Below are 229,497 nucleotides of genomic sequence, written 5' to 3' on the forward strand. Positions count from 1 at the left end.
TGGTGTCCTCGTAGGCTTTCGTTTCGCGGCGGCCGAGCACGGCGGTGCGCGCCTTGCCCGTCGCCATTTCGACCGTGCTCGCGCCGGCGCCATCCAGCCGATGCAGATGCAGCAGATGCCCGCCTTCATCGACGATGGCGATCGTCACGTTCCATTGATGCTGCTTCGCGAAAGCCTCGGCGGCGGCGGCCATGGCTGTCACGTCATCGTCGGTCAGTACGGGTTTCGTTCTCATTGGCTCGCTCGCGGTCCGGTTAGCGTGAAAAGCCCCAGAACATCAGATACCACGCGCTGTCCGCAACGGCCAGCGCTGCCACGAACCATAGCATCGCCGCGAAACGAGGAACAAGCGTCGTCGCGTAGCGGCCGGTCACGCGCCACGCGAGCCACGCGCTCCATACATTGGCGACGCCGAGCAGCCCCAGGCGCAAGCCCGTGACCCACCACAGCGGAACATGTTCGGCGCGCAGCAGCGAGACCGTCGTCGCGGAGAGGCCGAGAAACACGCCGACGCCTGCAATCGGAATCAGCGCGAGCGCCAGATGATGCAGCCGCCTTGCGCTGCCCGCGCCGAGCATGCGCGCGCCCCCGGCGAGAAGCGCGAGCAGCGCCGTGCCATAGACGAGACCCGTCGCGACGATATAACCGACGACCAGCGAGCCGTCGAGCCACGAGAAGACGTCGTTCTGCTCCGGGTAATGCGTGAACAGGAACCACGGCGCGTTGGCTTCGAGCGGCCAGAGAATATCGTGGTCGATCAGCCAGCCCGCGAAGAACTGCTTGAGATCGACGAACCACGTGCTCACGGTCCAGTGAAACGCGCCGATCGCGATGCCGAGCAGGCCATAGAGAATGAGCGCGGTGTCCCACGGATTCGCCGCCTTGTCGCCCTGATTCACGACTTCGTCGGCGGGCGAGCGCCACGACAGCGCGATGGCGTCGCGGTGACCGCTGCATCGTCCGCACATGTGGCAGTCGGCGGCGCCCTTCATGTTGCGCAGCGGCACGAGCGGCGCGCAGTTGATCGGGATCACGCGATGCCCGTGCTCGCCCTTCGTGTACGAACGCCGCCAGGCGTCCTCGTTGACCTTGTAATGGAACGGTGCAAGGCGCGCGAGCAGCGAGAACACGCCGTTCACCGGGCACAGATACTTGCACCACACCCGCTTTTCACGGCCGTACAACGCACCGATGATCATCGCCGCGACGGTCGATCCGCCGAGCACGAGCAGCACGGCCTTCGGATATTGATAGACGCTGACCATCTGGCCGTAGATGGTCGTCAGGCCGAACGCGACGAAAGGCCAGCCGCCCCAGCGCATCCAGTGCGGAATGGCGCGGCCCCGGCCGAAGCGGCTCGCGAACTCGGTCAACGCGCCTTCGGGACACAGCACGCCGCACCAGACGCGGCCGAGCATCACCATCGACAGCAGCACGAACGGCCACCAGATGCCCCAGAACACGAACTGCGCGGCGAGCGTCAGATTGTTCCAGAGATGCGCGGAGCCGTCGGGCAGCGGCATCACTGCAGGAACCAGAATCAGAAAAGCGTACACGGCCACCACGACCCACTGGATTCCGCGGATCGTGCTGCCGTGTTGTTGCATCCATTGGCCGGCTTGCTGAAGCCGGCTCGGGATTCGCACACCTTGTTGCATCTCGGAGCTCATGCTGGGCGGCCAGCCGCCTTTTGTTTTTGCGCCGTCTGGTTGTTCGAACGGCGCATCAGGAGATAGATGACGATCCAGTACAGCGCGTAAGCGACGAGATTCATGCCGGCGGGATGCGCGCGATAGCCGGTGAGCGTCGCGACGAGCGAGCCGAAGGTGGTGGAATCGTCGAGCAGCGCGGACGTGTTCCATACCTGATTGACGATGACCGGCAGCACTTCCATGTCGATCAGCTTGTCGACGCCCGTTTCGAAAAGGCCGGCAGCAAGGAACAGCAGCATGATTTCGGTGACGCGGAAGAACGAGCGCCACGAAAAGATCTTGCCGCCGAGCTGCAGCACATAGAACGTGAGCAGCGCGAGCGCGAAGCCAATGACGATCGCCACGTACTGCGACGCCGGCACGTGACCGGACTGCCCGAAACCGACGCCATAGAGAAACACGGCCGTTTCGCTGCCTTCACGCGCGATCGCGAGCGCTACCAGCAGCGCGATGCCCCACCAGTGCCCGTCCTGCGTGCTCTTTTTCAGCGACGTTTCCATGTCGCGCTTGAGCGTGCGGCCGTGACGCTTCATCCACAGCACCATCTGCACGATCAGCACGCAGGCGATCAGCACCATGCCGGTCTGGAAGTAATCCTGCGCATTGCCGGACAGCACTTCGGTGAAACTGATAAGCGCCGCTGCGAGCGCGATAGCCGCTAGCAGCCCGGCCGCGACGCCGAACCACAGATAAGGCAGGCCGCGGCGCGCCTGTTGGTCGCCGTTTTTCAGCCACGCATGCAGGATGCCGACGACCAGCAACGCCTCGACGCTCTCCCGCCAAACGATGAAAAGGACCTGCCCCATAACACAAACCTCCTGCAGTTCTGCTTCACTACCGCCGCGCGAAAAGATCGCGCGGCAGGAACATCACTTCGCGACGATGACGCCTTGCGCCGTCTGGTGGAAATCGTCGAAGAACTTGTATTCGCCCGGATCGAGCGGGGCGATCACGACGAACGAATCGGCGCCCGGCGCGAGCACTTTTTCCTTTCGCAACTGCACGCTTTCGAATTCGGCGGCGCCCTTGCCGACGTTATGCACTTCGATCTTGATGCGCTGCCCCGCCGGCACCTCGATGCGCACCGGGTTCAGCTTGCCGTCGTTCATTTCCAGCTTGAACGTCGGCAGATCGGCGGCCTGCGCGATACCGGCGCCCGTCCCGAGCACGGCGGACAACGCGATCGCAACCACCTGGCTTCTAAGTTTCATGCGTACTTCCTGAGATGAACGCGCCCGGCATTTGAAGACAGCCGGGCGCGCGAATCAAGCGCGCGGTCGCGCGATGCTCAATACCCGCCCTTCTTGCCGATTCCCGCGAACGGGAAGTCGTACTCGATCGTGTAGGGCTTGAACCACGGGCCGACGCCCGTTTCCTTGTCCGTGTGGCGGCCGAAAGCCATATGGCCGGTTTCGGCCGGCGGGGAAACGTGCAGCTTCAGGTGATACTTGCCCGGCCCGAAGAGCTTGACGTTGTCGCCGTAGTGCGGGCCGTCGCTGGCGACCATCGCCATCAGGTCGCCCTTGATCGTCTGCGTCGTGCCGACCTTCGAGAGTTCGTACGTGATGTTCAGGTACGGCATCCAGTCGCCTTCCGCGAACCCGGTCGGATTGTTCTTGACCGCGTGAATATCGGCTTCGAGGTGGATGTCCGAATCCGACGCCTTGCGCATCATGCCTTCCGGCGACATCGTGATCGGCTGAAGATAGACGGCGCCGACTTCCATGCCGCCTTCGATGTGCTGCTTTCCGATCGGATACTCGGCAGCGGAGGCCGCCATCATCGCCGTGAGACCAGCAGCGGCGACAAGGCCGCGCATCAACGTAGAACCCATCAGGTACCCCTTTTTTTATGGATCGGCTCACGCGTCAATTACTGCCGCGCGGCCACGCTACAAAACGGCCGATCACCCCGCTGCCATGAACGGTAATACGAACCATTCTCAATGTTTGTCAGTTTAGCATCGTTCGATGGACGCAACAATTTGAAGCGGCTTACAAACCCAGTCGCAGTAAGGCTTTTCGGGCGGCCCAGTCATGGACGGAAAAGGCGAAAAAAAAGCGGCGGACCTTACGTCCGCCGCCTGGTTGCGCTTGGAGCCTTGTCTGGCGTCACTTTCCGCCAGTGCCGCTCACATGGTCGCCCACGTTCGCGCCGAAGACACGCTGCCGCAGCAGCGCCAATTGGTCGCGGGTCTGCGCCGCTTTCTCGAATTCGAGATTCTTCGCGTGATCCATCATCTGCTTTTCGAGCCGCTTGATTTCCTTCGCGATCTGCTTCTCGGTCATGTCCTCGAACTTGGCGCGCGCCTGCGCTTCCTTCAGTTCTGCGCGCGCGTCGTCGGCGCTGTAGACGCCATCGATGATGTCCTTGATGCGCTTCTGAACCCCGCGCGGCGTGATGCCCATCGCCTGATTGTGGGCGATCTGCTTTGCGCGCCGACGCTCGGTTTCGCCGATCGCGCGCCGCATCGAGTCAGTCATGTTGTCGGCATAGAGAATGGCTTTGCCGTTCACGTTGCGCGCCGCCCGGCCGATGGTCTGGATCAGCGAACGCTCGGCGCGCAGGAAGCCTTCCTTGTCGGCGTCGAGAATCGCGACGAGCGACACCTCCGGAATATCCAGCCCTTCCCGCAGCAAGTTGATGCCGACGAGCACATCGAAAGTGCCGAGCCGCAAGTCGCGGATAATTTCGACGCGCTCGACGGTATCGATATCGCTGTGCAGATACCGCACTTTCACGCCGTGGTCCGCGAGGAATTCGGTCAACTGCTCGGCCATGCGCTTGGTGAGCACGGTGACGAGCACCCGTTCCTGCGCCGCGACGCGCACGTTGATTTCGGAGAGAACGTCGTCGACCTGCGAGCGCGCGGGCCGCACTTCGATCTCCGGATCGACGAGGCCGGTCGGACGCACGAGTTGCTCGGCGACCTGCCCTGCTTTGGCTTTCTCGTAATCGGCGGGCGTCGCCGAAACGAAGATGGCCTGGCGCATCTTGCGTTCGAACTCGTTGAACTTGAGCGGCCGGTTGTCGAGCGCGGACGGCATGCGAAAACCGTAATCGACGAGGTTCTCCTTGCGCGCACGGTCGCCGTTGTACATGCCGTTCAACTGGCCGATCAGCACGTGCGATTCGTCCAGCAGCATCAGCGCATCGGGCGGCAGATAGTCGACGAGCGTCGGCGGCGGCTCGCCGGGCGCGGAGCCCGAGAAATGCCGCGAGTAGTTCTCGATGCCCTTGCAGAAGCCAAGTTCTTGCAGCATTTCCAGATCGAAGCGGGTGCGCTGCTCCAGCCGCTGCGCTTCGACGAGCTTGCCCTCGCTATAGAAAAACTCGAGCCGGTCGCGCAGTTCCTCCTTGATCGTCTCGATCGCGCGCATGACGGTGTCGCGCGGCGTCACGTAATGCGACGACGGATACACCGTGAAGCGCGGAATCTTGTTGCGCACGCGGCCAGTGAGTGGATCGAAAAGCTGCATCGACTCGATTTCGTCGTCGAACAGTTCGACGCGCACGGCCATTTCCGCGTGCTCCGCCGGAAAGATGTCGATGGTGTCCCCGCGCACGCGGAACGTGCCGCGCTGGAAGTCGGCTTCATTGCGCGTGTACTGCATCGCAATCAGGCGCGTGATGATGTCGCGCTGGCCGAACTTGTCGCCGGTGCGCAGCGTGAGGATCATCTTGTGATACTCGGATGGATTGCCGATACCGTAGATCGCCGAGACGGTCGCGACGATGACCACGTCGCGCCGTTCCATCAGGCTCTTGGTGGCCGAGAGCCGCATCTGCTCGATGTGCTCGTTGATCGACGAATCCTTCTCGATGAAGAGATCGCGCTGCGGCACGTACGCTTCCGGCTGGTAGTAGTCGTAGTACGAGACGAAGTACTCGACCGCATTGCGCGGGAAGAACTCGCGGAATTCGGCGTAAAGCTGGGCCGCGAGCGTCTTGTTCGGCGCGAAGACGATGGCCGGCCGGCCAAGCCGCGCGATGACGTTCGCCATCGTGAAGGTCTTGCCCGAGCCGGTGACGCCCAGAAGCGTCTGGAACGACAGGCCGTCCTCGACGCCTTCGACGAGCGTGGAGATCGCGGCGGGCTGATCGCCGGCCGGCGGGTAAGGCTGATAGAGCTGAAACGGCGAGCCGTCGAAGGTGATGAACTTCGACTCGTCCAGCGCGTCGGGCGCTTCGATGAGGGTATCGGACATGGGTACCAGAGTCTTCGCCGGGACAAACACTTATTCTAGCGGCTGCCGCAAAACTGGCGCAGCGCCCGGGCGGTGGGCGAAATCGGGCGCGGCATCCGTGCTGTGCGGCTGTCCGCGCGTCGTTTCAAGCACATTGGGCTGGCCCGCGTGATCTCAAGCGCCGCCGGGCGGTTCGCGGCCATTCCCGGCGATTCGACCGGTAAAAAGCACGCAATCGCACCGCACGCCGACGAAACCGGAGCGGGATTCGCTACAATGTGCGACTGGGCTCGCCGGCGCGAAATGACGTTCCACACGCTTTCGCCGCCGCGACGCCCGCGCGCCGAGCCAGCTTTCCGGCCATCGAGGCGCGACGCGGTCGAGAAACTTCGCCGTCCGCACTACCCTGCCGCACGTCCTTTCCTCACTGCCGATAGATCATGTCTCTTTTCTCTGCCGTCGAACTCGCCCCCCGCGACCCGATTCTGGGCCTCAACGAAGCCTTCAACGCCGATCCGCGCCCGACCAAGGTCAATCTGGGCGTCGGCGTCTACACCAACGAAGAGGGCAAGATTCCGCTCCTGCGCGCCGTGCGCGAAGCCGAGAAAGCCCGCGTCGACGCCGCGCTGCCGCGCGGTTATCTGCCGATCGACGGCATTGCCGCTTACGACTCCGCCGTGCAAACGCTGTTGCTCGGCAAGGACTCGCCGCTGATCGCCGCAGGCCGCGTCGTCACGGCGCAGGCGCTGGGCGGCACGGGCGCGCTCAAGATCGGCGCGGATTTCCTGAAGCGCGTGAACCCGAACGCGACCGTCGCCATCAGCGATCCGAGCTGGGAAAACCATCGCGCGCTGTTCGAAGGCGCGGGCTTCGAAGTCGTCAACTATCCGTACTACGAGGCCGCCACGCACGGCGTGAACTTCGAGGGCATGCTCGCCGCGCTGAATGGCTATGCGCCCGGCACGATCGTCGTGCTCCACGCGTGCTGTCATAACCCGACGGGCGTCGATCTGACCGCCGCGCAATGGGCGCAAGTGGTCGAAGTCGTGAAGGCGCGCAACCTCGTGCCGTTCCTCGACATCGCGTATCAGGGTTTCGGCGAGAGCATCGAGGCGGACGCCGCCGCCGTGCGGCTCTTTGCCGCGGCTGAACTGAACGTGTTCGTGTCGTCGTCGTTCTCGAAGTCGTTTTCGCTGTATGGCGAGCGCGTCGGCGCGCTGTCGATCATCACGACGTCCAAGGAAGAATCGGCGCGTGTGCTGTCGCAACTGAAGCGCGTGATCCGCACGAACTACTCGAACCCGCCGACGCACGGCGGATCGGTCGTCGCGGCGGTGCTGGCATCGCCCGAACTGCGCGCTACGTGGGAACAGGAACTGGGCGAAATGCGCGACCGCATCCGCGCGATGCGCAACGGTCTCGTCGAGCGCCTGAAGGCGGCGGGCGTCGATCGCGATTTTTCGTTCGTCGATGCCCAGCGCGGCATGTTCTCCTACTCCGGGCTGACCGCTGCGCAAGTGGACCGTCTCCGTGAAGACTTTGGCATCTACGCCGTGAGCACCGGCCGCATCTGCGTCGCCGCGCTGAACACGCGCAATCTGGATGTCGTCGCGAACGCGGTCGCGAGCGTCCTCAAGTAAGCGCCGTCTGCCGCAAATAAAAATGGCGTCCTTCGGTTGGAGGACGCCATTTTTTGTGGGCGATGCCGGCTCGTTAAAGCGTATGCGGCGCGTTGTGCGGAGCGGGCGTCACGGCGTCGTCGGCTTCGACGAGACCGTACGAAATCGCGCGAGCCAGTTCCGCGCTCACGCTTCCGACGTCCACTTGCTGACGGCGCGCAGCCGCCGATTCACGCTCCTCGGCGTGCATGCAGAAGGTCAATGCGGCGATGAGCAGGATGGCGAGAGGCCAGTAAGTCGATATTGTCTTTCTCATGAGACTGTCTTCGGTTCGATGTCGCTGCAGGCGATTTGCCCATTTGTCGACGGTTTGGATGTTACGCAATCGACCGTTGCTGAAAAAGCCATCGAACAGAGAAGGTTCGTTGCGTCTCTGGCAACAAGCAAGTTATCGGCCAGTTTCGCTGATTGATGTAACAGGCCAAGTCAGGCCGTCATAAAGGCTTACAAAGTTGTCGGGGACATCGGGCAGCGAGCGGTGTCTTAATGCTTATACGTGCAACCAATATTTCAACGGTCATGAAAGTCGCTGGCTTAGTAGTCTTCTCCTCCGCGCTGCTGTTGGGCGGATGCGCGGCTTACCCCGATGGTCCGATGTACGGCGGCGGTTATCCCGTGTACGACGATCCCGGATACGCGTCGTATCCCGCCTATCCCGCTTATTACGGCGGGCCGGTGGTGCAGCCGGGCGTCGTCATTGACGGCGGTTACTATTCGGGGTCCCGACGCTACTGGGATGACAGCCCCGGTTATCGCCGTCCGCCACCGGGCGGCTGGAATAACCGGCCGCACGGCGACGGGTATTCCGGTCAGGGCGGTCGCGGCCGTCACGACGGTCAAGACGGCGGCCAGCCGCAACGCGGCGGCGGCGGTCCTCCGCCACAGGCAAACGCAGCGCCGATGCCGCAGGCAGTGGGCGGCGTGAGGCCACATCCGCCGCAGCCGCAGCCGCCGCAGCAGCAGCAACAATCGCAGCAGGCTCCGTCGCGCGGTGGCGGTGGCGGTGGCGGTGGCGGCAACCACGGCGGGAACGACCGCGGCTTTCTCGGGCGGACTGGCGGCTGATCGTCCGCGCGATAGTGTAAAAAAAGGCCGCGCCGGATCACGCGATCCGGCGCGGCCTTTCCTTTTGCACCACGCCAATCAGCCGATATGCGACTGCTGCGCTTTATACAGTTCGCGGAACGTGCGGCCGACGGGCGCGGGCATGTCGCGCGTGTCTGTCCATCCGGCGCCGAACGGAATGCGCGATAGCTTCTTCTCCCGCCCGCCGATGCGCTCCAGCACGCGCACTGCCAGCCTGGTTACGAGCGCATAGGCGGCCGGACGCATCGCCAGAAAGCCCCACGCTGCGAGCGCCGCCCGCTCGCTCCACGGGCGCAGCCGCCGCTCCATCTGCTTCTCGCGCAGCTTGCGCAGCAGATCGGAGATCGGAATACCGACCGGACACACGCTATTGCACTCGCCGCAGAGCGTCGCGGCTTGCGGTAGGTCCAGCGTCTTGTCGATGCCGACGTAAGCCGGCGTGAGCACCGAGCCCATCGGACCCGGATACACCCAGCCGTACGCATGTCCGCCGATCTTCTGATACACCGGGCAATGATTCATGCACGCGCCACAGCGGATGCAGCGCAGCATGTCCTGAAACTCTCCGCCGATGAGCCCCGTGCGCCCTCCGTCGACCAGCACGAAATACATGTGCTCCGGGCCGTCCTTTTCGTCGGACGCACGCGGACCGGTGAGCAGCGAGAAGTAGTTGGACGTGGTCTGTCCGGTGGCGGATCGCGGCAGCAGGCGCATCGCGGTGGCCAGATCTTCGAGCGTCGGCAGCACCTTCTCGATGCCGGTCACCGCGACATGCACGCGCGGCATCACCGTGCACATGCCTTCGTTGCCCTCGTTCGTCACGACCGCGACCGAGCCCGTCTCCGCGATTAGAAAGTTGCCACCCGTCACGCCCATGTCCGCCGACATGAAATGCGGGCGCAACACTTCGCGCGCCTCGCGCGTCATCGCGGGGATGTCGGTGAGCCGCGGCTTGCCATGCGTCTTCGCGAACAGGTCCGCGATCTGTTCCTTGTCCTTGTGAACCACGGGCGCGATGATGTGGCTCGGCGGCTCGTTGTCGTTGATCTGGAGAATGTATTCGCCGAGATCCGTCTCAATGGACTGCACGCCCATCTCGCCGAGCACGCGGTTCAGTTGCATCTCCTCGGACACCATCGACTTCGTCTTGATGACCTTCTTCACGCCGTGCTCGCGCGCAATGTCCGCGACGAGGCGCGCCGCGTCCTGCGTCGATTCCGCGTAGAGCACCGTCGCGCCTCGCCGCGTCGCCTCGCGCTCGAACATTTCGAGCCAGACGTCGAGATTCTCGAGCGCGCGATTGCGGCGCTCCTTGAGCGCGGCGCGCGTCGCTTCGAAGTCGATGTCGCGCACCGCCGCCGCCCGCGCGCTGACGAACTTCGTCGAGAGTTTGGTGAGATTCTGCTGGAGCCGTTGGTCGGCGAGCTTGCTGCCGGCTCGCGCCTTGAAGTGCATCGTCTGGACTTGCATGGATGGACTCGTCGATAGTCGATGGTTCGGGCGGTCAGGCGCGATGCTGGGCATCGCCCGCGAGCACCTGGGCGATATGCAGCACGCGCGTCGCGGTATCGCCCGTCCGGCGCAGGCGGCCTTCGATGTTCAGCATGCAGCCGAGATCGCCGAGCACCACCGCATCCGCCCCGCTCGCCTTGATGTTCGCGCATTTCTCGTCGACGATCGCCGTCGAAATATCGCCATACTTGACCGCGAACGTGCCGCCGAAACCGCAGCAGTGCTCGCAGCCGGCCATCTCGGTCACAGGCACGCCGGCTTGCGCGAGCAGTTCGCGCGGCTGTGTCTTCACGCCGAGTTCGCGCAGGCCTGAACAGGAATCGTGATACGTGACCATGCCGTCGAAAACGCCGGGCTCCATGCGGGCTTTCGCCACCGTGACGAGAAAATCCGTCAGTTCGAAGACGCGCGGCTGCAGTCGTGCATAACGGTTCATCAACTCGGGATCGTCACGAAAGAGATCGCCGTAGTGCGCGCGGATCATCCCGCCGCAGGAGCCGGACGGGACCACCACATAATCGAACTGCTCGAATTCGCGCAGCGTTTTCTCGGCGAGATCGCGCGCCAGCCGCCGATCGCCGGAGTTGTACGCGGGCTGACCGCAGCACGTTTGCGCCGGAGGAACAGTGACCTCGAAGCCGGCGCGTTCGATCAGCTTGATGACCGAGAAGCCGATTTCCGGGCGCATCATGTCGATTAGACAGGTGACGAATAAACCGACTTGCATGGGGATTTCCTTTTGATTCGAATAAGCGAAGCACGTCGATTATCCGCGAAAAGCGCGGCGCATCCGAACGCCGGCGGGTCATGTCTTTTCACATTATGAGATACAATGCGATTTCCGCTGTTTGACGCATCAACCGATTTTTCACGATGAGCGATACGAACCCGGACTCCAAGACATCCATTCAGGTGATCGAGCGCATGATGCGTCTGCTCGACTCACTCGCCGGCCACACCGATCCGGTCAGCCTGAAGGAACTGTCGCACAGCACTGGCCTGCATCCGTCGACCGCGCACCGCATCCTGAACGACATGGTGCTGTGCCGGCTTGTCGACCGGTCCGATCCCGGCACGTACCGGCTCGGCATGCGGCTGCTCGAACTCGGCAATCTCGTGAAGGCGCGTCTCTCGGTGCGCGAAGCCGCGATGCCGCCGATGCGCGAACTGCATCGGCAGACGGGCCAGACGGTGAATTTGTCGGTGCGTCAGGGCGACGAGATCGTGTATATCGAGCGTGCTTATTCGGAACGCTCCGGCATGCAGGTCGTGCGGGCCATCGGCGGGCGAGCGCCGCTGCATCTCACGTCGGTTGGCAAGCTCTTCCTCGCCGCCGACGAAGCCGCCCGCGTGCGCGCCTACGCGATGCGCACCGGACTCTCGGGGCACACGCAGAACAGCATCACGGATTTGGCCAAGCTCGAACGCGAGTTGTCATTCGTGCGGCAGCAATCGTGCGCGCGAGACAACGAGGAACTGGAACTGGGCGTGCGCTGTATCGCGGCGGGCATCTACGACGACACGGGCCGGCTCGTCGCGGGGCTGTCGCTTTCCGCGCCGGCCGATCGTCTGCAGGACGCTTGGCTCAAGCAACTGAGTCATACCGCGCTGGAAATTTCGCGATCGCTCGGCTATCACCCTGAACTGTCGGCAGAGGGACAACGCGAAGCGCATCGCTGATCGCCGCTACCAAAGAAAAAGCCGGATTCGTCTTTCGACGATTCCGGCTTTTTTTGCGGCCTCACGGCTCGCGCCCGAAGACGCGCTCAGGGATTCGCGCCGCTGCCCATGTCCGCGCTCATGATGCGCGGCTCGCCGAGTGTATCGAGATACGAACGCAGGCGGCCTGCATCGGCGAAACGCGAGTACTTGCCGTACGAATCCAGCAGCACCATGATGACCTGGCGGCCATGCACGGTCGCCTGCATCACGAGACATTCACCCGCCTCGTTGATGAAGCCGGTCTTCTGCAAGCCGATGTCCCACGACGCATTGCGCACCAGCGCATTCGTGCTGTTGTACGCGAGCGTGCGCTTGCCGGTGAAGACTTCGTAGCTGCGGTCCGTCGAGAATTTGCGGATCAGCGGATATTGATACGCCGCGTTCACCATCTTCACGAGATCCCGCGCGCTCGACACGTTCTGGCTGGTGAGTCCCGTGGAATTCTCGAAGTGCGTATCGGTCATGCCGAGCGCCTTCGCCTTCGCGTTCATCGCGGCGATGAAGGCGGGACGCCCGCCCGGGTAATAACGCGACAATGCAGCCGCCGCGCGATTTTCCGATGCCATCAGCGCGATATGCAGCATGTCTTCGCGGTTCAGCACCGATCCGACCGCCAGCCGCGAGCCCGTGTACTTCTCGTAGTCGCGGTCTTCGTCGGTCACCGTCATTTCTTCGGTGAGCGGCATGTGCGAATCGAGCGCGACCATCGCCGTCATCAGCTTCGTGATGGAGGCGATCGGCACGACGGCGCGAGAGTTCTTGTCGAAGAGCGTCTCGGACGTGTCCTGGTCGACAACATACGCGACGCTAGAGCGCAGCGCGAGGCTATCCGGCGTGTCGTGCAGGCCGAACGCCTGGCCGACCGACGTCGCGCGCGGCTGATACGCCACCGAATGCACGGCGGCACGGCGCGCATGCGGGTCCATCCGGTAGTTCACGCGACGCTTGCGCGATGCTTTGGGCGCGTCCTCATCGTCATCGGCTGCGGCGGCCTTGGCCGTTCGCACGCCCTTGCCGGCTTTCGCGACGCGAGCCGGCTTCGCGGACTTGCCCTCGGCGGCGGGTTTGGCGGATTGCTTGACGGTCTTGCTATGAGTCGTAGTCTTGGCGAGGGCTTCAGCCGGAGCCGCTGCGAAAGATGTCGCGACGGCGAGCGATACGGCGAGAGACAATGCGGAGCGCAATGCCACGCCGTGCACCACCTTGAGCGACGAAAACATTTCGGTTTTCATTAGTGTTCTGTTGGGCGGCTGGAGAGTACCGCCAAGTGTAGTGAAGCTGCGAAATTTAAGCAATATTAAGCACTTATCAGCGCACGTTAATCCGTTTTGTAAGCGACGATTGCTGATTGTTGAAACTTTGCGCGCCTCGATCGGCAAAAACGATCGTGCGCCAGGCATCCGGCACTGCGAAAACCGCGCTTTCGACCACGCTGTTTACGCTCTGTCGGCAATTCTTTCTGAAACTTGAGGCTTGACTTTAAGAACGGCGCTGGCGGGCTTACGGCGCGCAGCAGTTGACTCCGCGGCTCGTGTCGTCGCTATCCGGTGTGCATTGCATCGTCAGTCGAAATGTTAACGGTTCTTCAACAATTTGGTGTACGGCAACATCTTAAAAACAAGAACATCCGAGATTTTTCTTAGTCTCGATAGGTGCTGACATTGCCGCCCCCAGCATGGGTCTCGCTGCTTTTCACTAGTCCACGTCGGTGCACGCGCCGCCCGGTTCTCGCCTCTTCCCATCGAATGCGTTACTTAAACTCTTGTTTAACAAGTGTTTCCCCTATTTGTGCATTGCACAAAAAGCGCTTGACATCGATAGGAATATCTCTAAAATAGGCTTCATGTTGCAACGCACCAATCCGGAGCTGCACCATCTGGCAGCAAGTTGCTGCATCGACCAAACTACGACCCGCGATGATGGGTCGGCATAAGGAGCCTGAGATGACGCTATTGACCCCCGAGCAAATCGCCGCTGCACAGAAAGCTAACTTCGACACGCTGTTCGGTCTGACGAACAAGGCGTTCGAGGGCGTTGAGAAGCTCGTCGAACTGAATCTCCAAGTCGTGAAGTCCACGCTCGCCGAGAGCCAGGAAAACGCGCAACGCGCGCTGTCCGTGAAGGACGCGCAGGAACTGCTCGCGCTGCAAGCCAGCCTGACCCAGCCGGTCGCGGAAAAGGTGCTGTCGTACGGCCGTCACCTGTATGAAATCGCATCGGCTACGCAAGCTGAATTTGCCCGCGTCGCGGAAGCGCAGTACGAAGAGCAGAACCGCAAGGTGCAAACGCTCGTCGACAACGTCGCGAAGAACGCGCCTGCTGGTTCGGAAACGGCTGTCGCCGTGATGAAGTCGGCCATCACCGCCGCGAACACGACGTACGAAACCGTCCACAAGGCAACGAAGCAAGCCGTAGAAATCGCGGAAAGCAACTTCAACGCCGCCGCCACGGCTGCGACGAAGGCTGCCACGCAAGCGACCGAGCAAGCTGCTCGCACCGCTTCGGTTTCGGCAAAGCGCACCGTCGCGTAAGACATCGGCCACGCATGCTGTCTTCATGCGAAGGTTGAAACAAGGAACCCGGCTTCGGCCGGGTTTTTTGTTTTCCGCGCCGAGTCGGCCATGAAAAAGGCGCGTTCCCTTGCAGGAACGCGCCTTCATCCTTCCAGGACCCGCGAAGTTACTTCTTCCGCTGCGGCGGCAGATCGGTACAGACGCCTTCGTACAACTCCGCCGCCATGCCCACGGATTCGCCGAGCGTCGGGTGCGGGTGAATCGTCTTGCCGATGTCGGTTGCGTCCGCGCCCATCTCGATCGCGAGACACACTTCGCTGATCAGATCGCCCGCGTTCAGACCGACGATCCCGCCGCCGATCACGCGATGCGTCTCTTCGTCGAAGATCAGCTTCGTGAAGCCCTCGTCGCGGCCATTCGCGATCGCGCGGCCCGACGCCGCCCACGGGAACACTGCCTTGCCGTACTTGACGCCTTCGGCCTTGCACTGTTCCTCGGTCTTGCCGGCCCAGGCTACTTCCGGATCGGTGTAGGCGACCGACGGAATCTGCAGCGCGTCGAAGTAGGCCTTCTCGCCATGTGCCGCTTCGGCCGCGACGTGGCCTTCGTGCACCGCCTTGTGCGCGAGCATCGGCTGGCCGACGAGATCGCCGATCGCGAAGATGTGCTCGACGTTCGTGCGCATCTGCTTGTCGACGTTGATGAAGCCGCGATCCGTCACCGCGACGCCCGCCTTGTCCGCGCCGATCTTGCCGCCGTTCGGGCTGCGGCCGACGGCCAGCAGCACGAGGTCGTAACGCTGCGGTTCGGCCGGCGCCTTCTCGCCTTCGAACGTCACGTAGATGCCGTCGTCCTTCGCTTCCGCCTTGGTCGTCTTCGTCTTCAGCATCACGTTGGCGAAGCGCTTGGCGTTGAACTTCTCCCACACCTTCACGAGGTCGCGGTCCGCGCCGACCATAAGGCCGTCGAGCATTTCGACCACGTCGATCTGCGCGCCGAGCGTCGAATAGACCGTCGCCATTTCCAGTCCGATGATGCCGCCGCCCACCACCAGCATGCGCTCGGGCAACTGACGCAGTTCGAGCGCGCCGGTGGAATCGACGACGCGCGGATCATCCGGGAAGAACGGCAGCTTTACCGACTGCGAGCCCGCCGCGATGATCGCCTTCTTGAAGCGCACGACCTTCTTGCCGCCCTCGCCCTGCACTTCCATGTGATGCGGATCGACGAACGTGCCGACGCCCGTCACCACCTGCACCTTGCGCGCCTTCGCCATGCCCGCGAGACCGCCGGTCAGCTTCTTGACGACGCCTTCCTTGAAGCCGCGCAGCTTGTCGAGGTCGATCCTCGGCTCGCCGAAGCTGATGCCGTGCGCCGCGAGTTCCTTCGTTTCATCCATCACGAGCGCGGTATGCAGCAGCGCCTTCGACGGAATGCAGCCGACGTTCAGACATACGCCGCCGAGCGTCGAGTAACGCTCGACGAGCACGGTGTTCATGCCGAGATCGGCGGAGCGGAACGCTGCCGAATACCCGCCGGGACCCGCGCCGAGCACGAGCATGTCGCATTCGACATCGGCCGAACCGGAATAGCTGCCGGCTTGCGGCGCAGGCGCGGCGCTCGCCTTTTCGGCGGGCTGCGGCTGAGCGGCGGCGGGCGCGGTCGGCACATAGGTCGTGCCGCCGCCCTGCGCGTCGAGCGTCAGGATCAGCGTGCCTTCCGACACGTTGTCGCCGACCTTGATCTTCAGCTCCCGCACCGTACCTGCTGCGGGCGATGGCACGTCCATCGTCGCCTTGTCCGATTCGAGCGTGACGAGCGATTGCTCCTTCTCGACCGTATCGCCCGGCTTCACGTGAACTTCGATGACCGGAATGTCCTTGAAGTCGCCGATATCCGGCACCTTCACGTCCTGCGCCGCGCCACTCGATGCGGCCGGAGCAGCCGGCTTTGCGACCGACGCCTCTTTCGGCGTTTCTTTCGGCGCCTCGCCCTGCGACGCGCTCGCGCCTTCGGTTTCGATCATCGCGATGACCGAGCCCTGGCTGACCTTGTCGCCCTGTTTGACCTTCACTTCCTTGATGGTGCCCGCGGCATCGGCGGGCACTTCCATCGTCGCCTTGTCGGTTTCGAGCGTGATGACGCCCTGTTCCTTTTCGATGACGTCGCCGGGCTTGATATTGACTTCGATGACATCGACATCGGAGAAGTCGCCGATATCGGGTACTTTTAGTTCGACGAGACTCATGTTGTCCCCTAAGAGATGTGCGGATGGAGCCTCGGGACATGCCCGAGGCTCCGCCGTCGGCCGGATTAGAAGATCAAAGAATCACGCGACGGAAGTCCGCCAGAATCCCCGACAGATACGCATTGAAACGCGCGGCCTCGGCGCCGTCGATGACGCGATGGTCGTACGACAGCGACAGCGGCAGCGTAAGGCGCGGCACGAACTGCTTGCCGTCCCACACGGGCTTCATCTGGCCGCGCGACAGGCCGAGAATGGCCACTTCCGGCGCGTTGATGATCGGCGTGAAATTCGTCCCGCCGATGCCGCCCAGCGACGAAATCGAGAAGCAGCCGCCCTGCATCTGGTCCGGCTTCAGCTTGCCGTCGCGTGCGAGCTTCGACAGCTCCGCCATCTCCTTCGCGATATCGACGAGGCCCTTCTTGTCCGCGTCGCGGATCACCGGAACGACGAGGCCGTTCGGCGTATCGGCTGCGAAACCGACGTGGTAGTACTGCTTGAAGACGAGGTTGTCGCCGTCCAGGCTCGCGTTGAAGGTCGGGAACTTCTTCAGCGCCGACACGACCGCCTTGATGACGAACGCGAGCATCGTGAACTTGACGCCTGCCTTCTCGTGCTCCTTGTTGAGCTTGACGCGCAGTTCTTCCAGTTCGGTGATGTCCGCTTCGTCGTTGTTCGTGACGTGCGGGATCATCACCCAGTTGCGATGCAGGTTCGCGCCCGAGATCTTCTTGATGCGCGAGAGCGGCTTCGGATCGACGGGGCCGAACTTCGTGAAGTCGATCTTCGGCCACGGCAGCAAGCCGAGCTCGCCGCCGCCACCGCCAGCCGGTGCGGCCGCGGCGGCAGGCGCCGCGCCCTGGCCGCTCATCACGCCCTTCACGAACGCCGTGATGTCCTGCTGCGTGATGCGGCCCTTCGGACCGGTGCCCTTCACGCGCGTGACATCGACGCCCAGGTCGCGGGCGAATTTGCGCACCGACGGCGACGCGTGGCTCGACGTGCGCGCGCCATCGCCGGCGGGTATCACGGGCGCTTGCGCGAGCGCGGACGGCGCTTCCTTCGCGGCTGCCGCCGGCGCGGGCTTCGCGGGCGCGTCAGGCGGCTCGGCGGCCTTCGCGGCTTCCTGCTTCGGAGCCGGGGCAGCAGCGCTCGCGCCGTCGCCGCCTTCGAGCAAGAGAATCAGCGTTCCTTCGGAGACCGTATCGCCGACCTTGACCTTCAGCTCCTTGACCGTGCCCGATGCGGGGCTCGGCACGTCCATCGTCGCCTTGTCGGATTCGAGCGTGACGAGCGACTGCTCCTTCTCGACCTTGTCGCCGACCTTGACGCCGATCTCGATGATCGGAATGTCCGTGAAGTCGCCGATATCCGGCACCTTCACTTCGACCGATCCGCCGCCGCCGGATGCCGGCGCGGCCTGCGCCGGCTGCGATTGCGTCTGCGTCTGCGCGGGCGCTTCCTGCTTCGCGGGCGCAGCGGACGATGCCGCCGCGTTCGCGCCGCCCGCTTCCAGCACGACGATCAGCGTGCCTTCCGACACGTTGTCGCCTACTTTCACTTTGACTTCCTTCACGGTGCCGGCTGCGGAACTGGGCACGTCCATCGTGGCCTTGTCGGATTCCAGCGTGACGAGGGATTGTTCCTGTTCAACGACATCGCCCGGCTTGACCAGTACTTCGATCACCGGGATGTCCTTGAAATCGCCGATGTCCGGCACTTTGACTTCGATCGCTTGACTCATTATTAGTGTCTCCTGGGTTGCACACGGCCTCCCTCCGCTTCGGAGAGAGGCCGCATCACAACGCTCGGGGGCGATGCCTTTAGACGGTCATCGGGTTGGGTTTGGCCGGGTCGAGGTTGTACTTCTTGATCGCCTCGGCGACGACCTTGCGCTCGATCTTGCCTTCGTCGGCAAGCGCGTTAAGCGCCGCCAGCGTGACCCAGTAGCGGTCGACTTCGAAGAAGTGACGCAGCGCCTCGCGCGTGTCCGAGCGGCCGTAGCCGTCGGTGCCGAGCACCACGAACTTGTTCGGGACATAGCCGCGGATCTGATCGACGAGCGCGCGGATGTAGTCCGTCGACGCGATCACCGGGCCTTGTGCGCCCTGGAGCAGCTTCGTCACGTGCGGCACGCGCTTCTCTTCGGTCGGATGCAGCAGGTTGAAACGCTCGCAATCCTGACCTTCGCGCGCCAGTTCGGTGAAGCTCGGCACGCTCCACAGGTCGGCCGAAACGCCCCAGTCGTTCTTCAGCAGGTCGGCGGCGGCGATGACTTCGTTGAAGATCGTGCCCGCGCCCATCAGCTGAACGTGCGCCTTGGCCGGCGCGTCCGCCTTCCTGAACGCGTACATGCCCTTGATGATGTCGGCGGCAACCGACTCACCTTGCGGGATCGCCGGATGCTCGTAGTTCTCGTTCATCACGGTGATGTAGTAGTACACGTCCTCCTGGTCCTGCACCATGCGGCGCAGGCCGTCCTGCATGATCACCGCGAGTTCGTAGCCGAACGTCGGGTCGTAGCTCACGCAGTTCGGAACCGATGCGGCCCACAGGAGCGAGTGGCCGTCTTCGTGCTGCAGGCCTTCGCCGTTCAGCGTCGTGCGGCCCGCGGTGCCGCCCAGCAGGAAGCCGCGCGAGCGCATGTCGCCCGCCGCCCACGCCAGATCGCCGATGCGCTGGAACCCGAACATCGAATAGAAGATGTAGAACGGGATCATGATCTCGCCGTGCGTCGAATACGACGTCGCGGCCGCGATCCAGTCACACATGCCACCGGCTTCGTTGATGCCTTCCTGCAGAATCTGGCCGGTCTCCGATTCCTTGTAGAACATCAGCTGGTCGGAGTCTTCCGGAATGTACTTCTGGCCGTCCTGATTCCAGATGCCGATCTGGCGGAAGAGACCTTCCATGCCGAACGTGCGCGATTCATCCGGGACGATCGGCACGACGCGCTTGCCGAGCGCCTTGTCCTTCAGCAGGATGTTGAGAATCCGCACGAACGCCATCGTCGTGGAGATTTCGCGGCCTTCGCCCGTGCCCTTCAGAAGCGGCTCGAATGCGGACAGCGCCGGCACCGGCAGCGATTCCGCCTTCTCGCGGCGCGCCGGCAGATAACCGCCGAGGTCCATGCGCTTCTGGCGCATGTATTCGAGTTCCTTCGAGCCTTCTTCGAACGTGAGATACGGCACGTCGACGATCTGCTCGTCGCTGATCGGCAGGCGGAACTGGTCGCGGAACTTCTTCAGCGTCTCGATCGGCAGCTTCTTCTGCTGGTGCGTGATGTTCATCGCCTGACCGTGCTCGCCCATGCCATAGCCCTTGATGGTCTTGGCGAGGATGACGGTCGGCGCGCCCTTCGTCTTGGTCGCGGCGTCGAACGCGGCGTAGATCTTGTGCGGATCGTGGCCGCCGCGGTTCAGATTCCAGATGTCGTCATCGGACCAGTCGGCGACGAGCGCCTTCAGTTCCGGCGTGTTGAAAAAGTGCTCGCGCACGAACGCGCCCGATTCCGACTTGTACGTCTGATACTCGCCGTCGACGACTTCCATCATGCGGCGCATCAGCGCGCCGGTCTTGTCGCGTGCGAAGAGCGCGTCCCAGCGGCTGCCCCAGATGACCTTGATGACGTTCCAGCCCGCGCCGCGGAATTCGCTTTCCAGTTCCTGGATGATCTTGCCGTTGCCGCGCACCGGGCCGTCCAGACGCTGCAGGTTGCAGTTGATGACGAACACGAGGTTGTCCAGACGCTCGCGCCCGGCCATGCCGATTGCGCCGAGCGATTCCGGCTCGTCCGTTTCGCCGTCGCCGAGGAACGCCCAGACCTTGCGGCCGTCGGTCTTGGCGATGCCGCGCGCTTCCATGTACTTCATGAAACGCGCCTGATAGATGGCCATGATCGGGCCGAGGCCCATCGACACGGTCGGGAACTGCCAGAAATCCGGCATCAGCCACGGATGCGGATACGACGAGATGCCCTCGCCGCCCACTTCCTGGCGGAAGTTGTTCAGTTGCTTCTCGGTGAGACGGCCAAGCAGGAAGGCGCGCGAATACACGCCCGGCGACGAGTGGCCCTGCACGAAGACGAGGTCGCCGCCGTGCTCTTTCGAGGGCGCATGCCAGAAGTGATTGAAGCCGACGTCATACAGCGTCGCCGCCGATGCGAACGAAGCGATATGCCCGCCGACGTTGGTGTCCTTGCCCGCGCGCAGCACCATCGCGATGGCGTTCCAGCGCGTGTAAGAGCGGATGCGGTGTTCGATGTCCTGATCGCCAGGAATCTTCGCCTGCGCTGTTACGGGGATCGTGTTGATGTACGGCGTGTTCGCCGAGAACGGCAGATGCTCGCCATGTACGCGAGCGAATTCGATTTGTTTCTCGATCAGGTAGTGCGCGCGGTCAGGGCCGACCGCCGAAATCACGCCATCGAGCGCTTCGAGCCATTCGGCGGTTTCCTGCGGATCGTCGTCTTTTGCGTTGGCGACATATTTGAGAACTTCGTCGGGTACAGCGGACATGCTCGTCTCCTGATGTGAGGAACGCTCGTAAACCGCCAACACACGCCCGCGCGAAAGCACAAAAGCGGGCACTGGCCGCGTGCCGGCAATTCTAAAGAGGGTCCAGAGCTTGAAGCAAGGAATTTTTCGAATCATGAGAGGCTATCTCATAATGCGGAAAATTGCTGCAATGCACCGTCCGATATGGCTTTTCAACTCAGATGGTTCGTCTCCTTTTCTTGCAAATGCCTCATTCTTAGCGCCTTTTTACGCTAATTAACAATCGGGTGCTGCGTTACAATCGCTCCCATGTTGACTGACCGGCTGATCAAACGCTCGGCGCGCGTCGCAAAGAACCCTGCCGACTCGTCGCCCTCCCGCTGGCACCACGGACCGTGGTGGTCGAACTCCTATTTACTCACGCCGCTCATTTCGATCCTCGTTTTTCTGGTCGTGATGAGTCTCATCCTATGGAGCCTGAACCGGCGCGAGCAGCAGCAGCAGGAAGACACGCTGTATCGCAACGTCGCGTGGGCGCAGCAGCAGATTCGTCTTTCGATGACCGCTGCGCAAGAACAAATCCAGGCCCTCGCGCGCGACATCACGGGCGGCCACGGCGACCCGCAGAACTTCCAGAACGCATCCACCGACATCATGCAGGGGCATCCCGAGATCCTCTACATGAACTGGTACACGAGCGAGCACAAGCCGCGCTGGCCCAATTCGCCGCTACCGGTGCTGGGCTCGCGCCTCGCCAAACCGAACGACACGCAACTCGACGAAGCCGTCCAGGCCGCATTCGACGAAGCCCGCACCACGCGCCGCCAGGTCTACTCACCTCTTCTTTACGACGATCTCGGCAACGGCTACATCACGCTGCAGACGCCGGTTTTCCGCGACCGCGAATTCCTCGGATCGATCGCCGCCGTCTTCTCGATTGAAGGCATCCTCAAACACGACATTCCAGGCGAACTGTCGGCGAAGTACAAGATTTCCATCACCGATCTGAACAATCGCGAGCTCGCCACCACGTCGAGCCGGCCGCGCCTGCCGCGCGACATGTTCTACGATCTGCCGCTCGACCCGCCGGGGCAAGGGCTGTCGGTGCGCGTGTATTCGTATCCGCAGCTCACCAATTTCACCAATAACACGCTGGTGTGGCTCGTGGCCGGATTGTCGTGCTTCGTGCTGTGGAGTTTGTGGAGCCTCTGGAAACACACGCGCCAGCGCTTCGAGGCGCAGCAGGCGCTCTACGCCGAAGCGTTCTTCCGCCGCGCGATGGAGAATTCCGTGCTGATCGGCATGCGCGTGCTCGACATGCACGGCCGCATCACGCACGTGAATCCGGCGTTCTGCCGCATGACCGGCTGGGACGAGAGCGATCTCGTCGGCAAGAACGCGCCGTTCCCGTACTGGCCGCGCGATGCGTATCCCGAGATGCAGCGCCAGCTCGACATGACGCTGCGCGGCAAAGCGCCCTCTTCAGGTTTCGAATTGCGCGTGCGGCGCAAGGACGGTTCGTTCTTCCACGCGCGGCTGTATGTCTCGCCGCTGATCGACAGTTCGGGGCGTCAGACCGGCTGGATGTCGTCGATGACGGACATCACCGAGCCGAAGCGCGCCCGCGAGGAACTGGCCGCCGCGCACGAACGCTTCACCACCGTGCTGGAAAGCCTCGACGCGGCCGTGTCCGTGCTCGCCGCCGACGAAGCCGAACTGCTCTTCGCCAATCGCTATTACCGGCATCTGTTCGGCATCCGTCCGGACGGGCATCTGCAACTGGCGGGCGCGGCGTTCGACGGCAGCGGTCACAGTTCGTCCGACACCATCGACATGATCGACACCTACGCGGGCCTGCCCACCGCCGCGCTGACCGAAAGCTCGGCGGATGCGCAGGAGGTTTATGTCGAAGGGATCCAGAAGTGGTTCGAAGTGCGCCGCCAGTACATTCAGTGGGTGGACGGCCATCTCGCGCAGATGCAGATCGCGACCGACATCACGCAGCGCAAGCAGGCGCAGGAACTCGCGCATCAGCAGGAAGAGAAGCTCCAGTTCACGAGCCGCCTCATGACGATGGGCGAGATGGCGTCGTCGCTCGCGCACGAGCTGAATCAGCCGCTCGCCGCGATCAACAACTACTGCTCCGGCTGCGTCGCGCTGGTGAAGTCGGGCCGCATGACGCAGGAAACGCTGTTGCCGGTGCTCGAGAAGACCGCGCAGCAGGCCGTGCGCGCGGGGATGATCATCAAGCGCATCCGCGAGTTCGTGAAGCGTTCGGAGCCGAAGCGTCAGGCCACGCGCGTCGCCGATATCGTCGCGGACGCGGTCGGCCTCGCCGAAATCGAAGCGCGCAAGCGGAAGATCCGCATCGTCACCGAGATTCGCTCACGCATGCCGGTGATCTACGTCGATCCCGTTTTGATCGAACAAGTGTTGGTCAACCTGTTGAAAAACGCAGCGGAAGCAATGCATGATGCGAAACCGAACGCCGTCGATCCGGTGATTCGCGTCGTCGTGCTTCGCACGGACGGCGGCTCCGTTTGCATCAGCGTCGTCGATCAGGGGCCGGGCGTGGACGAAGCCACCGCCGAGCGCCTGTTCGAGCCGTTCTACAGCACCAAGTCGGACGGCATGGGCATGGGTCTGAACATCTGCCGCTCGATCATCGAATCGCATCGCGGCCGCCTCTGGGTGGTCAACAATGTCGATGCGGACGGCCACGTCACCGGCGCGACCTTCCATTGCAGCCTGCCGATCGGCGAGGTGGACGGCTCGCACGGATCGGGATCGGGCGGCGATGAGCACGACGAATACACGAATACGAGACAACAAACAGTTACGGGAGAACTATGAGCAGTCCAGTCACCACTCAGGAAACCGTCTTTGTCGTCGACGATGACGAGGCCGTGCGTGATTCTTTGCGCTGGCTGCTCGAGGCGAACGGCTATCGCGTGCAGTGCTTCTCGAGCGCCGAATCGTTCCTCGATGTCTACCTGCCGATCGCTCATTCGGGCGCCATCGCCTGTCTGATTCTCGACGTGCGCATGGCCGGCATGACCGGCCTCGAACTGCAGGAGAAGCTCATCGCCGAGAATTCACTGCTGCCGATCATCTTCGTCACCGGCCACGGCGATGTTCCGATGGCCGTCTCCACGATGAAAAAAGGCGCGATGGACTTCATCGAGAAGCCGTTCGACGAAGCCGAGCTGCGCAAGCTCGTCGAGCGCATGCTGGAGAAGGCGCGCAGCGAAAGCACCAGCGTGCAGCAGCAGCGCGCAGCAGCAGAGCGGCTCGGCAAGCTGACGGCGCGCGAGCATCAGGTGCTGGAGCGCATTATCGCGGGGCGTCTGAACAAGCAAATCGCCGATGACCTCGGCATCAGCATCAAGACCGTGGAAGCGCATCGCGCGAACATCATGGAAAAGCTGTCGGTGAACACCGTGGCCGATCTCTTGCGTCTCGCGCTGTCGAACAAGCCGCAGCAGTAACGCTTCACGCTTTCTCCTCACGTGGCCGGCCATGCATGCCGGCCACGCTCGTCCTTTGCAGTGCTCCCGCGCACCACGCAAGTCTGAAACGCGACGTTTCGCGATTCGCATTGACACCTGACGACGCAGCCCCGTAATTTGATCGAGCGTTCTTAAAGAGAACCGGCTCATGCACGGCGATGCGCTCGCTGCCCACACGCTTCTTCGGCAATCATCCCCCGTCCTTCGCGCAGGCGCGCATCGCATTTGTTTGGCAGTCCGCAAGTATTCCTTGGCTCACGATTTCGATATGATGAGTCGGCAGCCATAACCCGCCACGCGCTCAGGAGGAGATCGCCGTGAACAAGAAATCAACCAGATTGCTCGTGAGCCGCCTCTGGGCGGGGCGCGTGCTGGCGCTGGCGGCGACGCTTGCCGCAGCGCCGTTTGCCGTGCTCCACGCGCCGCCTGTCTACGCTCAGGCGCAAGGCAACGCGCCGGCGCAGAAGCTCACCAACCAGCAGCTCGATGCACTCGTCGCGCCCGTCGCGCTTTATCCGGACGCCCTGCTCGCACAGGTGCTGATGGCGTCGACGTATCCGCAGGATATCGAAGCAGCGGCGCAGTGGTCGAAGGCCAATTCGAACATCAAGGGCGACGACGCCGTGAAGGCGGTGCAGTCGGAGCCGTGGGACCCGAGCGTGCAATCGCTGGTCGCGTTCCCACAGGCGCTTGCGACGATGGCCTCCAAGATCGACTGGGTCACGCAGCTCGGCAACGCGTTCGTCGCGCAGCCGAGCGACGTGATGGATTCGGTGCAGCGCCTGCGCCGCGCCGCCCAGACCGCCGGCAATCTCAAGACGACCGAGCAGCAGCAAGTGGTGGTCGAGCAGAGCACGATTCAGATCGTCCCGGCGAATCCCCAGGTCGTCTACGTGCCCACGTATAACCCGACGGTCGTCTATGGCGCGTGGCCGTATCCGGCGTATCCGCCTGTCTATGTCCCGCCGCCGCCCGGCTATGCAATCGCGACCGGTTTCGCCACCGGGCTCGCATTTGGCGCGGGCATCGCGGTCGCCAACTCGCTGTGGGGCAATTGCGACTGGAATCGCGGGAATGTGAACGTCAACGTGAATCGCTACAACAACATCAACGTGAACAACCGCATCAATGCGAACAGCAATAACGTGCGCTGGAATCGCAACGATCCGCAGTTCAACCGGAACACCAACGTGAACCGGCAGAACCGCGTGAACAACCAGAACCTTGGGTCGGTGAATCGCGACCAGTTCCGTGGCCGTGATCAGGAGCGCGCGCAAGCGGCGCAAACGTTACAGCAGCGCACGGGGCAGAACATGAATCAGCCGGCGAACCAGCGCGTGCAGAACATGCGTCAGGGCGGCGCGGGCAATGGCGATCTGCATCAGCGGGCGCAGAACGTCAATCGCGACAACGCGCTGCGCGGCGCGGGCGACGGCAACGTCGCGCGGCAGGACATGCAGCGCGGACAAGCCAGCCGGCAATCGCTCGCGAGCGCGCATCCGGATGCGGGCGGCGGAATACAACGCGGTGGCGGAGGCTTTCAGGGCGCCGGCGGCGGCGGCGGCTTCCACGGCGGCGGGGGCGGAGGGTTTCACGGGGGCGGCGGAGGTTTTCGCCGGTGATGAACGAACGTGTCCAGACACGCCTTCATGCAAGTCCGACCCAGGAGCTTCAGATGACTCAAAACGCAACGCTCGCCTCATCGAAGAAAACGCTGCTGCGCGCGACGCTCGCCGCCGCGTCGCTGACGGTCGCGGCATCCATCGCCCATGCGCAGGCGCTTTACGCCACGCCCGACGCCGCCGCGCAAGCCTTCACCGATGCCATCGCATCCAGTGACGAAACCGCGCTCCAGAAAGTGCTCGGCAAGGACCACGCGCGCTACGTGCCGGCGGGCAGCGTCGGCCAGGACGATATCTACGAGTACCTCGCATCGTGGGCGAAGGGGCATCGCATCGTCGAGGATAAGGAGCCGCTCAACGGCCGCAAGACCGTGCACATCGAAACGGGCGACAGCGGCTGGACGCTGCCGATACCGCTCGTCGATACCGGCAAGGGCTGGCGCTTCGACATGCCCGGCGCGCGCGACGAGCTGCTGACGCGGCGCATCGGCCGCAACGAGCGGTCGGTGATGCACGTCGCCCTCGCCTACGTCGATGCCCAGAACGACTATCGCAAGCTGATGAATCGCTACGCCGACCGCTTCGTGAGCACGCCCGGGAAGCACGACGGCCTGTACTGGAACACCGAGCCGGGCGAGCCGGAGAGCCCGCTCGGGCCGCTCGCCGCGACGATGCCGAACAAGACGCATCCGGGCGACGCGTACTACGGCTACCACTACCGCATCCTGACCGGCCAGGGCCCGCACGCAAAAGAAGGCGCGAAGAATTACACGCAGGGCGGCGCGCTCGCTCAAGGCTTCGGCATGATCGCGTGGCCGGCAAAGTACGGCGAAACCGGCGTGATGACCTTCATCGTCAATCAGGACGGGCAAGTCTTCGAGAAGAACTTGGGCCCCGCGACGGCGCGCGCCGCGGCATCGACCAAGACCTTCGACCCGGATTCGTCCTGGCAGCCCGTTTCCCCCTGACTGCCGACGCCGCGCCGACGCCCCGCCGCCGCCCCCTCGCCTCTCACCGCCGGACGCTCTAAAGCGCCCGGCGGTATAATCTCGCCCTTCCCCAAGGGCGCAAGACAAAGCGCCCGCGAAGTCCGCCGCAGCCCGCCCTGCGCACGCGGCTCGCCATTCATGCCATACGGCTCATCCTCACTGATTCGCCATGACTGCCCAACTCATCGACGGCAACGCCCTTTCCAAGACTCTCCGCGCCGATGTCGCCGTGCGCGCCGCCGCCCTCACCGCTCGCGGACACAAGCCGGGCCTCGCCGTCGTGCTCGTCGGCGAGAACCCCGCGAGCGAAGTCTATGTGCGCAACAAGGTCAAGGCGTGCCAGGACAACGGCCTGCATTCGGTGATGGACCGCTTCCCCGCGACGCTTTCTGAGCGCGAACTGCTGGCGCACATCGACAAGCTCAACGCCGATCCGTCGATTCACGGCATCCTCGTGCAACTGCCGCTGCCCGCGCATATCGACAGCCACAAGGTCATCGAAGCAATTGCGCCCGAGAAGGACGTCGACGGTTTTCACGTCGCCAACGCGGGCGCGCTGATGACCGGCAAGCCGCTCTTTCGCCCGTGCACGCCCTATGGCGTGATGAAGATGTTCGAGGCGCACGGCATCGATCTGCAGGGCGCGAACGCCGTGGTCATCGGCCGCTCGAACATCGTCGGCAAGCCGATGGCGCTTCTGCTGCTCGAAGCCGGCGCGACGGTCACGATCTGCCACAGCAAGACGCGCGATCTCGCGAAGCACACGCGCGAAGCCGATGTCGTCGTCGCCGCGGTCGGCCGCCGCAATATTCTGACCGCCGACATGGTGAAGCCGGACGCGACGGTCATCGACGTCGGCATGAACCGGGACGACGCCGGCAAGCTGTGCGGGGACGTCGATTTCGCGGGCGTGCGCGAAGTGGCCGGTCATATTACGCCGGTGCCGGGCGGCGTCGGACCGATGACCATCACGATGCTGCTCGTCAATACGATCGAAGCCGCGGAGCGCGCCGCAGCCGCGTAAGTTCAGGGAGACCGCCAATCGTCTCTTTGGAAACAATCAATTGGATTTTGGCCCTGCCGCCCCAATAATGTCCGGACAGGCATTTCATTAGAGCGGGACGGGCCTCGGCATTGCTGGCCCGTCCCGCGCTTCACTGAACACGAAACTGGGAGAGCCATGAGCGATATCACCGCCGTCACGCCGACCGCAGCGGCCAATCCGCTGCTCGATTTCTCCGACTTGCCGCGTTTCGGCGACATCCGGCCCGAGCATGTCACGCCGGCGCTCGACGTGCTGCTCGCCGCGGCCAAGGACGCCGTCGATCGCGCGAGCGCCCCGGAAACGCCCGCCACGTGGACGGACGTCGTCGAGGCCGTCGAACGCGAATCGGAGAAGCTCTCGCGCGCATGGGGCATCGTCGGGCATCTGAATGCCGTCGCCGATACGCCCGAACTGCGCGCCGCGCACGCCGAGAACCTGCCGCGCGTCACCGAGTTTTCCGCGAGCGTCGGCCAGAATCTCGCGCTGTACGAGAAGTACAAGGCGATCGCCGCGAGCGATGCATTCGCCGGACTGTCGCCGGAACGCAAAAAGATCCTCGAGAACTCGCTGCGCGACTTCCGTCTGTCGGGCGCGGAGTTGCCCGAAGACCGCAAGCCGCGTTTCGCGCAGTTGCAGGAAGAGCAGGCGGCGTTGTCGAAAGCATTTTCGGATCACGTGCTCGACTCGACGAACGCCTACGCGTACATCGTCACGCAGCAGAGCGACCTCGCCGGCCTGCCCGGCGACGTGATCGAAGCGGCTCGCGAAGCCGCGCAGAAGGAAGGCAAGGACGGCTGGAAGTTCACGCTCCACTTCCCGTCGTATTTCCCGGTGCTGCAATATGCGGAGCACCGTCCGTTGCGTGAGGCGATGTATCGCGCGTATGTCACGCGTGCGTCGGAACTCGGCGAAACCTACGGTCACGGCAAGGCCGAGTGGGACAACACGCAGAATATCGTCGAGCATTTGAAACTGCGTCTCGAAGAGGCGCGCACGCTCGGTTATCAGAACTTCGCGGAAGTATCGCTTGCGCCGAAGATGGCGGAATCGCCCGCCCAGGTCATCGCGTTTCTGGAAGACCTCGCCGTACGCGCGCGTCCCTACGCCGAAAACGACTGGATGGAACTGCGCGCCTTCGCTGCGACGGAACTCGGCATGCCCGAGCTTCAGCCGTGGGACATCGCGTTCGCGGCGGAGCGTCTGCGTCAGAAACGCTATTCGTTCTCCGAGAACGAAGTGAAGCAGTACTTTCCGCAGGAAGCGGTGCTGAAGGGCCTGTTCAAGGTCACCGAGACGCTTTTCAACGTATCGATTCGTCGCGATGAAGCCGCCGTGTGGAATCCCGATGTGCGCTTCTTCCGCGTCGAAAACAAGGACGGCTCGCTGGTCGCGCAGTTCTATCTGGACTTGTACGCTCGCGAAGGCAAGCGCGGCGGCGCATGGATGGACGATGCCCGCGCGCGTCACAAGCGCAGCGAAGGCGGCGTGCAGACGCCGGTCGCGTATCTCACCTGCAACTTCTCCGCGCCGGTTGGCGGCAAGCCGGCGTGCTTCACGCACGATGAAGTCATCACGCTGTTCCACGAGTTCGGGCACGGGCTGCATCACATGCTGACGCGCGTCGACGAACTGGGCGTGTCCGGCATCAACGGCGTCGAATGGGATGCGGTCGAACTGCCGTCGCAGTTCATGGAGAACTTCTGCTGGGAGTGGGACGTGCTGACGGATATGTCCGCTCACGTCGATACCGGCGCGCCGCTGCCACGCGAGCTCTTCGACAAGATGCTCGCCGCGAAGAACTTCCAGAGCGGACTCGGCACGCTGCGCCAGATCGTCTTCTCGATGTTCGACATGGTGCTGCACACGTCGTACGATCCGGCGAACGCGACGCAGAACGTCAACGACCTCGCCCGCGAGATCAACGAGAAATACCACGTGATTCCGCAGACGCCGTTCTCGCGCTGGCCGAACACGTTCAGCCATATCTTCGCGGGCGGTTATGCGGCGGGCTACTACAGCTACAAGTGGGCCGAAGTATTGTCCGCCGATGCCTACGCCGCATTCGAAGAAGCCGCGAAGGCCGCCAGCGGTTCGGTGCTGAATGCGGAGACCGGCACGCGCTATCGCCGGGAGATTCTCGAAGTCGGCGGCAGCCGTCCCGCGATGGAATCGTTCAAGGCGTTCCGCGGACGCGAGCCGAACATCGACGCGTTGTTGCGTCACAACGGCATGGCCGGGCAGACGCTTCACTGAGCTTCGGCTTCTATCAACCCCGGCGAACCGCCGGGGTTTTTGCTTCTAGCGCCTGATCCTGAAGTCCACTTCCGCGGGCCGGCCTTCGAGCGCGAGCGTCGCGCGCATGGCCGGGCTGCGGCTCACCACCTTCCCTCTTCTGATGACCGCCGTGCGCGCCGCGCGCAGGCGTATCGCCTCGATTGGATCGCGCGCGTCGAGCACGACGCAATCCGCCTGACATCCGACTTCGATGCCATAGCCTTCCAGCCCGAGAATGCGCGCGGGCGTCGTCGTGACGGCGTCGAAGCAGGCGCGCATTGCATCGACGCCCGTCATCTGCGCGACGTGCAAGCCCATGTGCGCGACCTCCAGCATGTCGCCCGAGCCGAGGCTGTACCAAGGGTCCATCACGCAGTCGTGGCCGAACGCCACGTCGATGCCCGCCGCCATCAGTTCCGGCACACGCGTCATGCCGCGCCGCTTCGGGTAAGTATCCGAGCGCCCTTGCAGCGTGATGTTGATGAGCGGATTCGCGATGGCCGCCACGCCGGACTCGCGCATCAGCGGAATCAGCTTGCTGACGTAGTAATTGTCCATCGAGTGCATCGACGTGAGATGCGAGCCGGTCACGCGTCCATGCAGCCCGAGCCGATGTGTTTCCGCCGCGAGCGTTTCGATATGGCGGGACATCGGATCGTCGGATTCGTCGCAATGCATGTCGACGCGCAGGCCGCGTTCGGCCGCAAACTCGCACAGCAGCTTGATCGATGCCGCGCCGTCGGCCATCGTGCGTTCGAAGTGCGGAATGCCGCCGACGACATCGACGCCCAACTCGATCGCACGCTTCAGATTCTCGAACGCGCCCGCGCTGCGCAGCACGCCGTCCTGCGGAAACGCGACGAGTTGCAGATCGAGATACGGCTTCACGCGCCGCTTCACTTCGACGAGCGCTTCGACGGCGAGCAGACGCGGATCGCAAACATCGACGTGTGAGCGGATCGCAAGCAGACCGCGCGCGACGGCCCAGTCGCAGTATTGCAGCGCGCGTTCGACGATCGCTTCCTGCGTCAGTTCGGGCTTCAGTTCACCCCATAACGCGATGCCTTCCAGCAGCGTCCCCGATGCGTTCACGCGCGGCAAGCCGTAGGAGAGCGTTGCGTCCATGTGGAAGTGGGCATCGACGAAAGGCGCGGTGACGAGCGAGCCGTTTGCATCGATTTCATCGCGTGCGGTCGCGTTCAGATGCGGCTCGATCGCGGCGATGCGCCCCGCTTCCATGCCGATATCGACGAGGCCGGTCGAACGAACGAGCGATGCGCGGCGAATGATGATGTCCATCTGCGAACTCTCCGTCGGTGGCTGTTTGGTCGATTGTAGCGAGACATTAACGCGTGGTTGAATGTGCTGTGTCAGGGACGTTCTCTGTCGCGAGCATTGAACACAGAGCAAGGATGGGTGTGTTGCTGGCGCAGTGACCGCGACGTTATACGCGGAGGGTCAATCGACAAGCCATCAGCCGCAACGCCCCGTGGCGTTATCATTCGTCCTTCGATCGACAAGTCACGCACTCACCGCCCTCGCCGTCAATGAAAATCGCTACCTGGAACGTCAACTCTCTCAAGGTCCGCCTGCAACACGTCATCGACTGGCTGCAAGTGTCGCAAGTCGATGTCCTGTGCCTTCAGGAGCTCAAGCTGCCCGACGAGAAATTCCCGCGCGCCGAACTCGAAGCGGCCGGCTACAAAAGCTGGTTCGCGGGACAAAAGACCTATAACGGCGTGGGCATTCTGGTGCGCGACGGCATCGACGTTCACGATGCGACCGTCGTGCGCAACATCCCCGGCTTCGAAGATCTGCAGCAGCGCGTGATCGCGGCGACCGTCAACGATATGCGCATCGTCTCCGCGTATTTTCCGAACGGGCAAGCGCCCGGCAGCGACAAGTTCGCCTACAAGATGCGCTGGCTCGATGCGTTGCGCGAATGGCTGCGAGAAGAGATGACGCAGTTCCCGAAGCTCGCGCTGCTCGGCGACTACAACATCGCGCCCGACGACCGCGACGTGCACGATCCGAAAGCGTGGGAAGGACAAAATCTCGTGTCGCCCGAAGAGCGCGCGCATTTCCTGCAACTCGTCGGACTCGGCCTGACCGATGCCTTCCGCAAGTTCGAGCAGCCCGAGAAGCTCTACACGTGGTGGGATTATCGAATGATGGCGTTCCGGCGCAACGCGGGGCTGCGCATCGACCATATCCTGCTGTCGGCCGATCTCGCGGAACTGTGTTCGTCGTGCGAAGTCGACAAGGCGCCGCGCAAGTGGGATCAGCCGTCCGATCACGCGCCGGTGATCGCGAACATCGGCTGCTGATCCCGCGAAGGTTCACGCGTCGAGATGCAATTCCTGAATCTTGCGCGTGATCGTATTGCGGCCGATACCCAGCCGCTCCGCCGCCTCGACCTTGCGCCCGCGCGTGAAGTCGAGCGCCTCGCGAATCACGGCGGCTTCGAAGCGGCGCGCGAGTTCATCCATTACATCGGCGGAGTTCTCACGCAACAGGCGCGCGACTTCCGTGCGCAAGCCGCTTTCCCACACGCTCACCGGCACGCCCGCCGGGGCCGCGGTCGCCGCGCCCGATGCCGACGCAGCGCCCGCGACTGCACCGTTGAGCGCGACCGCGCCATCGGGCGATACCGCGATCACCTCCGCCGATGTCTCCTGGCGCGCCGTGAGATCGGGCGGCAGATCCTTCTGCTCGATCACCTGTGCGGGCGCCATCACCGTGAGCCAGTTGCACAGATTCTCGAGTTGCCGCACGTTGCCGGGAAACGGCAGCGACGCGAGATACGCGAGCGCATCGTCGGAGACGCGCTTGGGCTCGACGCCCAGATCGCGCGCGCTCTTCTGCAGGAAATGGCGCGCGAGCAGCGGAATGTCTTCGCTTCGTTCGCGCAGCGCAGGCAGACGCAGGCGGATCACGTTCAGACGGTGATACAAGTCCTCGCGAAACAAGCCCTGTCTCACGCGCGATTCGAGATTCTGATGCGTCGCCGCGATCACGCGCACATTCGCGCGGAGCGGATTATGCCCGCCCACGCGATAAAACTGCCCGTCCGACAGCACGCGCAACAGCCGCGTTTGCAGATCGAACGGCATGTCGCCGATTTCATCGAGAAACAGCGTGCCGTTCTCCGCCTGCTCGAAGCGGCCCTGACGCATCGCCTGCGCGCCGGTGAATGCGCCGCGCTCGTGGCCGAATAGTTCGGATTCCAGCAGATCCTTCGGAATCGCCGCCGTGTTCAGCGCGATGAACGGACCGTTCGCGCGGGGGCTATGTCGGTGCAACGCGCGCGCAACAAGCTCCTTTCCGGTGCCTGATTCGCCCGTGATGAGGACGGTCGCCGCCGAATGCGACAGGCGGCCGATCGCACGGAACATGTCCTGCATCGCGGGCGCCTGTCCGAGCATCTCGGGCGTTTCCGTCACGCGCTCGTCGTAGGCGGCATCGCCGCGCATGCTCTCGTCGACGGCGCGGCGGATCAGCTCCACCGCCTTGTCGATATCGAACGGCTTGGCGAGGTATTCGAACGCGCCGCCCTGGAACGCCGCGACGGCGCTATCGAGATCGGAGAACGCCGTCATGATGATGACCGGCAGCCCCGGCAACCGGTCGCGCACGGTTTGCAGCAGTTCGAGCCCCGAGCCGCCGGGCATGCGGATATCCGAAACCAGCACCTGCGGGCTGTCGGTTTCGAGCGCGGCGAGCGCATCGCGCACGCCGGAGAAGCTGCGCGTCGTGAAGTTCTCTCGTGCGAGGGCTTTTTCCAGCACCCAGCGGATGGATTGGTCGTCGTCTACTATCCAGATCGGCTTCATATCGTTCGGCGAGAAGTCTTCGTGTGGTTCGGTGTATGCCCGTCGAAACGGTCAGGCTTCAGGTCAAGCAGCGGCGCCTGTTTGATAGTCGGTTGTCCTTGCCGGTCGATGCCCTCAGTTTCCGAACGGCAACAGAATGGTGAACTCGGTACAGCCCGGTTTGCTTTCCACTTCGATCAGCCCGTCGTGCTGCTGCACGAACGATTGCGCGAGCGTGAGACCCAGACCGCTGCCGTCTTCCCGGCCCGACACGAGCGGAAAAAAGATGCGATCGCGAATCTCGCCGGGAATGCCAGGACCGTTGTCAGTGATATGCAAGTCCAGTGCCAGTTTGTGCAGGCGTTTGCCGATCGTGACCTTGCGCGCGATACGCGTGCGCAGTTCGATCTTCGCGTCGCCTTGCGAGATACGCTCCCTGAGCGCCTCGGCCGCGTTACGCACGATGTTGAGCACGGCCTGAATCAGTTGCTCCTTGTCGCCGCGCAGATCGGGCACGCTCACGTCGTAGTCGCGCTCGATCGTCAGGCCGCGCGGGAACTCCGCGAGAATCACGGCGCGCACGCGCTCGCACACTTCGTGGATGTTCACATCGCCGACGATATGCGGATGCCGATGCGGCTCCAGCAGCCTGTCGACGAGCGTCTGCAATCTGTCGGATTCCTTGATGATGACCTGCGTGTATTCGCGCAGCTCGTCGCGTTGCAGCGCGCCCAGTTCGAATTCGAGCAATTGCGCCGCGCCGCGTATGCCGCCGAGCGGATTCTTGATCTCGTGAGCGAGATTGCGGATGAGCTGTTTGTTGACCGCCGTGAGGTCGTGAATGCGCTCTTCGCGATCGGTCCGCAGATGACGCTCGTTCTCGAAGAGTTCGAGCAGCACGTAATCGGTCGCGGCTTCGAGATAGGCGACGATCGCGTGCACGTGCACCGATTCGCGTCCGGCGCGCTCGAGCACGGCGTCGAGCCGCGTCGCGTTGAAGCGGTTCTCCGCAATCGACGCGATGGTCGTCGCGAGTTCGTCGGCGTTGGCGAAAAGATCGGGCCAGTGCGTCTGCGTCAGTTGCTTGCGCGACATCTCCAGCATCGATTCCGCCGACGGGTTCGCATACGCGATCCTGCTGGTGCGCTTGTCGAGCACGAGCACGACGGTGGGCAGCGCTTCGAGGCCGGGCAACAGGCCGGTCGCGGCGAGCTGGGCATCGTCGGAGAGCGCATCGGCGTGACCCTTGCGGGCCTTGATGAGGTTCTTTAGCACCATCGAACAGGAAAGATGTGGGCCAGCAAGGTCGCTTCTTCGACGCGACGGCGATTAAAAAAGGGACGGCGCGCCGTCCCTTTTTGTTGTCGCATCACGTCGCGTGGCGCGCTTCATCGAACAGCCACGAATGAAGCGCCGCCGTCATGCCTTACAGCGAGTAGTACATTTCGAACTCGATCGGATGCACCGCCTGACGATAACGTTGCAGCTCGTTCGTCTTCAGTTCGATGTACGCGTCGAGCATCGAATCCGTGAACACGCCGCCGCGCGTCAGGAACTCGCGATCCGCGTCGAGTGCGTCGAGCGCCTGGTCGAGGCCGGCGCACACGGTCGGGATCTTCTTGTCCTCTTCCGGCGGCAGGTCGTACAGGTTCTTGTCCGCTGCTTCGCCCGGATGGATCTTGTTCTGCACGCCGTCGAGACCCGCCATCATCAGCGCGGAGAAGCACAAATACGGATTTGCCAGCGGATCCGGGAAGCGCGTTTCGATACGGCGGCCCTTCGGATTGCTCACGTGCGGAATACGGATCGATGCCGAACGGTTGCGAGCCGAGTAAGCCAGCTTCACCGGCGCTTCGAAGTGCGGCACGAGACGCTTGTACGAGTTCGTACCCGGGTTCGTGATCGCGTTCAGCGCGCGAGCATGCTTGATGATCCCGCCGATGTAGAACAGCGCGAATTCCGACAGACCGGCGTAGCCGTTGCCCGCGAACAGGTTCTGACCGTCCTTCCAGATCGACTGGTGAACGTGCATGCCCGAGCCGTTATCGCCGACGATCGGCTTTGGCATGAACGTCGCCGTCTTGCCGTACGTATGCGCGACGTTGTGGATGATGTACTTCATCTGCTGCAACCAGTCCGCGCGCTGAACGAGCGTCGAAAACTTGGTGCCGATTTCGTTCTGGCCCTGGCCCGCCACTTCGTGGTGGTGCACTTCGACCGGAATGCCGATCTGCTCGAGCAGCAGGCACATTTCCGAGCGGATGTCCTGGAACGTGTCGACCGGCGCGACCGGGAAATAGCCGCCCTTCGTGCCCGGACGATGGCCCGTGTTGCCGCCTTCGAATTCCTTCGCCGACGACCACGGCGCTTCTTCCGAGCCGATCTTCACGAACGTGCCCGACTGATCCGTGTTCCACTGCACCGAGTCGAAAATGAAGAATTCCGGCTCCGGACCGAAGAAGGCGGTGTCGCCCAGGCCCGAGCTTTTGAGATAGGCCTCTGCGCGCTTCGCGAGCGAACGCGGGTCGCGCTCATAGCCTTTGCCGTCAGCGGGCTCCACAACGTCGCAGGTCAGGACCAGCGTCGATTCTTCGTAGAACGGGTCGATGAAGGCGGTGTCCGCATCCGGGACGAGCAGCATGTCCGACGCTTCGATGCCTTTCCAGCCGGCGATGGACGAACCGTCGAAAGCGTGGCCGCTTTCAAACTTGTCATCGTCGAATGCCGATACCGGCACCGAAACGTGTTGTTCTTTGCCGCGCGTGTCGGTGAAGCGGAAATCGACAAACTTGACGTCCTCGTCCTTGACGAGTTGCATGACGTCGGCCACGGATTTACTCATTACCTATCTCCTGATTAACAAAAGTCGGCAGATCACTCCGCCGCCTCGACCAATCCTGCACTTCCGTCTCAATCGAGGATGAAAAAGCAGCTTCCGTGCCAAGCGCATTAATCCTGCGCCAAGCGCTTGATAAAACTGGCGAAATTTCACGCGTTGCTAAGATGCCGGCGTGACCGGCTTAACCACACGCGCCTCATATGCACCATTTGTGTGCCGAGTGCCGTTGGTCACTTTTAGTTCGCACCGACGAAGTGCATTCGACTGAATCTGCACCAATTCGATGCCTGCCGTTCCGATGCCGTCGCCAAGCTAAAATTGAATCATCCTTGCTTGCGGAGACACGAAAATGACCACGCGCGAACAACTGTACGACACGGCCACGCGCCGGGCGGCCGAAAACAACCTTTCCTACGCCGGCGCCATCCTGCCTGCCGAAGCCTTCGAACTGCTGCAACTGGAACCGAACGCACGCCTCGTCGACGTCCGCACGCGCGCCGAACTGGACTGGGTCGGACGGCCGGCCATCAACGGCGAGCAATACGCGCATGTCGAATGGATCCGCTACCCCGGCTCCGTGCCGAATGACGAGTTTATCGAACAATTGCGACAAGTCGCCACCCCGGATACGCCGATTCTCTTCCTGTGCCGCAGCGCCGCGCGTTCGAAGCTCGCGGCGGTCGCGGCGCAGAAGGCAGGGTTCAAGCAAGCGTTCGATCTGCTCGAAGGCTTCGAAGGCGACAAGGACGCGCAGGGGCACAGAAAAACCGTGTCGGGATGGTGCTTTCGCGGGCTGCCGTGGATGGGCGCGTAATACGTCCGATCAGGCGTTGGCCGCATCGAGCAGCGCCCGCACCCGCGCGACGGCGGACGCATCGACGGGCGCGAGCCCCTTTCCTCCGACGCGCACGCCCGAGCCGAAGTGCACCGCGCTCACGCCCGTCGATGCAACGAACGGCGCGACTGCGTCGACGGTGAGGCCCGCGCCCGCAAGCACGGTGCAGCGCGTGCCTCTGGATTGGGCGACGAGTCTCGCGATCACGTCTTGCGCATCGAGCACCGATGGCTTGCCGCCCGACGTCAGGACGTTCGTCACCGATTCGTACCTCGACAGCGCGTCGAATGCGGCGTCAAGGTCGCGCGCCTCGTCGAAGGCGCGATGAAACGTGACTTGCAGGCCATCGGCCGCGTCGATGATGCGCGAAAGGCCGTCGATATCGACATCGCCGTCCGGCGTCAGCATGCCCACCACGATCGCGTTCGCGCGCGCCTTCACGATCGCGCGGGCATCGCGCAGCATGACCGCGTAGTCGTCGGCATCGTAGACGAAGGAACGGCTGTGAGGCCGCAGGATCACGTTCACCGGAATCCGCACCGCATCGACGACCGCCTCGATCAGCCCGATGCTCGGCGTCAGCCCGCCCTCGCCCATCGCGGTCACGAGTTCGATGCGGTTCGCCCCGGCGCGCTCGGCGGCGCGCGCATCTGCGACCGTCGTCGCGATGACTTCGAGCAGGATCACTGCGCATCCTCGGGCGCGACTTCGACCACTTCGCCGCCCAGCGCGATCACGCCGTCGCGCAAGACCTCGAACGCCGCGTTCGCGCGCTCGGGATCGCCTTTCACGCCCAGATCGATGTGAGGCCGCGCGTAAAGCGCGCCGCGCGCCGCATCGCCGACGCTCGGCAGGCTGAACGCGCGCACGCCGTCGAAATCGCGCTCGATCGTGACCATCAGCGGCGTGATGCGCGATTCCGGCAGGCCGAACACCAGCAGCGAACGTTCGACGTAAGGCGTCGCGTGATGCAGGTGCGCGTACTTCGTATCGAGCACCCATTCGATCATCGGCCAGGCCATCACCGGAAAGCCGGGCACGAAGTGATGATCGCCGACGGAAAAGCCCGCAATCTTGTTGTAGCTGTTCGGAATGATCCCGGCGCCCTGCGGAAACACGCCCATGTTCAGCCGATGCAGGTTCTCGGGCGAATCGAGGTCCGCAGGTTTGCCGGCCTGCGCGGCGGTGTCGCGAATACGGGCGCGAATCAGCTCCGCCGCCTCGGGATGCAACTCCAGCGCGACGCCGAGCGCCTTCGCCGCGCATTGGCGCGTGTGATCGTCGGGCGTCGCGCCGATGCCGCCCGTCGAGAACACGATATCGCCCGATGCGAACGTGCGCGCGAGCGTCGCGGTGATGCGCTCGGGGTCGTCGCCGACGTATTCCGCCCAGTCGAGCGACAAACCGCGCGCACTTAGCAATTCGATGACTTTCGGCAAATGCTTGTCCGTGCGCCGCCCGGACAAAATCTCATCGCCGATGATGATGACGCCGATACCCATGTGTGCCTCTTTCCTGATCGATTATTCGGTGATTCGGCTGACGGTTTCGGGCTGCGCGCTGATCGCCGGATAGTGCGGCTCGTTCGCGCGCACGCGCTCGAGCGCGTGCAGACAGTAATGCGCGAACCACAGCGCGGAAAACACGAGAATGAACGCATACGCCCAGATCGTCACGGCGGCGACGACCGGGAAAAGCGGCAGCAGCCACACCGACCACGCCCAGAGCATCGTCGGGACGGAACTGAGCAAGCCGCTCACGATGCCGATGCCAAGCAGCGGCCACCGCGAATTGCGGACGATGAGGCGCCGTTCTTCGGCGCTCGCGTGAACGGCGAGCGCGTCGTACGTCATCACGCGATACGTGAGCCAGCCCCACAGCAGCGGCGGAATCAGCGCGAAGAACGGCGGGATGAGCCACAAGGGCAAGGTCACGACGAGCGCGACGAGACACACGATCGTCGTCAGCACGGAATGGCCGAGGCTGCCGTACCACGAACCGCCCCGCCGCTCTTCGAGCATCGCGTAGTGGCCTTTCGGGCGGCGCGTCAGGAGCTTGATGACGCCGGGCATCGAGAGCGTCGCGATCAGCAGCAGCACGGTCAGGACGATCAGCGGGATAGTCACGATGACGACCAGAAACGGCGCGATGACCGCATGCAGCGATGAGAAACCGACGGCGTCGAACAGGCGGTACATCGCGGACGTGAGCGCCCAGCCGTCGAGCCAGCCACTGGCCGTGCCCGTGAGCGTTTGCCAGAAATACCAGAGCAGCGCGCCCCACACGATAGTGGCGACGCCGAAAGGCATCAGCGTGAGCCACAGCATGCGCGGATGAAACACGTTCGCAAGCGCGCGCACGAACGAACGCAGCAAATCATTCATGCGTGATTCGTCGAAGAAAGAGGAAACGACAGGATAAACCAGCGCGCGGGATGCGCGCTGGCGGATGCGGAAGGTGCGGAAAGCGGGCCGTCAGAGCGCGGCTGAACGCTTGCCCGAGGCGGCGGCGCGGCGCGCGGCGAGACGTGCGCCGATGCGCTTGAACGCGAGCCAGTGCTGCTCGATGAAGCCGTCGCCGTAGCGAACCGGCGCGACGCCCGGTGCGCCGAGCTGGTCGCGGATGCCGGTCGGCTCCACGGTGCGGTCGAACGATGCCGAGCGGAACAGGATGTCCCAGAACGAGAACAGCACGCCGAAGTTGCAGCCATAGGACGTGCCTTCGTGACCGTAGCCGATCGCATGATGCCGGCGATGAAATGCCGGACTCACGATGAGCCGGTCGCCGAGCCATCCGAAATGCACGCGAATGTTCGCGTGCTGCACGCTCTGCATCAGGTTGGTGATGGCCACGAGCACGACGAACTGCGACGGCTCCACGCCGATCACGAGCGCGACCGTCGCGAAGAAACCCGCTTGCAGGATATCGTCGAGCAAATGATTGCGGTCGTCCGACCAGAGCGACATCTTCTGCTGGCTGTGGTGCACCGCGTGCAACTCCCACCAGATGCCGAAGCGATGCTCGAGCCGGTGATACCAGTATCCCGCCAGATCGAGCACGACGAGGTAGATGACGAACGTCACGAGCGGCTGCGTCGTCACGCCGGGCCAGAGATTGTCGATTTCGAGCGTCGGCACGTTATGAAGCCGCAGCCAGCTTTGCAGCGAATCGAAAAGCGGCTGGAACGTGAAGAAGAAAAAGAGATTGAGGATGCCGAGTTTCACGATCCACGTGTACAGCACGTCCACGCGCACGCCCTTGCGATCCTGCCACGTTTCGGCGGGCCGGAAGGCTTCGAGCGGGCGCAGGATGGCGTACATCGCGATCACTTCCAGGACGCCGACGATCACCCAGTAAAGCGCGTCGTAGGTGTCCTCGTCGTAGTCCATCATGCCGAGCTTGAACAAAAGCGGCTGCACCGCATCCACGTACAGCGTGGTTTGCAGTGCGGAGACGAAGGTGTCGAGAGACGAGAGAATGTAGTGAAACATGGTGCTCCGTGGAACTCGATTTTTCGGGCCGGGTGAAACGCTCGATCACGCGGCCCATGACTCAATCGTAGTACAGGACGCCCGCGAGCGCCCTCTTCCGCGACGCTTCAGGCGCCGTTCGGCGCGGTCACCGGCGCCCGGTTGTAAAAGTAGATGCCGTGCGGCGAGCGTCCGACCTTGATGGTCTGAATCAGCTTGCGGCTCGCAAGGTCGATCACGCCGACATGCTTCCCGAAGCGGAACGTCACCCAGAGATACTTCTTGTCGGCGGAAAGTTCCATGTCGTCCGGTCCCGGCAGCAGGCCGGTGATGTCGCCGACGTTCGTGAGCGAGTCTTCATCGATGATGCTGATGGTGTTCGCCACGCGATTCGAGACCAGCACGTGCTTGCCATCGACGAGCGAACGGAAGTTATGCGCGCCCTTGCCGGTCGGGATGGTCTTGATGACCTTCTGCGTGGCGAGGTCGACCACGGCCACGTAGTCCGCGCCCGTCATGCCGACGAGCAGGTACTTGTCGCCGGGCGTGAGCCAGACGCCGGCCGGCACCGGGCCGACCTTCATCTTCCATTTGACCGTCTGCGTCGCGAGGTCGATCGCCGCGATTTCGCCGGACACCTGCAGCGAAATGAACGCCGTCTTGCTGTCGTTGGTGAACGCGATGTGGCTCGGCATCGTCGGCAGCGGCATGCGCTTCGCGATCGTCAGGTTCTTGCCGTCGAAATGGTAGATGTCCAGACGATCGAGCCGCAGACCTGTCGAGACGAACCACTTGCGGTCGGGCGAGAAGCCGATCTGATACGGATCTTCGATGTCCTGCACCCAGCGCTGCACCGTGCCCGTTTTCGGATCGACGAACATCAGATTATTGGATACCGAATTCGCGACGATCAGCGATGCGTTGTCGGGCGTCGGCATCAGATGGTGCGGTTCCTTGCCCGTCGGCACGGTGCCAATCACCTGGCGCGTATTCTCGTCGATGAGGCTCAGCGTGGCTTCCGCCGAGTTGAGCACGATGATGTTATTGGCGAATGCCGCGGTGGCGGCGAGCGCCGCGGTGGCCGGGACCACGATACGCGCGGCACGTGCGGCGGCCGCGAGCAGGCGGCCGGAGAAGAATTTGGAGCGCATGAATTGTTCACGTCGGAAAGCAGGCGTCATTGTAGAACGTTTGCTTGCTGCAACACGTTGACGGCGAACGTCTTTTTGCGCAATAGGGTGCGCCGGCGCAAGAAATGCCGCTTCTTACGGCGTCATAGCGCCGCAGACTGGCGGCCTTATCGCTGCATCGATTCCCAGACCTTGTGAAGCCGCTTCAGCGATATGGGCATCGGCGTGCGCAATTCCTGCGCGAACAGCGACACGCGCAACTCCTCGAGCAGCCATCGATATTCCGCGAGCCGCGCGTCCTCGACACCGCCACGCTGCGACACCGCACGCTGATAGTTCTGCAAGAGCGGCTGAAAGTCGGCTGAAAGCCGGGCGTCGCGAGCGGGATCGGCCTTCAGCTTGTCGATGCGCAACGCGATGCCCTTCAGATAGCGCGGAAAATGCGCAAGTTGCGCATACGGCGTATCGATCACGAACCGCTTGCCGATCAGCGCGTTCAGTTGCGACTGCATGTCGGCGTAAGCGGCGGGGAACGGCTTCGCCTGCAAGAGCTTCTTCGAGAGCGTTGCGTACTCGGCGAGCACCGTCCCCACGAGCCGCGCGATCTCCTGCGCGAGCAGCGTGAGGCGGCCCTTCGCCGCGTCGCGACGGGCGTGGAAGCTCGCGTCGTCGTCGGGCAGCGGGTCTTGCAGACACGCGCGATCCAGCGCCGTCTCGACGATCTGGTCCCGCAATTCGTCGGCCGTGCCGAGCGCCATGTATTGCATCGACATTTCGCGCATGCCCGGCAGGTTGCGCTCCAGATAGCGAATCGGCTCGCGCAGTTGCAGCGCAAACAGCCGCCGCAAGCCCGCGCGATGAATCCGCGCGGCTTCGTCGGGCGAATCAAACACTTCGACGTCGCAATGCGTGACGCGATCCACGAGCGCCGGATAGCCGTACAGCGTCTGCCCGCGCCGGCGGATCTCGAGCAACTCCGGCAGCTTGCCGAAGTTCCAGGTCGTCAGGTTTTCGTAAAGCGCGGTGCTCTCGCCGGTCTGCGGCGCCTGCGACTGCGGCGGCGGCGCGTTCGTTTCGCCGGAGAGCGCATCCAAGGCGGCCGTCGCCGTCAGCTTCTGGAACTGCTGCTGCGCCTGGCCGCCGAGTTCCACGCGCAACTGCGCGAGATTGCGGCCCATCGCGAGCTGGCGGCCGTGCTCGTCGATCACCTTGAAGTTCATGAAGAGGTGCGCGGGCAGCGTTTCGAGCCGGAAATCGGCGCTTTTCACGGCAACCTGCGTTTGCTCCCGAATATCGGCGATGATCGCGTCGATCAAACCGCCCGCGCCGAACTTCGGCCCGGCGTGGCGCTCCGCGAACGACGCCGCGTAGTCCGGCAACGGCACCACATGACGGCGCAGCTTCTGCGGCAGTGACTTCAGCAGCAGTTGCGCCTTCTCCTTGATCATGCCCGGCACGAGCCATTCGACGCGGCGCGCGTCGATCTGATTCAGCCCGTACAGCGGCACCGTCAGCGTGACGCCATCGCGCGGCGCGCCCGGCTCGAAGTGATACGAGAGCGTCATTTCGATGCCGGACATCGTCATGCGCTTCGGGAAGAGATCCGTCGTGACGCCGGCGGCTTCGTGGCGCATCAGGTCGTCGCGCGACAGGAAAAGCAGTTGCTGGCCGCCCTCTTTCTTCTGCGCGTCCCGATACCAGCGCTCGAACGCCGCGCCGGTCCAGATGCCTTCGGGAATCAGCGAATCGTAGAAACCGTAGATGAGTTCGTCGTCGACGAGCACGTCCTGACGGCGCGACTTGTGTTCGAGTTGCTCGATATCCGCGACCAGCTTGCGGTTATGCGCGAAGAACGGCAGGCGCGTGTCGAATTCGCCTTCGACGAGCGCCCCGCGAATGAACAGCTCCCGCGCATATTTCGGGTCCTGCTGGCCGAAGCTCACGCGCCGCCGCGCGTAGATGGTCAGCCCGTAAAGCGTCGCGCGCTCGAACGCGACGACCTGCGCCGCCTTCTTCTCCCAGTGCGCATCCGACAGCGACTTGCGCAGCAAATGCGCGCCGACGCTTTCGATCCATTCCGGCTCAATCTTCGCAATGGTCCGCGCATAAAGGCGGCTCGTCTCGATGAGTTCGCCCGCCATCACCCAGCGCCCCGCTTTCTTCAGGAGCGCCGAACCGGGCCACAGATGAAACTTGATTCCGCGTGCGCCGAGGTAATACGGCTCGTCGTCGGCCTTCACGCCGATGTTGCCCAGCAGGCCCGTCAGCAGCGACAGGTGAATCTGCTCGAAGGTCGCATCCGACTCGTTCAGACGCCAACCCTGCTCGCGCACGACCGTCAGCAGTTGCGAATGCACGTCTCGCCACTCGCGCAGCCGCAGATGCGAAAGGAAGTTCGCGCGACAGGCATCCGCGAGCTGCTTGTTCGACTTCTTGTGCGCGACGGCTTCCTCGAACCACTTCCAGATGCGCGTCCATTGCAAAAATTCGGAGCGCTCGTCGACGAACTGGCGATGCGCCTGGTCCGCCTGCTCCTGCGCCTCGATCGGCCGGTCACGCGGGTCCTGCACGGACAGCGCCGATGCGATCACGAGCATCTCGGTCAGCGCGTGATGATCGCGTGCGGCGAGGATCATGCGGCCGACGCGCGGATCGAGCGGCAGGCGCGCAAGCTCGCGGCCGAGACTCGTCAGCGCGTTGTCGTCGTCGACGGCGCCGAGTTCGTTGAGCAACTGATAGCCGTCCGCGATCGCGCGGCCCGGCGGCGGCTCGATGAACGGGAAAGTTTCGATCGCCGTCAGATGCAGCGACTTCATGCGCAGGATCACCGCGGCGAGCGACGAGCGCAAAATCTCGGGGTCGGTGAAGCGGGGCCGCGCCTGAAAATCCGCTTCGTCGTAGAGACGAATGCACACGCCGTCCGCGACGCGCCCGCAACGCCCCGCGCGCTGGTTCGCCGCCGCTTGCGACACCGGCTCGATCTGCAACTGCTCGACCTTGTTGCGATACGAATAGCGCTTCACGCGCGCCATGCCGGTATCGACGACATAGCGGATGCCCGGCACCGTCAGCGATGTTTCCGCGACGTTGGTCGCGAGCACGATGCGCCGCGCGTTCGACGGCCTGAACACGCGCTCCTGCTCCTGCGCCGAGAGACGCGCGAAGAGCGGCAGGATTTCCGTGTGCGGCGGATGGTGCTTGCGCAGCGCCTCGGCGGCGTCGCGGATTTCGCGCTCGCCGGGCAGGAACACGAGAACGTCCCCGGGGCCGGCGCGGCACAGCTCATCGACGGCATCGACGATGCCTTCCATCAGATCGCGATCCGTCTTGCGGTCATTACGTTTTGGCGCGTTGCCTTGCGCGTTTCTGATCGCCTCGCTTTCTTCCTGAATCGGCCGATAGCGCACTTCCACCGGATACAGCCGCCCGCTCACTTCGATCACCGGCGCGGGCTTTTCATCGCTGCCGAAATGGCGCGCGAAGCGTTGCGCGTCGATGGTCGCGGAGGTGACGATCAGCTTCAGATCGGGGCGTTTCGGCAGAATCTCTTTCAGATAGCCGAGCAGAAAGTCGATGTTGAGGCTGCGTTCGTGCGCCTCGTCGATGATGATCGTGTCGTACGCCTTCAGCAGCGGATCGGTCTGCGTTTCCGCGAGCAGGATGCCGTCCGTCATCAGCTTGACCGATGCGCCCGGCGCGAGATTGTCGGTGAAACGCACCTTGTAGCCGACGACTTCGCCGAACGGCGTGCCCAGTTCCTCCGCGATACGCCGGCCCGTCGCCGAAGCCGCGATGCGGCGCGGCTGCGTATGGCCGATGAGACCGCTGCCGCCCGCGCCGAGGCCGCGCCCGAGCGACAGGCAGATTTTCGGCAATTGCGTGGTCTTGCCCGAGCCGGTTTCGCCGCTGACGATCACGACCTGATTCGCTTCGATCGCGCGCGCGATTTCCTCGCGCCGGCCCGAGACGGGCAGCGCCTCGGGGAAGCTGATCGGCGGGATCGGATTGGGCGTGACGATGCGCGGTTCGCGCGGACGGCGAGCCGCCGGGGCGTGGGACGGACTAGCGTCCCGATTCGACGCGTCGGTTTTGCGTTGCGTGGCCTTGTGATCGTCGCGATCTGCACGTGCTTCAGGCGGCTGCTTTCCGTCGCCACGCGCGTTTTGCTGATGCTGCTCGCCGCGATCCGCAGTGCGCGGGGCCTGCGCTTCCGCGCGCGCGTTGCGTTGCGCGGCGTCGGCCTTGCGCGTGGGCTTGCGTTGATCGTTGCGTCGGACTTCCGCGGATTGCGTCTGCGCAGTGCGCGAGTCGCGGTTGGCTGCGCCGTCGCTTTGTTTCGCGGACTCGGGCACGCGCGGCGGCGTGGCTTGCTCGCGCTGGATGCTCTTTGCGCTCGGCGTCTCGCGTTGACCGCGTTCTTCGCTCGCCCGCGTTGCCGACGCCTCAGATTTTGAACTGCGCGCGTCGCGTTGCGGCGGCGTCTCGCGCTTCGCAGTCCGTTGAGCCGGTTCGCTCGAACGCGAGTGCGTGGCTGAAGCGCTCTCGTCTCCGCGCTTGACATGCGTCACGCCCGGTTTTGCATCACGCTCGCGCGGGCGTTCAGCGCGACGCGTATCGGCGGAGGCAGGCGGCTTTGGCTCGGGCTTCGGCTTCGGCAAACCCGCGCTGACTGACTTGGAGGCGGCAATCTTCTGCGCGTCAGCGGACCCGGCAAACCGCCGCGCCGCCAGTTCCTTCTTGCTGAGACCTTCCTCGTCCGCACCCGACTTCGCCTCGTGCAGGAGATTCTCACGCAGCTTTTTCAACTGCTCGCGGGTATCGAGGGTTTTATCGGCGGATTGCGGCTTGCCCGGCTGCGCGGGGCGTTTGAAAACATTCGGCATAGCGTCGCATTATAATCCCGGCATGAATTCCCAAACCGACCTCACCCTCGCGTCGCAGCCGGCCGCAACTGAAGCCGACGCGCCCAATCCGCTCGCCCAGTTCGTCGACTGGATGCGCTCCGTCGCCCCCTATATTCACGCTTTTCGCAACAAGACGTTCGTCGTCGCGTTCGGCGGGGAACTGGTGCAGGAAGGACGGCTCAACGCGCTGGTGCAGGACGTCGGTCTGCTGCATGCAATGGGTATCCATGTCGTGCTCGTGCACGGCTCGCGTCCGCAACTCGACGAGCAATTGAGCCTGCACGGGGTCGAATCGTCGTTCTCGCATGGACTGCGCATAACGGATGCCCGCGCGCTCGAATCCGCGAAGGAAGCCGCCGGCGAAGTGCGCCTCGATATTGAAGCCGCGATCAGCCAGGGCTTGCCGAATACGCCGATGGCGCACGCGCACATCAGTGTCGTATCGGGCAACTTCGTGACGGCGCGGCCGGTCGGCATTCTGGATGGCGTCGATTTCCAACACACCGGCGTCGTGCGCAAGATCGACGGCGAATCGATCCGCCAGTCGCTCGCGAGCAGCAAGATCGTGCTGTTGTCGTCGCTCGGTTTCTCGCCGACGGGCGAGGCGTTCAATCTGTCGATGGAAGACGTCGCGTCCGCTGCCGCCATCGCGTTGCGCGCCGACAAGATCATCTTCGTCACCGAAATTCCCGGCCTCGCCGACCAGCAAGACGAACTCGTGCGCGAAATGTCGCTCGACGACGCCTATCGCCTGCATGAGTCGGGCGAGTTGCAGGGCGACACCGCGTTCTATCTGAAGCACGCAATCCGCGCCTGCCGTGGCGGCGTGGCGCGGGCCCACATCATTCCGTACGCGCTCGATGGCAGCGTGCTGCTCGAACTCTTCCTGCACGACGGCGTCGGCACGATGATCTCCTACGAGAATCTCGAGAGCCTGCGCGAGGCCACGCCCGATGACGTCGGCGGCATTCTTACGCTGATCGAGCCGCTCGAAGCCGATGGCACGCTCGTGCGCCGCGGCCGTCACCAGATCGAGCGGGACATCGATCATTTTTCGGTCATCGAGCACGACGGCGTGCTCTTCGGCTGCGCCGCGCTCTACCCGTACACGCAGGAGCGCATCGGCGAGATGGCGTGCCTGACGGTCGCGCCGGAAGCGCAAGGCTCGGGCGACGGCGAGCGCCTGTTGAAGCGCATCGAGCAGCGCGCCCGTGCGCGCGGCCTCACGCGAATCTTCGTGCTAACGACGCGCACCGAGCACTGGTTCCTCAAGCGCGGCTTCGTGAAGGTCACGGTGGACGATCTGCCCGAAGACCGCCGGCGTCTGTACAACTGGCAGCGCAAGTCGCTCGTGCTGATGAAACAGCTTTGAACACGATAACGGACGCGCGGCCTGTGAAGCGCGTCCCGCACCCCGATACAGGAGAAAGACACGATGGCCCGAATGGTTCAATGCGCGAAGCTCGGCAAGGAAGCCGAGGGACTGGATTTTCCACCGCTGCCGGGCGAGCTCGGCAAGCGCATCTACGAAACGGTCTCGAAGGAAGCATGGCAGGGCTGGCTCAAGCAGCAGACGATGCTCATCAACGAGAATCGCCTGAACATGGCCGACCCGCGCGCGCGCCAATATCTGCTCAAGCAGACCGAGAAATACTTCTTCGGTGAAGGCGCGGATACCGCGTCCGGCTACGTGCCGCCGCAAAGCTGATCCGGCGCCCTGCTCCACCGAAAAAACCGACCCGTCGTGGTCGGTTTTTTGTTGCCTCCCGCCTCTGATTTAGGCGCGCAAAACATAAGACACACTCAGCGGAATCCTAAGCCACGTAAGGGATTCAGCGATCCGCGCGAACCCTGACTGGCGGGCCGGTTTGCACATCGTCTGTCATCGTGTTATCATCTCGCTCGTTATCAACAGCAATTCACCATCATTCACGCGCAGCAGCCGGCTTGATCGCATGATGCGGCAGGAATCGGCCAATGCGTGGTAGTGACAGTTTTTATACAAAGAGGCTTGTCGGTTTCAGCGCTTCGCGCGCACGCCGGCCTTTTTCGTTCCAAGCCTTGTATTCGCCGACGTAGCGGTTCCACCCGCGGCAGCTTCCCAGGTTCGCCGTCCGCACGTCAAATTCGTTTGTTTCATCCCGAGTGCAATTTCGCGACTTTCGCCGCGAGGCACCGGCACCGTGTCATCCATTCGAGCCTCGGCTCCGGTCCATTGCGTCCGGCGCTGCGGGAAGCCTTTGGCTTTCGTTCCGACGATACGAATGCGCTGCGGCGCCGTCACGAAACTGCACTATCCGGCAATACGCGCTGCTTCCCGGCGCGCCCGACGCTTTCGCAAGCCGTTTCTCGCGCGAGCAACGGGCACTTGAACACGGAGCTTTTCAACGTATGACCGCCCTATACGACGGCCTTTGGCGCACACACAAGACATCCGACGCATCGAATGCGGCGAATGCATCGAACGGCCTTACGCTCGACGACATCACCATCGTCGATCAATCTCTCCTGAAGCGCGCTGTCGGCGCCATGGCCATCGGCAATGCGATGGAATGGTTCGACTTCGGCGTGTATAGCTACATTGCCGTGACGCTCGGCAAGGTGTTCTTTCCGTCGAGCAGTCCGACCGCACAGTTGCTCGCGACCTTCGGCACCTTCGCGGCTGCGTTCCTCGTGCGTCCGCTCGGCGGCATGGTGTTCGGCCCGCTCGGCGACCGCATCGGCCGCAAGCGCGTGCTCGCGATGACGATGATCATGATGGCCATCGGCACGTTCTGCATCGGCCTGATTCCGAGCTACGACACCATCGGCGTGATGGCGCCCGTGCTGCTGCTCGTCGCGCGCCTTGTGCAAGGCTTCTCGACCGGCGGCGAGTACGGCGGCGCGGCGACGTTCATCGCCGAATTCTCGCCGGACAAGAAGCGCGGCTTCATGTCGAGCTTTCTGGAATGCGGCACGCTCGTCGGCTATGTGCTCGGCGCGGGCGTGGTGGCGGTGCTGACCGCCGTGCTGTCGCACGACGCGCTGCTCGGCTGGGGCTGGCGCATTCCGTTCCTGGTGGCGGGTCCGCTCGGGCTGATCGGTCTCTATATCCGCATCAAGCTCGAAGAGACGCCCGCGTTCCAGCGCGAAGCCGACAAGATGGAGGCCTCCGCGCACCAGACGACGAAGACGCAGTTCCGCGAAACGCTCATGCAGCAATGGAAGCCGCTTCTGCAATGCGTCGGCCTCGTGCTGATCTTCAACGTGACGGACTATATGGCGCTGTCGTATCTGCCGAGCTATCTGTCGGCGACGCTCAAGTTCAACGAAACGCACGGCCTCTTCATCGTGCTGGTGGTGATGGTGCTGATGGTTCCGCTGACGCTGCTCGCCGGACGTCTCTCGGATGCGATCGGCCGCAAGCCGGTGATGCTCGCGGGCTGCGTCGGCTTGCTGTTGTTGTCGATTCCGGCTCTCTCGCTGATCCGCGTCGGCACGGTGCCGTCGGTGTTTGCGGGCATGATGATTCTTGGGGCGCTGCTGTCGACGTTCACTGGCGTGATGCCATCATCGCTGCCGGCGCTGTTCCCGACGAAGATCCGCTACGGCGCGCTCGCGATCGGCTTCAACGTGTCGGTGTCGCTGTTCGGCGGCACGACGCCGCTCGTGACGGCATGGCTCGTCGACAAGACCGGCATGCTGATGATGCCCGCGTACTATCTGATGGGCGCATCGGTGATCGGCATCGTGTCGGTGCTGGCGCTGCACGAGACGGCGAAGAAGCCGCTGAAGGGCTCGCCGCCCGCCGTGGGATCGCATTCGGAAGCGCATGCGATCCTGCGCGGTCATCGCGAGGCCGCCGAGATGGACGATTCCCTGTTCGATAACGCCGCTCGCGCGTAAGCGATTGCGTTCATCCGAATGAAGAAGGGCCGGCGTGTAATGCGCCGGCCCTTTTTGCATCTACGCGATGAGCGTGACGATGCGCGCGTCGATGGCTTGCGTATCCGTGTCGATATCGAGCAGTCCGACGGTCACGGGCAACGTGAAGCGGCGCGGCCCCGCGCTGCCCGGATTGACGAACAGCACGCCGTCGCGCCGCGTGACGACCGGTTTGTGCGAATGCCCGGTGACGACGACATCGACGCCGTCGAGCTGGGCGGGCACGTCGGCGATATCGTGGACGACGTGGATCGTCGCGCCGCCGAGTTCGATTCGCGCATGTTCGGGTAACGACGCAACGCTTTCTCCGAGGTCGTTATTGCCGCGCACGACGGTGAGCGGCGCGAGGGCCGCGAGCGCGTCGAGGACTTCCCGCTTGCAGATATCGCCCGCGTGGATGATGTGCTCGCACCCGAGCAGCGCGTCGAGCGCTTCGGGGCGCACGAGGTTGTGCGTGTCGGAGATGAGGCCGATGCGCATCGCGCGGGCCTATTGTTCTTCGGTGAGCAGCATGCGTTCGATGCGTCGATCCGGCACGAGCCAGCCGGCCGCGACGACCGCATAGATTGCGGCGGCGAGCCACGGCTGCCAGAACGACACGGCGATCGCCACGAGATAGAGCAACACGGAAATCTTGCCCTTGCGATCGGCGCCGAGTGCCCGTTCGAGCGCGGAGTTTTCGCCGTGCATCGAGATGAGGGCGCGCGTGAGGATGTAGTACGCGACGGCCGTCATGAAGAGCACGAAGCCATAGCAGGCGGTCGGAACGGCGGTGAGATGATTCTCGCCCATCCAGTTCGTCGTGAACGGAAAGAGGGACAGCCAGAAGAGCAGATGCAGGTTCGCCCACAGCACCGAGCCGTTGACGCGTTTAATCGCGTGCAGCAGGTGGTGGTGATTGCTCCAGTAGATGCCGACGTAGACGAAACTGAGCACGTAGGCGGCGAGCACGGGAACGAGCGGCGCGAGCGCGTTGAAGTCGTCGCCATGCGGGACTTTGAGTTCCAGCACCATGATCGTGATGATGATGGCGATGACGCCATCGCTGAACGCTTCGAGCCGGGTCTTGCCCATTGAGTGTCCTTTCGTGTTGGCTTCGATCGAGCGAAGGCGGATCAGTCGGCGATTATGCGGGAGGCGCGTGGGGTTGTCGAATGGCTTTCAATATGCGCGTTCGAGCGATACGGCGGGCGTTTGGCGGTTTTGGCGCGGCCGGTGCGATGGTAGAATCGCGTCCGCCCTGCCGGGGTGATGAAATTGGTAAACATAGCGGACTTAAAATCCGCCGCCTAACGGCTTGCCGGTTCGAGTCCGGTCCCCGGCACCAGCGCGCGATGCGTTCCTGAGTATGGGAACGTCGATCGCCCCCTCACACCCCATGCCCCAGCACCCGAGCCACATAGTGCCGGCCCCACGCCTCCCCGTGCGCCATCGCCTGCGCGACGGTTTCGAAAGGCCCATGATCGCCCGTCATCTCGCCTGAATCGTCCGCGAGCGTCGAGCCGTGTACCGGCTGCCCGTCGACGCGCATTACCCGCACGCGAACCGCGTAGCCTTCGACCCACGCATCGGTTTCTTCATCGCCGGGACGCGGCTTCGGGACGGCGTTCATGGCGAGCATGTAATCGCCCACTTCGATGTCCTTTTGCATGGCCGCCTCTGCATCGCCGAGAATTGCTCCCGTCGATTGTGCTACCGCGCCCGAACCTCGAACAAGTGCTTTGCGCGTGTTATAAAGCTCGCCGCCCATCCTCATTTCGCTCCGATGCCCGCGCCGCATCGGGCATCGACCGGTTCCATCGATGAACACTCGCTCCCGCCTGCTCCTGCTTCTCTCGATGCCACTCGCGCTTCTGGCCGGCTGCACGTCCTATTACCGCAACATCGATGCTTGCAAGGACCGCATGCGCGCCGACTATCCGGATGCCGCGAGCGCGCCGCTGAAGCTCACCGGCTCCAGCGCGGCGATGCACGGCTCGCGCGTCGTCGTGCATGCCACGATCGAGACGCCGCCGAAGCCGCCCGCCACGAAGAGGTCCGCCACCCCCGCCGCCGCCGAATGCACCTTTAGCGACGACACGCTGACGACGTTCCAATGGCTCGCGCCGGCGAAGCTCCAACCCAAACCGCCCGCCGCCGACGAAGAGTAAGCACCGCCGCGCGCTCGGCAAAGCGCTCCCGTCTCCAGTATGATCGGCGGCTTGCTGCAAGCCGCCCTCTCGCCCGTCCGACGGAACGAACCATGTCCGCGTCATCGCATCAGTCGCCGCAGTCCTCTCACGACCACACGCCCGAGCGCCATCCCCACTACTCTCGCGCGACGCTCTGGCTCCTCGCCACGATTGCCGGCGTGTCGGTCGCGAACATCTACTTCAATCAGCCGCTGCTCGGAGATTTCCGGGCGTCCTTTCCTCAAAGCGCCTATCTGATCGGCGCCGTGCCCGCCGCGACGCAACTCGGCTATGCGTTCGGCATGCTGATGCTCGCGCCGCTCGGCGATCGCTTCGACCGGCGCACGCTGATCCTCATGCAACTCGCGGCGCTGGGCGTCGCGCTGATCGTGGCGAGCGCCGCGCCGACGCTCGCGGTGCTCATTGCGGCCAGTCTCGCGATAGGCGTCGTATCGACGATTGCGCAGCAGGCCGTGCCCTTCTCCGCGGAACTCGCGCCCGCCGCCGAGCGCGGCCATGCGGTAGGCACCGTGATGAGCGGGCTGCTTCTCGGCATTCTGCTCGCGCGCACGGTCTCAGGCTTCGTCGCGCAGTATTTCGGATGGCGCGCGGTGTTCGCGGCGTCGGTGGCGGCGACGATCGCGCTCGCGGTCGTCGTGATGATGCGGCTGCCGAAAAGCCGTCCGACATCCACGCTCTCCTACGGCAAGCTGCTTGCGTCGATGTGGCATCTGACCGCCGAGAGCGCCGCGCTGCGCGAAGCCGCGCTGACCGGCGGCGCGCTTTTCGCCGGCTTCAGCGCGTTCTGGTCGCTGCTCACGTTGTTGCTCGCCGGCGAGCCGTTTCATATGGGTCCGCAGGCGGCGGGACTGTTCGGCATCGTCGGGGCGGCGGGCGCGCTGGCCGCGCCGCTTGCGGGCAAGTCGGCGGACAAGCGCGGGCCGCGTGCGGTCATCACGCTGTCGATCGTGCTCGTGGCGGTGTCGTTCGTCGTGTTCGCGCTGTCGTCGAGGAGCATCGCGGGGCTCGTCATCGGCGTGATCGTGCTCGATGTCGGCGTGCAGGCCGCGCAGATTTCCAACCAGTCGCGCATCTACGCGCTGAAGCCCGAGGCACGCAGCCGCGTCAACACGGTGTATATGGTGGCGTACTTCATCGGCGGCGCGGCGGGATCGGCGCTGGCATCGCTCGCCTGGCACGCAATGGGATGGACGGGCGTGTGCATCGTCGGACTGGCCGCGACGGGGCTGGCCGGGTTCAGCCACTGGCGCGGACGCGAGGGCCGTTTGGACGCGCGAAGCGGAGCGTGACGGGTCAGGGAAGAATACTGCGGTGGCGGATGCTCAGCGGCCCCCTAACGCCCGCAAAAAGCGTAAGGCCCGCGAGCAACCATGCACTCGGCTATCCAACACGCCAAGCGCGAAGCGCAACGACCCGCGCTCCAACGCGAGAAAGCTCACACCCTCTCCCGCGCATACTCCTCCAGCGCATCGAGCACGCGATCGAATTCGAGCGACTTGTCGAAGAAATGGCGCACGCCATACTGCAGGCACCGTTCGCGATAAGCCGGCAGCGCATGATTCGTCAGTACGACGATAAACGCATCGTCCGCCAGACGCGACTCGCCCGCCTCCTTGAGCCACGCGAGCACGTCGATGCCCGATCCGCGTTTCAATTGCAGATCGACGATCACTGCATCGAACGGCTGTGACGACAGCAACGCGATGGCCTCTTGCGGGGCATCGGCGAAAGCGGTCACGCGCCACGGTCCGAGCGCCTCGATGGCCTCGGTGAGACTGCCGCGGATCAGCGGCGAATCCTCGATCAGCAGCACCGCGAGCGGCCCGCCGCGCGGTGTCTTCTGCTGTGCCGAATCGTCGATGATGATGTGGCCCACGGCGGGCATCCTCCGCTTTACTGCTTCCTCGTCGCACATGGAAACGCTGCGCTATTCGATCAACCCGTTCTTGATCGCGTAATACGTGAGATCGGCGTTGTTCGACAGCCGCATCTTCTCCAGCACGCGCGCCCGGTACGTGCTCACCGTCTTCACCGACAGATGCAACTCCTGCGCGATCTCCGTCGGAATCCGGCCGCCCGCGAGCTTGCAAAAAATCTGAAACTCGCGCTCCGACAGCGTCTCGTGCGGCCGTTCCGCCGCCGGCTTGTCGAGCTTGTCGGCGAGCGCGTCGGCAATGAACTCCGACAGATAGCGATGCCCGCGCGCCACCGTGCGAATCGCCCGCACGATCTCATCGGGCGCGGCGTCCTTGTTCAGATAGCCGTTCGCACCCGCCTTCAGCAGGTTGATCGCGTACTGGCTCTCGGGAAAGCCCGACAGTATCAGCACGCCCTGCTGCGGCCGGATCTGCTTGATGACGCGCAAGGTGTCGACGCCGTTCTTGTCGGGCATCGCGATGTCCAGCAGCACCACGTCGAACGCCTGCTCGCGCACGAGCGCAATGGTTTCGTCGCCGGTCGATGCTTCCGCCGCCACTTCCATGTCGGGTTCATCGGCGACGAATTGCCTGAACCCGCTGCGCACGATCGCATGATCGTCGGCTATCAAGACTCGAATCATTCACGCCGTCCGCGCTGCTGTAATGAGTGAACGGTCATTTTACGCATGCTCGCCTTACGCGCGATGCGCGGTTCCACTCGCCCGCGCATCGCCCGCTTCGGTTCGTTCAACTTAGCCGTTGCGGCCTTCGAGCAGATCGGCCATGTCGTCGGCGTGCTCCTCTTCGACCGCCAGAATCTCTTCGAAGAGGCGGCGCGTCGTGACGTCCTTGTCGCCGAGATAACGGATGATCTCGCGATAGGTATCGATCGCAATCCGTTCAGCGATGAGGTTCTCGCGAATCATGTCGATGAGATCGGCGCCTTCCTTGTACTCGGAATGGGCGCGCGACTTCAGGCTGTCCGGCGCGAAGTTCGGCTCGCCGCCCAGCTGGACGATGCGTTCCGCGAGCATGTCGGCGTGCTCCTGCTCTTCGGTCGCGTGCTCGGCGAACTCCTGCGCGACGGCTTCCGAGTGGATGCCCTTCGCCATGAAATAGTGGCGCTTATAGCGCAGCACGCAGACCCACTCGGTCGCGAGCGCGTCGTTGAGCAGCTTGAGCACGGTCTCGCGATCCGCGCTATAGGTCGCCGTGACGGGGCCCTCGTCCATGTGCTGGCGCGCGTCGTTCCGGATCTTCTCGACGTCGAGGACAAAGGCGTCCGAGGATTGGCCCGGCGCGGCGGTTACAGCAGACGAATTGGACATTTGATTGGCTCCTGTGGAATGGTGATGGACGGTAGCGGTGGCGCGGTTCGCCCATGCGCTTCATAGCGCGCCGCTATCCGATGAAGAACTTCGATGCACGCGCCGTGCCCGCTCGCAAAATCGTCAAGACGAAGCCGCCGTCGAAGCGGCGGGGCCGTCATGTCTTGAACACCCCGAGCAACAGGGTAACGACGAATACGACCAGGAAAATATAGAACAGGATCTTCGCGATTTCCGCCGCGCCCACCGCGATGCCCGTAAAGCCGAACACCGCGGCAATAATCGCGATCACGAAAAAAACGGCGGCGTAGCGCAGCATGGAACCTCCTCGTTGATCGTGCCTGTCATGGCGTCGAGGGCCGCGCGATGGCCTCGCGCCACGCGCCGCCCATCATGGATACAGGCCCGCTAATCGATCGCTTTCTTGGTGATAACGAAGCCGAGCACCAGGAACACGACGCACAGAATCAGGAAAAGGACGAAGAGGAATTTGGCGATGGTCGCCGCGCCGGCCGCGACGCCGGTGAAGCCCAGAAGACCGGCGATGACCGCGACGATCGCAAAGAACAGTGCCCACTTGAGCATGATCTTTCCCCGTAGGAATGGATGGTGAACCCATCCTAGCGATGCGGCGCGGCGCGCGCATTCGGGCTGGCTCCTTTTTTGCTGTGAGAATCCACCGACATTAGCTTTCAATCGACTCGCGCGGGCGAACCATCCGACGCCCGGGCGACGCCAGACCAACTCTATGAGCCACGCACCCCGCGCCGTGCCGCCGCGCACCGCGCACGACGAAGCGCCGACCCGGGCCCACGCCGGCCTTGCCCGCATCAACGAATGGATGCGCCGCTATAGCTGGCTGGTGGCAATGACCGTCGCGATCGTCATCACGGTGGGCGGCCTCGTGATTCTGGAGTCGGGGCGCATGCGCATCGCGGCCGAATACGAGACCGCGCTCGATGCCAAAAGCGCCACCGCCGACCTGTCCGCGCTCGCCGCCGACATCGCGACGCTTTCCGCCCAGGGACGCGCGTTCGCACTGAAACCCGAGCCGGCCTACAAAGCGCAATTCGAGCAAACGACGGCGCACGTGCGCCGCGCCCTCGCGACGCTCGATGCCTATTACCGCCGCATCGGCGACGACACGGCGCTCGCCAGCTTCGCGCAGATCAGCGCTGCGGCGAACGAGGAAATCGAGCGAGGCGCCGCGCGGCTCGCCGCGCCTTCGCAACCCGAAGCGCGGCCCGCCTCCGACGACGCCACGCTCGGCGCCGCCCTCTCGCTGTTACGCCTCAATGAAGAGCAGCGCGCGCAGCACGCACTCGATGCGAGCCGCGCCGATCAGCGCATTTCGACGCTATGTGTCGGCGCGTTGTGTGCGCTGAACATCGTGCTGTTCGTGCTGCTTTTCCGCAATCTCGGCATCCAGCTCGACAAGCAGGACCGCGTGCAACGGGAACTCATCACGCAGCAGGAGGAGCTGGATCAACTCGTCTTCGAGCGCACGCGGCAACTCGAAGCGCTTGCGTGGCATCTGCAGTCGGTGAGCGAAAACGAGAAAACCGAACTTGCCCGCGAACTGCACGACGAACTCGGCTCCATCCTCACGGCGAGCAAGATGGATGTGGCGTGGGTGCGCGGCAAGCTGCGCGAAACGGAACCGGCGATGGCGGAGAAACTCACGCGCGCCATCGGCAATCTCGATCAGGGCATTGCGCTGAAGCGCCGCATCATCGAGGACATGCGGCCTACCGTGCTGGCGAACTTCGGACTGGTGACGGCGCTGCGCGGGCTCGTCGATGAGGCCGCGCAGCGCAACAACTGGGCGGTGTCATTCGACTTGCCCGACGAGGACCCGAAGCTCGGCGAAGCGATCGAAATCGCGCTCTTCCGGGTCGCGCAGGAAACGCTGACGAACGCGGCGAAGTATGCGCGCGCAAGCAACATCCGCGTCGCGCTGACGCTGGATCAGGCGAGCGTGTCACTGCACATCGCCGATGACGGCGTCGGCATCCGGCCGCAGGATTTGAAGCGCACGCAGACGCATGGACTCGTCGGCATGCGGCAGCGCGTGTCGGCGCGTGGCGGGCGCTTCGAGATCGAGCGGGCCAAGCCGCACGGCACGAGCATCCACGTATCGATGCCGCGCGAGCGCGTTCATGGCGATGCCGTTGCGACGCCGGCCCGTTCCGCCGCGTAGGACGATGCCGACGAGAAGTACGGATTGCGCTGACGAGAAAAACACATGCGTGCCTACAGCCGAGCCCAGCCCGCGTTTTTTATGATTGTTAGCACCGGTGAGGCCCAGGCAACCATCAGCGGCCAACCCAGACACGATTAACCACGCCATTTCACTTCAAGGGGAATGAACATGACTCGACTCATCGCTCTGCTGCTGATCGCCGGCACGGCTGCGCTCGCGGGCTGCAACACCATCTCGGGCGCGGGCCAGGATATTTCGAAGGGCGGCCAGGCTATCCACAATTCGGCCGAAGAGCATAAGTAAGCCGGGTGCGGGCTACGGCTCGTTAGAAGCGTATTCGCTGACTTCCCGCCGCCTTGCGCGGCGGGATTTTTTTGTGCGCTTGTTTCGTGCGTCCCAGCCAAAACAAACCCGCCCGATCGCTCGGGCGGGTTGCTCGCTCTAATGGGTGATACGTTACTGCGTGTCAGGCAAATCGAGCGCGGGTTGCTGTGTATTGCCGCCCTGCGCCACCAGCACGCGAATCTTTCCCGGCACGAGTTGCGAGACGGCATTGCCGGATGGCAGCGTCGTCACGAGCCAGTCCGCGTTGTTGCCAAGGTTGAACGATGCCGATTTGTACACCGGCGTCTTCGATCCCGGTAGCGTTGCGATCAGTTGATAGGTCCCGCCTGAGAAATAGAGCGAATCCTGCGTGGAAGCCGGCACCGCGTTCTTGAAGGCGACGCCCGCCATCGTCGGGCTGACCGCCGTGATGTCCGTTCCGGGCGCGACGAGATACAGATCGAGATTCGGCGCATTCGTCGATGCGTTGAACGCCCGCACGCGTGCGCTGTTCGACAGCAGCCCCTTGTCGAACGGATCGTCGATGACTGCAATCGACGGCGCCAGCCCCGCTTCCGGCAGCGCAATCACGGTGTATTCGTGGCCCTTTGCCGCATTGCCGACTGTCGTGTCGGTGGCGAGCTGGGTGGTGGTGTTGACGGCGGCATAGGAAAAGTTGTGCTGGCCGGTGTCGATGTTTGCGAAGTTCGTCACCGCCTTGTACGCCAGATTCCCTTGCAGCACCTTGCCGTTGTCATAGAAGTCGACGTTCGGGCCGCCCGGTATCGCGTGGATGAAATGAACCTGCGCTTGCGTGAGGCCGAGTTCCTTGCCGACGTCGTCCGAACCGCCACAAGCGGACAGGATCGAAGCGACAGCGGCGAGCGCCGTCACAGTGCGGATGAGCTTCATATGCCACCTTCCTTGTTCTGATTGTCGATATCTGGATGGGCCGCTACGACGTGCCGTATCCCTTCGGAACGACACACGTCGCGGGCGCCGGACATGAGCAGCGTCTATGCCCAAGCGCCGTGCAAAAAAGCCGCAGGTCAGCTCGAATGCCTTGCCGGGCAAGGTTTCGTCAATCGTTAGAGGAATCGTTCGGGTCGCCTGAATGACCGCAACAGAGGAGCGGCGAGGCGCAATCCTTACCAATCGGGAAGGCAGGAAATGCTCAGGCTACTCCCCGCCGCCGGCGATCAAACCAGAACGACAACCCCACGCTAATCAGAATGACGACGGTAGCGACAACCGTCCACTGCGTGATGGCTTCCCCAAGCAGCACCGCCCCCAGCAGCACCGCAACGATCGGATTCACGTAGAGGCAACTCGTCGCGACGATCGTGCTGGTGTGGCGAATCAGAAAGTTATACGCGACGTACGCGGCCATCGACCCGATCAGCATCAGATACAGAAACGACACGCCCGCGCCAAAGCCGACATGCGTCAGACGCTCGCCCGCCATCAGCGCGATGCCCGTCGCAATCAGGCCACCCAGGCCGATCTGCAGCGCCGTCGACATCAGAAGATCGGACGGCTGTCTTAGCCGCCCCGCGAGATGCGCGCCGCCCGCCCAGAAGATCGCGGCGCAGAGAATCGCGAGCGTGCCGTGCGTCGAACCGGGCGAAGGATCGCCATGATTCAACACCACGATGCCCACAAGCCCGAGCGCCACCGCGAACCACTCCCCCTTCGCCACTGCGCGGCCGGCGAGCGCGGTGAAGATGGTCGCGAAGAGCGGCACGGTCGCCACCATGACCGCCGCCGTGCCGGTGCCGACAGTGCGCATGCCGTAGGCCATCATTCCGCTCGAAAGACCTTCGAGCAAGGTGCCGACGATCGCCGCATTGCGAACTTCATGCGCGCTCGGCAGCACCGCCTTGCGATGCAGACCGATCGCAAATAGCCCGATGCCCGCGCAGAGATTGCGCAGGCCGCCGAGCATCAGCGGCGGAAACGATTCGAGCGCCAGATGGATGCCGAGATAGGTCGATCCCCAGACGAGATAGACGACGGCGAGCGCGAGCACGACTTGTCCCCGGAAAGAGCGAGGCGCGCGAAACGGAAAGCGATCGGGAAAAGAGAACGGCAGACGCGGCATCGGAGTGGACATGCTCACTCCGCAAAAACCGCGTGGCGCATGGCGCTTGCGGAAACAACCGAAAAACTCACAGCGCGACGCCCGCACGACGGTGCAGGACGATGAAAACACAACGGCATGATGATGCGAAGGAAGGGCGGTCGAGAGGCGAACGAAGAGCGGCGGCGGTCGCGAAACCGCGCTTCGGGTAATCACCTAAAACGCGGCGCCCGCCATTATGCAGGAACGGCGCGACGCGATGCGGCCGTTTTCGGGATGGTTGTCAACGCACCACGGTGCGGTGTATCGTGGCGGCTGCTAACGCGGGGGTCCTGCGCTGCACATCGCGATTTCGAATCGGCACCACCGGTCGAATCGCCCGTGCCACGTGGGTGAGAAATACCCTTTGAACCTGATCTGGATAATGCCAGCGCAGGGAAGCGTTCGGGCACTGCGGCTCTCGAATGACCTACCGCCGCATCTTCAGCGCCCGACCTTTCCATCTCGTTCCTCCCTGTTTAGCTCCTGAGTCAGCCGAGCTTGCCCATGCTCGCGCTGGAATTTTCGTCCCTGCAGGAGACATACAGCACATGAATGCCAATCCGAAGTTTCTGTCTGAAAACGCTGTCGTCGATGCCGCCGCCATCGCGCCGCTGCCGAACTCGCGCAAGGTCTACGTGAGCGGATCGACACCGGACATCCGCGTGCCGATGCGCGAAATCACGCAATCCGATACGCCCGACGGCTTCGGCGGCGAGAAAAATCCGCCGGTGTACGTGTACGACACATCGGGTCCGTACACCGATCCCGACGCGAGCATCGACATCCGCTCCGGCCTGGCCGCACTGCGCGCCGGCTGGATCGAGAAGCGCGGCGACACCGAAGAACTCGCGGGCCTGTCGAGCGAATTCGGCCGCGAGCGCGCCGCCGATCCGAAGACCGCGGAACTGCGTTTCCCCGGCCTGCATCGCAAGCCGCGCCGCGCGGTCGCGGGCAAGAACGTCACGCAGATGCATTACGCACGCGCGGGCATCGTCACGCCCGAGATGGAATTCATCGCGATCCGCGAAAACCAGCGGCGCGCCGAGTATCTCGAAAGCCTGAAGGCGAGCGGTCCGAACGGCGAAAAGCTCGCGCAGATGATGGGCCGCCAGCATCCCGGCCAGGCGTTCGGCGCGGCAGCGTTCGGCAAGGACGCGCTGAAGGCGATCACGCCCGAGTTCGTGCGCGAGGAAGTGGCGCGCGGCCGCGCGATCATCCCCGCGAACATCAATCACCCGGAGAGCGAGCCGATGATCATCGGCCGCAACTTCCTCGTGAAGATCAACGCGAACATCGGCAATTCGGCGGTGAGCTCGTCGATCGGCGAAGAGGTCGACAAGATGACGTGGGCGATCCGCTGGGGCGGCGACACGGTGATGGACCTGTCGACCGGCAAGCACATCCACGAGACGCGCGAGTGGATCATCCGCAATTCGCCGGTGCCGATCGGCACGGTGCCGATCTATCAGGCGCTCGAGAAGGTCAACGGCAAGGCCGAAGACCTCACGTGGGAAATCTTCCGCGACACGCTGATCGAGCAGGCAGAACAAGGCGTCGATTACTTCACGATCCACGCCGGCGTGCGCCTGCAATACGTGCCGCTGACGGCGAACCGCATGACGGGCATCGTGTCGCGCGGCGGATCGATCATGGCGAAGTGGTGCCTCGCGCATCACAAGGAGAGCTTCATCTACGAGCACTTCGAGGACATCTGCGAAATCATGAAGCAATACGATGTCTCGTTCTCGCTCGGCGACGGCCTGCGCCCCGGCTCCATCTACGACGCCAACGACGAAGCCCAGCTCGGCGAACTGAAGACGCTCGGCGAACTGACGCAAGTCGCGTGGAAGCATGACGTGCAGGTGATGATCGAAGGTCCGGGCCACGTGCCGATGCAGCTCATCAAGGAGAACATGGACCTGCAGCTGCAATGGTGCGACGAGGCGCCCTTCTACACGCTCGGGCCGCTGACCACGGACATCGCACCGGGCTACGATCACATCACGTCGGGCATCGGCGCGGCGATGATCGGCTGGTTCGGCACCGCCATGCTCTGCTATGTCACGCCGAAGGAGCATCTCGGCTTGCCGAACAAGGACGACGTGAAGGAAGGCATCATCACGTACAAGCTCGCGGCGCACGCGGCCGATCTGGCGAAGGGTCATCCGGGCGCGCAGGTGCGGGACAATGCGCTCTCGAAGGCGCGCTTCGAGTTCCGCTGGGAAGACCAGTTCAATCTGGGCCTCGATCCCGACAAGGCGCGCGAATTCCACGATGAAACGCTGCCGAAGGACTCGGCCAAGGTCGCGCATTTCTGCTCGATGTGCGGCCCGCATTTCTGCTCGATGAAGATCACGCAGGACGTGCGGGACTTCGCGGCCAAGCAAGGCGTCAGCGAAACCGATGCGCTCACGCACGGCATGCAGACGAAGGCGATCGAGTTCGTGAAGAAGGGAGCGGAGATTTACCAGCCGACCTGATGTTGCTGCTGTCTGACCAGGAAAAGCCTGTCGCGCCTGACGTGCGGCAGGCTTTTTTCGTCGGCGCGCAAAGGCACGCAGGCACCTTTCCTGCTCTTTACTGTATGAACCGGCAGCCTATGCGGTGCTGTTCGATGCGAGCCGCAGCCGTTTCACTTCATCATCGTATTGGAGAGTCGACATGAAAAACATCAAACAAATCGGCGCCGCTGCAATGGTCGTAGCACTCATGGCCGGCCTGACCGGCTGCGACAGCATGACCACTCGTCAACGCGATACCGCGATCGGCGCGGGCGTCGGCGCAGCGGGCGGGGCGGTGATCGGCGGCAGCGCGCTTTCGACGCTCGGCGGCGCGGCGGTCGGCGGGGTCATCGGCAATCAGGTTGGCAAGTAAGCAGACCTCACACGCGCGGCGCAACCGGTCCGGACCGCGCCGCTGTTTCAGACCTGTTACAAGACGCGGCTCCTTGCGATGCTTTGTCACACGAGTTCAGGCACGTGTCGCGAAACGATCGAGTAAGCTCCTTTGAACGGACCCGCTTGAGTCAAGAGTCCGGCAAGGCGCACGCAAGGAGCAGCACCATGATTCCCGTCCGCTTCACCACCACATCCAAAGCAGCCGTCACCGCGATCGCGGCGGGCATGCTCGTCAGCGGATGCTATTACCCTCCCTATCCGGATTATCCCGGCGCTTATTACTCCACCGTACCCACCGCGTACGCGCAACGCGAATTCGCGGTGCCGGCACAGGGCGCGTCGGGCGCGTCCGCAGCTCCCGCGCCGGGAGCAACATACGCAACCGCGCAAGTGCCGATGACGGAGTACTACGCGGTTCCTGCCTATCCGCCGTATCCGTATTACGCGCCCTATCCTGCTTATCCGGCCTACCCCGCTTATTACGGTTATCCGGCGATATCCATCGGCTTCGGATACTGGGGCGGCGGGTGCTGCTGGGGAGGCGGACACGGATGGCATGGCGGCGGCTGGCATGGGGGCGGCTGGCACGGCGGCGGCAGCGGTTGGCATGGCGGCGGTGGCGGCTACGGCGGCGGTCATGGCGGCGGCCGCCACTGAGTTGTTTCGCCGGCGTTACGAAAAACGCAGCTTCCTCGTCTGTTGCGCCTTTTGACGTAACAGACCTGCAACATTTTCCGACACAAGTCGCTCCCGCACGCGCCGCGCTGGTTAGAGTACAAAGCGCTCCTTCCTTTTCCGACAAGCCTCTGGCCCGATTCGCCAGACGATTGGCACGGTTCTGGCTATCAAGCTTCCTCATTTGCGCAACGCGACGGTACACCGCCGTCGCGAAACCATCGCTCTCGGGGAGTGGACATGATGGCCTTTGTGTTTTTCGTGCTGTGGATGCTTGCTTCTCTCGCGCTGCTGACCGTTTGGGTCTTCCGCCAAACGCCTCTGCCGGGCCGCGACGATACACCGCCCGCCGCAGCCGTCGAAGGCTGAAGGCACGGCATGCCTCCTCGTCAAGCGATACCACGCGCGTCGCGGCGCGCGTTCGTGCGTCGCAGCCGATAAGAACATTTCCCGCTTGACGGAGGCCATCGGTCACCTATTCTTAGGCTGCGCGTTACGCGGCTGCTTAAGGCCGATGAAGCATCGAAGTCCCCACGCGCCTCGCGGCTCGCCGCCGCGTGCCGACAAGAACGCGCAACCCGGTTCGCCGACTGCGGTCGACAGGAGACCTCGATGTTCCATCAGTTGCTCACCCCCGTCGCCAATTCGCTTGCGCTGTCGTTCATCGTGGCGGCGCTGCCGATCGCCGTCGTGCTCGTGCTGCTCGGCTGGGCGCGCCGGCCCGCGTGGCAGGCGTCGCTCGCGGGGCTGGTGGTCGCGCTCGTCATCGCGGTGGCGGCCTGGCACTTCCCGCTCAAGCTCGCGCTCAACTCGATCGCCGCGGGCGCGGTGTTCGCGCTATGGCCGGTGATGTGGATCGTGTTCGCCGCGATCCTGCTCTACAACGTCGCGCAACGCTCCGGGCGGTTCGAAGCGTTCCGTCTCTGGATGGTCGAAAACCTGCCGAACGACAGGCGTATCGTGCTGGTTGTCATCGGATTCTCGTTCGGCGCGCTGCTGGAAGGCATCTCGGGCTTCGGCACGCCGATCGCCATCACCAGTTCGCTCCTGATCCTCCTCGGATTTCCGACGCTCGAAGCGCTCACCTTCACGCTGATCTTCAATACCGCGCCCGTGGCTTTCGGCGCGCTCGGCGTGCCGATTACCGTGCTAGGCGCGGTCACCCATCTCCCCACCGATGCGCTCGCCAAGATGGTCGGCCGCCAGTTGCCGTTCTTCGCCTTCTTCCTGCCGTTCTACGTGATCGGCATCTACGCGGGCTTTCGCAACATGTTGCGCGTGTGGCCCGTGCTGCTCGTGTCGGGCGCGAGCTTCGCGCTCACGCAGTACGTCACGTCGAACTACATCAGCTATGCCCTGACCGACGTGCTCTCCTCGCTCGTTTCGCTGATTTTGACGATCGCGTTCCTGCGCGTCTGGAAGCCCGCCGCCGACGAGCGCTTCGCCGTCAATGTGGATCGACTCGGCCAGACACGCGCGGCTATTTCGGGCGGACAAGGCTGGCTGCCGTGGATCGTCGTGTCGCTGGTGGTGATCGTGTGGACGGTCGCGAAAATCTTCCTGATCGGCGATGTGAAGGTTTCCTGGCCAGGACTCGACAAGGCCGTCTACATCACGCTGTACAACCAGCCGTACGGCGCGATCTGGGACTTCCAGCCGCTCGCGACGGGCACGGCGATTCTGGTCGCATCGATCATCACGGCGGCGCTCGTGCGGTTGCCCGTTCGCGAATACGGCGCGGCGATCGTCGATACGTGGGTGCAGACGCGCATCGCCATTTTCACGGTGGCGACGATCGTCGGACTCGCCTATCTGATGAACTACTCGGGCATGAACTACACGCTGGGTCTCGGCGTCGCATCGGTCGGACCGTTCTTTCCGCTCGTGTCCGCGTTTCTCGGCTGGGTGGCGGTCTTCCTCTCCGGCAGCGATACGTCGGGCAACGCGCTCTTCGGCAATCTGCAAGTGGTGGCGGCGCATCAGCTCAACCTGAACCCCGTGCTGATGGCGGCGACCAACTCGTCCGGCGGCGTGATGGGCAAGATGATCTCGCCGCAAAACATTTCGACGGGCGTCGCGACGACCGAGCTGAAGGGCAAGGAAGGGCTCGTCTTCGCGCGCACCTTCAAGCATTCGATTCTGCTGACGGTGATTCTGGGCGTGCTCGTCTGGCTGCAGCAGAACGTGCTGACGTGGATGATCCCGCCGCACTGACCCCGCATCTTGCGGTCTCATTCGCGGCGCGCTCTTCGGCGCCGCGCGCAGTGCTAACATGCGCGGACTTTTAATTAGTATCTCGAAGTCCGCCATCGTCATGTCCATCTCCAATTTGTTGCAATTGATCGTGCTCGCCGCATTGTGGGGCGCATCCTTCCTGTTCATTCGCGTGGGAGTCGCCGAGTTCGGCGTCGCGCCGCTCATGGCCATGCGCACCGGCATCGGCGCGCTGTTTCTGATCGTGATGCTGCTTGCACGCCGCAACGTCGCCGCCACCCTCGGCACGATGCGGCGGCGCGCGCTGCCGCTTTTCGTGGTCGGCATCCTCAATTCGGCCGCGCCGTTTTGCCTGTTTGCATTCGCGGAGCTGACGCTGTCGGCGGGCGCGACGTCTGTCATCAATGCGACGACGCCGCTCTTTGGCGCGCTCGTCGCCTACGTGTGGCTGAAGGACCGGCTGACGACGATGCGCAGCATCGGCATGGCGATCGGCTTCGCGGGCGTGGTGCTGCTCGTGTGGAACCAGATCGCGACAGACGGGGCGGCATCGGCCGGGCTGCCCGTTCAGGGCATGCTGGCGGCGGCCGCCGCGCTCGGGGCATCGGCGCTGTACGGCGTGGCAGGCAACTTTGCGAAGAAGTATCTGATGGATATCGATGCGACCGCCAACGCCGCCGGCAGCATGATCGGCGCGACCATCGTGCTCGCGCCGATCGCCCTGCTGACGTGGCCCGCGACGCCGATCTCCGCGCATGCGTGGTCGGCGGTCATCGCGCTCGGGGTCTGCTGCACGGGCATCGCCTATTTTCTATACTTCCGGCTCGTGGCGGCGGCGGGCCCTGCACGCGCGATGACGGTGACCTTCGTCATTCCGCTCTTCGGCATTCTCTGGGGCGCGCTGTTCCTGAGCGAGCACGTATCGCTCGTCATGCTCGAAGGCTGCGCTGTCGTGCTGGTGGGCACGGCGCTCGCGACGGGAATCGTGAAGCACGTTCCGTTTCTCACGCGGCGGAGCATCGCGCGGTGACGGATTGCTGAGCATCGCGCGGTGCGCATGGCGCGGCATCGCGCGACGATGGACGGCAAGGCGCTTGCCTCCCTATTCGCCTCGTACCGCGCCCCGTCCTGCCTTCACCGCTCCCCGCCTGACCTTCCCCTCGACCCGGCGCACCTGCGACGCCCGCGTCGGCTTCGTCGCGATGCGCTTGCGCCGGGTGACGCTGACGCTGCGAATCATCTCGTCGAGACGCGCGAGCGCCGCCGCGCGATTCATGTCCTGCGTGCGATGTTCCTGTGCCTTGATGACGATCACGCCTTCGCGCGTGACGCGGCTGTCGGACAGCGCGAGCAGTCTCGCCTTGATGTGCTCCGGCAGTGACGACGCGCGGATGTCGAAGCGCAAATGAATCGCGCTCGACACCTTGTTGACGTTCTGCCCGCCCGCGCCTTGCGCACGCACGGCGGTCAGCTCGATTTCGCCTGGCGGCACCACGAGACTATCGCTCATGGGTGACACTCCTTCGTTCAGGATCGATGGTGCAGGCGCATCAGCCGCGCCATTCTCGCGGCGAGACCGGAATCGCGACGCGTCGGCGCATCGACGGCCTGCGCGAAAATCGCCGCCGAGCCGATGACTTCGATACGGCGCTTCGCCCGCGTGATCGCCGTATAGACCAGCTCGCGCGACAGCACGCGCACGAAGCTGCCGGGCAGCACGAGCGCCGCGTGCTCGAACTCCGAGCCTTGCGATTTGTGGACGGTCAGCGCGAACGCCGTGTCGTGCGGCGGCAGCGCAGCCGGCGATACATGACGCAGCGAGCCATCCGCCATGCGGAACGCGACGCGCAGCGCGCCGTTCGGCCCCGGCAGCGCAATGCCGATATCGCCGTTGAAGAGCCCGAGCGCATAGTCGTTGCGCGTGACGATCACCGGCCGTCCAGCGAACCACTGTGCTCCGATTGCAAGCGCAATGCCCGCCTGCTCGCGCACCTTCGACGCGATACGCGCGTTCACTTCGTCGACGCCGCGCGGCCCCTTGCGTGTCGCGCACAGCACGCGGAAGCGATTGAGCGCATCGAAGAGCCGGGCTTCATCGGATGGCGCGTGCTCCGCTTGCAGCATCGACGCGAGCGCATCAGCGTAGGGCGCGAATCCTTTCGCCAGATGAGCGAGCGTGCGGTCCGATAGCGTGGCGTGACCGTCGTCCAGCAGCACAGCGGCGGGCGCTTCAGGTGCGGCCGACTGCTTTGCGTCGAGCGCGAGGAGCGCGGCTTGCGCATCGCCGTTGCGGATTGCGATCGACAGGCGGCCGATCGCCGAATCCAGCCCGAAGCGGTAATTGCGCGCGAGCCAGACGACGCTGTCGGTGAGCGGGGCGTCGTCGCGGGCGTCGGGCGCATCGTGGGAGCCGGTGTCTAGCGTGGCGAACAGGTCGGCGTAGCCTTCGTCGGCATGCGGTGCGCCGTCGGGATCGGCGCGAGCGCCCCACGCATCGGACGAAGCCGCGAAAGGCGATTCGCTCGCGCGGGCGTCGGAGTTCGAGAACAAATCGCCCTGGTTCTCGCCTTGTGCGCTGGATGCATCGCCCTCTACGTCGCCCGGAAAAAAGTCGCCGTAGCCCTCGTCATTCGCATCGGATTGCGCGAGCGACGCATCGTCCATCCTCGCGTGGGCCGCTGCGTTCCCGCGCCCGTCGCCGCCGCCGGCAGACTTGACGCCGTCAGGCAACGCCGCCCGAAACCGCGCCAGTTCCACGCCCAACGCGCCCGCGATCCGCCCCGCGCCCGCCTCGCTGAACGATGGCTGCGCGCTCAGTTCCGCGAACACCGCGCCCGCTTCGACCGCCGAGAGCTGATCCTTGTCGCCGAGCATCACGAGCCGGCTCGACTCTGCGACCGCTTCGAGCAGATGCGCCGCGAGCGCGACATCGATCATCGACGCCTCGTCGACCACGATCACGTCATAGGGCAACGGATTGTCGCGATGATGCCGGAAGCCGCCGTCCGGCAGCACGCCGAGCAAGCGCTGCAACGTGAAGGATGTGCGCGGCAGCCGCGCGGCCAGCTCGGGCGGCAGCTTGTCCGCCCGCTCGATCAACGCTTCCTGCATGCGCTGCGCGGCCTTGCCCGTCGGTGCGGCGAGCGCGATGCGCAAGCCCGGATCGGCGTCGAGCAGACACGCGAGCACGCCGACCACGGTCGTCGTCTTGCCCGTGCCCGGCCCGCCGCTCACGATCGTCAGCCTGCCCGCGAGCGCAACGAACGCGGCGACGCGCTGCCAGTCGATGTCGTCATTGGCCGTGCCTTCCCCGAAGTAGCGCGCGATCCGCTCCGCCTGCTGCGCAAGCTCCCGCTGCGACACGTGGATTCGCGCGCCGCGCGCCCGTTCGACCAGCGCCACCGCGAGCCGCCGCTCGTAATCGAAGTAGCGCGCGAGATAGAGCCGCCCGTCCTCGTCGATGACGAGCGGCCGAAGACTTGCCGCATCGAAGCGCGCCTCGGTGCGGGCAAACGTCGCGACGCCGCTTGCGAGCAGCGCATCGCGTGCTTCGCGCAGGTTCTCGCCGTGACGCCGTGCAAGCGCGGCAAGCGGCATGCAGACGTGTCCGAGCGCCGTCGCCCGGCTGATGGCAAGCGCCGCACGCTCGGCCCACGCGATCGCCCGCGCGTCCGCACCCGACCATCGTGACAGTTCGCCGATGCGCCGCGCGAAACCTTCGGCAAGCGCGGCGCTTTCGTCGGCAAAGGCCGACGCAGCCGACTCCCCGGCGTTCACGGCTTCGATCGTGCTCATGCCGCGCCTCCCGACATCACCCGGTCGAGCGCCTCGACCAGTGCCAGCGGCGGCCGCCCGCGATGCACGCCGCTCGCCGCGTCGCGGTCGCGCCACTCGGGACGCACGCCGCGCACGAACAGATACAGGTAACCGCCGACATGCGTCTCGTAGTCGTAATCAGCGAGCCGCGCACGCAGGTACCGGTGCAGCGCGACGACATAGACAAGCGCCTGCAGGTGATACGCGTGATGCGCCATCGCCTCGGCAAGCGGCGCGGCGCCGTAGTGTTCGGCGGCATCGCCCAGATGATTCGACTTCCAGTCGATGATCCAGTAACGCCCGCCGTGCAGCACGATCATGTCGATGAATCCCTTGATGAAGCCTCGCAGCGCGCCCGTTTCGAGCGCGACATCGGGATAGCCGTGCGCGGACAGCAGCCGCCGCAGCGCCGGAAAATCCAGCGACGGCGCCGGGAACAGAAACTCCAGCTCGTTCATGCGCCGCCCGTTGGCGATGCCCGACAGCCGCATACCCGGCGTGATCTCGCTTTCGAGCGTGTCGGCGAGCAGGCGCAGCATCATCGGCCGAAGACGCTGGGCGAGCGGCGCGGGCGCGGGAACCGGATACTCGCGCAGCGCGTCCTCGACCGCCTTGGGCCACGTCGACGGCTGTGTGAAATCCGCAAGCTCGTACATGCGATGCAGACATTCGCCCGCCGCCGCGCCGCGCGGAAACGCGAGGATGTCGTCGTCGGCGAGCGCGGATTCGTCGCGGGAAGGCGGCGCTTGCACGAGCGTTGGAGCGGTATCGGCGAGTTCGTCGTGATCGGGGCGCGCCTCGGCGGGCTGCGACTGATTCGCCTCTTCGCGCGCGCCCGCCGCCACCAGTGAACTGAAACTCGCCATGCGCCAGCGATCGCGCAACAGGCGGCGGTTGGTGCGCGCGGCGATCTCGTGCGTGCCGCGCTCGACGGCGGCAAGCGGCTCGCGCCGGTCGATGACGGGCAGCGGCGTCACGCCGATCGCGCCTTCGGCCTGACCTTCCAGCGCGCGCCACGCCGCGACGATGCCCGCTTCGTCGGGCGGTTCGTCGCAGAACGCATCGAAGTCCTGACCCGCGCCCGCGGCGAGCCAGTTCAGCACGCTTCTGCGCGATTCCTTCGTCGACTTGTTCGACATGTTCGAGATATAAACGCCCGCGACCACGTAGCAGCGATACACCGCCCGCGTCAGCGCCACATAGACGAGCCGCGCCCGCTCGGCAGCCTGCTCGCGTGCGATGGTCGCGCCGATTCCCTGCGCTTCGTCGTCATCGATTCCATAGTGCAGCACGGCTTCGCCCGCGTCGTCGTGATACTCGCGGGCGTCGGGCAAGCCGGATTTCGAGGCGTCGCGCGCCGTGCCGTCGTTCAGGAACGGACAGAACACGACCGCGTATTCGAGGCCCTTCGACTTGTGGATCGTCACGATCTGCACGAGATTGCGGTCGGATTCGAGGCGCAATTGCGCGTCTTCGCCGCCGCCCTGCTGCGCGCGCTGCGCGGCCAGCCAGCGCAAGGTCGGCGCGATGCCCGGCTGTTGCGCCGAGCGAGCCTGCAGCAGTTCCGCGAGATGGTTCACGTTCGTGAGCCTGCGCTCGCCGTCCGCGCGCGCGACGAGCCGCGCCGCAATCGACAGTTCCCGCGCGAGCGTGCGCCACATCACCGCGAAGCCGCGCTCGTGCCAGATCGTCCGATAGCGCGAGAATCTCTCGACCCAGCTCGTCGAATCGCTGGAGCCGCTTTCTTCCGTCGATGCCGCGTGCTCCAGACGCCACAGCGCGGCGGCGTCCAGCCCGAACCAGTCGGTCGCGAGCGCGGCGCGCAAGCGGCGCAAGTCGCCGGGCGTGTCGATGGCGGCGAGCACGCGCTCGATCTGCTCGGCGTCGAGCGAGCCGAACACCGACGCCTGCGCCAGTTCCACGCTGCCGATACCCCACGCCGCCAGCACGCGCTTGACGAGACTGCCTTGCCGATGCGTCTGCACGAGCACGGCGATATCGCCCGCACTGAGCGCCTCGTCGCCGATGCGCACTTCACCGCGCGCCGCGCCTTTCAGCAGCCGCGCGATTTCGGCGGCGCACGCCTCGGCCGCTTCGCGCTGCGCGTTGGCCTTCGACAGCGCCGCATCGCCGTGCGGCAGCATCCACACGCAGAAATCCGCGATATCGGAGTAGGCGGCGGCGGGCGTCGCATCGACGAACGGTCCGCGTGAACGCGTGCCCGCGCGCACCGGCTGATAGTCGAGGCCTTCGAGAATGAACGCCGACGGATTCGCGCCGAACACGCGATTGCACGCCTCGATGATGCGCGCCGTCGAACGCTGGTTCACCGCGAGCGTGTAACGCGCGCTCGCGCCGTCGCGCGCGGCGAGATACGTGTGCAGGTCGGCGGCGCGAAAGCTGTAGATGGCCTGCTTCGGATCGCCGACCAGAAAGAGCGGTCCATGCGGCGCGAACACGCGGTTGAAGATCGCGTATTGCAGCGGATCGGTGTCCTGGAATTCGTCGATGAGCCCCGCCGGATAACGCTCGCGCAACGCCTGCGCGAGCCACGCGTGCCGGACGAGCGCGTGATGCAGGTTCGACAACAGATCGTCGAAGGACACCACGCGCCGCGCCCGCTTTCTCGCCGACAGTTCGGCCGGCGCGTAGTCGAGCCATTCGCGCACGATGTCGAGCCACATCGCACGCTGCGCGGCTTCGGCTGCGGCGGCCGACGCGGCGAGCGTCTCGGCATGCTCGAAGAACGGATGCGCGGGCGGCGTGTGCTTGACCTTGGTGCCCTTCGCGAGCGCCGATGCGGTGATCTTCAGCGCCTCCTTCGGCGGCTCTGCGTGACAATCGGCATCGGCGAAATATTCGGCCCATGCGTCGAGGGCGGCTTCGATCATCGAGCGCTTGTGCGAGGTCTGCTTCAGCATCGCCTCGGCGTCGAAGAGCAGCTTGGCGATCGCGCCGCGCTCGGCGTTCCACACCGCGCACGCTTCGTCGAAAAGCGCTTTCGCATCGACGGCTTCCGCTGCAGGTTCCGCCTCGCTCTTGCCCCAGCGCAACGTCGCGAGCGGCTTCTTGAGCCGCCGCGCCAGTTGCGCATCGAGCGATGCCGGTCCCGCGCCCTTCGCGACGAGCCACGACGCGAACGACGGCGTGCGCGCGGCTGCCGGCTCGACGCGCTCGCGCCAGAAATCGGCGGCAAGCTCGAAGCGCAGCGCGCTGTCGTCGGCTTCCATGTCGAACGCGAACGGCATCGCGGCGGCGAACGGCGCTTCCTGCAGCGCGCGCTGGCAGAACGCGTGGATCGTGTGGATCGCGGCCTGATCGAAGGTATGCAGCGCGATGCGAATACGCTGCAGCGCCTCGTTCGGATCAATGTCGGCGAGCGTGGTCTCGAAAAGCCGCTCGATGAACGGATCGCCGGCTGCATCGCCGTTTTCGATGGCATGCGCGACGCCCGCGAGCCGCGTGCGAATGCGCTCGTGCAGTTCGGCGGTCGCGGCCTTCGTGAAAGTGACGACGAGAATGCGCTCGACGCTCAACTGCTTCTCGAGCAGAAGGCGCACGTAGAGCGCGCAGATGTTCCACGTCTTGCCGGTTCCGGCGGATGCTTCGATCTGGTTGACGCCGTCGAGCGGACAGGAGAAGACGTCGAGTTTCTGGACGGCTTCGGTGTTCACGGACTGGATTGCTGTCGTCATCATGCGTCGCGTTGCAGGTGTTGCCGAAGCGGCTCGAAAACGATGCGCGCGAGCGCCGCGAAGCGGTCGTCGAGCCCAAGCGATTCGCCGCGAAACGCGATGCGATAAACCGGATCGTCCGATTCCGCGCGCACGCGGTCCGATTCCCACGCGCCGTACGCCTTCGCATCGCCTTCGGTCATCTTGAGCCACGCGCTCTTCGGGAAGAAACGCAGCGGCATGCGCCGGCCTGCGCGATACAGCGCCGCGAGCGCGGCGAGATGCGCGAGCGGATCGGCGACAGGCGTCAGTTCGAAATCCGACGACTGCGCGCCGCGTCCGTGCCAGATCGTGCGGCGCGGGCCGTCCGGCAGCGCCGCGCAATAGGCCAGATGCGCGAGCCACGCGGACAGGTAATCGTGGGCGCGCGGCTGGTCGTAACGGTAGATCACCTGGCCTTGCGGCGTCAGGCGATTGAGCGTGCCGGAAAGCGTGAGCGGCCGCTCGTCGATGAGCGCGTCGTCGTGCGGGCCGAAGAGCGCGACGCCGCCCGTGTCGGGCCAGCGCGGCGCCACGTCGAGCGAGAACGGCAAGCGCGTCGCGCCCTCCGCCACCGACGTGCGGATGCGGTCCGCGAGATGCGCGAGCGCGTGCATCTCGCGCGTCTGCCAGACGGCGCCCGTCGCGCCACCGGGCATTTCGGGGCTCGTGCGCGCAACGTGACGCGCGCGCTCGCGGGCGTGGTGCACGACGTGGTCTTCCGCTTCGAGCAGCGACGGCAGCACGCGCCCGGCGAGCGCATCGCGTCCTGCGAAGCCGAGTTCGAACGGCTCGGTCATATCCAGTTCGGCTTCGGCATCGACGAGCGCAATGCCCAGCCGATCCCGCAGCAGCGCGCGCGCAGGATGCCGCCAGAAGCGCACGAAATCGTCGAAGGCGACGGTAGCCGCTTCGTCGTCTTCGGGCGGCAGCGGCGATGCGAAGAACGGCGCGCTTCCGTGCACGCGCCCCGCCGCCAGCACCCGCGCCAGTTCCGCGCGCTCCGGCTCGTAGGTGAAGAGACGGCCCGCCGGCTCGAAATACTCGGGCGCGAACGGCTGCAGCGGATGCTCGCGCACGAACGACGCCCGCGCCTTTGCCAGTTCGTCCGGCGCGGCATGCTTGCCCGCGACGGCTTCGGCGAGATGGTCGAGCAATTCGTCGATGAGCGCGGCGGGCGGCAGCACGGCGTTGTCGCGGATGCTGCGCCCGGTGTAGGCGATCAGCAGCCGGTCGCGCGCCGCGAGCATCAGGTCGAGAAAGAGATTGCGTTCGTCGTCCCGGCGCTGCCGGTCGCCCAGCTTGCCGAAGCTCGCCATCAGGTCGAATTCGTCGGCGCGCGTGAGGCTCGGCAACATGCCGTCGTCCATGCCGAGCAGACAGACCACGCGATACGGCAGCCCGCGCAAGCTCGTCAGCGACGAGAACGTGACGCCGCCCCACGGCACGCCGCCGCGCGCGGGATCGTCGAGCGTATCGGTGAGCGCGGTGCGGATCACCGCAGCCGATACCTCCGTGTCGCGCGCGCCTTCTTCCATCGCGACGATCAGCGCATCGATCGCATGGCGCACGTCGCCGATGGTGTCGTTGAACGCGACGCCGGCATCGAAGAAACGCGCGAGCGCATCGAGCAGCAAGTCGCCCCACGCGCGCGCGGTGCGGGGCGTCTCGATCTGCGCGGCGAAGGCGTCGATATCGTCGATGAAGCGTGTGAGGCGTCCGAGCAACTCCGCCTCCGAACCCTGCGCGCCCTCGACGGGCAGCCATTCCGCGACCGGCGCGCCGCCGCCCGGCAGCGCGTAGCCGAGATAGAGACGCGTGAGCGCATCGGCGAAGGTGTGACGCGCGGCGGGCACGTGCTCGCCGGCGGCTTCCGCCGGACGCAAGCCCCGGCGCGCGCCCGCCGCCGAGAGCCACTCCTGCGCCGTTTCGAGCGATGGCGCGTCGATGCCGTAGCGTGTCGCGATTGCATCGACGCGCAGCCATTCGATCAGCTCCGGCGCGCCGACGCCGCGTTCCGCGAGGGCGAGCCAGTCGAGCATCGCGCGCGCGACCGGGTTGGCCTGCGAAGGCGGCAAGCCGGTGATGCGATAGGGAATGCGCCTGCGCTCGTTGCTCGCGCCGGCGGGCGCGGTGCCGAACACGCCGTCGATGAGCGGGCCGGCCACCGCCAGATCGGGAAACGCGACGAGCACATCGGACGGCTCGAGTCCCTCTATCTCGTCGAACCAGTCGAGCAGGCGGTCGTGCAGCACTTCGAGCTGACGCGAGAGGCTATGGCAGACATGCACTTCCACGCCCGTCTCGACGATGTCTTCCGGCTGCGGCCCGGCGTTCTCTTCGTCGAGCGTCAAAATGCCGTTCTGCACGCGCGCAAGCCATGTCGGCGCGGTGTTCTCTTCGAACAGCTCGCGCTCGCTCGATGCCGCGCTTTCGGTAAGCTCGTGCAGCATGTGAAGCTGCGCCTGCGTCTGACGGCCCCACTCCGCGAGCAGCGAATGCCCGACTTCCTGAAAATGCGCCTCGCCCTTCAGTTCGAGCTGCTCGACGCGCGCCTGGCTCACGATATCGAACCAGAATTCGCGGCACGGGTTGAGCGCGTAGATGCGCACGTCGATCCAGCGCGACAGCTCGCGCAGCAACGCGATGTGCAGCGGCGGCATCGTCGGCAGCGCAAACACGCTGATGCGGCTCGGCCATTCGGCGCGCATCGCGGTATCGAGATCGAAGCGCGGCGCGTCGGCCAGAAAGCGATACGCGGGCGGCGTCGGATCTTGCCCGGAGCCGGGCGTCGTCAGGTCGTCGAGCAGCGCGCGCCACAGCGCGGCCTGCCAGTGTTCGTCCTGGCGCTGGATCTCGCTCGCGCCCGCGAGACGCGGACCGCGCGCATCCGTCTCAGCACCGCCGCCCGCGAGGATCGAGCCGCCCGCCTGCCAGTGCGTGAGCCAGTCCGGGCGATAGGTCAGATAGTGGTCGAACACCGTCGCGATGCGGCGCGCGAGTTCGTAGCGCATGGAATCGTCGGCGGCGTCGAGATAGGTCGACAGGCGCGGCGCTTGTCTGAACGGCGGCTCGTCGAACAGGCGATAGCAGCGCCACGCGAGCCGGTCCGGCGCGAACGGCGAACGCTGGGGCACCGGCAGCACGCGCCCGATCTGCGCCCATAGCCATTGCGCGAGATAGCAAAAATCGACATTCGCGCAGATGCCGAGCCGCTCGGCCATATCCAGTTCGAGCCGCCGTCGCACGGCCGCGCTGGGCACGATGACCGACTCGCGCGCGAAAGGATTGCCCTCGCGCATCGCAAATGTGTCGAGATCCTCGAAAAGCGCGGCGGCAAGCGTTTCGTGACGGTTCGAATAGAAGAGTTCGAGCATGAAGGGCGGGATTGGATGCTGGCAAGCGAAGAAGCAGCGCGCAAAACGCAAAGCTTTGTCAAATCAAGCGCCAGCATAACAAAGCGACTTCGCGCCGAGAACCTGGCCGTTCGGCCGAGGTCCGAACGCTCGTTGAGTTGCGTTAGACTCGACAGCGCCCTTGCCCGCCCCTTGCGCGTCCATACAGGAAGTCGATGCGTTACTCGTTCGAAATAAAAAAGTTCATCTATAGCCAGTACTTTTTCGGCGGCTTGCGCAGCGCGCTGGGCATCTCGCTTCCGGCCGTGCTGATGCTCACGGTGTTTCACAACCGCGAACTCGGCTTCACGATCGCAACCGGTGCGCTGGGCGCGTGCGTCGTCGACATGCCGGGGCCGCTCAAGCACAAGCACAACGAGATGCTCGCGTGCACGTTCATCGGCTTTTTTTCGGCGCTCGCGACCGGCATTGCGACGGCCCATCCGGTGACGCTGTGGCTGACCGTCGTGCCGCTCACCTTCGTGCTGTCGCTGATCGTCGTCTACGGCAACCGCTGGCCGCAAATCAGCTTCGCGACGCTCTTCATGATGATCGTGACGCTCGAAGAGCATTTCACGCCGATGCAGGCGCTCATCAACGCGTCGTGGATTCTGCTGGGTGGCCTCTGGTACACGTACTGGGCGACGCTCGTCTCGCATCTGCTCGTGTATCGCATCGAGCGGCAGGCGCTCGCGCAGAGCATCTTCAGTTGCGCGGAGTACCTGCAGGCGCGCGCCGAGTTCTATGACGTCGACGCCGACCTCGACGAGTGTTATCGAAAGCTCATTGAAAAGCAGATCGCGGCCGTCGAGCAGCAGGAAGGCGCACGCGAGATCGTGTTGCGCAACCTGCCGAAGGTGAAGACCGGCAAGCTCGATGCGCGGCGCGCGCGGCTCTTCAATCTCTTCATCAACATCGTGGACCTGCACGAATTCTTCGTCGGCGCGCACACGGATTATCCGCTCGTGCGCAAGACCTTCGCCGGCTCGGACGTGCTCGTGTTCTATCGCGACCTGATGCGCAAGGCCAGCGAGGACCTGGAGGAGATCGGCCTCGCGGTGCTGCAAAACCGGCCGGCGTCGAAGCACGTCAGCATGAAAGCCGAGTTGCGCGCGATCGAATACGAACTCGAGTTGATGCGCAAGCACGCGCTGCCCGAGAAGAATCCCGAGGCGTATGCGGCGGCGGCGGCCGTGTTCCGGCGTCTGTGGAGCGCCACGCGCCTGATCGACAAGATGCGCCGCCGCACGCACGACGACGCGAGTCTCAGCGGAACCGAGGTGCAGATCGATCACGCGCTCTCGCGTTTCATTTCGAGCCGGCGGGTGCCGTTCAGGCAGATTTTCTCGAATCTGACGATGTCATCGCCGAGCTTCCGTCACGCGCTGCGCGTGACGATCGCGGTGGGCGTCGGCTTCTGGCTCGGGCGGCTGCTGCCGCTCACGAACGCGTACTGGATCGTGATGACCACGGTCATCATCCTGAAGCCGGGCTATTCGCTCACCAAGCAGCGCAATACGCAGCGGATCATCGGCACGACGATCGGCTGCGCGGTGACGATCGCGCTGATCCTCGTCGTCAAGGACCCGCATGTGCTGCTCGTCGCGATGTTCGCGTCCATGGTCATGAGCTACAGCCTGCTGCTCTTCAACTACGCGGGCAGCGTGGTGTTCACGTCGTCGTATGTGCTGCTGATGTTCCATCTGCTTGCGCCGGGCAGCTTGCGGCTGATCGGCGAGCGGGCCATCGATACGGTCGTCGGGTCCGCCATCGCCATCGCCGCGAGTCATCTGTTCCCGTACTGGGAGTATCGGCTGATGGGCAAGCTCGTGAAGGATCTGCTCGGCGCGACGCGCAATTATCTGGAAGCAAGCTGGTCCTGGAAAACGCAAACCGGGGGCGCTACGTCCCGCGCGCCGTCGTCCGTGCCGAGCGCCGCTTTCGCCGATGGCAACGCGGGCGCGGCGCTCGCAACCGCGCCTGAGCCCGTGCCCGCGCCGGAAATCAAAACCGGCGCCGCCAGCGACGAGCCCGCCCTCAAGGCCGCGAGCGCGACGGCGGAGCGGCTGTCGTCGGTGAATATCGGCGAGAGCACGGCGGCCACCGCGAGCAAGGGCGGGTCTGCCGCCGCGACCGTCGCGGCGACGGCGCTCGATCGCGACTTCCGCTACCGGCTCGCGCGCAAGAACGTGCACGTCGCGTTCGCCAATCTCGCGCAGGCGTTTCAGCGCATGATGCTGGAGCCGAAGCCGCAGCAAAAATACGTCGCCGAACTGAACGATCTCCTCGTGCAGAGCCACGTGCTCGCGTCGCAGATCACGGCGGCCGCGCCGCTATTGCAAGCGATCAATGACGCCGATCCGAAGCCGTTCGAGCCGGTGCAGCGGGCATTCGGCATCGTGCGGGACAATCTGTCGGATGCCCAGGCCGCGATATCGGATGACGACGGCGCCCCGCCCTCCGACGCGATCAAGGATTTGCGCCGCGATCTCGATACGATGGTCGCCGCCGCCGAACGCGCGCAGACGCTTCCCGCCGATGCGATTCAGGATCTGAAATTGCTCGCGCATCAGTGCAAGCAGATGCTCACGGCGTCGACGCTGATCCGCAAGGACGCGACGCAGATTCATCTGCCGTCGTGAGCGCAGCGTTATTGCGATGCGCCGATCGCCGGGAGCGCGGGCCGCGCATCGCTTGCCGTGGCGGGCGACGCGGTCTGCTCGTCGAACGCGCGCTTCTCGCGAATCGCGTTGAAGAGCAGCGTGAAGATCACCAGCAGCAACACCACGACGATGAACACGCTGATCCCCAAGGTCGGATTCTTCTTTTTCTGCGGGGCGTTCGGGCGCTTGTTGCGTGGGTCGTCGGTCATGGGGCGCGGCGGCTCGTTCAAAGTTTTGAGATAGAACCGACATCGTACCCGGCTTCGTTTTCAGTTGGATTGCGCGCGGTGTTTCAGTCCGCGAACGACACCCCCGAAATTCTGTGCTGCACCGTCCGGCTTGAACGAAGCCCGTCTCGTTGACCATACTCAATCGGATTCCATGCGCGTCTGATCACGCGAGCGCCAGGGCTCGCCGTGATACCTCGTGACCGGACGTGTTCGGCCGCCCTCCCCGGGCGGCTTTCTTTTGCCGCGCTCAGGCGTCGGATGCGGGCCGCACCGGCAACGCCGTCGAATACTTGATCTGTTCCATCGCGAAACTTGAGCTGACGTCGTAGATCGGCACCGCGCGAATGAGTTGCTTGTAGACGCGGTCGTAATCGTCGATGTCGGCTACCACCACGCGCAGCAGATAGTCCGTCTCGCCGCTCATCCGGTACACCTCGACCACTTCCGGCATGTCGCGCACGGCGCGCGTGAACTCGTCCGCCCAGATTTGCGTGTGCTGGTTGGTGCGCACCGCGACGAACACCGTCGTGCCGACGCCGAGCTTCTTCGGATCGCACAACGCGACTTGCGCGCGGATCACGCCGGTCTCCTTGAGCCGTTGCACGCGCTTCCAGCACGGCGTCTGCGAAAGATTGACGCGCTGAGCCAGTTCCGCGACGGGCATCGTCACGTCGCCCTGCAGCAGTTCGAGCAGCTTGCGGTCAATGACGTCCATTCCCATACTGCATCCCCCGTAGATTAATTTTCTATTTTTCGAAGTGTTGGCGGAATTATATGAAAACAAATTCCAGATGCAAGCCGATATAAATGGAGGCTCGACTCCCGATCCCACAATCATCATGAAGCTGCAAAGTTTTAATCGCCCGATGCGGCAAAACGCCGGCCCCCGCGCCGCGCTGCACGCGCTGAGCAACGACAACCCGGCCTTGCGACGCCTTTGCCATGACATCGATGCCGCGCTCGAAGCCGGCGGCGCATCGTTTGGGGCGCAAGTGCGTGCGGCGCTGACGCGGGCGATCGCCGATCCCTCGCTGCTGCGCGCGCACCAGCGCATCGGCGACGCGCGCCGATACCGCCGCCATCTGCTCGCCGCCGATCCGCTCAACCGGTACGCGATCGCCGCGCTCGTGTGGGAGCCGGGGCAAGCGAGTCCGGTGCATGGCCATCGGACGTGGTGCGGGTACGCGGTCATCGACGGCACGCTCGCCGAAACGCTCTATCGCTGGGATGCCGATACGCACCGCGCGGTGGAAACGCGCCGTCATCCGCGTGCGGCGGGCGCGGTATCGTTCGTCGATGCGGGACGCGGCGCGATTCATCAACTCGGCAATCCCGCCGATGCCGTCACGCGCGCCGTATCGATTCACGTCTATGGCGTCGCGGGCGAACATATCGCCACGCACGTCAACGATCTGCTCGCCGCCTGACGCTCAATCAGCCCTTGCCCGGCTCCGGCGCCGTGGGAATCTGCGGCGGAATCTGCACCGAATGATCGGTGGCGGGCGGCGCGGGCCGGGGCTCGTGTGATACGTCGAGCGCCACGGCACGCGGTGCATCGGCGGCGTCGGCCGCTTCTTCTTCGTCGATCCAGATGCGCTTGGACTTCGCGTCGGCTTCCCTGACATCGCCGGAGTCGCGCGACATCTGCACCTGCATTTGCGGCACCGGAATCTGCATGCCGGCTTCGTCCATCTTGCGCTTGATGCGCAGATTGAACGCCCGCGCGACGCTCCATTGCTGAAGCGGCCGCGTCTTGATCTGCCCTTTCACGACCATCCAGTTCGGATCGAAGCGGTCCAGTCCCCACACTTCGACCGGTCCCAGCATCTCGCGCCGGTAGCGCAGATCGTCCATCAGTTCCGCGCCGACCTCGCGGATCATGTCGGTGACGGCGTCGACATCGGCGGAAAACGGCAAGCGCACTTCGAACACGGCATAAGCGAAATCGCGCGACAGGTTCTTCACCGTCTTGATTTGCGAGAACGGGATCGCGTGAATCGCGCCCTGACCGTCGCGCAGGCGCACGGTCCGGATCGTCAGGCTCTCGACGATGCCCGCGTGCCCGCCTTCGACCTCGATCGAATCGCCGACCGAAATGGTGTCCTCGATGATGATGAAAAGCCCGGTGATCAGGTCCGCGACCAGCGATTGCGCGCCGAAACCGACCGCAAGACCGATCACGCCCGCGCCCGCGAGCAGCGGCGTCACGTTGAGGCCGAGATTCGCCGCCGTGACGATCGCGGCGATCGTCAACAGCACGACGAATACGACATTGCGCAAAAGTGGCAGCATCGTGCGAGCGCGCATGCTCGGGCCGCGTCCGCCGCGCCGCGCGGAATCGGGCTTGAGGGTTTCCTGGATGCCGGTGTCGATCAGAATCCACACGAGCCACACGACGAAGAACGTCAGCACGATCATGCCGAAGGCGTGCGTGATGCCGCGCGCCGCGACGCTGCGCTCGGCCATGTCCGCGAGCGAGAAGCCCCAGAAGCGTGACGACACTTCGAGGAACGCGAGCCACACGCCGACCACGATCAGCGTGCCGACGAACTTGACGAGCCGCCGCACATAAGCCGACTGGCGGCGCGGACGGCGCGATTTGGGCCGCGTGATGCGGATCACGATCGCCGACAGGAAGAACGCGACGACCAGCAGGCCAGCGGTCGCGATCGCCATCTGCAACACGTTCTCGGACGTGCCGATGCCCGCGAGCGTCGCCACCACCGACGCCGACGCGAGCAGGAGCAACGGCAATTGCCATAGCGACGCGACGACATCGAACGTTTCGGTCGCGGCCTTGCGCGTGTGGCGCTGCTCGTAGGTGCGGCTGCGGATCAGATGCGCGACCGGCCGCTGGAACGCGAGCGCGAAGTACGCGGTGAGCGCGGCGGCCGCCATGTTCGCGAAGGTCGAGATCAGCGCGGAAAGATTGGTGCCCAGTTGTTGCGCGACGTCGTAGTTGGCAGCAGCATCGCCGAGCGCGCCGAGCGTGCCGATCAGAAACAGCAGCCGCCGCGCGTGAATGATCAGCACGTTCACCGCGACGCGCCGGTGCGCCGAGCCGAACAGCGAGAACATGATGAGGCAGATGGCCGAGAACACCGCGCCCGCGACCATTGCATACGCTGTGACCATCGCGAGCGTGCGGCCGAGCGATTGCGGCATCAAATGCGCGAAAGTCAGCGCCGCCAGAAACGCGATCAGATACGGCGCGACGCGGCGCATCGCGAAGAGCAGCAGTTCGCGCGTCGTCGGATTCGAATGCAGCGACACTTCCACGCCATACCGGCTCGATACGCGCCGCTGCGCATACACGAGCACGAAGGCGCACGCGCCCCAGCCCGCGAGCGTCGCGAAGAAGTTGAATAGCGTGCGGCCGAACGGCTCGCGGCTCTGGCTCGTGACGATCGTGAACAGCTCGTTGCCCGCCGCGTTGAAGCGCCCGCCCCAGTAGGCGAGCGGCGTCTTGCCGCGCTTCACGTCGGCTTCGATGCTCGTGACCGCCGATGCGATCGCGCCCAGCAAGCCCGCGTTCTGCGCGATGCTCGCCACCACCGAGGGCGTCGGCGCGCTCGCCGGGGCGCTTGCGGCGGCACCGGCGGCGGTCGGGGCGGTATCGGCAGACGAGGCGGGCGTGGCGGGCGCAGCGGACGCGGCAGCATGCTTCGCATCGCGCAGACGCTTGAGTTGCGCGACGAGCGCCGCGCGCTGGCGGTCGTTGTCGAGCGTCGCGATGACGGTGTCGAGCGAGTGCAGCATGTCGGCATCCGACACGGAAGGCGCCGATGCACCGACAGCCGCCTCCGCCGACGATGCCGGCGCGGGCGGCGCGATGAGTTCCTGGAACGTGGGCAGTTCGAGCGTGGTGGCGGCTTCGGCGGGGGTCATCGTCAGCAGGACCAGCGCGGCCAGGAAGAGCGACGACAGCGCGCGCGCGACGGCGAAAACCGTCGTCCGGGATCTCGCGACGAACGCCAGCGCGCCGCCATGCGCGAGCTTGCGTGACTTCATAACGGTCTCGATTTCCGAAAGCTCGCCAGTTTACCGGCTGACCTCGACGCACCACGCATCATGGACGTAACCGAATGTTAAGCCGGAGGCTTACTTGTCCATGTCCGTGCGCGTTCCGGACGACTCGGCGGCGGGACTCGTGGCCGACGCGCCGCCATCCTTCGCGGACCATTCCTGCAGCTTGCGCCCCGCCGATTGCAGCCCCGCGCCGGTCGCGCTCGCGGCATCCGCGATGGCGGCGTTCGTCGCGCTCGCCGCACTATTGAGGTTCGCCCGCGCCGAGGCCGCAACGCCGCTCGCCGACATGTCCGGCATCGAGCCGGCCTTGTCGAGTCCCTGCTGCGCCGACTGCTTGGCGGCATCCATCTTTTGGCCGACGTAGCTCGCCGCCTGATCGAACTTCTGGTTGGTCTGGCTCGCGAGGTTGTTGAGCGCACTGGCGGCCTGGCCTGCGGTGGCGTCGTGTTTCTCGCACGCGGCAAGCGCGCCGAGCGCCGCCAGCGCCATCGCAATGCGGGTGAAGGGAGTCATCTGCATGGTCTTGCTCCTACGTGAAAAACGCGCGCTCATCATACGCTGTCCGAACCGGCGCAGATTGCGAAGCTTGCATGGCGGGAGAACTCGCGCTTTGACACCTGGCCGATCCGCCCCGACGCGCAGTAGAACGTTTCCTCTATTTTTAGGAGACTTCTGCTTCTGGGCGATCACGGATCGGCATATAGTGCGCGCAGTCCCCGCCTCCCATCCGTATCAACCATGCTTTACATGAATCTCGCTATCTCCCTCGTCGCCGGGCTGATGCTATTCGAACCCTTCACCCGCGCACCCATCTCCCGCTTCACTACCCATCGCATGCGCCGGGTACTCGCCAAGCGTTCTTACTATCAGGCGGGCGCCGCGTTTTTCGCCGCACTGCTCGTCGCAACCAGCCAGCCCTCGCCGGAGCGCATTCATCCGCTGGTTCCGCTCGGCGTAGGGGTTGTGCTGCTCGTCGCGAGCGCCTACTGGCTCGTCCGTGGCAAGTTGCTGCTGCGGCAGCGTCGCGTGTTCAATCAGCTGCATTGATCCAGATTCGCCGGGCGCGATCGTCGTCGCGTCCAGCGCACGGCCACGTCTCCATGGCGCTGGCCGCAGCGTCATTCGCTTCCGCTTTCCTCTGGCGCTCCACTGCAGCGCCGCGCGCCCTTTGCGCGTATATTCAGGGCCAAGTCACGGCCGTCATCCAAAACGTACAGGCAAAAAAAAGGCGCCACGTTGCCGTAGCGCCTTAAAAGTTCTAGCCATTCCGAGGGCCGTGCTAGAACCTGAGAGCCTGTCTTCCAAACACGGGGCGGTAAGCGTTGCGCACGTCGCCAGCGGTTTCGAAATCGGATTCCATTTTTTCCGGGATCATTGCTCAAGTCAAGCAAAATTTCTGCGTCCGGGCAACTGCCCGAAAGCGTCGTTGCGGGGACGTATCATTAAAAAGTTACGTATTTGATACCACTTATCATCGGGGCTTGCATGGCTTGCAAGTTTGACACCGCGCGACGTCACCCTCACGTACAACCTCGCATTCGAAACGACGTTTCATTATGCAAATTGACACGATGAGCAGCCGGTCGACGAGCCGGAACAAAACAAAAGACAAAGATGGCGATGAAGTCACCGCGCTCGCCCGTGGACTGGACGTGCTGCGCCGGATCGCCGCCGCCGATGCGCCCGTCAGCAATCGTGAACTGGCCGACTGGACCGGCATCCCTAAGCCGACGGTGTCGCGCATCACCGCGACGCTCGTCGGCGCCGGCTTGCTGCTTCGCCTGCCCGACAGCGAGCGCTTCGTGCTGACGGCATCGGTGCTCGAACTGAGCAATGGCTTTCTGCGCAACTTCGATATTCGCGCCCGGGCGCGACCGTTTCTGATTGCGCTCGCGGAGCGCACCGGCTTGAGCGTGCATCTAGCCGTACGCGACCGGCTGGAGATGGTCGTCATCGACGCGATCCGGCCGCGTTCCGCCGTGCTGGTTTCGCGCCTCGATGTCGGCGGCAAGATGGACCTGAGCCGTTCCGCCATCGGGCGCGCGTATCTGTCCGTGCTCGACGATGACGACCGGCAGGCGTTGATCGGCAGCCTGCAAACCGCGTCGGGCGATGACTGGCCGGCCATCGCCGGCGGCTTGCAGCGCGGTCTCGACGATGCGCGCCGCCACGGCTTCGCGATATCGCTCGGCGACTGGCATCACGGACTCAACGCGGTGGCCGCAGGCTTCGTCGGTCCGTCGGAGGAGCGGTATTCGGTCAACTGCGGCGGAGCGGCGCATCAATGTCCGCATGAAACGCTCGTCGGGACCGTCGCGCCCGCGCTGCTCGAATGCATCGAATACATTGCGCGCGAGATCGGCGGCACGCCCGGCGCAAGGGCGTGGACCCGCGAGACGAAGTAAACTTACGCGCGCAATCGCGATGGCGCGTGACCGTCGCACGGCGTCCGACGGCCACGCGTTGGGTAATCGACGGCCCGCTCTAACAGCCGTAATCAACAGAAAGAATGCCCGGTGGACGGGCATCGGTGCGAGACGTAGCATCATGCTTCGCGCGCACCGGGGCCGCGCCGGGACGCATGGCCGAAGCCCTGCCCCAACATCGGCTGTTTCGAACTGACGGGCTGCTCGGCCCGCCACCGGTCTTCCCGGACCCCGCCCCGACCGCATCGCGAGATGCCGCCCATCCGCGCCCCGTACGACAGACTTGGAAAGACCCAGCCACCGAAGATGGACGACCAGAAAACCTCTCCCGCGCAGTCACGCCAGAAGCCCACGCGCCCCGCTGATCCCGCTCCGCCCGTTACCGCCGACACGCCGCCGCGCCGTCGCCGGCTCGTGCCGCTCATCGTCACCGTGCTGATCGTCGCGGCAGCGGTGGCGTGGTGGCATCCGTGGAATCGCGGCGGCACGTCCGGCCAGCCGCAGGAGGCGCGCCAGGGCGGACGGCGCGGCGCGAACCCGATGAACCAGCCGCAGCCGGTGCACGTCGCCACCGTCGCGCAAGGCGAGATGCCGGTGGTCATCAACTCGCTGGGCACCGTCACGCCGCTCGCCAATGTCACGGTCAAGACGCAGCTGAACGGCACGCTGATGAACGTCGCGTTCACCGAAGGCCAGATGGTCAAGAAGGGCGATCTGCTCGCGCAAATCGATCCGCGTCCTTACGAGATTTCGCTGCGCAACGCCGAAGGCACGCTCGCCCGCGATCAGGCGCTGCTGCAAACGGCGCGTCTCGACTTGCAGCGCTATCAGACGCTGCTTTCGCAGGACTCCATCGCGAAGCAGCAGGTCGACACGCAGGCATCGCTCGTCAAGCAGTACGAAGGCGCGGTGAAGTCCGATCAGGCGAACGTCGATACCTACAAGCTCGACCTCACGTATGCACGCATCACCGCGCCGGTGTCGGGCCGCGTGGGCCTGCGGCAGGTCGATCCGGGCAACTACGTGACCACGGGCGATACGAACGGCGTCGTCGTCATCACGCAGTTGCAGCCGATCAGCGTGATCTTCACGACCTCCGAAGACAACCTCGCCGCCATCCTCAAGCCGCTGCATGCGGGCACGAAGATGTCCGTGACCGCTTATGACCGCGCGAACACGACCGCGCTCGAAGCCGGCTATCTGGAAACCGTCGACAATCAGATCGACACCACGACCGGCACCGTGAAGCTGCGCGCCACCTTCCAGAACAAGGAAGGCATGCTGTTTCCGAACCAGTTCGTGAACACGAAGCTGCTCGTCGACGTCATCAGGAATGCGACCATCGTGCCGACATCGGCGGTGCTCAACGGTTCATCGGGCGCGTTCGTGTATGTCGTGAAGCCGGACAACACCGTGACCGTGCGCAACGTGAAGATCGGCCCGGTCGATGGCGAGCGCACCAGCATCAAGTCCGGCCTGCAAGTGGGCGAGCGTGTTGTCACCGACGGCTCGGACCGCCTCAAGGAAGGCGCGAAAATCACGATTCCGGCGGATCGCGCGGCGGGCGCATCCGGTGCATCCGGTGCATCGGCGGCATCGGGTGCATCGGCGGCGGCGCCGGCGTCGGGCGCGTCGGGCGCGCGGCACGGCGGGCACCGGCGTCAGCAGCAGTCGCAGTAACCGTCAGGCGAACGCATGAATCCCTCCCGCATTTTTATTCTGCGTCCCGTCGGCACGGCGCTCCTGATGGCGGCGATCATGCTCGTCGGCCTTGTCGCGCTGCGCTTTCTGCCGCTTTCGGCGCTGCCCGCCGTCGATTATCCGACCATCCAGGTCCAGACCTTCTATCCCGGCGCGTCGCCCGACGTGATGACGTCCAGCGTCACCGCACCGCTTGAAAAGCAGTTCGGGCAGATGGCCAGCCTCAATCAGATGTCGTCGCAGAGTTCGGCGGGGGCGTCGGTCATCACGCTGCAGTTCAGCCTCGACTTGCCGCTCGATATCGCCGAGCAGGAAGTGCAGGCCGCGATCAACGCGGCGGGCAATCTGCTGCCGTCCGACCTGCCCGCGCCGCCGATCTACGCGAAGGTGAATCCCGCCGACGCGCCGATCATGACGCTCGCGATCAGCTCGAAGACCCTGCCGCTCACGCAAGTGCAGGATCTCGCCGACACGCGCCTCGCGCAAAAGATTTCGCAGGTGGCGGGCGTCGGTCTCGTGTCGATCAGCGGCGGCAATCGCCCGGCGGTGCGCATTCAGGCGAACACGCGCGCGCTCGCGTCGTACGGACTGAATATCGACGACCTTCGCACGACCATCTCCAACCTGAACGTCAACACGCCGAAGGGCAACTTCGACGGCCCGACGCGCGCCTACACGATCAACGCGAACGATCAGCTCACCGATGCAAACGCGTACAAGAGCGCGGTCGTCGCGTATCGCAGCGGGCGGCCCGTGATGCTGACCGATGTCGCGACCATCGTGGAGGGCCCGGAGAACACGAAGCTCGGCGCGTGGGTGGATTCCACGCCCGCCATCATCCTCAACGTGCAGCGCCAGCCCGGCGCCAACGTCATTCAGGTGGTGGACGGCATCAAGAAGCTGCTGCCCAATTTGCAGCAATCGCTGCCGGCCGCGCTCGACGTGCGCGTCGTCACCGACCGCACCACCACCATTCGCGCGTCCGTGCGCGACGTGCAGTTCGAACTCGCGCTGTCCGTCGTGCTGGTCGTGATGGTGATCTATCTCTTCCTCGCCAACTTCTACGCGACGATCATTCCGAGCCTTTCGGTGCCGCTGTCGCTCGTCGGCACGCTCGCGGTCATGTATCTGTGCGGCTTTTCGCTCGACAATCTCTCGCTGATGGCGCTGACCATTGCGACGGGCTTCGTCGTCGATGACGCCATCGTGATGATCGAGAACATCGCGCGCTACGTCGAAGAAGGCGAATCGCCGCTCGAAGCCGCGCTGAAGGGCAGCCGGCAGATCGGCTTCACGATCATCTCGCTGACGGTCTCGCTGATCGCCGTGCTGATCCCGCTGCTCTTCATGGGCGATGTCGTCGGCCGGCTGTTCCATGAATTCGCGATCACGCTCGCGGTGACCATCGTCATTTCGGCGATCGTGTCGCTCACGCTCGTCCCGATGATGTGCGCGAAGCTGCTGCGTCACACGCCGCCGCGCGACAGCAAGCGCTTCGAGGCGCGCGCACACCGGTTCATCGACTATGTGATCGGCCGGTACGCAGTCGCGCTCGAATGGGTGCTGGAGCGGCAGCGTGCAACGCTCTTCGTCGCCGTGCTCACACTGGTGCTGACCGCCGTGCTCTACGTGTTCATCCCGAAGGGCTTCTTCCCAACGCAGGACACGGGCGTCATTCAGGCGATCACGCAAGCGCCGCAGGCCGCGTCGTACCAGGCGGTGGCCGAACAGCAGCAGGCGCTCGCAAGGAAGATTTTGCAGAACCCGGATGTCGAGAGTCTGACGTCATTCATCGGTGTCGATGGCACGAACATCACGCTCAACAGCGGGCGCATGCTCATCAACCTGAAGCCGCGCGACGACCGCAGCGATACGTCGAGCGATGTCATCCGCACCATTCAGAGCGAAGTCGCGGATATTCCGGGCATCAAGCTGTACATGCAGCCGGTTCAGGATTTGACGATCGACTCCACCGTCAGCCCGACGCAGTATCAGTTCATGCTGACGGACCCGAACGCGACGGAATTCGCGGAATGGGTGCCGAAGCTCGTCGAGAAGCTGCAACATACGTCGATCCTGACGGATGTCGCCACCGACCTGCAGCAGAACGGCCAGTCCGTGTACGTCGAAATCGACCGGGCGACGGCCGCGCGCTTCGGCATCACGCCGGCGACCGTCGACAACGCGCTCTACGACGCCTTCGGCCAGCGCATCATCTCGACGATCTTCACGCAATCGAACCAGTACCGCGTGATTCTCGAAGCCGAACCGAGCGACGCGCACTACAGCGAAACGCTCAACGGCATCTATCTGCCCTCCTCCACCGCGACGAACGGACAGGTCCCGCTCTCGAGCATCGCGACGTTCCACGAGCGCGCAGCGCCCCTGCTCGTCACGCATCTCGGGCAGTTCCCGGCGACGACCGTATCGTTCAATCTGGCAAAGGGCGCATCGCTCGGCGCGGCAGTGAAGGCGATCGAACAGGCGAAGAACGAGATCGGCTTGCCCGCTTCGTTCCAGATTCGCTATCAGGGCGCGGCGCTCGCATTCCAGGCGTCGCTGTCGAACGAACTTTTCCTGATTCTCGCGGCCGTCGTCACGATGTACATCGTGCTCGGCATACTGTACGAGAGCTTCATCCACCCGATCACCATTCTTTCGACGCTGCCGTCGGCGGGCGTCGGCGCGCTGCTCTCGCTGATGATCACCGGACACGATCTGGACATCATCGGGATCATCGGCATCGTGCTCCTGATCGGCATCGTGAAGAAGAACGCGATCATGATGATCGACTTCGCGCTCGAAGCGGAGCGCGATGAAGGCAAGTCGCCGCGCGAGGCGATCTTCCAGGCGTGCCTGTTGCGCTTCCGCCCCATCCTGATGACGACGATGGCCGCGCTGCTCGGCGCACTGCCGCTGATGCTCGGCTGGGGCGCGGGTTCGGAGCTGCGGCATCCGCTGGGGATCGCGATCGTCGGCGGGCTGATCGTGTCGCAACTGCTGACGCTGTTCACGACGCCGGTGATTTACCTCGCGTTCGATTCGCTCGGCCAGCGCCTGCGCGCGCGCTTCGGACGCGGCCTGCCCGGCGCGCGGCCCGCGAGCGACGTGGAGTAAGCCATGAACCTGTCGCGATTCTTCATCGACCGGCCCGTGGCGACGACACTGCTCGCCATCGGCATCGCGCTCGCCGGCATGTTCGCGTTCGTGAGGCTGCCGGTCGCGCCGTTGCCGCAAGTGGACTTCCCGACCATCTCCGTGCAGGCGTCGCTGCCGGGCGCGAGCCCGGAGACGGTGGCGACGAGCGTGGCGAGCCCGCTCGAGCGGCATCTCGGCAGCATCGCCGATGTGAGCGAGATGACGTCGATGAGCTCGGTCGGCAGCACGCGCATCACGCTGCAATTCGGCCTCAACCGCGACATCGACGGCGCCGCGCGCGACGTGCAGGCCGCGATCAACGCGGCGCGCGCCGATCTGCCTGCTTCGCTGCGCAGCAATCCGACCTATCACAAGGTCAATCCCGCCGACGCGCCGATTCTCGTGCTCGCGCTTTCGTCGCCCACGCGCACGGCCGGCTCGCTCTACGATTCCGCCGCGACCGTGCTGCAGCAGACGCTCTCGACGGTGCCGGGCGTCGGCGAAGTGGACGTGAGCGGCTCGGCCAATCCGGCGGTGCGCGTCGAACTGGAGCCGGGCGCGCTCTTTCACTATGGCATCGGCCTCGAAGACGTGCGCGCGGCGCTCGCGTCGGCGAACGCGAACAGCCCGAAAGGCGCGATCGAGTTCAAGGGCACGCGCGTTCAGCTCTATACCAACGATCAGGCGAGCAAGGCATCGCAGTACAAGGACCTCGTCGTCGCATATCGCAACGGGTCGGCGGTCAGGCTGTCGGACGTCGGCGAAGTGGTCGACTCGGTCGAAGACCTGCGCAACCTCGGCCTCATCAACAACAAGCGCGCGGTGCTCGTCATTCTGTATCGCCAGCCGGGCGCGAACATCATCGAGACGATCGACCGCGTGAAGTCCATGCTGCCGCAATTGCAGGCCGCCCTTCCCGCCGACGTCCAGATCACGCCGACCGCCGACCGTTCCACCACCATTCGCTCTTCCCTCCACGACACCGAGCTCACGCTCGTGATCGCGGTGGCGCTCGTCGTGATGGTCGTGTTCCTCTTCCTGCGCAACTGGCGCGCGACGCTGATACCGAGCGTCGCGGTGCCGATATCGATCATCGGCACCTTCGCGGCGATGTATCTGCTCGGCTTCTCGCTCGACAACCTCTCGCTCATGGCGCTGACCATCGCGACGGGCTTCGTCGTCGACGACGCCATCGTCGTGCTCGAGAACATCTCGCGCCATGTGGAAAACGGCGTGCCGCGCAGGCAGGCCGCGATCATCGGCGCGCGCGAAGTCGGGTTCACCGTGCTGTCGATCAGCGTCTCGCTCGTCGCGGTGTTCCTGCCGATCCTGCTGATGGGCGGCATCGTCGGCCGGCTGTTCCGCGAGTTCGCGCTGACGCTGTCGCTGGCGATTGCCGTGTCGCTCGTCGTGTCGCTCACCGTCACGCCGATGATGTGCTCGCGCCTCTTGCAGGAAGGACACGAAAAGCGTGAGGAAGGACGGCTCGCGCGCTGGCTCGAACGGCAGTTCGACCGCCTTCAGCGCGGCTATGCGCGCACGCTCGGCTGGGCGCTCGGGCATCCGCTGCTCATTCTGGTCGTGCTGCTCCTGACCATCGCGCTGAACGTTTACCTGTACGTGATCGTGCCGAAGGGCTTCTTCCCGCAGCAGGACACGGGGCGCGTCGTCGGCGGCATTCAGGCGGACCAGAGCACCTCGTTCCAGGCGATGAAGACCAAGTTCTCGGAGATGATGCGCATCGTCGAAGCGGACCCGGCCGTCGATAGCGTCGCGGGCTTCACGGGCGGGCGCTCGACCAACTCGGGCTTCATGTTCATCTCGCTGAAGCCCAAGGACGAGCGCAAGGTGTCGGCGGATCAGGTGATCGCTCGCCTGCGCAAGCCGCTCGCCGATGTCGCCGGCGCGCGCACCTTCCTTCAGGCGGTGCAGGACATTCGCGTAGGCGGGCGGCAGTCCAACGCGCAGTACCAGTTCACGTTGTTGTCCGACACCACGTCGGACCTGTACACGTGGGGACCGAAGCTGACCGAGGCGCTGCAGCATCGCCCCGAACTCACCGACGTCAACTCGGACCAGCAGCAAGGCGGCCTCGAAGCAATGGTCACGTTTGACCGCGCGACCGCCGCGCGCCTGAACATCAAGCCCGCGCAAATCGACAACACGCTCTACGACGCGTTCGGCCAGCGGCAGGTCTCCACGATCTATAACGCGCTCTCGCAGTACCACGTCGTGATGGAAGTCGCGCCGAAGTACTGGCAAGACCCGGAGATGCTGAAGCAGATCTACATCAGCACGTCGGGCGGCACGGCGAGCGGCGCGGCATCGACCAATTCGACGACTACGTCCAGCACGACGAGCACGGCGTCCACATCGGCGACCGGTTCGACCGGCGCGGGCGGATCGTCGACGAGCACATCGGACACGACCGCCGCGCTCGCGCTCGAATCCGTGCGCAATTCGGCCACCAACGCGATTGCGGCGAGCGGCAAGTCGGGATCGTCGTCGGGGGCGGCGGTTTCGACATCGAAGGAAACGATGGTGCCGCTATCGGCCATCGCGAAGTTCGGGCCGGGCAATACGCCGCTGTCGGTGAACCACCAGAGCCAGTTTGTCGCATCGACAATTTCCTTTAACTTGCCGCCGGGCAAGTCGCTCTCGGAAGCGACCGCCGCGATCTACGAGACGATGGCGCAGATCGGCGTGCCGCAGACCATCCACGGCAGCTTCCAGGGCACGGCGCAGGCGTTCCAGCAGTCGATGAACGACCAGCCTTTGCTCATTCTGGCGGCGCTCGCAGCGGTTTATATCGTGCTCGGCATCCTGTACGAGAGCTATATCCATCCGATCACCATTCTCTCGACGCTGCCGTCCGCAGGCGTCGGCGCACTGCTCGCGCTGCTGCTGTTCAAGACGGAGTTCAGCATCATCGCGCTGATCGCGGTCATTCTGCTGATCGGCATCGTCAAGAAGAACGCGATCATGATGGTGGACTTCGCGATCGACGCGACGCGCAACGGCGCGAAGACATCGCGCGATGCGATCGAGGAAGCGTGCCTCTTGCGCTTTCGCCCGATCATGATGACGACCGCCGCCGCGCTGCTCGGCGCACTGCCGCTCGCGTTCGGCACGGGCGAAGGTTCGGAGATGCGCGCGCCGCTCGGCATCGCGATCGTCGGCGGGCTGATCGTCAGTCAGATGCTGACGCTCTATACGACGCCGGTGGTCTATCTCTACATGGACCGCATCCGTCTGCGCTCGGAAGCGCGGCGTGCGCGGCGCAACGGCGGGCCACGCGCGGCGGGGGCGGTCGAGTAAGGAACGCGCCGCCGCAAATCGACGTGGCGCGCACCGCTAAAATCGCCTACGGTGTTCAGGACCGGCAACCGGAACGGAGCGACCACGAATGAAAGCGATGAAAGTTCTGCTGATCGGCGCGCACGGCCGCACGGGGCGCCTGATCGCGCGGCGGCTGCATGACGAAGGCATCGCCTTTCGTGCGCTGCTGCGCAAGTCGGCGCAGAAGAGCGAGTTGGCGGCGCTCGGCGCGGAAATCGTGCTGGGCGATCTGACCAACGACTTTTCGCACGCGTTCGACGACATCACTCATGTGATCTACGCAGCCGGATCGGCGGAGACGGAAGGCGTGCGCGAGGAACGCGCGATCGATCGCGACGCCGTGATGCGCACCGCCGATTACGCGAGGCGCCGCCGTGTGCGGCAACTCGTCGTGGTGAGCGCGTTGTCGGCGTTGCATCCCGACAGCAACCCGCTCGCGCTGCGCCACTACTCGCGCATGAAACGCGAATCCGACGATTACGTCGCGCATCGCGGCGTGCCTTATGTCATCTTGCGGCCCGGCCCGCTTTCGGATGCGCCGGCGCGCGGCGCGATCGCATTGGCCGGTGAGCGGACGCACAGCATGCCGGCGGTATCGCGCGAAGACGTCGCCGCACTGGCCGTGCGATGCGTGTTGCGTGGCGTGAAGAATCAGACCATCGGCTTCGTCGGCGGAAACGAGCCGATCGAAGACGCGCTCGATGCGCTCATCGCGGGCGACGCGCTGGCTCCGATGCTCGCGCGTCCGAGCCAGCGCATCTAGTTCACGCGACAGACACGCTCAAGGCAGCAGAACGGTCGATCCCGTCGTTCTGCGCGCTTCCAGGTCTTCGTGGGCGCGCGCCGCTTCCGCGATCGGATAACGCTGCCGTACATTCGTCTTGACCTTCCCCGACGCGACGACATCGAACAATTCGGCGGCCATCGCATCGAGATCGCTGCGCTTCGCGATATAGCTGAAGAGTGTCGGACGCGTGAAGTACAAGGAGCCGCGTCCCGCGAGTTCGGACGAATCGATCGGCGGCAGCGGTCCCGACGAATTGCCGAAGCTCACGAACAAGCCGAGCGGCGCAAGACAGTCGAGCGACGCAATGTAGGTATCCTTGCCGATCGAATCGTAGACGACGGGCACGCCCGCGCCGTTCGTGATCTCACGCACGCGCTGGGTGAAGTTCTCGCGCGTATAGACGATCGGATGATCGCAGCCATGCGCCTTCGCGATCTCGGCCTTCTCATCCGAGCCGACGGTGCCGATCACCGTCGCGCCGAGCGCCTTCGCCCACTGGCACGCGAGCATGCCGACGCCGCCCGCCGCCGCGTGAATCAGCACGGTATCGCCCGCCTTGACCCGATACGTGCGTCGCAGCAAATACTGCGCGGTCAGACCTTGCAGCATGATGGATGCGGCATCTTCGTAGCCGATCGCATCCGGCAGCTTGACGACGTAATCGGCGGCCATCACGCGCTCCTCGGCATACGCGCCCGGCGGACGCGACGCATACGCCACGCGATCACCCGGCCTGAATTGCGTGACGCCCTCGCCCACCGCCGTCACTTCGCCCGCGCCTTCCATGCCGAGGCCGCCGGGCAGCGGCATCGGATAAAGCCCGGTGCGGAAATACACATCGATGAAATTCAGCCCCACCGCATGATGCTTCACGCGAATCTCGCCCTTGCCCGGCTCGCCCACGTCCACATCGACCCACTTCATTACTTCCGGGCCGCCTGTCTTGTCGAATCGGATTGCCTTGGTCATCGCTCGATCGTCTCCTTGGTCTCGTAATTAGTTCAGCGCGCGTGCGGAAGGCGTGCGCGCAGTTCGTCGAGAATCATCCGCGCCGTCGCCACGTTGGTGGCGCACGGCACGTTGTGCACGTCGCAGGCGCGCACGAGCGCGTTGATATCCGGCTCGTGCGGCTGCGGCGTCATCGGGTCGCGCAGGAAGATCACCACGTCGACGCGCCCTTCCGCCAGTTCCCCGCCGATCTGCAAGTCGCCGCCGTGCGGGCCGGACAGCTTGCGTTCGACGTCGAGACCGTGCGCGGCCGCGATGCGCGCGCCGGTCGTGCCGGTCGCGACGAGCTGGCATTGGGCGAGCGTGTCGACGTACTCGCCCGCGAGCGCGACGATGTCGTCCTTTTTCATGTCGTGCGCGATGAGCGCGACGCGTGTGCTCATGCTCAGTACGTCCCCGGGTAAGCGCCGCCATCGATCAGAATGTTCTGCCCGATGATGTAACCCGCATGCACGCTGCAGAGGAACGCGCACGTTCTGCCGAACTCGTCGGCATGGCCAAAGCGGCCCGCCGGCAGCGCCTGCGCCCGCTGCGCCCGCGCTTCTTCGATCGTGATGTTCTGCGCCTTCGCCTGCGCCTCGAACGTGACGGCGACGCGGTCGGTGTCGAACGTGCCCGGCAGCAGGTTATTGATGGTGACGCCCGTCGACGCGACCTTGCGCGCCACGCCCGCGACGAAGCCGGTCAGTCCCGAGCGCGCGCCGTTGGAGAGGCCGAGCACGTCGATCGGCGCTTTCACCGACGAACTCGTGATATTGACGATGCGGCCGAAACCGCGGTCGATCATGCCGTCGATGGTGCGCTTGATCAGTTCGATCGGCGTCAGCATGTTCGCTTCGAGCGCCTTGATCCACATTTCATGCGTGAAGTTGCGGAAGTCGCCCGGCGGCGGCCCGCCCGCGTTGTTCACCAGAATGTCCGGTTGCGGGCACGCGGCGAGCGCGGCGGCATGGCCGGCGGGCGTGGTGATGTCGCAGGCGACGGCCTGCACGTCGACGCCATATTTCGAGCGGATGCTTTCGGCGGTCGCTTCGAGCGTCTCGGCCGTGCGCGCCGTGATCACCAGATTGACGCCCTCGGCGGCGAGCGCTTCCGCACAGCCGCGCCCGAGCCCTTTGCTTGCTGCGCACACGAGCGCGGTGCGCCCCGCGATTCCCAGATCCATCGTCCATCCTCCATGTCGTCGTTGAGTGTTCGAATTGTTGGCCCGAAGCGCGATGCCCGATGTGCTGCATAAGGCAATGCGTTGCGCGCTTCGAAACGCCTCTCGCGCATTCTAGAAGAATCGGGGCTGCAACGTCGGCGGCCGGCGAAGCGTGCCGCCACAGCCAAACAGCGAACGATTATTCCTAAACGACGCCGGCCTTTTCGGTAAACTGTCGCCACTGCCTCATCCGGCGCTTTCGTATGCGCGCCGCGCTCATCGCCCAGGCAGGATCATCACCCGAGCAGGACGCGCATCGCGCGAGACCCATGAAACAAGACAGCCGCTTCCCGAATCTCTTCATCCTCAATCACCCGCTGATCCAGCACAAGCTCACCCACATGCGGGACAAGGACACGTCGACGCGCACGTTCCGCGAGCTGCTGCGGGAAATCACGCTGCTGATGGGCTATGAAATCACGCGCAACCTGCAATTGACGACGAAGCGCGTCGCCACGCCGCTCGTCGAAATCGATGCGCCGGTGATCGCCGGCAAGAAGCTCGCGATCGTGCCGGTGCTGCGCGCGGGCATCGGCATGTCGGACGGCTTGCTGGACCTGGTTCCGTCGGCGCGCGTCGGGCATATCGGCGTGTATCGCGCGGACGATCATCGTCCGGTCGAGTATCTCGTGCGCCTCCCGCCCGATCTCGAAGAGCGCGTGTTCATCCTGTGCGATCCGATGGTGGCGACCGGTTATTCGGCCGTTCACGCCGTCGACGTGATGAAGCGCCGCAACGTGCTGGACGAGAACATCATTTTCGTCGCGCTTGTGGCCGCACCGGAGGGCGTGAAGGTGTTCCAGGACGCGCATCCGAACGTGAAGCTCTACGTGGCGTCGCTGGATTCGCATCTGAACGAGCATGCGTATATCGTCCCCGGCCTCGGCGACGCCGGCGACCGCCTGTTCGGCACGCGCAACTGACGCGCTTTAGCCCTTTCGCGCTTCGCCGCTCTGCCCGCGCCGCCGCACGCCCGTGCGGCGGTGTCGTTTTCATCGTCCATTCGGCCAGGCGAAGGCTGCCGCTGCTTGGGGCCATGATAAAATTTCGGTCTGTTCCTAATCGGTAAATCGGGCGCTCGAGCGCCCGGCGGCGCGTTCAAGAGACGCCTCGAGCGAAGCGCGCGTTACCGGCGGAAGCCAGCTTGCCGCCCGACCGCGCAACCCCGCGCGAAGCCAGGCGGCGCGGACACATTCAGCACGCACAGCACATTTGGCGCTCGGTTTCTTGCCGCGCGCGACGGAGAAAGGTAATGGCGGGTCATTCGAAATGGGCCAACATCAAGCATAAGAAGGCCGCGGCCGACGCCAAGAAAGGCAAGGTCTGGACGCGCCTCATCAAGGAAATCCAGGTCGCGGCGCGCATGGGCGGCGGCGACATCGATTCGAACCCGCGCCTGCGGCTCGCGGTCGACAAGGCCTACGACGCCAACATGCCGAAGGACAACATCAACCGCGCGATCCAGCGCGGCGTCGGCGGCGTCGATGGCGCGAACTACGAAGAGATCCGCTACGAAGGCTATGGCATCGGCGGCGCGGCGATCATCGTCGACACCATGACGGACAACCGCACCCGCACCGTCGCGGAAGTGCGCCATGCGTTCTCGAAGTTCGGCGGCAACATGGGCACGGACGGCTCGGTGTCGTTCATGTTCGTACACGTCGGCCAGTTCCTGTTCGCGCCGGGCACGTCTGAGGACACGCTGATGGACGCGGCGCTCGAAGCCGGAGCCGACGACGTCGTGACGAACGAAGACGGCAGCATCGAAGTGATCTGCCCGGCGAACGATTTCCAGAAGGTGAAGGACGCGCTGGAAGCCGCGGGCTTCAAGGCCGAACTCGCCGAAGTGACGATGAAACCGCAGACCGAAGTCGAATTCAGCGGCGACGACGCGGTGAAGATGCAAAAACTGCTCGACGCGCTCGAAAATCTCGACGACGTGCAGGAAGTCTATACAAACGCCGCGATCAACGACGCGTGATCGCGCGCTGCGGCCGCCTGCCCGCGATGACCGGCATATTGGGAACGCCTTTCGCTTGTCTCGACGCATGGGAAGGCGCGTGACGCAGCCGATGTCCGCGCGAGCCGCCTTCGTTTTGCCGTGTCCTGTCCGCGCCCGCGCGCCATGCGCGCCGGCCGGTGCGCCGCCACTGCTTTAACACCAGTTTTTCGGGGATTCAAATGAAGTTACTCGTCGTCGGTTCCGGCGGTCGCGAACATGCGCTGGCATGGAAGCTCGCACAGTCGCCGCGCGTGCAGATGGTCTATGTGGCGCCCGGCAACGGCGGCACCGCGCAGGACGAGCGCCTGCGCAACCTCGACATCACCGACCCGGCGGCGCTCGCCGATTTCGCCGAGAAAGAGCACATCGCGCTGACGGTCGTCGGTCCGGAAGCGCCGCTCGCAGCGGGCATCGTCAATCTGTTCCGCTCGCGCGGGCTCAAGATCTTCGGCCCGACGAAAGAAGCCGCGCAGCTCGAAAGCTCGAAGGACTTCGCGAAGGCGTTCATGAAACGCCACAACATCCCGACCGCCGAATACGAAACGTTCACCGACGCCGCCGCCGCGCACGCCTACATCGACGCAAAAGGCGCGCCGATCGTCGTGAAGGCGGACGGTCTCGCCGCCGGCAAGGGCGTGGTCGTCGCGATGAACGCGGAAGAAGCGCACGCCGCCGTCGATTCGATGCTCGCCGACAACCAGTTCGGCGATGCAGGCGCGCGTGTCGTGATCGAGGAATTCCTGACAGGCGAGGAAGCGAGTTTCATCGTCATGGTGGACGGCAAGCATGTGCTGGCGCTCGCCTCCAGCCAGGACCACAAGCGCCTGCTCGACGGCGACAAGGGCCCGAACACGGGCGGCATGGGCGCGTATTCGCCCGCGCCGATCGTCACGCCGCAACTGCACGCCCGCGTGATGCGCGAAATCATCCTGCCGACGGTGCGCGGCATGGAAAACGAAGGCATCCGCTATACCGGTTTCCTGTACGCCGGCCTGATGATCGACGCGAACGGCAATCCGAAAACGCTCGAATTCAACTGCCGAATGGGCGACCCGGAAACGCAGCCGATCATGGCGCGCCTGAAGGGCGATTTCTCGAAGGTCGTGGAAATGGCCATCGACGGCAAGCTCGACGGCGCGGAACTCGACTGGGACCGCCGCACGGCGCTGGGCGTCGTGCTGGCCGCGTACAACTATCCGGACACGCCACGCAACGGCGACCGCATCAACGGCATTCCCGCCGAAACGGACAACGCCGTGACGTTCCACGCGGGCACGACGCTCGCTGACGGCAAGTTGACGACGTCCGGCGGCCGGGTGCTGTGCGTCGTGGGCCTGGCGGATTCCGTGCGCGGCGCGCAATCCGTGGTCTACGATACAGTCAACCAGATCTCGTTCGATGGCATGCAGTACCGCCGCGACATCGGTTATCGCGCGCTCAATCGCAAGCAGGCCGACCGCCACGGCTGACAGGCGTTCGCAACTCAACGCGACACCGTGCTGCCGGACCTCGTGTCCGGCAGTGTTTTTAAGCGCATCTCTTACCTACGCGCCAGCCGGCTGGCGCAGTGCATCGATCGATGAGTGAACCGAACCGCAGCGCGGACAACCAGGCACGACAGGACGCATCGCCCGACATTACGGCTGTGCGTGAGTATCTGACGGGCCTTCAGGCTTCCATCGCCGATGCGCTCGGCGCGTTCGACGGCACGCCGTTCGCCACCGACGCCTGGTCCCGCGAGCCCGGCGCGCATCTTCGCGGCGGCGGCGTGACGCGCATTCTCGAGGGCGGCGATTTTTTCGAGCGCGGCGGCATCGGTTTTTCGGATGTGCAGGGCGACGCGCTGCCGCCGTCGGCGAGCGCGGCGCGTCCGCAACTCGCGGGACGCGGCTTCGAGGCGATGGGCGTCTCGCTCGTGCTGCATCCGCGCAATCCGCACTGCCCGACCGTGCACATGAACGTGCGCATGCTGACCGCGCTGAAGGACGGCGAAACGCCGGTTTTCTGGTTCGGCGGCGGCATGGATCTCACGCCGATCTACGGTTACGAAGAAGACGCGGTGCATTTTCATCGCGTATGCCGGGATGCGCTGCAACCGTTCGGCGCGGATCTGTATCCGCGTTTCAAGACGTGGTGCGACGAGTATTTTTATTTGAAGCATCGAAATGAAGCGCGCGGCATCGGCGGAATTTTTTTCGATGACTTCTCGGAACCCGGCTTCGAGCGCTCGTTCGCGATGATGCGAAGCGTCGGCGATGCGTTCCTGAAAGCGTATCTGCCAATCATCGAGCGCCGCCGCGAAACGCCCTGGACCGAGCGCGAGCGCGAGTTTCAGGCGTACCGGCGCGGCCGCTACGTCGAGTTCAATCTCGTGTTCGACCGCGGCACGCATTTCGGGCTGCAAAGCGGCGGACGCACGGAATCCATTCTCATGTCGATGCCGCCCGTCGCCAACTGGCGGTACGACTGGCAACCGGAACCCGGCACGCCGGAAGCGCGGCTCTACCGCGATTTTCTAGTGCGCAGGGAATGGCTGTGACCGGGGCTTCGAATCTCGACGGCGCGAACGCTCCGTGCGCGAAGCGCATCGGCTTGCTGGGCGGGACTTTCGATCCGATCCACACCGGTCATCTCGCACTCGCGCGGCGCTTCGCCGACTTGCTGCAACTGACCGAACTGGTGCTGCTGCCGGCGGGTCAGCCGTGGCAGAAGGCAGGCGTGTCGGCGCCGCATCATCGGCTGGCGATGACGCGTGCGGCGGCGGCATCGCTCGATATGGGCGGCGTGACAGTCACGGTCGCGACCGAGGAAATCGAGCGCGAAGGCGCCACTTATACGGTCGATACGCTCGCTCACTGGCGCGAGCGCGAAGGCGCGAAGGCTTCGCTGGCGCTGCTGATCGGCGCCGACCAGCTCGTCAGGCTGGATTCGTGGCACGACTGGAAGCGGCTCTTCGAACTCGCGCACGTGTGCGTCGAAACGCGGCCGGGCTTCGATATCGGCACGTTGCCCGCCGAAGTCGCCGCCGAGGTGACCGCGCGGCGGGCGTCGCCCGAAGTCTTGCGCAACTGCGCGCATGGGCACGTGCTGATCGACGAGACGCTCATGATCGACGTATCCGCGACGGCGATTCGTCAAGCAGCAAACACAACGGCGGGCGCAAGCGTCAATGACGCGCGCGCCCAGGTCCCATCCGCCGTATGGGACTATATTGTTCAACATCACCTGTACCAACGGTAATTATGGAACTTCAAAAGCTTCAACGCGCGATCATCGACGGTCTCGAAGACGTCAAGGCGCAAGACATCAAGGTGTTCAACACGACCCACCTGACGTCGCTGTTCGACCGCGTGGTCGTGGCGAGCGGGACGTCGAACCGGCAGACCAAGGCGCTCGCGAACAGCGTGCGCGAAAAGGTCAAGGAAGCGGGTGGCGACATCATCAGCACGGAAGGCGAAGACATCGGCGAATGGGTGCTGGTCGATTGCGGCGACGCGGTCGTACACATTCTTCAGCCGGCGCTGCGCCAGTACTACAACCTCGAGGAAGTCTGGGGCGACAAGCCCGTGCGCGTGAAGCTGCAAAAGCCGAGCATGTTCGGCGGCGCACGCGTCACCGCGGATGCGGACGAAGACGAGGACGAAGATCAGGACGACGCACCGGCAGTCAAGCGCCCGGCTCGCAAGACCACGCGCAAGCAGGCATAAAAAGCGTCTTCATGAAGCTGGTCATCCTTGCCGTCGGACACAAGATGCCCGACTGGATCACGAATGGCTTCGACGAATACGCGAAGCGCATGCCGCCCGAGTTGCGCATCGAGCTGAAGGAGATCAAGCCCGAGCAGCGATCGTCGGGGCGCAACGCAGAGAGCGTGATGGCTGCGGAGAAGCAGCGTATCGAAGCCGCCTTGCCGAAGAACGCGCGCGTCGTCGCCCTCGACGAACGCGGCCGCGACTGGACCACGATGCAACTCGCCAACGCCCTGCCCGGCTGGCAGCAGGACGGGCGCGATGTCGCCTTCGTGATCGGCGGCGCGGATGGGCTTGCGCCCGAAGTGAAGGCTCGCGCGGAAATCATGCTGCGCGTGTCGAGTCTGACGCTGCCGCACGGCATGGTGCGCGTGCTGCTCGCCGAACAGCTTTACCGGGCGTGGAGCATCACGCAGAATCATCCTTATCACCGCGCGTGAGCCTTCCCATTAGTTGGACGCCGAAGGCCGCGCGCTTCGAACTTCCAACTATCCGATGTCCGCTCAATCCAACGTCTATCCCTACGTCTATCTCGCCTCGCAAAGCCCGCGTCGACAAGAGTTGCTGAGGCAACTCGGCGTTCGTTATGAACTGCTGCTGCCGCGCCCCGATGAAGACGCCGAAGCGCTCGAAGCCGAACTTCATGGTGAATCCGCCGATGCGTACGTCGTGCGCGTCTGTGCGCTCAAGGCACATGCTGCGCGTGATCGCCTGCTTGCAGGCAAGCATGCAGCCGCACCGATTCTCGTCGCCGATACGACCGTGACCATCGACGGCCACATTCTCGGCAAGCCCTTGCATGAAGACGATGCCGTCGCGATGCTCGAGCGTCTCGCCGGACGCGAGCATGAAGTGCTGACCGCGATCGCCGTCGTCGATGCGGAAGGCGCGTTGCTCGAGCCGGTCTTGTCGCGTTCGATGGTGCGCTTCGCGGCTGTCGAACGTGCTGCGCTGCAACGGTATGCCGCCACGGGCGAGCCGCTCGGCAAGGCCGGCGCGTATGGCATACAGGGCCGAGCGGCGGAGTTCATCGAGCGAATCGACGGGTCCTATTCAGGTATCATGGGTTTGCCCCTTTTCGAAACCGCAGCACTCTTGCGCGTGGCGCGCGTCGAATTCTAAACAGGCCATGAACGAAGAAATCCTGATCAACGTCACACCGCAAGAAACCCGCGTCGCACTGGTTCAGCAAGGCGCTGTTCAGGAACTTCACGTGGAGCGCACGTTGTCTCGCGGGCGCGTCGGCAATGTGTATCTCGGCAAGGTCGTGCGTGTGTTGCCGGGCATGCAATCCGCGTTCATCGATATCGGTCTCGAGCGCGCGGCGTTTCTTCATGTCGCCGATATCTGGCATCCGCGCATCGCGGGCGAGCCGCATGGATCGGGTACGCACGTGCCGATCGAAAAGATCGTGTTCGAAGGACAGGCGCTCATGGTGCAGGTCGTGAAGGACCCGATCGGCACGAAGGGCGCGCGGCTGTCGACGCAGGTGAGCATTGCGGGACGCACGCTCGTGTATCTGCCGCAGGAGCCGCATATCGGCATCTCGCAGAAGATCGAAAGCGAGGCGGATCGCGAGGCCGTGCGCGCGCGCCTGACCGCCGTGCTGCCCGCCGACGAGAAAGGCGGCTATATCGTGCGGACGATTGCCGAGGATGCGTCGAGCGAAGAGCTGGCCGCCGATGTCGCCTACTTGCGCAAGACCTGGGCGACCATCGTGACGCAGGCTCAACGCGTGCCGGCGACGACGCTGCTCTATCAGGATTTGAATCTCGCGCAACGCGTGCTGCGCGACTTCGTCAACGACGAGACGACGCGCATTCAGGTGGATTCACGCGAGACCTATCAGATGCTCGCGGATTTTGCGGCGGAGTTCACACCGGCGGTGGCGTCGCGGCTGCATCACTACACGGGCGAGCGGCCGCTCTTCGATCTGTACAACATCGAGGCGGAGATTTTGCGGGCGCTGTCGCGGCGCGTCGATCTGAAGTCGGGCGGCTATCTGATGATCGATCAGACCGAAGCGATGACGACCATCGACGTGAACACGGGCGGCTATGTCGGCGCGCGCAACTTCGATGACACGATCTTCAAGACCAACCTCGAAGCGGCGCATACGATCGCGCGGCAACTGCGGTTGCGGAATCTCGGCGGGATCATCATCATCGATTTCATCGACATGGAGAATGTCGAGCATCGCGATCAGGTCCTGGGTGAGTTGAAGAAGGCGTTGTCGCGGGACCGGACACGCGTGACCGTCAACGGGTTTTCGCAGCTCGGGCTGGTGGAGATGACGCGCAAGCGCACCCGGGAGTCGCTGGCGCATGTGCTGTGCGAGCCATGCCCGACCTGTGAGGGCAAGGGGCAGGTGAAAACGCCCCGGACCGTGTGTTATGACGTGCTGCGCGAAATCATGCGCGAATCGCGGCAATTCAATCCGCGCGAGTTTCGGGTGGTGGCGTCGCAGCAGGTCATCGATCTGTTCCTCGAAGAAGAGTCCCAGCATCTGGCGATGCTGATGGACTTCATCGGGAAGCCGGTTTCGTTGCAGGTGGAGTCGAATCTGAGTCAGGAGCAATATGACATCGTGTTGATGTGACGACTGCCCCGCATCATCCGTCTAAACTGCCCGCGTCTGCCCGCCCTCCTTCGGCGCGGCGCTGATCAATATCCCGATAAGAAACACGAACAAGTTGCCCTCGGTGAAGTTCAGCAGCAACGAGTTCGCGAGACAGCCGAGCACGAACGCAAAGAGATAACCCTGCGCGATACTCCGCGCAGGCTCGACGAGGCGTTGACTCGCTCGCGCCACCGCGACCAGAAACCATACGAAGAGCGCGACGCCGATCAACCCGAGCTGTACGCCCATCAGGAAGAACTCGTTGTGCGGATTGCCGGCCATGGCCGCGCGTCCGCCCGTCTGCATGCTCGCAAGCCGCTCGAACTGCGTGCGCACGCTGCCCACGCCGAAGCCAGCGATAGGCCGCTCCGCGATCAGCGCGAGGCTGCGGCGGTAAAACTCGATACGCACGCCCATCGACGTGTTCTTGTTCTGCGTTTCGAACTGGGTGATCTCCTGGGCCGTGTCGGCAAGGCGCGAATCCTTGCCGTGCATCACGAACGCTCCGACGCACAGGCAGACGATGATCGCTCCGACGCTCGCAATCCAGCGCGTGCGCTTGTCGTATCGGCGGAACTGCGCCGCGTGCATCACGAGATATATGGCGATGTACGCGATCGCCACCACTTGCCCCGTGCGCCCTTGAAGCACGAACAGGACGTTGACCATCGCCAGCACGGCAACGAGATACAGCGCCTTGCTCGCGACCGCGTGCTTCGCCGACTTCGCCAGCGATGCCGCGAGGCAAACCAAAAACGCCATCATCAGGCCGCCGGAGATATGGTCCTTGAAGACCCAAGGCCGCGTCATCGCGTCCGTGCCGTGCACCGGCCCGACCGCCGTCCAGCCCAGGTAGTTCGTGTAGGTCAGGATCATCGTCAGCACGAGCGACGCGAAAAGGCCCCACACGGCGACGCTGGTCCATGCCGTGGACTTATCGTCGGCAAAGACGAGATAAAGCAGCGGGATGAACAGCAGCTTCCTGTACTTCATCAGGAAATCGACCGCCTCGTTCATGCCCGGCGACGTGTACGCGAGGCTCAATGCGAGCGCGATGAACAGCACGAGCGCAGCCAATGCCGCGGGCGACCGAGCGCGCAACGTACGCGCACGCCGCCATACTTCAGGCGATATCAGAGCCAGCACCGCGAATACCGCGGAGCCGACGTTTACGCCTGCCGTCGAAATGGGCACGAGGCAAAGCGTCAGGATGGCAAACCATTTCGCCGCGACCAACTGGTAAGACTCGCTACCCGAGCGGCCCAGCTTGGAGTTATATGTGACTTGCATTATTTGTTTCCGGTACCCCGAACCTTCATCTCGCGCCACGCAGATAGAAATCAGCCCGGCTTCGAAGGGCCTCGTCCGAATAGATGGCTTCCACCGTGCGGCGAGCTTGCTTTCCGACCGCCTCACGCAACGCGCGATCGTTCAGCAGCGTGCTGACGAGACCGCGCGCTTCATCGGTCGTATCGAACAGAAAGCCGTTCTCGCCCTGGCGAATCCATTCGGCATAGCCTCCGCGCCGGTGACATACGACGGGCAGTCCGCACGCCATCGCTTCGAGCACGACCCGCCCGAACGTCTCGACATGCGCGCCGGTCCGATAATAAAAGACATCGAGGCTCTGCAGGAAGCTCACTGCGGGCAACGCGCCTTCGGGCAGCATATGAATGGCCGGAGCATTCGCCAGCGCTTCGCCAGTTGCCGCGCGCAACGCGGTTGCGCCCTGCAGTCGTATCTCGGCACCGTCGCCGACCCAGGCCCGGTAAAGCGCGATGTCGTCGAGATCGTGCTTGTCCAGCGTGTCGCGGCTCAGGCGCCCGACAACCGGACGCCCATTGGTTGGACGCTGTTGCGGGGCGGGTGAGAACTGCACGATGTCGATGGGCGACGGCTGCACTTCGCCGTCGACGCCCAGCAGCTTTCTCTGGAACTCAGAGATGAACACGTACTCCGTGCGCGGCCAGCGCAGCATCGACGGATGTGTCGCGGTCAGCGAGAGGATCTTCGGATGGAACGTGTTGAACACGTAGATCAGGCGCTGTGGCGCGCGGGTGAGGTACGGCCACAGCTTGTTGCGCCAGTGCGAGCCGACGAATACAAACGTGCCGCCATTCGGACGATGCCCCGCGCCGAGCCCGATTCGCCGGATGCCATGGCGGCGCGCAAGCTCCGGCGAACAACGTGCCGACGGCGACCACAACGTGAGATCGCTGCGATCGCGTAACAGGCGGGCGAGATGCAGGGCTTCCTGCTCGCTGCCGCCGTTCTCATTCATGAATCCGTTGATGAGGTGGATGGTCGGCTTAGGCACTGCGTTAGGCATCCCAGCTGGAAGTTGATAAACGCGTGACGATCGAATTCACGATGAACGGCGCGTGCGCGGAAAAGGCAGGCGCGACACGCCGATGAACCGCCTCGGTCGCATCGATGAAGCGCTCGTCCGAGAACTCGCTTATTGCCTTGCCGTACGCGCGCGCGCCAATCGCCGGCAACTGGCTGCGAGCCGCGATGATCGATCGTAGCGTCGCGCTCAGGGCCTCGACGTCGCGCGGCTCGACGATCCAGCCGTTCTCGCCGTCATCGACGTTTTCGGGCAGCCCGGCGTAGGAAGTCACGATGACGGGCTTGGCCATCGCCATCATCTCGCGGCACGCGAAGGACACCGTTTCCACTGCGAACGACAGCACGAAACCCACGTCGAACGTGGCGATGTAGTCCGCCACATTCTCGACGAATCCGGCAACATGTACATGATCCCGCATGCCGAGCGAATCGATGATTTGCTCCTGCTCGTCGTTCGGCTCGGTGCCCGCCACGACCACCATAACCTGCGCGCGCAAGTCCGCGGGAAGCGCGGCCAACGCCGCGATCATGTCCATGGTCCCCTTATACGAATCGAACCCGCTAATGGTGCCGATAACCAGACGTTTGGCGCACTCCTTTCCCAGCATCCTCTCGCGCTTCACGGCGGCAACGGCGGTATCGCGCGGCGCGAATTTGACAAGGTCAACGCCGTTCTTCACTACCGTGAGCGGACAGTGCCCATAAACCGACCCGCGCACGAGTTCCGCAGTCGAATCGGCCACGGCAATGACTTCGTCAGTAGCGAGCGTCGCCCGGAGCCGGGTCAGGAAGTCGCGCTTGATGGCAATTGAGTCGTGCTTCGTAAAAACGATCCCGGGCCGTGGTTTCTTCCACCACAACATGACGAGCAGCAACAAACGGTGATCCGGCGAGCCGTTCGCATGGATGACGTCGAAGCGCTCGCATTCGATCAACGTGCGCCAGGCGGCGCGCATTCGCGGGAAGTCCTTGATCCTGGCGAGAAAATTCATCGGCACGGCGGTCACGCCCGGCAAAGCGCGGGCATGGTCGAACAGCCGGCTCGAGCCGCGTGCTGCGATAAACACCTGATGCCTCACGGACAGAGCCCGTGCATTCGCGACGATATATGTGTCGTGGCCGCCACCGCGGCCATCGTGAAAATTAGTAAGAAGTATCTTCAAGAACGCTCAACTACAGAATCAATGGCCGCAAGCGTCTGTTCAACGGACGGCGGAGCGCCTTCATCGCCAATCGAGACACATAAGCCGGGGACATCTACACCAAAATGCGGTCGCGAGGTCGCGCTAAAAATCATCACCGTCGGCCGGCGCAGTTCGCTCGCGAGATGCACGAGGCCGGTATCCGTTCCGACAACCAGCGCGGCCAGCGCGATGTGCTGCGCCATCTCCTCGATGGTCAGTTTCGGCAGCACCCGCGCGCCGGCCACGTCTTGCGCGATCGCTTCGGCGTCGCGCCGCTCGGCATCGGAACCCCACGGCAGAAGCGGCGTCATGCCCCGCGCGACGAGCGACTGCGCCACCGCAATCCACTTGTCGATCGGCCACTTCTTTTCCGCCTTGGACGTCGCGTGAAAGAGCAAGGCGAACGGCACGTCTTTGATCACGGGAAGCGGCGCGGCGGGCTTCGGAATGGCAAAGACGCTGGGCGGAGCGGCGTCGATCGCATAGCCGAGCGTGTCCGCCAGCGTCTGGCGCATGCCGCGCCACGCGTTCGCATCGTGACGAGGCGCGAACCGATGCGTATAGGCAAAGGCAGCGCCGCGCTCGCCCAGATTGACGTTCGCGTAACCGAAGCGGCGCTTCGAACGGGCGAGAAACGAGATGATCGCGCTCTTGTAGACGCCGTGCAGGTCGAAGACGGCGTCGTAGCGTTCGCGCCGCAAATCGGCAATCGACGCCCAGATCGCCTTTAGATCCCCAAGGTTGCGCGCCTTCTTGAAGCGCCGCAGCGGCGCACACAGCACCCGCGCGACGCCCGCATTCCAGCGCGGTATGTCGGCGAAATTCTCGTCGGTCGCCCAGTCGACCTTCAGCCCCGGAAACGCGCGATGCAGATCACCGACGACCGCCTGTGCCTGTATCACATCGCCCAACGAACTGACCTTGACTATCAAAACTCGCTTCATTCTGCGATCGCTTGCATGTTGGAAACTGCTCGTTCGACAAAGGCGAGTTGTGGAATGGAACGCAGCAGAACGGCCTCACGCCGCCTGTTGCTGATACTGAATGCGATGCAGATGGGCATACAGGCCGCCGAGCCGCAGCAGTTCGGCATGACTGCCCTGCTCCGCGATCTTGCCCGCTTCCAGTACGAGGATGCGGTCAGCGCGCTCGATCGTCGACAGCCGGTGCGCGATGACGAGCGTCGTGCGGCCCTTCATCAGCGTTTCGAGCGCGGACTGTACGTGCCGCTCGGACTCGGAGTCGAGCGCCGACGTCGCTTCGTCGAGGATCAGGATCGGGGCGTCCTTATAGATGGCGCGCGCGATGGCGAGCCGTTGACGCTGGCCGCCCGACAAGCGCATGCCGTTGCCGCCGATCAAGGTATCTATGCCATCGGGCAGCGAGCCGATGACATCGGAGAGGTTGGCTGCGGCCAGCGCCGCCAGCACGCGATCGCGGTCCGGAACGGTGCCGTAAGCAACGTTGGCAGCGATCGTATCGTTGAAGAGCACGACGTCCTGGCTGACCATCGCGATCTGTGCGCGCAGATCATGCAGCGCGTATTCGGTGATCGGGGCGCCGTCGACGAGCACCTGGCCGCCGGCTGGATCGAAGAAGCGCGGCAGCAAGTTGACGAGCGTGGTCTTGCCGCTTCCGGACGGCCCCGCGAGCGCCACCATTTCGCCCGGCGCGACCTTGAAGGAGACGTCGTCGAGCGTGGCGCGTTCCTGCGTGCCGTAATTGAACGACACGTTCCGGAACTCGATGCGGCCGTCGGCGCGTGGAAGCGGACGCCCGCCGCCGGCCGGCTCCGGCGGTTCATCGATGAGACCGAAGATCAGTTCGGCCGCCGTCACGCCGCGCTGCAGCGGCTGATTCACGTCGATCAGATGTTTGAGCGGCGAGATGACGAGCAGCATCGACGTGACGAATGCGACGAAGCCGCCGACCGTCGTCTGGTCGCTCGCGGATTGCAGCACCGCAATCGTGATGACGACGGCGAGCGCGATCGAAGCAAGGAATTGCGTCAGCGGCTGCGCGAGGCCGCCGGACACCTGCATGCGCATCGCGTAGCCGCGCAAGCGGCCGCTCATCTCGGAGAAGCGCCCCATCTCGTACGGCTCGCCGTTGTGCACCTTCACGACCTTGTAGCCGCCGACCGTCTCTTCGACGATATACGACAGCTCGTTGGTCAACATCTGATGCTCGCGGTTCAGCCGCCGCAAGCGCCGGTTGATCTTCGAAACGAGCCAGCCAATGGCCGGCAAAATGACCGCGACGATCAGCGTGAGTCGCCAGTTGAGAATGAACAGGTAGCCGAGCAGGAACACGACGGTCAGTGAATCGCGCACCAGCGTCACGACGACGCCGGACAACACCTGCAGGATCTGATTGACCTCGAAGACGATCGCGTTGATCACCGTGCTCGCCGTCTCACGCTGAAAAAAGCCGGCGCTCGTGTGGATCATGCGGTCGAACATCTGCAGGCGTAACTGCAGCAGGATCTTGTTCGATACATATGAAAGAAAGTAGCCGGCAGCATACTGCGCGGTGCCGCGCACCAGCGCAAGGCCGATCACCGCGACGGGCACGATCCACCTCGCCTTGTCGCTGCTCTTCGTGCCGAAACCATGATCGAGCAGCGGCTTGAGCAGCATCGGGATGCCGGCCTCGCTCGCGGCGACGAAGCCCATCGCAAGGAGACCGAGGAGCACGAAGCCCATGAGCGGCCGCAGATACGGCCAGAGCCGCCGCATGACGGCAGTGGACGATGAGTTCTCGCCCTCGCCGATGGTCTTTCTAAGTGTCTGCTTCTCGCTCAAATGATCCTCTGCCGTTGCGTTGTCCCGGCGCGCGCGCCGCCAGCCGGGCGAAGAACCGCGCCGGGCGGCATGGCCCCGCGCCACAACAATCCGCCATTGTAAACCGTTGGCTACCTGCGGCTCATCAAGGCGCAAACGTAAATCGCGACCGATGGTCTTAAAATACGCGCCACGGTCCACTCGGCTTCATTTCATGACGCACGCCAGTCTCGGCATCGCCATCATTACGTACAACGCGGCTGCACCGCTCGCGCAATGCCTCGACTCCGTTTCCTTCGCCGACGATATCGTCGTGATCGACGGCGGCAGCACCGATACGACCGTGGATATCGCAAACGCGCACGGCGCGCGCGTGCTGATCAGGCGCGAGTGGCCGGGCTTCGGGCCGCAGAAGAATCGCGCGCTCGATGCGCTGTCGACGGACTGGGTGCTGTCGATCGACGCCGACGAAGTCGTGACGCCGGAACTGGCCGCGTCCATCCGGGCCGCGATGAACAGTCCACGCTCCGATGTGTATGCAGTGGACCGGTTATCGAGTTTCTGCGGCCAGTGGATCAGGCACAGCGGCTGGTATCCCGACTGGATTCCCCGCCTCTTCAAACGCGGCTGCGCGCGCTTCTCGGATGATCTCGTGCATGAGCGCCTCGTCGTGCGGACCGGCACGCCCGTCGCGCGGCTCGAAGGCAAACTGATGCACTACTCTTACGAGGACTTCGAAACGGTGTTGCGCAAGCTCGACGCGTACTCGACGGCCGGCGCATTGCAGCGCCATGCCGCGGGCAAGCGGGGAAGTCTCGGCATTGCGATCACGCGCGGGCTCTGGGCGTTCGTCAGGACTTACTTGCTGCGGCGCGGTTTCCTCGACGGGCGAGCGGGCTTCATGATCGCCGTCTTCAACGCGCAGACCGTGTATTACCGCTTCGTCAAGCTCGCGCGCCTGAACGAAGCGGCCGATCAATAAACGATCTCGATCTCGCTCCCCGCGAACTCCCCGCGCAACGCGGTGATGAGTTCGTCGGTCGGTTTCACGCGCCACGCATCGCCTAGCCGCACTTCGCCTTCGGCGTGCTCGCTGCGATACACGATGCTCACGTTGAGCCCGTTCGGAATCGGCGCCTGTTGACGCGAGCGCCCGTTCTCGCGCGACGGCGCCGCGACCGGAGTCGCAGGCGCCTCCGCCCCCGCCGTATGCGCTTCCAGCACGCGCTTGAGACGCAGCGCATCGGCGTTGCCGTTCATCTCGACCTTCACCGACTGCGCATAGCGGCTGCGGGCGCGCTCGAGGTCCATCGCGGTATCGACGGTAAAGCGAATGCCGCCCGTGAACGCATCGTTGCGCGCCTGGCCTTGCACGACGAGCAGTTCATCTTCCTTGAACAGCGCCTTGTTCGCTTCGAACTGCTCGTTGAACACGGTCACTTCGCACTGGCCGGTGCCATCGTCGAGATTGACGATCAGCATCTTGCCGCGCTGGGTCATCTGGGTGCGCAACGAAGAAATGACGCCCGCCACCAGCTTGTCGCGCCCTTCCTTCAGCTCGCCGATCTTCTGACGCACGAAGCGCCGCACTTCGCCCTTGTACGCATCGAAAAGATGGCCCGAAAGGTAGAAACCGAGCGCCGTCTTCTCTTCCTGCAGACGCTTCTTGTCCGACCACGCGGGTTCATCGACGTATTCGTGCTTCGCGAGCGGCGCGTCGCCCATGTCGAACAGGCCGGCCTGCATCGCGTTGGCGGCGGCCTGATCGGCGGCTTCCATCGCCATCGGCACGGACGCGAGCAATTGCGCGCGATTCGCGTGGACGGTGTCGAACGCGCCGGCGCGAATCAGCGCCTCCACCGTCCGGCGATTTACGACGCGGCGGTCGATGCGCTCGCAGAAATCGAACAGATCGACGAACGGACCGTCTTCGCGTGCGCGAAGAATTTCCTCGATGGCGTTCTGGCCGCTGCCCTTCACCGCGCCGAGACCATAGCGGATGGTCCTCGAACGCTTGCCGTCGGCTTCCGCGACCGGCTCGAAGCGATACGCCGAACGGTTGATGTCCGGCGGCAGCACGGCCATGCCGTTGCCGATGCAATCCTCGAAGAGGATCTTCACCTTGTCGGTGTCGTCCATGGCGAGCGACATGTTGGCCGCCATGAATTCCGCCGGATGATGCGCCTTCAGCCACGCCGTGTAGTACGCGAGCAGCGCATACGCCGCCGCGTGCGACTTGTTGAAGCCGTAGCCCGCGAACTTCTCCATCAAATCGAAGATTTCGTCGGACTTCGCGCGCGACAGACCGTTCTTCGCCGCGCCCTCGGCAAACAGTTCGCGATGCTGCGCCATCTCCTCGGGCTTCTTCTTGCCCATCGCGCGACGCAGCAAGTCCGCACCGCCGAGCGAGTATCCGCCGATGATCTGCGCCATCTGCATCACCTGCTCCTGATAGACCATGATGCCGTAGGTCTCTTGCAGAACAGGTTCGACGCGCGGGTCCGGATACTCGACGATCTCGCGCCCGTGCTTGCGCGCGCAGAAGCTCGGTATCAGGTCCATCGGCCCCGGACGATACAGCGCCACCAGCGCGATGATGTCCTCGAAGCGGTCCGGCTGCGCGTCCTTCAGCATGCCCTGCATGCCGCGGCTTTCCAGCTGGAACACGGCGACGGTGTTCGCTTTCTTGAGGATCGTGAACGAAGCGGGATCGTCCAGCGGCACCTGCGCGAGGCTCCAGTCCTTCTTCGACGGGTCGAGCCGGCGAATGTAACGTTCGGCCCAGTCCAGAATCGTGAGCGTGGTCAGGCCCAGAAAGTCGAACTTGACGAGACCGACGGCTTCCACGTCGTCCTTGTCGTACTGGCTGACGACGCCGCCGTCCTCGCCCTGCGTATAGAGCGGGCAGAAATCCGTGAGCTTGCCGGGCGCGATCAGCACGCCGCCCGCGTGCATGCCGACGTTGCGCGTCAGCCCTTCCACGCGCTGCGCGAGTTCGAGCAGCTGGTGCACCTCGTCTTCGGAATCGAAGCGCTCCTGCAGCGTCGGCTCTTCCTTCATCGCATCCGCGATGGTCACGTGCTTGCCCGGCTTGAACGGAATCAGCTTGGCGATGCCGTCCGTGAACATGTAGCCGAGATCGAGCACGCGGCCGATGTCGCGCACTGCCGCCTTCGCGGCCATCGTGCCGAAGGTCGCGATCTGCGAGACGGCGTCCGCGCCGTACTTGCCCTTCACGTATTGAATGACGCGGTCGCGCCCTTCCTGACAGAAGTCGATGTCGAAGTCGGGCATCGACACGCGTTCCGGATTTAGGAATCGCTCGAACAGGAGGTTGTAGCGCAGCGGATCGAGGTCGGTGATGCCGAGCGCATACGCGACGAGCGAACCCGCGCCCGAGCCGCGGCCGGGCCCCACGGGCACGCCGTTGTTCTTCGCCCACATGATGAAGTCGGCGACGATCAGGAAGTAGCCCGGAAAGCCCATTTTAATGATCGTGCCGCACTCGAAGTCGAGCCGCTTGTAATAGGTCTCACGCTGCGCTTCGCGCTCACCTTCGTCGGGATAAAGCTGTGCGAGCCGCACTTCCAGCCCTTCCTTCGACAACTGCACGAGGTAGTCGTCGAGCGACATGCCATCGGGCGTTGGGAAAAGCGGCAGCTTCGGCTTGCCGAGTTCGAGCGTGAGATTGCAGCGCTTCGCAATTTCGACGGTGTTCGCGAGCGCCGACGGGATATCAGCGAACAGCGCGCACATCTCGTCTTGCGTGCGGAAATACTGGTCCGTCGTGAAGCGTTTCTGACGGCGCGGATTCGCGAGCATGTCGCCTTCCGAGATACAGACGCGCGCTTCGTGAGCGGTGTAGTCGTCGGGCGTCATGAACTGCAGAGGATGCGTCGCTACCACGGGTAAGCCGAGCTTCGCCGCAAGCGCGACGGCTTCCTGGATATACGCCTGTTCGCCCGGCTGCCCGGCGCGCTGCAGTTCGATATAGAACGCGTTCGGAAAGAGTTTCGCCCATCGCCCGGCGTGGCGCTCGGCGTTCGCTTCGTTGCCCGCCGCAAGCGCGAGACCGATGTCGCCGCCCTGCGCACCCGACAGCGCAAGCAGTCCCTCGGCCAGCCCTTCTTCGAGCCATTCGACCATCACTTCCGCGCGGCCCCGATACTGATTCGTGAGCCACGCGCGGCTCAGCAATTCGCACAGATTCAGATAGCCGGTCTTGTCGCGCACGAGCAAAAGCAGGCGCGAAGGCTTGTCGCGATCGTCGGGATTCGTGATCCAGACATCGCAGCCGGCGATCGGCTTGATGCCCTTGCCGCGCGCTTCCTTGTAGAAGCGCACGAGACCGAAGGCGTTGGCGAGATCGGTGAGCGCGAGCGCGCCCTGACCGTCCTTCGACGCGGCCTTGACGACGTCGTCCAGCCGCACGATGCCGTCGGCAATCGAGAATTCGGAGTGGACGCGGAGATGAACGAAGCGGGGATCTGACATGGCCGACATTGTACATCCGGGTCATCGCAAAAACCCTCGGGCAAGCCGCGTTAGCCGAACGGACGAGGGGCTTTGCGCGGTCGAATTTGCGCACGCGCAAGGCTTCGCGCCAGGCGGCGCACGCCCCGCTCGAATCGGCTGCGCCGTTTGCGGGATAATAGAGGTTTCGCGCGGCTGCCCGCTGCCGCGTCTGTCTCGTTTCTACGCGTTTCGCCGTCTTTCACCATGAACATTCTGAATCTCTCCGCCTATAAATTCGTCACCATCGAGGACGGCGCCGCCTGGCGGCCGCTCGTCACCGAACGCTGCAACGCGCTCGGGCTGAAGGGCACGATCCTGCTGGCGCCGGAGGGCATCAACCTGTTCATTTCGGGGCCGGTCGCGCAGGTGCGCGAATTCATCGACTACGTCCGGACCGACGCGCTCTTCGGCGGCCGTTTCGCCGATTTGCAGTTCAAGGAGAGCCTGTCGGACACGCAGCCGTTCCGCCGCATGCTAGTCAGGCTCAAGCGCGAAATCATCACGATGAAGAAGCCCGCGATCAGGCCCGAACTGGGCCGCGCGCCTTCTGTCGATGCCCCCACGCTCAAGGCCTGGCTCGACCGCGGCCACGACGACGCGGGCCGCCCGGTCGTGATGCTCGACACGCGCAATGCGTTCGAAGTCGATGTCGGCACGTTCGACAACGCGCTCGACTATCGCATCGAGAAGTTCAGCGAGTTTCCGGAAGTGATCGAGCAGAACCGCGCCGATCTGGAAGGCAAGACAGTGGTCTCCTTCTGCACCGGCGGCATTCGCTGCGAAAAGGCTGCGATTCACATGAAGGAAGTGGGTATCGAGCATGTCTATCAGCTCGAAGGCGGCATCCTGAAGTATTTCGAGGAAGTTGGCGGCGCACATTACAACGGCGACTGCTTCGTGTTCGATTACCGCACGGCGCTGAACCCGAACCTCCAGCCGACCGAGACGGCGCAATGTTTCGCTTGCCGCGCGGTCGTGAGCGTCGAGGACCAGCAATCGCCCTATTACAAGGCGGGCGAGGCTTGCCCGGCCTGCCACCCCGAAGCGAAGGCGGCATAACCGCCTGTACATGACCTATCGCGGCCGCTTCGCGCCCTCGCCGACCGGCCCGCTGCATGCGGGATCGCTCGTGAGCGCGCTCGCGAGTTATCTCGATGCACGCGCGCACGGCGGAAGCTGGATCGTGCGAATCGAGGATGTCGATGCGCCGCGCACCGTGCCCGGCGCCGCCGACGACATTCTCGCGACGCTTGGCGCTTTCGGCATGCATTCCGACGAGCCGCCCGTCTGGCAAAGCCGGCGCGATGCCGCCTACGCCAAGGCGTTCGAAGCGTTGCAGGCGCAACACCTGATCTATCCGTGCGGCTGCACGCGTCGCGAGATCGCGGATTCGCTCGTGCATGCCCACGCGCGTCACGCGACGCTGGCGTATCCGGGCACCTGCCGTACGGGCCTGAATGGCCGCCCCGCCCGCGCGTGGCGTTTGCGCGTGCCGGACGGCGATGCGGCGTGCATCGCGTTCGTGGATCGCTGGCAGGGGCCGCAGACGCAGAATCTGGCGACCGAAGTCGGCGATTTCGCGCTGAAGCGCGCGGATGGCTTGTGGGCGTATCAACTGGCCGTCGTCGTCGATGACGCCGATGCGGGCATCACGCACATCGTGCGCGGCGCGGACCTGCTGGATTCGACCGCGCGTCAGATTTATCTACAGCGATGCCTCGGCGTGCCGACGCCGTCGTATCTGCACGTGCCGGTGCTCACCAACGAGGCTGGCGAAAAGCTCAGCAAGCAGACCGGCGCGGTGCCGCTAAACCGCGACGCTCCGCTCGACGCGCTCGTGCAGGCGGCGCGGCATCTCGGCATCGATGCATCGTCGGCCCGCACGCTCGATGGTTTCTACGCCGCCGCGACGGACGATTGGGCGCGGCGCTTCGCGCGGTAGGCAAAAAAACGGCAGCTGTAAAAAAGCTGCCGTTTTTCTTAGATCACGACGTCTTTCGCGGCATGCCAAGCCCGCCCAGCAACGCCGCGAGCGGCTGCTTGGACGTGCTCTTGCGCTCGGGTTCAGGCGTCTCTTCCTGCCGCTTCATGGCCGATGGCGACGGCTCATACGGCTTCAGGAAAAATTCGTCGATGGGCTGCTGACGCCCGCGCGGCCGGTCGTACGAACTCGAGCCCGGCGAAGTGCGCCGGCGCGATCCCGCGTCTTCCCGCCCGCCATGACGATGCTCCGTGCGCTCGCCGCGCGCCGGACGCTCGTCGCGCCGTGCGCCGTCGCGACGCGCGGGCGCCGTCACATGAAGCGTGTGCACTTCGAGCGGACGTTTGATGAGCTTCTCGATGTCGGCAAGCTGCTTGCGCTCGTTGGCGCTGCAGAGCGACAGCGCATCGCCCGATGCGCCCGCGCGCCCCGTCCGGCCGATGCGGTGCACATAGTCTTCGGCGTTGAACGGCAGATCGAAGTTGATCACCGCCGGCAGTTCGGCGATGTCGAGACCGCGCGCCGCGACATCGGTGGCGACGAGCGCCTCGATTTCGCCGCGCTTGAACGCATCGAGCGCCTGCATGCGTTCGCCCTGCGTGCGATCGCCGTGGATGGCGGTCGCCACGATGCCGTCGCGCTCCAGCACACGCGCAAGCCGGCTCGCGCCGATCTTGCTGTTGCAGAACACGATCACCTGCTTGAGCTCGCGCTCGCGGATGATCTGCGCCACCGCGCCGGATTTATCGCTCTCGTGCACCTCGTAGACGATCTGGCGTACGTTCGCGTTGGTCGAGTTGCTGCGCGCGACCTCGATCGTCTGCGGGTTGCGCAGATACGTCGCAGCGAGTTTCTTGATTTCGGGCGAGAACGTCGCCGAGAAGAGCAGCGTCTGACGTTCCTTCGGCAGCAGATTCAGGATGCGCTGCAGGTCCGGCAGAAAGCCCATGTCGAGCATGCGGTCGGCCTCGTCGAGCACGAGCATCTGCACCTGGCCGAGGTTGAGCGTCTTCTGCTGGACGTGATCGAGCAGCCGGCCCGGCGTCGCGATCAGAATTTCGACGCCGCGGCGCAACGCCTCCGATTGCGGATTCATGTCGACGCCGCCGAACACGACCGTGCTGCGCAACGGCGTGTGCTTCGAGTACGTCTGCACGTTGGCGGCGACCTGATCGGCGAGTTCGCGAGTCGGCGTCAGCATCAGCGCGCGCACCGGATGGCGCGCCGGCGACGCGCTCGTGTTCGCCATCGGCAAAAGGCGCTGGATGATCGGCAGCGAGAAGCTCGCGGTCTTGCCGGTGCCGGTCTGAGCCGCGCCCATTACGTCGCGGCCCGCCAGGACGACGGGAATGGCTTCGGCCTGGATCGGCGTGGGCGTGGTGTAGCCGGATTCGCTCACCGCCCGGAGGATGTCGGCGGACAGGCCGAACTGGTCGAACGTGAGCGCGGCCTTGGCTTGTTCGGTGGGCGTGGTCGTGGCGACGGAATCAGACATGGTGACTTTATTGGCTTTCGCTAAAGGGTCCGCTCGATGCGGCGCGCGTAACGGACGGTTGGGATGGTCCGGTCGGTCACGCGTGAATGTTTCGATGACGCGAAAAGGTCCGCGACGTAATGTGCAAGAGGTTCAGCGCCCGGTGTGCGCGCGTTGCAATCCGCAGGCCGGCCGGTGCGTCGCAGCTTGCGCTTCGCTGCGGCACGACGAACGCCTTCGATGGAGCACCGCTTCGATGACGCTTTCGCGACACCGGACGCGCGTTGCCGCGCGCCAGGCGAAACGGCGTTGTGCCGCTGCTTGCCCGCCGGGCGCTGCACGCAATCGACTCGCCATCGCAGCCCCCTGGTCATTGCCGGGAAACCGTGCATTGTAGCACCGGCCCGGGAAGCGCTCCGGCCCTTCCTCGCGGCGCGTCCGTGTCATCTCGCCCGGGCCTGGCAGTCCGCAAGCAGCGGCGGCGAATCTTTCGGCGCGGTATCGTCGTACAGATTCGCCTGCGGACCTTTGGTCCACCAGACGAAGCGATCGGCAACGTACCTCGCGCCCGAACCCGCCATCACGCTGACGAACAGCAGCTTGCGCCCGTCGACGGTCAGCGCGGCGAAGCTCTGCCGATTGCGGGTGTTCGTGTACTGCACCGACACGGTCTTGCCGTCCTTGCAGTCATAGCGCGTGGTTTGCGTCGATTCGGCCTGAATCTGCGGAACCGTCAGCGGCATGGCGAGCGCTGTCTGCGCGGCCATGCCGGCGATCGTGAATGTGAGAAAGCGCTTCATGTGAATCATGGATCGATGACTTCCGCGCAAGCGTCGGTCGGCGCAGCAGCGACATGGCCGACCACCGGCACGATCTTCAGCCCCGCCGATACGATCCGGCACGGCGCGGCTGCCAGTCCGCAGCCCGAAAGTCCCACGCATGCCGCGACGAGCGCGGCCAGCCACAAGCGTTTCACCCTCTTCTCCCGTCGATGGACGATGGACGATGCCGTCACTTCGTCGAAACAGGCCGCACCTTCGATGCCGCCAGCTTCGCCCGCTCGCGCGCTTCGCCGGTGTCGGCGCCCGTCGCGACCGCGACGCCCATGCGGCGCTTCGCGAAGCTCTCCGGCTTGCCGAAGAGCCGCAGGTCAGCGCCAGGCACCGCCAGCGCCTCGCGCACGCCTTCGAACGCGATGCCCGCTTCGTCGATGCCGCCATAAATGACCGCCGACGCGCCCGGGGTGCTCAGCGAGGTATCGACAGGCAAGCCGAGAATCGCTCGCGCATGCAGCTCGAACTCGGAGAAGCGCTGCGTCGCCAGCGTGACGAGGCCGGTATCGTGCGGACGCGGGCTGACTTCGGAGAACCAGACATCGTCGCCGCGAACAAAAAGTTCGACGCCGAACAGTCCGCGGCCGCCGAGCGCCGTCGTGACCTTCGCCGCGACGTCGCGCGCTTTCTCCAGTGCGGCAGGAGCCATTGCCTGCGGCTGCCACGATTCGACGTAATCGCCCGCTACCTGCACGTGCCCGATCGGCTTGCAGAAGTACGTCTGCGTCTCACCGCTCACGGGATCGGCGGCGCGCACGGTCAGTTGCGTGATTTCGTACTCGAAGTCGATGAAACCCTCGACGATCACCCGCCCGTGGTTCACACGCCCGCCTGCCATCGCGTGGTTCCAGGCCGGCTCGATGTCCGCCTCGCTCCGCAGTACCGACTGGCCCTTGCCCGACGACGACATCACCGGCTTCACGACGCACGGAAAGCCGATTGACGCGATTGCCGCCTTCATCTCGTCGAGCGATTGCGCGAACGCATACGGCGATGTCGGCAGGCCGAGCGTTTCAGCGGCAAGGCGGCGGATGCCTTCGCGATTCATCGTGAGCTGCGTGGCGCGCGCCGTCGGAATGACGGTTGCCGTGCCGGACGCTTCGATTTCAGCGAGCGCGTCGGTTGCGATGGCCTCGATTTCCGGCACGATCAGATGCGGCCGCTCCTTCTCGACGAGCGCGCGCAAGGCGGCGGGATCGGTCATGTCGATGACATGCGCGCGATGCGCAACCTGATGCCCCGGCGCATTCGCGTATCGATCGACGGCGACGACTTCGACGCCCAGACGCTGCAACGCGATGATCACTTCCTTCCCCAGTTCGCCCGCGCCGAGCAACATGACGCGCGTCGCATGGGAAGAAAGCGGCGTGCCGATCGACGAAGCGAGTTCTCTTGCTGCGTTGTTTCCGGCGTGATCGGTCTGCATGCGAGCTCCAATGAAAACGGTTGTGCGTCCGCTTCGAAGGCATACGCAAGCCCTTCGAAAAGCGATTGGCGGCGATGTTAACACGCACCGCTCGCCGCTTCCGCTCTGCCGTTCGGCATATTGACAAGCAGTATTGACTCGCGCTTGCTGCCCGAATTCCCGGCTGCGTCATCGGCAAGCGTCATCGGGAATATGGCCGCCGATCGTTTTGTTGCATCTCGACGCTGGACACAGCGTAGGACGCGTGCGGTACGCTTACGCTTTCGCCAGTTTCAGGATCATCGATGTCCTCGCATTTCCCCCGCGCATCGCTTTCGCTCTCCTCATGGCCGTCGACGAAACTGCTGTCGCGCTGCACCGGCGCGGCGCTCGTCGTGGCGAGCCTTTTGAGCGGATGCGCCATGCCGCATCATTCCGACGCGAGCGCGCCGCCCACCGATCCGTACAACCCCGCCGCGACGCAATTGCTCGACGACACGCAATGGGAACTCACCGCGTGGACCGAGGCGGGCGGACAGCCCCGCGCAATTCCGGCCGTCCAACAGGGCGCGCATCCGATCACGCTGGACTTCTCGACCGAAAGCGGCCGCCGGCGCGCCAGCGGCTTCTCCGGATGCAATCGCTACACCGGCGCGTACGATCTGAAAGACGGCAAGCTCAGCTTCGGGCCGCTTGCCGGCACGCGCATGGCGTGTCCGTCGCAGTCGAGCGGCGCGCTCGAGCAGCCGTATCTCAACGGCCTTGCGCACGTGGCGAAGAGCGGCGTCCAGATGAACCCGCCGCAATCGCTCCACTTGACGCTCGAAGACGGCCAGGTGCTCACCTTCGCACCACGCGCCAAATGAACGCGGGCGTCGCGGCCCGCCTCAAAGCTGTTGCGCGCTAACGCCATCGCGCGTCGGTTTAGTCGCGACCCGTTAAACTGCTCGATCGATATGCCCGGCCCGCTCGCATGACGCGTGCTGCCGGGCAGCAGTTCCATCCGTTTCACCCAAACCTGGTTCAATCCTTAGCATGCACACGGTAGTTCTTGGCTGGTTCGGTGCATCAGTCGTCTGGTTCCTTGCGCTTTTCTGGCGCGTCGTCAAATCGGTGCTGCCGGGCGGTGCGGGGCTGCGCGGCCCCGGCACGATCCGGCTGTGGCTGGGTTTTTTCTGCGTGCTGCTGTCGAGCGCCGCGCTCGAAGGCGCGCTCGCCGGCGCGATCGAAGCGCAGGAGAACGTCAATCGCGTCGGGCGTGCGCTTGCAAGCGGGCTGGCTGGCATCGCGCAGCCGGCGGGGGCCGTCGCGCTCGCGGCGGTCGTCCTTCTAATCAGTCTTCCGTGGCTCGTCGGCTTCAGTTGGCGTTCGGTGCTTCGCTGGGTCGAGGAAGCGTTCGGCTTCGGCCTGCCGCAAAGCTGGACCACGCCGCCCGAGGAGTCCGACCGCGAGCCGCGTGCGCGCGATCAGGCAGGCGCAAAGTCGAAGTCGAGGTCCGGCAAGATGCGCTGGCGGGAGCGCCGCACGCGCGAGCCGGCGGGTGGAGCATCGGCGGTGCGCGGCATCGGCGGGGAACATTTCGACGCCATGAGCCTGCGCGCGTCGCACGACGAGTCGACGCTCGGCATGTCGCCGGGCAATCGAAGCGGGCGTTATCAGCGGCCGACGGTGTGGCGTCCGCCTGCGACCGGCAAGCCTACGACGCGGCGCGCGGAAGCCGCTGCCGCGAACATTGCGGCGACGGCGGAAGCGTACTCGAAGCGCCCCGCTTTCGAACGTGCGGGGGCGGCAGTGCCGGCGGCGTTCGTCGAACCGGTCGCGCCGGACGGCTGGCTCAATTCGCTGTCGACGTCGGCGGCTGCGCTGGGAGCGTCGAAGTCCGCTGGCAAGGCAACGGGGCGCGGCGCGAGTGACGTCGCCGCGGCGCGGGCGCCTTCACTATCGACGGTAACGACTGCTGCGACTGCGTCGGCTGCTGCGGTCAATCGATCACCGGTGACGCCTGCACGCGCGCCGCTGCCTTCCAAAGCGCCGCTTTCGACAAGCACGAGCGCGATGGCGCCACCCCGCTCTCCGACCGCGCCGTCGCCGTCTCCGATGTCGCGCGGCATCGCGAAACGGGCTTCGTCAGGCGATGTGACGAGAAATACCGTTGCGCGCGATCCACGGCCCCAGCCTTTCGCCGCGCCGGCCTTTTCTCGCGCCCCCGCGCCGTCGAAGCCGCCGCCACCGCCCGAAGCAATTCAGGCGACGCTGCGCTCCATCGAAGAAAACGCCGCGCTTTGGACTTCGCTTGCCGGGGCGAGCCTCGCCCGCGATCATGAAGCTCAGGCGCTGCCGGAGAATGCAGCGGTTTCCGTAGCGAATGTAACGTCGCGTCCTGGCGGCTCCGGTTCCTTAGGTCAATCCGCCCTGCCCTCTTCGCTGCGAGGCGACGGCCCGACGAAGGACGCTTCGGCCTCCGCGCCTGCGCGCGAGTCGCGTCAGGGCGCTGAGGGAATCGCGCCTTTCGCAACAGAATCGGCCCACGCACCAGCGGATGACGGGTGGCCTCAGCCGCGCGTACAGGCGCTCGTTGGCTCCGCTTTTGAAAGCCATGATGTCGCGACGCATGACACCGGCGTGCATCCGACAGGCACGCCCGCCGATGCCGACGCCGACGCGTCGTCAGTGGAAGGCCCGCAGCCCGCGTCGCGATCGGCGGAGGATGACGTTTCCATCTTTACCGCTCCTGGTGCAACCGCGCCGGAAAGCTTTGGCGATACGCCGCCGTTCGAACCTGCTGAGAGCGCGGAACAGAGGCCGATCGCTACGCGCATCGAAGCAGCGGCGGCAGTCAGTCAAGCGTGGGTCAGTGATGCAATGCAATCGCCAAGCGATGCAGCACATAGTGACGCCGAGGCTACGCGAGCAATCGCGCCCGAACCCTTTGCTACCGCGGCGACACGCAGTTCCGAACCGCAGTGGCCTTTCGATGCCGCCGCGTCTGCGCCTTTGCGTGTGTCGTCCACAGAGCGTACGGACGAGAACGCAGCATCGCTGCCCGTCGATCCGCCCGGACCCGAGCGCAATGCGCCCACCGAAAACGTCACGACTGCGGGCGTCGAACTGCCCGACCAACCGTCCTGGCCTGCATCGCTGATGAGCGCCGCCGAGCGCCCGAGTGAACTCTACGTGCCCGCACCCGACGAGCCAAGCCACGCCGAAGCGTCTCGCGCCGCAGCCAGCGCCGTCGCACTGACCGCGCTCGGCGCGCCACCGGTCTCGGCCCCGCCGCTTCCGCCCGCCGGACGATCGACGCGTGCGGACGCAGCCGTATCGGCGAACGATGATCCGCGAGAACCCGCATGGCCTCCCGCGCCCGCGATGCAGCCGCTGCCGCCGGAAACGCCGGCATTCGAACCCGCGAGCTACGCCTTCGACGCCGCGCCGATCCTCCCACCGCCGTTCCCGGACGCGCTGCTGGAGCACAGCGAGACGCCGCCCTGGTTCGACGACGACACCGCGTCGATCCCACCAGCGCCTCCGGCATTTGCCTCACGCGCCGAGACGCCGCCGGAGCCACAGCCACCGCAGCAGCAGCAGGCAAGCCGCGAAACGCCGCCCGCCACCGTCGAGCTGCCCACGCCCGCACCCGCGCCCGAACCGCGCCAGCCCGTGCGCGGCTTCGCCGGCGCGGCGTTCGAGTTCCACGCGCCGCAGGCATCGGCGGTTGAGTTGCCGACGCTCGACCTGCTCGAACCCGCTTCCGACGAAGTGGAGCCCGTGTCAGAAGAGCGCCTCGCCGATACGGGCCAGTTGATCGAACAGCGTCTGCAGGAATTCAAGGTGCCGGTGACGGTCGTCGGCGCATCGGCGGGGCCGGTCATCACACGCTTCGAAGTCGAGCCGGCGCTCGGCGTGCGCGGCAGCCAGATCGTCGGCCTGATGAAAGACCTGTCGCGCGGGCTCGGCCTCACGTCGATCCGCGTCGTCGAGACGATTCCCGGCAAGACCTGCATGGGCCTCGAACTGCCGAACGCGAAGCGCCAGATGATCCGCCTGTCCGAGATTCTGGAGCAGGACGTGTATCGCTCGTCGAAGTCGAATCTCACGATCGCGATGGGCAAGGACATCGTCGGCAATCCGGTCGTGACCGATCTCGCGAAAGCGCCGCACATGCTCGTCGCGGGCACGACCGGTTCGGGCAAGTCGGTTGCGATCAACGCGATGATCCTCTCGCTGCTCTACAAGGCGAAGCCCGAGGACGTGCGCCTCATCATGATCGATCCGAAGATGCTGGAACTCTCGGTCTACGAGGGTATCCCGCATCTGCTCGCGCCCGTTGTCACCGACATGAAGCTCGCCTCCAACGCGCTCAACTGGTGCGTCGGCGAAATGGAGAAGCGGTATCGGCTGATGTCGGCGGTCGGCGTGCGCAATCTGCAAGGCTTCAATCAGAAGGTGCGCAACACGGAAGCGGCGGGCAAGAAGCTGTCGAACCCGTTCTCGCTGACGCCCGACGCGCCCGAGCCGCTGTCGACGCTGCCGTTGATCGTCGTCGTCATCGACGAGCTCGCCGATCTGATGATGGTCGCCGGCAAGCAGATCGAACAGTTGATCGCGCGGCTCGCGCAGAAGGCGCGTGCGGCCGGCATCCACCTGATTCTCGCGACCCAGCGTCCTTCGGTGGATGTCATCACCGGCCTCATCAAGGCGAACATTCCGACGCGCGTGGCGTTTCAGGTGTCGTCGAAAATCGATTCGCGCACGATTCTCGACCAGATGGGCGCGGAATCGCTGCTCGGCGCGGGCGACATGCTGTTCCTGCCGCCCGGAACCGGATATCCGCAGCGGGTGCACGGCGCGTTCGTCGCGGACGACGAAGTGCATCGCGTGGTCGAATATCTGAAGCAGTTCGGCGAGCCGGAGTACGAGGAAGGCATTCTCTCTGGCCCGACGGCCGAAGGCGGTTCGCAGGACCTGTTCGGTGAAACGCCCGACGCCGAAGCCGATCCGCTCTACGACGAAGCCGTCGCGTTCGTCGTGCGGACGCGGCGCGCGTCGATATCGTCGGTGCAGCGGCAGTTGCGCATCGGCTATAACCGCGCCGCGCGGCTCGTCGAACAGATGGAAGCCGCCGGACTCGTCTCGCCGATGGGCAGTAACGGCAATCGCGAAGTGCTCGCGCCGCCCGGCCCCGGCGAGTGAGCGCGTCAGGCCGCCATCACCATAGACGCAGCTTGCGCAACAGCAGGATCGTGATGGCGGCGCACCCTGCCATCACGCCGATGACGATCCAGAACGAATGCGGATCGTGCGTGCCGGGCAAGCCGGCCACGTTCATGCCGAAGATGCCCGTCACCAGCGTGGCGGGCAGCAGCAACGCGGACATGATCGCGAGCCACAGCAGCTTGCGGTTGATGTCTTCGGACAACTGCGCCGCGATTTCATCCTGCAGCAGCTTCGCGCGTTCATAGAGTCCTTCCAGCCCGCCGCCCAGCCCGTTGAGCACCTGAATGGCCTGCACGAGCGCTTCCATCGAGCGCGGTTCGGCCCATTCGAGCCGGCGCGTGACCAGTTGCGTCAACGCATTGCGCTCCGGGTCGATGAAGCGCTTTACCTCCACCAGACGCCGCCGCACGTCGCCCAGCTGCGCGCGCCAGTTCGCGTGGCTATTTTCGAGCACGCCTTCTTCGACATCATCGAGGCGATCGCCGATTTCATCGATGCGGTCCACGAAGGTCTCGTTCAGCGCGCGAATCAGGCCGGCGAAGAGATCGACGGTATCGCGGAACGTCGCGCCTTCGAGGACCGCGTGACGCAGCCGGTCGGTCGATTGCAAAGGACGCGCGCGCACGGTGATCATGCGATGCCGGTCGACGTAGAAGCGCAGCGCCCCGGTCGCGCGGTTGGCCTCGCGCGCGCCGGGCGACGCGGCTTGCTGCGCGGCGGCGACCAGTTCGAGATCCGCGACCACGCCGTAAATGAAGTTCGCGCCCATGTGCACGCGCGGCCGCTTGTCCTCGCCGTTAAGGAATTCGCGTGCGACGTCGGGCATCGAGGTGACGCCTTCGAGCCAGCTTTCGACGGTATCGTCGTTTGCGGAAAGATGCAGCCAGGTGGGACCGTCACCGGCGACGGCCCTGCGCGCTTCATCCCACGAAAGCCGGATCGCATCGCCGCCGGCGAAGTCGAACGCGCTGATGAAGCCGGGCGGCGCCGGATCGCTGCGGCTGGTGCCGGTGCTGGTGCGTGCCGTCGCGTCGGAGTTGCGGATGGTGTCCAATCTTGCTTCTGCCTTTCAATACGATTGACGATGGCGGCTTCGATTCGCGCGCCGCTGCGGCATCGTACTAAAACTCGTAGCGGCCAAAGAAGAATGCGACATCGCCATCATTGAGACCAGGAATGCGCGGGATGAACGTTCCCAGGAACGACGTCCGCCGATAGCGCACCGATGCAACCGGGAACGCGAGCGGCAGCGGCAGGTAATGCGCGACATCGCTGCGTGCGGTGAAGCCCGCGAAGAAGCCGCCGCCGACCTGCAATCCGCCGATCACCGGGTTCGTGTACCACTGGCGCGCATAACCGACGATCGGCTCGAAGTTGTGATGCGAGTCCGAGAAGGCCATCGCGAAGAGCAGGTCTTCGTTGCCGTTCGCGTCGACCCAGTGCTTGCCCGCGCCGCCGCCCCATGACCACGGATTCAGCTCGCTACGATTCGTGTAGCCGTCGATGTGCCAGCCATAGCCGGTTACGTATAAGTCCCAGGTGCCGTCGTGCGCGACGCGCATTACGCGCTCGCATGCCGACGACAACCAGTCGTGCTTGTAGTCGCACTGCGCTTCGCCGGCATGCGCCCCGAACGACAGACTGAGCAAAGAAACCGTGACCGCCTTGACCGCTATTTTTGTCATCGTTACTGGGCTGCGTGGCTAACGGGTACGGCGCAATGCGTCAAGACGGAGAGACGAACTTGAAATCCACGGGCGATCCGATCGACAGCCGTTTTGGGTCGGAGGCGAGTTCGCCCGTCGCGGGGTCGCGCCGGAAGAAGAACGCGCTGTCGCTCTCCTGATTGCCGATGACGAGCCAGCGCCCGCCCGGCTCGATCGCGAATTCGCGCGGCGTCTTGCCGAGCGTCGGATAACGCTTCAGCAGCTTCAGGCGGCCGTTCGCCGGATTGACCGCGAACGCGACGAGCTCATTTGCGTCGCCACGGTTCGTCGCGTAGAGAAAGCGCCCGTCCGGCGACAGATGCAGCGCGCCGCCGCCCACCTTGCCCTTGAAACCGGGCGCGGTCATCGGCAGCGATTGCGTTTCCGTGAGCTTGCCATTGGCGTAGTCGAAGACGAGCACCGACGCGTTCATTTCGGTCGTCAGATAGGCGTGCTTGCCGCTCGCGTCGAAGATCAAATGGCGCGGGCCCGAGCCGGCCTTGACCGGCGTGTAGCGCGAATCGGTCGGACCGAAGAGGCCGCGGCTGCCATCCGGCGTGTAGCGATAACCGAACACCTTGTCGACGCCAAGATCCTGCGCGAAGAGATATTTGCCGTCGGGTGAGAAGACCGTCGAATGGACGTGCGAGTTGTCCTGCCGGCCCTTCACCGGACCGCTGCCCTCGTGATGCACCGTCAGCACGGACGCGCCGACATGCCCGTCCGCAGCGAGCGGAAAGACGGCGAAGCTGCCGCCCGGATTGGCTGCAACCGAATAGTTGGCGGTGAGCAGATACTTGCCGTCGGGCGAAATCGCGAGGTAGCAGGGGTCGTTGCCCTCTGCCGACACGCGATTGAGAAAGCTCAGTTGCCCGCTCGCGCGATCGAAGCGGAACGCGCTGACGCCGCCGCGTTGCGACGCGGGGCCGTTGTCGCCGGGAAGCTCGTTGACCGCGTACACATAGTTGTTGTCGCGGCTGACGACGAGATACGAAGGGTTCACCGTCTGCGCCGACGCGATGCGCGTCAGCTCGCCGTTGCCCGCATCGAAGCGATAGACGTAGATGCCTTCGCTCTTGCCGCCGCCCGTGTAAGTGCCGATGAGCAGGTCATAGACGTCGCTTGCACCGGCGGCGTTCGTCGCGCCGCTCGCAGCGGACGACGGCGCGGCTGCGCCCGGCGTCTGCGCGAAGGCGTGGGCGGCGGCGAGCGAAAGCATCAACGCGACGCCCTTGGCCCAGCGCACCGTCCGCGCGGGCTGGCGCGCGGCTTGCAAAGGCGCATTCGTCGCGGCGCACGAATGGATCGGTTGCATGAAACCTCCTCGTCGTCTATTTGCTGCTTGTTATCAAGGGCGGGTGTCGGCCGGCAAGATCGGCGGTGTGCGACAGCAAGTTGCGGACCGCGCGAATCGCAAGCGAGCCGCAACAGACAGACCGTATAACGCGAACGAACAAAAGGAACTGACGCGATGAACATTCACCTGAGCCTCGGACCGGTCGTATCGCTGATCGCGGGCATTCTCATCCTCGTAATGCCGCGGCTGCTCAACTTCATCGTGGCGATCTATCTGATCGTCATTGGGCTGATCGGCTTGTTCGGTTCGGGTGCGGCCCATCTATAGCACACGTTGATAGCACACGTTGCCTTGTGACGCCGATTTGCGCTGACGGTTCCGCGCGGGCATTTTTCCTTCAGACTGAAAGCGAAAACGCACGCGAGCGGTGAGTCCGCACGCGTGCGTTTGCACATGAAAGTCAGCGATACGCCGCCGGTCTTTTACAAGCGGCAGCAACGTGGTTCAACCGTTCGCGAGTTGATCCAGCCGCAAGCGGCCTTGCAGCGACAGCGCCCCGACCGACACGCCGCTCGCGCCGAAGCTGTAGCGGTGGAAACATCCGCGCTCGGTGAGAAAGATCGCGGTGGTGTCCATCGCGTTGCGGGAAAGGCCGAGCCGTTTGTGATCGAGCGCAAGCAAGGCGTCGCTGTCGCGCATACCGCTTGCGGCAGAAAGAATGGCGATGCAGTCAGCTTTCGACGGATTGAGCATGGAGTTCTATTCCTCGAAACGCGTGCAACGATGAGAGAGAAGGCGCGCTGGCCTAACACGAGCTTTCATTCAAACATCAGGCAATATTTTTATCAACTGCGGCATCGGCGCATGCCTAGTCTTTATCCGCCAACGGAGCGCGGCACGCTGTCGCACTTGGCGTCGCGTCGTGCCGCCACAGGGCGCGACCGTCACGTTTTCTGCTTGCCACGAACGATTGCGGCAGAATGCGGCCACATGCACATGCGCTTCTCGCCACGCCAGTGAAATCGCGCGGCGTTCCCGTCAATCCGGCGCATCGCGCGCCGCACGCCAGAAGACGTCAGCTTATGCCCGCACTGATCGAAGACTACGCCATGGTTGGCGACGGCCACACCGCTGCTCTCATCGCCCGCGACGGCTCGGTCGACTGGCTCTGCTGGCCGCGCTTCGACTCCGGCGCATGCTTCGCCGCCCTGCTTGGCACGCCCGAGCACGGTCGATGGCTGCTCGCGCCATCGATGCCCGATGGCGAATCTCCCGTTACGCGCCGCCGCTATCGCGACGACACGCTCATCCTCGAAACGGACTTCGAAACGCCGCAGGGCGCCGTGACGGTCGTCGACTTCATGCCATCGCGCAACGGTCATTCGGAACTGGTGCGGATCGTCGTCGGCAAGCGCGGCACCGTGCGGATGAAGATGGAACTGGTTCTGCGCTTCGACTACGGATCGGTGGTGCCGTGGGTGTGCCGGCTGTCGAACGACAGCGGCATCCGCGCGATCGCCGGCCCGGATCTCGCGGTGCTGCGCACGCCGGTCGATCTCGTCGGCGAAAACATGCGCACGACCGCCTGCTTCGATGTCAGCGCCGGCGAGCGGGTGCCGTTCTCGCTGTGCTATTCGCAGTCGCATTTGCGTCTGCCGCCCGCGCACGATCCGCACACGCAACTCGCGCGCACTGAAAATCACTGGCGCGAATGGGCCGCGCAAGGCGAAGTGAAGGGCCGCTGGGCCGGCGCGGTCCGCCGCTCGCTCATCACGCTCAAGGCGCTCGCCTATGAGCCGACGGGCGGCATCGTCGCCGCGCCGACGACATCGCTGCCGGAGCAACTCGGCGGCACGCGCAACTGGGACTATCGCTATTGCTGGCTGCGCGACGCCACCATCACCCTGCTCGCGCTGATGCGCGGCGGCTATTACGACGAAGCCCGCGCCTGGCGTGCATGGCTCGGGCGCGCGATGGCCGGCTCGCCATCGCAGGTGCAGATCATGTATGGCATCGCGGGGGAGCGTCGGCTGGCCGAATGGGAAGTTTCTTGGCTGCCGGGCTACGAAGGCGCGCAGCCGGTTCGGATCGGCAACGGCGCGGTCGAGCAGTTGCAGCTCGACGTCTATGGCGAAGTGATGAATGCGCTGCATCTGGCGCGCGTCGGCGGCCTGCAAAGCGACGATACCGCCTGGTCCATCCAGTGCGCGATGCTTCAGCATCTCGACACCGTCTGGCACGAACCCGACGAAGGCATCTGGGAAGTGCGCGGCGGGCGCCAGCACTTCACGTTCTCGAAAGTGATGGCATGGGTGGCCTATGACCGCACGATCCGCTCGGCGGAGAAGTTCAATCTGCGCGGGCCCATCGACCACTGGCGCGAGATGCGCGACCGGATCCACGCCGACGTGTGCGAGAAAAGCTGGAATGCGCAGATGAACTCGTTCGTGCAGACCTATCACGGCGATGCGCTCGACGCGAGCCTGCTGCTCATCCCTCTTCTAGGCTTTTTGCCGCCCGATGATCCGCGTGTGACCGGCACCGTACATGCGATCGAGACCGATCTGACGCACGATGGCCTCGTCAAGCGTTACCACACCACCGAGGTAGCCGACGGTCTTCCGCCGGGAGAAGGCACGTTTCTGGCTTGTAGCTTCTGGCTCGTCGACAATCTGGCGCTGCAGGGAAGGCTTGAGGAAGCGTACGCGATGTTCGAGCGCCTCGTCGGCCTGGCCAACGATGTGGGCCTGCTCTCGGAGGAGTACGACACGGTGGCGAAACGCATGGTCGGCAATTTTCCGCAGGCGTTCACGCATGTTGCGCTCGTGCACACGGGAATGAATCTGATGCGTCACGAGGAAGGAATGGCGAAGGCGACCGGCCGGCCGTCGACATCGGAGGGGGCGGAAGCGGATCTCGCCGTCGATGCCGCCGCCGCGAAAGACTAAGAATCGATGCAAGCGACTGTTTACATTGGCGGAAGGCCACACCGCCGTTAAAATTGATGCAATGCAACAATGTGTTGCGAGAAAGCTGGCAATTTCTACCGAATGGTTGTACTGACAGGGTAATGGACGGAAAATATTTCTTTCGTTGATTCTTCCGCCAGTCTAGCCGTAGGGCGGCAGCACCTTTGCACCTGGCAGCGCGGGAAAGCCGCCGCGCCGCGAGGATTTTTTGATCGCCGCCGATTCCCGGAGCAGCAAACGGATTCGGCGCGCAGACCGGTACGTACCGAAGTTATTGGGGCGAAAATGCTTTACCAAATCCACGAATTTCAGCGGGCCATGCTGTCTCCCCTCACCGCATGGGCCCAGGCCGCGTCGAAGTCGTTCGTGAATCCGGCGAGCCCCCTCGCCTACGTTCCCGGCTCCACGCGCTTCGCCGCCGGCTATGAACTGCTCTACCGGCTCGGCAAGGACTACGAGAAACCCGAATTCGGTATCCATCAGATCGTCAAGGACGGTCATAACATTCCGATCGTCGAGCAGACGGTCGTCGAGAAGCCGTTCTGCCGGCTGTTGCGCTTCAAGCGCTTCGCCGACGACAGCGCCACCGTCACCAAGCTGAAGAACGAGCCGATCGTGCTCGTGTGCGCGCCGCTGTCCGGCCATCACTCGACGCTACTGCGCGATACCGTGCGCACACTGTTGCAGGACCACAAGGTGTACATCACCGACTGGCTCGACGCGCGTATGGTGCCGATCGAGAACGGCGGGTTCCATCTGGACGATTACGTCGAATATATTCAGGAGTTCATCCGTCACATCGGCGCGAAGGACCTGCACGTCATTTCCGTGTGTCAGCCGACCGTGCCGGTGCTCGCCGCCATCTCGCTGATGGCGAGCCGCGGCGAAGCCACGCCCCGCACGATGACGATGATGGGCGGCCCGATCGACGCGCGCCGCAGCCCGACATCGGTCAACTCGCTCGCGAGCGAGCACTCCTATGAATGGTTCGAGAACAACGTCATCTACACGGTGCCGGCGAACTATCCGGGCGTCGGGCGCAAGGTGTATCCCGGCTTCCTGCAGCATGCGGGCTTCGTCGCGATGAATCCCGAGCGCCATCTGACCGCGCATTGGGACTTCTATCAGAACCTGCTGCGCGGCGACGATGACGACGCCGAACAGCATCGCCAGTTCTACGACGAATACAACGCCGTGCTCGACATGGCCGCCGAGTATTACCTGGAGACGATTCGCGTCGTGTTCCAGGAATTCCGTCTGGCCGAAGGCACGTGGGAAATCAACGGCGAGCCGGTGCGCCCGCAGGACATCACGAACACGGCGCTTTTCACGATCGAAGGCGAACTCGACGACATCTCCGGCAGCGGCCAGACGCGCGCCGCGCACGACCTGTGCACGGGCATTCCGCAAAAGCATCAGCGTCATTTCACGGCGGAAAAGGCCGGCCACTACGGCATTTTTTCGGGCCGGCGCTGGCGCACGATGGTGTATCCGCAATTGCGCGAGTTCATTCTCGAACACGACAAATCGCCGAAGACCGAAGCGGTTCCTGCGTGATTTCGGTTTAGGTACCGATTCCATTTCTTCAAATGAAAACGTCGCGCCTTTTTTGCAAGGCGCGACGTTTTTTTCCGCCGTCCGGCGCGGCGTTTCAGCGACGCGTCAAATAGGCAAGCAGCAATTCCGTATTCATTTTCACCATCTGTTCGCGCTGCGTGGCCTCGCTGAAATCCAGGCCGAAGGTTGCCTCCAGGGTGAAACGATTCGACACGATGTAATACCCCAGCCCTGACAGCGTGATATAGAACTTCAGCGGATCCACATCGGTGCGAAACAGTCCCGCTTTTTGCCCGCGTTCGAGAATGTTCGTGAGCGTTTCGACGACAGGCGAAATCAGCTCGCGCGTCCGATTCGATGCCTTGATATATCTCGCTTCGTGCAGGTTTTCATTGTTGACCAGACGCAGCAGTTCGGGGTGATCGCGATAGTAATCCCAAACAAAATGCGCGAGCCGCGTCATTGCCTCGATGGGTGCGACGCCTTCGAGATCGAGCGATCGCTCCGCCTCGACCAGCGCGCTGAACGCATGCTCCAGCACGGCTGTGAATAGCTGCTCCTTGCTACCGAAGTAGTAATACAGCATGCGCTCATTGGTCTCCGCCCGCCGGGCGATTTGATCCACACGCGCGCCGAACAGGCCGCCCGCTGCAAACTCCTCCGCAGCGGCAAGCAGGATACGGCGGCGGGTTCCTTCAGGATCTCTTTTGATTTTCGGCTGATTCATGGTGGCATGAGTCGGGAGCCGCGTTGTCCGGATATGCGTCACGCGGCCCGCATTGGGTACATGACGTGAACGGGCGCGCCAAGTTATTGGGGAACACCGTCCTGCGGTCAAACGATAAAGCGGTTCGATTATGCGCACATCACAACGGCATTGGCAATTGGGATGAAGGGCCTCCTGCGCAGACGGTCGCGGACTTCGGCGATAATGACGTCTGAAGCATTAAACCGTGCGCGCCGATGCCGCCGGAAATGCTTCCAAACAGGCGCCGTCGCTCGCATGTGTTTTTGCCTCGAGTCCTCTGCTTAATTCGCCATCGCGCAACCCCACGTGACCGCCATCCATTCCAAGACGCTCGCAGAGCGCATCGAAGACCTGCTGCCGCAGACGCAATGCACCAAGTGCGGCTATCCGGCCTGCCGGCCTTATGCCGATGCCATCGCCGCCGGCGAGGCGAGCTATAACCAGTGCCCGCCGGGCGGTGAAGAAGGCGTCGCACGCCTTGCCGCGTTGCTCGGCAAGCCGGTGATTCCGCTCGACACCACGCACGGCGTCGAGCGCCCGCGGCCGCTCGCCGTCATCGACGAGAACATCTGCATCGGCTGCACGCTGTGCATGCAGGCGTGTCCCGTCGATGCCATCGCGGGCGCGGCCAAGCAGATGCATACGGTCATCGCGGAACTGTGCACGGGTTGCGATCTGTGCGTGCCGCCCTGCCCGGTCGATTGCATTGCGATGATTCCCGTCACCGGCGACGCCACCGGCTGGGATGCGTGGACCCAGGAACAGGCCGATGCGGCCCGCACGCGGCACGACCGGCGGATCGCGCGCATCGAACGTGAACGCGTGGAAGCGGAAGCGCGGGCGTCGGCGCGGCAGGCGTCGCGCTCGGCACAGATGGCGCCTGAAGCCACGCAAGCCACGGAAGCCACGCAAGCCGCTGCATCGAACGACGACGCCGATGCCAAAAAACGCGCAATCATCCAGGCCGCGATGGAGCGCGCCCGCAAGAAGAAAGAAGAATTGGCGAAGCTCGGCGCCGGCCCGAAGAACACCGAGCAAGTGAGCGCGGCCGTGCAGGCGCAAATCGACGCAGCGGAGGAGCGCCGTCGCCGCCTCGGCGTGAGCGACCCCGGCACCGCATCGAGCGACACGAACAAACCCCGATGAACGCCAGGAAGCGACGCGCCATCTTCGAAACACTGCAAAGCCTCGATCCGCATCCGAAGACCGAGCTGGAGTACACGACTCCGTTCGAACTGCTGATCGCCGTGATGCTGTCGGCGCAAGCCACCGATGTCTCCGTCAACAAGGCGATGCGCAAGATGTTCCCGGTCGCGAACACGCCCCAGGCCATCCTCGCGCTCGGCGAAGCAGGCGTGACGGAATACATCCGCACGATCGGGCTCTATCGCACGAAGGCGAAGAACGTGATCGCCGCGTGCCGCATGCTCGTTGACCAGTACGGCGGCAAAGTGCCCGACAATCGCGAGGCGCTCGAAGCGCTGCCCGGCGTCGGACGAAAGACGGCGAATGTCGTGTTGAACGTTGCGTTCGGTCAACCGACCATCGCCGTCGATACGCATATCTTCCGCGTCGCCAATCGCACGGGGCTCGCGCCCGGCAAGGACGTGCGCGCAGTGGAAACGGCGCTCGAAAAGAACGTGCCGGAGGAGTTCCTCCAGGACGCGCATCACTGGCTGATCCTGCATGGCCGATACATCTGCAAGGCACGCGTGCCGGAATGCTGGCATTGCGCGATCGAGCCGCTTTGCGAGTATCGTCCGAAGACGCCCGCGCCGGTGGAATAAGCGGCGGCCCGCTACAATACCGGCTTGAATGCCGCAATGGAATCAATCGCTTATGTTCAACCCTAGCCGCGACGAAGTCCGCCAGTTCTTCACCGAAACGTGGCGTAAGGAGCGCGCCGGCGAGATTCTCACGCCGCTCGAAAGCATGGCCGCCGACTGGATTCGCGAGCACCCCGAGTATCAGACCGAACTCGCCGATCCCGACGCCCACCAGGCCGACTACTCACCCGACGCCGGTCGCACGAATCCCTTCCTGCATCTGTCGATGCATCTCGCCATCAGCGAGCAGTTGTCGATCGATCAGCCGCCCGGCATTCGCCGCGCGCACGACAGGCTGGCCGCGCGGCTCGGCTCGGCGCATGATGCCCAGCACGCGATCATGGAATGTCTCGGACAAGTGATCTGGGAAGCGCAACGCAGCAACACGCCGCCGGATACCGATGCCTATCTCGCGCTCATCGAACGCCGTGCTTCGAAAGACTAAGCATCGCTCCAAATGAAAACACCCCGCTCGATGCGGGGTGTTTCGTCTCTGCGTGCAACCGGACCGTGCTTACTTCTTCAGCACGAGGCTGCCATCGAGCGATTCGATATAAGCCGCGAGGTCTTTCAGATCGCTCTGCGACAGGTTCTGCACCTGCGCCGACATGATCGCGTTGTTGCGGCCGAAGTTCGGGTTGCCGTTGCCCATCTGATACTGGCGCAGCGCCCAGTAGATGTAGCTCGCGTGCTGACCCGCGAGCTTCGGGTACTCGCCGCTCACCGGCTTGTTCAGATTCGGGCCGTGACAGGCCGCGCAGTTGTGGCTGTCGGAGAGCGCCTTGCCGTTGCCGGCGTCGGCTGCGTGCGCCGTGTTCAGCGCCGCCATGCCGATGAACGCCGCCGCCGCGCATGCTGCCTTGAAGCTGGATTGAAGTGCCTGAGAGGGCTTCATGAATTCTCCTGTCGGCCGGGTTTCGCTTGAACGCATGACCCTGCCCGATGCAATGTAGTCGCTGCCCCGCGTTGCCGGATGCGCTTCGAGCCGCGTATCCGTGTAACGAGGATCACTTGTCGGGATTGTTTTTCGATTCGGGCGTTTGCGCGGCGTAGTACGCGGCGATATCGGCGATATCCTGATCCGACAGCGTCACCGCGATGGCGCGCATCGTGTCGAAATGGCGATCGCCCTTTTTATACGCGTGCAGCGCGTTGGCGATGTACTGCGCGTTCTGGCCGCCGAGCATCGGCACTTCGTAGGTCTCGGGGTATGCCGTGCGATAGCCGGGAATGCCGTGGCAGCCGATGCACATCGCCACCTTGCCCTGCGCGGCCTTTGCGTTGCCCACGACGTCCGCCGACGCCTGGGTCGCGAAGCCGGCAAGACCCGACAGCGCTGCAATCACGGCACATTTGCCGACGAAATTGTTCATAGCTTCTAACCTAGCATGAGGGGAAATCCGGCGCTCCGAAGGCGCGGCCCGCGCCGAGCGCACTGCCTTCCACGCTGTTTCTTGAGCGGCCGATCGTGTGTCCGACGAGATCCGACCGTGTCCGATGGCCGCGGGCTGGCCGCGCAGGCCAAAAAAATCGGGCTAATTGTACCGCGCGACCTCGGCACCGTCCATTATCGGAGACGGCCTCAAAGCCGCGATGGCAATGGGAAATGGCTGAAAGACGCACGCCGCGCCTGCGACAATTCGCCTCTTCCCGACCTGTTCTTCGCCTACCAGCCAAAGCGTCAGCAAGCCGTGTGCATCGTTCCGAACGAGGCTGCAACGATAGCCGTGAGCCGTCCATCGGGAAAGGGCTTCTGACTTATACTGAGATTTTTTTCCTCACCGGATCTTCGTCATGCGCTTCGAAGGCTCATCGCAGTACGTCGCAACCGACGACCTCAAGCTCGCGGTGAACGCCGCGATGACGCTTCAGCGGCCCCTGCTCATCAAGGGCGAACCCGGCACCGGCAAGACCATGCTCGCGGAGGAAGTGGCCGGCGCGCTCGGCATGCCGCTTCTGCAGTGGCACATCAAATCGACGACCAAGGCGCAGCAGGGCCTGTATGAATACGACGCCGTCTCCCGCCTGCGTGATTCGCAACTCGGCGACGAGCGCGTGAAAGACATCCGCAATTACATCGTCAAGGGTGTGCTGTGGCAGGCGTTCGAGTCGGAGGAGCAGTCGGTCCTGCTGATCGATGAAATCGACAAGGCCGATATCGAATTCCCGAACGATTTGCTGCGCGAGCTCGACCGCATGGAGTTCTACGTCTACGAGACACGCGAGCTCGTCAAGGCGAAGCATCGGCCGCTCGTCATCATCACGTCGAACAACGAGAAGGAGCTGCCCGACGCGTTCCTGCGCCGCTGCTTCTTCCATTACATCAAGTTCCCCGACGCCGCGACGATGAAGACCATCGTCGACGTTCACTTCCCCGGCATCAAGCAGGACCTGCTCGCCGCCGCGATGCAGAGTTTCTTCGAACTGCGCAACGTGTCGGGCCTGAAGAAGAAGCCGTCGACGTCCGAGTTGCTGGACTGGCTCAAGCTGCTGCTCGCCGAAGACATTCCGCCCGAAGCGCTGCGCTCGCCGGATGAGAAGCAGATCGTCCCGCCGCTGCACGGCGCACTGCTGAAGAACGAGCAGGACGTCGCGCTGTTCGAGCGCCTGCTCTTCATGAACCGCAACAACCGCTGATCGTTCATCGACCACCAAAAGGAACCGCGAAGCATGAGCCGCTGGATCGAACCCGTCACGCTCGAAGGCGAGCACGTCAAGCTGGTGCCGCTGACCGTCGAGCACGAAGCGGCGCTGGCAAGCGCAGCCGCCGATGGCGAATTGTGGAAGCTCTGGTACACGAGCGTGCCCTCGCCCGATACGGCGCGCGCCTACATCGACGCGGCCATCGACATGCGCGAGCGGCTGGGCGCGCATCCGTTCGCGGTCATCGATCCGAAGAGCGGCGATGTCGTCGGCTCGACGCGGTACTTCAATGTCGAAGCAGCGCATCGGCGGCTGGAAATCGGGCATACGTGGTACGCGAAGCGCGTGCAGCGCACCGCGCTCAACACCGAAGCGAAACTGCTGCTGCTCGGCCATGCGTTCGAGCAAATGAAGGCGATTGCCGTCGAGTTCCGCACGCATTTCATGAACCACCAGTCGCGCGCGGCCATCGCGCGGCTCGGCGCGAAACAGGACGGCATTCTGCGCAATCACCAGATCGGCAAGGATGGCGCTTATCGCGATACCGTCGTGTTCTCGATCATCGAATCGGAATGGCCGGCGGTGCGCGCGCATCTGAAGCATCGGCTGGACCGCTGATTCACGTCACCAAGGGGAGCGCGCCATGCTGATCGACTTCTTCTACTCGCTGCGCGACGCGAAGCTGCCCGTGTCGGTGAAGGAATACCTGACGCTGCTCGAAGCGTTGAAAGCGCAGGTCATCTCCCCTTCGCTCGACGAGTTCTACTTCCTCGCGCGCATGACGCTCGTGAAGGACGAGAAGTACTTCGACAAGTTCGATCGCGCGTTCGGCGCGTACTTTCATGGCGTGACGCAGTTGCCCGACGAAGCCTTCGACATTCCGCTCGACTGGCTGAAGAAGCGGCTCGAGCGCGAATTCACGGCGGAAGAAAAGAAGCGCATCGAGGCGCTCGGCGGTATCGACAAGCTGATGGAGCGCCTCAAGGAACTGATGGACGAGCAGAAAGAGCGTCACGAAGGCGGCAACAAGTGGATCGGCACCGGCGGCACGTCGCCGTTCGGGCATGGCGGCTACAACCCGGAAGGCATCCGCATCGGCGGGGAATCGGCGGGGAATCGCACGGCCGTGAAGGTGTGGGACGAGCGGGCGCATCGCGATTACGACGATCAGGTCGAAATCGGCACACGCAATATCAAGGTCGCGCTGCGCCGCTTGCGCCGCTTTGCGCGCGAAGGCGCGGCCGAAGAGCTGGACCTGCCCGACACCATCCGCAGCACGGCGGCAAACGCCGGCTGGCTCGATCTCAAGATGGTGCCCGAGCGTCACAACAACGTGAAAGTGCTGATGCTGCTGGACGTCGGCGGCTCGATGGACGACCACATCAAGCGCGTCGAAGAGCTGTTCTCCGCCGCGAAAGCCGAATTCAAGCACCTCGAGTTCTATTACTTCCACAACTGCGTCTACGACTATCTGTGGAAGAACAACCGCCGCCGCCATACCGAGCGCACGCCGACGTTCGACGTGCTGCACAAGTTCACGCCGGACTACAAACTGATCTTCGTCGGCGATGCGACCATGAGCCCCTACGAAGTCCTGCAGCCGGGCGGCTCGGTCGAATACAACAACGCCGAAGCGGGCGCCGTGTGGCTGCGCCGGTTCGCGGATCAGTTCCCCCATCACGCGTGGCTCAATCCCGAGCCGGAGCGTCTGTGGGAATATCGTCAGTCCATATCGGCGATCCGTCACGTGCTCGGCAACCGCATGTACGCCCTCACGATGGCCGGCCTCGAAAGCGCGATGCGCGCGCTGTCCAAATAATCCACGATCACGACTCCGCATGAAAGCCATGCCTTCCGGCGCGCACGCCGTGCGCGCCCCGCTTCGCCCTTTCTCCGATACGTCCGTGTCCGCCATCGTCGCCGGCTTCGTCGCGATGATGACCGGCTACACCAGTTCGCTCGTGCTGATGTTTCAGGCAGGCGAGGCCGCGCATCTGACCGGCGCGCAGATTTCTTCGTGGATCTGGGCGCTGTCGATGGGCATGGCGCTCTGCACGATCGGACTGTCGCTGCGGTATCGCGCGCCGATCGTCGTCGCGTGGTCCACGCCCGGCGCGGCGCTCCTCGTGTCGTCGCTGCCGAACGTGCCGTATGCGGATGCGATCGGCGCGTTCATCGTCTGCGCGGCGCTGCTGACGGCGGTCGGCCTCACCGGCTGGTTCGACACGCTGATGAAGCGTATTCCGGCGGGCATCGCGGCGGCGTTGCTGGCGGGCATCCTGTTCGAAATCGGCATCGAGATTTTTCGCGCGGCGGAGCATCAGACGGCGCTGGTGCTGACGATGTTCTTCACGTATCTCGCCGGCAAACGCGCCGCCCCGCGTTACGCGATTCCGGCAACGCTGCTCGCGGGCGTGGCGGTTGCGGGTGCGCTCGGCTTGCTCGACTTTTCGCACTTTCACGTCGCGCTCGCGCATCCCGTTTTCACGATGCCCGCGTTCTCGCTCGCGGCGACCATCAGCATCGGCGTGCCGCTTTTCGTCGTCGCGATGGCCTCGCAGAACGTGCCGGGCATCGCCGTGCTGCGCGCCGACGGCTACACGACGCCCTCCGCGCCGCTCATTTCGACGACCGGCATCGCGTCGCTCGTGCTTGCGCCATTCGGCTCGCACGGCGTGAATCTCGCGGCGATCACGGCGGCCATCTGCACAGGCCGCGAAGCACACGACGACCGCGACAAGCGCTACACGGCCGCCGTCTGGTGCGGCATCTTCTATCTGCTCGCGGGCACCTTCGGCGCGACGATCGCCGCGCTCTTCGCGGCCTTCCCGAAGGCGCTCGTCGTCTCGGTCGCGGCGCTCGCGCTGTTCGGCTCGATCATGAGCGGCCTCGCCAACGCGATGCACGACGCCCGCCAGCGCGAACCGGCGCTCGTCACCTTCATGGTGACGGCTTCGGGGCTCACGCTGCTGTCGATCGGTTCGGCGTTCTGGGGCCTGGTCGCGGGCGTCGTCACGCATGTCGTGCTGAACGCCTGGCGACGCTGACGCGGCCAACAATGCTGTAGCCGGCCGGGCTTGCTTCGGCCGTGCTCACGCAACCGCTTTTGGCATTTCATCATGGCTTTGATCGACAAGCTGCTGGCGCGCACGGCGCCGTCCGGCGCGCAGAAACGTAAAACGATCGTCCGCGTCCTGCTCGACGACGCCGGGCACGTCCAGGACGTCGTCCTGAAAATGTGCTGCGGCGATGCCGCGAACGACGCCCACGGGCTCGAGGAAGTCCCCAAGATGCGCTTCGCGCGCGGGCAGTTGGGCTTGGGCACGGTGCGCCGCTGGCATGAGCTGGCGTACGCCGTCGGCTGACCGGCGCGGCGCGCACGGGGAACGCGACGCCGCGCGCCCGGTCGAATCAGCCGCACCCAGCGCAGTTTCCCTGCCCGGGACTAGAATGATGGAATCGCTTCAAGGGCGAACCGCGCGTGGCAGCACGCTGCGCGGCATCGCGATCGAGGACCACCCGCGGGCTACCGCACTGACAAGGCGCACTGCGCCGACGAATCGACATGACATCCGCTCTCGACCAGCTCAAGCAATACACGACGGTCGTCGCCGATACGGGCGACTTCCAGCAATTCATCCAGTTCAAGCCGCAGGACGCGACGACCAATCCGTCGCTGATCCTGAAGGCCGTCCAGAAGGACGACTACAAGCCGCTGCTCGAGAAGACCGTGAAGGAGCACGCGGGCAAGCCGATGGGGCAGATCATCGATCACCTGCTCGTCGCGTTCGGCACCGAAATTCTCAAGATCGTGCCGGGGCGCGTCTCGACCGAAGTCGACGCACGCCTCTCGTTCGACACCAAGGCTTCGATCGACAAGGGCCGCGAGATCATCAAGCTGTACGAGAACGCCGGGATCAAGCGCGAGCGCGTGCTGATCAAGCTGGCGTCGACGTGGGAAGGCATCCGCGCGGCCGAAGTGCTGCAAAAGGAAGGCATCCGCTGCAACATGACGCTGCTCTTCTCGCTCGCGCAGGCCGCTGCCTGTGCGGATGCGGGCGCGCAGCTCATTTCGCCGTTCGTCGGCCGAATCTACGACTGGTACAAGAAGTCCGCCGGCGCGGAATGGGACGAAGTGAAGAACGGCGGCGCAAACGATCCGGGCGTGCAGTCGGTGCGCCGAATCTACGCGTACTACAAGAAGTTCGGCTACAAGACCGAGGTGATGGGCGCGAGCTTCCGCACCGTCAGCCAGATTACCGAACTGGCCGGCTGCGATCTGCTGACGATCAGCCCCGACCTGCTGAAGAAACTCGCCGACAGCGACGAGAAGGTGGAGCGCAAGCTCTCGCCGGAAGCGGTGGCGAACGAGAATATCGAGAAGATTGGCGTTGACGAGCCGACCTTCCGCTTCCTTCTCAACGAAGATGCGATGGCGACGGAAAAGCTCGCTGAAGGCATCCGCGCATTCGCCGCCGATGCGATCAAGCTGGAAAAGCTGATTACCGCGCTGCAGTAATCGGCCGGCGGGCGCACCTTGCGCCCGCCCTTCGCGCATAACCACGAAAACTGTGTCTTTCAGTGGCGCGCGACATAAATTGACCGTTTCAGCGCTGGCAGCGCATCCGGCTGCAATAGACTTTGATGCTTTGGCGGGAGTCCGCCAGGCTCGGAGAAGTCAGTCATGCAGCTGGATACCTACGTTTTCTTCAACGGAAATTGCGCTGAGGCGCTCGCGCTCTATCAAGCCGCATTCGGCGCTCAGATCGACACGCTGATCCGTTTCCGGGACACACCGGACGCCGCCAACGTACCGGCCGAATGGCACGATAAGGTGATGCACGCCATGTTCAGCCTCGGTTCCAGCGGGGTCATGGTCTCGGACGGCCAGTTCGGGCAGCCGCCGAAGGAATATCACGGTTTCACGTTTTCCATCGCCGCTGACGACGCCGAATCCGGCGAGCGCACGTTCAACATCCTGAGCGAAGGCGGCACGGTCATCACGCCGTGGCAATCCACGTTCTTCACGGCGGGCTTCGGCATGCTCAAGGACCGTTTCGGCGTGCCCTGGCTCATCAACGTGGTGAACGCGCTCGAGGTTGCCGAAGGCGCGAAAGAAGCGCCGGCCGCAGCCCAGCAGCCGTAAGCGCGGTGCAGATCGCGAGGCGCGTCAGCCGTTGAACGGCCGCGCGCCTTCGATGTTCCACTGCCGTTCAATTTCACTCAGACGCAGCCGCAAGCGATCCACCTGCTCGTCGAAACGCATCGCGAGCCAATGCATGCCCTGCTGCGTCGATTCCCCTTCCCCGCCTTCTCGTTTCGCCATCGCATCCGCGCCCGCGTAAAGCAAGCCGACGCGCCCAAAGCGTAGCGCCCGCGCCATCTGCAAGAGTTTGTGCCGCGCTTCCTGTTCCCGTGGCGTGCAATCGAGCGCGAAGCCGTTCCTATCGCGCGACGCCTCCGGCAGCGACGTGACGAGCATCTCGAGCGCCGCGAGTATCGAGCGATGCAGCCGCTGTATTTCCTCGAGCCGTGCGAGCGGCACGCCCGTTTCCTTCGCGACCGAATCCATCAGCCCGCGTGACTGCACGAGCCGCTGGCTCATCACGAGAAAGCGGCGTGTGGTTTCTTCGGCGATCAGCGGTGGTTTGCCATCCAGCAGCGCGCCATACAGACGCGCGCATTCGCGCAGATTGTCGGCGAGGCGATAGCGCCATGAATACGTCGCGTATTGCGGCAGCACGAAGGAAAACGCCAGCGCGATCGCAATGCCGATCAGCACGTTCGCCGTGCGCCACAGGCCGACATCGAACGGGGAATCGCCGTGCCCCGCGACGATGACCATCGTGATCGCCGTCAGCAGCGCCACGTAGCCCGCCTTGCCGATGGCGTAATAAGCGCATGCGCCGGCAATCGCCGACATCAGCAGGAAGAACAGCGTGAGCGAGCCGAACAGCATATGCACGAGGATCAGCGCGAGCCCGATCGCGGCGCCGAGCGCCGTGCCGATCGCCCGTTCCGCCGCCTTCTTGCGGATGTTGCCGTAATGCTGCAATCCGCCGATCACGACGATCAGCGACACGGACGCCCACACGCCATGTGGCACGTCGATGCCCGTGGTGACGAGAAACGACGTCGCCATGCCGAGCGCGACGCGCACCGCGTGAATCAGCTTCGCGTGCCGGTAACGGAAGAACGGCGACATGAGGCCGTGCCACAGCCGCTTCGCGCGCCCTTTGCGCAATGACGCCGATGTCGATGAAGCCATGATTCGCTCGCGTCGATGAGTGCGTGTCCGAGCGCTTGCCTGAAAGCAAAACGCCCGCAACGGCCGATGGCCATTACGGGCGTTAGCGTAGCAGACGCGATGCCGCGTCACGCCGAGCGCGCGATCAGTTCTCCACGACGTCCAGATAATCTTCCGGCCGCGTGCGGTCGTCCGAGCGCTTGAGGCCGAGGACCCGCACGAGCACGCTGATCGCGATCGACACGATCAGGTTGATGATCAGCGCCCACACGGCCGCATAGCCGGGCACCGCATAGCCGAAGAAATGCACCGTGAAAATCGAGCCCTTCAGTTGCAGCGATACCGCCATCCACGTGCCCGAGGCGATGCCCACGGCCCAGCCGATCAGCAGTCCGCGATGATCGAGCACGCGCGTGTAGAGGCCGAGCACGAGTGCGGGCAGCGTCTGAATGATCCAGATGCCGCCGAGCAGTTGCAGCTGGATCGCGTAGGTGAGCGGCAGCGCGAGAATGAACACGACCGCGCCGACCTTCACGATCAGCGATACCAGCTTGGCGACGTTGGTTTCCTGCTCCGGCGTCATCGAGCGATTGACGAACTCGCGATGCACGTTGCGCGTATAGAGATTCGCCGCCGCGATCGACATGATCGCCGCCGGAACCAGCGCGCCGATGCCGATGGCCGCGAACGCCACCCCCACGAACCACGACGGGAAGTAGTGCAGGAACAGCGCCGGCACCGCGAAGTTCGCACCGTACGCCTTGAAGTACGAGGCGTACTCCGGCATGTCCTTCACGCCCGAGGCCAGCGCCATGTAGCCGAGCAGCGCGAGCAGGCCGAGCACCAGCGAATACGCGGGCAACAGCGCCATGTTGCGGCGGATCGTGTTGCCCGAATTCGACGAGAGAATCGCCGTCACCGAATGCGGATAAAGGAAGAGCGCGAGCGCCGAACCGACCGCGAGCGTCGCGTAGGCGCTGTAGCCGTTGAGGCTCGCCGCGTCCGGCGCCTTGAGCAGCAGCTTCGCGGGCGGCACCGAACCGAAGATGTGCCCGAAGCCGCCGAGCTGCGCCGGGATCACGATCATCGCGGCGATGATGGTGATATAGATCAGCACGTCCTTGACGACCGCGATCATCGCGGGCGCGCGCAGCCCCGACGTGTACGTGTACGCGGCGAGAATCGCAAACGCGATGATCAGCGGCAGATCGCCGACGAAGCCCTGCGTGCTGAAGCCGAGCGCCCCGATCACCACTTCGATGCCGACGAGCTGCAGCGCGATGTAAGGCATCGTCGCGACGATGCCCGTCACTGCGACCGCCAGCGCAAGCATGCGGCTGTTGTATCGAGCGTGGACGAAGTCGGCGGCGGTCACATAACCGTGACGCTTCGCGATGCTCCAGAGCTTCGGAAACACGACGAACGCGAACGGATAGATCAGGATGGTGTACGGCAGCGCGAAGAAGCCCGTCGCGCCCGCGCCGAACACGAGCGCCGGCACCGCGACGAACGTATAGGCGGTGTAGAGGTCGCCGCCGAGCAGGAACCACGTGACGATGGTCCCGAAGCGCCGGCCGCCGAGGCCCCATTCATCGAGTTGGGCAAGGTCGCCCTTGCGCCAGTGGGCGGCGATGAAGCCGAGTATCGTCACTCCGACGAAGAACAGAACGAAGACGAAGGTTGCGGTGGCGTTCATCATCGCGCACCTCCCTGGGGCGCACGGCCCGAAGGCAGCGCCTTGGTCTTCTTGTAGACGACAGCCGTGATGACTGCGCTGATCAGCACCCACAAGAGCTGATACCAGTAGAAGAACGGAAAGCCCCAGAGCACCGGCTCGACCTTGTTGTAGAACGGCACCCATACGACGCCGATCCACGGGAGGATCAGAAGCCAGAGCCAATGTTTGTTGCGCGGTTGTCCTGTGCGGCTTGGATCGGCAGCCATGACCGTTCTCCCCTGGCGGGCCAGAGCGGGCGTGCCCCGTTACTCCGGTCCCATGCAAGTTGTTTGATTCGTTTTGAGCATGCGCTTCTGAAGCCGTGGCCGACAAGGCCGGCGGCGGGCGGGCAGACATGCCGCTTAAAGCGCTCGGAAATAACAGGAGGAGTATAGGGACCGCCAAAACACGGTCAAGCAGGGGGAATCCCGACCATTCTCCTTATGTGAAAGGCCTTTGTAACGGGATTCGCGTCCTGCTCGTGTGCGTGTTCGCCGACGCCCTCAGATGGTGAACGAACCCTTCGCCGGCACGCCGGCGCTTTCGATGAGGCCCTTCACCCACTTGCGCGCGGGCAGGCCGAGTTGCGCTTCCAGCAGCTTCGCGCGTTCCTGCAATGCGGACAACGGCACGTCGAGCGCGGGGCCGGCGAACGCGAGCGCGACACGATTGCCGTCGTGCACTTCGGGCAACGCGATCACGCGACGATCGAACGCCTCGTTCAGATGACGCATGTTGCGCACGAAGCTCGGATGATCGCCGAACAGGTTGATGGTCACGACGCCCGCTTCCGGCGTGAGACACGCCTTGCACGCGCGATAGAACGACACGCTGTCGAGCACCGGACCGCGTGCGGTAGCGTCGTAAATGTCGATCTGCAGGGCGCCGATCGTGCCGTGATTCGCGCGGTCGTTGACGAACTCCCACGCATCGCGCTCGGTGACGGTGAGGCGCGCATCGTCGTACGGCAGTTCGAACATCGCGCGCGCCGCGATGACGACGGCCGGATTCAATTCGACCGCTTCCACCTTCGCGCGCTTAAGAAAGCGATAACAGAACTTCGTGAGCGCCGCCGCGCCGAGACCCAGTTGCACGATGCGTTCGGGCGTTTCGATGAACAGCAGCCACGCCATCATCTGCTGCGCGTATTCGAGTTCGATGTGATCGGGCTTTCTCAGGCGCATGGCGCCCTGAACCCATTCGGTGCCGAAGTGCAGGAAGCGCACGCCGCCCTCTTCCGAGAACGTGACCGGCGCGAAGCGCGGCTTGCGCGGCGCGTCGATGCGCGGTGCGTTGGCGAGGTCATCGTCGTCTTGCTTGTTACGGCGGGCTTGCTTGCCGCTTTCTTTCTTGCGGCCGAACGCGCGGGCTTCAGCGGACGCGCGCTTGATCAGATTCGTCATGGGTGAGGATGTCGCGCCAGATGCGCAATTTTTGGTCGAACGAGAGGATAGCATTGGCCGGACTCGACGACGGCAACACGAGCGTCGCGTAACCTGCCGCGGCGATCACCGGCGCGAACTTGCCCGATGTCTTGCCGTTGAAGCACACCTTGCGCAGCACCGGGAAGCGCTCGTGGAACGCGGCAAAGTCGTTCGGGGAGGCGTTGCGGATGGCGCTGTCGAGACTGCCTTCGCGATCGCACGCGGCGAGCACGTCCCACAGGCCGATTCCGTGCCCGGTCAGGCGCGCGAGCCGATCTTCATAGGCGAGTTCGTGCAGCGGTTCGTCGATGGCCGCGCCGACGAGCCGCCAGAACTGATTGCGCGGATGCGCGTAATACTGCGTCGCCGCGAGCGATGCGACGCCGGGGAAACTGCCGAGGATGAGCGTGTGCGTCGCGTGGCCGCCGATCGGTGGAAAGCCCGTGAGCTTCATCTCGCTTCCTCACGCACGGCGCGCTTTGCATGCGACGCGAGATGTTCCAAAGCACGCGCATGTTCGCGATGATGCGGCTCGTCATGCGATGCGGCGAGCTTCCGCCAGAGCGCATCAAGCATGCATTCGGTGACCATCAGCGGGGCGCCGTGACGCACGAAAATGGATCGGCGCGCGGCGAGTGCGTGGCTCGCATCGGCTTGACTGATCGCGAGCCGATGGAGCGGATGCCGGGCGGTCAGCACGCGGCTCACGAGGATCGAGCGTGACACGCTGCTGTCGCTATAGAGCAGTTCAGCGAGCGGGCGGGTGCGAAGACGGCGCATCGACTGCCACACGCCGTTGCTATCCGACAGCGCGACGATGCTGTGCGCGACGACGAACGGGACGCCATCGACCTTTAGCACCACTTCGCGTGTCCAGACCGGCGTTCGAGGCGTGACGCCGAGTGCGCGCCATTCGTCCTGCCAGGATGTATCGACGGCTTCGCGTGTGACATCGACGGTGACCGCGCCGAGCGTATGCAAGTGGGCGGTGAGAGAGCCGGTGCGCGTTAGCCAGTCCTTCTGATGGGCGCTGAAGGACGGGAGCGGTGTGGCGCGCCAGTGGTGGTCAGCGGGATCGTTGGGGATCGACATGGCGGCCATTATAGGACCGGGTCGCGATTCGGAAAAATCGTATGGTGACTAGCGACTTCGCGCACGAGACTGTGGAAGCCGCGCAGTGTTCGACGCCGGCTATCCAAGAGACACAACGAGGAACGTCAATGACGAACAACACGAAGCAGACATCGAAGAAAGTCGCTCACCTTGCCAGCAAAACGCTGCATGACCGGGAGGCTTCCGCACCGCGAAGAGCCTTGCCGCGTCGGCGCTTGCCCAATCGCATTCGGCCAAGCAGACCAGCGGCAACATGGAGCATAAGGCAAGCGAAGTGCTTCACAGCAACAAATACTCGCAAGAGACGAAGACACTCGCCGCATCAGTGCTCGCTCAGTCCAACAAGGACCGCACGAGCAAATAAAAACGCGCCGCCGGTCTCCCGGCGGCGCGTTCCCCAATAAACTCACCCGCTAGCGGCTCAACGCGCCAGCAACAACGCGTTCGTCCGCTTCACGAAGCTAGCCGGATCTTCGAGCACTCCGCCCTCTGCCAGCATCGCCTGATCGAATAGCAGATGGCACCAGTCGCTGAAGTTCGCGTCGTCGGCCTTGAGCGCCTTCACCAGCGGATGATCCGGGTTCACCTCCAGGATCGGCTCCGCCTGCGGCGCCTTCTGCCCGGCCGCCTTCAACATGCGCTGCAAGTAACCGCTCATGTCGCCCTCGTCGGCGACCAGGCAACTCGGCGAATCCGTCAGGCGGAACGTAAGCCGCACGTCCTTCGCCTTGCCTTCGAGCGCTTCCTTCATCTTCTCGACGAGCGGCTTCATGTCCTCGCCGATCTTCTCCTGCTGCTGCTTCTCTTCGTCGTTGAGCGCGCCGAGGTCGAGATCGCCGCGTGCGACGCTCGCCAGCGGCTTGCCGTCGAACTCGTTCAGGAACGACAGCATCCACTCGTCGACGCGATCCGTCATCAGCAGCACTTCGACGCCCTTCTTGCGGAACACTTCCAGATGCGGACTGTTCTTCGCGGCCTGCCAGTTGTCGGCGGTGACGTAGTAGATCTTCGTCTGCTCGGGCTTCATGCGCGAGACGTAATCGGCGAGCGATACGTTCTGCGCGTCGCTGTCGTTATGCGTCGATGCAAAGCGCACCAGCTTCGCGATGCGTTCGCGATTGCTGAAGTCCTCGCCGATGCCTTCCTTCAGCACCTGACCGAACTCGTTCCAGAAGGTCTGATACTTCTGCTTGTCAGCCTCTTCCGTCGCTTCGGCGGACGAAGTCGCGATCTCTTCCAGCATCGACAGCACGCGCTTGGTCACGCCTTCGCGAATCGCCTTTACGTCGCGGCTTTCCTGCAGAATTTCGCGCGAGACGTTGAGCGGCAGATCGGCGGAATCGACCACGCCCTTCACGAACCGCAGATACGCCGGCAGCAACTGCTCGGCATCGTCCATGATGAAGACGCGCTTCACGTACAGCTTGAGGCCGCCGCGGTGCTCGCGGTTCCACAGATCGAACGGCGCATGCTTCGGCACATACAGCAGTTGCGTGTACTCGCTGCGGCCTTCCACGCGGTTATGCGTCCACGCGAGCGGTTCGTCGTGATCGTGCGAGATGTGCTGATAGAACTGCTTGTACTGTTCGTCCGTGATGTCGTTCTTCGGGCGCGTCCACAGCGCGCTCGCCTGATTGACGGTCTCGTCCTCGTCCTTCTCGACCATCTCGCTCTTCTCGGCGTCCCATTCTTCCTTCTTCATCAGAATGGGCAGCGCGACGTGGTCCGAATACTTCTGGATGATCGACTTCAGGCGATACGACGACAGCAGTTCGTCCTCGTCCGCGCGCAGATGCAGCGTGATGGTCGTGCCGCGTTGCGCGCGCTCGATGTCCTCGATCTCGAAGTCGCCCTCGCCCGCGCTCGTCCAGCGCACGCCCTGGCTCGCCGGCAGACCGGCACGGCGCGTCTCGACCGTGATCTTGTCCGCGACGATGAAGCCGGAGTAAAAACCCACGCCGAACTGACCGATCAGCGCAGCATCTTTCTGCTGGTCGCCCGAAAGCTTCGAGAAAAATTCCTTCGTGCCCGAACGCGCGATGGTGCCGAGATGCGAAATGGCCTCGTCGCGGCTCATGCCGATGCCGTTGTCGTCGATGGTGACGGTGCGCGCGGCCTTGTCGAACGCAATGCGGATACGCAGTTCGGGATCGTTTTCGTACAGCGCGCTGTTCTCGATGGCCTCGAAGCGCAGCTTGTCGGCGGCGTCGGACGCGTTCGAAATCAGCTCGCGCAGGAAAATTTCCTTGTTGCTGTACAGCGAATGAATCATCAGGTGCAGAAGCTGCTTCACTTCCGCCTGAAAGCTCATGGTTTCTTGCGCCATGGTCGGGTCCTCTAAGTTGGGTGTCGTCAATGCTGTCACGCCGCCGGGCTTCACGTAGCGCTGCCCGGCGAATTTGTCCGATATGAGGGCGGTTCAAACCTTTTCAAGAGCCGATGCCGATGCGCTTCGCTAAGATGCGCATCCCGAATCATCAACCCGACCGATATGCTTGCGCCGCACCCGCCCGACCGACGCGCCCGTCTGCTGACGCCGAACGAAATCGCGATCGCGCGCCTCGTCTTCCGCGATGCGATCGACTATTCGACCGTCCGCGTCCACGCGCGGCCGTATCTGCCGTTCGGGCTGCAGCCCGCGCACACCGCGATGGCCCCGAACGGCAGCCTCTATTTCCCGCCGGCCTGCCATCAGGATGATTTCGCCGCCTGCGGCATCTCCGATCAGATGTGGTTCATCCACGAGATGACGCACGTCTGGCAGTTTCAGCTTGGCTATTGGGTGCGCACCCGCGGGGCGATCCGCATCGGGCTGAATTACGGCTATACGCTCGGCGCGGGCAAGCGCCTGTCCGACTACAACATGGAAGCGCAAGGCAACCTGCTCGCGGACTACTTCGCGCTGCGTTTTTGCGACGCCCAGAGCCGGCTGTACGAACAGCGTTACCGCCACACGCCCGATGCGCTCGCGCTCTATGAAACCGTGCTCGCGTATTTCATCGACGCGCCGTCCGATCGCCGTCATCTGCCGAAACGCCGCGGCGCGCGACTTTCTCCAGATGGCTCACGATGAGCGCGGGCAGCGCCGGATCGCCGCAATTGGCGATATTGAAGCGCATCCACGTCGTCGGCGACTGCTGCGGTGAAAACAGGCTGCCGGGCGTCAGCAGAAAGCCGGCTTCGTGACCCGCCGCCGCGAGGCCTTCGGAATCGACGCCGGCATCGGCCCATAAGAACATGCCCGCGTCGGGCGTCGTAAACAGCCTGAGGCCGGTCTTTTCCAGCATGCGCGCGGTCTTGTCGCGCACGCCGTCGAGCCGCACGCGCAAGCGTTCGACGTGCCGCCGGTAATGCCCCTCGGTCAGCACCTTGTAGACGACGCGCTCGTTCAGCTCCGGACTCGTCATGCCGACGAGCATCTTCTGGTCGGCGAGCGCCTTCGCCACGTCCGCCGATGCCGCGATATAGCCCACGCGGAGATTCGCCGCCAGCGTCTTCGAGAAACTGCCGAGAAAGATCACGCGCTTCAGTTGATCGAGCGATGCGAGGCGCGTCGCGGGATAGCCCGTCGGGCAAAGATCGCCGTAGACATCGTCCTCCACGACGATGAAATCGTATTGCTGCGCAAGTTGCAGGATGCGGAACGCCTGCGCGGCCGTCAGCGACGTACCGGTCGGATTGTGCAGCACCGAATTGATGATGAGCATCTTCGGCCGCCACGTCGCGACGAGCGTTTCGAGCGCGTCGAGATCGGGGCCATCGGGCGTGTACGGCATGCCGACGAGCCGCGCGCCCTGCGACGCGAAGCGCCCGAACATCTGAAACCACGCGGGATCGCCGACGATCACCGCGTCGCCCGGCTTCACGTAGAGCCGCGCGATCAGGTCGATGGCCTGCGTGATGCCCGACACGAGCACGAGCTGCTGCTCCGACGCGCCGATCTCCAGTTCCGCGAGCCGCGTCTGCAATTGCTGGCGCAACGGCAAAAATCCTTGCGGCGTGCCGAAGCCGAGCATCTGCGCGCCGGAAAGCCGGCTCATCGAGCGCAGCGCATTCGTGATGAGTTCGCCGTCCAGCCAGCGGCCCGGCAGGTAGCCGAGGCCCGGTCCCTTTTCGGGACTCGCCGTATGCAGCATGTTGCGCAGCAGCCAGACGACGTCGATGGCGCTCTGCACCGGCTCGCTCTGCGCCGCCACGCCCGCCGCCGGCGACGCCGACACGATACGGTCGCGCACGTAAAAGCCCGAGCCGCGCCGCGAGTCGAGATAGCCGTGCGCGACGAGCCGCTCATAAGCCTCGACGACGGTGAAGCGCGACACGCCCTTGTCGACGGCGAGCTTGCGGATCGACGGCATGCGCATGCCGGGGCGAAACACGCGTTCGTCGATACGCCGCCGGCCCCATTGAACCAGTTGATCGACGAGCGTGAGTTGCGTGGCGTCGTGCGGGGCGGGAATGAGATCGAGCGGGACGGACATGGCGGTTCCTCGCGGGTTCCGGATGAGCGGTGCAGAGGCGCCATCGGCTGACGAACTGTACCGAATCCAATCTGGCCGATTGTACCGTTACTGTTCTGGTCAGTACCGTTACATTTTCTGTTCCGGCGACCGCCGGCAACGCTTCTCGCCCCGGTTGGCGAACGGTTATGCTAACGCCCCGATTTCGCTCCATCCGTTGACCATGACCGCTCATCCTTTGACACTCGACCATCTCGTGATCGCCGCGCGCACGCTGGACGAAGGCGCGCAGTTCGTCGCCGCGAAGTTCGGCATCGAGTCGGAGCCCGGCGGCGCGCATCCGGTGATGGGCACGCACAATCGGCTGCTTGGCCTGTGGGGCGGCGCATACGTCGAAGTGATCGCCGCCGATCCGGCCGCCGCGCCGCGCGAAGCGCCTCGTCCTCGCCTTTTCGCGCTCGACGATCCCGCGATGCAGGAACGCCTCGCGAGCGGCCCGCAACTCGTGCACTGGGTCGCGCGCGTGGACCGGCCGAAGTCGCTCACGCGCTGGCGCGAGCAGTATCCGGAGCGCATCGCGCCGGTCGTGGCGATGTCGCGCGGCGGCAATACTTGGAACCTCACCGTTCCCGACGACGGGGCATTCCCCGCATGGCGGGCCGCCGGCGATGGCGTGCTGCCGTCGCTGATTCAGTGGGACACGCCGCGCCATCCGGGCGATGCGCTTCCCGCCACCGGCATTGCGCTGCGCGCACTGACGGGCTTCCATCCGAACGCGGATGTCATCGCGGAGCAGCTTGCGTGGCTCGGGGCGTCGCATCTGATGCGCGTCGAATCGACGGCGGGCGCGCCGGTGCTCGTCGCGGAATTCGAACTGCCGGACGGCTCGACGCTGACGCTCGGCGAAGCGGCGGAAGCCGCAGAAGCCGCGCGGCGCGCGCAGCAGGACGTCGCCAAGCGCCGCCGCGTCAAGAGCAAGAAAATCGAGGATGCGCAGGCGGAACCCGAACTGCCGCTTTCACACGACACACCCGACTGAGCGCCCGGCGCGCTGCAATAAAAAAAGGAGACGCCGCATCATGAAGACCCGCGAAACCGAAGGCATGCTGCTTGGCCTGATCGGCGTCGTCATTTTCAGCCTGACGCTGCCGATGACGCGCATCGTCGTGCAGGAAGTGCATCCGCTTTTGAACGGCCTCGGGCGTGCGCTCGTCGCGGCGATTCCGGCCGCGCTGCTGCTCGCGTGGCGTCGCGAAAAGCTGCCGACGTGGCCGCAGGTCAAGAGCCTCGGCGTCGTCGCGCTGGGCGTGATCATCGCGTTCCCGGTGTTTTCCGCCTGGGCGATGAAAACCGTCCCCGCCTCGCACGGCGCGGTCGTCAACGGCCTGCAGCCGCTGTGCGTCGCGATCTACGCGGCGTGGCTTTCGCACGAACGGCCGTCGAAGGCATTCTGGGCGAGCGCGGTGGCGGGCAGCGCGATCGTCGTCGCGTTCGCGTTGCAGGCGGGCGGCGGCGGTCTTCAGGCGGGCGACCTGCTGATGCTCGTCGCGGTCGGCATCGGCGCCCTCGGTTATGCGGAAGGCGCGCGGCTCGCGCGTCAGATGGGCGGCTGGCAGGTCATCTGCTGGGCGCTCGTGCTGTCCGCGCCGTTTCTGCTGCTGCCGGTCGGCTGGCTCGCGTGGGCGCATCATGCGGCGCATCCGGAGCCGCTCGCGCTGCGCACCTGGCTCGCGTTCGGCTACGTGACGCTCTTCTCGCAGTTCATCGGTTTCTTCGCGTGGTATGCGGGCCTCGCGATGGGCGGCATCGCCCGCGTCGGCCAGGTGCAACTGCTGCAGATCTTCTTCACAATGGCGCTCTCCGCGCTCTTCTTCGGCGAGCACGTGAGCGCGTCGACGTGGCTGTATGCGGCGGCCGTCATCGTGACCGTCGTGCTCGGCCGCAAGACGGCGGTGCGCGCCGCGCCGGCGGTGGCCGCGACGCCGGCAGCGCATCCGGTGACGGCCGCTCGCCACGCCAAGTGACGCAGTGACGCGCCCGGGCGATAATCGTTGTTTGCGCGTCCCTCGTCACGCGATACCCAGAACCAAACCCAGAGACAACCGAGGCACTTCATGAATCAAGCCGATCTCCGCGCCACGCCGTGGCAACTTTCCGAACGCGCCCGCAAGCTCACCAGTTCGGCGATTCGTGAAATCCTCAAGGTCACGGAACGGCCCGAAGTCATTTCTTTCGCGGGCGGGCTGCCCTCGCCGGCGACGTTTCCCGTCGAGCAGATGCGCCACGCGTCCGAGCGCATCCTGCGCGATCAACCGGCGGCCGCGCTTCAGTACAGCGCGACCGAAGGCTTCATGCCGCTGCGCGAATGGGTGGCCGCGCGCTATTCGGTGAACGGCGCGACCATCCGCCCGACGCAAGTGCTCATCACGACCGGCTCCCAGCAGGCGCTCGATCTGCTCGGCAAGGTGCTCGTCGATCCGGGCAGCCGTGTCCTCGTCGAAACGCCGACCTATCTTGGCGCGCTGCAATCGTTCTCGATGTTCGAGCCCACCTACGTGCAGGTACCGACGGACGAATCCGGCCTGATTCCCGAACGGCTCGATGCCGCGCTCGTCGCGAACGCGCGCCTGCTGTACGCGCAGCCGAATTTCCAGAATCCGACGGGCCGCCGCCTGCCGCTCGAACGCCGCCGCGCACTCGCCGCGTTCGCAAGGAAAGCCGCGTTCCCCGTCATCGAAGACGATCCCTACGGCGCGCTCGACTACGCCGGCGCCCCGCTTCCGACGCTGCTCTCGATGGCGCCCGATCACATCGTGCATCTCGGCTCGTTCTCGAAGGTGCTCGCGCCGGGCTTGCGCGTGGGCTACATCATCGCGCCCGAGGAATTGCACTTCAAGCTCGTGCAGGCGAAGCAGGCCACCGACCTGCACACCCCGAGCATCACGCAGCGCATCGTGCATGAAGTCGTGAAGGACGGCTTTCTCGACGAGCACGTGCCGACCATCCGCGCGCTGTATCGCGATCAATGCGCGGCGATGCTCGCGGCGCTGGAACGTCACATGCCGGCGGGCGTCGAATGGAACCGGCCGGAAGGCGGCATGTTCGTGTGGGTCAAGCTGCCGCAGCAAATCGATTCGATGAAGCTGCTGGAGCAATCCATCGCGCAGAACGTGGCCTTCGTGCCGGGCGGCCCCTTCTTCGCGAACCAGGCCGAACACAACACGATGCGCCTCTCCTTCGTCACGGTGCCGCCCGCGACGATCGACGAAGGCGTCGCGAAGCTCGGCGCGCTGATTCGCGCGAGCCTCTGAATCTCTGCAACGCAATCAAGGAGCAACGATGGCATCGAACGTGTATGACAAGCTGAAGGAACTCGGCATCGAATTGCCCGTCGCGGGCGCGCCGGCCGCCGCCTACGTGATGAGCGCGCAAAGCGGCAACACCGTGTATCTGTCGGGGCATATCGCGAAGAAGGACGGCAAGGTGCACGCGGGCAAGCTCGGCGCGGACATCGCGACCGAGGAAGGCAAGGCCGCCGCGCGCAGCGTGGCCATCGACCTGATCGCGACGCTGCATGCACACACGGGCGACCTGAACCGCGTGAAGCGCGTCGTGAAAGTGATGAGCCTCGTGAACTCGACGCCCGATTTCACCGAGCAGCACATCGTGACGAATGGCGCATCGGAGCTGATCGCGGAAGTCTTCGGCGATGCCGGCAAGCACGCGCGCTCCGCATTCGGCGTCGCGCAGATTCCGCTTGGCGCGTGCGTCGAAATCGAGCTGATCGCCGAAGTGGGCTGAGCGCCGCGGCATCGATTCCAGCGAAACCCGACGTGTCCGCGCGTCGGGTTTTTTTTGACCCGTCCCTTTCTTGCGCATGACCCTATCCACTCGCACCGTCCGCTTCAAGCAGGTCGATGTCTTCACGTCCGTTCCGTTCAGAGGCAACCCGCTCGCCGTGATCTTCGACGCCGACGACCTCACGACCGAGCGCATGCAGGCCATCGCGCGCTGGACGAATCTGTCGGAGACGACCTTCATCCTGCGCCCGACCGATCCGCGCGCCGACTATCGCGTGCGCATCTTCACGACGGCGACGGAGCTTCCTTTCGCCGGGCATCCGACGCTCGGCACGGCGCACGCGCTGCTCGAAAGCGGTTATGCGCCGAAGACACCGGGCACGCTCGTGCAGGAGTGCGGCGTCGGGCTGGTGACGCTCGCGAAGCGTGCCGACGCGCAATGGGCGTTCGCCGCGCCGCCCGCACGCATCGCGCCGCTCGACGACGATCAGCAAAAGCGTCTCGCCGATGCGGTCGCGCCCGTCGCCATCGATTTCAGCGCGCCGCCTTGCGCGGTCGACAATGGCGTGCCGTGGCTCCTCATCCGCTTGGCGGACGCGGCGCAATGCCTTGCGATGACGCTGTCGCCCGCCGCGCGGCAGGCGCTCACCGCGCTCGTCGCGGAAGTGGGCACGCATGGGATCGTCGTCTACGGTCCGCACGACGGCGGCGCGCCCGCGACGTTCGAACTGCGCACGTTGCTGCTCGGCGCGGAGAACATCGAGGATCCGGTCACCGGCAGCGCGAATGCGGCGCTGGCCATGCTCCTGACGGCGCAAGGCAAGCGCCCCGGCGATGCCTACACCGTGCGTCAGGGCACGGCGCTCGGTCGCGATGGTCGGGTCAGCATCGCCTACGACGATCGCGCGAACGGGGCGCCGGTGTGGATCGGCGGCGATTCCGTGACGGTCGTCGACGGTACTTTCCGCTTCTGAAACAATGACCTGCGTGCGCAGGGCGTAAACCCCGACGCCGCGCCGTTGCCCTTCCTTAATTGGTGCGCCTTCAGTACTATCCGAACATTGGGGACCGGATGACAAGCGCGGCGGGCGGCGATCGGTATGAATCGCCACCGGCACAATCAAGGCGTCATCACCCGAACGCAATCCCGCGAGCGCGCCAGCCGGATGGGCGCGGCATCAGGTTTCCCGGTCCCAAGGCGCGCAGACTACGCTCGATTGATCCGTTTCGGGGAACGCCTCAGCACATGCATCACCCTTTACATTTCGCGCGGTCGCCGGCACGGCGGGCGCCGTGCGGCGTTTTTACTTCAGGCGCTTTATGAAGCGTGCGCGCTCCCACGCAGCAACCGATTCCCGCGCGAGCGCCCCGGCCATCCGGCGGCGCCGCGCGCTGCTCGCGATTCCGGTGCTCGGCACGCTCGTGCTCGGCTTGCTGTGGGCGGTGATCTTCGCGCGGCTGTCGGTCGAGCGGGACGCGACCACGCATGAGTCGACGGCCTCCGCCGCCATACTTTCTTCGGCGCTCGAACAGCACACCATCAAGGCGATCCATCAGGTCGATCAGATCACGCGGTTCGTCAAGTACGAATACGAGAAATCGCCGGGCGACTTCGATCTCGCCGCCACCGTCGACAAAGGCGTCGTGCAAAGCGATACGCTCGTGCAGGTCTCGCTGATCGGCGCGAACGGCAAGCTGGTCGCGAATACGTCGGACCGGCGGCCGAAGCCGATCGACTTGTCGGATCGCGAGCACTTCAGGGTGCACGTGCATTCCAACGACGACCTGCTCTATATCAGCCGCCCGGTGCACGGACGCCTCTCCGGCAAATGGACGCTGCAGATCACGCGGCGGCTCAATCATCCGGACGGTTCGTTCGCGGGCGTCGTCGTGGTCTCCGAAGATCCGACTTACTTCACCAACGACTTCTACAACGTCGCGTCCATCGGGCGCGAAGGCGTGATCGCCGTCGTGTCGGACAACGGCGCGGTGCTCGCCCGCAGCGCGGGCGGCACGCTGACCGAAAGTCGGTCGCCCGGCGCCGTTACGAAAGGGAGCACGCGGAGCGACGCGGCGCCCGCTCAGGCGGAATTCAGCGCGAGCGGCGTCTACCCCACTTCGGGCCACGCGTCGGGCATTTACGTCGATCCGATCGACCACGTGAAGCGCATCGTGTCGTACCGGCATATCGACGGCTATCCGCTCGGCGTGCTCGTCGGGTTGTCGGAGCGCGAGGAGTTCGCCGACTATCACCACACGCGCAACGTCTATCTGCTGATGGCGAGCTTCATTTCGCTCGCGATGCTCGGCTTCTTCGCGGTGGCAACGGGCCTGATCGGCAAGCTGCTCGGCCGCGAACGCGAGATGACGCATCTCGTCGAATACGACTTGCTCACCGGCCTGCGCAACCGTTATTCGACGCTGCGCGCGTTGCGGCACGACGTGGCGCAGACCGAGAACATCGGGCGGCTCGCGCTGCTGTTCATCGACCTCGACAACTTCAAGACCGTCAACGACACGCTCGGCCACAACGCCGGCGACATCGTGCTGCAGATGACCGCCTCGCGCCTCGCGGAGACGGTGGGCAGCAGCGGGACCTTGTCGCGGATCGGCGGTGACGAGTTCGTGGTCGTCGTCAAGGGCGACGATGTCGAGCAGCGCGCCGTCACCCTCGCCAACGACATCGCAACGATGTTCGCGACGCCCTTCGACGTGCGCGGCAGCGCATTCGTGCTGCATGCGAGCATCGGCATTGCGCTGTTTTCCGTGTCGAACGAAAGTGAAATCGACCTGCTGAAGAAAGCGGACCTCGCGATGTACAGCGCGAAGGACGCGGGCAAGAACTGCTATCAGTTCTATTCGCCGCAGTTGTCGCATCGCGCGGATCACCTGATGAAGTGGGAGCAGCAACTGCGCGTCGCGCTGACGGAGGAGCAGCTGTTCCTCGTGTATCAGCCGAAGATCGATCTGGCGCGCCGCTGCATCACCGGGTTCGAGGCGCTCGTGCGCTGGAACCATCCGCAGCACGGACTGATACCGGCCATCGAGTTCATTCCGGTGGCGGAATCGACGGGGCTGATCGTTGCGGTCGGCGATTTCGTGATTCACACCGCGTGCGCGCAACTCGCCCAATGGCAGCGCGAGGGTTATTCGGGGCTGTCGCTCGCGGTGAACATATCGGCGGTGCAGTTCTGGCGCGGCGATCTGCTGGAGACGGTCGCGCGCGCGATCACGTCGAGCGGCATTCCGCCCGACAAGCTCGAACTCGAGATCACCGAGACCGTGATGGTCGAATATCCGGAGCTGGTGGAGGAGAAGATCGCTGCGCTGAAGCGGCTGGGCGTGCGCATCGCGCTCGACGATTTCGGCACCGGATATTCGTCACTGTCGTATCTGAACCGCTTTTCGGTCGATACGCTGAAGGTCGACCGCTCGTTCATCCAGGCGATTCCCGAAGACCGCAGCGTCTGCGTGATGGTATCGGCGATCGTGAATCTCGCGCGCTCGCTCGGGCTGACGGTCGTCGTCGAGGGCACGGAGCGCGAAGAGCAGATCGCGTGGCTGGCGGCGCTCGGGCCGGTGGAAGCGCAAGGCTTCCTGTTCTCCCGCCCGGTTCCCGCCGATGGCGTGCAGGCCCTGCTCGACCGCTTCGGCGTCTGCGGCTGGCCGGTCGGACGGACGGCGCGCGGGCGCAAACATCCCGCGCTCAGCGACGAGCGCGGCGGCTGATCGGCGTCTGTCGCGGCTGCGCTCAGAAGCCGCGGGACATGACCGCTGTGCCGATCGTGACGATCCCCAACACGAGATTGACGACGACCAGCCGCCGGACGGTGCCGACGGCGCGTGCGCCATCGGGCCAGTTCTGCGCCTGCACTGCGCGGCGGATGCGCGGAAACACCCCGAAGCGGATGTGCCCGAAGATCAGCATCATCACGATGCCGAGGCCCGCCATCGCGTGAAGCGGCCAGGCCGCGTGACCGCCGCCGAATTGCGCGAGCAGGAAGCCGCCGGTGAGCAGGATGACGATGACCGCGCCCGCGACCCAGTTGAAGAAGCGCGCGAACACGGCTTCCCAAAGCGGCAGGCGCAGCTGCGGCGCAAGATCGCCGAGCGCGGGACGCAGGCAGAAATGCGCGAAGACCATCCCGCCTATCCACACGGCCACGCCGAGCAGGTGAAGGTAAAGCGCGGCTTCGATGGCTTTGGTCATGGCAGTTCCGGGGAATCGATGTGACGGATGAAGGTTGGGCGTTCGACTAGGGTGCGGGCCGTCAGTTCCTGGGGAATGTGATTGCGGATGTGAAGAAGGCGTTCGGTCGGCGGGGCGCGGCTCTTTGGACCTCCGGTGAAATGGAGGCGGCCGATAAGAAACCCGCCCTATGCGCAGCACCTGCGACCGTGTCGGGCAGACTACCGCGCGCTCCGGTTTTGAGCTTTTTCCGATGGCGGGGAGCAAAACGGGTACGTTTCAATCGCTGGTCGAATCCATTCAGTAATCAATAAGGAAACCGAAGGATGAGAGACGTGACCGGGCGTGACATATTTGCCCGCGCTGCGCTTCTCGCTGACGATTACCACGGCACGTCCCTATTCCGCGACTGAACCGCCGCATCGAACCCAAAAAAAACGCCTCGCAACTCCCGCTGCGAGGCGCTTCCTCGACCGCAAACCCCTACCCCTCAAATACCGGCCGCATCTCACTGACCTTCAACGTCGTATCCGGCACGCGTCCCTTTCTCGCCCGCTTGCCAATATGCAGTTGCAACTGCGACCCCGCAAGCTTCTCGTCCCTCACCTTGCCCCCGCGTCCCGTACCCGTCAGCACGACGCCGCGCGAATCGATCGCCAGCGCCTGGCGCAGCGTTTCCTTGGGATCGAGCGCCATCAGCGTGACGCCGCGTCCGCCGCCCGACAGCGTCTTCATTTCGTCCATGCCGAACACCAGCAGGCGGCCCATGCTCGACAAACACGCGACATGAGTCGCGCCCGGCACGACCGGCATCGGCGCGAGCGGCGTCGCGCCCTCGTCGATCGTCATGAACGCCTTGCCCGCCTTCACGCGGCTCACCATGTCGCCGATCTTCGCGATGAAGCCAAAGCCATTGCTCGATGCCAGCAACAACGGCTGATCCGCCGATGCCGCAAAGTAATGCAGCAGATGCGTCCCCGATCCCAGTTCGATCAGCGACGTCACCGGCACGCCATCGCCACGCCCGCCCGGCAGCGCCGCAACCGGCACCGAGTACACGCGCCCATTGCTGCCCCACGCGACGAGGGTATCCGGCGTGCGCGCCTGAAATGCCGCGTAGAGGCTGTCGCCGGCCTTGAACGTGAAGCCCGCGGGATCGAGCCCGTGTCCCTTCAGCGCGCGCACCCAGCCCCGTTGCGATACGACCACCGTCACCGGCTCATCGACGACACGCGCTTCGAACGTCGCGCGCGTCGCCTGCTGAATCAGCGTGCGCCGGTTATCGCCGTACTGCTTCGCATCGGCTTCGATCTCCTTGATGAGCAGCCGCTTCATCGCCGCATCGCTGTTGAGCAACTCTTCGAGCTTGGTCTTCTCGTCGCGCAACTCCGAAAGCTCCTGCTCGATCTTGATCGCTTCGAGCCGCGCCAACTGGCGCAAACGGATTTCGAGAATGTCCTCGGCCTGCCGGTCCGACAGTTTGAAGCGCGCGATCAGCGCCTGCTTCGGCTCCTCGGCTTCGCGGATGATGCGAATGACTTCATCGATATTCAGGAAGACGATCATTCGCCCTTCGAGAATATGGATGCGGTCGTTCACCTTGTTCAAGCGATGCTGCGTGCGGCGCGTCACCGTCACGAAGCGGAAGCCGACCCACTCGTGCAGGATCTCGACGATGCCCTTCTGCCGTGGCCGGCCATCGGCGCCGATCATCACCAGGTTGATCGCCGCATTCGATTCGAGGCTCGTATGCGCGAGCAGCGAATTGACGAACTCCGTCTGATCGATACGGCTCGACTTCGGCTCGAACACGAGGCGCACCGGCGCATCCTTGCCGGATTCGTCGCGCACGGTGTCGAGGAGACCCAGCAGCGTCTGCTTGGTCTGCAACTGGTCGGGCGTGAGCGTCTTCTTGCCGAGCTTGATCTTCGGATTCGTCAGTTCCTCGATTTCTTCGAGCACCTTCTGACCCGACGTATTCGGCGGCAGTTCGGTGATGACGAGTTGCCACTGGCCGCGCGCGAGGTCTTCGATCTTCCAGCGCGCCCGCACTTTCAGGCTGCCGCGCCCGCTTTCATATGCAGCGGAAATCTCCGCCTGCGACGAGATGATCTGCCCGCCGCCCGGAAAGTCCGGACCGTTGAGCTTCTCCATCACGCTCGCATGGCCGAGCTTCGGATCGCGAATCATTGCAACGGCGGCAGTGGCCACTTCGCGCAGATTGTGCGACGGAATCTCCGTCGCGAGGCCGACCGCGATCCCCGATGCCCCGTTCAGCAGCAGAAACGGCAAGCGCGCGGGCAAGAGCTTCGGCTCTTCGAACGAGCCGTCGTAATTCGGCATGAAATCGACCGTGCCCTGATCAATTTCATCGAGCAGGAGGCGCGCGATCGGCGTGAGGCGCGCCTCGGTGTATCGCATGGCGGCGGCGCCGTCGCCATCGCGCGAGCCGAAATTGCCTTGCCCGTCGATGAGCGGATAGCGCATCGAGAAGTCCTGCGCGAGACGCACGAGCGCGTCGTACGCCGACTGATCGCCGTGCGGGTGATACTTGCCGAGCACGTCGCCGACCACGCGCGCCGACTTGACCGGCTTCGCGGTGCTCGCGAGGCCCATCTCGCTCATCGCGTAGAGAATGCGGCGCTGCACGGGCTTTTGCCCGTCCGATACATCCGGCAGCGCGCGGCCCTTGACCACGCTCACCGCATAGTCGAGGTACGCGCGTTCGGCGTAATCGCCGAGCGTCAGTTGTTCGCCGTCCGGTGCGGTCTGCGCGGCGAAGAGATCGTCTGTGATTCCCATCGAATTTCCGTTCTTGAAGCGTTGCGTCGGTTAAGCGTCAGATATCCGCTTCGACTTCGTTGCCCTTCTCTTCGAGCCAGCTTCGGCGCGATGCCGCTTCGCCCTTGCCCATCAGCATCGTCATGCGCGACACCGTGAGATCGAAGCCGAGATCGCCGAGGCCGACCGGCAGCAGGCGGCGCGTGTCGGGGTTCATCGTCGTGTCCCAGAGCTGTTCCGCGCTCATTTCGCCGAGACCCTTGAAGCGGCTGATGCTCCATTGCGTCTCGCGCACGCCGTCCTTGCGCAGCTTGTCGAGGATCGCTTCGAGCTCGCCTTCGTCGAGCGCATAGAGCTTTTGCGCGGGCTTCTTGCCGCGCGCCGGGGCATCGACTCGAAAGAGCGGCGGACGTGCGACGCACACATGGCCGCGTTCGATCAGTTGCGGGAAATGCTTGAAGAAGAGCGTGAGCAGCAGCACCTGAATGTGCGCGCCGTCGACGTCCGCGTCCGACAGGATGCAGATCTTGCCGTAACGCAGATTCGACAGGTCGATCTGATCGTCGGGGCCATGCGGATCGACGCCGATCGCCACCGCGATGTCATGCACTTCGTTGTTCGCGAACAGCCGGTCGCGCTCGGTTTCCCACGTGTTCAGCACCTTGCCGCGCAACGGGAGGATCGCCTGAAACTCCTTGTCGCGGCCCATCTTCGCGGACCCGCCCGCCGAATCGCCCTCGACGAGGAAGAGTTCGTTGCGCGAAATGTCCGTCGATTCGCAATCGGTCAGCTTGCCCGGCAGCACGGCCACGCCCGAGCTCTTGCGCTTCTCGACCTTCTGGCCCGCACGCGTGCGAGCCTGCGCCTGGCGGATCACGAGTTCCGCAAGCTTCTTGCCGTATTCGACGTGCTGATTGAGCCACAACTCCAGCGCCGGCCGCGAGAACGAGGACACGAGCTTCACGGCATCGCGGCTATTGAGACGTTCCTTGATCTGCCCCTGGAACTGCGGATCGAGCACCTTCGCCGACAGCACGAACGACACGCGTGCGAACACGTCTTCCGCAAGCAGCTTCACGCCCTTCGGCTGGAGGTTGTGAATTTCGACGAAGTTCTTGACCGCCTGAAAGAGGCCGTCGCGCAAGCCGGACTCATGGGTGCCGCCCGCGGGCGTCGGAATCAGGTTCACATACGATTCACGCATGAGCGGCCCTTCCTCGCTCCACGCGACGACCCACGACGCGCCCTCGCCTTCGGCAAAGGTCTCTTCGGTGTTCTTCGAGCTTTCGGCGTAGCGTTCGCCTTCGAAGAGCGGAATCAGCAGTTCGCCGCCGCCCATGCCTTCCAGCAGATAGCCGCGCAAGCCGTCTTCGTACTTCCACGTCTGACGCTCGCCGCTCTTCTCGATGACGAGCGTCACTTCGACGCCCGGCAGCAGCACCGCCTTCGAGCGCAGGAGCCGCTGCAATTCACCGAGCGGCAGATTGGGGGAATCGAAATATTTCGGGTTCGGCCAGGCGCGCACGCGCGTGCCGGTCTTCTTCTCGCCGCGTTCTGCGGAGCGCACGGTGAGCTGCTCGATGACATCGCCGTTGGCGAACGCGAGTTGCGCGACCTTGTTGTCGCGCCAGACCGTGACTTCGAGCCGTGTGGCGAGCGCGTTCGTCACCGATACGCCGACGCCATGCAAGCCGCCCGAGAAGGTGTACGCGCCGCCGGCGGCCTTGTCGAACTTGCCGCCCGCGTGGAGGCGCGTGTACACGATCTCGACGACCGGCACGCCTTCCTCGGGATGCAGGCCGAACGGAATGCCGCGGCCGTCGTCTTCCACCGACACGGAGTTGTCCGCATGCAGCGTGACCATGATCTGCTTGGCGAAGCCGCCGAGCGCTTCGTCGGACGCGTTGTCGATCACTTCCTGAATGATGTGCAGCGGATTCTCGGTGCGCGTGTACATGCCGGGCCGCTGCTTGACCGGCTCGAGCCCTTTGAGCACCTTGATCGATGCTTCGCTGTAACCGGCCGCCTTCGCGCTCATGGTGCGCTTCATGGGGACTGCTTCGGCCGCACTGGATTTTTTCGTGGACATAGCTGAACGTTGGTCCGGCATCGATGAACGCGCGGGAAAGGTCACTGTGCGTCTGCCCGGATGCCGGGAAATGCTTGATCGAATGCTCGATGATTGCGTGACGAAGCCGGCGTGAACGGACTGGGTCGCATGCACGGGCCGCGCCGCGCTAGGAGAATAGCGGTTTTCGCGGGCCGCGCCCATCTTGACGGCGGCCCCGAAGCCGTGCAAGCCCGGCTTACTTGCGCTTTGCTTCCAGCTCTTCCCATCGTTCCAGCGCGACGAGCAGTTCGTCTTCGATCGCCGCGTGACGCTCGGACAGCCGCGCCCCTTCCTTCGCGTCCGTGGCGAAGATCGAGCCGTCTTCGAGTTGCGCGCCGATGCGCTTCTGCTCCTCCTCCAGTTCCGCAATACGCCCCGGCAGCGCTTCGAGCTCGCGCTGTTCCTTGAACGACAGCTTCACCGTGCGTTGCGCGTTGCGCCCCGCTGCACTGTCCTTCGGCGCGTCTTCCTTCGGCGCTTCCCGGGCGGTTTGCCGCGCCGCCTCCTCCGCGATGCGATCCGAACGTTCGCGCTGAATCTGCCAGTCCGAGAAGCCGCCGACATACTCGCGCCACTTGCCGCCGCCTTCCGCCGCGAACACCGAAGTGACGACGTTATCGAGAAACGCGCGGTCGTGGCTCACGAGCAGCACGGTGCCGTCATAGTCCGCGAGCAGTTCTTCGAGCAGTTCGAGCGTGGGAATGTCGAGGTCGTTGGTCGGCTCGTCGAGCACGAGCACGTTCGCCGGACGCGCGAAGAGCCGTGCCAGCAGCAGGCGATTGCGCTCGCCGCCCGACAGCGACCGCACCGGCGAGCGCGCGCGTTCCGGCGCGAACAGGAAGTCGCCGAGATAGCTCATCACGTGCTTCTTCACGCCGTTCACTTCGACCCATTCACTGCCGGGACTGATGGTGTCCGCAAGCGACTTGTCGAGATCGAGTTGCGCGCGCATCTGATCGAAATATGCGGTCTGGATGTTCGTGCCAGTGCGAACGCGGCCTTCGTCGGGCTGAAGTTCGCCGAGAATCAGCTTGAGCAGCGTGGTCTTGCCCGCGCCGTTCGGCCCGACGAGACCGACCTTGTCGCCGCGCATCACGGTGGCCGTGAAGCTGTCCACGACGGTGCGCTCGCCATAGCGCTTCGTCACATCGGTCAGTTCCGCGACGATCTTGCCGGACTTCTCGCCCTGCCCGACATCGAGCCTTACGTTGCCCTGCACGTTGCGGCGTTCGGCGCGTTCGTTGCGCATTTCGACGAGCCGCGCGATGCGTCCGACGCTGCGCGTGCGCCGCGCCTCCACGCCCTTGCGAATCCACACTTCTTCCTGCGCGAGCAGCTTGTCGAACTTGGCCTGCTCCACCTGCTCGACTTCGAGCTGCTGCGCCTTTCGAATCTGATACGCGCTGAAATTGCCGGGATACGACAAGAGGCGTCCGCGATCCAGTTCGACGATGCGCGTCGCCACGCGATCCAGGAACGCGCGATCGTGCGTGATGAAGAGCAAGCCGGTGCGCAAGGTGACGAGCAAATCCTCCAGCCAGCGGATGCCTTCGAAGTCGAGATGGTTGGTCGGCTCGTCCAGCAACAGCACGTCCGGCTGCACGACGAGCGCCCGCGCCAGCGCGACGCGCTTTCTCATGCCGCCGGAGAGCGAGCCTGCGCGCGCGTCGCCGTCGAGGCCGATCTGCGCGAGCGTCGTCGCCACGCGCGTGCGCCAGTTCCAGGCGTCGCGCGTGTCGAGCGCGGACTGCAGCGCGTTCATGCGGGCGAGCAGCGCGTCGTGCTCCGCGCCTTCGGGCGTGTCCGCGAGGCGATGCGCGACGCTGTCGTATTCGTCGAGCAGCGAGCGCGCATCGGTGAGACCGGAGGCGACGACATCGAACACGGAGGCGTCGAGATCGAACTCGGGTTCCTGGGGCACGTAGACGGTCGACAGCTCGTTCTGGCGCGTGACGAGACCATCGTCGGGCGCAGCGAGCCCCGCGACGATTTTCAGCAGCGACGACTTGCCCGCGCCGTTACGGCCGATCAGTCCCACGCGCTCGCCCGCTTCGAGCGAGAAATCCGCGTGATCCAGCAATGCGACGTGACCGAACGCAAGCTGTGCGTCCGTAATGGAATAAAGCGACATGGGGATGAATGCGAACGAACGGTGAACGATACGCCAGTCATGGCGATACCGTGGAAGCGGCCATTGTACCGATGTTGACCGGCGCGTCCGGCCGCTTCTCTGCGCATCGGCCGAATGGCCGATGCCTCGCGGCTACTTCACGTGAACCTTGATCGTCTGCGCCATCTCCGGCCCATACGAGCGATGCGCGCCGTCGCCGAACTGCATCGTCAGCGTGTGGTCGCCGGGCGGCAGCTTCACGTCGGCCTCGGTCTGGCCTTTGCCGTAGTGAAGCGACGTATCGCTGGCCGGAATCACCGTGCCCTTGGGCAGCGGGCCGCTGTCGATCAGCAGATGATGATGGCCCGTGCCTTCGGTCATCGTGCCGGCCGGCGCGATCTTCATGCCTTCGACGGCGAACTTGACGTGAACCGGACTGGTGACGGTCGCGCCGTCCTTCGGCTCGACGAAGCTGACGTGCGATTGCGCGAGAGCCGCGCCCGGGAAAGCGGTGAGCGCGAGCGCGCCCGACAGCGCGGCGGCGGAAAGCATGTTCTTGAGCATCGTATTCTCCTGGTCGATGGCAACCACAAACCGCGACCAAGCATACACCGCTCCGCGCGTCGCGGATCGGGAACGCGCCCGCCGATTCGGGTAAGATGCCGGCTCGCCGGATACCGCGCGCCATGCGCGGCGCGGCCGGCCTGTTTCCATTTCAGATCAAGAGTTTGTCGTGAGCGAAGTCATCGAATACAAAAGCTGGGTGTGCCTGATTTGCGGCTGGGTCTATAACGAGCAAGACGGCCTGCCGAACGAAGGCATCGCGCCGGGCACGCGTTTCGCCGATATCCCCGCCGACTGGCGCTGCCCGGAATGCGACGTCGGCAAGGAAGATTTCGTCGTCGTCGAGTTCTGATGTCATGGCGTCGCTGCAAACGCGACGCCTTCCCTAGCGCGCCACCGCGATCAGCTCGCGGCTCGTTGCATCCACCGGCGCGCGATTCCAGTCCCCGTACCAGTCGATGTGCGCAAATCCGGCCTGCGTGAGAAGCTCCGCGAGTTCGTCGCGGCTGCGAAAACGCAGTTCGCTTTGCGCGCTAGTTATCTCGTCACTCTCGCTGAAGCGATAGTGCGTCGTGAACGCGACGCGGCTCGTCGCGTCCGGGTCGGGCGCTGCATGCCGCTCCTGCCATACCTCGACGATGCGTCGATCGGCGGCGCGAACGCGTCGCAACGAACGCGCCGGCGTCCAGTCGTCCCACGCCCGCGCGGCCGGGTTGCGGCTGTCGAACGCAATCCGCCCGCCGGGCCGCAGTGCGCGCCGCGCGGCGATGAGCGTCGCGAGCAGCGCGGCATCGTCGAGAAAGATCTGCGCGACGTGGCCCGTCATCACGAGCAGGTCCGCCGCGCCGACGAACGGCAACGCTGAGGCATCGCCCTCGATCCACGTCACGCGGTCGCCGTGCGGCCTGCCCCGCGCGATGCGCAGCATTTCCCGCGACGGATCGATGCCGGTCACGCGATACCCGCGCTCCGCCAGTTCGCATGCAAGCAGCCCCGTGCCGCAGCCGAGATCGACGACATGCCCCGCCGATTCGGCCAGCGTCGCGTAGAACGCGGTATCGGGACCGGCGGGATTGAGCGCGTCGTAGAGCGCGACGATGCGCGAGTCGGAATAAAGCGTGGAGGACGTCATCGGCTTTGATAGCCGAGCGCTTCGCGCATTGGCTGGCTGTGGATCATGATCGGTCCGGAAAATGGCGTATCGAGATCGAGGATAACGAGCACGGCGGACGCAATCGACAGCGCGCCGAGCGTGATCGTCACAAGGGACAGCGCGTTGCGCGGCGCGATCAGCCCGAAGCACAGAAAAATGATCAGTAGCCAGCCGACGAGAATCCGGTCGAACGGATAGGAAATGGAGCCGTGCGCTTCCTCGATCAGCTTCCAGCGCAGCGCGATGAGTTGCTCGAAGCGCGTGGCGGCGGCGTCGGCGAGCTTGTGGTGATAGGCGTCGGCGGGTTCCAAAAGCCGCACCTGACGTTGGGCGCGTTCGAGCATCTCGCCGAGCGCGCGGCTCGCGAGCTTGCCGCTCGCATGCGGCGACGCTTCGACTTTCGGATAGTAATCGCCGGGTGGCGGTGCTTCGGCGGGCCAGGTGCTCGCGACGGCCGCCGCGGTGTAGGCGCGCAGCAGCGCACGGGTGGCGTCGAGGTCCGCGCCGTAGTCGCGCATCGTGTGATCGAGTTCGATGATCGCGGCGGCGTAGCTGCGCACGTCGTTATCGGTGGTATCGAAAACCGTTTTCGCCGATGCCGTCAAAAGGCCGAGCACGAGCGCCGCGAACGTCACCAGCATGCCGACGACCAGTTGCACCAGTTGCACGGTCTCCTGCGCCTTGTGTTCCTCGGGCAAGAGCGGCCGCACCACCACGCCGATGCCGGTACTGGCGAGCAGCAGCACGAAGACGAGCACGGCGGATTGAATTTCGGTCATGCAGGCATGAGCCGTGAGGCGCGATGAGGAGTCGACGCATTATGAGGGAATTCGGCGGGCGCGTTTCATGTCGCCGGGGCTTCGGCGCTTCGGGGCGTGCGAAGGCGCGGCGCGCGAAGCGGGCGCAAGAAGAAGCGTGAAGGTGTGGGAGTTGCTGCTGTGCTTCGTGGACGGCAAGCCGACGAAGCATCGTGATGGTCCCCCCGGCAGGCATCTATGGTCCCTTTTTGGCAGGCAACCGTGAGCAGTTAAACCAAAGCCTATCAAGGCTTTCTAGGCTTTTCAACTCTATCGACAACGAAACTATCTATGCAGCGTTGGTACAGCAAGTATCGTGAAGTTGGTACAGCCAGCGGGCGGCTATCAGTTGCTGATGAGGTGTTTTTTGGACCCGTAACGAAACCGGCAGACAGCCGGTGTTTCCTGTAAGTTTGTCGAAGGAGCAATCCGCTATGCCCGGACAGTGCTGTCATCACTGCGACGAACCTGCTGGCCCCGACCACAGACCCTACCGAAGGGTGCTGTGGATCGCGTTGGTCATCAACTTCTGCATGTTCGCGGTCGAGGTAGTTACCGGTCTCAGGGGCGACTCTGCATCGCTGGTGGCGGACTCGCTGGACTTCCTCGGGGACGCGGCGAACTACGGTATCAGTCTGTTCGTACTCAGCCATAGCCTGACCGTGCGGGCGAACGCATCCCGGATTAAGGCGGCTTCTATGTTCGCATTCGGCCTTTGGGTCCTTGGGCTTACCACGTGGCACCTGTTTAACGGCAGCACGCCAAGCGTCCCTACCATGGGCACCGTTGGCACCTGTGCACTACTCGCTAACGGAGCGGTGGCGGCGCTGCTTTACCGGTTCAGAGAGGGTGACAGCAATATGCGTAGCGTTTGGCTCTGCACCCGTAACGATGTGCTCGGAAACATTGCTGTGTTACTGGCTGCGTTGGGGGTGTTCCGAACAGGGTCCGCATGGCCGGACTTGATCGTTGCAGTATCCATGTCTGCCCTTGCGCTGACGTCAGCCGTCCAAATCCTTCGCCATGCTGGTGCGGAGTTGCAAGACCAAACGAGCAGACAGGGAACGCTTACGAGGTGAAAAGCAGCGGCTCGGCTCCTACCCATCCGATCCCTCAAGGAAACTGAGGCCCCTTCCGGTCGTGAAAGCCCTGGAATTACCGGGGAATCTTTTCCCGGGTTAAGCGATTAGGTTTCAGACTCGCTCCCTAGTCTACCTCGCAGCGCATACACTGTCTTAATGGACAGTCCTACATCACCTTCCCTCGAAGTCATCAAAGAGCAGATAGCCCAACACGAAGCGCGGATTGCAACGCTTCAGATGTCGATTGAAAATAGGCCCCTATCCTCCGAGGACTTGCCAAGAGCCTCTGGTGTGCTTCTGCTGCTGGGGCATGAGCTGGAGCGATGGGCAGCTCTTCAGGAGGCGTTACAGCGTTCTAAGCCATAGACCGGCCCTACGAATACCAAAAGAAAGGCCGCCCCTTGAGGAATCGAGGGGGTAGCGATGAGGAACAACGATTGCAGGTGGCGTTGCTGTGTGTTCCACGTCCTTGCCCCTCGTTAGGCGTGGATTTAAAGGCCCGTGCCGTACAACTCCCGCACGGGTCTTCTTTCTCCCAATCCCCCAGATAGCCCCCCGGCCTCCCAGAGGCTTCTACAGCTCAATTTGAGGCCCCCCCTAATCGGCTGAGGCCCCCGGCCCCCTATCCCCCGGTACCTTCGACAAGTTGATTGAGAAAATCTCCGGGGCGGTCCGCTCTCGTCAGCGGCTCAACAACAACAACGGGCTTGGCCCAAATGTTCGGTTTTTGAAGGTGGGTCCCGTAGGGGTGTACCGGGGGTACATCGGCCAGCCGAATCGAAAAGAAAACGAAGCTCCAGCCTGTAGCGATGCCAACGCGCCGCCCTCCTGCTCTGCCCTGTGAGGCAACAAGGGTTGTTGATCGGTGGTGATGGTCTAGGGTACTGGCCCCACCCTCTGCCTGTCCCTGAGGGTGTGCGGAAACGGTCATATCCGTGCAGTGTGGGAAACGATGTTCAAAAAATAGCTTGTGTTGGTTCCGATCAGGCTCCAAAGTTCGTAGTCCGTTTCCGTCCGTCCCCTGGGGCCCCGATATCGCCGCCGAGAACTATCCGTTCTAACCATGCGACGTCATTGGATTTGTAGCCGCTTTGTCTTCTGCGCCTGAAATTCTGCGTCGCTGATTATCCCAGCGTCCTTAAGTGCCTTAAGCTTTATCAGGTCTGTATAAAGATCAGGAGCTTGCTGTCGTGAGACCGCCGCCTGTCGGGACTCACTGATCTCGACACGCTGAGTCGTCAACTTTGTGCTATCAAAGTCGCCTTTCTTACCGTAGCTGACCACTCGTCCATTTCTAACCGCAACGAAATAGTCCTCGGGAAAATTTCCGTCTGCGGCAATAACGGTTTTCACCCATCGATACTGGAAATATTCGAGGTCTCCCGTGGAAGAAATGGATTTCGGCTCACCCAATGTTTGGATGACCTCCTGCCGCGTCATACCGACCGAAAGTTTATTCAGTTGGTCTGCGGTACCAAAAACCATTGCCATGCAGCCGGTCAGCGATAGGGCAACAGCACACAACAGCGTTCTTACATGTAACTTTCTCATAACAACCCACTCTTTATTCTGATTAGATGGCGACAGCACGCACCGTCCGATCAGGCGGGATTCAATAGCGGCTTTAGACCGAAGATCAACCCAGATCGCATTTTAATCTCGAATTCATACGCTTCTTTGCTAGAACCAAGAACGGCAAACTGATATTCAAAGTTGCAGCGGATGTAAGATTTTGTCAAACGGTCCAAGGTGTTCTCTCCGGACGCAAATTTCCGCAACTCGTCGACCCCCAAGCTCGGCAAGACCAGTCGATTGGCGACGTAGACACAAAACTGGTCGCCGCTTAAACGTCCAGACGCGTGGCTTTCAAGTCGAGTGACAAGTCCGTATCTCACCCTCCTCGCAACGTGCGCTTTTTCGATCTCCCTGCCCGACATTCCAGCATATATGAAGTGATCGTCATGCCAAATGACGTACACGCCCGCAGCCACTGCCGGAACACTCGTATTAGGCCAATCTGAAAATCGGTATCGACGAGAAAACGCCCCAGTGTCTATGCTCTCAATCATCGCGCGTTGCGTAGGTTGGTACTTGCATGGCTTCTCGCTGGAGCCTTCTAAGGAAAGCAGGTGTCTCCCAGCTGTGTACCTCAGCAGTTTCAGCTTCGCATGCATCTGAACTGGACTTCGGCGGATGCGTAAGTTCCTAAACCGGAATCCTGGCCGGTGCTTCCGACTGGCGACATAACGCGACCTTGATTAGCACAAAATAACGAAGCTTCTCGAAACATGCGGGCTTTGACTGCGCTGCCGGAAAAATCGGTGAAATTCCCTAAGCCGCCAAGCATATAAAGATCGGGACCAATCTGTTGCACCCCGTCCGTACTCATCGTCGCGGCACAGCCGGTCAAAGCGCCAACGAAGGCGTACGCAGCTAGTTTTTTCATGTAATCAACAATGGAAATGTAGAGACACGTAGGTGCGTCTGTTACAAGGCTTTAAGGATGTCCTGCTTCTTTGCGTCGAATTCCTTCTGGTTGATTAGGCCACGTTTGTAGAGTTCGCTCAGCTCCGTCAGCTTCTGTGAGGAGGACGCCGATGCGGAGACCGGTTGCGAAGGCCCACAGGTAGAAACGCAGACCTTCAGGGATTCGTTGCAGTGGGCTTGCTCCACTAAGGGGAACAGCTTGAAGCCTGTGGTGCACCTTGAATACTCTGACGAGCAGCGTTGCGAGCAGGCGTGGTCGACGTTCGTTAGGTCGAGTTCGGGAGCAGACACACAGCCGCCGAGGGCCGCGACTAGACCAGCAAGTACGAGATACTTCATCCGTTTCCCATCTGTTCGGTTGAGGGCTTCCAAGGGTGCAAACGCCGTTAGCGCCTGGATTGTTCCGTCAGGCGGCTCGCGGAGAGCGTTTAGGCGCTGTCATTGCGCGTTTACGGAAAGCCGAAGCAGAACTTTAGGCTGCCGACCTCCAGATCGAGCTTGATGGCCGATTCGGTATGTCCTGTAGCCAGCAGCATTTGAATCGACTGACAATGTCCGATGAGTCCTCGTGTCCGCCTCTTTTCGTGCAAGCTGTCTTTTTTGCCGGCAAGATGGAGCACCCGGACCTCAAGAGCGACGCCACAACGGCGAAACAGACGACACTGCAGCGGTCACTGTCTGTTTGGTCGAGTATCGGTTAATACATATGTCCGGCGAGTTGATAAGAGCCTTGACGCCCCAGCCAATCCCGGCCCCACCCCTAGTGACCTCTTTTCAAACCAAGCCCTCCGTAATCGGATTAGGCCCCCGGCCCCTACACCCCGGTGGTTTTGTTCGATAGGTCGATAAGAGGTTTCCGGCGGCGGTCCTCTCATTCACAAGCTTCAACAACAACAACGTGGTCGGGCCTTTAACCCTTTTTGCGAAGGCATTCCTACGCGCGATAGGGGGTACTCCCGCCAGCCAGCTTCGAAGAAAAAGAAGAGGCGTCAGCCGTAGAGGTCATCAACGCGCCGCCAGACGCCATCGCCATCAATCGTTGCCTACTCTCAGAAGGTGTCGGTTATGGGAGTGGTCTTAGAACCCCCTTTTTCTACTCTCAAAACTCCACTTGTAAACAATCTGATAGTACTGTTAGAATTCGCTCCATCTTATGAGAGTATCTAACGGGGGCAGTCATGGCAGCAGGCAAGTTCAGCTATTACCGGGTGAGCAGCAAGGAGCAGAGCATTGAATCCCAGCGAGCAGCGATGCAGCCTGATGCCGGTGAAGCCTTCGAAGGGGAATGGAGCGATGAAGGGGTTAGCGGTGCGGTGCCAGCCCTCCAGCGCCCCGGATTTGCGGCCTGTGCAGCCCATCTGCGCAAGGGCGATACGCTCTACGTGTTTGCGGTTGATCGTCTTGGCCGGGATGCCATCGATGTGCAATCCACGGTGCGTGATCTTCAGGCGAAGGGCGTTAAGGTCCACGTTCATGGGCTTGGCCTGATCGAAGGCGAAACGGGGAAATTGATAGTTGCGCTGTTTGCCCAGTTTGCCGAGATGGAGAAGGCCCGCATCGCAGCCCGTACGGAGGCTGGCCGGGTGATCGCGCGTGAGTCCCTGAAGGCCACCGGGAGAACCCACCGAGGGAAGGCAAGCCTTGGCCGTCCCGCTACCCATGATCTTCAGGCAATCGCCCACTGGAGCCGGGAGCCCGGTAACTCGATCATGAAGGCGGTAGCCCATTTCGGCGTATCGGAAGCTACGGTCAATCGAGCTCGGAAGCAGTACTCGTAACCCCTTGATTCCATAGAATAATAAAGCCGGTTCGGTGATAGTCCTTTTCGATAAGCAGAGGGACTTCACCGGGCTCCTGAGGCTTCTCCCGTGGTCTTGGAGACCTACGGTGACCTTCCACGGGACTATCCCTTGCAACCCTTTGGGACCTCAGGGAGCCGGTAGGAGCCTCTGGATGGTCCATGATGTTGTCCGCCTACCATATACGGTGATTGATCTAACGAGCATGGAATGAAAGACGTAGACACCACGAAAACAGTACTGCAGCGCCCTCCGTTTATCGACGGCTTCATCGTTGCCAAGACACCTGAAGCTCGGGAGTTGGTGGAAGCCGTAGCTAGGGATGTCATCAAAAAACTGAATTTGAACCCTCAACGGCCCTCTTCGGCTGATCGGGTCAAGCGCCAGGTCGAGATCATCGTCTGCAATGCAGCCCTCAACGAGCAGACCGCCATCCCGCTGTCGAAGCAGATCTTGGGAAGGAAAGACCGCTATCAAGCTCCTAAGTTGAAGGAGTCCATCGTGGACGTGCTGACTGCGCTGGCTGACCTCGGTTACATCAAGCTGGACGTCGGAACCAAGGCTTCATTCGATGCTGTTGAGCTTGACGAGGATGAGGAAGGAAAAGCCTTCATTGCTGAGAATGCAGGGCATATCGGGCTGTCACGCATCTCATCTTTGAGGCTCCCAAGAATCCCCCGGCGTCACTTTGGCAGACACCCCCATGAAGGTGAGCGGATCATCCTTAAGAAACCGAAGGTCAAAGGTCACCGAGGTTGGAACCTTCCCTACGAGGATACTAATGACACAGAGCGGATGAGGTCCGAGTTGGAGACCATCAGCGATGCCATCAGAGCCCATGTTGATTACTTCGGCGATGACAGCCGAATCGACGACACCGAGGTCTTCCTTCAGCGGTCCTTCATCCGTATCGGAGGGAAAGAAGACTTCACCCAAGGAGGACGCCTATCGGGTAGCCCTTATCCTTGGTGGCTAGGGCTGTCGTCCAAGGATCGGTTCAGCGACATCGCTATCGGTGGTAGTGATCAACTCGTTGAGGTTGACTACGGCCAGCACGCTATCCGGTGTCTGTACGGGCAAGCTGGGGCGGAAGCTCATTTTGAGGACGCTTACGCTATACCCGGTTACGAGGGCCACCGTGAAGGCGTGAAGAAGGTTCTCAACTCGATGATTTGGGCTGAAGCACCTCTGTCGCGCTTTCCCAAGACCGACGCTGGCGAGCCTCCCCTGTCGTTGATGTTCCCCTTGGGGACCAAGGTAGGAGACGTTACGGAGGCCATCCTGAAATTCCATGAGCCGGTAGCTGATCTCTTCTACCAAGGGCATGGCTATGGGTTGCAGTTTATGGAGAGTCAGACCTTGGTGAAGGTGCTGCTCAGGCTGCTTGACGAAGGCGTTACAGCCCTTCCCTATCACGATGCAATTCTAGTTGCTGAGGAGCATAAGACCCTAGCCGTGGAGGTCATGCTTTCAGCCTTCAAGGAAGTGATAGGCGTAGAAGGGAAGGTGAAGGTTAGAACCTCTAGCATGTAGCTAATACGACACCTACACCATAGTCGTAGTCCTTCTATCCTAGCTATAGATGATCATGGTGATGCTCTACCTATAGATACCTTTGCCTTCCCCTATACAGGGGGTTTTTCTCAGGTCTAGGAGCCTCACAAAGCCCTCAAGAGCGATCGCCCCGGTATCGAGTCCCGTGGGCCATCTGAGGCTTCCTAGCCGGTCCTAGAGGCGATCCGTGCCTCGGGAAACCGCGTGTGTAACCCACTCTAGCAGCCGTTCTATTGAATGCCCTGCCCCGTACTTGCTTGATTGATTCGCCTTGCCCCATCCTTGAAGCTGCTCAACGACATCCTGAGGGGCTTCAACGGCCCGGAGAAGGTCCCGCATACCATGACGCATTCCGTGAGCCGTGGGGACGATCTTGCGGACCTTCAGCCAACCATTGAGAGTGTTACTTGCGTGTGTGGCCTTACAACCTTCGTCACTTGTGTACTGCGGAAACACGTAGGCTGCACCGTCTGACAGCCTGAGCGCCCGCTGGAGCGCCTGAAGGGCCCTAGGAGTCAGCGGAACTTTGCGCTCGCTATGTTCGGTCTTAATGGAGCGTGATGCATGAGCAACGATATGAATGTACGGGATACTGGCCTTGACGTGACAGTCCGCCCTTCGAAGCCCGACAATCTCAGCCAGACGAGCGCCGGTTTCAGCGAGCAAGACCAGAATGCAGCGGGGGGCGTCTGTTGAAGATACGTCCCCGATGGCTGCGAAAAGCGCTTCATAGTCAGCCGTCGAGAAAGATTCCCGCTTGGTAGCCTTCTTTGCACCTTTGGGGAACTCTATCGTTCCTGCCCATACGTTCTCGATACGCAACTCGTGTTCTTTGATCGAGCGGGCGAACGCAGCGCGAAGCGGGGTGATGTAACGCTCCACGGTGCTGGTGGCGATGCCCTTCCCTGTGGACGAATGTTTTCCGGCCAGTAGATGTTCAACGTACAGGCGCACATCGGCACGTCTGTAGCTGCCCAAGGGCCTGTCTCCCACCAACTTGATGAGGTAATCGAAAGGGAGCGTTGCCGACTTCACCGATTGAGCATCGTCCGTGCGAGCATTGATGTATTCGCGCATACAGTCGGAGGCTAGATGCTCTTCCCCTTCACGCGCCATCATGAAAGCGGCAGCCATCGCGGGAGGCAGATGCTTCGCAATGTCTTTCGGCGTGACTGGGTGCCCGTGCCTCTCTAGCTCATCAAGCTCCCGCCTCACGTGATCCGGTAATTGCCCCTCAACCGCATCGAAAAATAACCCTAAGGCGAAGCTGTCAACCTGAGGGTCTAACGGGTTGATCCCGTATTGCTTTAAGAGAAGCTTACCTTGCTCGATAGATCCGTCCCGCGTCGGAGCGACGAGTTCTGCCCAATGCCTGTCCTGCTCGGAGGCATGTTTCGCAATCAACCGTGCTGCGGCCTTGAGGTCTCGGGTTCCTAAACTGAACTGGAGCCACGTCTTGCCGACGAGTGGCACGAGACCCTTCGGTACCTTACGCTTGAACCAGTATGGGCCGGAGGTGGACCGTTCCCACAGGTAGCGAATGTCTACGGACATAGTGTTGCTGAGGCGGAAAAAGGTCATCGTTGGTACGTCCGTTGGTACAGCAATTGGTACACCACGGAGACCTACAGAACCTTGAGAGCCTTACTGGGAGAGGGAGAGAGACGAATTGTAGACCAAAAATTGGTCCCCCCGGCAGGAATCGAACCTGCATCTAGCGCTTAGGAGGCACTCGTTCTATCCATTGAACTACGGGGAGCGGACCGTGCGACTCGCCTGGGTGGCGAGAGCGCAGAGTATAGCAAAACGCTCCTCTGAATCGGGATCGGCCTGCGTGAGCGGATTAAGGGTTTGTGCCTATCAAGTTTCCCCGTGCGATGCCGCCATCGGAATAATGGACATCATTCCCCACAATAAGCCGCACGGCGCATTCTCCGCATTGCTGGCCGATCAGGACCTCGCGCACCTGCGAAGGGTGATGCGCCGTTCGTTGTCGTGCGATCTCGGCGGCCCGTTGCTGCCGCTCTCGTACTGGCGCGAGCGGCTCGCCGCCATCACGCGGCAGGCACATCTCTCGCCCACGCAGATTCAGACCGTGCATCGGCTCTATCTGTACATCGATGCCTACGAAGCCCAGTCTTCGGCATCCGCCGACGAGCCGGTCGCCATCGCACCGGCACGAGTCAATGCCGATGCCTGAGCCACCAGTCGCGCAACGGATGACGCCGCTCGCGTGCGTGCATCGGTTCGCGTGGACGAGCGTCGATCCGCCAGTCCTGCGCAAACAGCACGATGCCGAGCGCAGCCAGTCCCGCAACGCCGATCAGAATGCTGCTCAAGTCCGTCATGGCGCTCTCCCGCTATCGATTGCCATGATTCAATGATAGTCACGCACGCCGCGCACGACCGTCCGCAATCCCTCAGACGGCCGCCGCCTGCCGCGCGCGTTGCTGCTGCGCATGCGCCGCAAGACGCACCGCCGCGTTCGCCGCGCCGTAGCCGTCATAGCCGCCGCGCCGCTCGATCACTTCGAGAAAGAAACGCTGATCGAGCTGCTCGGTGTACGCATGAAAGAACTCGCCGCCGCGCTCGTCACGGTCATACAGGATGTTGTGCTCGCGCATTGCGTCGATCTGTTCGTCGGGCAAACCGTAGCGCGCCGCGAGATCGTCGTAGTAGTTGCGCGGAATGCGCAGGAAGGCGACGCCATCGGCGACGAGGCGCGGGATCGCATCGAAGATGTCGGGCGTGCTGAACGCAACGTGGTTCAGCCCCGAACCGCGATACATCGACAGCGATTCGCCCACCGCCGTATACCGATCGACCGACGCATTCAGCGCAATGCGCACCGAGCCGTCGCGGCTGCGCACCGCACGGCTGCGCACGAGGCCATACGGATCGGGCACGAGCACGCCCGGCTCCGTTTCGAAGCCGAACGCGCTGCGGAAAAACAGCACCCACGTATCGAGCGCTTCGGCGGGCAGCGACAGACACACATGATCGATGCGCGAAAGCGGGCCCACTTCATAAGGGCCGTCGATATCGGTCAGGACGAAATCCGACTCCCACAGCGTCGGCGCGCCGGGCGCTTCATCGACGAAGTAATCGAGGCTGCCGTCCGGTGACTGCACGCCCGGCACGACGCGCTCGTTCGGCCCGACCTGCCCCGAGAACGGTTTCGATCCGTATGCGGCGGCGCGCTCGAAGGCGAGCTTCGCGTCATCGACATGAAACGCCGACGCGCAGAGCGACAAGCCATGCTGCTGATAGAACGCGCTCGCGAACGAATCGGCTTCCGCGTTGAGCACGATCGACCCCGCGCCGTGCCGATACAGCGTCACGTCCTTCGAGCGATGCCGGCCCGCAAGCCGGAAGCCGAGCTTGCCGAGCCAGCCGGCGACGTGCTCGCGCGTCGTATCGTCGACGGCGAATTCGAGGAACTGGAAGCCGATATGCTCGGGCGGCGCGGGCGGATCGAAGAGCGCGGCGGGCGCTTTGTCGCCCATGATGGCGCGCGTCTGTTCTTCGAGGAACCGCAACGAGCGATGCCCGTCCGCCGCGGTGATCGCGGTCGGCGCGGCGCGAAAGCCATCGTTGAAAATTTCGAGCGACAGCGGCCCGGTGTAGCCCGCTTCGAGCACGCGCGCCGTGAAGCCCGCGACATCGAACGCGCCCTGCCCCGGAAAGCAGCGATAGTGACGGCTCCATTCGAGCACGTCCATCGCGAGGACGGGCGCATCGGCGATCTGCACGAACGCGATGCGATCGCCCGGAATCGCGGCGATCTCATCGACGGAATCGCGGATGGAAAGCGTATGGAAGCTGTCGAGCACGAGACCGAGGCTCGGGTGATTCACGGCATCGACGAGACGCCATGCATGCTTGTACGAGTTGACGTGCCGGCCCCACGCGAGCGCCTCGTAGCCCACGACGACGCCCGCTTCTTCCGCGAGCCGCGCGAGCGTGCCGAGCTGATCGACGATCAGCGCATCGTCGCCGATCGTCTCCGGCGACACGTTGCTGCACGCGAGCATGCGGTCCGCGCCCAACTCGTGCATCAGGTCGAACTTGCGCTTCACGCGCTCGATATTCTTCACGAACCGGTCGGGGTTCACGCCCTCGAAATCGCGGAACGGCTGAAACAGGTAGATGCCGAGGCCGAGTTCCTCGCAGATGCGCCGGACATCGGCGGGCGTGCCGTCGAAGTAGAGAAGATCGTTCTCGAAGATCTCGACGCCGTCGAAGCCCGCCGCGCGGATCGCCTTCAGCTTTTCGACGAGCGTCCCGCTGATCGACACGGTCGCGATGGATGTGGGAATTGAACGCAGCATGCTGCCTCCTCGTTGCATTCGGTGTGATGCGGGATGATTCGATTCAGTGTAGGCGCTGCGCACGCATTCCACGTCATTGTGCGCCAGCATAACAAACTAACTAGACCGTACAAAATACGTGTAAGTACGGACGGACAGCGCGCGCTCGCGCGGTCAAACTGCGGTCTTCGGCTCTGTCGCGATGCAACATCGCGTTCTCATTTTCTGCTGTACGCTAGGCCCTGTCGCCTGGCTTCTTTCGCGGGAGCAGCTCGCATGACCAGCAAAACTTCATACCTCATCGGACTGATCGGCTCGGGCATCGGCGGCTCGCTCACGCCCGCCATGCACGAAGAGGAAGGCCGCGTCCTCGGGCTGAACTACGTGTACCGGCGCATCGATCTTCAGGCGCTGAACCTCGAGCCATCGGCGCTGCCCGATCTGCTGGCGGCGGCCGAACGCATGGGTTACGACGGCCTCAACATCACGTATCCGTGCAAGCAAAGTGTGATCCCGTTGCTCGATGATCTCGACCCCGACGCGCGTGCGCTCGGCGCGGTCAACACGGTCGTGCTGAAGGATGGCAAGCGCATCGGCTACAACACGGACTGGTCGGGCTTTGCGCGCGCGTTTCAACGCGGTTTGCCCGATGCCCCGCTCGATCGCGTCGTGCAGCTCGGCGCGGGCGGCGCGGGCGCGGCGGTCGCGCATGCCGCGCTGACAATGGGCGCGCGCGCGCTCACGCTGTTCGATTCCGACGAAGCGCGCGCATCGTCGCTCGCGCAAGAGCTTGCGGCGCGCTTTCCGGATCGCGAAGTGACGAGCGGCGGCGATCTGCGCGAGACGCTGCGCGCGGCGAACGGCCTCATCCACGCGACGCCCACCGGCATGGCGAAGCTGCCCGGTCTGCCGTTGCCGGTCGAGTATCTGCACAAGGATTTGTGGGTCGCGGAGATTGTCTATTTCCCGCTGGAAACGGAACTGCTGAAGGCGGCCAAGGCGCTCGGCTGCAAAACGGTCAGCGGCGGCGGCATGGCCGTGTGTCAGGCCGTCGATGCGCTGCGCATCTTCACGGGCCGCGAACCGGATGCGGAGCGCATGTTCGAGCATTTTCAACGCCTGCTAGAAGCCTGATTCGCTTCGACCATCGACGCCATGAAAAACGGCGGCCTCGCAAGAGAGCCGCCGTTTTCTTTAGCCGTCGCGCCGCATGAAGCACAGCACGGCGTCGATGATCATCTCGCGATGCCGCGCCCGCGAGCGCGGACCGGACGGATCGCGCCCGAACGCCGCGCTCCACGTATGGCGATTGGCCACGCGATGAAAGCAGAACGAGCTGATCATCAGATGCAGATCGATGGGATCGACGTCATTGCGAAAGCGCCCCGCTTCGACGCCCCGCGCGATCAGATCCTCGATGGTCTTGACCACCGTCGAATTGCGCGTCTTGAAGGTCTTCGACTGCTCGATGTACTTCGCCGAATGCACGTTCTCGATCGTCACGAGACGCACGAAGTCGCGATGCTTGTCGTGATAATCGAACGTGAAGCCGACGAATTCACGCAACGCTTCCTCGGGGTCCATCTCCGCGAGATGAAGCTCCTGTTCGAGCGCGCGGATGTCGCCGTAGACCTGTTCGAGCACCGCTTCGTACAACCCTTCCTTGCTGCCGAAGTAGTAGTACAGCATGCGCTTGGTCGTGTTCGTGCGCTCCGCGATGGCATCGACGCGCGCGCCCGTCAGGCCCATCGCCGAGAATTCCTGCGTGGCGATGTCGAGGATATTGCGTTTGGTTTCCTCAGGATCGTACTTGCGCCGCCCTTCCGACCCGGTGGGCGAGGGCGCAGCACTGACGGGCGTCGCGGCCTTGCTTCCTTTTTTCATTGTTGTGTCTGAGAACGGCGGTGGGGAAGGATTCTAGCATGGGGGTCCTGAGCTTCCGAGCCAATGAGGACAAGGGTTTTCAGGGGCTTCATCTATACTTTTTCGATCATCCAACGTCCCCGGTCATCGCATGCCGCACTCGAAAGTCGTCGCCCTGTCGTTCGTTCTGTCGGCGCTCGCCGCCTCGGCGCTGCCTGCCGCCGCCCAGACGCAATTGCCGCCCGGCCATCCATCGTCGCCGCAACTGCTCGCCGCCGAAGGCGTGATGACGAGCGCGAACATCGCGCGAGGCGCGGCCGATGTCTGTCATATCGATGCAGCGAAGATCGCTCACTTCAAGGACGCCGCGCGCGCCAATTTCCGCGACGCGCCCGACTTCGACGCCGAATGGGCGCTCGGATACCGGCAGGCGCAGGCGACGGTCGATCGCTTCGACAAGCTGAAGACGAGTAACCCGGCCGAGTACAAGAAGGAAATCGACGAGGCGTGTCCCGCGCTCGATCGCGGCATCGATGAAGTGACGCGCTGACGCGCAGCGCGCCGCGCGTGCGTGCTCGAATTGAGGGGCGGATGCTACACTCGACTGGCTATCGCGGTCCCTTGCGCACGAACCGTCGGGCACGTTCGCTGCACGGCATCGGATCGCGTCCTCATCGCTCGTAAGGCTCACAAGGAGGCATGACTCTCATGGCTGATTTCCGTATCTGGTCCGACGAATTTCCGGCGAACGGCTTTCTGACCCGCGCGCAGGAACTCGATCAGCAAGCCTTCGGCGCGTCGGGTGAAAACATTTCGCCGGCGTTGCAGTGGGCCGATCCGCCCGCCGAAACGAAGAGCTTCGCGCTCACCGTCTACGATCCCGACGCGCCCACCGGCAGCGGCTTCTGGCACTGGATCGTCGTGAACATTCCTGCCGATATCCGCTCGCTGCCGCGCAACGCGGGCAAAGCCGACGGCAGCCTGCTTCCGGCCGGCGCGCTGCAGCTGCGCAACGACTACGGCACGGTCGGCTTCGGCGGCGCGGCGCCTCCGCGCGGCGACAAGCCGCATCGCTACATCTTCCGCATTCATGCGCTCGAAGCCGAGAACCTTCCGCTCGATCCGAGCACGACCAACGCCGTGGCGCGCTTCATGACGCATCTCAACGAGATCGATTCGGCGACTTACACCGGTCTTTACGAACTGAAGTGAAGCAAGGCGTGGCCACGGTGACCTCCGTGGCCACGTCGATCGTAGCCCCAAGCGATTTGAAAACGGGGCGACATACAATGCGCCGCCCGCCACTCACCGCCCTCCGATGGACTCCGATCAAGGCCTTCCCGTCCCCCAACGTTATTGGGCGATTGCCGTCGTCGCGCTCGGCATCACCCTCGCCGTGCTCGACGGCGCCATCGCCAACGTCGCGCTGCCGACCATCGCGCGCAATCTGTCGGCCTCCCCCGCCGACTCCATCTGGGTCGTCAACGCATACCAGCTCGCGATCACCATCTCGCTGCTGCCGCTTGCCTCGCTCGGCGATCGCATCGGATATAGCCGCGTGTACATGGCGGGCCTCGCGCTGTTCACGGTGTCGTCGCTGGCATGTGCGCTGTCGGGCTCGCTCGTCGCGCTGACGGTCGCGCGCGTGGTTCAGGGCTTCGGCGCGGCGGGCATCATGAGCGTGAACACCGCCATCGTCCGCATCATCTATCCGCAGAAGCTGCTCGGACGCGGGGTGAGCATCAACGCGTCGGTGGTCGCGATCTCGTCGGTGATCGGACCGACGGTCGCCTCGGGCGTGCTGGCCATCGCGCCGTGGCCGTGGCTCTTCGCGATCAACGTGCCGATCGGCATCGCCGCGCTGGTGATCGGCGCAAAGGCGCTGCCGCGCATCGAGGGGCATCGGCAGCCTTACGACTTCGTGAGCGCGGTGATGAACGCGCTGTTCTTCGGCATCGCGATCGTGGCCATCGATGGCCTCGGGCACGGCGAGCATCGCCCGTACGTGATCGCTGAATTCGCCGCGACGGCGATCCTCGGCTACTTTTTCGTGCGGCGGCAACTCACGCAAAGCGCCCCGCTGCTGCCGGTCGATCTGCTGCGCATTCCGGTGTTCGCGCTGTCGGTCGGCACGTCGGTCTGTTCGTTTTGTGCACAGATGCTGGCGTTCGTTTCGCTGCCCTTTCTGCTGCAGAACGGCTTCGGCATGAGTCAGGTCGAGACCGGCTTCCTGATGACGCCGTGGCCGCTCGTGATCGTCTTCGTCGCGCCGATCGCGGGGATGCTCGCGGACCGCTATTCCGCAGGCTTGCTCGGCGGCATCGGGCTCGCGATCCTGACCGTCGGCCTCGTTCTGCTCGCGACCGTCGGCGCGCATCCAACGCCGCTCGACGTGGGCTGGCGCATGGCGGTATGCGGGCTCGGCTTCGGACTGTTCCAGTCGCCGAACAACCGCCAGATGCTTTCGTCGGCGCCGCGTCATCGCAGCGGCGGTGCAAGCGGCATGCTCGGCACCGCGCGCCTCACCGGGCAGACGCTGGGCGCGGCGTTCGTCGCGCTGATTTTCGGCGTGGAGCCGCAGCGCGGGGCCGTCATCGCGCTGTCGCTGGCGGCCGTGTTCGCGGCAGCGGCGGCCGTCGTCAGCATGTTGAGGCTTGCGGGCAAGCGGCGCGTGGAGACGGCCTGACGCGTATGCGCGCGTGCGAGCGCGGCACGCGTTGCGGCTAGACGCTTCGCGCCATTGGGCACACACCTTGCTGCCGTTCGGACATCGATCCGCAGGCGATCTTCTCGCCGTGCGGAGGTCCGAACAAGCAATGAAATGGAGGTGTGTTCATGGCAAGTTCCCTCAACGGCAGCAAGGTCGCGATTCTCGCCGTCGATGGATTCGAGCAGGCGGAACTCGTCGAGCCGCAGCGTGCGCTGAAGGAAGCCGGCGCGCAAGTCGACGTGATCTCGCAAAAGCCCGGCCAGATTCAGGGCTTCAAGCACGTCGATAAAGGCGATGCCGTCCCCGTCGATCGTACTTTCGACGAAGCCACCGCCGCCGAATACGATGCGGTCGTGCTGCCGGGCGGCGTCGTCAATGGCGATGCGATTCGCCTCGACGCAAAAGCGCAGGCCTTCGTGAAAGAAGCCGATCAGGCGAAGAAGCCCATCGCGGTGATCTGTCATGGCGGCTGGCTGCCGATCTCGGCGGGCATCATCGCGGGCCGCACCATCACGAGCTGGCCGAGCCTGCAAGACGACGTGCGCAACGCGGGCGGCACATGGGTCGATCAGGAAGTGCAGATCGACGGCAATCTCATCACGAGCCGCAAGCCCGACGATCTGCCCGCGTTCAACAACGCGCTGATCGAGGCGCTCGGCAAGACGCGCGCCGCCTGATCGCGCCGAGCGGATAAACACGACCACCGGAGCCCCGCCGATGCCACGCGTTTCATCGTGCTTCATCGCCCTCGCACTTGCAGCGTTTGCCACGCTTCCCGCGGTTGCGCCTGCGCAGACGCAGGACGGCGCGAGCGCGGGCAAGATGCAGACGCAGAAACTCTCGACCGTCGATCAGCAGTTCATGCAGGACGCCGGCGCCGCGAGCGCGACCGAAATCGCCGCCAGCAAGCTCGCGCTCACGCGTTCGGGCGACAAGCAGGTCAAGGACTTCGCACAGCGAATGATCTCGGATCATACGAAGCTCGCGCGCAATCTCGACGTGATCGCGAAACGCCACGGCATCACGACGCCGCCGGCGTCCGATTCGTCGGTCGTCGGCAGCCTGCAAAATCTCGAGGGTGCCGAGTTCGACAAGGCCTATATTGAAAAGGTCGCGCTGGCCGGGCATCAGAAGGCCGTCGAGCTGTTCACGAAGGAGAGCGAAAACGGCAACGACGCCGCGCTGAAGGCCGCCGCCGCGAAGGCGCTGCCGATCATCCGCCATCACTACGCGATGGCGCAGCAACTCGCGAAAGCCAAGTCCGCGCCATGACCGCCCGGCTCAACACCGATCGCGCGGGCGGCCTGCCCGTTCGCGCGCCCGCCGGTCCCCGACCGGCTTATGAGGACTCGACCATGCACATCACGTTTTCGGAAGAACGCCCCGTGTTCGACGGCGACGACCTCGCGATTCATTTCACCGCGCTCGTCGACGGTGAAGCAGTCGTTTGTTCGATCAGCGCCGAGGCGCTCGAAGATCACTTCGGCGCGGCATCGGCACGCGAAGAGGATTTGATGCCCGCGTTCGAGGGCGGCTCGGCGCGCATCCGTGCGGTCTGCGCCGAGGCGCTCGACGACAACGGCGGCCAGCCTGTCGTGCTGCGCAGCGGACTGTTCCGCGTCGCGGGACTGGAACCCGAATGATGCCGTCCGCCCCGTTCGATCACCGAAGCGCCCGCGCGACGCTCCGCGCCGTGGCCGATTCCACGCCAATCACATTCCTACAGGAGGGAACATGTCCCTGATCATTGCCGGCCGATTCGAGACCTTTCCCGCCGCGGAAACGGCCGCTCAACGGCTCTTCGCCAACGGCTTCGTGGAAGAAGACGTGACGCTCTTCTTCGTCAACCCGAGCGGACAGCACGCGCGGTTTCCCATCGGCGGCGACGTCCATACCGATAAAGGCGCGGGCGCGGCACCAAAGGGCGCCGGCAAGGGCGTGACGATCGGTGCGGTCATCGGCGCGATCATCGGCGCAGCGATCTTTGCCGTCTTCAAGGCGCCGCTGTTCGTGTCGGTGGTGGCCGCGGGCGTCGGCGCGTATATCGGCTCGCTGGCCGGCGCGATGTCGCATACGAAGCAAAAGCCGAACACCGCGGTGCAGGCCGAAGAACCGACGCGCACGTCGGGCGTGCTGGTCGCCGTGCATGTATCGCCGGAGACGCATGACCGGGCAGCGTCGATATTGCGTGAATCGGGCGGGCTGGATATCGAGCGCGCGTCCGGCCGCTGGAAGCAAGGCCGCTGGAGCGACTTCGATCCGCTCAAGCCGCCGCAGCCCGTCAAGGAATTCGCCCAGCCGCGTGCGTGAGGCGAGCCGTCCGGCTAGTCGAAAAAAGACGCCCCGAACCGTTCGCGGTCGGGGCGTCTTTCTTGCGTCACACCCACGGCCGCGTGACCTGCGCCGGATGCGCACCGGTGGGCACTGCGCATTCGGCGGATTGAAGTTTCGCCTTCTTCGATGGCGCTGCGGAAGGCTCGCACATGAGCGTGTAATTCGCATGCGACGTAGCGGGTTCGTCGATGACCCGCTCGCGCACGTGCAGCGTGATCGCCGACGCGGCGATCGCCACGAGCACTAGAAACTCGCGGTTCGCGAGCGCATTCAATCTCTTCATTCGGTTCTCCCTGTTGCCTTGTCGTTGCGCCGTCCTGCGTGGGACGAGCGTCTGGTGCGTCAAAAACAGCAAGCGGCGTGCCGACGAGCACCGGTATTCGGGCACGGGACGTGCGACAGGAAAAGCAGGCGCATCCCGACGGGACGCAGCGCTCAAACCAATTCGTCAACAAAAGGAGGTATCCCTATGAGCACAAACGTCGTATCGGTACTCAATGATCTCATCGAAACCTCGAAGGACGGAGAGAAGGGCTTCCTCAAGGCCGCGGAAGATACGCGCGATCCGAGTCTCAAGCTCTTGTTTCAGAACCGCGCGGAAGCCTGCGCGCAAGGCGCGATCGAGCTGCAGGATGTCGTGCAGCGCCTGGGCGGCAAGCCCGAAACCGGCGGCTCGGTTACCGGCGCGCTGCATCGCGGCTGGGTCGATGTGAAGTCCGCCGTCAGCGGCCATAGCGACCATGCGGTGCTCGCCGAATGCGAGCGCGGCGAAGATGCGGCGAAGAAGAACTATCGCCAGGCGCTGGAGAAGGATCTGCCGGCCGATGTGCGCGCCATCGTCGAACGCCAGTATCAGGGCGTCCTCGAAAACCACGATCGCATCCGCGATTTGCGCGATCAGTACGCAGCAGCAAAGTCCTAACGGGATGACGTGGCGTGCCGGCTTCGGGCCGGCCCATCGCGTAAAGAGCATGACCGCGCCGCCTTCGGGCGGCGTTTTTCATGGCCGATCCGCACGAACCCGCGCGACGCCCGGAGCAAATAAAAACGGCCACTTGCGTGGCCGTTCGACAGGCTGCTGCAACCGCTATTACTGCGGCTGTCCCTTGTCGTTCGTGCCGAGCGAGGAAGCAGCCGCAGCCGCCGATGCGCCCTTCAGCTTGTGCGCCTTGTTCTGCTGATGCAGCGTCGTGCCCTTGGACTTCGCGTGAGCGCCGGAAGCCGGAGCTGCCGTGCCCGCCGCATCCGATGCCGCCTGTGCGAACGCGGTCGTCGAGAATGCGAGAGCCAGCGCGCCAATCAATGCCATCTTTTTCGTCTTCATGAAGAGCTCCTTTTGCCGGGGCCTTCGAGCGCCGTATGAACGACGCGTCGTGAGCCGCCTGTGAGTAACGACCTGAGGCCGTCCTTCGTTTTTAGGGTTTCCAACATGCTGCGAGGTGATGCACGTGCCAGGTGAAGCGAGCAAAGGCGACAAGAAAACGACGCACGATGCGATGAACCCGCGCTAAAGGCCCGATGGCTCGCCGCGACGACGAATCATCGAACCCCGCGCGGGTTCCGGTCCTGCTGTTTCGAGCGCGACCCGCCTTCAGCGAGCCGGGCATACGAACTATGCCATCACTTCCGCGTTACTTGGCAGAGATTTTGAGATGGTTCTTCACGGATGCAACACCCGACACTTCCTTCGCGACTTCAGCCGCAGCGGTCTTGTCTTCCGCCGACGGCACGGTGCCCGTCAGCGAGACGACGCCGCCGCGCGTCTTCACGTGGATGTGCGTCGACTTGACGTTCTTCGCGCTCAGCAGTTCGGCCTTGACCTTTGCCGTGACCGCGCTGTCATCGACCTTCTGGCCGACGGACGTATCCGTTGCGCCCGACGAGGACGCCGCCGAGTTGGTCTGCGCGCCTGCGTTCAGCGCGAACACCACACATGCGATACCGCCGGCTGCTTTGAGGAATTGAGTCGTCTTCATGGCAATGCTCCTTCTTTTCAGTTTTAGTGTTGCGCGCCCCTGTCTCGCTGACTTGTTCCGCGTGTTTGCGTATCCGATACGCCCAACACGCGCACGAGGCGCCCCGCTTGTTCGTGATGATCGTTGTTGCCTCGGCGCGCTCGTACGTTGCCCCACGAACGCATCGGCACTGAGGCAACTTGCGTGCCGGGTCGCTTTCTTAAGACTCCATCCCGGGCGATTCTTTGGCCCGCCGCCCTTGCAACAAGGGCTTCAGCGGGGACGGCAACAAATTCTGGACACGCTGCCCTGAGCGATGGAAAAGCACATCGCGCAACCCCCGCAACTCGCGTTCCTTTTGTCTGAGGCCGTGTAAAAAAGTCGGTGAAAGTGGGTGGCCGCGCCTTCGGGGCGAACTTGTGTCCATGCAAAAACGTAAACGAAGCATGGCCTTAGCCATCGTTGGCACGGACGTTGCTCTGAGTGTGCTCGCGAACACATTGATCACGTAAAAACCTTCGAGGATTAGCAAGCAATGCCGCCTTCACTCGAACTCCGCACCAAGCAAAGTCTGGCCCTGACGCCACGGCTGCAGCAATCCGTCCGCCTTCTGCAACTCTCGTCGCTGGAGTTTCAGCAGGAACTGCGGAACGCCCTCGACACGAATCCGTTCCTCGAATACGACGAATCGCAAACCGAGGATAACGCCCTCGGCGCCGATAACGGCAACTCGATGAGCGACAACTCGTCCTCGACTTCCACCGATACCGCAACCGAAGCACCCCTCGCCGCCGAAACGAATATGGACGGCGACGCCAATGCAGACTCCGGCTCGCGCGACGATTCCATGAGCGATTACTCGTCCGACCCGTTCGGCCGCAGCGGCTCACGCAACAACGGCGACGGCGAAGGCTCCGATCCCGCCGACTGGGTTCGCATCGAACCGTCGCTGCACGAAACGCTGCACGATTCGCTGCGCATGTATCAGCTCAGCACCCGCGATCGCGCAGTCGCGCAACTGATTATCGAAGCGCTCGACGACGACGGCTATCTGCGTCAGGAGTTGAGCGAACTGGCGGACGTCGTCGATATCGAACCCGCCATCAGCGAAGACGAACTCACCATCGCGCTGAAGCTCGTGCAGTCGCTCGACAAGCCGGGCGTCGGCGCGCGCAATCTCTCCGAATGCCTGACGCTCCAGCTCGACGCGATGCCGCCGGACACGCCGGGCCGCGACGTGGCGCGCGAAATCGTCGGACATCATCTCGAACGTCTCGCGCGCCGCGAGCAAGCCGAATTGCAGAAGAAGATCGGCTGCAGCGCGGAGGAACTGCGCATCGCCTGCGCGCTGGTGCGCCGTCTCGACCCGAAGCCGGGCGAGAACTACGGGCAAAGCGAGGACAACTACGTGGTGCCGGACGTCATCGTGCGCCAGGTCAAGAAGCAATGGGTCGTGACGATCAACCCGGCGGTGCTGCCGCGTGCGCGCATCCATCGCATGTATGCCGAGTTGTTCGCGCAATCGGCGGGTGCGAGCCGCTCGCCGCTCGCGCAGCAGTTGCAGGAAGCGCGCTGGCTGATCCGCAACGCGCAGCAGCGGTTCACGACGATCCAGCGCGTGGCCGAGTGCATCGTCTCGCACCAGAAGGCGTTCTTCGACTACGGCGAAATCGCGCTTAAGCCGCTCGTTCTGCGCGATGTCGCGGACGAACTGGGCCTGCACGAATCGACGATCTCGCGCGCTACGGGCAACAAGTACATGTCGACGCCGCGCGGCATCTTCGAGTTCAAGCACTTCTTCCCGCGCGAGCTGTCGACGGAAAGCGGCGGAACGTGCTCGGCCGCAGCCGTGCGCGCACTGCTCAAGGAAATGATTTCGAAGGAAAACTCACGCGATCCGCTGTCGGACGTGAGTCTCGCGAAGATGCTCGCCGATCAGGGCGTGATCGTCGCGCGCCGCACGGTGGCGAAGTATCGGCATCTGATGAAGGTGCCGCCGGCGGAACTGCGCAGACAGGCATGAAGCACCGCTAGAAGTTTCACGCTCCAGCGTTCAGCGAGGACCCGGTCAAGCGAGTCGCATGAGCGAGAGTAACGGAGCGTAGCTGTCGGGCCGCCTTTCAACAGGCGGCCTTTTTTTCGTCCGGGTCTTGCACGCTATCGCCAGCCCGATTCGCGGTGCGTGCGCTTGCGCGCCGCGGTCGCGGACAGCTCCGCGCCGAGCAAAAACACCGCTGCCGAGTAGTAGAGCCACATGAGAATGATCGCGAGCGATCCCGCCGCGCCGAACATGTTCGCCGTCCCTGCGTGCTGCAGATAAAACGCGAACAGGCGCTTGCCGCCCTCGAACAGCAGCGCGGCGGCTGCGGCTCCGAGCGCGGCATCGCGCCAGCGCATACGGGTCGTCGGCAGGAACTTGAGCAGGACGGAGAAAGCGAGCATCAGCATCGCAAGCGATATCGCGCGGCGCGTCAGCGTCGACAGGACGACGAACGGACTGCCGTCGCCGAAGGCCCAGTGGCCAAGCACTTCGACGAGCGCATCGAGTACGAGCAACACGACCACGAGCAGCCCCGCACCCACGACCAGCCCGAACGACATGAGCCGCACGCGCAGCAGCGCGAAGAGGCTGTCGCGCGTGCTGACGGCCGGCGTCGGCCAGATCACGTTCAGCGCGCTATGCAGCGATGAAAACGTCGCCGACGCGCCGATCAGCACGCCGGCGATCGACAGCACCGCCGTGCGCCGCGCCATGTCGGCCTGCCATGCGTTGGCGACGATCGCTTCCAGCGCGTGAGCGGCATCCGCACCGACGACGCCGCTGATTTCGTCGAACAGGCGGCCCTGCACGGCATCGGCGCCAAAGAAAACGCTCGCAACCGAGATCACGATGACGAGCGTCGGTGCGAGCGAGAACGCGGCGAAGAAAGAGATCGCCGCCGAGAACATCAGGCAGTGGTCCTGAAGCCACTGCGCGACGGGATCGGCGATCCACGAGAGCCAGCCGAGCCGCGACGTGCGGCCCTCGGCGAGCGGAGCGGACGGATTGGGGACTTCGCGAGTCATCGGCAAGGAGGCGGCGTGTGATGCGTCAACCGCCGATGTTAGCTTCCCCGCATGCGATGCGTGTAAAAAAGGCGCGGGCGGAATCGTCCGCTCGCGCCTCGCTTTTAGCCAATGGCGTCAGACGGGTTCGTCGTCGCCGGCCGGGTCCGCGCCGTCGTCGGTCAGGGATTCGACGTCCTCGTCCTCGACCTGGTTCGGCAGGATGTCGCCGTCGACTTCGAGATTGTTGTCGCCATCGGCGGATGCGTCTTCGCCGGTGCCGGCGCGATCGGTGTCGCTATTGAGCTGCGCATCGGACAGGCCGAGCGCGTGGGCGTCCAGCTCGTCTTCAATATCGCCCGGGCGGCGCATTTCGCCCTGCACGTCCGAACCGCTATCGGATGAATCGCTCGGTCCGAGCGCGCCCGTGCCGTGCCCCTTGCCCCATTCCACGCCGCCCTCATCCGGCGGATTCAGTGTGCTTCCCGTCATGATGACCTCCTTCGATTGTGTCGGTAACGAGACCGCAAGTCCCGTTCCGCGTTCGCGGGCCAAAGAAAAGCCCCGCGCTCTGCCGAGACGCGGGGCTTCATCGAACCGTGCGCTCGCGCGCGGGCGGCGCGCGTCCCGCTTATGCGCGGGCAGCGCGCTTCGCCGTCGCCGCGCCCTGTTTCACCGTCTTGACGGTCTTCGCCGTGACGGAGCTTGCCGTCGCGACACTGCGCAGATCCGACAGGAACGAGTCGCGCCATACGGAGAGATTGTTCTCGCGCAGCGGCGCCATCATGTCGGCGTGGCGAGCCTGACGTTCGGCGAGCGGCATCGACAATGCGCGCTCCAGCGCCTCGGACATCTGCGACAAATCGAACGGATTGACGACGAGCGCCCCCGGCAGCTGATCCGCCGCGCCCGCGAATTGAGACAGCACGAGCGCGCCCGGATCGGCCGGGTCCTGCGATGCGACGTACTCCTTCGCGACCAGATTCATGCCGTCGCGCAACGGCGTCACATAGCCGACCTGCGAAAGACGGAACAACGCCATCAGCAGGTTGCGCTCGTACTTGCGATTCAGGTACTGAATGGGCGTCCAGTCGAGTTGCGCGAAGCGTCCGTTGATGCGTCCCGCTTCGCCTTCCAGATTCTGGCGGATGCGCTGATACGTCTGCACGTCGGAGCGCGTCGGCGGCGCGATCTGCACGAGCGACACGCGCCCATGCCAGCCCGGCGCGGTCAGCAGCAGGCGCTCGAACGCCTGGAACCGCTCGACGAGGCCCTTCGAATAATCGAGGCGATCCACGCTCATGATGAGCTTGCGGCCTCGCATGCTGTCGCGCAGGCTCTTGACCTGCTTGCGGCCGGAGAACTGCTCGGCGGCCTTTGCGATCGCGTCGGGATAGATGCCGATCGGGTACGCCCCGACTTTCAGCATGCGGCCGAACGCCTGCAGCATGCCGTCTTCGCTCGAATGGCCGCGGCCGCTGCGCTCGATGTAATCGACAAAAGACTGCTTGTCGTTGTCCGTCTGGAAGCCGACGACATCGTACTGGCACATCGCTGTCATCAGTTCTTCGTGAGGCGGCACGGTGCGCATGACTTCGGGCACCGGAAACGGAATATGCAGGAAGAAGCCGATGGGGTTCGTCACGCCGATTTTGCGCAGTTCCTGCGCGAACGGCAGCATGTGATAGTCGTGAACCCAGATGATGTCGTCGGGTTGCAGAAGCGTCTTGAGCTTGGCCGCGAGCGTCGCGTTGACGCGCATGTAGCCCGCGTATTCCTCGCGATCGAACCGCGACAGGTCATTGCGATAGTGGAAGGTCGGCCACAGCGTCGCGTTCGAGAAGCCGCGGTAATACTGGTCGTAGTCGCGCCGGGTCAGGCCGACGGTCGCGTAAGTCACATTGCCGTTCTTTTCGACGACCGGCGCAGCCGATTCGCCGACAATCTCGCCGCTCCAGCCAAACCACACGCCGCCCGTCTCTTTGAGCGCATCCAGCACGCCGATAGCGAGACCGCCCGCGCTGGGCTTACCCTCCTGAACCGGCGCGACGCGATTCGATACCACGATCAATCTGCTCATTACAGGCTCACCTCTTCAGTTGTCGTTGCATGCCCGAAAGGACGCCTTAGGGGATGCAAATCCTATGCCGATGTGCGCGTTATTCGATTCATAAGTTCGTATCTAGATGTTACGGACGAAGAAAACGCGCGGCACAAGGCCGCTGCGTAGAACTTTTATGCTGTTCGGAGTCACGCTCGCGCAAGCGGCGATCAAGCGTCCTGCTCGGAGCCGAGATCGCGCTGATAGTCGATGCCCTCGCGACGTACGCCGCCCTGATTGTGCTCGCCATCGGGCGGAGCGTCAGGCGCGGGGCGGTTCTGACCGGCGGGGTCGTGTTCGGCGGGCGGCGGCGACGCGCTTTGCGGCGTGCCGTTCTTGGCTGCCTCAGCGCGTGCTTCGCGTTTGGAAGAGTGACGCGCGGAGCGTCGAAGTGCGGGATGTCTCATGGTGCCTCCAGAAAGAAGGCCGTCGTGAATGGACCTCGGCGGCGTCGGACCAACGCACTGTTCCGTCGCGCGTAAAGGCGGCGGTTCAGCGCGTCCTCGGAAAAATAAACCGGCCACGAGATGCGCGGCCGGTCATCTTTGCGTCATTCGTTGTAATCCCTACCTTCAAATTGAAAACTTATTCAGGCTTTGCACGAATTCGGTGAATCGGTCCTAAAGACGCCGTCGGCCACTCAGGCTACGGGAGGAGCGTCGCCCGGTCCCGGTGGCGGGTCGCCGATGGGCTGCATCGGCTGCTCGGGGGGATCGCTCGTCGGGTCCGGGTTCGTGTCCGGCGGAATCGGAGTCGACGGCGGCTGATCGGGCGGCGTCACCGGCGGGTCCGGCGGCTGAGGCGTCTGCGCACTGATGGGCGCGCGTTCGGAATCGGACATAGCGGGCTCCTTGCGGTCTTGTGATCATGGATGCATGCGTCATCGACGCAGGCGTTCACGATCACGCAAGGCGCGTTCCCTTTTGTTTCGACACGATCGCGTCCATCGACCCCATTATGGTGGCTGAAATCGCGCCTGCCAACAAAAACGCCCGCGCTTTTTGCAAGCAGCGGGCGTCTTTTTCGTGTGAAGATAGCCGACGATCAGGGATTTTCGCTATCGGCGTCGTTCGGATCGGCGCCTTCGCCGACAGCCGCCTTGTTGGCATCCTCGCCGTATTCCACGAGCCGGTTATAGAGCGTCTTGAGGCTGATGCCGAGAATCTCCGCCGCCCGCGTCTTCACGCCGCCGCATTGCTCCAGCGTCGCAAGGATCAACTGCCGGTCGGCCTGCGCGAGCGACGTGCCGAACGGAATCGTCACCGCCGTACCCGCCGACGGCTTCGACAGCGAAATCTGCAGCGGCACTGTGGCCGTGCTGTCGGAATCCGCCCCCGACATGATGTACGCACGCTGAACATAGTTCTTCAGCTCGCGCACGTTGCCCGGCCAGTTATACGACGCGAGCATGTCGCGCACTGCTGGCGGGAAATCCTTGCGCGTGTTGTAGCGCGAGTTCAGTTCGTCGAGGAACGCCTGCGCCAGCAGTTCGACGTCCTTGCCCCGCTCGCGCAGCGGCGGCAAGTTGATCGGGAACACGTTCAGCCGGTGATACAGGTCGAGGCGCAGCTTGCCTTCGAGCACGGCCTGCTCGGGGTCCCGGTTGGTCGCGGCGATCAGACGCACGTCCGTCTCGAGTTCCTTCGTCGTGCCGACGCGCATGAACATGCCGGTTTCCAGCACACGCAGCAGCTTGACCTGAAGCTCGATCGGCATCTCGGTAATTTCGTCGAGGAACAGCGTGCCGCCGTTCGCGCGCTCGAAATAGCCCTTGTGCTGACGATCCGCGCCGGTGAACGACCCGCGCTCGTGCCCGAACATTTCGGACTCGATGAGATTCGGCGAAATCGCACCGCAGTTCACCGCGATGAACGAGTGCTTGCGGCGCAGGCTCAGCTCGTGCAGCGTTTGCGCAGCGACTTCCTTGCCGGTGCCCGATTCGCCGATCAGCAGCACCGACGCCGCCGTCGGCGCGACGCGGCCAACCTGATCGTAGACCGTCTGCATCGCGGGGGAATTGCCGAGCATCAAGCCGAAGCGGCCCATGCGGCGCAATTCGCCGCGCAGCGTGCCGATTTCCGCCTTGAGGTCGCCGGGGCGCGGCAGGCGCGAAAGAATCGCCTTGACGCGCTGCATGTTGATCGGCTTGACGAGATAGTCGGTCGCGCCCATCTTGAGCGCGCTCACGGCCGATTCGACGGTCGCATGTCCGGTGATGACGATCACCTCCACGCCCGAGCGCGGATCGAGATCCTCGAAAAGGTCGACGCCCGTGCCGTCGGGCAACTTGAGGTCCGTGAACACGACGTCCGGCGTCTGCCTCACGAGCTGAATGCGCGCCTCGCGCAAATCGCTGGCGGTCGCTGTCGTCAGTCCATCTTCGCCGATGATCGCGGCTAGCGCCTCGCGGGTACTGGGATCGTCATCGACAATCAATACGTGTGGCATTGCGTCTCGAATTCTTCCAAAGCGTTTCAGGGTCACACACCGCGTGGCGGCGTGGTCGTCTCCGGGCGGCGGGCCGCCATCCGGGCCGGTGCGTCTTGCGGCCGGGCGTCAAGAAGTGACGAGCCGGTTCAGGCGCAGAAAATAAAATAATTTCCGAAACTTCCGCACGCTTGGGGGCTGACGCCGTAAGTATTGCCAATTAGGCCACTTATGGCAGAGGTTTCTCAATTATAAGGGTTTATTAAGATAAAAACGCACGCCGGGGTGGCGTGCGTCTGCATTGGGGATGGGGTAAATCGTCCGATTTAGCCGGCTTGCCGGCTCGACCAGCAGTCAGCTTCGCGGGAAATGCCACGCATCGGCGGTGCCGCCGACGATCTCGTCGCCCTTCACCGCCGAGCGCCGCCGCGAAGACGACACCGTGCGCCGCGCGTCGCGTCCGAAGCGGCGCGCGGTCCCGTCCTGCGACTGCATCCACTTCCACGCAAGGACGCTGCCGACAGCGAACAGCGCCCCGAACACTCCAATCGAAGAACGTGCCATTTCGTATTCTCTCCTGCCGTTAATGAGTTTCGATGTCTGATCAGCGCGAGATCAGGACCGCCAGCAGGAAGCCGGCAGCAGCAGCCAGCCCCAGCGAATTCCACGGGTTGTCGCGCACGTATTTCTCCGTGCAGTCGATGCCCGCCCGATAGCGGCTTTGCGCGTTGGCCTGCGCGTCTTCGAGCGCGGCGCGGGCGGTATCGGTGTGATCGCGCAGGCGGGAGCGCAGCGCCTCGACGCCTTCGCCCGGCAGCGTCGCCGACAGCCGCAGCAGCTCTTCCGAGTCGTTCAGCAGCACCTTGATGTCTTCGATGATCTTCTGCTTGCCCAACGCAAGCTGGACAGTCGTTTGACTCATGGAATCAGTCCTCCACATTGGGTTTGCTATCAGTGATTGCTACGTTGATGCAGTCCTTACTGCGATTCGGCAACCGTCACCGTCAACGGTTTGCCCGGCCCGTTCGCCGTCAGCCGGGCGCGCAGCCGGCGCACGATGCCGCTTGCGGTCAGCATGCCGCCCGCGACGCCGAACACGAGGCTCGTCATGTTCGCGGCACGCGAAAGCGCAGGCGTGCCGGCCGCGTAGCCGAGCACCGCGCACATCAGAGCTGTGACTAGCGCGACCGCCGCCCAGTGATAGATGTCGATCGCCTCGCCCGCCGCGAGTTCCTGACCATCGCTCGATGAGCCACCCCGCTCGCTCCGCGCGGTCGGCGCAACACCCGGCGATGAATGGCGCTCCTCGGCGGCAATATCGAAATCGAAAATGTCTTCCATGATGTCTCGGCCCCTCGCACTGCCCTGCACTGCCCCGCGCTTCGGCGTGTGATCGGGCATTCGAATAAGGATGCACAGCGAAGAGCAGCATCCGTGCCAAGCGGCACATGCGGGCGTGAGGCGGTCAAGCGGCGTGCCGGCGGGTAAGTCTTACGCCGTCGGCTTGTAAATTCGCGGCGCATGCGGCGAACCTTTCCGGAACCGTCTGGAGTCTTCAAGGCAATCAGACAAATTGCCACCCCGCGGTCAAGAGCGCATTGCCGCAATATCGTTGCGAATGGTTAAATAGCGTTTATGAGATAGAGTCGTCGGCGGCGAAGCGCGATGAACGCGGCAATTTCGCGCGCGATGCGCGCCGCGCGACTTCGGACCGACGCATAGAGAGGGAATCGGCTCATCGCCACTGCGAGCACGGCAGCAGCGCCAGCACGTCATCGATGATGCGGACGGTCAGCATGGCGCGTGCGCCATGCGCGAGGAAATCCAACGCACGAACGCGGCTCGAGGCCCGCGCGCGACTGCGATCGCGCCCCTGCCCGCTTCGGCGGCGCCTGCATCGACTGCTGCGTCGCCGCCCGCCCAACCACATTCGCAATACTCAGGAACCACCAGGACCTATGGCGTCAACCGATCTTGACCCGCCGCTCGTCGCAGGCGATACACCCGCGCAGAAGAAGCGCAATGCGGGCGATGTGCCGGGTTTGAAGTCTTACGGACTGCTGTACGGCTCGTCGCCCGTGATGCTCGAGCTGTATTCACAGATCGAGCGCGTCGCCGGAACGGATGCGACGGCGCTCATCATCGGCGAGTCCGGCACCGGCAAGGAACTCGTCGCGCGGACCATTCACGACCAGAGCGCGCGCAAGGACGCGCCGTTCATCGCCGTGAACTGCGGCGCGATTCCCGACAATCTGATCGAAGCCGAGCTCTTCGGCCACGAGAAGGGCAGCTTCACGGGCGCGGTGCAGGGGCGCGTCGGCTACTTCGAACACGCCAATGGCGGCACGCTGTTTCTGGACGAAGTGACGGAAATGTCGCCGGTCCGGCAAGTGAAGTTGCTGCGCGCGCTCGAGACCGGCACGTTCTTCCGGGTCGGCGGCAACGATCTCATCCGGTCGGACGTGCGCGTGATTGCCGCCACCAACCGCGATCCCATCGCCGCCGTGAAAGAGAACGGGCTGCGCGAAGACCTGATGTATCGCCTTGCCGTCTTTCCGCTGCGCGCGCCGCCGTTGCGCGAGCGCGATTCGGACCGCGAACTGCTCGCGCAGTATTTCCTGTCCGAGATGAATGCGCAAGAAGGCACGAACAAGGCGTTCAGCAAGCGCGCGCTCGACGTGCTGCGTACCTATTCGTGGCCGGGCAACGTTCGTGAGCTGAAGAACACGGTGTATCGCGCGTTCATTCTGGCGGAGAAGACGGTGGAGATCGCGCATCCGCATCTGGCATCGCGCGTGAAGAAGCCGATCACTCAGGGCGATGCGATGAACGTCTGGGTCGGCACGCCGCTCGCCGATGCGCAAAAGCAGATCATTCTCGGCACGCTCAAGCATTGCGGCGGCGACAAGCGGCGCGCGGCGAAAGCGCTCGGCGTGAGTCTGAAGACCTTGTATAACCGCCTCGGCGCTTACGAGAACGAGGACACCGAAGGCGGCGACACCGCTTCGTCGGCTAGCGAAAGCTGATCCGCGCCAGCGGATCCGGACCGGACTGCGTCATCGGCATCCGGTCCTCGGCGGCGCTTCCTGCGTTACACGCCGCGCAACGCGTTCCCCGCGCTTGCAATTTCTTGCAATTTTCCATCGCCGTTAATTAGAGGCTTGCTTCAAAATGCGCGAAGCCCGATGCGTCGCGCCTGTTCGTTCGTCGTGGGCAATCGTTCGGAACAAGACTTGGCCGCGTGCGTTCAATCGCATCGTTATAAAAACGGCAGACGAAGGAAAAGCAACATGCAGATCTGTGTCCCCCGGCGCGGCCGTCGCGTCGCCGCGCTCACCGCGATCGTCTCCGGCGCCATCGCGTGCCTGACCTTGAGCGGGTGCAACTCGCTTTACAGTGAAGGCGCGACGGCGGGCGCGGGTATCGCGGGCGCGGCCATCGCCGCGAAGGTGACGGACAATGCGGCAGTCGCCACCGGCATCGGTCTGGGCGCGGTTGCGGCGGCACGCGCGGGCGTGCAGTACACACAGCGAGTCATTCACACCGATACGCAGGACAAGATCGCCGCAGCTGCGGGCCCGCTCGGCGTCGGCGCGGTCGCGCCGTGGGTTTCGGTCCACTCGATCCCGCTCGAAGCAGACGAGAAAGGCCGCGTGACCGTTAGCCGCGCGATCAGCAGCGGCACGCTGGATTGCAAGGAAATCGTGTTCTCCGTCGATCGCGACGCCACGACGGATCGCGCCGCCGACAGCGCGTTTTACGTCGCGTCCGTCTGCCGCGATGGCAACAAGTGGAAGTGGGCGTCGGCGGAACCTGCCACGCCGCGCTGGGGCTCGTTGCAATGACGGTGCGGCTGATGAATCCGGCGGCGCTGCGCCTCGCGCTTCTCGCCGCCGTTGCAGCGGCGTGCGCGGCCATGAGCGGATGCGCGTCGATCGGCGCGGCGGCCGGTGCGGTCGCGGGTGTGGCGACGGGCGCGGTCACGACCAATCCGGCAATCGGTTTCGGCGTGGGTATCGCGGTGCAGGCCGCCACGGACGAAGCCGTCAAGCGCGTGTCCAAGTCGCTCCATACCGATCAGCAGATGGCGATCGCGGCGACGGCGGGCGACTCGGCGGTCGGCGAAACCCGCCCGTGGAAGGTCAAGCACACGCTGCCGATCGAGAACGGCCACGGCGACGTCCGCGTGCTGCGGGTGTTCGACAACGCGCTCGCGAGTTGCAAGGAGTTCGCGTTCTCCGTGGCAGACGGCGACGAGCCGAATGCGCATGCGGACTGGTTCCTCGCGACCACATGCAAGCAGAGCGAAGGATGGAAATGGGCGTCGGCCGAGCCTGCCGTCGAGCGCTGGGGCACGCTGCAGTAACGACTGCTCGGGTGCGAATAGGAAAGCGCGGTTCCCGCCAACGGGACCGCGCTTTTTCGCATGGGTCAGCCGCGCGCGATCGCTTCCAGCGCGGCACGCGCGAGAAAGTCGCTGCGCGTCTCGTGCCGCGCCTCGACGTAACTGTCGATCTTGTGCAGGACGAAGCGCGGCAAGCTGATGTTGATGCGCTCGGGCTTCGAGTCGAGCTTCGAGAGATCGACTTCGAGAAGACACCCGGCACGTTCGGCACGATGACTCCGTAGCAGCTTTCAGGCTCTTTATGAATGACGATGGCGAATTCCATGTCCGATCGTTCGCTTACGACAAGTACAGCCGGTTCAGCACTCCGGCGCCTTTCGAAACCGCTCTGACTGTTCCGACACGCAGATCTTTCTTATGATTAACCACGGTCGAGCGTGCTTGCCGCGTTCCGTGTTTGAAGTGGTAATGACTGCCTTTGATGCGCACCAGGTGGCAGCCGTCATTCAGAAGCATTCGTATCAAGCGCGAGGAATCCATCCCGCCTCCGCATGCTTCGTGTGCAGTTCTACACACGAAGCGAATTGTCGAAGACGAGAACCTACGGCGCCGCGCTCAATTCTTACACTCAGCCAATCGGCCAATCGGCCAATCGCAACGCAAAAAAAGCGCGGCGCCGTCCCCGGCCACCGCGCTTTTTCAACGAATCAAACAGAACCACTAACCTTCCACATCCTCCAGACTGAGCATCTCCGTCTGGTCGTTGTACGAGAAGATTTCCCCATACCGTCCCCAGTCGATGACCGCATCCAGCGTCTCCTGCGCGGCCTTATCGGAGAGAAAGTCCTCCAGTTCCTGCTCGAAGCGCACGCGCGGCGCGCGATGCCCCGGCCGCTCGTTGAGCACCTTCTTGATCCGCGCGGCAAGCGGCACGTGCCTCAAAAGATGTTCCGCGAACATCATCTTGCGTTCCTGCGTGCCGAATTCCGCGAACACGCGCGCCTGCGGCGTCAGATAGATGTCGCCCTCGCGCACGTCCGCGAAGCCGAGATGCTGGAGCACTTCCGCGATCGGAAAGAGATCGTCCACTTCGAGATGCAGCGACCGCGCAATTTCCGGCATGTCCGCGCGCCCGTGATACGGCTCCGCAGCCAGCGTTTCGATGAGACCGGCCATCAGGTTCGTCGACACCGACGGCAGCCAGCTTCCAAGCTCCAGCCCCTTCTTCTTCGATTCATCGAGCTGGCGCGCGGTCATCTTCGCGTAGATGTCGTCGACGAGGCGGCGGAACGCCGGATCGAGCCGGTTGCGCGGATGCTTGAACGGCACCTTGATTTCGGCCATCACGCGCCCCGGATTCGACGACAGCACCAGAATCCGGTCGCACATGAACACCGCTTCCTCGATGTTGTGCGTGACGATCAACACCGACTTGATCGGCAGCCGCCCCTGCGTCCACAGGTCCAGCAGGTCCGTGCGCAGGTTTTCGGCGGTCAGCACGTCGAGCGCGGAAAACGGTTCGTCCATCAGCAGCAGCGTCGGATCGACGACGAGCGCGCGCGCAAAGCCCACGCGCTGGCGCATGCCGCCGGACAGCTCGCGCGGATAGGCGTTCTCGAAACCGTCGAGGCCGATCAGATCGATCGCGGCCAGCGCCCGTTCACGACGCTCCCGCGCGCCGATCCCCTGCGCTTCGAGACCCGCTTCCACGTTCTGCAGCACGGTCAGCCACGGGAACAGCGCGAACGTCTGAAACACCATCGCGACGCCCTTCGCCGGGCCGCGCAAAGGCTCGTTCAGATACGTGACTTCGCCGGCGGTCGGTTCGATCAAGCCGGCGATGATGCGCAGCAACGTCGACTTGCCCGACCCCGAGCGCCCCAGCAAGCCGACGATTTCGCCCTGACGCAAGGAGAGGTTCGCGTCGTCGAGCACGAGCAGTTCGCCCTGCGTCTTGTTAAAGCCGCGGCTCACGTTCTGCACGCGCAGGATTTCGGCGCCAGGATGCGGCGGCTTCGCCGGCGTTGCGGCCGCGCCCGTGCGCGGACCGGTCTGCGCGCCGGGCGTCTGCGTGTTCTTGAGGTTCTGCATCGGAACTCGTCCTTAATCCAGTCGAAGCCTGGCTTCGGCGTAGGCGTACAGCGGACGCCACAACAATCGGTTGAACAACGTCACGAAGAGCGACATCACGGCGATGCCGAGAATGATCTTCGGATAGTCGCCATTGGCGGTGGTCTGCGCGATATACGCGCCGAGGCCGTGCGCGACGATCTTCGTATCGCCCCACGACACCGCTTCCGCGACGATGCTCGCGTTCCACGCGCCGCCCGACGCAGTGATCGCGCCGGTGATGTAGTAAGGGAAGATGCCGGGCAGCATGGCCTTCTTCCACCACTGCCACCCGCGAATCTGGAAGTTGGTCGCGGCTTCTCGATAATCGTTCGGATAGGCCGACGCGCCCGCGATCACGTTGAACAGGATATACCACTGCGTCCCGAGCACAATGAGCGGCGAAAGCCAGATGTCCGGGTTCAGATGCCAGCGCACGATCGCCACGACGAACACGGGAAACAGCAGGTTCGCCGGAAACGCCGCGAGGAACTGCGCGAGCGGCTGGAATTTTTCGGCGAGCGCGGGACGCAGCCCGATCAGCACGCCCACCGGCACCCACACGACCGATGCAATCGCGATCAGCACCACCACGCGAATCAGCGTGATGAAGCCGAGCACGAACACGTGGCCCACCTCGCCCCACGTGACGCCCGTCGCGACGAACGACACCACTTTCCACACGACGAACACCGTCAGCGCCAGCAGGACCGCGCCCCACGCGATATCGCCTGCGCGCGTCGACTGCAGCGGCGCGCGCAACGGCAGCCGCACGCGTTGAATCGACGGCAGGCGGATCGGCACGCGCGCCGCCTTCGAGAGAATCCATCCGGCCGGCACGAGCAGCCGGTGAATCAGGCGCGTGCGGCGAATGAGGTCGAGCAGCCACGATCCGGGTGCATTGCCCGAGCTTGTGTTCTCCATGCGGAACTTGTCCGCCCACGCGACGAGCGGACGGAACATCAACTGGTCGTAGGCGAGGATCACGACGGTCATCGTGAGAATCACCCAGCCGATCGCGCCGAGAGTGCGTTCGCCGATAGCGGCTGCCAGATATGCGCCAATGCCCGGCAGCACCACGGTGCGGTTGCCGACCGTGATCGCCTCGGATGCGACCACGAAAAACCAGCCGCCCGACATCGACATCATCATGTTCCAGATGAGGCCGGGCATCGAGAACGGCACTTCGAGCTTCCAGAAGCGCTGCCAGTTGGTGAGATGAAAGCCGCGCGACACTTCGTCCAGGTCGCGCGGCACCGTGCGCAGCGACTGATAGAAGCTGAACGTCATGTTCCACGCCTGGCTCGTGAAGATCGCGAAGATCGCCGCGCATTCCGCGCCGATCACGCGCCCGGGGAACAGCGCGAGAAAGAACGTGACGGAAAAGGAGATGTAGCCGAGCACCGGCACCGACTGGAGGATGTCGAGGATCGGCACGAGCACGATCGACGCCCGACGGCTCTTGGCCGCCAGCGTGCCATAGACGAGCGTGAAGATCAGCGACGCAACCATCGCCGCGAGCATGCGCAGCGTCGTGCGCAGCGCGTATTCGGGGAGATTCGCGGGGTCGAGGGAGATGGCCTGCGTCTGCAGCGTCGAGATCGGCGCGAGGGTCTCGTGAAAGCCGACGGCGGCGAGCGCGATGATGCAGATGATCATCGGGAACGCGACGAAGTCCCACCGGTTGGGCAGGAGCCGCCACGCCGACGCATTCGCCGTGCGATTCAGATTGAAACCAAATTCCATTCAAGGCCCTCCCCGTAAGGCTTTGTTCCGACCGCGCGAGGCGCGGGTGATGCTCGAGACGGCCAGCGCCGTCGCGCGGGTCAGAGGCCTCCCGTTGGCCGCTGCGCGGCGCCCCGACATTCAACGCGGCTGCCCGCTGAATCGACTACAGGTGCGGCCCGCCGAACCGAGCGACACTACACCATGCACGATGACGGGCACAACCTCCTCTCCCGTACTTCGCCCATTCATGCGATGCTTCTGTTGCTCTTCGGCACGACGAAGGCAAAAATCAAGGCGCGGTTCCCCGGAGCGTCCGCTTGGCGCAACGGCATTCCGGCGCGCTTCGAGCCCGCCAGCCACGGCGGCAAGCGCGGCGGCGCGGCATGGCGTTGTGTTGGACAGACGTCGCGCATGACGAGAAGGCGCTTGATAGACGACTAAAAACATCGTCCAATCTTGGCTTACCACAAACAATAAATTGAGCGCCGATGCAATGCGTGACGCCAAAATCAAGTCGGAAGGCCGTCCGACAGACTCGAGAGACTGCTTTTGCCGCATCGCCCGGCCCGGTGCGCATGCACAGACCGCGGCCGCGGCCCTGACGCGACGCAATGAACGCGCCCGCCGCACGCTGGCGGCCGGCGCGGCCATGCCGGCGATCAGCCCGTTATCGACTGACGGCGACGCGCCCTGGCGCGCGTCCGGACGTGAGACCGGCATGTTCGCCGCGAGCGGCGCGCTTCACTCGCGCCCGATGCGTGCGGCGTGACCGTTCGCACCCGCCGCATGATGAACAGGCTCAACCTGCACCGCGTGATCGCGACGCTCGGCCTCGCGCTGATCGTGCTCGCGTGCTGGATCGCCGCCGGCCTGCTGTCGGACCGAATGGTACAACAGGAGATGACCGGGACGGTGCGCACCGAGCGGCAGATGGCCGCTTCGATCGTCGACAATATGGCGCAGATCATCGCGAGCGATCTGGCGATGTCCCGCGCCATTCCCGCCACGCTCGCGCAGATGGACCTGATGCAGCGCGCCCTCGCGGAATCGCGGCATTATGCCTTGAACGTGAATGCGACGGAAACCGCCCGCCGCGCCCAATGGATGGCCTTGCCGAGCCTCGCCAAGGTCGATGCCTTCCTTCACGATGCACAGGGCTTCTCCGGCCTCGACTCCATCTGGCTCGTCAACGACCGGGGATTCTGCATCGCGTCGAGCAATGCGGCCGATCCGAACAGCTTCATCGGCTATGACATGAGCGCACGCGCCTACGTCGGACGCGCGCTGCTCGGCGGTTTCGCGGAGATGTACGGCGTCGGCAGGCTGTCCGGCGAGCCGGGCATCTTCATCGCCGCGCCGGTGTACGAGGACGGACTGCTGGTCGGCGCGGTCATCGCGAAGGTGAGCATCGACCGGTTGCGGCATTGGGTGTCGCGGGCGGGCACCTTCGTCACGGATGAAAACGGCGTCGTCGTGATGGCCCACGACGGCCGTCTCGAATATCAGGCAATGCCCGATGCGCCGGTCGCCCGCATGACGCCGGGCGAACGCTTCGAGCATTACCGCCGCGACGCGTTTCCGCCGTTGCGCGTCGCACCGGTCGGCGAGCGGATGCGCGAGGCCGCGCCGTGGCTTGCCCCGACGCTCGCGCAGGGCTTCTATACCGCCAACGGCGACGCGTCGCCCTCGCTGTACGACGAGCGCACCGGACTCAATTCCGGGCTCTCGGCGCATATCATGCATCCGCTCACGAGCTGGCCCGAGATCACCCGCAACCATGATCGCGACCGCCTGCTGGTCTTTCTGACGATGCTCGGCGTGGTGACGCTGGCCGTGGTGATCGCGACGTCGTATTCGCGCGAGCGGCGGCTGCATCGCGCGACCCGTGATCTCGCCGAGCAGTTGCAGGCGGCCAATACGCTGCTGTCCGCCGAGGCCCGCCACGATGCGCTGACCGGCGCGCTGTCGCGTCGCTATTTTCTCGATACGCTGCGTCACGAGGTCGAGCTGGCGCGTTCGGCGGGCACGCCGCTATCGGTGGCAATCGCCGACCTCGATCACTTCAAGCAGATCAACGACCGCTACGGCCATGCTTCCGGCGACCGCGCGCTCGAGCATTTCGCGGAAGTGTGCCGGGCGCAGCTTCGTCCGAGCGATGCCATCGGCCGGCTCGGCGGCGAGGAGTTCGGCATCATCCTGCCGCAGACTTCGCTCGCGGACGCGCAAGCCGTGCTCGAGCGGCTGCGCAAGCGCTTCCATCACGAGCATTGCGCGCATCTGCCCGACGACGCGGAGTTGTCGGTGAGCATCGGCATCACGGAGCTGGCTGGCGGCGACGCGCTTGAATGGATTCTTTCTCGCGCCGATCTCGCGCTTTACGAAGCGAAGTCGCGCGGGCGCGACCGCAGCGAAGTGCGCCCTGCCGATCCAGTCCCGCCGGCGCGTCATCCCGAGCACTGGCTCGCCGGCAAATAGGCGTTTCGGTCGCGCCGTCCGCTCGCCGGTGAACCGGGCGCGTGCGCGTGCGGGCAGGTATCATCGATGTGGATATCGATTGCTTGCCGTCACCGGGAGGATTGCATGAAGGGAAATCTGGTCATCGTGTGCCGCGATCAGGACGCTGAAACGTTCGACCAACTGCTTGCCGAGTACGGGTCGTTCCAGACACGGCTCTCTTCCACCGCGTGGTATCTGAAGATCAACCTCGCGCCCGAAGTGATTCAGGAAGAAATACTCGCGCGGCTCGGCAAGTACACGACGCACTACATCTTCGAAGCGTCGACGGTGACGTACAACACGGTCGACAGCGAGGCGGCTTCAGCGCTGGAAACGCTGTTCGACTGACGCCGCCCCTCGCTACAGCGCGCGTTCCTCGTGTTGCGACCCAACGCGGCGTTCCGTGACCGGCTGCGTCGCGACATCGAACGGAAAGGTCATTCGCACCTGCAAGCCGCCTTGCGCATGATTGCCGATCTCGCATTCGCCGCCCGCGCGCCGGGCGAGCCGCTCGACGATGGCGAGGCCCAGTCCGCTATGCCCGCTGCCGCCGCGCGCCGGATCGAGCCGCACGAACGGCCGGCTCGCCTTGATGAGATCGGCGGGCGCGATGCCCTTGCCGTGATCCGCGACGCTCAAACTCCAGCCATTCGGCCCGCGCCGCGTCTCGATGACGATCGGCGGCGCGCCGTACGCATGCGCATTGTCCAGCAGATTCGATAACAGGCGATCGAGCGTCGCCGCTGGAAGCACGAAGCTCGGACCCGCTTCGAGCACGAGGCGGATCGATTCGGTTCCCGGCGGCGTCTGCCGGTACGCCCGATACGCCCGCGCGATGCGCTCGCAGTGCTCGTCCACCGGCACCGGCTCGCTGCCGTCCGGGCGGTCGTGTGCGAAAACCAGAAACTGATCGACGATATGCGCCATCGAATCGACGTCGCGCACGACGCCGTCGCGCGCCTTTTCGTCGTCCATCATCTCGGCGCGCAGACGTAGCCGAGCCAGCGGGGTCTTCAAGTCATGCGCGACGCCCGCGAGCATCACGGCGCGATCGCTCTCGGTCTGCGAGACCTCGCGCACCATCTGGTTGAAGCCATGCGTCAGCTGGCGCAGTTCGCGGGGGCCGCGTTCGGGCACGGGCGGCGTTGGCTGGCCACGTCCGAAACGGCCGACCGCCTGCGCGAGCGAGCGCAGCGGCGATTGCAGTTGCCACGCGGCGAACAGCGCGGCAAGCACCGCCGTGGAAAAGATGATCGCGAGCCAGACCAGCATGCGGTCGCGCGAGCGAGGCGGACGCAGCGGCTGCACTGGCACGACGATCCAGCCGGCGTCTTTCACGCCGTGCACCCATACGCTCGGCGGCGCGCCGGGTTCGCCGGGACGCACATCGGTGTTGTCGGGCAGACGGTCCTTCATGTCTTCGAGAAAACGCGACAGCGGCCGCGGAAGGTCTTCCGTCGCGGGCTGGGGCACGTCGGATGCGTTCAGCGGCACCACGCGCACCCGCGACGGCAGAGGCTGATCCGGATTGTTGGCGATGTGCTGGCGCACGGCCTCGACGAGAAACGCCGCCTCTTCGACCGCATAGCGCGTCTGCGAGTTGTCGCGCTCGACGCGGATGACCGCGAACCACGCGAGGTGCGACAGCACCAGCACGCCGATCACGAGGACGACGAGCCGCCCGAACAGCGAATCAATGGGCCGGCGCATTGTGCTCGCCGTCGGGAACGAAGACGTAGCCGCGCCCTCGCACCGTCTGAATGAAGCGCGGCGCGGAAGGATCGGTTTCCAGGATGCGGCGCAGACGCCACACCTGCACGTCGATGCCGCGGTCCGTGCCGTCGTATTCGGGGCCGTGGAGCAGTTCGAGCAGGCGTTCGCGCGTGAGCGTGCGCATCGGATTGTTGACGAAGATCTTCAGGAGCGCGAACTCGCTGCCGGACAGCGTGATGGGCTTCTCGTCGTGCTGAAGCGTGCGCGACTGGAAATCCAGCCGGAAGCGGCCGAACGAATACGGCTCGCGCTGCTCGGGCGCGGCGGATGGAATCGTGCGGCGGCGGCGCAGCACGGCCTGCACGCGAGCCAGCAGTTCGCGCGGGTTGAATGGCTTGCCGAGGTAATCGTCCGCGCCGAGTTCGAGGCCGACGATGCGGTCCACGTCGTCCGCGCGCGCGGTGAGCATGATGACCGGGATGTCGTCGCCGGATGCGCGCAACTTTCTTAGCGCGGTGAGGCCATCGACGCCGGGCATCATCAGGTCGAGCACGATGAGGTCGGGGCGTTCCCGCTCCAGACGGCGTTCGAGCGAGCCGGCGTCATGCAGCACCGAGACTTCGATGCCCTGCCGGACCAGATAGTCGCGCAGAAGGTCGCGCAGTTCGGCGTCGTCGTCGACGACAAGGATTTGTGTAGTCATGTGAAGAAGTTTAGCGCGTGAGCCGGGGCGGTTTGACGGTGCATCCGCCCCAAAGGGTTACGGGGTGTTACCGCGAAAGGAGCGCGTAAACCAGCGTAATACGAAACGTCGTGGCCGTAACACGCGAGCCGCCGCGAGCCTCTACGCTGTGTCTCACCGGAAGCGCAAGACCTCGACGAGGCCTCGCAATTCGGCTCCGACAACAAAGAAAGGGAGTCTCACGATGGGCAAGCAATATCGCATCCTCACCGCCGCCGCTACCGCACTCGCCTTGACCTTCGGCTCGGCCTATGCCGCGACGAACGACGCGCCCGGCGCGCCTCCCGCCAGCGGCGCGGCCATGATGGGCGCTCCCGGCGGCCCGGGCGGTCATCGCATGGAAATGCGCATGCAGAAGCAACTGGAGCAGTTGCACGGCCAGTTGAAACTCGACGCGCAGCAGGACAAGCTCTGGCAAACGGCGATCGACACGATGAAGCACAACCGCGACACGATGCGCGACAGCCATCGTCAGATGCATCAGCAGTTCGAGTCGATGGCGAACCAGCCGATTCTCGACCTGAACGCGATGCACGCGGCGCATCAGAAGCTGGAGCAGCAGCAGGCGCAACTGCGCGAAGAGACGGCCACCGCGTGGCTCAACTTCTATAACTCGCTGAACGATCAGCAAAAGACGACCGTCAGCACCGCGCTCAAGAAGCACTTCGCGAAGATGCGCGAGCACGAGCACAACATGCACGAGCGCTGGGGCAAGCATCGCGGTGCGCAGGATGGCGCGCCGGGTGCGAGTCCGGCTGCCGGTACGTCGGCTACGGCGAAGCCTTAAGCGCTTTGCCGGCCGGGAGCGGCGCCACGGCGCCGTCTCCGGCGTAATGATTTCCTGCGACGCAAAAAAAGCCGCGGGCGCATGCGCGCTCCGCGGCTTCATCACGACTGTGGCAACACTAACGCAGCCCTAAGGCAAGCTCACGCGAGGTCGAACAGCAGCACTTCGGCGTTATCGCCCGCGTCGAGCGTGACCTTCGCGACATCCTCGAGCTTCGCGGCATCGCCCGCACGGAGCGGCTCGCCGTTCACCGAGACATTGCCGCGAGCCACGTGCACATACACGCGACGCCCCGCCGGCACGTCGAAGTCGGCGCGTTCGTCGCCGCTGAAGAGTCCCGCGAAGATGCGGGCGTCCGCGCCGATTTTGACCGACCCCTCCGCTCCTTCCGGCGATGCGATCACGCGCAGCCGGCCACGCTTTTCATCGTCGGCGAAGCGCTTTTCCTCGTAGCCGGGCGCGCCGCCCGGTGCATCCGGAATGATCCAGATTTGCAGGAAGTGCGCAGTCTCGCTCGGCGAGCCGTTGAACTCGCTATGACGCACGCCGGTGCCGGCGCTCATGCGCTGCACGTCGCCGGGACGGATCGTCGAGCCGTTGCCCATGCTGTCGCGGTGCGCGAGCGCGCCTTCGAGCACATAGCTCACGATTTCCATGTCGCGATGGCCGTGCGTGCCGAAGCCCTGCCCGCCCGCGACGCGGTCTTCGTTGATCACGCGCAGCGCGCCGAAGTGGACATGCTCCGGATCGTGATAATCGGCGAACGAGAAGCTGTGATACGAGTCGAGCCAGCCGTGGTTGGCATGACCGCGTTCGTTGCTGCGGCGAATCTCGAACATGATGATTGCTCCCGGTAAAGACGTTGAACTGCGATGGACAGAATGTAAGGGCGGAGGCCGCCTGGAACAACGAGCGCGCCGGCACTACACCGTCCCGCCGGTGGAGGTAATCGGAAACGTCCTGACATCGCGCCGCGCGCGATCCGGGTTCGGGTAAAATACCGCGCTTTTCGGCCGGCGGCGTCGTTGTATCGCTGCTGCAAGCCTGCGGGGCGGTCATCGTTGCGGGTTGGCGCGCAGCGGACCGGCGCACGGCGGGACGCTCGCCAATTTTGGCCACCTAGAATACGCACCGCCGGCGCTGAAGCCCGAACCAGCCGGTCGTCGAGCGCGACGCTTGCGAAACGGAGGCCGGTCCGGCGCGGTCCAGTGCGCGCCGGTCATATGTGGCGCACCTTACGAAGGAATCACCATGTTGCAAGGCTACGGTCCGCTGATCCTCGCGGGCACCTGGCAGACCGTCAAGCTGGCGGTGCTGTCGCTCGGGTTCGCCTTCGTGATCGGACTGATCGGCGCGGCGGCGAAGCTTTCCAGGAACCGGATCGCATCGGGCATCGGCACCGTCTACACGACGCTGATTCGCGGCGTGCCCGATCTCGTGCTGATGCTGCTGCTCTTTTACAGCATCCAGATCTGGCTGAACCTTCTGACCGATCAGCTCGGCTGGGACCAGATCGACATCGATCCGTTCCTCGCGGGCATTCTCGTGCTCGGCTTCATCTACGGCGCGTATTTCACCGAGACGTTTCGCGGCGCCTTCCTCTCGGTGCCGCGCGGCCAGCTCGAAGCGGGCGCGGCCTATGGCATGACGCCCTGGCAGACCTTCTCGCGCATCATGTTTCCGCAGATGATGCGTTTCGCGCTGCCGGGCATCGGGAATAACTGGCAGGTGATGGTCAAGGCGACGGCGCTGGTGTCGATCATCGGCCTCGCGGATGTCGTCAAAGCCGCGCAGGACGCCGGCAAGGGCACGCAGCGGTTCTTCTTCTTCACGCTGCTCGCGGGTGTGATCTATCTCGCGATCACGACGATCTCGAACTTCGTGCTGATCTGGCTCGAGCGGCGCTATTCCATCGGCGTGCGCAAAGCAGATCTCTGACCAGCCCCGTAATCAGCCCTGCAAACAGCCATCTCCAGCGAACAAGAGCGGCGGACTTCATGATCGAAATCATCCAGGAATTCTGGAAGAACTACCTTTTCACCGACGGCTATCGCACCACCGGTCTCGCCATCACGATGTGGCTGCTGGTCGTATCCATCGGCTTCGGCTTTTGCCTGTCCGTGCCGCTCGCCGTTGCACGCGTCTCGAAGAACAAGCTGCTTTCGCGCTCGGTGTGGCTCTACACGTACGTCTTTCGCGGCACGCCGCTCTACGTGCAGTTGCTGCTCTGCTATACGGGCCTCTACAGCCTGCAGGTCGTGCGCGATCATCAGGTGCTCGGCGAATTCTTCCGCAGCGGGATGAATTGCACGCTGCTCGCGTTCACGCTGAACACCTGCGCCTATACGACGGAAATCTTCGCCGGCGCGATCAAGGCGACGCCCTACGGCGAAATCGAAGCGGCGCGCGCCTATGGCATGTCGAGCTTCACGCTGTATCGCCGGGTGATTCTGCCGTCCGCGCTGCGCCGCGCGCTGCCGTACTACAGCAACGAAGTCATCCTGATGCTGCACGCGACGACCGTCGCGTTCACCGCGACCGTGCCGGACATTCTGAAAATCGCTCGCGACGTGAACTCGGCGACGTATCAGTCGTTCCAGGCGTTCGGCATCGCCGCCCTGCTCTACCTCGTCATTTCGTTCGCGCTCGTGTGGCTCTTCCGCCGCGCCGAGCACCGCTGGCTCGCGTACTTGCGGCCTCAAGGCAAATAAGTCAGGCAATAGTCGCCCCAGGACCGTTCATGAATTCCCAGAAGCACAAGCTTTTCGTCGACGACATCCACAAGCAGTACGGCAGCAATGAAGTGCTGAAAGGCGTGTCGCTGAAGGCGAACGCCGGCGATGTGATCAGCATCATCGGCTCGTCGGGCTCGGGCAAGAGCACGATGCTGCGTTGTATCAACTTTCTCGAGCAGCCGAATCGCGGGCGCATCTTCGTCGATGGCGCCGAAGTCCGCACGATGATGGACAAGAGCGGCGCACTGAAAGTCGCTGATCCGAAGCAGTTGCGTCAGGTCCGCTCGAAACTGTCGATGGTGTTCCAGCACTTCAATCTCTGGTCGCACATGAACGTGCTGGAGAACGTGATGGAGGCGCCCGTCAACGTACTCGGCCTACCGAAGAAGGAGGCCGAGGACCGGGCGCGCACCTATCTCGAGAAAGTGGGCCTCGCTCCGCGGCTCGAGAAGCAGTATCCGTCGCATCTGTCGGGCGGACAGCAGCAGCGCGTGGCGATCGCGCGGGCGCTGGCCATGCATCCCGACGTCATGCTCTTCGACGAGCCTACGTCCGCGCTCGATCCCGAGCTCGTCGGTGAAGTCCTGAAGGTGATGCAAACGCTCGCCGAAGAGGGCCGCACGATGGTCGTCGTCACGCATGAAATGGCGTTCGCGCGCAACGTGTCGAATCACGTGGTGTTTCTGCATCAGGGACGCATCGAAGAAGAAGGTCATCCCGATGCGCTCTTCGGCAGCCCCAAGAGCGAGCGCCTGAAGCAGTTCCTTTCGGGCAGTCTCAAATAAGCAGACGAAACACAGCTAAAAAGCGCCGAAAGGCGCTTTTTTTACGTCTGTGAGCCGCGAAGGAGGCACTTACGCGGACTAGCGCCGCCGCGTTTCCACGTCAATAGGCGTCATACCCGACTCCGGAAACCAGCCGGTCCGGGAGCCTTGTGGGGCAAGGATTTCCGGACCGTTTCCCAAGCTGTGGGTAGCGCACCCACCACACTAGCATTGCGTTTTCGACACACAGTCCGCTCAAACGTCAATTTCTTTTGGCGTCTGTGACGTATTTTGTTAAATTGGTAACGAAAGTACCAAAACGAAGTACCCAAAAAGTAGTTTTACTTCAAAACAAAGTGAGGAGACACCGATCGACGGGTCGGCGTCACGTTCGCGCGGCCGACGCGTGATCGCCATGAGCACTACTGCCCGCGCGTGTGTCTTTCTCTGAAAACAATTTTCGGTTGGGTGCCCTCGCATCGAACCGCACACGGCAGCACTTTGGGTTCTATTTCTTGACAGGGTTGGAGGAGATGATGAAGAAAGCTTTGCTCGCGGCAGCAGCACTGCTGACGTTCAGCGCGGTGGCTCATGCTCAAAGCAGCGTGACGCTTTACGGTCGCCTGGACGCGGGGCTCGAGTACATGAACGGCGTGCCGACCGGTCCCGCCGGCGCACCCGCCACCGGTTCGTCGCACCGTTTCCGCGCGGAAAGCGGCGACTGGGGCACGAGCCTGTGGGGTTTGAAGGGCGTCGAAGATCTGGGCGGCGGCTATCGCGCCGTGTTCCAGTTGGAAGGCAGCTTCAACACCATGACGGGCCAGGGCCCGGGCAATAACGGCATCTTCAATCGCTGGGCGACGGTCGGTATCGCGAACAACCAGTTCGGTACGCTGTTGCTGGGCCGTGAACTCTTCATCGCAAACGGTGTATGGGACTTCGATCCGTTCGGCCAGTCGAACTGGTCGTCGGCATCGCTGGTTCGTGGCCGCAACTGGCCGCAATCGAGCAACAACATTTCGTACCAGTCGCCGAAGTTCGCGGGCTTCGACTTCTACGGCCAGTACTCGCTGTCGAACGCGACGAACTGGAACGGTAACGGCACCACGCCGCAAGGCCGTGAAGCCGGCGCGTACATCACGTACACCACGCCGCTCTTCCAAATTCGCGGCATGTACGATGAAATCCGCAATCCGGCCAACGGTACGCTGGGCGGCGTGTACAACGCCATCGACGGCGGCGCGGGCGGCAACGGCGCGTACGCATACTCGCGTGAGTACACGGCGATGTTCAACGTGTTCCTCGGCCAGTTCAAGGTTCAGGGCGCATACCAGGCGATCCGCTCGTCCGGCATGACGGGCCAGTTGCCCGGCCAGCCGACCACGCTCGATCACGAATGGGGCGGCGTGACGTGGCAAGCGACGCCGGCAGCCGCGCTGATCGCGGCGGTCTACCACGTGAACGGCAACAACGGCGCGGGTAACGCGACCATCTACACGGTCGGCGGCTCGTACAACCTGTCGAAGCGCACGCTGCTCGACCTGCAAGTTGCAACGGTGCAGAACAGCAAGACGGCAAACTACGGTCTGAATGCCAACAACTACGGTTCGGCTGCATCGACGGACAACCCGTTCCCCGGCCACAGCCAGACGGGTGTTTATGCAGGCATCCAGCACTCGTTCTGATCGTTTGAATCGACGAGGCTGAATCAAGAATAGTTTTATAGAGTTTTCACGCTGCTGCGAGAGGCGCGTATCGGTGCGATGCCCGAAAGGGTATCGCACCGTTTTTTATTTGTGACCGCATCTGTCATATTGAATCAAAAGTACAGATTCGACCCCTTCCAAAAAGTAGTTTTCCTTCAGAATTCCGTCCAAAAACGGGCCGTATCCGCTTGCTTTTGCACAGCGCGGGCTTCCCGTCGAACGAGTTCCGGTCGATGCAATGGCATCGAACCGTGCAGCAGTAGTGAGTTCACTTTGATGGAGTTGGAGGAGATATGAAAAAGGCTTTGCTTGCAGCGGCAGCGCTGTTGACGTTCGGCGCCGCGGCGCATGCCCAGAGCAGCGTGACGCTGTACGGCCGGCTCGACGCGGGTCTCGAATACATGAACGGCGTGCCGACCGGCAACCCGGCGAACGCAACCGCGAGCCGCATCCGCGCGGAAAGTGGCGACTGGGGCACCAGCCTGTGGGGTCTGAAGGGCGCTGAAGACCTGGGCGGCGGCTACCGCGCCGTGTTCCAGCTCGAAGGCAGCTTCAACACGATGAACGGCCAGGGTCCGGACAACAACCGCATTTTCAATCGCTGGGCGACGGTCGGTCTCGCAAGCGATCGCCTCGGCACGGTCCTGCTCGGCCGCGAACTGTTCGTGTCGAACGGCGTGTGGGACTTCGATCCGTTTGGTCAGTCGAACTGGTCGTCGGCATCGCTGGTGCGTAGCCGCAACTGGCCGCAATCGAGCAACAACATCTCGTATCAGTCGCCGAAGTTCGCGGGCTTCGACTTCTACGGCCAATATGCGCTGTCCAACGCGACGAGCTGGAACGGCAACGGCACGACGCCGCAGGGCCGCGAAGCCGGCGCGTACGTCACGTACACGTCGCCCTACTTCCAGCTTCGCGGCATGTACGATGAAATCCGCAATCCGGGCAACGGCACGCTCGGCGGCGATTACAACGGCAACAACGGCGTCTACGACTACTCCCGCGAATATTCGGCGATGGCCAACGTGTTCCTCGGCCAGTTCAAGCTGCAAGCCGGCTATCAGGCCGTCCGTTCTTCCGGCATGACGGGCCAGCTGCCCGGCCAGCCGACCACGCTCGATCACGAATGGGGCGGCGTGACGTGGCAAGCCACGCCGGCAGCCGCGCTGACGGCTGCGGTCTACCATGTGAACGGCAACAACGGCGCGGGCAATGCGACGATGTACACGCTCGGCGGCTCGTACAACCTGTCGAAGCGCACGCTGTTCGACCTCCAGGTCGCGACGGTGCAAAACAGCAAGACGGCGAACTATGGCCTGAACGCCAACGGCGTCGGCACGGGTCCGGCGACCGACAATCCGTTCCCTGGCCGCAGCCAGACGGGCGTGTACGCGGGCATCCAGCACTCGTTCTGAGCGGCGTTCGGGCTTGACGGCGCGGCATCTTTTCGGATGCCGTACCGTTTGTTCAGCGACACGCATAAGAAAAGGGGCTGCCGATTCACATCGGCGGCCCCTTCTTCATTGCACGCAAGCCAACCGGACGTTAATCCCTCGCCACGCCCGACGCGCCGTGGCTGAGCCAGTCGAGCACCGCGGCGGCGTCATCGTCGCCCGATTGACGCGCCTTCGCGACCGTCTCGCTGAGCGTCGCCCCCGGCTTCGGCGCGGCACGCCGGATCGCCACGCCGACCGCGAGAATGTCGATGATGACGAGATGCAGGATGCGCGAGATCATCGACAGTTGTGATTCGCGGATCTCGATGTGATCGGTCTCCAGCGCCACGGTCGCGCGCTTGGCGAGCGGCGTGTTGCTCGATGTGATCGCGATCACGGTCGCGCCCTGCTGCATCGCCACTTCGAGCACGCGCAACAGTTCGGGCGCGCGGCCCGACTTCGACACGGCGACGATCACATCGCCCTTGCCGAGCAGCGCCGCCGACGCCGCCTGCATGTAGAGATCGCCGTAAGCGATCGTCGGGATGCCGAAGCGGAAGAACTTGTAGTGCGCGTCCTGCGCGACGATGTTGGAATTCCCGAGCCCGTAAAACTCGATGCGACGCGCGCCGTTGAGAATGTCGATCGCGCGCTCGACGTTGTCGAAGTTGAGATGCTCGCGCAGCTGCAGGATGGCGGACACGGTGTTGTCGAGCACCTTCGCGCCGAAATCGGTGGCGGTGTCGCCGAGATGCACCTGGCTGTGGCTGACGGGAATGGTCCCTGTCAGGCCCGTCGCGAGCTTGAGCTTGAAGTCGGACAGACCCTGGCAGCCGAGCGAGCGGCAGAAGCGGATCACGGTCGGCTGGCTCACGTCGGCCTTGCGCGCGATGTCGATGATCGGATCGTTGATGATCGAACGCGGATGATTCAGCGCGAGGTCCGCCACGCGCCGCTCGGCGGGCGTGAGCGCGTCGCGCATCTGGCGGATGCGCTCGAACACCGCCGACGAGCCGCTATTCGCGCGATTCGACAGTTGCTCCGCGAGAATCGCGGACACGCCCAGAAACGCGGGATACTCAGCGGTGATGACGTAAGTCGGGATGCCGGACAGATATTGCTGGAAGCGCCCTTTCGCCTCGAATCGTTCGCGAAAAGGCGACGCGTGGAACAGCTCGCCCAGCTTCAGCACCACGCCGCCGCCGATATAAATGCCGCCCAGCGCGCCCAGCGTCACCGCGATATTTCCCGAGAACGTGCCGAGGATGCCGCAGAAGCAGTTCACCGCCTGAAGCGCGAGCGCTTCGCCTTCGTGGGCGCGGCGGGTGACGTCGGCGCTGCTGAAATCGTCCGCGACCGCAACGCCGTCGCGTTCCGCAAACGCGCGATAAATCAGCTCGAGGCCCGGACCCGCGCATACGCGTTCGAACGACACATGCGGCCACTTGCGGCGCGCGTATCGCATGACCAGGTCTTCGTCTTCGTCGAACGGCGAGAACGTCGCATGGCCGCCTTCGCTGCCGAGCGCAATCCAGCGGTCGGCGGCGGGAATGAGGCCCGACACGCCGAGGCCGGTGCCGGGGCCGAGCAAGCCGATCACGCTGTTCTGCCGGCGCGCGCCGCCGCCGATCTGCACGCGCTGCGCATCGGTGAGGCCGGGCAGCGCCATCGCCAAGGCGGTGAAGTCGTTGACGACGAGCAGCGTATCGAAGCCGAGCGCGCGGCGCGTCGCTTCGATCGAGAAGCTCCAGTCGTGATTGGTCATTTTCACGTGATCGCCGTCCACCGGATTCGCGATCGCGATGGCCGCATGGTTCACGCGGCCGACCTTCGTGTCCTTCAGATACTGCTGCATCACCTCCGCGATGCCGGGGTAATCGGCGCCCGGATAAACGCGGATTTGCGCGATTTCTCCCGGCGCCGTCTCCAGCGCGAAGCGCGCGTTGGTGCCGCCGATGTCGGCGAGCAGCCTCGGTCCATCGGCGTGGCTCGCGGCCTGCGCGACCTTATGCACACCAGTAGACATCGAGCTTCACTCCTTCATCGTTGGCCAGCGTCGAGATGGCGTTCTTTTGGCGGGCGGCGAGCGCCGCATTGAGTACGTCGAGCTTCTTCTGGCCGGAGATGAAGAGAAAAAGCTGGCTGACCTGTTTCAGCGCGGACATCGACAGGCTCACGCGCGCATGCGGCGCGCTGCCCGGATGCACGGCGACGAAGCGGTCCTGCGTGGAAATCGCGAAGTCCCATTCGGGCGCATCCGCGAAGATGGACGCCGTATGGCCGTCCTCGCCCATGCCGAGCACGGCGACATCGGGCAGGCGGCGGCGCGGGTCGGCGTTCAAGGCCGCGACGTGCGCTTCCAGCGTGGCCGAGGTATCGACGAGCGGCAGGAAGTACGCCGCCGCCGCAGCGTTCTGCAGCAGCGTCCCGCGCACGAGCTGCGCGTTGCTCGCAGGATCCGATTCGGGCACCCAGCGATCGTCGACGAGCGTGACGTCGATATGGGCCCAGTCGAGCGGCTCTTGCGACAGCGTCTGCAAGAACGGGCGCGGACTCGTGCCGCCCGATACCGCGAGCGTGGCGTGCGCCGGCTGTCCGTTGGGCTGCGCGCTGGCATCCGCCGATGCGGCGCCTCGTGCCGCGAGCGACGCGGCAAGCGCGTCGCTGACGGCTTTCGCCAGCGCGTCCGAGTGGGCGCGCGGGTCGTCGAAAGTGCGAAGCTCGATCACTGCTCCTCCATCCTGCTTGTCTGGTTTATCGACCCGCTTTTGCCGCGAAGCCGCGAACGGTCCGCGAAGCGGTGTGGGTGCTGACGTTCGCGCCGCGTCCCTCTGTGGGAGACCGTCGGCGCGACGCCCTTAATTCTCTTCTTCCAGCCAGCACGTGCCGTGTTGCGCGAGCATGGCGCTCGACGCCGCCGGCCCCCACGTGCCCGCCGCATAGGGCTTCGGCTTGTTGGTAGACGTGGCCCATGCGTTGAGGATCGGTTCCACCCAGCGCCACGCGGCTTCCTGCTCGTCGCGCCGCACGAAGAGGGCCAGCCGGCCGCGGATCACGTCCAGCAAGAGCCGCTGATACGCCTCCATCTGCCCTTCCTTGAAAAACTGGTCGAACGCGAGGTCCAGATGGACGCTTGCGAGATTCATGCCCTCGCCCGGCTGTTTGGCGAGGCAATACAGGCGAATGGTTTCGTTCGGCTGCAAGCGGATCACGAGCCGGTTCGCGCCGGCGCGCAACGCGTTCGCACCGAGCGCCGAGTGCGGCACCGGCCGGAAATTGACGACGATCTCCGCGACCCGGTCGGCGAGCCGCTTGCCGGTGCGCAGGAAGAACGGCACGCCGGCCCACCGCCAGTTTTCGATTTCGACCTTCAGCGCGACGAAGGTTTCGGTGTTGCTGTCCGGACGCACGCCCGGCTCGGTGACATACGCCGGCACCGCTGCGCCGCGAATCACGCCCGCATGATACTGACCGCGCACCGCGACGCGGCTGATGTCGCGCTCGTCGATGGGCTTCAGCGCGCGCAGCACGCGCAGCTTTTCGTCGCGCACGGAGTCGGAATCCATCGAGTGCGGCGGTTCCATCGTCACGATGGAAAGCAGTTGCAGCAAGTGGTTCTGCACCATGTCGCGCAGCGCGCCGGTGTTGTCGTAGAAGTCGCCGCGCGCTTCGACGCCCAGTTCCTCGGCGATGGTGATCTGAATGCTCTCGACCCATTCGCGCCGCCATAGCGGCTCGAACAGCGCATTGCCGAAGCGCAGCGCGAGCAGGTTCTGCACCGGCTCCTTGCCGAGGTAATGGTCGATCCGGTAGATCTGCTCTTCCTGGAAGATCTCGCCGACGGCGTCGTTGATGGCGTTCGACGATTCCAGGTCATAACCGAGCGGCTTTTCGAGCACGATGCGCGCGTTCTCGTTCAGCCCCACTTGCGCCAGCGCCCGGCAGATGGGCACGAAGAGCGACGGCCCGGTCGCCAGATAGAAGACGCGCGTACCGTCATGCTGGGACAGCGCGTCGCGCAGCACGACGAAGTCTTCGGCGCGGCCCAGGTCGAGCTGCACGTATTGAATGCGCTCGAGAAAGCTGCGCCACGCCGATTCGTCGAGGCCCTTCTTCGACACGTGCGGTTTCACGTGCTCTTCGACCCACGCGAGGTATTCGCCCGGCGCCTGTTCGCCCCGCGCGACCGCGACGATCTTGCCCGAAGGCGCCAGCATGCCCGCGCGATGGGCCTCGAACAGCGCGGGAAGAATCTTGCGCATCGACAGGTCGCCGGTCCCGCCGAACAGCACGAAGATGAAATTCGAGTCGGTTTGCATGAGTCTCCAGGCCGCGTGTGTAGTCGGTGGGACGTCGAACAGAGAGCTAGCGTAGTTCGACAAAATTTTTTTTGACACTGAATTGTAGTTTAACTACAATCCAAATCAAGAGGAAATGTCATCCGGGAAAAAAATGGCTTGTCAATCAGAAGCTGAGTGTTTTCCCTAGGACATTGTTCTGAACGCATGTTAACGGAGTCCGGACATCGCTGCTTTCAAGCACCTTCGGGCTTCGCGTGCAAATCAGCCTCGCGCCTGTACGCCTTCGCCCGCAATGCATCGCGGCCGTTGGCGCCGGCAAAAACCAAAAGCAATTACTTTGCATGGGACCGGAACAGGCGCGAAACCGCCGGCTTCGGTCGAGAGGAGACAGTCGTTGCGATCCAACTCACTCATTCCTTGAGAGCCGTGCGGCCGAACATCGGTCTGCCGGCCCTGCCCGCGCGTGCGCGAATCATCATGCGCGCCGCACGCTTTCCCGCCGACACCGCCGATTCCCCGGCCACCGCTGCACCCGTTTCACCCTTCTTTTTTCGACGCTTCTGGCGACATCAGGGGCCAATCGTTTTTTGTTCAGGTGTCTGGAGGAGATAAACAATGAAAGTCCGTAAGCTCATGGGCGCGCTCTGCGCCGCAGGTCTTCTGTGCGGCGCGACGGCGTCGGCGGTGCAGGCTGCCGAAGCCGTGTCCGTGCTGCACTGGTGGACCTCGGGCGGTGAATCGAAGGCGGTCGGCGTGCTCAAGGACGACATGACCAAGCAGGGTTACACCTGGAAGGACTTCGCCGTCGCAGGCGGCGCAGGCGCTGCTGCAATGACCGCGCTGAAGACGCAGGTCATCTCGGGCAATGCGCCGACGGCGGCCCAGATCAAGGGTCCGCTGATCCAGGAATGGGCGGAGCAAGGCGTGCTCGTGCCGATCGATTCCGTCGCCGGCGACTGGAAGAAGAACCTGCCGCCTGAAATCGACAAGATCATCCACGCGGACGGCAAATACGTCGCGGCGCCGTTCTCGGTGCATCGCGTGAACTGGCTGTACATCAACAAGGCCGCGCTCGACAAGGCAGGCGGCAAGGTGCCGACGACCTGGGCCGAGTTCTTCCAGGTGGCCGACAAGATGAAGGCCGCGGGCATCCAGCCGGTCGCGATGGGCGGTCAGCCGTGGCAAGACCTGACGCTGTGGGAAGACGTCGTGCTGTCGGAGGGCGCGGACTTCTACAAGAAGGCAATCGTCGACCTCGACCAGAAGACGCTGACCTCGGACAAGATGGTTCAGGTGTTCGACACGGTCCGCAAGATCCAGGGTTACTTCGACAACGGCCGCACCGGCCGTGACTGGAACCTTGCTACCGCCATGGTCATCAACGGCAAGGCCGGCATGCAGTTCATGGGCGACTGGGCGAAGGGCGAATTCGCCGGCGCGAACAAGAAGGCCGGCACGGACTACATCTGCGCCGCGGTGCCGGGCACGGAGAAGTCGTACACGTTCAACGTCGACTCGTTCGTGTTCTTCCAGCAGAAGGGCCAGAAGGCCGCCACGCCGGGCCAGCTCGCGCTCGCAAAGACCATCATGTCGCCGGAATTCCAGGAGCAGTTCAGCCTGAACAAAGGCTCGATCCCGGTTCGTCTGGGCGTGAAGATGGACAAGTTCGACGACTGCGCGAAGAAGTCCTACTCTGATGAACAGACGGCGATCAAATCGGGCGGCTATGTTCCGTCGCTCGCTCACGGCATGGCTCAGGGCGACGCGACCGCTGGCGCGATGACCGACGTCGTGACGAAGTTCATGAATTCGTCGCAGGATTCCAAGAGCGCCGTCGCTGCGCTCGCGAACGCCGCCAAGACGAAGTAAGCACGAAGCCTGAAGGACGGGCGGCGCGCGGCGGATCATCGCCGTGCGCCGCCCGACCGGCGATACGCCGCATCGAGCGTCCCTTGACGCTCCAAGCCAGCCCAATCCGAAAGCACCACCTGTCGCCACAAGCGCGCGAGTCAGTGTTCATCAGCGCGCAAGAGCGCCAACAAGCGCCGGCGCATCTTCCAGGAGTCGAGTTGTGACTGCCTCCCTCAGCGGTACCGCGGAAAAGAGTCCGCACCAGCCTCGCCGCGCCTCGCCCACGGCGGCGCTCGCCGATCGCTGGATTCCCAAGCTGGTGCTCGCTCCCAGCATCCTGATCGCGCTCGTGTTCGTGTACGGCTTCATCCTCATCACGGGCTATCTGTCGCTGACGAATTCGCGCCTGATGCCCCGCTACGAGTTCTCGGGCCTCGACCGCTATCGACAACTGTTCGACAACGATGTCTGGTGGACTTCCGCCGCCAATCTCGGCTGGTTCGGCATTCCGTTCATCGGCATCTGCGTGGGCCTCGGCCTGTTCCTCGCGATCCTGCTCGATCAGAGGATCCGCAACGAAGGCGCACTGCGCGCGATCTTTCTCTATCCGATGGCGCTCTCGTTCATCGTGACCGGCACCGCGTGGCAGTGGATTCTCAATCCCGGCCTCGGCATCGAAAAGGTGTTCCACGACTGGGGCTGGACGAGCTTCTCGTTCAACTGGCTCAACGATCCCGACAAGGCCATTTTCTGCGTCGTGATCGCGGCGGTCTGGCAATCGACCGGCTTCGTGATGGCGCTCTTCCTTGCGGGCCTGCGCGGCGTCGACAGCGAAATCTTCAAGGCTGCGCAAGTGGATGGCGCGACGCTGCCGACCATCTATCGCAAGATCGTGATTCCGAGCATGCGGCCGGTTTTCTTCTCCGTGCTGCTGATTCTCTGCCACATCACGATCAAGACGTTCGACCTCGT

At 64.0% G+C, this 229,497-nt stretch carries 202 protein-coding genes, 2 tRNA genes, 2 pseudogenes and 1 riboswitch (2 of these 207 only partly in view); of the genes and pseudogenes, 99 read left to right on the plus strand and 107 right to left on the minus strand.

The genetic code is table 11. The features are described 5' to 3' along the window. The 6 genes from AB6804_RS01930 to uvrB form a co-directional block, all read right to left on the minus strand. Window positions 1-235, minus strand: the 5' portion of a protein-coding gene (locus tag AB6804_RS01930) for a heme-binding protein (protein WP_244792871.1). The gene continues 179 nt to the left of window position 1, outside the view; the window shows 235 of its 414 coding nt (coding positions 1-235); the start codon lies at window positions 233-235; its stop codon lies beyond the left edge, outside the window. A 19-nt stretch (window positions 236-254) separates the two neighbouring features. Continuing rightward, window positions 255-1,658, minus strand: a complete 1,404-nt coding sequence (locus AB6804_RS01935) for a 4Fe-4S binding protein (protein ID WP_370885007.1) — start codon at window positions 1,656-1,658, stop codon at window positions 255-257. Between the two features lie 8 nt (window positions 1,659-1,666). Further along, the gene (locus tag AB6804_RS01940; protein WP_370885008.1) at window positions 1,667-2,518 is read right to left on the minus strand and encodes an FTR1 family protein; all 852 of its coding nucleotides are present in this window, start codon (window positions 2,516-2,518) and stop codon (window positions 1,667-1,669) included. Window positions 2,519-2,581: 63 nt separating this feature from the next. Beyond that, a complete protein-coding gene (locus AB6804_RS01945) occupies window positions 2,582-2,923 on the minus strand; it encodes a cupredoxin domain-containing protein (RefSeq protein WP_370885009.1) in 342 nt (113 codons plus the stop codon). 77 nt (window positions 2,924-3,000) lie between these two features. Then, entirely contained in the window at window positions 3,001-3,546 is a 546-nt protein-coding gene (locus tag AB6804_RS01950) for an iron transporter (protein ID WP_035970081.1), read from the minus strand. 277 nt (window positions 3,547-3,823) lie between these two features. Then, window positions 3,824-5,920, minus strand: a complete 2,097-nt coding sequence (uvrB, locus tag AB6804_RS01955; protein WP_370885010.1) for an excinuclease ABC subunit UvrB — start codon at window positions 5,918-5,920, stop codon at window positions 3,824-3,826. 419 nt (window positions 5,921-6,339) lie between these two features. Here uvrB and AB6804_RS01960 point away from each other — a divergent pair, with 419 nt between their 5' ends. Continuing rightward, window positions 6,340-7,539, plus strand: coding sequence for an amino acid aminotransferase (locus AB6804_RS01960; protein WP_370885011.1), 1,200 nt, complete (start codon window positions 6,340-6,342; stop codon window positions 7,537-7,539). Between the two features lie 73 nt (window positions 7,540-7,612). On the opposite strand, the gene AB6804_RS01965 is transcribed toward AB6804_RS01960, so the two are convergent. Then, window positions 7,613-7,834, minus strand: a complete 222-nt coding sequence (locus AB6804_RS01965; RefSeq protein ID WP_370885012.1) for a hypothetical protein — start codon at window positions 7,832-7,834, stop codon at window positions 7,613-7,615. Between the two features lie 263 nt (window positions 7,835-8,097). Between AB6804_RS01965 and AB6804_RS01970 the strand changes: the two genes are divergently transcribed. Then, window positions 8,098-8,643, plus strand: coding sequence for a hypothetical protein (locus tag AB6804_RS01970; protein ID WP_370885013.1), 546 nt, complete (start codon window positions 8,098-8,100; stop codon window positions 8,641-8,643). 78 nt (window positions 8,644-8,721) lie between these two features. Here the strand turns inward: AB6804_RS01970 and AB6804_RS01975 are convergent, their stop codons facing one another. Then, window positions 8,722-10,134 (minus strand): lactate utilization protein B, encoded by a 1,413-nt coding sequence (locus tag AB6804_RS01975; RefSeq protein ID WP_370885014.1) that lies wholly within the window; start codon window positions 10,132-10,134, stop codon window positions 8,722-8,724. Window positions 10,135-10,168: 34 nt separating this feature from the next. Next, window positions 10,169-10,903, minus strand: coding sequence for a (Fe-S)-binding protein (locus AB6804_RS01980; protein WP_370885015.1), 735 nt, complete (start codon window positions 10,901-10,903; stop codon window positions 10,169-10,171). A 146-nt stretch (window positions 10,904-11,049) separates the two neighbouring features. Here AB6804_RS01980 and AB6804_RS01985 point away from each other — a divergent pair, with 146 nt between their 5' ends. Next, entirely contained in the window at window positions 11,050-11,856 is an 807-nt protein-coding gene (locus AB6804_RS01985) for an IclR family transcriptional regulator (protein ID WP_370885016.1), read from the plus strand. Between the two features lie 86 nt (window positions 11,857-11,942). On the opposite strand, the gene pbpG is transcribed toward AB6804_RS01985, so the two are convergent. After that, window positions 11,943-13,130: a D-alanyl-D-alanine endopeptidase gene (gene pbpG / locus AB6804_RS01990; protein WP_244792886.1), complete on the minus strand. Its 1,188-nt coding sequence runs from the start codon at window positions 13,128-13,130 to the stop codon at window positions 11,943-11,945. A 711-nt stretch (window positions 13,131-13,841) separates the two neighbouring features. Between pbpG and AB6804_RS01995 the strand changes: the two genes are divergently transcribed. Further along, entirely contained in the window at window positions 13,842-14,429 is a 588-nt protein-coding gene (locus AB6804_RS01995) for a phasin family protein (RefSeq protein ID WP_370885017.1), read from the plus strand. Window positions 14,430-14,577: 148 nt separating this feature from the next. Here AB6804_RS01995 and lpdA read toward each other — a convergent pair whose 3' ends face one another. The 4 genes and pseudogenes from lpdA to aceE form a co-directional block, all read right to left on the minus strand. After that, window positions 14,578-16,320 carry a dihydrolipoyl dehydrogenase gene (lpdA, locus tag AB6804_RS02000; RefSeq protein ID WP_370885399.1) on the minus strand — a complete coding sequence of 581 codons (1,743 nt, stop codon included), beginning with the start codon at window positions 16,318-16,320 and terminating at the stop codon, window positions 14,578-14,580. A gap of 117 nt (window positions 16,321-16,437) precedes the next feature. After that, window positions 16,438-16,659 (minus strand): annotated as a pseudogene (locus AB6804_RS02005) (biotin/lipoyl-containing protein); the annotation flags it as partial. 73 nt (window positions 16,660-16,732) lie between these two features. Continuing rightward, window positions 16,733-18,400, minus strand: a complete 1,668-nt coding sequence (gene aceF / locus AB6804_RS02010) for a dihydrolipoyllysine-residue acetyltransferase (protein WP_370885018.1) — start codon at window positions 18,398-18,400, stop codon at window positions 16,733-16,735. A 79-nt stretch (window positions 18,401-18,479) separates the two neighbouring features. Further along, window positions 18,480-21,173 (minus strand): pyruvate dehydrogenase (acetyl-transferring), homodimeric type, encoded by a 2,694-nt coding sequence (gene aceE / locus AB6804_RS02015; protein WP_370885019.1) that lies wholly within the window; start codon window positions 21,171-21,173, stop codon window positions 18,480-18,482. A 288-nt stretch (window positions 21,174-21,461) separates the two neighbouring features. On the opposite strand from aceE, the gene fixL reads away from it, so the two are divergent. The 6 genes from fixL (at window position 21,462) to AB6804_RS02045 (ending at window position 30,570) form a co-directional block, all read left to right on the plus strand. Continuing rightward, the gene (gene fixL, locus AB6804_RS02020) at window positions 21,462-24,005 is read left to right on the plus strand and encodes an oxygen sensor histidine kinase FixL (RefSeq protein WP_370885020.1); all 2,544 of its coding nucleotides are present in this window, start codon (window positions 21,462-21,464) and stop codon (window positions 24,003-24,005) included. Further along, window positions 24,002-24,640, plus strand: a complete 639-nt coding sequence (fixJ, locus tag AB6804_RS02025) for an oxygen response regulator transcription factor FixJ (protein ID WP_035961041.1) — start codon at window positions 24,002-24,004, stop codon at window positions 24,638-24,640. Before fixL ends, fixJ begins: the two co-directional genes overlap by 4 nt. Before the next feature lie 338 nt (window positions 24,641-24,978). Beyond that, window positions 24,979-26,283, plus strand: coding sequence for a DUF3300 domain-containing protein (locus AB6804_RS02030; protein ID WP_370885021.1), 1,305 nt, complete (start codon window positions 24,979-24,981; stop codon window positions 26,281-26,283). 53 nt (window positions 26,284-26,336) lie between these two features. After that, entirely contained in the window at window positions 26,337-27,251 is a 915-nt protein-coding gene (locus AB6804_RS02035; protein WP_370885022.1) for a DUF2950 domain-containing protein, read from the plus strand. 190 nt (window positions 27,252-27,441) lie between these two features. After that, window positions 27,442-28,296 carry a bifunctional methylenetetrahydrofolate dehydrogenase/methenyltetrahydrofolate cyclohydrolase FolD gene (folD, locus tag AB6804_RS02040; RefSeq protein ID WP_370885023.1) on the plus strand — a complete coding sequence of 285 codons (855 nt, stop codon included), beginning with the start codon at window positions 27,442-27,444 and terminating at the stop codon, window positions 28,294-28,296. A 156-nt stretch (window positions 28,297-28,452) separates the two neighbouring features. After that, a complete protein-coding gene (locus tag AB6804_RS02045; RefSeq protein WP_370885024.1) occupies window positions 28,453-30,570 on the plus strand; it encodes a M3 family metallopeptidase in 2,118 nt (705 codons plus the stop codon). 45 nt (window positions 30,571-30,615) lie between these two features. Here the strand turns inward: AB6804_RS02045 and AB6804_RS02050 are convergent, their stop codons facing one another. Further along, the gene (locus tag AB6804_RS02050) at window positions 30,616-31,890 is read right to left on the minus strand and encodes an amidohydrolase family protein (protein WP_370885025.1); all 1,275 of its coding nucleotides are present in this window, start codon (window positions 31,888-31,890) and stop codon (window positions 30,616-30,618) included. Window positions 31,891-32,138: 248 nt separating this feature from the next. Here AB6804_RS02050 and xth point away from each other — a divergent pair, with 248 nt between their 5' ends. Then, window positions 32,139-32,918: an exodeoxyribonuclease III gene (xth, locus tag AB6804_RS02055; RefSeq protein ID WP_244792900.1), complete on the plus strand. Its 780-nt coding sequence runs from the start codon at window positions 32,139-32,141 to the stop codon at window positions 32,916-32,918. A gap of 12 nt (window positions 32,919-32,930) precedes the next feature. Here the strand turns inward: xth and ntrC are convergent, their stop codons facing one another. The 3 genes from ntrC to glnA all read right to left on the minus strand — a co-directional run bounded on the left by ntrC (window position 32,931) and on the right by glnA (window position 37,245). After that, the gene (gene ntrC, locus AB6804_RS02060) at window positions 32,931-34,424 is read right to left on the minus strand and encodes a nitrogen regulation protein NR(I) (RefSeq protein WP_370885026.1); all 1,494 of its coding nucleotides are present in this window, start codon (window positions 34,422-34,424) and stop codon (window positions 32,931-32,933) included. A gap of 114 nt (window positions 34,425-34,538) precedes the next feature. Next, on the minus strand, window positions 34,539-35,681 hold the full coding sequence (gene glnL, locus AB6804_RS02065) for a nitrogen regulation protein NR(II) (RefSeq protein ID WP_370885027.1): 1,143 nt from the start codon (window positions 35,679-35,681) through the stop codon (window positions 34,539-34,541). A gap of 148 nt (window positions 35,682-35,829) precedes the next feature. Next, complete coding sequence (gene glnA / locus AB6804_RS02070; RefSeq protein ID WP_035961014.1) at window positions 35,830-37,245, minus strand: type I glutamate--ammonia ligase; 1,416 nt, start codon at window positions 37,243-37,245, stop codon at window positions 35,830-35,832. Window positions 37,246-37,591: 346 nt separating this feature from the next. On the opposite strand from glnA, the gene AB6804_RS02075 reads away from it, so the two are divergent. Further along, on the plus strand, window positions 37,592-38,056 hold the full coding sequence (locus tag AB6804_RS02075; protein ID WP_370885028.1) for a rhodanese-like domain-containing protein: 465 nt from the start codon (window positions 37,592-37,594) through the stop codon (window positions 38,054-38,056). 9 nt (window positions 38,057-38,065) lie between these two features. Here the strand turns inward: AB6804_RS02075 and AB6804_RS02080 are convergent, their stop codons facing one another. The 6 genes from AB6804_RS02080 to hrpA form a co-directional block, all read right to left on the minus strand. Then, complete coding sequence (locus AB6804_RS02080; RefSeq protein ID WP_370885029.1) at window positions 38,066-38,764, minus strand: copper homeostasis protein CutC; 699 nt, start codon at window positions 38,762-38,764, stop codon at window positions 38,066-38,068. Further along, a complete protein-coding gene (locus AB6804_RS02085; protein WP_370885030.1) occupies window positions 38,761-39,579 on the minus strand; it encodes a competence/damage-inducible protein A in 819 nt (272 codons plus the stop codon). The genes AB6804_RS02080 and AB6804_RS02085 overlap by 4 nt, the downstream gene beginning before the upstream one ends. A 21-nt stretch (window positions 39,580-39,600) precedes the next feature. Then, a complete protein-coding gene (locus AB6804_RS02090; RefSeq protein WP_370885031.1) occupies window positions 39,601-40,461 on the minus strand; it encodes an EI24 domain-containing protein in 861 nt (286 codons plus the stop codon). A 90-nt stretch (window positions 40,462-40,551) separates the two neighbouring features. After that, the gene (locus tag AB6804_RS02095; protein ID WP_370885032.1) at window positions 40,552-41,568 is read right to left on the minus strand and encodes a sterol desaturase family protein; all 1,017 of its coding nucleotides are present in this window, start codon (window positions 41,566-41,568) and stop codon (window positions 40,552-40,554) included. A 107-nt stretch (window positions 41,569-41,675) separates the two neighbouring features. Beyond that, complete coding sequence (locus tag AB6804_RS02100) at window positions 41,676-42,698, minus strand: beta-propeller fold lactonase family protein (RefSeq protein ID WP_370885033.1); 1,023 nt, start codon at window positions 42,696-42,698, stop codon at window positions 41,676-41,678. Between the two features lie 146 nt (window positions 42,699-42,844). Next, window positions 42,845-47,560 carry an ATP-dependent RNA helicase HrpA gene (gene hrpA, locus AB6804_RS02105; RefSeq protein ID WP_370885034.1) on the minus strand — a complete coding sequence of 1,572 codons (4,716 nt, stop codon included), beginning with the start codon at window positions 47,558-47,560 and terminating at the stop codon, window positions 42,845-42,847. 22 nt (window positions 47,561-47,582) lie between these two features. Between hrpA and argA the strand changes: the two genes are divergently transcribed. From argA to proP, 3 genes are all read left to right on the plus strand, one after another. Next, window positions 47,583-48,953, plus strand: coding sequence for an amino-acid N-acetyltransferase (gene argA, locus AB6804_RS02110; RefSeq protein ID WP_244792919.1), 1,371 nt, complete (start codon window positions 47,583-47,585; stop codon window positions 48,951-48,953). A gap of 63 nt (window positions 48,954-49,016) precedes the next feature. Continuing rightward, the gene (locus AB6804_RS02115) at window positions 49,017-49,289 is read left to right on the plus strand and encodes an oxidative damage protection protein (RefSeq protein ID WP_062636188.1); all 273 of its coding nucleotides are present in this window, start codon (window positions 49,017-49,019) and stop codon (window positions 49,287-49,289) included. Between the two features lie 683 nt (window positions 49,290-49,972). Further along, a complete protein-coding gene (gene proP, locus AB6804_RS02120) occupies window positions 49,973-51,466 on the plus strand; it encodes a glycine betaine/L-proline transporter ProP (protein WP_370885035.1) in 1,494 nt (497 codons plus the stop codon). 60 nt (window positions 51,467-51,526) lie between these two features. On the opposite strand, the gene AB6804_RS02125 is transcribed toward proP, so the two are convergent. Then, window positions 51,527-51,985, minus strand: coding sequence for a metallophosphoesterase family protein (locus AB6804_RS02125; protein ID WP_370885036.1), 459 nt, complete (start codon window positions 51,983-51,985; stop codon window positions 51,527-51,529). 9 nt (window positions 51,986-51,994) lie between these two features. Further along, the gene (locus AB6804_RS02130; RefSeq protein WP_370885037.1) at window positions 51,995-52,579 is read right to left on the minus strand and encodes a TMEM175 family protein; all 585 of its coding nucleotides are present in this window, start codon (window positions 52,577-52,579) and stop codon (window positions 51,995-51,997) included. Window positions 52,580-52,747: 168 nt separating this feature from the next. On the opposite strand from AB6804_RS02130, the gene AB6804_RS02135 reads away from it, so the two are divergent. Next, a tRNA-Leu gene (locus tag AB6804_RS02135) sits at window positions 52,748-52,832 on the plus strand. A gap of 42 nt (window positions 52,833-52,874) precedes the next feature. On the opposite strand, the gene AB6804_RS02140 is transcribed toward AB6804_RS02135, so the two are convergent. After that, complete coding sequence (locus AB6804_RS02140; protein ID WP_370885038.1) at window positions 52,875-53,156, minus strand: hypothetical protein; 282 nt, start codon at window positions 53,154-53,156, stop codon at window positions 52,875-52,877. Window positions 53,157-53,307: 151 nt separating this feature from the next. Here AB6804_RS02140 and AB6804_RS02145 point away from each other — a divergent pair, with 151 nt between their 5' ends. Both AB6804_RS02145 and AB6804_RS02150 read left to right on the plus strand, forming a co-directional pair. Continuing rightward, window positions 53,308-53,655, plus strand: a complete 348-nt coding sequence (locus tag AB6804_RS02145) for a hypothetical protein (protein ID WP_370885039.1) — start codon at window positions 53,308-53,310, stop codon at window positions 53,653-53,655. A 92-nt stretch (window positions 53,656-53,747) separates the two neighbouring features. Then, entirely contained in the window at window positions 53,748-54,986 is a 1,239-nt protein-coding gene (locus AB6804_RS02150) for an MFS transporter (protein ID WP_370885040.1), read from the plus strand. Window positions 54,987-55,132: 146 nt separating this feature from the next. Here the strand turns inward: AB6804_RS02150 and AB6804_RS02155 are convergent, their stop codons facing one another. From AB6804_RS02155 to AB6804_RS02175, 5 genes are all read right to left on the minus strand, one after another. Continuing rightward, entirely contained in the window at window positions 55,133-55,573 is a 441-nt protein-coding gene (locus AB6804_RS02155; RefSeq protein WP_370885041.1) for a response regulator, read from the minus strand. Between the two features lie 51 nt (window positions 55,574-55,624). Then, the gene (locus AB6804_RS02160) at window positions 55,625-56,257 is read right to left on the minus strand and encodes a response regulator (protein WP_370885042.1); all 633 of its coding nucleotides are present in this window, start codon (window positions 56,255-56,257) and stop codon (window positions 55,625-55,627) included. Window positions 56,258-56,368: 111 nt separating this feature from the next. Continuing rightward, window positions 56,369-56,944, minus strand: a complete 576-nt coding sequence (locus AB6804_RS02165) for a bacterioferritin (protein ID WP_035960969.1) — start codon at window positions 56,942-56,944, stop codon at window positions 56,369-56,371. 157 nt (window positions 56,945-57,101) lie between these two features. Next, complete coding sequence (locus AB6804_RS02170; RefSeq protein WP_370885043.1) at window positions 57,102-57,263, minus strand: DUF1328 domain-containing protein; 162 nt, start codon at window positions 57,261-57,263, stop codon at window positions 57,102-57,104. An 89-nt stretch (window positions 57,264-57,352) separates the two neighbouring features. Next, window positions 57,353-57,529, minus strand: coding sequence for a DUF1328 domain-containing protein (locus AB6804_RS02175; RefSeq protein ID WP_035960959.1), 177 nt, complete (start codon window positions 57,527-57,529; stop codon window positions 57,353-57,355). A gap of 163 nt (window positions 57,530-57,692) precedes the next feature. Between AB6804_RS02175 and AB6804_RS02180 the strand changes: the two genes are divergently transcribed. Both AB6804_RS02180 and AB6804_RS02185 read left to right on the plus strand, forming a co-directional pair. After that, window positions 57,693-59,144, plus strand: a complete 1,452-nt coding sequence (locus tag AB6804_RS02180) for a sensor histidine kinase (RefSeq protein ID WP_370885044.1) — start codon at window positions 57,693-57,695, stop codon at window positions 59,142-59,144. Between the two features lie 171 nt (window positions 59,145-59,315). After that, the gene (locus AB6804_RS02185) at window positions 59,316-59,450 is read left to right on the plus strand and encodes an entericidin A/B family lipoprotein (protein WP_035961206.1); all 135 of its coding nucleotides are present in this window, start codon (window positions 59,316-59,318) and stop codon (window positions 59,448-59,450) included. Between the two features lie 153 nt (window positions 59,451-59,603). Here AB6804_RS02185 and AB6804_RS02190 read toward each other — a convergent pair whose 3' ends face one another. Further along, entirely contained in the window at window positions 59,604-60,383 is a 780-nt protein-coding gene (locus AB6804_RS02190) for a DUF4397 domain-containing protein (RefSeq protein WP_370885045.1), read from the minus strand. Window positions 60,384-60,645: 262 nt separating this feature from the next. Then, on the minus strand, window positions 60,646-61,584 hold the full coding sequence (locus AB6804_RS02195) for an EamA family transporter (protein WP_370885046.1): 939 nt from the start codon (window positions 61,582-61,584) through the stop codon (window positions 60,646-60,648). A gap of 282 nt (window positions 61,585-61,866) precedes the next feature. Further along, window positions 61,867-62,008: riboswitch (TPP riboswitch) on the plus strand. 133 nt (window positions 62,009-62,141) lie between these two features. Between AB6804_RS02195 and thiC the strand changes: the two genes are divergently transcribed. The 6 genes from thiC (at window position 62,142) to AB6804_RS02225 (ending at window position 68,409) form a co-directional block, all read left to right on the plus strand. After that, the gene (gene thiC, locus AB6804_RS02200) at window positions 62,142-64,073 is read left to right on the plus strand and encodes a phosphomethylpyrimidine synthase ThiC (RefSeq protein ID WP_370885047.1); all 1,932 of its coding nucleotides are present in this window, start codon (window positions 62,142-62,144) and stop codon (window positions 64,071-64,073) included. A 181-nt stretch (window positions 64,074-64,254) separates the two neighbouring features. Further along, window positions 64,255-64,467 carry a glycine zipper 2TM domain-containing protein gene (locus tag AB6804_RS02205; protein ID WP_035960926.1) on the plus strand — a complete coding sequence of 71 codons (213 nt, stop codon included), beginning with the start codon at window positions 64,255-64,257 and terminating at the stop codon, window positions 64,465-64,467. A gap of 188 nt (window positions 64,468-64,655) precedes the next feature. Continuing rightward, the gene (locus AB6804_RS02210) at window positions 64,656-65,147 is read left to right on the plus strand and encodes a hypothetical protein (protein WP_370885048.1); all 492 of its coding nucleotides are present in this window, start codon (window positions 64,656-64,658) and stop codon (window positions 65,145-65,147) included. Between the two features lie 258 nt (window positions 65,148-65,405). Next, on the plus strand, window positions 65,406-65,534 hold the full coding sequence (locus AB6804_RS02215; protein WP_268237931.1) for a hypothetical protein: 129 nt from the start codon (window positions 65,406-65,408) through the stop codon (window positions 65,532-65,534). 243 nt (window positions 65,535-65,777) lie between these two features. Continuing rightward, window positions 65,778-67,379, plus strand: coding sequence for an L-lactate permease (locus AB6804_RS02220; protein WP_370885049.1), 1,602 nt, complete (start codon window positions 65,778-65,780; stop codon window positions 67,377-67,379). Between the two features lie 100 nt (window positions 67,380-67,479). After that, window positions 67,480-68,409, plus strand: a complete 930-nt coding sequence (locus tag AB6804_RS02225; RefSeq protein ID WP_370885050.1) for a DMT family transporter — start codon at window positions 67,480-67,482, stop codon at window positions 68,407-68,409. Window positions 68,410-68,481: 72 nt separating this feature from the next. On the opposite strand, the gene arfB is transcribed toward AB6804_RS02225, so the two are convergent. The 4 genes from arfB to recC are packed head-to-tail and all read right to left on the minus strand — an operon-like array spanning window position 68,482 to window position 78,285. Continuing rightward, the gene (arfB, locus tag AB6804_RS02230; RefSeq protein WP_035960910.1) at window positions 68,482-68,889 is read right to left on the minus strand and encodes an alternative ribosome rescue aminoacyl-tRNA hydrolase ArfB; all 408 of its coding nucleotides are present in this window, start codon (window positions 68,887-68,889) and stop codon (window positions 68,482-68,484) included. Window positions 68,890-68,906: 17 nt separating this feature from the next. After that, window positions 68,907-71,174 carry an AAA family ATPase gene (locus AB6804_RS02235; protein ID WP_370885051.1) on the minus strand — a complete coding sequence of 756 codons (2,268 nt, stop codon included), beginning with the start codon at window positions 71,172-71,174 and terminating at the stop codon, window positions 68,907-68,909. Further along, a complete protein-coding gene (gene recB, locus AB6804_RS02240; RefSeq protein WP_370885400.1) occupies window positions 71,171-74,890 on the minus strand; it encodes an exodeoxyribonuclease V subunit beta in 3,720 nt (1,239 codons plus the stop codon). Before recB ends, AB6804_RS02235 begins: the two co-directional genes overlap by 4 nt. Continuing rightward, window positions 74,890-78,285 (minus strand): exodeoxyribonuclease V subunit gamma, encoded by a 3,396-nt coding sequence (recC, locus tag AB6804_RS02245; RefSeq protein WP_370885052.1) that lies wholly within the window; start codon window positions 78,283-78,285, stop codon window positions 74,890-74,892. The genes recB and recC overlap by 1 nt, the downstream gene beginning before the upstream one ends. A 194-nt stretch (window positions 78,286-78,479) precedes the next feature. Between recC and AB6804_RS02250 the strand changes: the two genes are divergently transcribed. Continuing rightward, window positions 78,480-80,945, plus strand: coding sequence for an FUSC family membrane protein (locus tag AB6804_RS02250; protein WP_370885053.1), 2,466 nt, complete (start codon window positions 78,480-78,482; stop codon window positions 80,943-80,945). Between the two features lie 8 nt (window positions 80,946-80,953). Here AB6804_RS02250 and AB6804_RS02255 read toward each other — a convergent pair whose 3' ends face one another. Next, window positions 80,954-81,175: a hypothetical protein gene (locus AB6804_RS02255; protein ID WP_370885054.1), complete on the minus strand. Its 222-nt coding sequence runs from the start codon at window positions 81,173-81,175 to the stop codon at window positions 80,954-80,956. 268 nt (window positions 81,176-81,443) lie between these two features. Then, complete coding sequence (locus tag AB6804_RS02260; RefSeq protein ID WP_370885055.1) at window positions 81,444-81,917, minus strand: Lrp/AsnC family transcriptional regulator; 474 nt, start codon at window positions 81,915-81,917, stop codon at window positions 81,444-81,446. A 145-nt stretch (window positions 81,918-82,062) separates the two neighbouring features. Between AB6804_RS02260 and AB6804_RS02265 the strand changes: the two genes are divergently transcribed. Then, the gene (locus AB6804_RS02265; RefSeq protein WP_370885401.1) at window positions 82,063-82,623 is read left to right on the plus strand and encodes a cysteine dioxygenase; all 561 of its coding nucleotides are present in this window, start codon (window positions 82,063-82,065) and stop codon (window positions 82,621-82,623) included. Between the two features lie 7 nt (window positions 82,624-82,630). Here the strand turns inward: AB6804_RS02265 and AB6804_RS02270 are convergent, their stop codons facing one another. Then, window positions 82,631-85,207 carry a mechanosensitive ion channel family protein gene (locus AB6804_RS02270; RefSeq protein ID WP_370885056.1) on the minus strand — a complete coding sequence of 859 codons (2,577 nt, stop codon included), beginning with the start codon at window positions 85,205-85,207 and terminating at the stop codon, window positions 82,631-82,633. Between the two features lie 90 nt (window positions 85,208-85,297). Beyond that, window positions 85,298-85,744: a hypothetical protein gene (locus AB6804_RS02275; RefSeq protein ID WP_370885057.1), complete on the minus strand. Its 447-nt coding sequence runs from the start codon at window positions 85,742-85,744 to the stop codon at window positions 85,298-85,300. A 228-nt stretch (window positions 85,745-85,972) separates the two neighbouring features. Here AB6804_RS02275 and AB6804_RS02280 point away from each other — a divergent pair, with 228 nt between their 5' ends. The 6 genes from AB6804_RS02280 to AB6804_RS02305 all read left to right on the plus strand — a co-directional run bounded on the left by AB6804_RS02280 (window position 85,973) and on the right by AB6804_RS02305 (window position 96,592). Continuing rightward, the gene (locus AB6804_RS02280) at window positions 85,973-86,272 is read left to right on the plus strand and encodes a hypothetical protein (protein ID WP_370885058.1); all 300 of its coding nucleotides are present in this window, start codon (window positions 85,973-85,975) and stop codon (window positions 86,270-86,272) included. Between the two features lie 524 nt (window positions 86,273-86,796). After that, window positions 86,797-87,630 carry an IclR family transcriptional regulator gene (locus AB6804_RS02285; RefSeq protein ID WP_370885402.1) on the plus strand — a complete coding sequence of 278 codons (834 nt, stop codon included), beginning with the start codon at window positions 86,797-86,799 and terminating at the stop codon, window positions 87,628-87,630. A 327-nt stretch (window positions 87,631-87,957) separates the two neighbouring features. Then, window positions 87,958-89,331, plus strand: a complete 1,374-nt coding sequence (locus AB6804_RS02290; RefSeq protein WP_370885059.1) for an MdtA/MuxA family multidrug efflux RND transporter periplasmic adaptor subunit — start codon at window positions 87,958-87,960, stop codon at window positions 89,329-89,331. A 15-nt stretch (window positions 89,332-89,346) separates the two neighbouring features. Beyond that, window positions 89,347-92,469 carry an MdtB/MuxB family multidrug efflux RND transporter permease subunit gene (locus AB6804_RS02295; protein ID WP_370885060.1) on the plus strand — a complete coding sequence of 1,041 codons (3,123 nt, stop codon included), beginning with the start codon at window positions 89,347-89,349 and terminating at the stop codon, window positions 92,467-92,469. A gap of 3 nt (window positions 92,470-92,472) precedes the next feature. Then, complete coding sequence (locus AB6804_RS02300) at window positions 92,473-95,808, plus strand: efflux RND transporter permease subunit (RefSeq protein WP_370885061.1); 3,336 nt, start codon at window positions 92,473-92,475, stop codon at window positions 95,806-95,808. An 88-nt stretch (window positions 95,809-95,896) separates the two neighbouring features. Further along, on the plus strand, window positions 95,897-96,592 hold the full coding sequence (locus AB6804_RS02305; protein WP_370885062.1) for an SDR family oxidoreductase: 696 nt from the start codon (window positions 95,897-95,899) through the stop codon (window positions 96,590-96,592). Between the two features lie 18 nt (window positions 96,593-96,610). Here the strand turns inward: AB6804_RS02305 and AB6804_RS02310 are convergent, their stop codons facing one another. From AB6804_RS02310 to AB6804_RS02320, 3 genes are read right to left on the minus strand one after another with little or no spacing between them, the layout of a single operon-like run. Beyond that, complete coding sequence (locus AB6804_RS02310; RefSeq protein WP_370885063.1) at window positions 96,611-97,585, minus strand: quinone oxidoreductase; 975 nt, start codon at window positions 97,583-97,585, stop codon at window positions 96,611-96,613. Between the two features lie 32 nt (window positions 97,586-97,617). Beyond that, window positions 97,618-98,007 carry a methylglyoxal synthase gene (locus tag AB6804_RS02315; RefSeq protein WP_035960866.1) on the minus strand — a complete coding sequence of 130 codons (390 nt, stop codon included), beginning with the start codon at window positions 98,005-98,007 and terminating at the stop codon, window positions 97,618-97,620. Window positions 98,008-98,009: 2 nt separating this feature from the next. Continuing rightward, the gene (locus AB6804_RS02320; protein WP_370885064.1) at window positions 98,010-98,789 is read right to left on the minus strand and encodes an SDR family oxidoreductase; all 780 of its coding nucleotides are present in this window, start codon (window positions 98,787-98,789) and stop codon (window positions 98,010-98,012) included. A 308-nt stretch (window positions 98,790-99,097) separates the two neighbouring features. On the opposite strand from AB6804_RS02320, the gene upp reads away from it, so the two are divergent. The 9 genes from upp (at window position 99,098) to rng (ending at window position 107,178) form a co-directional block, all read left to right on the plus strand. After that, window positions 99,098-99,751: a uracil phosphoribosyltransferase gene (gene upp, locus AB6804_RS02325; protein ID WP_370885065.1), complete on the plus strand. Its 654-nt coding sequence runs from the start codon at window positions 99,098-99,100 to the stop codon at window positions 99,749-99,751. A 329-nt stretch (window positions 99,752-100,080) separates the two neighbouring features. After that, the gene (locus AB6804_RS02330) at window positions 100,081-100,809 is read left to right on the plus strand and encodes a YebC/PmpR family DNA-binding transcriptional regulator (RefSeq protein ID WP_370885066.1); all 729 of its coding nucleotides are present in this window, start codon (window positions 100,081-100,083) and stop codon (window positions 100,807-100,809) included. A gap of 200 nt (window positions 100,810-101,009) precedes the next feature. Beyond that, window positions 101,010-102,299 carry a phosphoribosylamine--glycine ligase gene (purD, locus tag AB6804_RS02335; protein WP_370885067.1) on the plus strand — a complete coding sequence of 430 codons (1,290 nt, stop codon included), beginning with the start codon at window positions 101,010-101,012 and terminating at the stop codon, window positions 102,297-102,299. A 110-nt stretch (window positions 102,300-102,409) separates the two neighbouring features. After that, entirely contained in the window at window positions 102,410-103,369 is a 960-nt protein-coding gene (hemF, locus tag AB6804_RS02340) for an oxygen-dependent coproporphyrinogen oxidase (RefSeq protein WP_370885068.1), read from the plus strand. Next, window positions 103,360-104,070 (plus strand): nicotinate-nucleotide adenylyltransferase, encoded by a 711-nt coding sequence (locus AB6804_RS02345; protein ID WP_370885069.1) that lies wholly within the window; start codon window positions 103,360-103,362, stop codon window positions 104,068-104,070. The genes hemF and AB6804_RS02345 overlap by 10 nt, the downstream gene beginning before the upstream one ends. Window positions 104,071-104,072: 2 nt before the next feature. Then, the gene (rsfS, locus tag AB6804_RS02350) at window positions 104,073-104,537 is read left to right on the plus strand and encodes a ribosome silencing factor (RefSeq protein WP_035960848.1); all 465 of its coding nucleotides are present in this window, start codon (window positions 104,073-104,075) and stop codon (window positions 104,535-104,537) included. Window positions 104,538-104,548: 11 nt separating this feature from the next. Next, complete coding sequence (rlmH, locus tag AB6804_RS02355; protein WP_035960846.1) at window positions 104,549-105,019, plus strand: 23S rRNA (pseudouridine(1915)-N(3))-methyltransferase RlmH; 471 nt, start codon at window positions 104,549-104,551, stop codon at window positions 105,017-105,019. Between the two features lie 55 nt (window positions 105,020-105,074). Then, window positions 105,075-105,701 carry a nucleoside triphosphate pyrophosphatase gene (locus tag AB6804_RS02360; RefSeq protein WP_370885070.1) on the plus strand — a complete coding sequence of 209 codons (627 nt, stop codon included), beginning with the start codon at window positions 105,075-105,077 and terminating at the stop codon, window positions 105,699-105,701. 7 nt (window positions 105,702-105,708) lie between these two features. Beyond that, window positions 105,709-107,178, plus strand: a complete 1,470-nt coding sequence (rng, locus tag AB6804_RS02365) for a ribonuclease G (protein ID WP_035960843.1) — start codon at window positions 105,709-105,711, stop codon at window positions 107,176-107,178. Window positions 107,179-107,199: 21 nt separating this feature from the next. On the opposite strand, the gene AB6804_RS02370 is transcribed toward rng, so the two are convergent. The 5 genes from AB6804_RS02370 to msbA all read right to left on the minus strand — a co-directional run bounded on the left by AB6804_RS02370 (window position 107,200) and on the right by msbA (window position 113,470). Next, the gene (locus tag AB6804_RS02370) at window positions 107,200-108,489 is read right to left on the minus strand and encodes an O-antigen ligase family protein (RefSeq protein ID WP_370885071.1); all 1,290 of its coding nucleotides are present in this window, start codon (window positions 108,487-108,489) and stop codon (window positions 107,200-107,202) included. 25 nt (window positions 108,490-108,514) lie between these two features. Next, complete coding sequence (locus tag AB6804_RS02375; RefSeq protein ID WP_370885072.1) at window positions 108,515-109,480, minus strand: glycosyltransferase family 4 protein; 966 nt, start codon at window positions 109,478-109,480, stop codon at window positions 108,515-108,517. Window positions 109,481-109,520: 40 nt separating this feature from the next. Next, the gene (locus tag AB6804_RS02380; RefSeq protein WP_370885073.1) at window positions 109,521-110,711 is read right to left on the minus strand and encodes a glycosyltransferase family 4 protein; all 1,191 of its coding nucleotides are present in this window, start codon (window positions 110,709-110,711) and stop codon (window positions 109,521-109,523) included. Beyond that, window positions 110,708-111,676 carry a lipopolysaccharide heptosyltransferase I gene (gene waaC / locus AB6804_RS02385; protein ID WP_370885074.1) on the minus strand — a complete coding sequence of 323 codons (969 nt, stop codon included), beginning with the start codon at window positions 111,674-111,676 and terminating at the stop codon, window positions 110,708-110,710. Before waaC ends, AB6804_RS02380 begins: the two co-directional genes overlap by 4 nt. A 75-nt stretch (window positions 111,677-111,751) precedes the next feature. Beyond that, on the minus strand, window positions 111,752-113,470 hold the full coding sequence (gene msbA, locus AB6804_RS02390; protein WP_370885403.1) for a lipid A export permease/ATP-binding protein MsbA: 1,719 nt from the start codon (window positions 113,468-113,470) through the stop codon (window positions 111,752-111,754). A gap of 259 nt (window positions 113,471-113,729) precedes the next feature. Between msbA and AB6804_RS02395 the strand changes: the two genes are divergently transcribed. Continuing rightward, window positions 113,730-114,497, plus strand: a complete 768-nt coding sequence (locus AB6804_RS02395; RefSeq protein ID WP_370885075.1) for a glycosyltransferase family 2 protein — start codon at window positions 113,730-113,732, stop codon at window positions 114,495-114,497. On the opposite strand, the gene dnaE is transcribed toward AB6804_RS02395, so the two are convergent. Further along, the gene (dnaE, locus tag AB6804_RS02400; protein ID WP_370885076.1) at window positions 114,491-118,018 is read right to left on the minus strand and encodes a DNA polymerase III subunit alpha; all 3,528 of its coding nucleotides are present in this window, start codon (window positions 118,016-118,018) and stop codon (window positions 114,491-114,493) included. The two genes, AB6804_RS02395 and dnaE, sit on opposite strands and share 7 nt — an antisense overlap. Before the next feature lie 216 nt (window positions 118,019-118,234). On the opposite strand from dnaE, the gene AB6804_RS02405 reads away from it, so the two are divergent. Next, a complete protein-coding gene (locus tag AB6804_RS02405; RefSeq protein ID WP_370885077.1) occupies window positions 118,235-119,089 on the plus strand; it encodes a sulfurtransferase in 855 nt (284 codons plus the stop codon). Between the two features lie 10 nt (window positions 119,090-119,099). After that, entirely contained in the window at window positions 119,100-119,972 is an 873-nt protein-coding gene (gene gluQRS / locus AB6804_RS02410; RefSeq protein WP_370885078.1) for a tRNA glutamyl-Q(34) synthetase GluQRS, read from the plus strand. A 43-nt stretch (window positions 119,973-120,015) separates the two neighbouring features. Here the strand turns inward: gluQRS and AB6804_RS02415 are convergent, their stop codons facing one another. The 4 genes from AB6804_RS02415 to purT form a co-directional block, all read right to left on the minus strand. Continuing rightward, complete coding sequence (locus tag AB6804_RS02415) at window positions 120,016-121,506, minus strand: DEAD/DEAH box helicase (RefSeq protein WP_370885079.1); 1,491 nt, start codon at window positions 121,504-121,506, stop codon at window positions 120,016-120,018. A 422-nt stretch (window positions 121,507-121,928) separates the two neighbouring features. Then, window positions 121,929-122,294 carry an MliC family protein gene (locus AB6804_RS02420; protein ID WP_370885080.1) on the minus strand — a complete coding sequence of 122 codons (366 nt, stop codon included), beginning with the start codon at window positions 122,292-122,294 and terminating at the stop codon, window positions 121,929-121,931. Beyond that, the gene (locus tag AB6804_RS02425; RefSeq protein WP_370885081.1) at window positions 122,291-122,461 is read right to left on the minus strand and encodes a DUF6726 family protein; all 171 of its coding nucleotides are present in this window, start codon (window positions 122,459-122,461) and stop codon (window positions 122,291-122,293) included. The genes AB6804_RS02420 and AB6804_RS02425 overlap by 4 nt, the downstream gene beginning before the upstream one ends. Before the next feature lie 35 nt (window positions 122,462-122,496). Then, window positions 122,497-123,744: a formate-dependent phosphoribosylglycinamide formyltransferase gene (purT, locus tag AB6804_RS02430; RefSeq protein WP_370885082.1), complete on the minus strand. Its 1,248-nt coding sequence runs from the start codon at window positions 123,742-123,744 to the stop codon at window positions 122,497-122,499. A 284-nt stretch (window positions 123,745-124,028) separates the two neighbouring features. Here purT and AB6804_RS02435 point away from each other — a divergent pair, with 284 nt between their 5' ends. Both AB6804_RS02435 and AB6804_RS02440 read left to right on the plus strand, forming a co-directional pair. Then, window positions 124,029-124,589 (plus strand): META domain-containing protein, encoded by a 561-nt coding sequence (locus AB6804_RS02435; protein ID WP_370885083.1) that lies wholly within the window; start codon window positions 124,029-124,031, stop codon window positions 124,587-124,589. A 169-nt stretch (window positions 124,590-124,758) separates the two neighbouring features. Further along, window positions 124,759-128,913, plus strand: coding sequence for a DNA translocase FtsK (locus AB6804_RS02440; RefSeq protein WP_370885084.1), 4,155 nt, complete (start codon window positions 124,759-124,761; stop codon window positions 128,911-128,913). A 16-nt stretch (window positions 128,914-128,929) separates the two neighbouring features. Here the strand turns inward: AB6804_RS02440 and AB6804_RS02445 are convergent, their stop codons facing one another. From AB6804_RS02445 to AB6804_RS02455, 3 genes are all read right to left on the minus strand, one after another. Further along, a complete protein-coding gene (locus tag AB6804_RS02445; protein ID WP_370885085.1) occupies window positions 128,930-129,991 on the minus strand; it encodes a transporter in 1,062 nt (353 codons plus the stop codon). A 67-nt stretch (window positions 129,992-130,058) separates the two neighbouring features. Continuing rightward, window positions 130,059-130,622, minus strand: coding sequence for an antimicrobial peptide resistance and lipid A acylation PagP (locus tag AB6804_RS02450; protein ID WP_370885086.1), 564 nt, complete (start codon window positions 130,620-130,622; stop codon window positions 130,059-130,061). Between the two features lie 40 nt (window positions 130,623-130,662). Then, window positions 130,663-131,958, minus strand: a complete 1,296-nt coding sequence (locus tag AB6804_RS02455; RefSeq protein WP_370885087.1) for a lactonase family protein — start codon at window positions 131,956-131,958, stop codon at window positions 130,663-130,665. 156 nt (window positions 131,959-132,114) lie between these two features. On the opposite strand from AB6804_RS02455, the gene AB6804_RS02460 reads away from it, so the two are divergent. Beyond that, on the plus strand, window positions 132,115-132,267 hold the full coding sequence (locus AB6804_RS02460; protein WP_075583087.1) for a DUF3096 domain-containing protein: 153 nt from the start codon (window positions 132,115-132,117) through the stop codon (window positions 132,265-132,267). A 177-nt stretch (window positions 132,268-132,444) separates the two neighbouring features. Here the strand turns inward: AB6804_RS02460 and AB6804_RS02465 are convergent, their stop codons facing one another. Then, window positions 132,445-132,693 carry a hypothetical protein gene (locus AB6804_RS02465; RefSeq protein WP_370885088.1) on the minus strand — a complete coding sequence of 83 codons (249 nt, stop codon included), beginning with the start codon at window positions 132,691-132,693 and terminating at the stop codon, window positions 132,445-132,447. A gap of 329 nt (window positions 132,694-133,022) precedes the next feature. Here AB6804_RS02465 and AB6804_RS02470 point away from each other — a divergent pair, with 329 nt between their 5' ends. After that, a complete protein-coding gene (locus tag AB6804_RS02470; protein WP_370885089.1) occupies window positions 133,023-134,888 on the plus strand; it encodes a glycoside hydrolase family 15 protein in 1,866 nt (621 codons plus the stop codon). Between the two features lie 306 nt (window positions 134,889-135,194). Next, window positions 135,195-136,466 (plus strand): polyhydroxyalkanoate depolymerase, encoded by a 1,272-nt coding sequence (locus AB6804_RS02475; RefSeq protein WP_370885090.1) that lies wholly within the window; start codon window positions 135,195-135,197, stop codon window positions 136,464-136,466. Between the two features lie 94 nt (window positions 136,467-136,560). On the opposite strand, the gene AB6804_RS02480 is transcribed toward AB6804_RS02475, so the two are convergent. Next, complete coding sequence (locus AB6804_RS02480) at window positions 136,561-137,193, minus strand: TetR family transcriptional regulator (RefSeq protein ID WP_035960777.1); 633 nt, start codon at window positions 137,191-137,193, stop codon at window positions 136,561-136,563. A gap of 327 nt (window positions 137,194-137,520) precedes the next feature. Between AB6804_RS02480 and rsxB the strand changes: the two genes are divergently transcribed. The 3 genes from rsxB to AB6804_RS02495 are packed head-to-tail and all read left to right on the plus strand — an operon-like array spanning window position 137,521 to window position 139,485. Beyond that, on the plus strand, window positions 137,521-138,360 hold the full coding sequence (gene rsxB, locus AB6804_RS02485) for an electron transport complex subunit RsxB (RefSeq protein WP_370885091.1): 840 nt from the start codon (window positions 137,521-137,523) through the stop codon (window positions 138,358-138,360). Then, window positions 138,357-139,001, plus strand: a complete 645-nt coding sequence (gene nth, locus AB6804_RS02490; RefSeq protein WP_370885092.1) for an endonuclease III — start codon at window positions 138,357-138,359, stop codon at window positions 138,999-139,001. Before rsxB ends, nth begins: the two co-directional genes overlap by 4 nt. A 52-nt stretch (window positions 139,002-139,053) precedes the next feature. Then, complete coding sequence (locus AB6804_RS02495) at window positions 139,054-139,485, plus strand: DUF1841 family protein (RefSeq protein WP_370885093.1); 432 nt, start codon at window positions 139,054-139,056, stop codon at window positions 139,483-139,485. Window positions 139,486-139,554: 69 nt separating this feature from the next. On the opposite strand, the gene AB6804_RS02500 is transcribed toward AB6804_RS02495, so the two are convergent. Together AB6804_RS02500 and AB6804_RS02505 are read right to left on the minus strand one after the other, a co-directional pair. Next, a complete protein-coding gene (locus AB6804_RS02500; protein ID WP_035960768.1) occupies window positions 139,555-139,935 on the minus strand; it encodes a c-type cytochrome in 381 nt (126 codons plus the stop codon). A 112-nt stretch (window positions 139,936-140,047) separates the two neighbouring features. Then, window positions 140,048-140,413 (minus strand): c-type cytochrome, encoded by a 366-nt coding sequence (locus AB6804_RS02505; RefSeq protein WP_035960766.1) that lies wholly within the window; start codon window positions 140,411-140,413, stop codon window positions 140,048-140,050. A gap of 117 nt (window positions 140,414-140,530) precedes the next feature. Between AB6804_RS02505 and AB6804_RS02510 the strand changes: the two genes are divergently transcribed. The 8 genes from AB6804_RS02510 (at window position 140,531) to AB6804_RS02545 (ending at window position 146,829) form a co-directional block, all read left to right on the plus strand. Further along, a complete protein-coding gene (locus AB6804_RS02510) occupies window positions 140,531-140,797 on the plus strand; it encodes a hypothetical protein (protein ID WP_370885094.1) in 267 nt (88 codons plus the stop codon). A gap of 37 nt (window positions 140,798-140,834) precedes the next feature. Beyond that, window positions 140,835-141,677, plus strand: coding sequence for a MoxR family ATPase (locus AB6804_RS02515; RefSeq protein ID WP_035960764.1), 843 nt, complete (start codon window positions 140,835-140,837; stop codon window positions 141,675-141,677). Between the two features lie 33 nt (window positions 141,678-141,710). Next, window positions 141,711-142,301 carry a GNAT family N-acetyltransferase gene (locus tag AB6804_RS02520; RefSeq protein WP_370885095.1) on the plus strand — a complete coding sequence of 197 codons (591 nt, stop codon included), beginning with the start codon at window positions 141,711-141,713 and terminating at the stop codon, window positions 142,299-142,301. 25 nt (window positions 142,302-142,326) lie between these two features. After that, window positions 142,327-143,502: a VWA domain-containing protein gene (locus tag AB6804_RS02525; RefSeq protein WP_370885096.1), complete on the plus strand. Its 1,176-nt coding sequence runs from the start codon at window positions 142,327-142,329 to the stop codon at window positions 143,500-143,502. Window positions 143,503-143,521: 19 nt separating this feature from the next. After that, window positions 143,522-144,730: a benzoate/H(+) symporter BenE family transporter gene (locus AB6804_RS02530; protein WP_370885097.1), complete on the plus strand. Its 1,209-nt coding sequence runs from the start codon at window positions 143,522-143,524 to the stop codon at window positions 144,728-144,730. Window positions 144,731-144,802: 72 nt separating this feature from the next. After that, window positions 144,803-145,048 (plus strand): energy transducer TonB, encoded by a 246-nt coding sequence (locus AB6804_RS02535; protein ID WP_370885098.1) that lies wholly within the window; start codon window positions 144,803-144,805, stop codon window positions 145,046-145,048. A gap of 200 nt (window positions 145,049-145,248) precedes the next feature. Continuing rightward, window positions 145,249-146,202, plus strand: a complete 954-nt coding sequence (gene tal, locus AB6804_RS02540) for a transaldolase (RefSeq protein ID WP_370885099.1) — start codon at window positions 145,249-145,251, stop codon at window positions 146,200-146,202. Between the two features lie 165 nt (window positions 146,203-146,367). After that, window positions 146,368-146,829, plus strand: coding sequence for a VOC family protein (locus AB6804_RS02545; RefSeq protein WP_370885100.1), 462 nt, complete (start codon window positions 146,368-146,370; stop codon window positions 146,827-146,829). Between the two features lie 24 nt (window positions 146,830-146,853). Here the strand turns inward: AB6804_RS02545 and AB6804_RS02550 are convergent, their stop codons facing one another. From AB6804_RS02550 to htpG, 7 genes are all read right to left on the minus strand, one after another. After that, window positions 146,854-147,951 carry an FUSC family protein gene (locus tag AB6804_RS02550; protein ID WP_370885101.1) on the minus strand — a complete coding sequence of 366 codons (1,098 nt, stop codon included), beginning with the start codon at window positions 147,949-147,951 and terminating at the stop codon, window positions 146,854-146,856. 124 nt (window positions 147,952-148,075) lie between these two features. After that, window positions 148,076-149,626 (minus strand): monocarboxylate uptake permease MctP, encoded by a 1,551-nt coding sequence (mctP, locus tag AB6804_RS02555; protein ID WP_370885404.1) that lies wholly within the window; start codon window positions 149,624-149,626, stop codon window positions 148,076-148,078. Further along, complete coding sequence (locus tag AB6804_RS02560) at window positions 149,626-149,874, minus strand: DUF3311 domain-containing protein (protein ID WP_035960754.1); 249 nt, start codon at window positions 149,872-149,874, stop codon at window positions 149,626-149,628. The genes mctP and AB6804_RS02560 overlap by 1 nt, the downstream gene beginning before the upstream one ends. Window positions 149,875-150,150: 276 nt before the next feature. Beyond that, window positions 150,151-151,050: a spermidine synthase gene (locus AB6804_RS02565; protein ID WP_370885102.1), complete on the minus strand. Its 900-nt coding sequence runs from the start codon at window positions 151,048-151,050 to the stop codon at window positions 150,151-150,153. Next, on the minus strand, window positions 151,019-151,525 hold the full coding sequence (locus AB6804_RS02570) for a DNA-deoxyinosine glycosylase (RefSeq protein ID WP_370885103.1): 507 nt from the start codon (window positions 151,523-151,525) through the stop codon (window positions 151,019-151,021). Before AB6804_RS02570 ends, AB6804_RS02565 begins: the two co-directional genes overlap by 32 nt. Then, entirely contained in the window at window positions 151,522-152,163 is a 642-nt protein-coding gene (locus AB6804_RS02575; RefSeq protein ID WP_370885104.1) for a chorismate lyase, read from the minus strand. The genes AB6804_RS02570 and AB6804_RS02575 overlap by 4 nt, the downstream gene beginning before the upstream one ends. Window positions 152,164-152,605: 442 nt before the next feature. Beyond that, window positions 152,606-154,510 (minus strand): molecular chaperone HtpG, encoded by a 1,905-nt coding sequence (gene htpG, locus AB6804_RS02580; RefSeq protein ID WP_370885105.1) that lies wholly within the window; start codon window positions 154,508-154,510, stop codon window positions 152,606-152,608. A gap of 165 nt (window positions 154,511-154,675) precedes the next feature. Between htpG and AB6804_RS02585 the strand changes: the two genes are divergently transcribed. Continuing rightward, a complete protein-coding gene (locus AB6804_RS02585) occupies window positions 154,676-155,257 on the plus strand; it encodes a Rhs element Vgr protein (RefSeq protein WP_370885106.1) in 582 nt (193 codons plus the stop codon). Here AB6804_RS02585 and AB6804_RS02590 read toward each other — a convergent pair. Further along, window positions 155,181-156,662, minus strand: coding sequence for a PLP-dependent aminotransferase family protein (locus AB6804_RS02590; protein WP_370885107.1), 1,482 nt, complete (start codon window positions 156,660-156,662; stop codon window positions 155,181-155,183). The genes AB6804_RS02585 and AB6804_RS02590 overlap by 77 nt on opposite strands. Window positions 156,663-156,864: 202 nt before the next feature. On the opposite strand from AB6804_RS02590, the gene AB6804_RS02595 reads away from it, so the two are divergent. The 6 genes from AB6804_RS02595 to AB6804_RS02620 all read left to right on the plus strand — a co-directional run bounded on the left by AB6804_RS02595 (window position 156,865) and on the right by AB6804_RS02620 (window position 164,170). Further along, the gene (locus AB6804_RS02595) at window positions 156,865-157,680 is read left to right on the plus strand and encodes a VOC family protein (RefSeq protein ID WP_370885108.1); all 816 of its coding nucleotides are present in this window, start codon (window positions 156,865-156,867) and stop codon (window positions 157,678-157,680) included. 40 nt (window positions 157,681-157,720) lie between these two features. After that, window positions 157,721-158,665, plus strand: a complete 945-nt coding sequence (locus AB6804_RS02600; RefSeq protein ID WP_370885109.1) for a DMT family transporter — start codon at window positions 157,721-157,723, stop codon at window positions 158,663-158,665. 90 nt (window positions 158,666-158,755) lie between these two features. Next, on the plus strand, window positions 158,756-159,952 hold the full coding sequence (locus AB6804_RS02605; RefSeq protein WP_370885110.1) for a PLP-dependent aminotransferase family protein: 1,197 nt from the start codon (window positions 158,756-158,758) through the stop codon (window positions 159,950-159,952). A 28-nt stretch (window positions 159,953-159,980) separates the two neighbouring features. Further along, entirely contained in the window at window positions 159,981-160,442 is a 462-nt protein-coding gene (locus tag AB6804_RS02610) for a RidA family protein (RefSeq protein ID WP_035960744.1), read from the plus strand. Between the two features lie 76 nt (window positions 160,443-160,518). After that, window positions 160,519-161,415 (plus strand): PhzF family phenazine biosynthesis protein, encoded by an 897-nt coding sequence (locus tag AB6804_RS02615; RefSeq protein ID WP_370885111.1) that lies wholly within the window; start codon window positions 160,519-160,521, stop codon window positions 161,413-161,415. Between the two features lie 346 nt (window positions 161,416-161,761). After that, the gene (locus tag AB6804_RS02620) at window positions 161,762-164,170 is read left to right on the plus strand and encodes a putative bifunctional diguanylate cyclase/phosphodiesterase (protein WP_370885112.1); all 2,409 of its coding nucleotides are present in this window, start codon (window positions 161,762-161,764) and stop codon (window positions 164,168-164,170) included. Window positions 164,171-164,192: 22 nt separating this feature from the next. Here the strand turns inward: AB6804_RS02620 and AB6804_RS02625 are convergent, their stop codons facing one another. The 5 genes from AB6804_RS02625 to AB6804_RS02645 form a co-directional block, all read right to left on the minus strand. Continuing rightward, window positions 164,193-164,651, minus strand: a complete 459-nt coding sequence (locus AB6804_RS02625; protein WP_370885113.1) for a CopD family protein — start codon at window positions 164,649-164,651, stop codon at window positions 164,193-164,195. A gap of 462 nt (window positions 164,652-165,113) precedes the next feature. Beyond that, window positions 165,114-167,432 (minus strand): DNA topoisomerase IV subunit A, encoded by a 2,319-nt coding sequence (gene parC / locus AB6804_RS02630; protein ID WP_370885114.1) that lies wholly within the window; start codon window positions 167,430-167,432, stop codon window positions 165,114-165,116. 37 nt (window positions 167,433-167,469) lie between these two features. Continuing rightward, window positions 167,470-169,449, minus strand: coding sequence for a DNA topoisomerase IV subunit B (locus AB6804_RS02635; RefSeq protein WP_370885405.1), 1,980 nt, complete (start codon window positions 169,447-169,449; stop codon window positions 167,470-167,472). Window positions 169,450-169,717: 268 nt separating this feature from the next. Then, window positions 169,718-171,652 (minus strand): ribosomal protection-like ABC-F family protein, encoded by a 1,935-nt coding sequence (gene abc-f, locus AB6804_RS02640; RefSeq protein ID WP_370885115.1) that lies wholly within the window; start codon window positions 171,650-171,652, stop codon window positions 169,718-169,720. A gap of 132 nt (window positions 171,653-171,784) precedes the next feature. Beyond that, a complete protein-coding gene (locus AB6804_RS02645) occupies window positions 171,785-172,195 on the minus strand; it encodes a DUF4399 domain-containing protein (RefSeq protein WP_370885116.1) in 411 nt (136 codons plus the stop codon). Window positions 172,196-172,364: 169 nt separating this feature from the next. On the opposite strand from AB6804_RS02645, the gene AB6804_RS02650 reads away from it, so the two are divergent. Further along, complete coding sequence (locus AB6804_RS02650) at window positions 172,365-172,547, plus strand: rubredoxin (RefSeq protein WP_035961154.1); 183 nt, start codon at window positions 172,365-172,367, stop codon at window positions 172,545-172,547. A 33-nt stretch (window positions 172,548-172,580) separates the two neighbouring features. Here the strand turns inward: AB6804_RS02650 and AB6804_RS02655 are convergent, their stop codons facing one another. Together AB6804_RS02655 and AB6804_RS02660 are read right to left on the minus strand one after the other, a co-directional pair. Then, on the minus strand, window positions 172,581-173,327 hold the full coding sequence (locus AB6804_RS02655; protein WP_370885117.1) for a class I SAM-dependent methyltransferase: 747 nt from the start codon (window positions 173,325-173,327) through the stop codon (window positions 172,581-172,583). Then, window positions 173,324-174,127 carry a hypothetical protein gene (locus AB6804_RS02660; protein ID WP_370885118.1) on the minus strand — a complete coding sequence of 268 codons (804 nt, stop codon included), beginning with the start codon at window positions 174,125-174,127 and terminating at the stop codon, window positions 173,324-173,326. Before AB6804_RS02660 ends, AB6804_RS02655 begins: the two co-directional genes overlap by 4 nt. Before the next feature lie 551 nt (window positions 174,128-174,678). On the opposite strand from AB6804_RS02660, the gene AB6804_RS02665 reads away from it, so the two are divergent. Beyond that, window positions 174,679-175,224 (plus strand): cation transporter, encoded by a 546-nt coding sequence (locus AB6804_RS02665; RefSeq protein WP_370885406.1) that lies wholly within the window; start codon window positions 174,679-174,681, stop codon window positions 175,222-175,224. Window positions 175,225-176,298: 1,074 nt separating this feature from the next. On the opposite strand, the gene AB6804_RS02670 is transcribed toward AB6804_RS02665, so the two are convergent. The 3 genes from AB6804_RS02670 to AB6804_RS02680 form a co-directional block, all read right to left on the minus strand. Then, window positions 176,299-176,778, minus strand: a complete 480-nt coding sequence (locus AB6804_RS02670; RefSeq protein WP_370885119.1) for an SHOCT domain-containing protein — start codon at window positions 176,776-176,778, stop codon at window positions 176,299-176,301. A gap of 607 nt (window positions 176,779-177,385) precedes the next feature. Then, a complete protein-coding gene (locus AB6804_RS02675) occupies window positions 177,386-177,673 on the minus strand; it encodes a hypothetical protein (protein WP_370885120.1) in 288 nt (95 codons plus the stop codon). A gap of 41 nt (window positions 177,674-177,714) precedes the next feature. Continuing rightward, the gene (locus AB6804_RS02680; RefSeq protein ID WP_370885121.1) at window positions 177,715-178,086 is read right to left on the minus strand and encodes an SHOCT domain-containing protein; all 372 of its coding nucleotides are present in this window, start codon (window positions 178,084-178,086) and stop codon (window positions 177,715-177,717) included. Window positions 178,087-178,892: 806 nt separating this feature from the next. Between AB6804_RS02680 and AB6804_RS02685 the strand changes: the two genes are divergently transcribed. Both AB6804_RS02685 and AB6804_RS02690 read left to right on the plus strand, forming a co-directional pair. Then, a complete protein-coding gene (locus AB6804_RS02685; RefSeq protein ID WP_370885122.1) occupies window positions 178,893-179,492 on the plus strand; it encodes a recombinase family protein in 600 nt (199 codons plus the stop codon). 231 nt (window positions 179,493-179,723) lie between these two features. Further along, the gene (locus tag AB6804_RS02690) at window positions 179,724-181,046 is read left to right on the plus strand and encodes a hypothetical protein (protein ID WP_370885123.1); all 1,323 of its coding nucleotides are present in this window, start codon (window positions 179,724-179,726) and stop codon (window positions 181,044-181,046) included. Window positions 181,047-181,241: 195 nt separating this feature from the next. Here the strand turns inward: AB6804_RS02690 and AB6804_RS02695 are convergent, their stop codons facing one another. Further along, on the minus strand, window positions 181,242-182,648 hold the full coding sequence (locus AB6804_RS02695; protein ID WP_370885124.1) for a tyrosine-type recombinase/integrase: 1,407 nt from the start codon (window positions 182,646-182,648) through the stop codon (window positions 181,242-181,244). Window positions 182,649-182,751: 103 nt separating this feature from the next. Beyond that, window positions 182,752-182,826 (minus strand) — tRNA-Arg (locus tag AB6804_RS02700). Between the two features lie 135 nt (window positions 182,827-182,961). Here AB6804_RS02700 and AB6804_RS02705 point away from each other — a divergent pair. Beyond that, the gene (locus tag AB6804_RS02705; protein WP_370885125.1) at window positions 182,962-183,267 is read left to right on the plus strand and encodes a hypothetical protein; all 306 of its coding nucleotides are present in this window, start codon (window positions 182,962-182,964) and stop codon (window positions 183,265-183,267) included. Here AB6804_RS02705 and AB6804_RS02710 read toward each other — a convergent pair. Beyond that, entirely contained in the window at window positions 183,251-183,415 is a 165-nt protein-coding gene (locus tag AB6804_RS02710; RefSeq protein ID WP_370885126.1) for a hypothetical protein, read from the minus strand. The genes AB6804_RS02705 and AB6804_RS02710 overlap by 17 nt on opposite strands. Before the next feature lie 72 nt (window positions 183,416-183,487). Then, entirely contained in the window at window positions 183,488-185,386 is a 1,899-nt protein-coding gene (locus AB6804_RS02715; protein ID WP_370885407.1) for a bifunctional sugar phosphate isomerase/epimerase/4-hydroxyphenylpyruvate dioxygenase family protein, read from the minus strand. Window positions 185,387-185,653: 267 nt separating this feature from the next. Between AB6804_RS02715 and AB6804_RS02720 the strand changes: the two genes are divergently transcribed. After that, window positions 185,654-186,511 carry a shikimate dehydrogenase gene (locus tag AB6804_RS02720; RefSeq protein ID WP_370885127.1) on the plus strand — a complete coding sequence of 286 codons (858 nt, stop codon included), beginning with the start codon at window positions 185,654-185,656 and terminating at the stop codon, window positions 186,509-186,511. Between the two features lie 60 nt (window positions 186,512-186,571). On the opposite strand, the gene AB6804_RS02725 is transcribed toward AB6804_RS02720, so the two are convergent. Continuing rightward, window positions 186,572-187,261 carry a TetR family transcriptional regulator gene (locus AB6804_RS02725; protein WP_244793076.1) on the minus strand — a complete coding sequence of 230 codons (690 nt, stop codon included), beginning with the start codon at window positions 187,259-187,261 and terminating at the stop codon, window positions 186,572-186,574. Between the two features lie 130 nt (window positions 187,262-187,391). Here AB6804_RS02725 and AB6804_RS02730 point away from each other — a divergent pair, with 130 nt between their 5' ends. The 7 genes from AB6804_RS02730 (at window position 187,392) to AB6804_RS02760 (ending at window position 192,260) form a co-directional block, all read left to right on the plus strand. Next, window positions 187,392-187,790 (plus strand): hypothetical protein, encoded by a 399-nt coding sequence (locus tag AB6804_RS02730; protein ID WP_370885128.1) that lies wholly within the window; start codon window positions 187,392-187,394, stop codon window positions 187,788-187,790. 158 nt (window positions 187,791-187,948) lie between these two features. After that, the gene (locus AB6804_RS02735; RefSeq protein ID WP_370885129.1) at window positions 187,949-188,452 is read left to right on the plus strand and encodes a YbhB/YbcL family Raf kinase inhibitor-like protein; all 504 of its coding nucleotides are present in this window, start codon (window positions 187,949-187,951) and stop codon (window positions 188,450-188,452) included. A gap of 106 nt (window positions 188,453-188,558) precedes the next feature. Further along, window positions 188,559-189,926, plus strand: a complete 1,368-nt coding sequence (locus tag AB6804_RS02740) for an MFS transporter (RefSeq protein ID WP_370885130.1) — start codon at window positions 188,559-188,561, stop codon at window positions 189,924-189,926. 149 nt (window positions 189,927-190,075) lie between these two features. Further along, complete coding sequence (locus AB6804_RS02745) at window positions 190,076-190,627, plus strand: type 1 glutamine amidotransferase domain-containing protein (protein WP_370885131.1); 552 nt, start codon at window positions 190,076-190,078, stop codon at window positions 190,625-190,627. A 40-nt stretch (window positions 190,628-190,667) separates the two neighbouring features. Further along, on the plus strand, window positions 190,668-191,222 hold the full coding sequence (locus AB6804_RS02750) for a DUF4142 domain-containing protein (RefSeq protein ID WP_370885132.1): 555 nt from the start codon (window positions 190,668-190,670) through the stop codon (window positions 191,220-191,222). Next, entirely contained in the window at window positions 191,219-191,593 is a 375-nt protein-coding gene (locus AB6804_RS02755) for a DUF1488 domain-containing protein (protein ID WP_370885133.1), read from the plus strand. Before AB6804_RS02750 ends, AB6804_RS02755 begins: the two co-directional genes overlap by 4 nt. A gap of 91 nt (window positions 191,594-191,684) precedes the next feature. After that, window positions 191,685-192,260: a hypothetical protein gene (locus AB6804_RS02760; RefSeq protein ID WP_370885134.1), complete on the plus strand. Its 576-nt coding sequence runs from the start codon at window positions 191,685-191,687 to the stop codon at window positions 192,258-192,260. Window positions 192,261-192,327: 67 nt separating this feature from the next. Here the strand turns inward: AB6804_RS02760 and AB6804_RS02765 are convergent, their stop codons facing one another. Then, the gene (locus AB6804_RS02765; RefSeq protein ID WP_370885135.1) at window positions 192,328-192,567 is read right to left on the minus strand and encodes a hypothetical protein; all 240 of its coding nucleotides are present in this window, start codon (window positions 192,565-192,567) and stop codon (window positions 192,328-192,330) included. Between the two features lie 186 nt (window positions 192,568-192,753). On the opposite strand from AB6804_RS02765, the gene AB6804_RS02770 reads away from it, so the two are divergent. Continuing rightward, window positions 192,754-193,206, plus strand: coding sequence for a PA2169 family four-helix-bundle protein (locus AB6804_RS02770; protein WP_370885136.1), 453 nt, complete (start codon window positions 192,754-192,756; stop codon window positions 193,204-193,206). A gap of 168 nt (window positions 193,207-193,374) precedes the next feature. On the opposite strand, the gene AB6804_RS02775 is transcribed toward AB6804_RS02770, so the two are convergent. Continuing rightward, entirely contained in the window at window positions 193,375-193,608 is a 234-nt protein-coding gene (locus AB6804_RS02775) for a hypothetical protein (protein WP_035960720.1), read from the minus strand. A 307-nt stretch (window positions 193,609-193,915) separates the two neighbouring features. Next, the gene (locus AB6804_RS02780; protein WP_035960719.1) at window positions 193,916-194,260 is read right to left on the minus strand and encodes a BON domain-containing protein; all 345 of its coding nucleotides are present in this window, start codon (window positions 194,258-194,260) and stop codon (window positions 193,916-193,918) included. A gap of 514 nt (window positions 194,261-194,774) precedes the next feature. Between AB6804_RS02780 and AB6804_RS02785 the strand changes: the two genes are divergently transcribed. Then, complete coding sequence (locus tag AB6804_RS02785; RefSeq protein ID WP_370885137.1) at window positions 194,775-196,262, plus strand: RNA polymerase factor sigma-54; 1,488 nt, start codon at window positions 194,775-194,777, stop codon at window positions 196,260-196,262. A 134-nt stretch (window positions 196,263-196,396) separates the two neighbouring features. Here the strand turns inward: AB6804_RS02785 and AB6804_RS02790 are convergent, their stop codons facing one another. From AB6804_RS02790 to AB6804_RS02830, 9 genes are all read right to left on the minus strand, one after another. Beyond that, on the minus strand, window positions 196,397-197,305 hold the full coding sequence (locus AB6804_RS02790) for a YihY/virulence factor BrkB family protein (protein WP_370885138.1): 909 nt from the start codon (window positions 197,303-197,305) through the stop codon (window positions 196,397-196,399). Between the two features lie 117 nt (window positions 197,306-197,422). After that, window positions 197,423-197,776 (minus strand): chemotaxis protein, encoded by a 354-nt coding sequence (locus AB6804_RS02795; protein WP_370885139.1) that lies wholly within the window; start codon window positions 197,774-197,776, stop codon window positions 197,423-197,425. Between the two features lie 139 nt (window positions 197,777-197,915). After that, complete coding sequence (gene otsA, locus AB6804_RS02800; protein WP_035960714.1) at window positions 197,916-199,364, minus strand: alpha,alpha-trehalose-phosphate synthase (UDP-forming); 1,449 nt, start codon at window positions 199,362-199,364, stop codon at window positions 197,916-197,918. Between the two features lie 191 nt (window positions 199,365-199,555). Continuing rightward, window positions 199,556-199,792: a hypothetical protein gene (locus AB6804_RS02805; protein WP_370885140.1), complete on the minus strand. Its 237-nt coding sequence runs from the start codon at window positions 199,790-199,792 to the stop codon at window positions 199,556-199,558. Window positions 199,793-200,025: 233 nt separating this feature from the next. Further along, window positions 200,026-200,226 carry a hypothetical protein gene (locus AB6804_RS02810; protein ID WP_370885141.1) on the minus strand — a complete coding sequence of 67 codons (201 nt, stop codon included), beginning with the start codon at window positions 200,224-200,226 and terminating at the stop codon, window positions 200,026-200,028. Between the two features lie 203 nt (window positions 200,227-200,429). Continuing rightward, a complete protein-coding gene (locus tag AB6804_RS02815; RefSeq protein ID WP_370885142.1) occupies window positions 200,430-201,833 on the minus strand; it encodes a sigma-54-dependent transcriptional regulator in 1,404 nt (467 codons plus the stop codon). 333 nt (window positions 201,834-202,166) lie between these two features. Further along, a complete protein-coding gene (locus AB6804_RS02820) occupies window positions 202,167-202,376 on the minus strand; it encodes a hypothetical protein (RefSeq protein WP_035960708.1) in 210 nt (69 codons plus the stop codon). 40 nt (window positions 202,377-202,416) lie between these two features. Further along, a complete protein-coding gene (locus AB6804_RS02825; protein ID WP_035960707.1) occupies window positions 202,417-202,734 on the minus strand; it encodes a YqjD family protein in 318 nt (105 codons plus the stop codon). A gap of 56 nt (window positions 202,735-202,790) precedes the next feature. After that, complete coding sequence (locus AB6804_RS02830) at window positions 202,791-203,153, minus strand: hypothetical protein (protein WP_370885143.1); 363 nt, start codon at window positions 203,151-203,153, stop codon at window positions 202,791-202,793. 617 nt (window positions 203,154-203,770) lie between these two features. Between AB6804_RS02830 and AB6804_RS02835 the strand changes: the two genes are divergently transcribed. The 3 genes from AB6804_RS02835 (at window position 203,771) to AB6804_RS02845 (ending at window position 206,178) form a co-directional block, all read left to right on the plus strand. Beyond that, window positions 203,771-204,838 carry a sigma-54 interaction domain-containing protein gene (locus AB6804_RS02835; protein ID WP_370885144.1) on the plus strand — a complete coding sequence of 356 codons (1,068 nt, stop codon included), beginning with the start codon at window positions 203,771-203,773 and terminating at the stop codon, window positions 204,836-204,838. A gap of 264 nt (window positions 204,839-205,102) precedes the next feature. Continuing rightward, window positions 205,103-205,657, plus strand: coding sequence for a hypothetical protein (locus AB6804_RS02840; RefSeq protein WP_035960705.1), 555 nt, complete (start codon window positions 205,103-205,105; stop codon window positions 205,655-205,657). Continuing rightward, entirely contained in the window at window positions 205,654-206,178 is a 525-nt protein-coding gene (locus tag AB6804_RS02845; RefSeq protein WP_370885408.1) for a hypothetical protein, read from the plus strand. The genes AB6804_RS02840 and AB6804_RS02845 overlap by 4 nt, the downstream gene beginning before the upstream one ends. A gap of 65 nt (window positions 206,179-206,243) precedes the next feature. Here AB6804_RS02845 and AB6804_RS02850 read toward each other — a convergent pair. From AB6804_RS02850 to AB6804_RS02865, 4 genes and pseudogenes are all read right to left on the minus strand, one after another. Further along, window positions 206,244-206,408, minus strand: a pseudogene (locus AB6804_RS02850) (type II toxin-antitoxin system HicB family antitoxin); the annotation flags it as partial. A gap of 88 nt (window positions 206,409-206,496) precedes the next feature. Next, the gene (locus AB6804_RS02855) at window positions 206,497-206,697 is read right to left on the minus strand and encodes a type II toxin-antitoxin system HicA family toxin (protein ID WP_370885145.1); all 201 of its coding nucleotides are present in this window, start codon (window positions 206,695-206,697) and stop codon (window positions 206,497-206,499) included. A 180-nt stretch (window positions 206,698-206,877) separates the two neighbouring features. Continuing rightward, window positions 206,878-208,248: an AAA-associated domain-containing protein gene (locus tag AB6804_RS02860; protein ID WP_370885146.1), complete on the minus strand. Its 1,371-nt coding sequence runs from the start codon at window positions 208,246-208,248 to the stop codon at window positions 206,878-206,880. A 12-nt stretch (window positions 208,249-208,260) separates the two neighbouring features. After that, on the minus strand, window positions 208,261-210,012 hold the full coding sequence (locus AB6804_RS02865; protein WP_370885147.1) for an ABC transporter permease: 1,752 nt from the start codon (window positions 210,010-210,012) through the stop codon (window positions 208,261-208,263). A gap of 183 nt (window positions 210,013-210,195) precedes the next feature. On the opposite strand from AB6804_RS02865, the gene AB6804_RS02870 reads away from it, so the two are divergent. From AB6804_RS02870 to AB6804_RS02885, 4 genes are all read left to right on the plus strand, one after another. Continuing rightward, window positions 210,196-210,435, plus strand: coding sequence for a hypothetical protein (locus AB6804_RS02870; RefSeq protein WP_370885148.1), 240 nt, complete (start codon window positions 210,196-210,198; stop codon window positions 210,433-210,435). Between the two features lie 52 nt (window positions 210,436-210,487). Then, window positions 210,488-210,763 (plus strand): hypothetical protein, encoded by a 276-nt coding sequence (locus tag AB6804_RS02875; RefSeq protein WP_370885149.1) that lies wholly within the window; start codon window positions 210,488-210,490, stop codon window positions 210,761-210,763. A gap of 20 nt (window positions 210,764-210,783) precedes the next feature. After that, entirely contained in the window at window positions 210,784-212,469 is a 1,686-nt protein-coding gene (locus tag AB6804_RS02880) for a diguanylate cyclase (protein ID WP_370885409.1), read from the plus strand. A 105-nt stretch (window positions 212,470-212,574) separates the two neighbouring features. Next, a complete protein-coding gene (locus tag AB6804_RS02885) occupies window positions 212,575-212,838 on the plus strand; it encodes a hypothetical protein (protein WP_035960696.1) in 264 nt (87 codons plus the stop codon). Between the two features lie 12 nt (window positions 212,839-212,850). Here AB6804_RS02885 and AB6804_RS02890 read toward each other — a convergent pair whose 3' ends face one another. Both AB6804_RS02890 and AB6804_RS02895 read right to left on the minus strand, forming a co-directional pair. Continuing rightward, window positions 212,851-214,200: an ATP-binding protein gene (locus AB6804_RS02890; RefSeq protein WP_370885150.1), complete on the minus strand. Its 1,350-nt coding sequence runs from the start codon at window positions 214,198-214,200 to the stop codon at window positions 212,851-212,853. Next, window positions 214,184-214,906, minus strand: a complete 723-nt coding sequence (locus tag AB6804_RS02895; protein WP_035960694.1) for a response regulator — start codon at window positions 214,904-214,906, stop codon at window positions 214,184-214,186. The genes AB6804_RS02890 and AB6804_RS02895 overlap by 17 nt, the downstream gene beginning before the upstream one ends. A gap of 223 nt (window positions 214,907-215,129) precedes the next feature. On the opposite strand from AB6804_RS02895, the gene AB6804_RS02900 reads away from it, so the two are divergent. After that, a complete protein-coding gene (locus AB6804_RS02900; protein WP_370885151.1) occupies window positions 215,130-215,732 on the plus strand; it encodes a periplasmic heavy metal sensor in 603 nt (200 codons plus the stop codon). A gap of 140 nt (window positions 215,733-215,872) precedes the next feature. Here AB6804_RS02900 and AB6804_RS02905 read toward each other — a convergent pair whose 3' ends face one another. Further along, on the minus strand, window positions 215,873-216,571 hold the full coding sequence (locus AB6804_RS02905) for a pirin family protein (protein ID WP_370885152.1): 699 nt from the start codon (window positions 216,569-216,571) through the stop codon (window positions 215,873-215,875). Window positions 216,572-216,983: 412 nt separating this feature from the next. Here AB6804_RS02905 and AB6804_RS02910 point away from each other — a divergent pair, with 412 nt between their 5' ends. The 5 genes from AB6804_RS02910 (at window position 216,984) to AB6804_RS02930 (ending at window position 222,352) form a co-directional block, all read left to right on the plus strand. Beyond that, window positions 216,984-217,670: an ABC transporter permease gene (locus AB6804_RS02910; RefSeq protein ID WP_035960691.1), complete on the plus strand. Its 687-nt coding sequence runs from the start codon at window positions 216,984-216,986 to the stop codon at window positions 217,668-217,670. Window positions 217,671-217,729: 59 nt separating this feature from the next. Next, a complete protein-coding gene (locus tag AB6804_RS02915) occupies window positions 217,730-218,443 on the plus strand; it encodes an ABC transporter permease (protein WP_370885153.1) in 714 nt (237 codons plus the stop codon). Window positions 218,444-218,472: 29 nt separating this feature from the next. Next, window positions 218,473-219,252: an ABC transporter ATP-binding protein gene (locus AB6804_RS02920; protein ID WP_035960688.1), complete on the plus strand. Its 780-nt coding sequence runs from the start codon at window positions 218,473-218,475 to the stop codon at window positions 219,250-219,252. Between the two features lie 515 nt (window positions 219,253-219,767). Next, the gene (locus AB6804_RS02925; protein WP_035961139.1) at window positions 219,768-220,916 is read left to right on the plus strand and encodes a porin; all 1,149 of its coding nucleotides are present in this window, start codon (window positions 219,768-219,770) and stop codon (window positions 220,914-220,916) included. A gap of 314 nt (window positions 220,917-221,230) precedes the next feature. Then, entirely contained in the window at window positions 221,231-222,352 is a 1,122-nt protein-coding gene (locus AB6804_RS02930; RefSeq protein ID WP_370885154.1) for a porin, read from the plus strand. Window positions 222,353-222,482: 130 nt separating this feature from the next. On the opposite strand, the gene AB6804_RS02935 is transcribed toward AB6804_RS02930, so the two are convergent. The 3 genes from AB6804_RS02935 to zwf form a co-directional block, all read right to left on the minus strand. Then, window positions 222,483-224,399 carry a bifunctional transcriptional regulator/glucokinase gene (locus AB6804_RS02935; RefSeq protein WP_370885155.1) on the minus strand — a complete coding sequence of 639 codons (1,917 nt, stop codon included), beginning with the start codon at window positions 224,397-224,399 and terminating at the stop codon, window positions 222,483-222,485. Beyond that, window positions 224,380-225,102: a 6-phosphogluconolactonase gene (gene pgl / locus AB6804_RS02940; RefSeq protein WP_370885156.1), complete on the minus strand. Its 723-nt coding sequence runs from the start codon at window positions 225,100-225,102 to the stop codon at window positions 224,380-224,382. The genes AB6804_RS02935 and pgl overlap by 20 nt, the downstream gene beginning before the upstream one ends. Window positions 225,103-225,231: 129 nt before the next feature. Then, window positions 225,232-226,692 (minus strand): glucose-6-phosphate dehydrogenase, encoded by a 1,461-nt coding sequence (gene zwf / locus AB6804_RS02945; protein ID WP_370885157.1) that lies wholly within the window; start codon window positions 226,690-226,692, stop codon window positions 225,232-225,234. Window positions 226,693-227,289: 597 nt separating this feature from the next. Here zwf and AB6804_RS02950 point away from each other — a divergent pair. Both AB6804_RS02950 and AB6804_RS02955 read left to right on the plus strand, forming a co-directional pair. Continuing rightward, a complete protein-coding gene (locus AB6804_RS02950; RefSeq protein ID WP_035960681.1) occupies window positions 227,290-228,543 on the plus strand; it encodes an ABC transporter substrate-binding protein in 1,254 nt (417 codons plus the stop codon). Window positions 228,544-228,745: 202 nt separating this feature from the next. After that, window positions 228,746-229,497, plus strand: the 5' portion of a protein-coding gene (locus tag AB6804_RS02955) for a carbohydrate ABC transporter permease (protein ID WP_035960680.1). The gene runs 190 nt beyond the window's last position; the window shows 752 of its 942 coding nt (coding positions 1-752); its start codon is at window positions 228,746-228,748; its stop codon lies off the right edge, out of view.

The sequence above is a fragment of the Caballeronia sp. RCC_10 genome (assembly GCF_041360715.1).
GTDB classification, from domain to species: domain Bacteria; phylum Pseudomonadota; class Gammaproteobacteria; order Burkholderiales; family Burkholderiaceae; genus Caballeronia; species Caballeronia grimmiae.

Excerpts from the sequence above, each read along its gene's own strand:
- AB6804_RS02530 (WP_370885097.1), top strand. The coding sequence starts at position 143,522 with ATGAAAGCCATGCCTTCCGGCGCGCACGCCGTGCGCGCCCCGCTTCGC.
- AB6804_RS01975 (WP_370885014.1), bottom strand. The coding sequence starts at position 10,134 with ATGCAAGTCCAGACGATGCACTTCAAGGCGCGAGCCGGCAGCAAGCTC.
- AB6804_RS02595 (WP_370885108.1), top strand. The coding sequence starts at position 156,865 with ATGACCGCTCATCCTTTGACACTCGACCATCTCGTGATCGCCGCGCGC.
- AB6804_RS02085 (WP_370885030.1), bottom strand. The coding sequence starts at position 39,579 with ATGGGTATCGGCGTCATCATCATCGGCGATGAGATTTTGTCCGGGCGG.
- AB6804_RS02575 (WP_370885104.1), bottom strand. The coding sequence starts at position 152,163 with ATGTCGATCCCCAACGATCCCGCTGACCACCACTGGCGCGCCACACCG.
- AB6804_RS02195 (WP_370885046.1), bottom strand. The coding sequence starts at position 61,584 with ATGTCCACTCCGATGCCGCGTCTGCCGTTCTCTTTTCCCGATCGCTTT.
- AB6804_RS02635 (WP_370885405.1), bottom strand. The coding sequence starts at position 169,449 with ATGAGCGCGAAGGCGGCCGGTTACAGCGAAGCATCGATCAAGGTGCTC.
- AB6804_RS02895 (WP_035960694.1), bottom strand. The coding sequence starts at position 214,906 with ATGACTACACAAATCCTTGTCGTCGACGACGACGCCGAACTGCGCGAC.
- AB6804_RS02460 (WP_075583087.1), top strand. The coding sequence starts at position 132,115 with ATGAACATTCACCTGAGCCTCGGACCGGTCGTATCGCTGATCGCGGGC.
- AB6804_RS02570 (WP_370885103.1), bottom strand. The coding sequence starts at position 151,525 with ATGAAGCTCACGGGCTTTCCACCGATCGGCGGCCACGCGACGCACACG.
- AB6804_RS02750 (WP_370885132.1), top strand. The coding sequence starts at position 190,668 with ATGCCACGCGTTTCATCGTGCTTCATCGCCCTCGCACTTGCAGCGTTT.
- AB6804_RS02845 (WP_370885408.1), top strand. The coding sequence starts at position 205,654 with ATGACGGTGCGGCTGATGAATCCGGCGGCGCTGCGCCTCGCGCTTCTC.
- AB6804_RS02725 (WP_244793076.1), bottom strand. The coding sequence starts at position 187,261 with ATGAAAAAAGGAAGCAAGGCCGCGACGCCCGTCAGTGCTGCGCCCTCG.
- AB6804_RS02950 (WP_035960681.1), top strand. The coding sequence starts at position 227,290 with ATGAAAGTCCGTAAGCTCATGGGCGCGCTCTGCGCCGCAGGTCTTCTG.
- AB6804_RS02205 (WP_035960926.1), top strand. The coding sequence starts at position 64,255 with ATGAAAAACATCAAACAAATCGGCGCCGCTGCAATGGTCGTAGCACTC.
- AB6804_RS02465 (WP_370885088.1), bottom strand. The coding sequence starts at position 132,693 with ATGCTCAATCCGTCGAAAGCTGACTGCATCGCCATTCTTTCTGCCGCA.
- AB6804_RS02745 (WP_370885131.1), top strand. The coding sequence starts at position 190,076 with ATGGCAAGTTCCCTCAACGGCAGCAAGGTCGCGATTCTCGCCGTCGAT.
- AB6804_RS02455 (WP_370885087.1), bottom strand. The coding sequence starts at position 131,958 with ATGCAACCGATCCATTCGTGCGCCGCGACGAATGCGCCTTTGCAAGCC.
- AB6804_RS02690 (WP_370885123.1), top strand. The coding sequence starts at position 179,724 with ATGAAAGACGTAGACACCACGAAAACAGTACTGCAGCGCCCTCCGTTT.
- AB6804_RS02865 (WP_370885147.1), bottom strand. The coding sequence starts at position 210,012 with ATGGAATTTGGTTTCAATCTGAATCGCACGGCGAATGCGTCGGCGTGG.
- fixL (WP_370885020.1), top strand. The coding sequence starts at position 21,462 with ATGTTGACTGACCGGCTGATCAAACGCTCGGCGCGCGTCGCAAAGAAC.
- rng (WP_035960843.1), top strand. The coding sequence starts at position 105,709 with ATGAACGAAGAAATCCTGATCAACGTCACACCGCAAGAAACCCGCGTC.
- AB6804_RS02675 (WP_370885120.1), bottom strand. The coding sequence starts at position 177,673 with ATGAAAAAACTAGCTGCGTACGCCTTCGTTGGCGCTTTGACCGGCTGT.
- AB6804_RS02805 (WP_370885140.1), bottom strand. The coding sequence starts at position 199,792 with ATGAGACATCCCGCACTTCGACGCTCCGCGCGTCACTCTTCCAAACGC.
- purT (WP_370885082.1), bottom strand. The coding sequence starts at position 123,744 with ATGCAGACCGATCACGCCGGAAACAACGCAGCAAGAGAACTCGCTTCG.
- AB6804_RS01935 (WP_370885007.1), bottom strand. The coding sequence starts at position 1,658 with ATGCAACAAGGTGTGCGAATCCCGAGCCGGCTTCAGCAAGCCGGCCAA.
- AB6804_RS01995 (WP_370885017.1), top strand. The coding sequence starts at position 13,842 with ATGACGCTATTGACCCCCGAGCAAATCGCCGCTGCACAGAAAGCTAAC.
- AB6804_RS02695 (WP_370885124.1), bottom strand. The coding sequence starts at position 182,648 with ATGACCTTTTTCCGCCTCAGCAACACTATGTCCGTAGACATTCGCTAC.
- AB6804_RS02480 (WP_035960777.1), bottom strand. The coding sequence starts at position 137,193 with ATGAATCAGCCGAAAATCAAAAGAGATCCTGAAGGAACCCGCCGCCGT.
- AB6804_RS02585 (WP_370885106.1), top strand. The coding sequence starts at position 154,676 with ATGCTTGCGCCGCACCCGCCCGACCGACGCGCCCGTCTGCTGACGCCG.
- pbpG (WP_244792886.1), bottom strand. The coding sequence starts at position 13,130 with ATGAAAACCGAAATGTTTTCGTCGCTCAAGGTGGTGCACGGCGTGGCA.
- AB6804_RS02420 (WP_370885080.1), bottom strand. The coding sequence starts at position 122,294 with ATGATTCACATGAAGCGCTTTCTCACATTCACGATCGCCGGCATGGCC.
- dnaE (WP_370885076.1), bottom strand. The coding sequence starts at position 118,018 with ATGTCGGCCATGTCAGATCCCCGCTTCGTTCATCTCCGCGTCCACTCC.
- AB6804_RS02935 (WP_370885155.1), bottom strand. The coding sequence starts at position 224,399 with ATGTCTACTGGTGTGCATAAGGTCGCGCAGGCCGCGAGCCACGCCGAT.
- AB6804_RS02610 (WP_035960744.1), top strand. The coding sequence starts at position 159,981 with ATGGCATCGAACGTGTATGACAAGCTGAAGGAACTCGGCATCGAATTG.
- hemF (WP_370885068.1), top strand. The coding sequence starts at position 102,410 with ATGAGTGAACCGAACCGCAGCGCGGACAACCAGGCACGACAGGACGCA.
- arfB (WP_035960910.1), bottom strand. The coding sequence starts at position 68,889 with ATGAGCGATAGTCTCGTGGTGCCGCCAGGCGAAATCGAGCTGACCGCC.
- AB6804_RS01985 (WP_370885016.1), top strand. The coding sequence starts at position 11,050 with ATGAGCGATACGAACCCGGACTCCAAGACATCCATTCAGGTGATCGAG.
- ntrC (WP_370885026.1), bottom strand. The coding sequence starts at position 34,424 with ATGAAGCCGATCTGGATAGTAGACGACGACCAATCCATCCGCTGGGTG.
- AB6804_RS02730 (WP_370885128.1), top strand. The coding sequence starts at position 187,392 with ATGCCGCACTCGAAAGTCGTCGCCCTGTCGTTCGTTCTGTCGGCGCTC.
- AB6804_RS02840 (WP_035960705.1), top strand. The coding sequence starts at position 205,103 with ATGCAGATCTGTGTCCCCCGGCGCGGCCGTCGCGTCGCCGCGCTCACC.
- AB6804_RS02395 (WP_370885075.1), top strand. The coding sequence starts at position 113,730 with ATGACGCACGCCAGTCTCGGCATCGCCATCATTACGTACAACGCGGCT.
- AB6804_RS02045 (WP_370885024.1), top strand. The coding sequence starts at position 28,453 with ATGAGCGATATCACCGCCGTCACGCCGACCGCAGCGGCCAATCCGCTG.
- AB6804_RS02810 (WP_370885141.1), bottom strand. The coding sequence starts at position 200,226 with ATGTCCGATTCCGAACGCGCGCCCATCAGTGCGCAGACGCCTCAGCCG.
- folD (WP_370885023.1), top strand. The coding sequence starts at position 27,442 with ATGACTGCCCAACTCATCGACGGCAACGCCCTTTCCAAGACTCTCCGC.
- AB6804_RS02565 (WP_370885102.1), bottom strand. The coding sequence starts at position 151,050 with ATGACGAATCTGATCAAGCGCGCGTCCGCTGAAGCCCGCGCGTTCGGC.
- AB6804_RS02125 (WP_370885036.1), bottom strand. The coding sequence starts at position 51,985 with ATGCGCATCGGCCTCATCTCCGACACGCACAACCTCGTGCGCCCCGAA.
- AB6804_RS02600 (WP_370885109.1), top strand. The coding sequence starts at position 157,721 with ATGAAGACCCGCGAAACCGAAGGCATGCTGCTTGGCCTGATCGGCGTC.
- AB6804_RS02870 (WP_370885148.1), top strand. The coding sequence starts at position 210,196 with ATGCACGATGACGGGCACAACCTCCTCTCCCGTACTTCGCCCATTCAT.
- AB6804_RS02330 (WP_370885066.1), top strand. The coding sequence starts at position 100,081 with ATGGCGGGTCATTCGAAATGGGCCAACATCAAGCATAAGAAGGCCGCG.
- AB6804_RS02875 (WP_370885149.1), top strand. The coding sequence starts at position 210,488 with ATGCGTGACGCCAAAATCAAGTCGGAAGGCCGTCCGACAGACTCGAGA.
- AB6804_RS02295 (WP_370885060.1), top strand. The coding sequence starts at position 89,347 with ATGAATCCCTCCCGCATTTTTATTCTGCGTCCCGTCGGCACGGCGCTC.
- AB6804_RS02260 (WP_370885055.1), bottom strand. The coding sequence starts at position 81,917 with ATGGGAATGGACGTCATTGACCGCAAGCTGCTCGAACTGCTGCAGGGC.
- AB6804_RS02360 (WP_370885070.1), top strand. The coding sequence starts at position 105,075 with ATGTCCGCTCAATCCAACGTCTATCCCTACGTCTATCTCGCCTCGCAA.
- AB6804_RS02310 (WP_370885063.1), bottom strand. The coding sequence starts at position 97,585 with ATGACCAAGGCAATCCGATTCGACAAGACAGGCGGCCCGGAAGTAATG.
- AB6804_RS02515 (WP_035960764.1), top strand. The coding sequence starts at position 140,835 with ATGCGCTTCGAAGGCTCATCGCAGTACGTCGCAACCGACGACCTCAAG.
- gluQRS (WP_370885078.1), top strand. The coding sequence starts at position 119,100 with ATGACCTATCGCGGCCGCTTCGCGCCCTCGCCGACCGGCCCGCTGCAT.
- AB6804_RS01980 (WP_370885015.1), bottom strand. The coding sequence starts at position 10,903 with ATGCAAGTCGGTTTATTCGTCACCTGTCTAATCGACATGATGCGCCCG.
- AB6804_RS02500 (WP_035960768.1), bottom strand. The coding sequence starts at position 139,935 with ATGAAGCCCTCTCAGGCACTTCAATCCAGCTTCAAGGCAGCATGCGCG.
- AB6804_RS02755 (WP_370885133.1), top strand. The coding sequence starts at position 191,219 with ATGACCGCCCGGCTCAACACCGATCGCGCGGGCGGCCTGCCCGTTCGC.
- AB6804_RS02930 (WP_370885154.1), top strand. The coding sequence starts at position 221,231 with ATGAAAAAGGCTTTGCTTGCAGCGGCAGCGCTGTTGACGTTCGGCGCC.
- AB6804_RS02505 (WP_035960766.1), bottom strand. The coding sequence starts at position 140,413 with ATGAACAATTTCGTCGGCAAATGTGCCGTGATTGCAGCGCTGTCGGGT.
- AB6804_RS02415 (WP_370885079.1), bottom strand. The coding sequence starts at position 121,506 with ATGTCTGATTCCGTCGCCACGACCACGCCCACCGAACAAGCCAAGGCC.
- AB6804_RS02830 (WP_370885143.1), bottom strand. The coding sequence starts at position 203,153 with ATGGAAGACATTTTCGATTTCGATATTGCCGCCGAGGAGCGCCATTCA.
- upp (WP_370885065.1), top strand. The coding sequence starts at position 99,098 with ATGAAACAAGACAGCCGCTTCCCGAATCTCTTCATCCTCAATCACCCG.
- AB6804_RS02655 (WP_370885117.1), bottom strand. The coding sequence starts at position 173,327 with ATGACGTCCTCCACGCTTTATTCCGACTCGCGCATCGTCGCGCTCTAC.
- AB6804_RS02170 (WP_370885043.1), bottom strand. The coding sequence starts at position 57,263 with ATGCTGCGCTACGCCGCCGTTTTTTTCGTGATCGCGATTATTGCCGCG.
- AB6804_RS02300 (WP_370885061.1), top strand. The coding sequence starts at position 92,473 with ATGAACCTGTCGCGATTCTTCATCGACCGGCCCGTGGCGACGACACTG.
- AB6804_RS02890 (WP_370885150.1), bottom strand. The coding sequence starts at position 214,200 with ATGCGCCGGCCCATTGATTCGCTGTTCGGGCGGCTCGTCGTCCTCGTG.
- AB6804_RS02905 (WP_370885152.1), bottom strand. The coding sequence starts at position 216,571 with ATGTTCGAGATTCGCCGCAGCAACGAACGCGGTCATGCCAACCACGGC.
- AB6804_RS02815 (WP_370885142.1), bottom strand. The coding sequence starts at position 201,833 with ATGCCACACGTATTGATTGTCGATGACGATCCCAGTACCCGCGAGGCG.
- mctP (WP_370885404.1), bottom strand. The coding sequence starts at position 149,626 with ATGAACGCCACCGCAACCTTCGTCTTCGTTCTGTTCTTCGTCGGAGTG.
- AB6804_RS02820 (WP_035960708.1), bottom strand. The coding sequence starts at position 202,376 with ATGGCACGTTCTTCGATTGGAGTGTTCGGGGCGCTGTTCGCTGTCGGC.
- AB6804_RS01960 (WP_370885011.1), top strand. The coding sequence starts at position 6,340 with ATGTCTCTTTTCTCTGCCGTCGAACTCGCCCCCCGCGACCCGATTCTG.
- AB6804_RS02645 (WP_370885116.1), bottom strand. The coding sequence starts at position 172,195 with ATGCTCAAGAACATGCTTTCCGCCGCCGCGCTGTCGGGCGCGCTCGCG.
- AB6804_RS01970 (WP_370885013.1), top strand. The coding sequence starts at position 8,098 with ATGAAAGTCGCTGGCTTAGTAGTCTTCTCCTCCGCGCTGCTGTTGGGC.
- recB (WP_370885400.1), bottom strand. The coding sequence starts at position 74,890 with ATGACGACAGCAATCCAGTCCGTGAACACCGAAGCCGTCCAGAAACTC.
- AB6804_RS02550 (WP_370885101.1), bottom strand. The coding sequence starts at position 147,951 with ATGGCTTCATCGACATCGGCGTCATTGCGCAAAGGGCGCGCGAAGCGG.
- AB6804_RS02075 (WP_370885028.1), top strand. The coding sequence starts at position 37,592 with ATGACCACGCGCGAACAACTGTACGACACGGCCACGCGCCGGGCGGCC.
- AB6804_RS02090 (WP_370885031.1), bottom strand. The coding sequence starts at position 40,461 with ATGAATGATTTGCTGCGTTCGTTCGTGCGCGCGCTTGCGAACGTGTTT.
- AB6804_RS02320 (WP_370885064.1), bottom strand. The coding sequence starts at position 98,789 with ATGGATCTGGGAATCGCGGGGCGCACCGCGCTCGTGTGCGCAGCAAGC.
- AB6804_RS02235 (WP_370885051.1), bottom strand. The coding sequence starts at position 71,174 with ATGAGCACGATCGAAGCCGTGAACGCCGGGGAGTCGGCTGCGTCGGCC.
- AB6804_RS02590 (WP_370885107.1), bottom strand. The coding sequence starts at position 156,662 with ATGTCCGTCCCGCTCGATCTCATTCCCGCCCCGCACGACGCCACGCAA.
- aceE (WP_370885019.1), bottom strand. The coding sequence starts at position 21,173 with ATGTCCGCTGTACCCGACGAAGTTCTCAAATATGTCGCCAACGCAAAA.
- AB6804_RS02115 (WP_062636188.1), top strand. The coding sequence starts at position 49,017 with ATGGCCCGAATGGTTCAATGCGCGAAGCTCGGCAAGGAAGCCGAGGGA.
- AB6804_RS02450 (WP_370885086.1), bottom strand. The coding sequence starts at position 130,622 with ATGACAAAAATAGCGGTCAAGGCGGTCACGGTTTCTTTGCTCAGTCTG.
- AB6804_RS02775 (WP_035960720.1), bottom strand. The coding sequence starts at position 193,608 with ATGAAGACGAAAAAGATGGCATTGATTGGCGCGCTGGCTCTCGCATTC.
- AB6804_RS02275 (WP_370885057.1), bottom strand. The coding sequence starts at position 85,744 with ATGCAGATGACTCCCTTCACCCGCATTGCGATGGCGCTGGCGGCGCTC.
- AB6804_RS02625 (WP_370885113.1), bottom strand. The coding sequence starts at position 164,651 with ATGACCAAAGCCATCGAAGCCGCGCTTTACCTTCACCTGCTCGGCGTG.
- AB6804_RS02370 (WP_370885071.1), bottom strand. The coding sequence starts at position 108,489 with ATGCAAGTCACATATAACTCCAAGCTGGGCCGCTCGGGTAGCGAGTCT.
- AB6804_RS02735 (WP_370885129.1), top strand. The coding sequence starts at position 187,949 with ATGGCTGATTTCCGTATCTGGTCCGACGAATTTCCGGCGAACGGCTTT.
- AB6804_RS02855 (WP_370885145.1), bottom strand. The coding sequence starts at position 206,697 with ATGGATTCCTCGCGCTTGATACGAATGCTTCTGAATGACGGCTGCCAC.
- AB6804_RS02145 (WP_370885039.1), top strand. The coding sequence starts at position 53,308 with ATGAACACTCGCTCCCGCCTGCTCCTGCTTCTCTCGATGCCACTCGCG.
- AB6804_RS02150 (WP_370885040.1), top strand. The coding sequence starts at position 53,748 with ATGTCCGCGTCATCGCATCAGTCGCCGCAGTCCTCTCACGACCACACG.
- AB6804_RS02405 (WP_370885077.1), top strand. The coding sequence starts at position 118,235 with ATGAACATTCTGAATCTCTCCGCCTATAAATTCGTCACCATCGAGGAC.
- AB6804_RS02620 (WP_370885112.1), top strand. The coding sequence starts at position 161,762 with ATGAAGCGTGCGCGCTCCCACGCAGCAACCGATTCCCGCGCGAGCGCC.
- AB6804_RS02770 (WP_370885136.1), top strand. The coding sequence starts at position 192,754 with ATGAGCACAAACGTCGTATCGGTACTCAATGATCTCATCGAAACCTCG.
- AB6804_RS02705 (WP_370885125.1), top strand. The coding sequence starts at position 182,962 with ATGGACATCATTCCCCACAATAAGCCGCACGGCGCATTCTCCGCATTG.
- AB6804_RS02785 (WP_370885137.1), top strand. The coding sequence starts at position 194,775 with ATGCCGCCTTCACTCGAACTCCGCACCAAGCAAAGTCTGGCCCTGACG.
- AB6804_RS01965 (WP_370885012.1), bottom strand. The coding sequence starts at position 7,834 with ATGAGAAAGACAATATCGACTTACTGGCCTCTCGCCATCCTGCTCATC.
- AB6804_RS02860 (WP_370885146.1), bottom strand. The coding sequence starts at position 208,248 with ATGCAGAACCTCAAGAACACGCAGACGCCCGGCGCGCAGACCGGTCCG.
- AB6804_RS02375 (WP_370885072.1), bottom strand. The coding sequence starts at position 109,480 with ATGAATGAGAACGGCGGCAGCGAGCAGGAAGCCCTGCATCTCGCCCGC.
- thiC (WP_370885047.1), top strand. The coding sequence starts at position 62,142 with ATGAATGCCAATCCGAAGTTTCTGTCTGAAAACGCTGTCGTCGATGCC.
- AB6804_RS02190 (WP_370885045.1), bottom strand. The coding sequence starts at position 60,383 with ATGAAGCTCATCCGCACTGTGACGGCGCTCGCCGCTGTCGCTTCGATC.
- abc-f (WP_370885115.1), bottom strand. The coding sequence starts at position 171,652 with ATGTCGCTTTATTCCATTACGGACGCACAGCTTGCGTTCGGTCACGTC.
- AB6804_RS02520 (WP_370885095.1), top strand. The coding sequence starts at position 141,711 with ATGAGCCGCTGGATCGAACCCGTCACGCTCGAAGGCGAGCACGTCAAG.
- AB6804_RS01940 (WP_370885008.1), bottom strand. The coding sequence starts at position 2,518 with ATGGGGCAGGTCCTTTTCATCGTTTGGCGGGAGAGCGTCGAGGCGTTG.
- AB6804_RS02095 (WP_370885032.1), bottom strand. The coding sequence starts at position 41,568 with ATGTTTCACTACATTCTCTCGTCTCTCGACACCTTCGTCTCCGCACTG.
- glnA (WP_035961014.1), bottom strand. The coding sequence starts at position 37,245 with ATGAGTAAATCCGTGGCCGACGTCATGCAACTCGTCAAGGACGAGGAC.
- argA (WP_244792919.1), top strand. The coding sequence starts at position 47,583 with ATGAATTCCCAAACCGACCTCACCCTCGCGTCGCAGCCGGCCGCAACT.
- otsA (WP_035960714.1), bottom strand. The coding sequence starts at position 199,364 with ATGAGCAGATTGATCGTGGTATCGAATCGCGTCGCGCCGGTTCAGGAG.
- recC (WP_370885052.1), bottom strand. The coding sequence starts at position 78,285 with ATGCTCGAACTCTTCTATTCGAACCGTCACGAAACGCTTGCCGCCGCG.
- AB6804_RS02495 (WP_370885093.1), top strand. The coding sequence starts at position 139,054 with ATGTTCAACCCTAGCCGCGACGAAGTCCGCCAGTTCTTCACCGAAACG.
- AB6804_RS02665 (WP_370885406.1), top strand. The coding sequence starts at position 174,679 with ATGTTCGCGGTCGAGGTAGTTACCGGTCTCAGGGGCGACTCTGCATCG.
- AB6804_RS02050 (WP_370885025.1), bottom strand. The coding sequence starts at position 31,890 with ATGGACATCATCATTCGCCGCGCATCGCTCGTTCGTTCGACCGGCCTC.
- AB6804_RS01945 (WP_370885009.1), bottom strand. The coding sequence starts at position 2,923 with ATGAAACTTAGAAGCCAGGTGGTTGCGATCGCGTTGTCCGCCGTGCTC.
- AB6804_RS02880 (WP_370885409.1), top strand. The coding sequence starts at position 210,784 with ATGAACAGGCTCAACCTGCACCGCGTGATCGCGACGCTCGGCCTCGCG.
- AB6804_RS02140 (WP_370885038.1), bottom strand. The coding sequence starts at position 53,156 with ATGCAAAAGGACATCGAAGTGGGCGATTACATGCTCGCCATGAACGCC.
- AB6804_RS02165 (WP_035960969.1), bottom strand. The coding sequence starts at position 56,944 with ATGTCCAATTCGTCTGCTGTAACCGCCGCGCCGGGCCAATCCTCGGAC.
- AB6804_RS02835 (WP_370885144.1), top strand. The coding sequence starts at position 203,771 with ATGGCGTCAACCGATCTTGACCCGCCGCTCGTCGCAGGCGATACACCC.
- waaC (WP_370885074.1), bottom strand. The coding sequence starts at position 111,676 with ATGAAGCGAGTTTTGATAGTCAAGGTCAGTTCGTTGGGCGATGTGATA.
- aceF (WP_370885018.1), bottom strand. The coding sequence starts at position 18,400 with ATGAGTCAAGCGATCGAAGTCAAAGTGCCGGACATCGGCGATTTCAAG.
- proP (WP_370885035.1), top strand. The coding sequence starts at position 49,973 with ATGACCGCCCTATACGACGGCCTTTGGCGCACACACAAGACATCCGAC.
- AB6804_RS02285 (WP_370885402.1), top strand. The coding sequence starts at position 86,797 with ATGAGCAGCCGGTCGACGAGCCGGAACAAAACAAAAGACAAAGATGGC.
- AB6804_RS02900 (WP_370885151.1), top strand. The coding sequence starts at position 215,130 with ATGGGCAAGCAATATCGCATCCTCACCGCCGCCGCTACCGCACTCGCC.
- rlmH (WP_035960846.1), top strand. The coding sequence starts at position 104,549 with ATGAAGCTGGTCATCCTTGCCGTCGGACACAAGATGCCCGACTGGATC.
- AB6804_RS02910 (WP_035960691.1), top strand. The coding sequence starts at position 216,984 with ATGTTGCAAGGCTACGGTCCGCTGATCCTCGCGGGCACCTGGCAGACC.
- hrpA (WP_370885034.1), bottom strand. The coding sequence starts at position 47,560 with ATGCCGAATGTTTTCAAACGCCCCGCGCAGCCGGGCAAGCCGCAATCC.
- nth (WP_370885092.1), top strand. The coding sequence starts at position 138,357 with ATGAACGCCAGGAAGCGACGCGCCATCTTCGAAACACTGCAAAGCCTC.
- AB6804_RS02435 (WP_370885083.1), top strand. The coding sequence starts at position 124,029 with ATGTCCTCGCATTTCCCCCGCGCATCGCTTTCGCTCTCCTCATGGCCG.
- AB6804_RS02780 (WP_035960719.1), bottom strand. The coding sequence starts at position 194,260 with ATGAAGACGACTCAATTCCTCAAAGCAGCCGGCGGTATCGCATGTGTG.
- AB6804_RS02210 (WP_370885048.1), top strand. The coding sequence starts at position 64,656 with ATGATTCCCGTCCGCTTCACCACCACATCCAAAGCAGCCGTCACCGCG.
- fixJ (WP_035961041.1), top strand. The coding sequence starts at position 24,002 with ATGAGCAGTCCAGTCACCACTCAGGAAACCGTCTTTGTCGTCGACGAT.
- AB6804_RS02920 (WP_035960688.1), top strand. The coding sequence starts at position 218,473 with ATGAATTCCCAGAAGCACAAGCTTTTCGTCGACGACATCCACAAGCAG.
- AB6804_RS02265 (WP_370885401.1), top strand. The coding sequence starts at position 82,063 with ATGCGGCAAAACGCCGGCCCCCGCGCCGCGCTGCACGCGCTGAGCAAC.
- AB6804_RS02720 (WP_370885127.1), top strand. The coding sequence starts at position 185,654 with ATGACCAGCAAAACTTCATACCTCATCGGACTGATCGGCTCGGGCATC.
- AB6804_RS02185 (WP_035961206.1), top strand. The coding sequence starts at position 59,316 with ATGACTCGACTCATCGCTCTGCTGCTGATCGCCGGCACGGCTGCGCTC.
- AB6804_RS02250 (WP_370885053.1), top strand. The coding sequence starts at position 78,480 with ATGCGTTACTCGTTCGAAATAAAAAAGTTCATCTATAGCCAGTACTTT.
- AB6804_RS02710 (WP_370885126.1), bottom strand. The coding sequence starts at position 183,415 with ATGACGGACTTGAGCAGCATTCTGATCGGCGTTGCGGGACTGGCTGCG.
- AB6804_RS02470 (WP_370885089.1), top strand. The coding sequence starts at position 133,023 with ATGCCCGCACTGATCGAAGACTACGCCATGGTTGGCGACGGCCACACC.
- parC (WP_370885114.1), bottom strand. The coding sequence starts at position 167,432 with ATGGGAATCACAGACGATCTCTTCGCCGCGCAGACCGCACCGGACGGC.
- AB6804_RS02825 (WP_035960707.1), bottom strand. The coding sequence starts at position 202,734 with ATGAGTCAAACGACTGTCCAGCTTGCGTTGGGCAAGCAGAAGATCATC.
- AB6804_RS02475 (WP_370885090.1), top strand. The coding sequence starts at position 135,195 with ATGCTTTACCAAATCCACGAATTTCAGCGGGCCATGCTGTCTCCCCTC.
- purD (WP_370885067.1), top strand. The coding sequence starts at position 101,010 with ATGAAGTTACTCGTCGTCGGTTCCGGCGGTCGCGAACATGCGCTGGCA.
- AB6804_RS02685 (WP_370885122.1), top strand. The coding sequence starts at position 178,893 with ATGGCAGCAGGCAAGTTCAGCTATTACCGGGTGAGCAGCAAGGAGCAG.
- AB6804_RS02255 (WP_370885054.1), bottom strand. The coding sequence starts at position 81,175 with ATGACCGACGACCCACGCAACAAGCGCCCGAACGCCCCGCAGAAAAAG.
- AB6804_RS02305 (WP_370885062.1), top strand. The coding sequence starts at position 95,897 with ATGAAAGCGATGAAAGTTCTGCTGATCGGCGCGCACGGCCGCACGGGG.
- AB6804_RS02525 (WP_370885096.1), top strand. The coding sequence starts at position 142,327 with ATGCTGATCGACTTCTTCTACTCGCTGCGCGACGCGAAGCTGCCCGTG.
- AB6804_RS02175 (WP_035960959.1), bottom strand. The coding sequence starts at position 57,529 with ATGCTCAAGTGGGCACTGTTCTTTGCGATCGTCGCGGTCATCGCCGGT.
- AB6804_RS02760 (WP_370885134.1), top strand. The coding sequence starts at position 191,685 with ATGTCCCTGATCATTGCCGGCCGATTCGAGACCTTTCCCGCCGCGGAA.
- AB6804_RS02225 (WP_370885050.1), top strand. The coding sequence starts at position 67,480 with ATGTCCATCTCCAATTTGTTGCAATTGATCGTGCTCGCCGCATTGTGG.
- AB6804_RS02670 (WP_370885119.1), bottom strand. The coding sequence starts at position 176,778 with ATGAGAAAGTTACATGTAAGAACGCTGTTGTGTGCTGTTGCCCTATCG.
- rsfS (WP_035960848.1), top strand. The coding sequence starts at position 104,073 with ATGGAACTTCAAAAGCTTCAACGCGCGATCATCGACGGTCTCGAAGAC.
- AB6804_RS02160 (WP_370885042.1), bottom strand. The coding sequence starts at position 56,257 with ATGATTCGAGTCTTGATAGCCGACGATCATGCGATCGTGCGCAGCGGG.
- AB6804_RS02560 (WP_035960754.1), bottom strand. The coding sequence starts at position 149,874 with ATGGCTGCCGATCCAAGCCGCACAGGACAACCGCGCAACAAACATTGG.
- AB6804_RS02915 (WP_370885153.1), top strand. The coding sequence starts at position 217,730 with ATGATCGAAATCATCCAGGAATTCTGGAAGAACTACCTTTTCACCGAC.
- msbA (WP_370885403.1), bottom strand. The coding sequence starts at position 113,470 with ATGCGGCGGCTCTGGCCGTATCTGCGGCCGCTCATGGGCTTCGTGCTC.
- AB6804_RS02740 (WP_370885130.1), top strand. The coding sequence starts at position 188,559 with ATGGACTCCGATCAAGGCCTTCCCGTCCCCCAACGTTATTGGGCGATT.
- glnL (WP_370885027.1), bottom strand. The coding sequence starts at position 35,681 with ATGGTGCTAAAGAACCTCATCAAGGCCCGCAAGGGTCACGCCGATGCG.
- tal (WP_370885099.1), top strand. The coding sequence starts at position 145,249 with ATGACATCCGCTCTCGACCAGCTCAAGCAATACACGACGGTCGTCGCC.
- AB6804_RS02885 (WP_035960696.1), top strand. The coding sequence starts at position 212,575 with ATGAAGGGAAATCTGGTCATCGTGTGCCGCGATCAGGACGCTGAAACG.
- AB6804_RS02660 (WP_370885118.1), bottom strand. The coding sequence starts at position 174,127 with ATGACCGAAATTCAATCCGCCGTGCTCGTCTTCGTGCTGCTGCTCGCC.
- AB6804_RS02220 (WP_370885049.1), top strand. The coding sequence starts at position 65,778 with ATGTTCCATCAGTTGCTCACCCCCGTCGCCAATTCGCTTGCGCTGTCG.
- AB6804_RS02345 (WP_370885069.1), top strand. The coding sequence starts at position 103,360 with ATGGCTGTGACCGGGGCTTCGAATCTCGACGGCGCGAACGCTCCGTGC.
- xth (WP_244792900.1), top strand. The coding sequence starts at position 32,139 with ATGAAAATCGCTACCTGGAACGTCAACTCTCTCAAGGTCCGCCTGCAA.
- AB6804_RS02270 (WP_370885056.1), bottom strand. The coding sequence starts at position 85,207 with ATGAAGTCACGCAAGCTCGCGCATGGCGGCGCGCTGGCGTTCGTCGCG.
- AB6804_RS02765 (WP_370885135.1), bottom strand. The coding sequence starts at position 192,567 with ATGAAGAGATTGAATGCGCTCGCGAACCGCGAGTTTCTAGTGCTCGTG.
- AB6804_RS02280 (WP_370885058.1), top strand. The coding sequence starts at position 85,973 with ATGAATCTCGCTATCTCCCTCGTCGCCGGGCTGATGCTATTCGAACCC.
- AB6804_RS01950 (WP_035970081.1), bottom strand. The coding sequence starts at position 3,546 with ATGGGTTCTACGTTGATGCGCGGCCTTGTCGCCGCTGCTGGTCTCACG.
- AB6804_RS02605 (WP_370885110.1), top strand. The coding sequence starts at position 158,756 with ATGAATCAAGCCGATCTCCGCGCCACGCCGTGGCAACTTTCCGAACGC.
- AB6804_RS02925 (WP_035961139.1), top strand. The coding sequence starts at position 219,768 with ATGAAGAAAGCTTTGCTCGCGGCAGCAGCACTGCTGACGTTCAGCGCG.
- uvrB (WP_370885010.1), bottom strand. The coding sequence starts at position 5,920 with ATGTCCGATACCCTCATCGAAGCGCCCGACGCGCTGGACGAGTCGAAG.
- AB6804_RS02795 (WP_370885139.1), bottom strand. The coding sequence starts at position 197,776 with ATGACGGGAAGCACACTGAATCCGCCGGATGAGGGCGGCGTGGAATGG.
- AB6804_RS02100 (WP_370885033.1), bottom strand. The coding sequence starts at position 42,698 with ATGCGCTCCAAATTCTTCTCCGGCCGCCTGCTCGCGGCCGCCGCACGT.
- AB6804_RS02440 (WP_370885084.1), top strand. The coding sequence starts at position 124,759 with ATGCACACGGTAGTTCTTGGCTGGTTCGGTGCATCAGTCGTCTGGTTC.
- AB6804_RS02790 (WP_370885138.1), bottom strand. The coding sequence starts at position 197,305 with ATGACTCGCGAAGTCCCCAATCCGTCCGCTCCGCTCGCCGAGGGCCGC.
- AB6804_RS02545 (WP_370885100.1), top strand. The coding sequence starts at position 146,368 with ATGCAGCTGGATACCTACGTTTTCTTCAACGGAAATTGCGCTGAGGCG.
- AB6804_RS02615 (WP_370885111.1), top strand. The coding sequence starts at position 160,519 with ATGACCCTATCCACTCGCACCGTCCGCTTCAAGCAGGTCGATGTCTTC.
- AB6804_RS02290 (WP_370885059.1), top strand. The coding sequence starts at position 87,958 with ATGGACGACCAGAAAACCTCTCCCGCGCAGTCACGCCAGAAGCCCACG.
- AB6804_RS02535 (WP_370885098.1), top strand. The coding sequence starts at position 144,803 with ATGGCTTTGATCGACAAGCTGCTGGCGCGCACGGCGCCGTCCGGCGCG.
- AB6804_RS02315 (WP_035960866.1), bottom strand. The coding sequence starts at position 98,007 with ATGAGCACACGCGTCGCGCTCATCGCGCACGACATGAAAAAGGACGAC.
- htpG (WP_370885105.1), bottom strand. The coding sequence starts at position 154,510 with ATGGCGCAAGAAACCATGAGCTTTCAGGCGGAAGTGAAGCAGCTTCTG.
- AB6804_RS02180 (WP_370885044.1), top strand. The coding sequence starts at position 57,693 with ATGAGCCACGCACCCCGCGCCGTGCCGCCGCGCACCGCGCACGACGAA.
- AB6804_RS02035 (WP_370885022.1), top strand. The coding sequence starts at position 26,337 with ATGACTCAAAACGCAACGCTCGCCTCATCGAAGAAAACGCTGCTGCGC.
- AB6804_RS02215 (WP_268237931.1), top strand. The coding sequence starts at position 65,406 with ATGATGGCCTTTGTGTTTTTCGTGCTGTGGATGCTTGCTTCTCTCGCG.
- AB6804_RS02130 (WP_370885037.1), bottom strand. The coding sequence starts at position 52,579 with ATGGGCAAGACCCGGCTCGAAGCGTTCAGCGATGGCGTCATCGCCATC.
- zwf (WP_370885157.1), bottom strand. The coding sequence starts at position 226,692 with ATGCAAACCGACTCGAATTTCATCTTCGTGCTGTTCGGCGGGACCGGC.